The organism is Pseudomonas sp. TR47, assembly GCF_044143025.1.
In the GTDB taxonomy this organism is placed as follows: domain Bacteria; phylum Pseudomonadota; class Gammaproteobacteria; order Pseudomonadales; family Pseudomonadaceae; genus Aquipseudomonas; species Aquipseudomonas putida_E.
Window position 1 is genome coordinate 1 of record NZ_JBHFCS010000002.1, and the last position, 224,904, is coordinate 224,904.

The following is a 224,904-nucleotide window of genomic DNA, read 5'->3' on the forward strand; positions in this document are numbered from 1 at the left end:
CCACGCCCCCTGCCACGCCCATGGTCTCGCGCACCGGGCGCAGCATGAAGTAACCGGTGAACAGCAGGTAGAACAACGCCAGACCGCCGGCCACAGCCGGCCCCTCGCCGGGCTGGATGTTCAACCCTTGGTCCAGCCCCTTGCGCCAGCTGGCCATGGTGTCAGGCGAACTGCTCGATCAGCGCTTTCTGCTGCGCCTGGGTGAACAAAGGCTCGTGGCCGGCCTTAAGCTGATCGAGTTGGCGGTCAGGACGGCCGGTTGCCGGGATGACCGTTGTAACAGCCGGATGGCTGAAGGCGAACTTGAGGAACACTTGGGCCCAACTGCTGACTCCCGCTTCTGCGGCCCAGGCAGGCAGTGGTTTGTCCTTGACCTTGGCGAACAGACGGCCGTCATCGAATGCGCGGTTGATCAGCACCGCCACGCCCTTGTCCTGGCACAACGGCAACAACTCACTTGCCGCTTGCGGCGCGTTGACCGAATAGTTGATCTGGATGAAGTCCAGCGGTTCGCTGCGCACCAGGCGGGCGACTTCGTCATGACCGCTGTTCAGGTAATGGGTAATGCCTATGTAGCGGGTCTTGCCCTGCTGCTTGAGTTCGCGGGCATAGGGCAACTGTGTCTTCCAGTCTCGCAGGTTGTGGATCTGCAGCAGGTCGACCTTGTCAGTGCGTAGGCTTTTCAGGGTACCCGCCCATTGTGCCTCGGCGTCGGCCCGGCTGTCGGCCGCGATTTTGGTGGCGATGAAGCACTGCTGGTGCCAGCCCCCCTCCTCCAGCAATTGGCCAAGAATACGGTCTGCCCCGCCATAGTTGGGCGAGGTGTCGATGACTTTGCCGCCGCCCTCGAAAAACGCCTTCAGTACGGCCTTCAGCTGCTGGTAATCGGCCGAGCCGGCCTCGACTTCGAAACTGCCGGAGGTACCTGCGCCAATGACCGGCAAGGCCTCGCCTGTGGACGGCACCTTGCGGGTCAGCAAGCCAGTGCTGGGCGCAGCCCGCAACCAAGGGCTGCTGGCCAACAGCCCCAAAGCCGCGCTGGCGCGTAGGACATCGCGACGTGCATACATGGCAAAGCTCCCGTCATAAGTCGGAAACTTTCAAGGCTAGTCGCCCTACCCCCCGATTGCAGGTGATTCTGTTTCTGGATGTTTAGTGTTCAGGCCTTCAGCAGAAGGCTCAGGTCCAGGCCGACGTCGGTCATCGGTGGGCACCAGTAGTAACCACCCGTCAGCGGCCGGCTGAAGCGGTACAGGCCATCGATAATGCCGTCTTCCAGCCCGCTCATACGCCGCAGTTGCACTTCGAAGGCATCGAAGCTTCGACCCAAAGCGACAAACGCCAGGCCTGCGCCACGGTGGTCGGCCCAGGACACGGAGCGACGCACCATGAATGCCTCAGGTGCGAAGCTTTCCTGGGCAGTGCGCTTGACGTGGGCTGAGGCTGGCGCATCGTCGAGCTCTTCGTTATCGCTCAGGCGACGGCCCATGATGTTGTCCTGGTCTGCCTGGGGCAGCGACTTGAAGTACCCCAAGTCATGCTTCCACAACTGGAAAGCAGCAAAACTGGAGCCTGCCAGGCCCGGCTGCTCGCCCGCGACAATCGCCGCGTCGACGGCATCCTGATCAACCGGGTTTTCAGTACCGTCCTCGTAACCAGTCAGGTCATGGCCGCCACGGTGCAGGAAGCCGTCGATGCTGTCGGCCAGGCGCAGTGCCGGTGCCAAGGCCTGCTCCAACGCCTGGGCCTGCAGCAGCAGGTCACCACGCTCGTTGCCACGCAGCCACAGCCACAAGGCATGCTGGGTGCTCGGGTTTTCCACCGCTGCATCCAACTGAGGGAATGCGCGCAGGCCAGGCACTTCACGGCCCAAGGCCTTTGCCAGAGGCGCGCCTACCCCCACGATCAGGCGCTGGCCATCCACATGGGGCAGCAGCGCATCCAGGGCTGCTGGCAGTGCCTCGGGCGATTGTAGCGTGAAGAACAGGTGGCGGGCTTGGGCCGGCACCGGGGTGGCAAGCAGACCTTGCTGGAACGGCATGACAGGCGAATCCTCGGTAAAAGCGCGAATGCTACTGCGCGCAGCGGCCCGTCGCAACGCGCGATGCAGTCACTTGCCAGCTGGCATCGTGGCGCTGCCGTAACAAAAGGTTACCAAGTGGTGGCTCATTGCAATTAGCGATCGTTCAGGCCGAGCCTAGACTGGCTTGATCCCTTGCCCGAGTAGCCGCCATGACCGCCTCGCCCTTGCTTACCGCCTTCCTGCCTTTGGCCCTGGGCATCATCATGCTTGGCCTGGGTTTGTCGCTCACATTGGCCGACTTCGCTCGCGTGGTGAAGTACCCAAAGCCGGTGGTCATCGGCCTGGCCTGCCAGATTCTTCTACTGCCGTTGGTGTGTTTCCTGATCGCCAACGGTCTTGGGCTGGAAGCGGCCCTGGCGGTCGGCCTGATGCTGCTGGCCGCGTCCCCGGGCGGCACCACCGCCAACCTGTTCAGCCACCTGGCCCATGGTGACGTGGCCTTGAATATTACCCTCACCGCGGTCAACTCCCTGATCGCCATTCTGACCATGCCGTTGCTGGTCAACCTGTCGCTGATGTGGTTCATGGCGTCAGACCAGGCCATCCCGCTGCAATTTGCCAAGGTCATGCAGGTGTTCGCCATCGTCCTGCTGCCGGTTGCCCTGGGCATGATGATCCGCCGCTGGGCGCCAGGCTTTGCCTCACGCATGGAAAAGCCCATGAAACTGGTGGCAGCACTGTTTCTGGCATTCACCATTGTGCTGGCCCTGGCCAAGGATTGGCAGACCGTGGTTGCGTACGCCCCGGTGGTTGGCCTGGCTGCATTGCTGTTCAACGTGATCAGCCTGGCCGTCGGCTACTGGGTGCCGCGCCTGTTGAGCATTCCCAAGCGCCAGGCCATTGCCATCGGCATGGAGATCGGTATCCACAATGGCACACTGGCGATCGCCGTCGCCTTGAGCCCATCGCTGCTGAACAACGCCACCATGGCGGTGCCAGCGGCGCTCTATAGTCTGATCATGTTTTTCACGGCGGCGGGGTTTGGCTGGTGGGTCAGCCGTGGCCATGGCACAGTGCAGGGCGAAACTGTGAATTGACGCCTTCAGCGGCGATTGCGCCGGGCCTGTAACTGGCGTTTGAGCACCTTGAGGGGAGGTGCGTAGAAAAAGCCGAACGACACGCTGCCCGTGCGCCCCTTGACCGCATGGTGCAGGCGATGGGCACGATGCAGGTGCTTGAGGTAGCGGTTGATCGGCCGCGACTTGCGCGGCCAATGCCGATGGAAAAACCCGTCGTGGGCCAGCACGTACAATACTCCGTAACTCGCCACACCGCCGCCCACCCACTGCAACGGTGCGTGCCCGGCCTTGCCCAGGGCCACCAATACCGCAGCGATGATGCCCAGGGCCAGCAGATAGAGGTCGTTGGTTTCCAGCATGCCCAGCTGGGGCTCATGGTGCGAACGGTGCAGCCACCAGCCCCAGCCATGCATGATGTACTTGTGTGCCAGCGTGCCGACACCTTCCATGGCCACCAGAGTGCCGATCAGCACAACAAAATTGAGCAGCATGTAACGGTCCGGGGGATGACTAAAAGTGGCGCAAGGGTAACGAGTACCGGTGTTTTTTTCCATGCGGCCGTGACTTGCTGTAGGGCATTTCCTTATGAAGCCATTGTCATGTTTTCGCCCTTGACCCTGTACAAGCTGCGGCGTATGGTCCACCCGCAATTTCGCATCCCTGAACAGGAGTCCTGCATTGGACAGTAGCCCCAGTCGCTTGCGACAGGCCCACACGGCGAGCTAGTCCGGCAGCTTCCTGCCACTGTCTCGCTATTGGCCAGACGGTGGATTTCTCAGCCCCTGCAGCTTGAGCCCTCCTCGTTCCTCCTCTTGTGGTCCTGCGCATTTCTGGTTTTTAAGCCGCGCCATTTTCGTTGGCGTCAGAGCGGGCATGTGCCCGCGCAAGAGGTTCGCTATGGATTGGAAAGTATTTCTGCTGCGTGTCAGCATCGCCTTGCTGCTCGGCGCCCTGATCGGTGCCGAGCGCCAATTGCGCCAGCGCCTGACCGGGCTGCGCACCAATGCGCTGGTCAGCACTGGCGCCTGCCTGTTCGTGCTGATGACCCAGGCAGTACCGGGTATGGCCCCCACCGATGCCTCAAGGGTTGCCGCCTATGTGGTATCGGGGATCGGCTTTCTGGGGGGCGGTGTGATCATGCGCGACGGTTTCACGGTGCGCGGCCTGAACACTGCAGCCACACTGTGGTGCACGGCGGCTGTTGGTGTGCTGTGCAGCCTTGGCCTGCTGCTGGAGGCCACGCTGGGTAGCCTGGTGGTGCTGTGTGCCAACATACTGCTGCGCGATATCGCCCAACGCCTGGACCGCCAGGGCGTGGTGCCGGCCAGCGAGGCCGAACAACGCTTCGAGGTGCGCGTGGTTTGCCGTGCCGAAGATGAAATTCAGGTACGCAGCCTGATGCTGCACAGCCTGGGCGACCCGGAACTGCGCCTGCAGTCGCTGCACAGCGAAGACTTGCCCAACCCCGCGCGCCTGGAAGTACGTGCAGAGTTGCTCGGTAACCCACAGGCACCGGCACAACTGGAGCGCCTGGTCAGCCGGGTAAGCCTGGAAAAAGGCGTCAGTTCGGTACGCTGGCAGCTACAGGCACAAGTCATGGCCACCGATTGAGCGCGTCCTGGCTTAGTTACCGGCACTCATCGCCATGCCACCGGCAACGGCATAGCCATCGCGCCCTTGGCGCTTGGCCTGGTACAACGCCCCGTCAGCCGCAGACATCAGGCTTTCGGGGCTGCTTGCGTCCACTGCCGGATGCCCCACAGCAATCCCGGCACTGGCAGATACACGGCCTAGCGGGCTGCCGGCATGCTCGATCATCAGGCGGCGCAACAGTTGCAGAATTTCTGCGACCACCTGTTCGGCGCCCTGTACGTCAGTGTCAGGAAGTAAAACCGTGAACTCCTCGCCACCGTACCGCACCGCCAGATCCGCCGGGCGCTTCAACACCTGCTGCAGCAATTCGGCAAAGCGGCGCAAGCATTGATCCCCCGCAGGGTGGCCATAGCGGTCGTTGTACAGCTTGAAGAAATCAAGATCGACCATCACCAGCGCCACCGCATGCCCCAGCCGCCGAGCCCGGCGGATTTCCGCATCCAGCACCGCATCCAGCCTGCGGCGGTTGCCCAGCCCGGTCAGGCTGTCGGTCAGGGCCAGCGACCTGAGGGTCTGGTGGGCCTGGTGCAGCGCCCTTTCGATAGCGATCCGCTCACGCAATTGGCGCAATACCACCCAGCCGAAGCCACTCAATCCAACCAGCAAAAGCAGCAGGATCGCGGCTGACTTGATGACATCGTGCCGCCAGGGCGCAATGATCGACTCACGCGACAAGCCCGCCTCTACCACCAATGGATATCGCGCCAGGGCGCGATAGGCGTACAGGCGGGGCGTACCATCAACGACCGCCACCGCTTCAACCAGCCCTTCGCTCGCATGAGGCAGGTGATGTCGGAAGACTTCGCTGTTTGCCAGGCTGTGGCCGACTACGTGTTCCACGAACGGCCGCCGTACCAGGATGGTGCCGTCTCGCTTGGCCAGCACCAGGGCGCCTCGCTCGTCGATCTTGAAATCACCGTAATAGCGCACGAACCAGTCCACCTTGATGGTGCCAAGCAACACCCCGGCAAAGCTGCCATCGCGATTCTCCAGCCTGCGCGAGATTGGAATGATCAGGTCACCGGTGGAGCGGCTGCGTACCACCGAACCGATACGCACCTCACGGTCAGTGTGGGCCTGGTGGTAAGCGAAGTAGTCACGGTCGGCATTGTTGGCCTTTGCGGGGATGGAAGCCTGGTCGGTGACGATCCAGCTGCCATCGGGCCCGTACACGAACAAACCGTGCAGTTGCGGCATGATCGTTTTCTGTTGTGCCAACAGGGCGTGCAAGCGTGTGCGATCGAGATGATCGAAACCATCGCCTTCAAGGCGCTCCGCCAGCACAGCGGTAATCGCGTCCACTTGGCGAATGGCATCTTCGGCGTGCTGCGCCGTAGCCCTGGCCAGGTTGCTGACCATGTTTTCGGCATTGGTGAAAGCTTGCCTGTAGTCGCGCCAGATCCGCCACCCTTCGATAGACACGAAGGTCAGCAGCACAACCGCCATGAACGACAGCACCAGGCGAAACAGCGCCACGGCGCGCCCTTCACCGGTTACGGTGAATAGCCCGTCTTCGTCGTGCTTACCGGCCGCACCCATGGAAGTCCTTGCCCTCAAGCGTTTGCCGCCTGTCACTATAGATCACTGCTGCTTTCGCGTACCCAGTTCGATCCATGCCGGTGCATGGTCGCTGGGCTTGGGCTCGTTGCGCACCCACGCGTCTACGCCGCCGGCCTTTAGGTGCGAAGCGATGTCCGGGCTGAGCAACAGGTGGTCGATACGCAATCCGGCATTGCGTGCCCAGTGATTACGGAAGTAGTCCCAAAAGGTGTAGATGCGCTCATCGGGATACAGCTGGCGAATGGCATCGGTCCAGCCCTGCTCGAGCAAGGCCTGGTAGCAGTTGCGGGACTCGGGTTGAAGCAAAGCATCCTTGAGCCAGGATTTGGGGTTGTAGATGTCGAAGTCAGTCGGCACGACATTGAAATCACCGGCCAGCACAGTAGGATGGCCACGGCCCAGCAAGTCGCGCGCATGCGCTACCAGGCATTCGAACCAGCGCAGTTTGTACTCGAATTTCGGCCCCGGTTGCGGGTTGCCATTAGGCAGGTACAGGCAACCTACCAGCACGCCTTGTACCGCGGCTTCCAGATAGCGGCTCTGGCTGTCACCTTCCATGCCTGGCAGGCCGCGCCGGACTTCCAGCGGCTGGCAGTCGCGCGCCAGGATGGCCACCCCGTTCCACGAGGGCTGCCCCATGTACAGGCAGCCATAGCCTGCCGCTTCGATGGCCTCACGGGGAAACTTCGTGTCGGCTGCCTTGAGCTCCTGAAGGCAGGCGACATCGGGCTTTTCCCGCTCCAGCCAGGCGAGCAGCGCCGGCAGCCGGCTGCCGATGCCGTTGATGTTGAACGTGGCGATGCGCAATGGCTTCATGTGCCAGGGTCATCCACATGGCTTTGTACCGCCTCCTGCAGCGCCCCCACATGGGCCTCGTCTGCCAGAGACTTGAGGGCCAGCCAGTCATCCCAGTCGATGGCCCCGTCATCGCGCAGCGCTTGGGCGGTGCGCAGCAGTTCGTGATGATAGGCATCCGGGGACTCGCGGCGGTAGCTGCCATCGTCATATTGCGCGTACCAGGCCTCAAGTTCGGGAATGCTGCGTTCGATGCTCATGCCCTGCTCCTTCGCGGCAACCTTTGAATGTGTGAGCGCAACTGCTGCGCATCGTTCAACCTTGGGGTCGCGGTGGTCACCTTGCCTGACAAAAAGGCCTGAAAAAAATTAAACCTATACCCACGCCCCAGGCTCAACCGTACGCGACACTGAGGTCGCGCCACCGATAGCAAGGAGTGAAACATGAGCAATCTGTTCATAAAACGCGCAGGTCTGTCGCTGGTGCTGGGCATGGCATCGCTGCAGGCACTGGCGGCTTCCTCCGATGACTTCGTCGATGCAGCCACAGAGGCTGGTATCGCCGAGGTGGTCACCGGTAATCTGGCCCTGGAAAAGAGCCAGAACGCCGACATCAAGACCTTCGCCCAGCATGTGGTCACCGATCACACCAAAGCCAACCAGCAACTCGGCGACATCGCCCGCAAGCTGGACATCAGCGTGCCCGATGAAGCGGCGCTGACCGACAAGGTCAAGAAAATGATCCTCGAATGGCGCGAGGAGTCGTTCGACAAGTCCTATGTCAACAACCAGGTCGATGCCCACGAAAAAACCGTGGAGCTGTTCAAGAAGGAAGCCGCATCGTCTGACAAGCCGGAACTGAAGGCTTTCGCCAGTGAAACCCTGCCAACGCTCGAGAAGCACCTGGAGCAGGCCAAAGCGCTCCAGGCCAAGCATGGCAAGTGATCGGAGGACACACATGACTAACGATACTTTGCGTAGCGAAATACTGACGCGTCTGCTGCACGCCCACCCACAGGGCTTGGGCAAGGAAGTGCTGGACAATTACCGCGGTGAAAATGCCGTTGCCGATGCACTCAAGACGCTGCAGGAACATGGCCTGATCCACGATGGCAGCGTAACGGTCGACAGTAACCAGCAGTTCAGCGTCAGCTATCCGATCAAGCTTTCTGCTGCGGGTGTCGAGGCTGCCAAGCGGGTGGAAGGCTAACCAACTCTAGCGCCCCATCTTTCGATCCTTTGAGCGTGCGTTGCGGGAGCCGGCTTGCCGAAACCCGCAACGCTTCTTTTAGCGTGTGGTTTGACCCTCCCGAAGCACCTTCAGCGCTTCATCGCGCCTGAGCAGTTCCTCTTCCAGAAACTGCAATTGCCTGCCCTGCTCTGCACAAAGCGCACGTTTGTCTTCCAGGCTTTGGCCCTGCGCCTGCAATTGCCTGCGCATTTCGTCACTGGCCCCCTGCGCTTGCGCCAGGATCGTGCGCAAGCCCTGGATCTGCGTATCACGCTGCTCCAGCAATTCGTCCAGCGCCTTGCGCTCGCTGCTGGCCTGGCGGTGCTCGCCAAGCAATCGTTCGTTGTCCCGATGCAGGCGCGTCAGTTCATCCTGCTTGACGATCATGCCTTGTTGAAGCTGGCGCAGTTCGAGCTGCAACTGTTGCACCTGTGCCTCATGGCGACGCAGGTCCTGCTCGCGCTGCTCGCGGCTGGCGCTTCGGTAATGTTCCAGAGCATCCCTTGCATGCTGATGTTTTTCTTCCAGCGAGCGCACCTGTTCGTCCTTGTCGGCCAAACGCAGCTGCAGTTCACCCAGCGACTGGTTCAGGCTGGCGCCACGCAATTGCTCGGCTTGCAGCGTGCTCTGGGTGGCACTGAGCCGCTCCGACTCGGCGGCCAGCGCTGCGGCCTGGATCTGTTGTTGCTGATGCGCTGCGGCCAACGCCTGCTGAGCCAGTTGCAGCTGGCTCTGGAGCTGCTCCTGTTGCTCTTTGAAGGTCGCTTCAATTTGTTCGATACGCGCATCGGCCTCTTCCTGAAGCTGCTCTGCCAGCTGCGCGACCAGCTTGGCCAGTGTATCGCTCAGTGCCGGCGCGCCTTGAAGCGCCGCAGGCTTTTGGCCTTCCAGCTCTTTCAGGTAACGATGAATGGTGGTTTTGGAGCCCGTATTGCCCAGTTCGATACGTACAGCATCGATGCTGGGGTACTCGCCCCGGGCTATCAGCACTTGCCTTGCCTGCTGCACTACCGCCTTGTTTATTCCGCCCCGGGCCATGATTGCTCCTACTATTTCATGTCATGGTACGTACCATGTATTTACGTATGAATTTTGTCTTTTTTAAGACGCTGACTCAAGGTATTTCTAAGGCGTAATAATCACGGCTTATCGCATGAGAGGGAGTGCGAAGCGGGTTTTAAGTGGGCTGGCGCTGAACTGGCAGTACGAAAGGTGCTGAAAAGTGATTCCTGAAGGTGCCTTGAAGTTGGATAGCGCTTGAGTCCACCATGGACAAAACGGCTATCTGCCAAATCAAGTACCCACGCCCGGCTCAAGATGAACATCGAAAACTACAAGGCAATCGCCGACAGCATCGCGCTGCTGCTCTTCCCCCACGCCGAAGTGATCGTCCACGAGGTACAAAGTCAGACGGTCGTGCACATCGCCAATAATTTTTCCAAACGCAAGATTGGCGATGACTCGGCACTGGACCTGGAGCTGGGCGATTTTCGCAACGCCGCCAAGCTCGGCCCTTACGAAAAGCTCAACTGGAACGGCCAAAAGATCCGCTCCATTACCACGGTGCTTTACAACCAGAACGGTGAAGCCGAACACCTGCTTTGCATCAACCTGAATTTCTCGGTACTGGAACAGGCACGCGAGGCGCTGGATGCGTTTTTCCAGATAAGCCGCCTGGTGCCGCAGCCCGATGCGCTGTTCAAGGATGACTGGCAGGAACGCATCAATACCTTCCTGCACGCTTGGCTGAAGGAGCGCAACTTGTCGCTGCGAACGCTGAAGATGAAAGAAAAGCGCGCGTTGGTGGAGGCGCTGCATACCGAAGGGGCATTCGAGGGGCGCAGCGGGGCGGACTATGTCGCCAATGTGCTGAGCATGGGCCGAGCGACTGTTTACAAGTACCTCAAGGAACTGAGGGACCACCCCGCCTGAATGAATGGTCAGCGCTTGTCGTTTATGGATATTGAGTCTATTGTGGAGCGCAAATCTACGAATGGACACTGCCACGATGCCTGCCGATGCCACGAACCTGTCTTCCCTCTACCAAGCGATCGCTGATGCACACCAGGCACTGCGCCCTGAGGTGAATGTCACCCCGCTCAATTTCAGCGTCGGGCTTTCGGCAATGACCGAATGCAGCGTGTATCTGAAATGCGAGCACCTGCAACACACAGGTTCGTTCAAATTCCGCGGTGCCAGTAACAAGCTTCGCCTGCTGCCAGCCGAGCAGCGCAAACTGGGCGTCATCACGGCCTCCTCCGGCAACCATGGGCAAGCGCTTGCGCTTGCTGGCAAGGTGATGGGAGTGCCAGTCACCGTTTACACCACCACTTCGGCGTCTGCCTACAAGCTGGGTGCAATTCGCGCGCTCGGCGCCGAAGTGGTAAGCCTCGACCTGGACCCTTTGGGTGTGGAACTGGAAGCGGCGCGCCAGGCTGCCCTCCAAGGCAAGCCTTTTGTATCGCCTTACAACGACCTTGAAGTGATCGCCGGCCAAGGCACCATCGGGATGGAGCTCTTTGAGCAGGCACCGGACCTGGACGCAGTGTTCGTGGCGGTCGGCGGCGGCGGCATGGTTTCGGGTATCGGCGCGGCACTGCGGGCTCTCAACCCGGGCATCGAGATCATTGGCTGCTGGCCGGCGAATGCCCCTACCCTGCAGCGCTCGCTCGAAGCCGGGGAAATCATCGACATGCAAGAGCAGGACACGATCTCCGACGGCACAGCCGGTGGGGTCGAGCCAGGCTGCATCACCTTCCCCCTCTGCCAGACGCTGCTGTCGCGTACCGTGCTGGTCAGCGAAGAAGAGATAAAGGCGGCGATGCGCGATGTCGCCAACCATGAGCGCTGGATCATCGAGGGTGCTGCCGGTGTGGCGGTGGCCGGCATGCAGAAGATGGCCAAGGCATACCGCGGCAAGCGCGTCGCGGTCGTCATTTGCGGTCGCAACATCGTGCTCGATAAATTCCTCGAGGCTGTTCAATGAAAGTGTTCAGCAAGCAACAGATCACCGCCCGGCTCGATATGGAGCTGGCAGTGCAATGCCTGGAGCAAGGTTTCATCGCGTTCTCCCAAGGCAAGGTCCAGGTGCCACCGGTACAGGCATTCGCTTTCCCCCAGGCCAACGGTGACTGCTGTATCAAGTCAGCGCATGTCGAGGGTAGCGCCACGTTCACGGTGAAGCTGTCGACCGGCTTTTACGACAATCCATCAAAGGGGCTGCCAAGCAACGATGGCTTGATGCTGGTGGCCTCGGCCAGTACCGGGCAACCCCTTGCCTTGTTGCAGGATGAGGGCTGGCTGACCTGCATCCGCACTGCGCTGGCCGGGCGCATCGCCGCCCGCCTGCTGGCCCCTGCCACCGTGAAAGCGATTGGTATTCTGGGCACCGGCACCCAAGCGCGCATGCAGCTGGAGCAACTGGGTGCAGTCACCCCCTGTCGCAGCGTGGTGGTGTGGGGGCGCGGTGATGCTGAACTGGCTGCCTACAAAGCCTTCGCCAACGGCCTGGGTTATGAGGTGCGGGTAACGCGTAACGCCGAAGAGGTTGCACGCGCCGCCAACCTGATCGTCTGCGCAACACCTTCACGTGAGCCGCTGTTGCAGCGTGAATGGCTGCAACCTGGCACCCATATCACCGCCGTTGGCGCCGATGCGCCGGGCAAGCAGGAGCTCGACCCCGCGCTGGTTGCACGGGCCGACCTTATCATCGTCGACTCCCTCTACCAGTGCAGCCAGTACGGCGAAGTCTCCCATGCGCTGAAGGCCGGCCTGATCAAGGAGCAGCAACTGGCCGAGCTTGGTGCCCTGCTTGAGGGCCGCGCCACCGGCCGTGAGCATGACGAACAGATCACGCTGGCCGACCTGACCGGGGTTGCCGTGCAGGACGCGCAGATCTCAAGCTGCGTGTTGGCGTCCCTCACCGCGGGTTGATGTACGTAGCCGATCCCGGTCAATCATGGCTCCGTCACCTGGGCCTTCCTGGAGGCCGGCTTGAGCGAGGATTTCTTCTCTTGCACCACGATGTAGAACTCCTCGCCGTGCTTGACGGCGCCGTACAGCACCGCCTTTTCGATCAGCTCGCTGCCGCGCAGGTGGCGTAGCATCATCGGGTCCTTGCGCAGGTCACGGTACAGCGCCAGGCACAGCAGCACCATGATCACCACAAACGGCAAGGCCACGACGATGGTCAGGTTCTGCAGGCCTGTAAGCGCCTCCCCGGGGTTACCGGGGTCACCCAGCGCGAGCATGATGGCCGCGACGGTGCCGGTCAGTGCCCCCCAGAAAATCACTGTCGCACGGGACGGTTGCGTGGTGCCGTGCTCGGACAAGGTACCCATCACCAGCGATGCTGCATCGGCCCCGGAGACGAAGAAGATCGCCACCAGGATCATGACCAGCACCGAAGTGCCCCAAGCCCAGGGGTAGCTGTCGAGCAACTGATACAGGGCATGGTTGCTGTTCACTGCACCGTCGATGAGAGCGAAACTGCCTTCGCGCAGTGCATCGATGCCGGCGCCGCCGAAAACGCTGAACCACACCAGGCTGACCAGGCCTGGTACCAGCAACACGCCGCTGACGAACTGGCGGATGCTGCGCCCGCGGCTGATGCGAGCGATGAACATGCCGACAAAGGGCGTCCAGGAAATCCACCAGGCCCAGTAGAACACGGTCCAGCCGGCCAGCCAGCTGTCCATCGCATCACCGCCACTGGCGCTGGTACGCGCCATCATCTCGGGCAGTAACTTGATGTAGACCCCGATCGATGTTGGCAACAGGTTGAGCATCAACAGCGTCGGCCCTACCAGGAAGACGAACAGCGCCAGTGCCAAGGCCAGCACCATGTTGGTATTGGACAGCCACTGAATACCTTTGCCGATGCCGGACACGGCCGAAGCGACGAAGGCAATGGTCAGCAAGGTGATGATGGCGATGTAGAACAGCTTGCCCGGGTGATCGATCCAGCCGTTGTATTCCAGCCCACCCGCAATCTGCAGGGCGCCGAGCCCCAGCGAAGCCGCTGAACCGAACAGGGTGGCGAAGATGGCCATCATGTCGATCACCCGCCCGACAGGGCCGTTGGCATGCTTGCCGATCAAGGGCCGGAACGCGGTGGAAATCAACTGCGAGCGGCCACGGCGGAACGTGCCATAAGCGATTGCCAGGCCGACGATGGCGTACATCGCCCAAGGGTGCAGCGACCAGTGGAACAGCGTGGTCGCCATCGCCACCTGCAGTGCCTCGTCAGATTGGCCAGCGGCAGTGCCGGGCGGTGGTGAAACGTAGTGTGACAGCGGTTCGGCGACGCCGAAGAACATCAGGCCGATGCCCATGCCCGCGCTGAACATCATGGCAACCCAGGAGACCGTGCGAAATTCCGGTGCTTCGCCGTCGCGCCCCAGCGGGATTCTGCCGTAGCGGCTGGCAGCCAGCCACAGCACGAAGATGACGAACACGGTAGAGGTCAGGACGAAAAACCAGCCGAAGTTGACGATGACCCAGGATTGCGCAGAGGTAGCGCTCGCGGCGAGGCTGGCTTGGTTGACAACACCCCAGGTGATGAAGGCGATCGCCAGCAGGCTGGTGACGCCGAACACCGTCCAGTCGAGCTTGCCTTCAAGGTGGCGGTCCTGCCTGGCCTCAGCAGTCTTGGACGGGTCGGTGACGCCGAGCGGCGGTGTTTCAACGTTCTCTTGCGTTGCCATCGATGGGCCCTTTTCAGTTTTGCTGCAGGCTTTTGTTGTTGTAATTGCTAGCGATGCCTGCGCAATAACCGGGGCGGCCGCGCTGAAGGCCCCGTGATTATCCTGTGACCGAAACAGTAGCCCCTATTCCAGGACCGTCCTGGCACATCCTCTGAACGACCTGCCGGTCACATTGTGCCGGCCCCGATTGAACCGGCACAAAACCTGAACTGGCTCAGGCAGCCCCATCCAGCCCCATCTGCCAGAAGTCGGCCTCCAGCCGCGAAGCCTGGCCAAAAATTGCCGCCAGTTCCACGAACCGTTGCTCGGTCATGCTGCGCGCTGCCAGTTCATCAAGGTGCTTGCGTGCTGCGGATGCCACGCTCTGGTAACCCTCGCCGGCGTATTCGCCAATCCACTCACGGTAAGGGTGATCACTCAGGTCACCGATGTGCGCAGCCAGCGTGCGGCCGATTTCGGCGTAGCCGATCACGCAGGGCGCCAACGCCACATGCAGTTCGAGCAGGTCACCGGCGGCGCCGCAATCAAGCACGTAACGGGTGTAGGCGACCGTGGCCTGGTGCTCCGGCGCGGCCTCGATATCGGCCTGCGACAACCCCCAGCGGGCACACAGGCGCAGGTGCAGTTCGGTTTCGTCGAGGATGGCAGCCAGGCCAGCCTGAGCCGCGCGGATGTCGGCCGGCAGCCTGCTTTTATAAGCAGCAAGCGCCCAGGCACGGGCGAACTGGATGAGGAACAGGTAGTCCTGCACCAGGTAAGTCCGGAACGCGTCTTCGCTCAAAGTGCCCTCACCCATCTGCCGAACGAAGGCGTGGTCTACATAGCTCGACCACTGGGGCGCAGTGGCGGCCTTCAGGCGCTCGAAGATATCCATGCTCAGGCCTTTTGATCGTAGATGGCGTCGAAGAAGGCCAGCTCAAGCGCCACGGTGCGCTGGTAGAAGTCACTGGCCAGTGCCGGCTCCTGCGGGCCTACGCGGTCCAGTTCGGCCTGGAGGAAGGCGACGAAGTCCTGGAATGCCGCGTTGTCATGCAGGGTGATCCACTCGGCGTGGACGAAGTTGTCCGGCATTGGTTTTGGTGCCTTCAGCGCCCAATCCAGATACAGGCCTTCGGCAACGTTGAGCACTGCCAGCGCCGCCGCATAGGAACGGGTCGCTGCGGCTTCGCGCAGGATGGCCTTGAAGCCTGCGGTCGGCACGGTGTCCTTGAGTTCGGCGCGCTGCTGCGGGCTTACATCCAGCGCCTGGAAGGCACGCAGGAAATAGGTATTTTCATCGCTACTGATCATCCCGGCAAAACGGCCGAAACGCAGGCGTGCCTCGAAGGTATCGGCAGTGGCGATGGCGGCGCCGAGCAAGGTCAGGAAGCTGTCGAGAAAACGGTGGTCCTGTACCAGGTAGCGGACCATGACCGGGTCCGCCACACTGCCGTTGCACAGTTCAGTGACGAAGCGGTGGCCGACTGCAGCCGACCAGGTCGCCTCGTTCTGGCGGCGCAAGGTTTGGGAAAAACGTTCAGTCATGATGCTGCCCTCCATAGGGTGACAGCGAGGCCGTTACGGTGGGGCATGGAGCGGCCTCGCAGTGAGGCCGGCAAAAAGGCAGGTCGGCAGTCCCATCCCTTCGCCGGCATGATCCGGATCAGGTTCTAAGGGTCACCGCGCTGCAATGCCAGCGGTTTCTCAGCCCGTTGCCGGGCTCCCCTTGGTGGTGAGCAGGTATACCGCACCTTCAAGGGCATTGTCACGAGGCAAAACGCCTGGGCTGGAGCCATTCTGGCTCGCACAGTCAGCCCGAATGGCTTGGCTGCAAACGCCAACGCGCAACAGGGAAAATCATAGAGGCCAATAGCCACCAGTCATTAGCCTGTCATTTTACTGTCGTATTTTCGGGCTTCACCCAGGGTCGGGAATACCAGTCGTGATACGCCGTTTTCTCTCGTCAGCAGGCCTTCTGCGCCTTTTGATCCTGATGCTCTGCGCAGCCACCCTGACCTTTCTCTGGGGGTTGCACTTCAGCCAGAAGACCGCCGCACGCCAGGATGCGCTGACGGCCAAGGCGGCCGAGCACCAGAACCTCGCCAACATTGTCGCTGAAAGCCTGCGCCAACTGGTCGATCGTGCCCAGGCCGTAGGCCGTGTCACCCAGGACGACATGAAAATGATGCGCCAAGGCAGCCTGAGCCTGGCCCGGGTGCTGGCCGAAGACCCGGTATTCAAACGCATGAGCCTGTATGACAGGCACGGTCAATTGTTGTCAGCGAGCCATACCGATGAAGCTCCCCACCTGCCGGAAGAGTGGTTGCAGCAGCTGAAGCTGCACGTCGCGCATTACGGCTTCAAACCCTTCCTGCCACGCGTCGAACCGGGCTTCACCCCGCCCGCCATGCCGAGCTGGCGCCTGCCCTTCCTCTTGCCGCTGCCCAATGTACCAGGCCGAGAAATCGACAACATTCTGGTAGTGCAGCTCGACATTGGCTATCTCGCCGTGCTGTTCCAGCACATCGACCTGGGCGATACCGGGCTGATGCGCCTGCAGCAGGACGATGGCCAGGAACGCTTGCGTATCGATACCAGCGGTGTGGTCGTGGCCGGCGACGATTTCGAACCCGGCCTGCCAGCACCGGGCAGCGAGACGGGCCGGCTGGTGCAATTTGCCGCAGGCCACTCGTTTCAGAGCCTTTACCGCCGTATCGACGAGCGCGGTTTCAGCATCATCGTCAGCCAGCGCATCGACGAAATCCTCGCGGCCTCTGCCCTGGCGTATTCGCGCCAGTTCTGGCTGAACCTGAGCATGACCCTGATGATCCTTGCCAGCCTGGCCTGGACCTTGCGCCTGCTGCGCAAGCGCCAGGAAGCCTTCAGTGCCCTTGAGCACGCACAACAGGTCAACCAGCAACTGATCGGGCGCCTGGAAGACGAACACCGGCGTAGCAGCCATGCAGCCGCCACCGACCATCTCAGCGGGTTGCATAACCGCCGCCAGTTCGTCGAAATAGCAGGCCTTGCACTGACCCACCAACGTGGCAAGCGCCGGCTGATGGCGATCCTGTTCATCGACATGGACCGTTTCAAGTCGATCAACGATTCGCTCGGCCACAAGATCGGCGACTTGCTGCTGCAGGCCGTGGCCGGGCGCATCCAGCGCCTGCTTGAGCCTGGTGATGAGGCCTCGCGCTTCGGGGGAGACGAATTCGTGGTGCTGCTGGCCGGTGAGCGCAGCGAGGAGCAGATCAATGTTTGGGTACGCGAACTGGTGCTGAAACTGTCGGCTACCTACGCCCTCGATGGCCAGGAAGTCAATACCAGCCCCAGCGTGGGCGTCAGCATCTGCCCGCGCGACGGTCAGGACATCGACAGCCTGATCCGCTGTGCCGATGCGGCCATGTATTCGGCCAAGCAGGCCGGGCGCGCCCAGTACCGCTTCTTCGACCCATCGTTGAACCTCTCCGACATCCAGGCCTTTGCCCTGGAACAGGCTTTTGGCTGCGCCTTGACCGAGCGCCAGTTCGTGCTGCACTACCAGCCGCAGATTCGCCTGGATACCCAGCGCGTGCTGGGGTACGAAGCCTTGGTACGCTGGGAGCACCCGGAATTCGGCCTGCTCTACCCGGACCGTTTCATAGACCTGGCCGAGCGCAGTGGCTTCATCATCGAACTGGGCTGGGAAGTATTGCGCCTGGCCTGCGAAGAACTGGCGCGCTGGGATGCTCACGGTCGCGATAACCGCCTTGCGGTGAATGTGTCGGCATTGCAGCTGCGCCAAGGCGATTTCAGTACCCGCCTGCTGGCCAAGCTGCAGCTCTACGGCATCGCCCCGCAACAATTGGAGCTGGAGATAACCGAGACCACCATTCTCGACCCTGAAGGAACGGCTGTCGGTCACCTGCACCGTTTGCGCGCAGCAGGTCTGGGCATCAGCCTTGACGATTTTGGCCGCGGCTACGCCGGCTTCGCCCACCTGCAATCACTGCCACTGAGCAAGCTCAAGATAGACCGCTCGCTGATCGCACCGTTGTCCAACAGCTACGACGACAGCCCGTTCGTCTCATCAACCATCATTCTGGCCAAGCGCTTGGGCCTGGAGGTTGTCGCAGAAGGCGTAGAAACCCGCGAACAGGTGGTGTGCCTGAAACTCGCCGGCTGCGATATCGCCCAGGGCTACCACTTCAGCCGACCGTTGTCGCCGGCCCAACTGCGCGACTACCCACCCTTCAACAACAGGGAGGAAAAGCCATGCGTGCTCTGACGGCCCTCGCCGGCCTGTTGTTTGCCCAGTTGCTGGCAACCAGCGTGCTGGCCGACTGCACGCCCCACAGCTTGCGCCTGGCCGTCATTCCGATCAAAAGCAGCGAAGACATGATGCGCGAGCATCAAGTGTTGCTGCAACGACTGAGCCACGCAGCGGGGGTGCCGGTGGAACTGGTGATCGCCGCGTCCTACGAAAGCGTGGTCGATGCCATCGTTTCCGGCGGTGCCGACATCGCCCGCCTCGGCCCTGCGTCCTATTTGCTTGCCCAACGCCGCGACCCACGTATAGAACCCTTTGCCACCTTCACCTTGAGTGGCGGGCCTTACACCGCTGCAGGCAGCCATTACCAGGCACTGCTGCTGACCCGGGCCGGCAGCCTTGAGGGGGTCGAGCCTTTGCGTGGCAAGCGTGTGGCCCTCAGCGACCCGGCCAGCACCTCAGGCAGCCTGGTGCCCAGCGTCGAATTTGCAGGCCAGGTGGGGGCGCCATTGCAACAGTTCTTTGGCTCGCTGGTGTATGCCGGTACTCATGACAAAGCGCTGGACGCGTTGCTGCAGGGCCGTGTCGATGCCGCGTTCGTTGCAAGCGAGCGGGCCGATGCCTATCTGGCCCGGCATGGGTTGGCACCAGACAGGCTCACGGTGCAGTGGCGGTCGCAGCCGATCTACTACGACCCATACGTGTTCAGGGCCCGCCTGTGCCCGGCCCTGAAAAGCCGAATCCGCAAGGCGATGCTGGATGACCCCGAAGCCCTGGCGGCCTTCGTTACCGCCCAGGGTGCCAGTGGGCTGGTGCCGGTGAGCCAGGCCCAGTACGCGCCGCTGCGCCAGATGATGGATGCCGCGATACCGCGCTGAGTCAGAGGACAGATCAGTCATTAGGGTTTATTGTGTCGGCAACACACGCTGACACCCCCTCACATGACTGACATCGAGCGCTACGTCCGCGCCGCCACCCGTGACAACACCCGGCGCAGTTATCAGGCTGCCATCGAGCATTTCGAAGCCCACTGGGGCGGGTTTCTCCCGGCCACTGCCGACAGCATTGCCCGCTACCTGGCCGATCACGCCGGGCAGCATGCGGTCAGCACCCTGCGCCAGCGCCTTGCGGCCCTCAGCCAATGGCACATCAGCCAAGGCTTCCCCGACCCGACCAAGGCACCGCTGGTACGCCAGGTACTGCGCGGTATCCGCACCTTGCACCCGACGCCGCCGAAACAGGCCGCACCGCTGCTGTTGCAGCACCTGCAGACGGCTGTCGAGCGTTTTGAAGAAGAGGCCAGGCTGGCCCACGAGCAGCATGACCTGCCAGCACTGCGCCGCGCCCGGCGTGACACTGCACTGTTGCTGCTGGGCTTCTGGCGTGGGTTTCGCGGTGACGAACTGGCGCGCCTGCGCGTGGAGCACATCAAGGCCGAAGCCGGCGTGGGTATTAGCCTGTTCCTGCCGCGCAGCAAAGGTGACCGTGAAGCGCTTGGCGTACAGCACCGCACCCCGGCACTCAAGGCGCTGTGCCCGGTCGCAGCCTACCTGCAGTGGCTCGAAGTGGCGGGCATTGCCCACGGCCCGGTGTTTCGCAAGCTCGACCGCTGGGGCAACCTGAGCGACACAGCGCTCAACAGCAACAGCCTGGCCGGCCTGTTGCGGCGCATGCTCGAACGGGCCGGCGTGCCGGCGGCGCTGTACACCGGCCACTCCCTGCGCCGCGGTTTTGCCACCTGGGCCACGGCCAACGGCTGGGAGTTGAAGTCGCTGATGAGTTACGTGGGCTGGAAGGATGCCAAATCGGCGTTGCGCTATATCGACTCGGCTCAGCGTTTTGGCGAACTGGCCGTATTACCGGCCAGCCAGGGGCAAGTGCTCATTCCTTGAACGCATAGCGGGGAATGCCGCCCACTTCCGGGCGAATCGCATACAGGTCGCCAGCGTCCGGGTAGTGGCGCAGTTCAGTCGGCGACATGCCGACCCGTGCCGTGGTGATGTACAGCGTACTCATACCATCGCCACCGAAACAGCAACTGGTCGGGCGCGGCACCGGCATCACCACCTGTTCGGTCAAATGGCCGTCGCGGTCATAGCGCAGCAGGCAGCTGCCATTGAACTGACACACCCATAACCCGCCTTCACGATCCAGCGCGATACCGTCAGGGCGCCCCAGTTCGGCAGGCGTCTCGGCGAACAGGCTGACTTGCTCCAGGCGCCCTTCGGGCAGATACTCGGCGCGGTAGATCGAGCGTGCAGCGGAGTCGACGAAGAACACGGTCTGGCCATCGGCCGACCAGGCAATGCCATTGGGCAGCGCCATGCCGTCATGGATCACCACATCGTGCAGTTCGCCGTCGAAACGCAGCAGCGCACCGGTCTTGCCACTTGGCCCCTCATCCATCAGCCCGGTGACGAAGCGCCCCTGCGGGTCGCAGGTACCGTCGTTGAAGCGGTAACTCGGGCGGTGATGCACCGGCGCCGAGTACTGGCGCACCTTGCAAGACGACATATCCAGAATGGCAACGCTGGCATCTTCGGTGAAGATCAGGTTGCCCTGGTCGGTCAGTGCCAAGGCACCGATACGTGCAGCGGATTCATAGAGGTTCTCGACCTCGCCATCCGGTAGCAGCCGGTGAATCCGCCCGCCGGTGATATCGACGAAATACAACGCGCCCGTGCGCGCGTCCCACACAGGGCTTTCACCCAGGTCGGCACGGGTGTTGGCGACCTTGGTCGGCACGTAGTGACATTCCTTGATGAGGCTCCAGCGTTCGGCCACTTCGCCCAGGCTGGAAGCCTCTACCCGCGCCAGGTCACGCGGGTAGCTCACCCCGCTGTTCTCGCTGAAACGCGTGGCGGTGAACTGGCCATTGCTGGCACGCAGGATGTACCCGGTATCCCGGCAAAGCGGGCTGGCCAGGTACAGAACGCCCGGTGTCACCCATTGCGGCTTGAGCTCTTCCGGCGGCTGGGTCACGCCCCACATCCGGGTTTTGGCCACCGGCGAGACCGCATTGACCAGGATGCCGTGTTCCAGCCCTTCCATGCTCAAGGCGTTCATGATGCCCACCTGGGCCATCTTGCCCGCCGAGTAGGCGACCAGGCCTGGCTGGGCATAGCGTTGATACATGGCGCGGTCCGAGGTGGTGAGGACTATGCGTGGTGCCTCGGCTTGCTTGAGGTGCTTCCAGGCATGCTTGGCGAGCCACACCGGGGCGTGCACGCTGATGCCCAGTGCGCGATCGAGAAACGCCTGTTCCTGTGTCTCGATGCCTTGGTAATCGACCCAACCGGCGTTGTGGATGAGAATATCCAGCGCGCCGAAATGCGCGATGGCCAGCTCCACCAGTTCGCGGCATTCTTCTTCGTTTTCCAGGTGGCCGACATGAGCGACCACATCGAAACCCTGGCCCCGCAGGGTTTCGAGTGCGACGCTGACCGCCGCCGGGTTCTGACCTTCGCCCGAGCGGTCAGTGCCCAGGTCGCTGATGACTACCCGCGCTCCCCGCGCGGCCAGCGCCATGGCGTAATCCAGGCCCAGGCCCTGGGCGGCACCGGTGACGATGGCGACTTTATCTTTGAATGGGTCTGTGCTTGGCATTGTAGAGCCCTTCCGATTCTCCTTTTTTACGATAACAATAAAAAAATCAATGACTTAATATTAAAAGCATGCAACTTTGATATCTGCTGGATATCACCTGAGACCCGCCACCTTCCGATGCACCCCGACCGTCAGTGTCAAGCCCGGATGAGCCGTTTACAGCAGAGGCTTTGTCGCCGCGATGCCACGCACTATCATGGCCGCCTTGCAGGGTCGGCCGCCGGAGAACGCTTTCCCGGCCCCCGTTCGACTCGATGAAGGAACGTAGAATGATCGAGACACGTTTGCTCAGGCAGTTCATTGCCGTGGCCGAGGAGCTGCACTTTCACAAGGCAGCCATCCGCCTGCACATGGCACAGCCGCCCCTGAGCCAGGCGATCAACCGACTCGAAGAGAAGCTGGGCTTCAGCCTGTTCCTGCGCAACAAGCGCGGGGTCAAGCTCACTGCCGCAGGCATGGCCTTCCTGGAGACCGCCTACCGTACCCTCAAGGAGCTGGAACAAGGCATCGAATACGCCCGCAATGTGTCCGAGGGCATCTGCGGCAAGCTGACCATCACCGCCATTTCCATCGCTTACTACGAGTCGCTGCTCAATACCCTGAAGAAATTCCGCGAAATCTACCCGAACGTGCGGCTGACCATTCGCGAAATGCCTTCGGCCTCCCAGGCCAAGGCATTGATGGCCGGTGAAGCGGACATCGGTTTCATGCGCAAGCTGCCGATGCCCCCAGACACCATCGAATCGAGATTGCTGCTCAACGAGCAGATCGTCATGGCGCTGCCCGCCAGCCACGCCAAGGTGCATCAACCTGTGGTCGACCTGCGGGATTTTGCCGAAGAGGACTTCGTCTTCACCCCGCAAGCGCTTGGCAGCGGTTACCACAGCCAGTTGATTGCGCTGTGCGAATCGGCAGGCTTCTACCCCAAGGTGGTGCAGGAAGCGGCGCAGATCCATACCCTGATCGGGCTGGTGGCCTGCGGTTTCGGCGTTGCCCTGGTGCCTGAATCGATTGCCTACTCGACGCTGCGCGAGCGCGTGCAGTTTCGCCCTCTGCGGCCTATCAAGGACCAGCCCACGCCGACCATGGGGCTGTACATGAACTGGAACATACAGAACGCCTCCCCAGCCCTGGGCAGTTTCATATCCATGCTCGACCTGGGGGCGCCACGGCGGTTTGTCGATACCATCCAGCAACCGTTGATTCTGGATGGCAGCGACAAGCACGAACTACACCGCTAGGCGGTATTCGCGCAGCCAGGCATCCAGTGCCAGAGCGGTCTCCAGGTTGTTACGGCGCAACTGTGAATTGAAATACCCCTCGGGCTGGCGCAGCTCAGCGCCCAGCCGAACACGGTCGATCACCTGGAACACCGGGCTGCCCGCCTGCGCCAGCAGGTGCCGGGCCCGCTCACGCAGGAACCGTTCATAGGCAAGGTTCGCCGAAGTCGGATAAGGGCTCTTGCGTCGCTGCAGTACGGCCGCTGGCAGGATATCGGCGCAGGCCTGCTTGAGCAGCCACTTCTCCACACCATCCTTGCCCTTGATCGACCACGGCACGTTGTACACGTACTCGACCAGCTCATGGTCGGTGAACGGCACGCGCACTTCCAGGCTGGCGGCCATGCTCAGGCGGTCCTTGCGGTCGAGCAGAATCGGCAGCCATCGCTGCAGGTGCATGTGGCAGATTTCACGCATGCGCCGCTCTTGCGGGCTGTCGCCCGGCAAGTGCTCGACGCTGTCCAGCGCCTGGTGATAGCAACCGTCCTGGTAACTGGCAAAGTCGCACAGCCTGTTAAAGTCCGGGTTGATCAGCTCGGGCTGCAGCAACTGCATGCGCGAAAGCCACGGGAAACGCTGCGCCGCCAGCGCCTGCGGGTCGCGGAACCAGGCGTAGCCGCCAAACACTTCATCGGCTGCCTCGCCGGAAATGGCCACTGTTGAATGGCGGCCGATGGCCTTGAACAGCAAGTACAACGAGGTGTCCACATCGCCGAAGGTGGCCGCCGAATCGTTGGCCCGGTACACCGCGCTGCGCGCAGGGTCGGCCACCAGTTCGCCGTTGTCGATGAGGATGGTCTGGTGGTGGCTGCCAATGTGTTCGGCAGCTGCCAGCGCGTAGGGCTGATCGCGTTCCGGGCGGAAGGTGTCGCTCTGGAACTGCTCGGCCTGGCCAACGAAATCCACCGAGAACGAATTGACCCTGCCCCCCTGCTCCGCCGTCAGGCGCTGTTGCGCCATGGCCGTGAGGATGGTCGAGTCCAGCCCGCCGGAGAGCAGCGAACAGACCGGCACATCGGCGTGCAACTGCTCGCCCAGCGCTTTGCCAAGTAGCGCTCGGGTGCGCGCCACGGTGCTGGGCAGGTCATCCTGGTGCTCGCGCCGCTGCAACTGCCAGTAGCGGCTGAGTTTGGGGCGCCCGTTTGGGCGCCAGGACAAGCGATGCCCCGGCGGCAGTTCGCTGACCCCACGCAAGGCCGTGCGCGCCGTGCCGCGCGACAGGCTCAGCGCGTCCACCAGCCCGACCACATCCAGCGCACTGGCGAACTCCGGGTGCGCCAGGATTGCCTTGATTTCCGAACCGAACAGCAGCCCCTGCTGGTGGTGGGCGTAGTACAGCGGCTTGACCCCCAGCCGGTCACGCACCAGCAGGAAGTGGCCGTCGCGCCCGTCGAACACGGCGAAGGCGAACATGCCGCTCAGGTGCTCACAGCACTGTTCGCCCCATTCCAGGTAAGCGTGCAGCACCACTTCGGTGTCGCTGCGGGTATGGAACTGGTGGCCCGCCTTGCGCAGGCGCTCACGCAGAGCGTCGTGGTTGTAGACCTCGCCGGTGTAGATCAGCGCGACTTCCTCGCCACTGGCGCAGCGGTAGGTCATCGGCTGTACGCCACCGCTGAGGTCGATGATCGCCAGCCGCCGGTGGCCCAGCAGGGCATTACGATGCTGCCAGCTGCCACTGGCATCCGGCCCGCGCAGTGCCAGCGTATCGGTCATGGCGCCGATAACCTCGCCAGCTTGGGTCAGGTTGCGGGTGTAGTCCACCCAGCCTGTGATTGCGCACATGCTGTGCTCCTTACACCTGAAGACGACGGGTTGGAAGCAGGCCGGTCAGGGCCTGCAGGCGCTTGGCGATACCCAGCAACTGCCGCTCGCTGTCACGCCGGCCCATGATCTGCACGGCCAGCGGCGCCTTGCCGTCGGCACTCAGGCAAATCGGCACGGTAATGGCCGGCAGGCCGCTGAAACTGGCCAGCGGGGTGAAGCTGATCTTCTGCTCATAACCTTCGTCTGCGGGCGAAGGGATGGTCGAGTCCCCTGGCTGCGGGTTGCGCCGGTCGAATGGCCGGTTGGGGTCCATGGGGAATACCACGAAATCCACTTGGGCGTTGTCGAACCAGGCGTCGATACCCGAACGGATCTTGTCCATGCGCTGGTGGATGCGCCGGTAGTCAGCGTCGCTGACGCCCTCACCCACTTTCAGGGCGCTGAGTGTCGACCAATGCAGCTCGCAGTCGAAGCGCCGGGCCCAGGCAGCCGAGGCCAGCCACGCATCCCGTGCGCACAGCTGCCAGGCGTCGCCACGGCAGGCCCACAGGTCCGGCATGGCAACCTCAGCGGGCGCCATGCCCAGGTCTGCCAGTGCGCTGCGTGCCTGGCCCAGCATGTCGAGCATGGCCGCACTGGTCAGCGCCGGGTCCAGCGCGTGCTCCAGCATGGCGACCCGATAGTGCTCTTTGAGTGGCTGTTGCTGGCCGAGCAGTGGCTCCAGGCCCAGCAACGGGAACAGTAGGTCGAGGTCATCGGCGCTGCGGGCGACCCAGCCCAGTGCGTCCATGCGCGGTGATAACGGAAACACCCCGGCCAGGCTCTCGGCCTTCTGGGTCATGCGCAGGCCGACCATGCCGCAGTGCGAGGCAGGCCAGCGCACCGAGCCGAGCACATCGGTGCCCAACGAGATATCGCACAGCCCCGCTGCCACCGACACCGCCGAACCTGTGCTGGAGCCAGACGGATCGATGGTCGGGAAATGTGGGTTACGACAGCCGGCGCCAAAGGCAATGTTCAGCTCGGTAGTGGCGACCTTGCAGGTCAGCGCGATGCGCGGGTCAAGGAAGGCCAGCGCCTCGGCGCTGCGCTGCGGGTAGTGGCGGTAGCTGCGCAGGCCCAGACGGGTCGGCAAACCTTGCACGTCGACAGTGTCCTTCACGCCCAGGCGGTACCACGGTGCCTCGACCTCACGGGTGCTGGTCAGGCAACGGTAGTGGCTGTCGGCATGCACGGACCATTGTGCGTACTGCGCTGCCCAGTCCGCTGCCAGGGCGGGGCTGCGCTGCAGCAGTTCATGGCGTTTGCGCAGGCTCAGGCCGAGGTATTCGGGCTGCACACGGCCGTGGGTGGCGTTAGCGCCGCAGTTGCTGAGGTAGTGGGCGATGGCATCTTGAGTGTCAACGTGGTTCATGGGTGTATTCCTTGACAGAAGTGGAAGCCGCCCACGGCAGAGGCTTGCCGGTGGCGGATAAAGGCAGCTCGGTGACACGGCGTACTGCAACCGGCCATGGATGGCCCGGCGATAGTTGGCGCAATGCCTCCAGTACCACGTGCTCGGTGAGGGTGTCGCAGCTGTACAACACCTCGAACGCTTCGCCGCGCAGCGCATCGGCCACAGCAACGCAGGCCAGCGCCGGGCAATCCAGGCGCTGAGCAAGGTCACTGGCCAGACGGGCCAGGTCGACGCGCAGCCCATTGACCTTGATCAGGCTGCTGGCCCTGCCCAGCCACTGGAAGCGCTGTGCGTCCAGCGCCAGTACCTGGTCATCGCAGCAATGCGTGGCTGCGGCGTGCGCCTGGCACGGCTGGCGGGCGATGCGCGGGCTGGCCACGTTCAGCGCACAGGGCTGGCCCGGGGGGCTGAGCAGTGTCACATCGCTCAGCAGCGTCCAGGGCTGCTCTGCATCACTGTGCGCATCCAGCGCGCGGTAAGCCATGGCGCCGGTTTCGGTGGAACCGAGCAGTTCGACGAAACGCACCTGTGGCCCGGCATGGCGCTGCACCGTGGCCAGAGCCCCCGGCGGCAGCAACGAGGCGCTGTGCACCACCAGTACCGCACGCTGGGCGCTCAGCCGGGCCAGCAGCGCCGGCAGCACGCGCCAGGTACTGGCAATGGCGAGAATCACGCACGGCCCGTCGCCATCGAGCGCTGGCAGGCGCTGCTGCTCCAGCGAACAAGGGTGCAGCTGCGCGTTCAAAACCCGCGCACCGACCTGGCCAAGGATCATGCCGTAGCTGTGGCTGACTGGCGCAAACGAGAATATCTCCCGTGCATCGGGCGCCCAACGGCCGAGAATCAGCGTTGCCTCGCGCTCCATCTGCACCTGGCTGCGCAGCCATTGCCGGGGCGCACCGGTTGAGCCGGAGGTGGTAAACAGATGCTCGGCGCTCACTCGGTGGCCTGCAGGGTCAGTTGGTCTTCCAGTTTTTGCCCGACGAATTGCTCCATCTTTTCCAGGGTTTCGAACCAGAAGCGCACATCATCGCTGAGGTAGTCCACTTCGATGGCGAAGCAGCCTTCGATGGCGGTGATCACTTCCACAGCCATGAGGCTGTCGAAGCGTTCGCCGAGAAAGTCACGAAAACTGTCGCGTTTATCGATGGCGTCGACGTGCTCGCCAAGCAGCTGGCCGAGGGTGTGGCGGATACGCTGTTCAATGCTGAGGTCGTTCACGAGCCGGTCTTTCCTTGTTGATGGGCAGCGTTGGTCAATTCCGCTCCGGCACTGAAGAACACGTGCTCGGGCAGGATCGGGTCGAAGTGCAGGTAGATGAAGGCATTCGGGTAATGCGTGCGCAGGCAGCCGTGCAGGCCTTCAGCCAGCGCCTGGTGAGCCTGCCGGTCGCGGGCCTGTGACAGGGTGATGCGCACATGGAACTGCGCCGGTGCACCGTCGCGGTCGGCAACGGGCATCGGCATGCCGGCGCTGAACACACTGGCCTCAGGTAACGGGTTGAAGAACACCATGCAATGGGCGGTGTCGGCGCCCAGTTGCTTGAGCTGGCGGGTAAAGGCCAGCGCCAGGCGCTTGCGCTCCAGCGCTTGCAGCGGTGCACAGCAAACAGTGAGGGTGGGCATGGCGGCTCCTTACGACAGCTGCAAGCTGGGCAGTTGCTGGCGCTGGCCTTGGGCGAAGGCGTCAAGCAGGCGGCCCAGGCAGGTGGACAGCGCATCGACCCCTTGCAGGAACAAAGGCGACCAGGCATGGCCGGCAGCGCCGCGCACCTTGTCGAGGAAAAAGCGCAGGTGGGCAAGGTCCACCGGCAGGCCCAGGTCGGCAGCCAGTGCCACGGCCTGGTAGGTGCTGAGCAGGTCAGGAATGCGCTGCCCCTGGTTGGCGAAGCCGCCCTGGCGCACTTTGTGCGCAGCCAGTAACCGGGCGGCAGCCTCAGTGACGTCGTTGCCGATATGGGCCAGGCAGGCCAGTGCCTGCAAACCGGCGCGCAATGACACTTCGCCACGGGGGAACGATGCGTAGCCATGGGCCTGCCGGCAGCTGACGACGTAGCGTTCGATGGCCGCGAGGTCTACGCCGCTGTCATCGCCCAATTGCCGCAAGATCGACACGGCCGATGCGGTGGACACCATGTCCGAGCCGCGCCCCTCCCAGAAACCGAAGCCGCCGTCAGGGTTCTGCAGCGAGGCCAGCCAGCGGCCGATCGCCTGGCGGGGCCCTGGCTGGCCAGCGAAGGCACCTGCTGCAAGGCCCCAATTGGTGCAACGCACCTCGGCACCACGGCCTGGCATGTACATGATCCCAGGCTCGTTGGGCATCTGGCAGCCTTCGATCCAGCGCAGGACCGCATCGCGCGGCTGCTGCGCCAGGCTATCGCCCAGCACGGCAGCCGCGGTGGTCAGCACGTCGGCGGCGGTATCGGCCCGGCGATACGAATAGCCGCCCTGGGGCATCGACAACGTGGCGATGAACGCTGCCACGCCATCGGCCAGGTGCGCCACCGGCTCTCCCAGTGCTTTTAGCGAACCCAGTGCGCAGAACGCCGCCCAGACATCCTCACCGTCATAACCCGCCCAGCGCACGAAGGCACCGGTCGGGCCGCGCAAGGCATCGATCCATTCAGCGCAGCGCTTACGGTCCAGCGGTTGCGCCTGCAATGCCGCAAGGCTGGCGGTGGCGCGATAGGTCGCCCACAGGCACGGCACAGCCGCCGCTTCGCTGAAGCGGAAGCCACCGCAATCCATCTGCTGTGCCTGCAGCCAGCCGATCAGGCGTGGCAGGTTCCATTGCGGCGCCGGCAAGCCCTGGCGAGCCAGCGCTCGCGCAGCCATCACGCCGTAGAAGCAGGCACGGGTGTCGGCCAGGTTGCGTCGGGCGAAATCCGCCGACCAGCTCAGGCCACCATTGGCACACTGCAACCCCTCGAGCCAGGCATACAGGGGCTCGGTGTCCCGCACCTGGCCATGGCACACTTCGATCAAGGTGCGCAGCGCATAGTGGCTGGCCCACACGTCCGCCGTCTGGCCCGGGCACATGGCATAGGCGTCGCCATCGAACAGCGTAGCGATCCAGGCCGCTGTTTCGTCGCACCGTTCAACGCCAACGCCCAGGTCGTGCAGGGTTTCGGTGCAATAAAACGTGGCCCAGGCATCGGAGGGCATCCCCTTGCTCCAGGCAAAGCCGCCATCGCGGTTGCGCCGAGACAGGATGTAGGCCTGTAATACCGGTACATCAACCTGCTCAAGGCGCCCAACCCAGGCCAGGCTGCGTATGGCCGCATAGGTGCACCACAAGTCCGGTTGGCCGTTGCCCAGGCCCTGCCCCAGAGGGAATCGTGGCGGCGTCATTGCTGGCCACCGACAAAGCGCAGGTTGGTCTTCTTCCAGCTCTTTTGCGACCCGCCACTCTTGTTCAGCGCCGACAGGTTGTTGACGAACAGTACGCGGCTCCAGCGCAGCCCCATGTGCTGCTCGCAGCGCTCCAGCAACTGCGCTTGCAGGCGCGCTTCCTGGCTGCTGTCCCAGACGACGTCACGCTCGAGGATAAGCGCGGCGCTGTCAGCCTGGCGGTCCACTTCGATGACATAACCTGTGGCATCGCAACTGCCGTACACCACCTCCTCGACTGCGCGGATCTCAAGGCCTACGCCAGCCACGCGGACGCTATCGCTGTCACGCCCATTGATCAGCAAGGCCGGGCTGACCTGGCCTGGCTGCCAAGGCGAGGTGATGGTCACGCTGTCACCGGTGTCCAGACGCAACAGCGGGCGTGCATACAGGTTGAGCGGCGTAACGACGAGGCGGCCCGTGAGCCCCTCGGCCGGGGTGACCAGCTTGCCGTCGGGCAACAGCAGTTCGAAATAGTTGGTGGCAGTGGCCAGGCGCATCTGCAGGTCCTGGCCCACTGCGGCCAACGTGCCGGTTTCGGTACTGCCGTAGCTGGCATCGAAAACATCGCATTGCCACCAGCGCGCCAGGCGTTCGCGCAACGGCTGGGTGTTGACCTCGCCAAGCAGCATGATCGAGCGCACCGACTCGGCGAAGCTGTGCAGCAATCCGCGCTGTTTCAGGTAGCGGGTCAGTTGCACCAGCACACCCGGGGCAATGAACAGGACCGTAGGCCGATACGTGTCGAAGGTGTTGCACACCCGCTCCCAGTCGGTAATACCGGTGGTGAAGGGATAGAGGCGCACGTGGGAAACGTCCAGGTACTCGCAGACGTTGGCGATCAGGTCACCTACCGGCACGATGTCCGATGGCATCAGGTTGGCCACCCGCGAACCCGGGCGCAGCACTGCCCGCCAATAGCTGGCGACACTGACAGCATTCCAGATGATGTCTTCTTTCAAACGCGGGGTCGGGGTCGGCTCGCCAGTCGTGCCGGTGGTGGCGTAATACTTGGCCGCCTCGCCCAGTTCCACCGTGCAGAACTCGAGCGGCTGGCCTTTGAGCAATGCCTTGGCGGTTACAGGCAACTGCTGGAAGGCCGGGAAACTGTAAGGACCTATGTTTGCGTAATGGGCGCTGTGTTGTGCTCGCGTCCAAATTGCTTGCAACTTGCGTTCATAAAATGCGGCGTCGGGGACATGCCCCGCCTGCAGCTGAAGCTCGCGTTCCGCGGCCTTCAGCACGCCGTAATCCTGGTCGCTGTGAACTAACATCGACTCGCCCTCTCGAATAAACAGCGCAGAGAATTGGCGAGCGTCCGGCTCAAGTAAAATACTTATTTGAAACCGCCGGTGATAGTCACGAGGTATTATTCAGCAACTTCAGCGGGTAAAACCTGATCAGCAAGTGCGATTTTTCCGAGCGCTATTCATTCCTCGCGCCGTGGATCCGGTGGGATATCAGACAAAGATGTTTTGGGTATTTCCGGGGCATGCCACGGGCTTTTTTCAGCAACCTTGAGACCGAGCGCCGCACACGCGGCGCATCGCCATGGGTTTGCCGCAGACGCTTCAGCGCCCGTTGGCGCAACGCCATACCCGCGCAACATCACTGGCCCGGGCCCGCAACAAGTGCGCGGCATCGGCGCAGGCCTGCTCCAGGGTCATCGGCCCGCTGGCCAGGGCGAATGCCGCATCGATACCGTGCGCATACAGCTGCTGATAGCCTTCACCCAAGGTGCCCGCCAGCACCACCACCGGCACCCCATGGCGCTTGGCGACACGCGCCACCCCCATCGGCGTCTTGCCCCGCAGGGTCTGGGCATCGAAGCGGCCCTCACCGGTAATCATAAGGTCGGCACCTTTCACCAACGCATCGAGGCCGGCCAACTCCGCCACCACTTCCACGCCCGGGCGGAACTGCGCCCCCATGAAGGCTTTGGCCGCGAACCCCATGCCGCCGGCCGCACCACACCCTGGCTGTTCCCGAACATCTTGGCCCAGCACCTGCGCACAATGGTCGGCAAAGTGGCCCAGCGCTTTGTCCAGGGCCTGGACCTGCTCGGGGCTGGCACCCTTTTGTGGCCCGAAGATCGCCGAAGCACCATTGGGCCCACACAGGGGATTGTCGACGTCGGCCGCCACTTCGACCTGAACCTGCGCCAGGCGCGGGTCAAGGCCGCTGGCATCGATACGTGCCAGCCCGGCCAGGGCCAGGCCGCCCTCTTCCAGTGGCTGGCCATCGGTGTCCAGCAAACGCAGGCCAAGGGCACGCAGCATGCCGCTGCCGCCATCGTTGGTAGCACTGCCGCCGATTGCCAGGACGATGCGCTGTGCCCCTGCGCTGAGCGCGGCGTCGATCAGTTCGCCGGTGCCCCAGGTGCTGCTGCGGCAGGCATCACGCTGCGCACTTGGCACCAGTTGGATACCACTGGCCTGGGCCATCTCGATGATCGCTGTGCGGCTTTCGGCCAGCCAGCCCCAACCGGCCTGCACCCGCTGGCCGAGCGGCCCGCGAACGGTCTGCCGGCGCAGTTCGCCGTGGCTGGCAGCGACAATCGCCTGCATGGTGCCTTCGCCACCATCGGCCATGGGGCACTCGAGCAGCTCAGCGGTCGGCAGCGCCTCTGCCAGGCCGGCGGCGATGGCACGGGCGACACCGGCAGCATCAAGGCTGTCCTTGAACGAATCGGGGGCGATGACGATTTTCATGGGGATTCTCCTGTCCAGATGGCCGCATGCTGACAGTTGTCCGGCGTCGGGGCCTCGGTCGGATGCACAAACCGGCCGACAGGTTGTTTGGGCAAATGCCTTTTTGCCCAGGTCAATCCGCTGGCAACAGCTGCAACCCCAGATACAGGCTCAACATGCCCTCCAGGCGCAACGGGTCGACCTCGCCCAGCTCGGCAATGCGCTCCAGGCGGTAGCGCAGGCTGTTGCGGTGAATCCCCAGGGCATCGGCGCAGGCCTGGCTCTGGCCATCATGCGCGCACCAGGCACGCAGGGTGGCGAGCAACTGCCCGCTGGCATCCTTGGCACGCACGCGGTGCAGCGGCTCAAGCAGCTCATCCAGCGCATCTTCATTGCGGTGGCGCCACAACAACGCCGGCAGACGGTAACGCGCAAGGCTCAACAACTGCTCGCCTGGCAACACTTCGCGGCCATAGGCGAGCAGGTCACGAACCCGCCGGTAACCGCGGCGCAACTGCTCAAGGCTCTGCGCCGGGCTACCCAGCGCCATGCGCTGGATCTGCCAGCCGCTGCGCTGCACGCGCTCGAGCAGGCGCTCCTCATCCAGCACCACCCCGGCCGGGCGGCACCACAGCAAGGAATCGCGTGCCGGGCTCACGCACCAACTGTCCGGGTAACGGCTCATCAACCAGCCAGCCAGCCAAGGCCTCGGCCGCCGGGCCGGCACGCAGTTCGAACAAACACGGCACCCGTGGCAACTGCGGCTTCAGGCCCAGTTGCTGCGCTTCGTCCAGCAGCCGCGGCGAGTCGCCCGTACCACCGAGCAGCAACGCCAGCAGGTCATCACAACGCTGGCGCCGCCATTGCTGTTCAACCTGCAAATGGCGCTGGGCCAGCAGCATTTCGGCGGTCATGCGCACCAGCTCGCCGTAGGTGCGCAGTTGCTGTGGGTCACCCGTCAGCCCCAGCACGCCGATCAGCCGCCCATCGAGCATCAGCGGCAGGTTGACCCCCGGCTGCACGCCTTTGAGACACTTGGCGGCGTCTGCATCCAGCTCGACGATCCGGCCATTGGCCAATACCAGCTGCGCACCTTCGTGGCGGGTGTTGATGCGCCCTGGCTCACCACTGCCCAGGATAAGCCCCTGGCTGTCCATGACATTGACATTGCACGGCAGAATGGCCATTGCCCGATCGACAATATCCTGCGCCAGGTCATGGTCCAGTTCGAACATTCGGTGGTCCTTGAGGGTATTGGGTTGGTCGCGAGCAGGCGCGGCACAGGCTACCTTGGCGCAAGAAGCCCGATCATGGCACACGGCTCTATCGCTGACCAAGGCCGAACACGCCCCTCATGAAGCATGGCGCTCCTTCCGGCCGTCAGATCACTGCATCACCCTGTCATCCCAGGCGTCAAATGGTTCCAAGGCCCCCTTTGGAGAATATTCATGACTCAGCACGCCGTGGCTCGCCTCGAGCAACTCGACCCCAAGCGCCCCCTTCGCGTACAAGCCGGCAGCGAAGAAGTGATCCTGATTCGCAGTGCCGGGCAGGTCCGCGCCTATCAGGCCAATTGCCCGCACGCCGGAGCGCCGCTGGAAGAGGGCGTGGTATGCAACGGCCTGCTGGTCTGCCCCTGGCACAAGGCCGCTTTCGCCGTTGACGAAGGCGTGGTCTGCGAGCCGCCGGCCCTGGCAGACCTGCGCCGTTACCGCGCATGGGTCAAGGATGGCGAAATCTGGGTCGATGACCAGCCTCTGCCGCATCCCGAGCCACCGCGTCACAGCGATGCGCGCTGCTTCGTCGTCATCGGCGCCGGTGCCGCAGGCTCGGCGGCGGTTGCCACGCTGCTGGCCCATGGGTTCGGCGGTCGCCTGGTGTGGCTCGACCAGGAGCGGCAACCGGCGTATGACCGTACTGCGCTGAGCAAATTCGTGATTGCCGGCGAAATGCCGCCTGACGAAGTGCCAGCGCTGCTTGAAGCTGACCAGTTGCGCACAGGCCAACTGGAGCGGCGCTCGGGCAAGGTGCGCCTGCTGGATGCCAAAAAGCGCCAGATCACCCTCGCCGACGGCCAGCGTATCGATTATGACGCAGCCTTATTGGCCACTGGCGGCAAGCCGCAACGCCCTGACCTGCCCGGTGCAAGCCTGGCAGGCATCGTGACGCTGCGCTCGCGCGAAGATGCGGCGCGCCTGCTCGATGCCGCCGAACCCGGCCAGCCCGTGGTGATCGTCGGTGACGGGTTCATCGGCCTGGAGGCCGCATCGGCATTGCACACGTACGGCGCACAGGTCCACGTGGTGACCCGCCACGAGGTTCCGTTACGCATGCAGTTGGGTGAACGCATTGGCCGCTCGATTCGTGCGCTGCATGAGCGCGAGGGCGTGATGTTCCATGGCCCGACCGACGTCGAGCGGTTCATCGGTGCGCAACACGTCGAAGCCGTGCTGCTGAGCAATGGCGATAAGATCGAAACATCACTGGTCTTGCTCGGCACCGGCGTCACGCCGGCCACTGCCTTCGTGCAGGGCGTGCAATTGGCCGAGGACCACTCCATAGCGGTCGACGCCGAGCTGCAGGCCGCCGACCGGCTGTGGGCGGCCGGTGATATCGCGACCTTCCCCCTCACCGGCCGCCCGGTGCGCATCGAGCACTGGCGCCTGGCCCAGCAACACGGTGTCATAGCTGCCGCCAACATGCTGGGCGAGCAACGCCGGTATGAAGACGTGCCGTTCTTCTGGACTTATCAGCATGGGCGTACCTATGAAGTACTGGGGCATGCGCGCGACTGGGACCGCATCGAGTTTGTCGGGGCGCCGGAGCAAGGCGATTTCATTGCCTTGCAATGTGCAGGTGAGCGGGTGGAGGCTGTGATCGCCAAAGGCTATTCGGATGCCATGGCGCAGTTGTCGCAGCGTATGAAGCGGTCACTGAGCCTGGCTCAGGCGCTTGAGTTGATCGGCTGAACGCATTCGCCCCGCACCAGGCCGGCTGCCGATCATGCAAAAATCAGCTATGGTTTTCTCCACCTCAAATAACAAGAATTTCGTGGAGCGCCCATGGCCGCGCACACCGCCTCACCCCATGCCAGTGAGCTGGCCGCATTCGTCGATTGCCATTTCGCCGAACGTGGCCTGATGCCCGAGCCTGTGATCGCCGAATCCTGGTACCGCAGCATCAACCAGCATCACCTGGACCCTGAACTGCGTCACGTCGACAATATCCTCAGCGCCGCCGAAATCCGCCAGCACCAGGCCCAGCATGAGGCCTACCTGGCCATCGCCAGCCAGGGTGTCAGCGGCCTGGCGCGGCGCGTTGTGGATGCAGGCTTCGCCGTGCTGCTCAGTGACGCCGAGGGTATTACCCTCGATTCCCGCTTGCCGGCCGACCCGCAACGCTATACCCGTTCCGGGCTGATCGTTGGCGCGCGCTGGGACGAGTCGGTGGCCGGCACCAACGGCATCGGCACCGCTCTGGCTAGCCGGCAGGCCCTGACCATCCACCGTCAGGAGCACTTCCTGGCAGCCAACGCCCGCCTGAGCTGCTCGGTGTCGCCGATCTTCGATGCCCACAATCAACTGCTCGGTTGCCTGAATGCCACCTGCCTGTACAACGACGGTCCCAAGCAAGCACAGCACCTGACCTTGCAGTTGGTGACCCTGTACGCACGGCTGATCGAGAACAGCCATTTCCGCGAGCGCTTTCGCGACCGCCTGACCCTGGCGCTGAAACCGCGTGACGAGTTCTCGGACCTGGCGGCCGAGCAGTTGCTTGCGCTGGATGAAGGTGGCCGGGTGATCGGTGCCAATCGGGCGGCCTTCCTTGCGCACAGCGGCAAGTTGCTGGGGGCGCCTGTCGAGCAACTGCTGCACGCCGATATCGACCAACTGCTCGACCTCACCCGTGGCGGCGCCCGCGGTACCCAGTTGCGCGCCCATGCTCAAGCGCTTTTGCTGGACGTCGGCCTGCGCGTCCCCGCCGGCTATCGCCCGCTGCCGGCTGTACCGCCGATGCCCGCACGGGCTCGCCACCCCGGCCTCGAACAATTGGCAGGCCAGGACGCGCAACTGCAACAAAGCGTGCGTCGGCTGCGCAAGGTGCTGGACAAGGACATCGCCATCCTCCTCGACGGCGAAACCGGTACCGGCAAGGAAGCTTTCGCCCGCGCCCTGCACCAGGCCAGCCAGCGCCATGCCAAGCCGTTTGTGGCGCTCAATTGCGCAGCGATACCCGAGTCATTGATCGAAAGCGAACTGTTCGGCTACCGCGCCGGCAGTTTCACAGGTGCCAGCCGCAAAGGCATGAAGGGCAAGCTGGAGCACGCCAATGGCGGCACGCTGTTTCTCGATGAAATCGGTGATATGCCTGCACACCTGCAAACGCGCCTGCTACGGGTGCTGGCCGAACGTGAACTGGTACCACTGGGTGCAGAAACGCCAGTGGCGCTTGATATCCAGGTGATATCGGCGACGCACCAGGACCTGCAGGCCATGATTGGCGAAAAGCGTTTTCGCGAAGACCTTTACTATCGCCTGTGCGGGATGCGCATGAGGTTACCGGCCCTGCGTGAGCGCAGCGACCGCCGCGAGCTGATCGATGCGCTGCTCTCTGGCTTGTCGGCCGGGTCGGGGTTGCGTTTGAGCGCCGAGGCGCATCGTTGCCTGCTGGGCCATGCGTGGCCGGGGAATGTGCGCCAACTGCTCAACGCCCTGCGCCAGGCGGTAGCGCTGGCCGAGGGCGGTGTGATCGAACTGGCCGACTTGCCCCAGGAGTTGCTGGACGGTGCAGCGCCTGCCCAGCCTGCAGCGCTCGAGCAACAGGTGGAAGACCTTCAGGCGCGGCATTTGCTGGAGGTTTTGAAGCGTGAGCACTGGAACATGAGCGCAGCGGCGCAGGCGTTGGGCATTTCGCGCTCGACGCTGTACCGCAAGATGAAGCGGTACGCGATCGTGCAGCCAAACCTGTTGGGGTGACCGGTGCGCCTCTATCGCCGGCAGGCCGGTGCCATGCACCCCAGCGTCTGCATCGCCGGCAAGACAGGGACGCTGGGGTGAAGACTTACCCCTGGATGTACACCACCTGGGTGCGCGTGTACTCATACAGCCCATGCTTGCCATCCGCCCCGCCGATGCCGGACTTGCGCGCACCGGCGTGGAAGCCCTGCATGGCTTCGAAATTCTCGCGGTTGATGTAGGTCTCGCCAAAGTCGATCTCGCGGCAAGCCTTCAGCGCTGCATTCAGGTCACGGGTATAGAGCGATGAGGTCAGCCCATACTCACTGTCATTGGCCAAGGCAATCGCTTCGTCCAGATCGTCGACCACCTGGATCGGCAATACCGGTCCGAAGATCTCCTTGCGCATGATCTCCATGTCCGCAGCACAGCCGGCGAGCACAGTCGGCTGATAATGGAACCCGGCGCCGAGGTCGGCGACCTGCCCCCCGGTCACCAACTGGGCGCCCTGCCCTACGGCCGTGCGCACCATCTGCGCCACCTTGTCGAGGCCGGCCTGGTTGATCAGCGGCCCCATGTCCAGATCGGCCTGGCGCGAGGGGTCGCCATAGCGGATGGCCGCCATGGCCTGGCCTACCTTGTCGACGAAGGCGTCGGCCACCTTGCGCTCCACATACACCCGTTCGGCACAGTTGCAGACCTGGCCGGTGTTGATCACGCGCGAGGCGACGATGGCTTTCACCGCAAGGTCCAGGTCGGCGTCAGCCAGCACGATCGCCGGGGCCTTGCCGCCCAGTTCGAGGTTGAGCTTGGTAATGTTCGGTGCGGCCGCGGCCATGATCCGCGCGCCGGTAGCCACGCTGCCGGTGAAGCTCACCAGGTCGACACCAGCATGGCTCGACAGCCCGTGACCGACGCTCGCCCCTTTGCCGCCCACCACGTTGAACACGCCTGCGGGCAAGTCTGTCTCGGCCACCAACTGGGCGAACGCGTAGCAATTGATGGGGGTTTCCTCACTGGGCTTGATCACGATGGTATTGCCGGTGAGCAGCGCCGGCGCCATCTTGCGTGCGATGAGGAAGAACGGGAAGTTCCACGGCAGAATCCCCGCCACCACGCCCAGTGGCTTGCGCATCAGGAAGATGTGTTCGTGGGCGCGGTCGCTGCTGAGTACCTCGCCCTCCAGGCGGCGCGCCCATTCGGCCATATAGTCAAGGTAGTCAGCGGTAAAGTTGACCTCGACCTGGGCCAGCGCCGGCACCTTGCCGCCCTCCTGGGTAATGATCCGCGCCAGCCGGTCGGCATTGGCCCGCACCTTGGCGGCGATCTGGCGCAAGTAGCCTGCCCGTTCAATGGCTGTCTTCGCCGCCCAGCCCTTTTGCGCCTTGCGTGCTGCTGCGATGGCGCGCTCCACCTGTTCGGCCGGTGTTTCTGGCACCCGCCCCAGCAACTGGGCGTTGGCCGGGTTGTAGACCTCGATCAGTGCCTCGCTGGGTACAAACGCGTTGTCGATGAAGTTCTGGTAGGTCGTGTCTGTCATGCTCGTGTCACTCCTGCGGTGTGTTGTCGGCCAGGGGCGGTTGGGCGACGGGCTTGGCGCTGAACCGCTGCCACGCATCGCCTTCGGCCTTCAAGTCATGGGCGCGCTTGATCAGGTACTGGTGCACCTGCTCGACCTGCTCGGGTTTGAGGTTGTCGGCGAACGAAGGCATGCCATCGGGTACCCTGCCGCCATAGAGGATGCCGAGGAACATCTGGTGCTTTTCGGCAGTGAGCTTGCGCAGGTCGGGCAGCACACCACCACTGACGGCGTGGATACCGTGGCATTGCGAGCAGTTGCCGTCATACAGGGCGGCCCCGGCAGCGACCGTTTGCGCATCGGCGGTCAACGCGGGCGGCTCCGGTGCGTCGGCCGGTGGCGCCGGCTCACGCAACTTGGCGGTACCGCCGATCTTGTAGGTCAGCACCTGGGCGAACGGCTGCACCCCGGCGCGCAGCGACAACGCGCCGGCGAAGGTGGAAAACGCCCCGCCCCAGCCGGCCATGAACGTCACGTACTGCTCGCCGTCCACCGAATAGGTGATCGGGGCAGCCATCACGCCGCTGGCGGCGGGCGACTCCCAGAGCTTTTTGCCCGAATCGGCGGCATAGGCGATCACCCGGCCATCGGCGCTGCCTTCGAACACCAGGTTGCCGCCAGTGCTCAGGGTGCCGCCGTTGAAGATGGTGATGTACGGCACCTCCCACGCCGGCGCCTGCTTGACCGGGTCCCAGGCGATCAGCTTGCCCGACCAGCTCTTGGCCATGTCCAGCAGGCCTTCGGCGCCTTCAGGCATCATGCCGGTGCGCAGCCCCAACTGGTAAACGCTCTTGAACGGGTTGCGCTTGGGCGCCTCGGGGATGTGCTCGTAGTAGGCCGACATGATATGCGCCGGGATGTACACCAGGCCCGTGTCGGGGTTGTAGGACATTGGGTGCCAATCATGGGCGCCCCAGAAAGCCGGGGTCACCAGCTTGCGCTTGCCGTCCTTCCAGTAGGCCGCCGCCTCATCGTCGATGATCGGCCGCCCGGTCTTCATGTCGATGCCTTTGGCCCAGTTGACCGGCACGATGTTCTTCGCCGACAGCAGCTCACCGGTGGCACGGTCCAGCACATAGAAGAAGCCGTTTTTCGGCGCCTGCATCAGCACTTTGCGCGGTTTGCCGTCAATGGGCAGCTCGGCCAGGATCATGTGCTGGGTGGCGGTGAAGTCCCAGGCATCGCCTGGCGTGGTCTGGTAGTGCCAGGCGTATTCGCCGGTGTCGGCATTGACCGCGACGATCGAGGAAAGGAACAGGTTGTCGCCCTTGGCCTGGCTGCGCCATTTCGGGTCCCACATCGAGCCATTGCCCACGCCGATATACAACAGGTTGAGCTCCGGGTCGTAGGCGAACGAATCCCAGGCCGTACCGCCGCCACCCCACTCGACATACGCGTCGCCGTGCCAGGTCTTGCTGGCGATCTCCATGGCTTTGTTCTCGGGCGGCAGCTTGGGGTCGCCCGGCACGGTGAAGAAGCGCCAGGCCTGTTTGCCGGTTTCGGCGTCATATGCGGTCACGTAGCCGCGCACACCGAATTCGGCACCGCCATTGCCGATGATCACCTTGCCGTTGACCACCCGCGGCGCCCCGGTGATGGTATAGCTGCGTTTGTCGTCATCGCGGGTGTCCACCGACCACACGCGCTTGCCGGTCTTGGCATCGATCGCCTCCAGGCGGCCATCGAGCACACCCACGTAGACCTTGCCCTGCCACACCGCCACCCCTCGGTTGACCGCGTCACAACAGGCCTCACCGGCGCGGTGGCGGTCAGACTGCGGGTCGTACTTCCACAGCAGCGTGCCATTGCGCGCGTCCAGGGCGTACACCACCGAAAACGGCCCGGTGGTGTACATCACCCCGTCAACCACGATCGGTGTAGCCTCCACGCCACGGTCAAGGTCGAGCTTGTAGCTCCAGGCAAGGCCGAGCTGGTTGACGTTGCCCTGGTTGATCGCCTTGAGCGGGCTGTAGCGCTGCTCGTCATAGGTACGGCCGTGGCTCATCCAGTTGCCGGGTTCCTTGTCGGCGTCGATGATGCGCTGGCCGTCGACTTCGGCGGCGAAGGCAGGTGCGCTGCACGCCAGGCTCAAGGCCAGGCAGCTCAGCAAGTGCGGCAGAGGCCGACGGTGCGGGCCTGTTCGATTCATGCTCGGTTCTCCGTTCTTGTTATGGACACCGCATCAGGCGTCGGTAACACACAGAGCAACGGCTGTGCCATTGGCACAATGAGCTTGCCAAACCGCCATGCCAGAGCGGTTCGACGCTGCACTGCCGGCAATCGCCAGGCAGCACGGACTGGCGCAACGATGAAACAGCTGCTGCAGACATGACACAGGTGTGCCAGCCGCTCCCTCGGCCCAGAAAAGTGTGTTGACCTGCGTGATCAAAGCCATTGGGGAGCCTGCCGCCGGGGTGCCGGTCCCCCCATTCCCCAATCATCCCGGTATCGTGCGCGCCATTGGTTCTTTCACCTTCGGAGCGGCAATGAAACTCTTCCAACCCTTGCAGATCGGCCCACTGACGTTGCCCAACCGCGTGTTCATGGCGCCCCTCACCCGCCTGCGCAGCCTGGAGCCTGGGGATGTACCCACCCCGATGATGGCCGAGTACTACGCCCAGCGTGCCAGTGCAGGCCTGATCATTACCGAGGCTACGCAAATCTCCTTCCAGGCCAAGGGCTACTCGGGTTCACCAGGCATTCATACCGCCGAGCAGATTGCCGCGTGGCGCCTGGTAAACGAAGGCATTCATGCTGCAGGCGGCCACAGCGCCGTGCAGGTCTGGCACACCGGCCGTGTTTCGCACACGACCTTGCAGCCTGGTGGCAAGGCGCCAGTGGCGCCCTGCGCCCTACCTGCCAATGCCCGTACCACGTTGCGTGACGAGCAAGGCAACCTGCTGCGCACTGAGACCTCCGTACCGCGTGCCCTGAGCGAGGAAGAGATCGCCGGCATCGTCGCCGATTTCGGCCAGGCAGCGGTCAATGCTCGCGAGGCCGACTTCGACTTCATCGAATTGCATGCCGCTCACGGCTATCTGTTGCACCAGTTCCTCACCCCCAGCGCCAACCAGCGCGAGGACCGATATGGCGGCAGTGTCGAGAACCGCGCCCGTATTGTGCTCGAAGCGGTGGATGCCGCCATTGCCGGTTGGAGCGCCGAGCGCGTGGGTATCCGCATTTTCCCGTTGGGTGGTTTCAATGGCGTGGACAATGGCGAAGATCAAGAGGCAGCAGGGCTGTACCTGATCAAGGAACTGGCCAAGCGCAACCTGGCCTACCTGCACCTGTCCGAGCCGGACTGGGCTGGTGGCAAGCCGCTGCGCGATACGTTCCGTGAGGCTATTCGGGCGGCTTACCCAGGGGTAATCATTGCCGCAGGTGCCTATACCGCAGAGAAAGGCGAAGACCTGATCGGGCGTGGGTTGATCGATGCCGTGGCGTTCGGGCGCAGCTTCATCGCCAACCCGGACCTGGTGGAACGCCTGCGGGTTCAGGCGCCACTGAATGAGCATCGGGCGCAGTTCGACTATGCAAACGGGCCTGAGGGGTATACGGATTATCCGTTCCTGAAACAGGCTTGATGGCATGACGGGCCCCGCGCCTGCGGACCAGACGCTGTAGGTGTGCCGGGAATGAACCCGGCATCAGGGGCCTGACATTCGCGATCACTGCTCCCAAGGCACTCCCTGCTCCCAACTCGCCACCAGCAGGTCGATGAACCCCCGTACTCGCGGAGACAGGTGGCGTTTGCTCGGGTACACCACGCGAATAGGGTCCGCCGGTGGCCTGTAGGCGTGCAACACTTCCACCAGCGTGCCCGCGCGAAGGTCCTCCCCGGTGATGTAGGTGGGCAGGTGAATCAGCCCGAACCCTGCCCGTGCGCCATCGAGCATGGCTTCGGAGCTGTCGATATTGAGCCGCCCGGGCTCCTCGCACAGGTGCAGGCCCTCTGGCGTGTGAAAGCGCCAGGGCATGGATTTTTCCCCTGTCAGGAAGGCGATCTTGTCATGCCCGTAAAGGTCTGCCGGCACCTGCGGCACCCCGTGCTGGCGCAAATAATCGGGCGAAGCACAGGTGACGAACTGCTGCCAGGCCACAGTGCGAGTGAGCAACTGTGAGTCTTCCTTGGGTGCGCCGATCCGTACGGCCACGTCCACGCCCTCCTCGACCAGATCGACGAAACGGTCGGTAAAACGAATGTCAGCGCGCAGTTCCGGCCACTGCTTGAGGTAAGCATCGAGGACCGGCAGCACATGCCGCTGGCCCAACGACAGCGGGGCGGTCAGGCGCAGCGTGCCGGTGGGCTTGCCACGCCGCTGGGCCATGGTGCTTTCCACCTCGTCCAGGTCATCGAGAATCTGCCGCCAGCGCTCATACGCCACCAAACCCTCATCGGTCAGGCTCAATTTGCGCGTGGTACGGTTGAGCAGGCGTACCGCCATACGCGCCTCCAGGCGCGCGATGCTCTTGCCCACGGCTGAACGGGTCAGCCCCAGGCTCGCCGCTGCAGCGGTAAAACTGCCCGCCTTCGCCGCACTGACGAAAGCGGTGATGTCGCCGAAGCGGTTGGGTTCCATGTCAGGTTCCTGCGGATACTGAAGACCCGCTTAAATGGGTGCGTATTGCAGTATTGCAAGGGCCTCGTTACAGCATCCACTGCAGTGCCTTGATGACCAGCAAGTGCAACGGGTAGAACAGATACCCCCAGCGCCCCACCGCAGGCACAGGCCAGTGGTCGTGGCGCAGCAACATGCACCCGACAGGTATGGCCAGGGCCGCAGCGGCCATGGTCAGCAAAGTGACCGGTGCCAGCAGGTGCTCGAACAACCAGCTGTTGGTCAGGTTGCCCGCCACAGCCAACAGGCACGGCAGCAGCCAGGCCACTCCCCCTCGGCTGCGAGCCATCAGCCAGGCCGCAGGCAGCAGTACGCCGGGCAACCCGTACATCAGTTGCGCGCTGCACCCGGTTGCAATCAGTACGGCGCCAAGGCCGATTAGCCGCGCTGACGCCGGGGGGTGGTGCACAGCCCAGGCCACCAGCAGCCCCAAGGTCAGAGTGGGGATCACGCTGAAGGTCTGGGTAGCAGGGTCCAGCCAACGATAGGGCCCTTCAGACAGCACCATGAAAGCCAGCATCCAGCCCAGGTAGCGCAGGTTGGCACGGGTAAACAGCCGGCCCGGTGTGCTGCGCCCGACATTCACTGCGATCGCCAGGCAGAACAATGGGAAGGCCAGGCGACCGACAATGAACAGCCCCTCGGCAGCCGGCCAGAGGAAACGTACGTGGTCGGCAACCATGGTTACGATGGCCGTCCACTTGACCAGGTCCAACCCCGCTGAGCGCACGCCTCAGCGCCCGGGGCCGTCGGCCTGATGCAGGTATTGGGTGGTCCAGGCGGCCAATGGCAACGGTGGTTGCTGGTCGAGGATGCGGCGCCAGATCAGCGTCAGATCGTGGCGGTTGAACATCCCACCGACCCCGCTGCCCCGCCACACGCTTGGCGTGTGGGCAATCCAGTGACCCTGCCCATCGCGATGGGCCATGTTGAAGCGGAAGGTGTAGTTGCCGGGGATACCCATGCGCAGGTCGGTCACGACAAGCGCGCCGTCCACCTCGTCATAGCGTAACCAGTCATCGGTAAACCAGCGCAGGCGCTGCAGCAGGGGGGCATCGACCAATGCGGTGGCAAGCTGCAGGTTACGCGGCAGGCGCTGCATTTCCGGTGGCGCACGGTCGAAAACACTACTGACGCCTTCGTAATAATCGCCATCCGGGGTCTTGGCCAGCACGCGCCAGACCAGGCTGTTGAACGCGATCGGTACCGCGCGCACCTCGTTTGCGACAATCCCCTGCTGCTCGAGGGCAGCCTGGAAACGCTGCTCGGCGGCCATGCGGCCGGCCAGGCCGAACCCCAGGTAAGCCGTGCTGAACACCAGGGCCAGGCTCATCAGGCGCAACGCCTTGCCGCTCGCGCCCCTGATAGCGGCGTAGAGCACGGCCGCCAGCAGCGGCACGGTGTACACCGGGTCAATGATGAACACGCTGGCCCAGCTTTGCGGGGTGAACTGCAACGGCCAGAACAGCTGCGTGCCGTATACCGTGAATGAATCGAGGATCGGGTGGGTCACCAGTACCAGCCAGAACGCCAGGAACAGCCTGGGCAAGGTGTAGCCTTTGTCAGGCCAGCGCGTGCGGCCCAGCCGGTTGACCAGCCAGGCGAGCAACAGGGCCAGGCCGGTCAGCACGAAGATCGAGTGGGAGAAGCCGCGGTGGTAGGTCATTTGCGACACCGGGTCGGCGTAGCGGATGACCACGTCCAGGTCCGGCACGGTGCCCAGTGCGGCGCCGTAGATCAACGAGCGGCGGCCCTGGATACGGCCAAGCACTGTGCCTTGCAGCGCGGCGCCGAGTACGGCTTGGGTAATGGAGTCCAAGGGAAGGTTTCCTGAGTGGGCAATACAGGAAACCTAACCCTGCGAACCCCGGTGATGCAATTGCTGCTGTGTGACAACGCGTGGCCGGTACGGGCTTAGAACAGCTGCCAGGTGTACACCAGGATCAACCGGTTTTCATCGATATCGCTACGGTAATTGGACCGCGCCATGGCATTCCTCACCCTAATCCCCAGCCCTTTGAATACACCGCTCTGCACCGCATAACCCAGATCGATATCACGTTCGCGATCCTTGCCCTCGTACCCTTGGCCGGTATCGACGTTGTTACCGGTGAGGTAGCGCACCGTCGCCGTCAGCCCCGGGATGCCCATGGCTGCGAAGTTGTAGTCATAGCGCAGCTGATAGGAGCGCTCATCGGTGTAGGCAAACTCATACGTCGGCACCTCATTGCCCAGCGGCGAAATGTTGGCGAACACCCGAGGGAACGGGCTGTCGCCGTACATCGCCTGGTACCCCGCGTGGAAGCTGTGCCCCCCTCGCCTAGCAGTGAGCAGCGAAAAGAATGCCTGGTTGTCGATGGTGCCCAGCAACGCATCACCTTGCTCACGGGCGGTGAAATAGCCCAGGTTGGCACTGAGCACCCAGTCCCCTAGCGGCTTGCTGTGCTTGAACCCGACAAAGCCCTGGGCATAGACGTCTTCCAGTTGCCCGTACCAGAGGCTGGCGCTGCTCTGGTTGCCGTTGAACGCGTAGTCGCCCCCGACATAGTTGAATGCGTCGCTCTCGACCTGGCGCTGGGGCACATGGCCGAGCATGGCGTTCATCTTGCCGTCGCCGCCTTCGTTACGCAGGTGCGAGCCGGTGAGATGCCCGGCCTGCACCGTCAGGCCGTCCAGTTCGGACGTGCTGAGGCTGACGCCCTGGTAAGTGGGCGGCAACAGCCGGATATCGCTAAAGGTCAGCACCGGCAGGTTGGGCTGCAGTTCACCGACGCGCAATTCGGTTTTGGATACCCGTGCCTTGAACGTAGGAGCCAGGCGGCTGTATTCGTCGCCGGCCCTGCCATCACCGTGCACTGGCAGCAGCCCTGTATTGGCCCGGTCAGGGCTGCTGTCGAGCTTGATGCCCAGCACGCCCAGCGCGTCGACCCCAACGCCTACGGTGCCTTGCGTGTAGCCGGACTTGAAGTCAAGGATGAAGCCCTGCGCCCACTCCTGGGCCTTGGACTGCTGATTGGCGCCGACGATGTCGGAAAAGTCACGGCTGAAGTAGTAGTTGCGGGCGCTGAGGCTGGCTTTGGCATCCTCGAAGAAACCGCCTTCGGCGGCGGATAACGGTTGGCTGAGCAGGGTCAGCCCGATGGCGACGCAAGGGGTTTGGTTCATTCCGAAGCTCTCTTGATCTTGTTGTTATGGGTAAAGCGTTGGTAATACGAGTTTCAAGGTGAACGGCGCAGGGCCTCCTGGGCATGCGGGCGACGCAGCCTGAGCAGCGCGTGTGCCAGCAGGCCGAACAGCAGCCCCCAGAACGCTGCCGAAAGGCCAAGGAAAGACACCCCCGAAGCGGTGACCAGGAAGGTGAACAAGCCGGCGTCGCGCTCTTGCGGCTCAGCCAGGCTGCGGGCCAAGGCGTCGCTGATCGCGCCATACAGCGCAAGCCCGGCCAGCGCGGCTATCAAAGCAGCAGGAAAGGCGGCGAACAGCGACATCAGTGTCGCCCCGGCGATGCCCAGCAACAGGTACAGCGCACTGCCGGCGACCGCCGCGACATAGCGCCGGCGCGGGTTGTCATGGGCCTCGTGGCCCGTGCACAGGCTGGCGGTGACGGCAGCGAGGTTCAGGCCATGGCAACCGAACGGCGCCAACAAGGCTCCGCCGATGGCACTGGCGCTGATCAACGGGCTGGCGGGCGTTGCATAGCCTGCGTTGCGCAGCACCGCCATGCCCGGCATGAATTGCCCGGTCAGCGCCACCAGCACCATCGGCAGTGCCAGGCTGAACAGCGCCGCAAGGCTGAACTGCGGTGTGATCCACTGCGCCGAGGCCAGTTCCAACACCAGTGCCTCGCTGCGCAGTGCGCCACTGGCAAAGGTGACAACGGCACCCACACACAACACCGCGGCCACGGCGTAGCGCGGTTGCAGCCTGCGCATCAGCACATAGGCAACGAACATCGCCAGCACCAGCCCCGGCTGCACCGGCAATGCCCGGAACACCTCGGTGCCGAAGCTGAACAGAATGCCGGCCTGCATGCCGGCGGCGATCGAGCCCGGCAGGCGCGCGATGATGCGGTCGAAGGCCCCGCTGATGCCGATCAGCAGCAGGACCAGGTTGGCCACCAGATATGCCCCTACTGCCTGCTCCAGTCCCAGTTGGGGCAAGGCCGTGACCAACAGTGCCGAGCCCGGGATGGACCAGGCGATCACTATGGGTACCCGGTAGTACAGGCTCAACAAACCGCCGAGTACAGCGCTGCCCATGGAGATGGACCAAACCCAGGAAGACAGCAGGCCCGGGGCCAAGCCGGCGGCTTCGGCGGCGTGAAAGATGATCACCAGCGGGCCGGCGTAGGAAATCATCGTCGCAAGGCACCCTGCGACGATGGCGGAAAGGGAGCAGTCCTTGATCAGGTTTTTCATGGGCCTCTCGCTGCAGTAGTGGGTTACAAGGGCTTTGCGCTTGATCGCCGGCAAGCCGCTCCCCAGACACCGCTGAGTTCAGTGCCTGCGCTGTTCCTGCAGGCGCCGGCGTGCCCGCGATCCAGACTTAGCCTTCCTGCAAGGCCCGAGGCCGCCCGCTGCGCTGCTCATCCGCGCCTTGCAGCGCCTTCTGCAACTGGAAGTCGAACTTGAGTTCGGCATAGCGCCCGTCGGCCCCCTCACGGAACACCACCTCACCGACCAGCCCATCGCGCGTGGCATAGGCAAAGTCATCCCACAGGTACTTGTCGCCAGACAGGTTGATCTGTGTGGTCAGGTGCCGGTGCCCCGGCGCCGAGATGAAGAAGTGCACATGCGCCGGGCGCTGGCCATGGCGGCCCAGCAGGTCCAGGCATTCCTGGGTCGGCCCCTGCGGGTCGCAGCCATAGCCCGAGGGCACGATGGAGCGCGCGCGGTAGCGGCCTTCGGCGTCGGTGACGATGCGTCGGCGCAGGTTGTACTCGGACTGGCTCGAGTCGAAGAACGAGTAGGTACCACGGGTGTTGGCATGCCACAGGTCAACGGTGGCACCGGCCAGCGGCTGGCCGTGGGGGTCGAGCACCTGGCCTTCGAGGAACATGACCGTGGCCACGCCCTCCTCGCTGCCGTCATCCATACGCACCTCGCCTTGGGCGATGGGCGCGCCGGCAACGTACAGCGGGCCTTCGATGGTGCGCGGGGTGCCACCGCTCAGGCCTGCCTCGGCATCCTTGGCATCCTGCAGCAGGTCGAGGAAGTGCTCGATCCCCAGCCCCGCTACCAGCAGCCCGGCCTCGCCACGGCCGCCGAGGCGGTTGAGGTAGTCCACAGCCAGCCAGAACTCGTCTTCGCTGATTTCCAGGTCTTCGATCAGGCGGGCGGTGTCCTGCAGCACACGCTGAACGATGCGTTTAAGGCGTGGGCTGCCGTTGTCGTTACCAAAGCCTGCTGCTTCTTCGAAAAACTTCTGGGCGTCGGCAGTGTGGGAAATTTTCACGGTCATGATGGTTATCTCGTCTTGTTCTTGTGCGAAAGGCGTGTTTCAGCGGTCGTCGGCGTGGATCGATGACGGGTGACGGCACAGGCCGTCGACCTCGATATCCATGTACGGAAACAGCGGCAGCAACATCAGCGTGTCGTGCAGCGCCTCGACGCTGGGCACGTCGAACACGCTGTAGTTGGCGTAGTGCCCGGCGATGCGCCACAGGTGACGCCAGGTGCCCTCGCGCTGCAGGCGCTGGGCAAGTTCCTTCTCGTCGGCCTTCAGTTGCCTGGCCTTGGCCGGGTCCATGTCGACCGGCAGCTTCACGGTCATCTTCACGTGGAACAGCATGGGGGTTCTCCTTTGATGTCAGCGGCGGGCGAAGCGCGCCAGGCGGTGTTCGTCGAGGGTCAGGCCCAGGCCTGGGGTACGTGGCACGTGCAGCTGGAAGTCGTGGTACTGCGGCGGCTCGTTGACGATCTCTTCGGTCAGCAGCAGCGGCCCGAACAGCTCGGTACCCCAGGTCAACTGGCGTACCGTGAGGAAGGCGTGTGCCGAAGCCAAGGTGCCGATAGAGCCTTCGAGCATGGTGCCGCCGTACAGGGCGATGCCGGCCGCTTCGGCAATCTGTGCGGTGCGCAGCACGGCACGCGGGCCGCCGTTCTTGGCGATTTTCAGGGCGAAGATGCTGGCGGCACCGTCCGCAGCCAGGCTGAACGCGTCCTCCACGCTTTCGATGGACTCGTCGGCCATGATCGGCGCAGGGCTGCGCTGGTTCAGGCGCACCTGGCCGCTGCGGTTGATGCGTGAGATCGGCTGTTCGATGAGGTCGATACCGTTGTCACCCAGCACCTGGCAGGCGCGAATGGCCTGGGATTCGTCCCAGTACTGGTTGACGTCGACCCGCACACTGGCGCGCTCGCCCAGCTCACGCTTGATCGCCACCACATGTTTCAGGTCCTGTGCCAGGGGGTTGGCGCCGATCTTCAGCTTGAACACCCGGTGGCGGCGAACCTCCAGCATGTGCTCGGCCTCGGCGATGTCACATGCCGTGTCACCGCTGGCCAGGGTCCAGGCCACCTCAAGGCTGTCGCGCACGCGCCCGCCCAGCAGCTCACTGACCGGCAGCCCCAGGCGTTTGCCCTGGGCATCGAGCAAGGCGCTCTCGATACCGGATTTGGCGAAGGTGTTGCCCTTGGCCAACTTGTCGAGCTTGAGCATGGCGGCATTGATGTTGTCGGCAGCCATGCCCACCAGCGCCGGCGCCAGATGCGCGTCGATATTGGCCTTGATGCCCTCGGGGCTTTCGTAGCCGTAAGCCAGGCCGCCGATGGTGGTGGCCTCGCCGATACCTTCCACACCGTCGCTGCAACGCAGGCGCAGGACTACCAGGGTTTGCTGCTGCATGGTGTGCATGGCCAGCTTGTGCGGGCGGATGGTGGGCAGGTCGACGATGATCGCCTCCAGCCGTTCAATGGTTGGGCTTGTCATGAAAAGCTCCCGTTCAGTCAGTAGTAAGGTCAGGCCGTCGCGGCCAGGGCGTGACGCCGGCTGCTGGCCAGGTGCACGGCCATGGCCAGCGCGGCGATTGCACCAGGGATGGCGAAGGCGATGAAATTGAGTTGCAGCGGCAGGTTGATCCCCATCAGCGCACCGCCGAGCAATGGCCCGACGATGGCGCCGTTGCGGCCGATGCCCGAGGCCCAGCCCAGGCCGGTGGAGCGCACCGCAAGGCCGTAAAGCTGCGCAGCACCGGCGTACAGCAGGATCTGCGTGCCGATGGTGGTGGCGCCGGCGATGAAGATCAGCAGGTACAGCACCGGCATCGGGCTGTTGACCCCGAGCAGGCTGATCGACACGGCAGCTGCCAGGAAGAACGCGACTTTCACTTTCACCAGGTTGTAGCGATCGCCCAGCCAGCCACCCAGAATTGCCCCGGCCATGCCGCCGAAGTTCAGTGCCAGCAGGAAGGACAGGCTCGAGCCCAGGCTGTAGCCGGCGTTGGCCATCAGTTTCGGCAGCCACGAGCTGAGCGCGTAGACCATCAACAGGCAGCAGAAGAACGCCAGCCACAGGGCCAGGGTGCGGGTGGCCAGGCCATTGCGGAACAGGTCCAGCACTGAACCGCCGTTACCTTTGCGGTCAGTCGCCAGCAATTGGTCGTCAGCCTGCACATCGCAGTGCGGGGCTAGGCGCTTGAGCAACGTGCGCGCCTCGTCGGTACGGCCCTGGCGCACCAGAAAGCCAATCGACTCGGGCAGGTAATACAGGATCACCGGCAACAGCAGCAGCGGCACTGCGGCGGCGAAGAACATCGACTCCCAACCGAAGCGTGGCAGCATGAAGATACCCACGCCCGCCGAAAGCATCCCACCCAGCGAATAACCGCTGAACATGATTGCCACCAGCGTGCTGCGCAGGCGCTTGGGCGCGTATTCGTTCATCAGCGCCACGGCATTGGGCATCAAACCGCCGCAGCCAAGGCCGGCGATGAAGCGATAGATGCCGAACTCGCTGGGGCTGCTGGCAAAGCCGTTGAGGATGGTCGCCCCCGAGAACAGGGCGAAACAGATGGCAATCCCTTTCTTGCGCCCGATCCGGTCGGCCAGGCTGCCGAAAGCCAGGGCACCGAACATCATGCCGAACAGCGCATAGCTGCCCAGGGCACCGGCCTGCAAAGGGGTCAGGCCCCATTCTTTCATGATCACCGGCAGTACCACGCCGTAGATGAACAGGTCGTAGCCGTCAAAGACCAGCAGCAGGCCGCACCAGGCCATGACCATCCAGTGGAAGGCGGTGAAACGGGCGTTGTCGATGATCGGGTGAACGTCAAGGGTTCGCATGGCATCTGTCTCTGTTGTTTTTTTTGTGGAGTAAAACTGCCTTTGGGGTGCTGCTCAGCCGAGGTCGCCGCCCCCCACCGGCAGGGTCACGCCGGTGATGTAGGACGCCTCGTCGCTGGCCAGGAAAAGGATCGCGCCAACCTGTTCGTCAATGCTGCCGTAGCGGTGCATCAGGCTGCTGTCCAGGGTCTGGTCGACGATCTGCTGATACCAGCGCTTGTCTTGTTCGCTCTGCTCGGCTTCATTGCGTGGCACCCGCCGGGGTGGTGCCTCGGTGCCGCCGGGCGCGGTAGCGTTGACCCGGATGCCGCGGCCGGCGGTTTCGAAGGCAAGGCACGCGGTCAGTGCATTGACCCCGCCTTTGGCCGCGCCGTAGGGCACACGGTTGACGCCGCGGGTGGCAATCGAGGAGACGTTGACGATGGCGCCGGTGCCGCGTTCGAGCATGTACGGGAGCGCCGCGTGGCAGCACCACAGGGTGGGGAACAGCGAGCGGCGAACTTCGGCCTCGATCTGCGCCACTTCATAGTGTTCGAACGGCTTGGCCCAGATGGTGCCACCAACGTTGTTGACCAGAATGTCGATGCGACCGAACGCTTCTACCGCCGAGGCCATGACGCGGGCACAGTCGGTGTACTGCTCAAGGTCGGCGATCAGCGTCAGCACGCCCTCCCCGGCCAGTTCGTGGACCAGTTCGGAGCGGTCCACGGCCACCACCTGCGCGCCTTCGGCCTTGAGCCGCCAGCACACACCACGGCCGATGCCTTGGGCGGCGCCGGTGACCAGGGCTACTTTGTTATGGAATCGGTTGTTCATCTGCTACTTCCTTATCCTGTTATCAGGCACAACCTTGCCTGGCCTGCACTGGCCCCATCGCCGGCAAGCCGGCTTCCACAGGTACAGCGGTGCTCTCAGGCCCAACTGCCGGCTTTGGAAGAAAAGGAGGCCACCTTCACCCGCACGATGGGGCGGCCCCAAGGAAACTCAGGCCGCCGCTGCCGCGAACTTCTCGTAGTAGAAGTTGGCCGGGGTGATGCCCTGCTCGCGGATGTACTGGCTGACCGCCTCGACCATCGGTGGCGGGCCGCACAGGTACACGTCGACATCGCCATCATTGAGGTGGCGCGGCTCGATGTGCTGGGTGACGTAACCCTTTTGCGGGTAATGGCTTTCGGGGTTGGCCACACAGGCGCTGAAGGTGAAGTTGGGGATGCGCGCAGCCAGGGCGTGCAAACGGTCCAGCTCGACCAGGTCGAAGTCGTTGGTCACCCCATAGATCAGGTGCAGGGGGTGCTCGCTACCCTGTTCGGCGACCTTCTCAAGCATCGCCGTGAACGGGGCCAGGCCCGTGCCACCAGCCAGCAGCAGCAAAGGGCGCTGGATCGGGCGCAGGTAGAAGCTGCCCAAGGGCCCGGCCAGGCTCATGTTGTCGCCGGCCTTGGCCAGGCTGGTGAGGAAGCTGCTCATCAGCCCGCCCGGCACGTTGCGAATCAGGAAGCTGACTTCACCGTCCTTCTGCAACGAACTGAAGGAGTAGGCGCGGCTCTGGTCGCTGCCGGGCACCGTGAGGTTGACGTACTGCCCAGGCAAGAAAGCCAGCCTGTTGAGCGATTCACCCTTGATCGACAGGGCGATGGTACTGGCCGACAGCTGGCGCACATCACTGATGGCGGCCTGGAAGCTGGCCTGTTCGGTCTTGCACAGTTGCGAAGACGCCGGGATGCGTACCACGCAGTCGCTTTCGGCGCGCATCTGGCAGGTCAGTACATAGCCTTCGGCGATTTCGTCTGCACTGAGGGCGTCTTCGATGAAGTTGTCGCCCAGGTCATAACGGCCGGATTCAGCCTTGCACTTGCAGGTACCGCAGGCGCCATCGCGGCAGTCCAGCGGGATATTGATGCCCTGGCGGTAGGCGGCGTCGGCGACGGTTTCATGGCCGCTGGCCTCGATGAAGCGGGTTACCCCGTCTTCGAAATTAAGCGCGATCTGGAAGCTCATGTTGCACCTCGCGGGCGAACCTGGCCACGGCGCGCCATGGGGCACACCGGGCCGTTCGCGTAACCTCGGTTCAGATGTGGTAGATGTCGATGACCTGGCGCACGTAGTCGTTCTTCAGCACCACCTTCTTGGCCTTGATAAGCGGCTGTTCGCCGCGCAGGTCCAGGGTGTAGAAGCTCGTACCGAAGTAGCTGTCGGTGGTCTTGTAGCGAAAACTCAGCGTGTGCCAGTTGAAGCGCACCTGGCAGTAGCCTTCGCCCTGCTCGACGATCTCGATGTTGCTGATGTTGTGCGAGGTGCGGGTGTCGGGCACGGTCGCACTGGAACGCTCGGTCTTTATGCGGAACACCCGGTCTTCGAGGCCGCCACGGTTGCCGTACCAGATCAGCGAGATCTCGCTTTGCGGGTCGGTGGTGAGGCGGTCGTCGTCATCCCACGCGGGCATCCAGAAGCTTGCATCGCTGGCATACAGTTCCAGCCACTGGTCCCACTGTGCATCGTCCAGGTAGCGCGCTTCGCGGTACAGGAAGTCGCGCACGGTCTCATGAAGGCTCATTGCACGGCCTCCACAGGGATCAGTTGCTGCTCGTCCTCAAGGGCCTTGAGCATGGTGTCCTGCCAGTACTTGTGCTGCAGCACGAACAGGCCCTCGTCCTCGGTGCGCACGCCAGACAGCAGCGGGCTGAGCTCGATTTCGCGAGCGGCTTCGTCGGCCCCCTCGACCCAGTGCGCCGCGCCGCGCGACATGTCGTTCCAGCCGGTACCACCGCCGTAACCGGTCTGGCAGGAGCGAAACTCCTCGAGATCGTCGGGGGTGGCCATGCCACTGACGTTGAAGAAGTCTTCGTACTGACGAATGCGCCTGGCACGGGCCTCGGCGCTCTCGCCCTTGGGCGCGATGCAGTAGATGGTGATCTCGGTCTTGTTCACCGATATCGGCCGAGCGATGCGGATCTGCGAGCTGAACTGGTCCATCAGGTAGACGTTGGGGTACAGGCACAGGTTGCGCGAGTTCTCGATCATCCAGTCGGCACGAGCCTGGCCGAAGTCTGCGGCGAGTTGTTCGCGGCGTTCGAAGGCCGGGCGGTCTTCGGGGTTGGCCCAACGGGTCCAGAGCAGCAGGTGGCCGTGGTCGAAGGAGTAGAAACCACCCCCCTGCTTGGCCCATGCACCAGCGCTCATGGTCTTGATCTCTTCACCCGCCTCGCGCTGCTTGCGCTGGTTCTGGGTGGCGGCGTAGTTCCAGTGCACGGAGCTGACATGGTAGCCGTCGGCGCCGTTCTCGGCGGTCAGCTTCCAGTTGCCTTCGTAGATGTACGAACTGGCCCCGCGCAGTACCTCCAGGCCCTCGGGGGACTGGTCAACGATCATGTCGATGATCTTGGCCGATTCGCCCAGGTGTTCGGCCAGCGGCTTGACATCGGCGTTGAGGCTGCCGAACAGGAAGCCGCGGTAGGATTCGAACCGGGCAACCTTGGTCAGGTCGTGGGAGCCGTCGCAGTTGAAACTGTCGGGGTAGCCGGCGTTGCCCGGATCCTTGACCTTGAGCAGCTTGCCGCTGTTGTTGAAGGTCCAGCCATGGAACGGGCAGGTATAGCTCGCGCGGTTTCCGCGCTTGTGCCGGCAGAGCATGGCGCCGCGGTGGCTGCAGGCATTGAGGAAGGCATTGAGCTCACCGTCCTTGTTGCGCGCGATGAAGATCGGCTGGCGCCCCATGGTCAGGGTGAGGAAGTCGTTTTTCTCGGGGATCTGGCTTTCGTGGGCCAGGTAGATCCAGTTGCCCTCGAAGATGTGTTTCATCTCCAGGTCGAACAGGCGTGGGTCGGTGAACATCTCGCGCTTGCAGCGGTAGATGCCCTTTTCACGGTCGTCCTCGAGCATGGCATTGAGGTAGTCGAATCCCAGGGACATGGCCAGGGTCTCCATTGTTATTGTTCAGACCGGCTCAGGTTAGGGCGTGCCGGCGGGCGGCAATATCCGCTGGGTGCAAAGCGCTATCCGTTTTCTGCAAGGCAAAAGAAATTGATCAGGTGCATGGCAAATTATTCATTGAACGGTGCCTGCCACCTGAAGTAAGCTCGGGCTCATCAACTGGAGAGCAACATGCCGAAACACACCCGCAACCACGCCAACCACACCGGTCGCAACCTGCGCCCTGTGCTGGCCGTTGCCGGCTGCAAGGCTGCTGCCTGCTTTTATTTTGGGTATTGGTTTAGCCACTAGGCGCCGCTGATACCTACACGGCGCCCACCTTCGAGGGGCCGCCGAACATGAGAATACTCAAACCCCCGGTCGGCTCCCCGACCGGGGGTTTTGCTTTTCAGGCCTTTGAACATTCCCGATTCACACTGAGGACACTTTCATGAACTACGCCACCTATTACTACGCAAGCACCTACGCCTGGCGATTTAGCCAATCCCGCTCGGGCCAGCCTGCCGCCTCCGACCGGTCCGTCCACGGTGGCAATGCTGCAGCCAATCTGAATTCAACGATCAGTCGAACACCTCGATAGGGGCCGACTGCGCGGGTCAGAACCCGCCGTCCGCCCAGGGAACCTACGCCATGCAAGCCTCGAACCTCGCTCTGCCCCTGACCCAGCCAAACGCTGCCAACACCACTGTCAGCCGTCGCCTGCCCAGCCCGCACCTGCTCAAGCAGCAGATGCCGCTTTCAATCGAACACGCCCAGCAAGTCCAGGCCCAGCGCCAGGCCATTCGCGCCATCCTCGAAGGCCGCGATCCGCGCCTGCTGGTGGTCGTCGGCCCCTGCTCGATCCACGACCCACGCTCGGCCCTTGAATATGCCGACCGCCTGGCGGCCCTGAGCCGCGAAGTCGACGACAAGTTGCTGTTGGTGATGCGCGCCTACGTGGAGAAACCGCGCACCACGGTGGGCTGGAAAGGCCTGGCATACGATCCGCACCTCGATGGCAGCGACGACATGCATGGCGGCATCGCCCTGTCCCGTGGCTTGATGCTGAACATGATCGAACGCGGCCTGCCGATCGCCACAGAGCTGCTGCAGCCGATGGTCGCCGGTTACTTCGATGACCTGCTGGGCTGGGCGGCGATTGGCGCGCGTACCACCGAATCGCAGGTTCACCGTGAGATGGTCAGCGGCCTGGAGTTACCGGTCGGGTTCAAGAACGGTACCGATGGCGGTGTCGCCATCGCGTGCGACGCGATGCGCAGCGCCGCCGCCGCGCACCGCCATTTCGGTATGGATGCGCAAGGCTACCCGGCGATCATCGAGACCTTGGGCAACCCGGATACCCACCTGGTGCTGCGCGGCGGCCACAAGGGCCCGAACCACGACAGCACCAGCATTGCCCAAGCCCGCCAAGGGCTGGCCAAGGCGGGCCTGCAGGCGCGGATCATGGTCGATTGCAGCCATGCCAACAGCGGCAAGGACCCGGCACGGCAGCCCGCAGTGTTCGAGGACGTGCTGGCTCAGCGCCTGGCCGGCGACACATCGATTGTCGGGGTGATGCTTGAAGGCCACCTGTTCGACGGTTGCCAGGCCTTGGGCAAGGGCCCGCTGAAGTACGGCGTGTCGATCACCGATGGCTGCCTGGGCTGGGAAGCGACACAAACCCTGCTGCGTGAGGCCGCAGCGCGTATGTAGGAAGCGTACAGCAAGCCTTGCGAGACATTTCCCAAGCAAGTGCGCTAGGCTTGCCCTTTTCACCCAAGGAGTAGTACCCATGGCACGCGCCACTGCCCGCCACATCCTCGTCAGCAGCGAAGACAAGTGCAACGAACTCAAAGCCCAGATCGAAGCCGGTGCCGACTTCGCTGAAATCGCCAAAGCCAACTCCACCTGCCCGTCCAGCCGCCAGGGCGGTGACCTGGGCTCGTTCGGCCCAGGCCAGATGGTCAAGGAATTCGATACCGTTGTGTTCAGCGCCCCGATCAACACCGTGCAGGGCCCGGTCAAGACCCAGTTCGGCTACCACCTGCTGGAAGTGACCAGCCGCCAGGACTAAGTCCACGCTGACCATGACCACCTCTGTGGGAGCGGCTTTGCCCGCGAATGCGCCCGTGCAGGCAACGCCGTTGCCTGGCCGGGCCTCTTCGCGGGCAAGCCCGCTCCCACAGATGTTTCTGGGGATCGTGCTGGCCTGCATGGGTTTTACCGCCCTGGCCGAACCGACCCACGCCCTCACCGTTTACGGTGAAGCCCCGCGCTACGCCCAAACGTTCCGCCACTTCGACTACGTCAACCCCGATGCCCCCAAGGGCGGTATCCTGCGCCGCTCGGCCACCGAAATCGGTCAGTTCGACCACATCCTGCCGTACATCGACAAAGGTATCGGCGTCAGCCAGGTCGATGGCTGGCTGTACGCCCCTCTGGCCGTGCGTTCATTCGATGAGCCCTACACCGTCTATGGCCTGATCGCCCGGCGCATGGAACGCGGCCCGCAAGACGCCTGGCTACGTTTTTACATCGACCCCAGGGCCACCTTTGCCGATGGCAAACCCGTGCGTGCCGAGGATGTGCGCTTCAGTTACGACAAGCTGATGAGCGAGGGCAGCCTCAAATACCGGACCCAGTTCGCCGATGTGGCGGGCGTCACTGTCGAAGGCCCGCACCGCGTGCGTTTCGATTTCAAGCAACCCCACGGCCGCACCCTGCCCCTGGACCTTGCCAGTTTGCCGGTCCTGCCCGAACACGACTGGAACAGCCGCGACTTCGCCAACGGCGCCGGCTTCGACACACCGGTCGGCAGCGGCCCCTACCGCATCGGGCGGATCGACAATGGCCGCAGCGTCACCTTCGAGCGTGACCGGCACTGGTGGGCCAAGGACTTGCCCGTCAGCCGCGGCCGTTTCAACTTCGAACGCATTCGCGTCGAGTACTTTGGTGATACCGAGGTGGCGCGCCAGGTACTCAAGGGCGGTGGCTACGACTACAACCGTGAGTTCTCGGCCACAGCCTTCACCCTCGGTTACAACGGTGCACAACTGGATGACGGCCGCCTGCAACGCGCCCACCTGGGCCCGGCCAAGCCACAGACCGCCCAGGGGTTCGTGTTCAACCTCGACCGGCCGCAGTTCAAGGACCGCCGCGTGCGCCAGGCGCTGGCCATGCTATGGGACTTCGAGTGGAGCAACCGCCAGATGATGCGCAACCTGTACATCCGCCAGCAGAGTATTTTTTCCAACACCCCGCTGGCGGCGCGCGAATTGCCGGATGCCGATGAACTGAAACTGCTTGAGCCGCTGCGCGGCAAGGTACCGGGCGAAGTCTTCAGCCAGGTGTTCACAGCCCCCACAACCGACGGTTCGGGGATTATCCGCACGCAGCAACTGCAGGCCCTGGCCCTGCTGCAGCAGGCGGGTTGGCACCCTAAGGGTGATCACCTGGTCAACGCCGAGGGCCAGCCGCTGACATTTACCTTCCTCAACGGCCAGGCCGGCCTTGAGCGTTTGCTGCTGCCGTGGAAACGTAACCTGGCACAGATCGGCGTTACCCTGAACATCCGCAATGTCGACTCGGCCCAGTACGTCAATCGTCTGATGGCCCGCGACTACGACATGCTCGTCACCGGCTACCCGGCCACCCTCTCACCGGGTGCCGAACTCTACAATTACTTCGGGTCTGCAGCAGCCAACGACCCAGGCTCGAACAACCTGATGGTGCTCAAGGACCCCGCGGTGGACAGCCTGATCGACGGGCTGGTGCGCGCCGACACCCAGGCTGACATGCTGCGCCACGCCCATGCGCTGGACCGTGTGCTGCAGTGGAACTACTACTGGATCCCCAACTACTACCCGCCAGGCAGTTCGACCGTGTGGTGGAACCGCTTCGGCCTGCCCAAGGTCCAGCCTGCTTATGACGAAGGGCTGGACAGCTGGTGGGAAATCAGCCCGAACGCCCTGACCAGCGCGCAGATGGCCGAGCGCCAGAAGGCTGCGCCATGACGTCCTATATCCTGCGCCGCCTGCTGCTGATCATCCCCACGCTGCTGGCGATCCTGCTGGTCAACTTCGCCATCGTCCAGGCGGCCCCCGGTGGCCCGGTGGAGCAGGCGGTGGCCAGGCTGCAGGGCATCGGCGGCGGGGCACCGGGCGCCCGGGCCGACGTGGTTCATGGCGAATCCCGCGCCACCCGGGGCCTGGACCCGAAACTGATCGAGGAGATCAAGCGCCAGTACGGCTTCGACAAGTCGGCCCCTGAGCGCCTGTGGCTGATGCTCGGCCAGTATGCACGGCTGGATTTCGGCCAGAGCTTCTTCCGCGGCGCCAAGGTCACCGACCTGATTCTGGACAAGCTGCCGGTGACCCTTTCACTGGGGTTCTGGGCCACGTTGATCACCTACCTGGTGTCGATCCCGCTGGGCATCCGCAAGGCGGTGCGCCACGGCAGCCGCTTCGATGCCTGGAGCAGTGCGCTGATCGTGATCGGTTACGCCCTGCCCTCCTTCCTGTTCGCCTTGCTGCTGATCGTGCTGTTCGCCGGTGGCACCTCGCTGAACTGGTTCCCGGTACGCGGCCTGGTCTCGGAGAACTTCGACCAGCTCAGCCTGCTGGGCAAGGTCGCCGACTACTTCTGGCACCTGGTGCTGCCGGTGGGGGCACTGGTGGTCGGCGGCTTCGCCACACTGACATTGCTGACCAAGAACGCCTTCCTCGATGAAATCTCCCGTCAGTACGTGGTCACGGCCCGCGCCAAGGGCCTGAGCGAGCGTCGCGTCCTGTATGGCCACGTGCTGCGCAATGCCATGCTGGTGGTGCTGGCAGGCTTGCCGCAGGCGCTGATCACGGTGTTCTTCGCAGGATCCCTGCTGATCGAGGTGATTTTTTCACTCGATGGCCTCGGGCGCATGAGCTACGAGGCAGCGGTGTCGCGTGACTACCCGGTAGTGTTCGGCACACTGTTCATCTTCACCCTGGCCGGCCTGCTGATCCGCCTGATCGGCGACTTGTCGTATACCTTGCTCGATCCGCGCATCGACTTTGACGCGAGGGCGCACTGATGCTCTCGCCGGTTTCGCGTCGCCGCCTGCAACGCTTTCGCCGCAACCGCCGTGGCTGGGTGTCGTTGTGGCTGTTCGCAGGCCTGCTGCTGCTCAGCCTTGGTGCAGAGCTCGTCGCCAACGACAAACCCTTGCTGCTTGGCTACAAGGGCGAGCTGTACATGCCTGCGCTCAAACGCTACAGCGAGCAGCAGTTCGGCGGCCAACTGCCGTTCCAGCCGGACTACCGTAGCGCGTATGTCCGCCAGCTGATCGAGGGCCAGGGCGGCTGGATGCTGTTCGCACCGATTCCGTTCAGTGCCGACACACCCAACTACGACCTGCAAGTACCCACCCCAAGCCCACCGAGCAGCAGCAACTGGCTGGGTACCGACGACCAGGGCCGCGACGTGCTCGCGCGGGTGTTGTACGGCACCCGGGTATCGCTGCTGTTCGCCTTTGCCCTGACGGTGGTCAGCGTGCTGATCGGCGTGATCGCCGGGGCCTTGCAGGGCTACCACGGTGGTTGGGTGGACCTGCTCGGGCAACGCGTGCTGGAGGTGTGGTCGGGGTTGCCGGTGCTGTACCTGCTGATCATCCTCAGCGGTTTCGTCGAGCCGGACTTCTGGTGGCTGCTGGGGATCATGGCGCTGTTCTCGTGGTTGACCCTTGTGGATGTGGTGCGGGCCGAGTTCCTGCGTGGGCGCAACCTGGAGTACGTGAAGGCCGCCCGCGCGCTGGGCCTGCCTGACAGCCAGGTGATGCTGAGGCACATCCTGCCCAATGCGATGAACGCCACGCTGACCTACGTGCCGTTCATGCTCACCGGGGCCATCACTACACTGACCGCGCTGGACTTTCTGGGCTTTGGCATGCCGGCCGGGAGTGCTTCGCTGGGTGAGCTGGTCACCCAGGGCAAGCAGCACCTGGAGGCCCCTTGGCTGGGCTTCACGGCGTTCTTTGCGCTGGCGGTGGTGCTGTCATTGCTGGTGTTTATCGGGGATGCCTTGCGCGAGGCCTTCGACCCGAGAGTTTAGGCTGGTACTGCCATCACAGGTTTCAGGGAACTGCCATGCAAGAAAGCAATACCCTCAAGGACTATCCTCAGGTACGGCAACTGGCGATCCGCTCGCTGTTCGAAATCATCGAGCAGTCCAGCGAGGGCACGGTGATCGTCGACCGCGAGGCGCGAATCGTGTGGATGAACGAACGCTATGCCCGCCGTTTTGGCCTGGCCGATGCCGCCAGTGCCATCGGCCAGCCATGCGAAACGGTGATCCCAGGCAGCCTGATGCGCGAGGTGGTGAGTAACGGCCGGCCGATCCTGCTGGACATGCTCGACACCGCCAAGGAGCCACTGGTGGTCATGCGCCTGCCGATCCACGATGCCCAGGGGGCGCTTATCGGTGCCATCGGCTTTGCCCTGTTCGACGAATTGCGCAGCCTGTCGCCACTGCTCAAGCGCTATTCGAGCATGCAGCAGGAACTGGCCACGACACGTTCGCAACTGCGCGCGCGCCAAGCCAAATACAGTTTTGCCCAGTTCGTCGGCAGCAGCGCGGCGAGCCTTGAGGCCAAACGCCGTGCCAGGCGTGGCGCGGCCAGCGAGTCGCCGGTGTTGTTGCTCGGCGAAACCGGTACCGGCAAGGAGCTGCTGGCCCATGCCATTCACGCAGCCTCGGCACGTGCGCACAAAGCCTTTGTCAGCATCAACAGTGCAGCGATCCCCGAGGCGCTGCTGGAAGCCGAGTTCTTTGGCACGGCCCCGGGCGCCTTTACCGGCGCTGACCGTAAGGGGCGCAGCGGCAAGTTGCAGTTGGCCGAGGGTGGCACCTTGTTCCTCGACGAAATCGGCGACATGCCCCTGGCCCTGCAAAGCAAACTGCTGCGCGTATTGCAGGAGAAGGAATACGAACCGGTGGGCTCGAACCAGATGCTGCGCAGCGACGTGCGCATCATCGCTGCCACGTCAATCGATTTGCAGGCGGCCATGGCCCGCGGGGCGTTTCGCGCCGATCTGTATTACCGCCTGAATGTGCTGCCAATCCAGGCACCGCCGCTGCGCGAGCGCCTCGAAGACCTGCCCGCGTTATGCGAGGCGATCCTGGCCGAACTGGGCAGCCAGTTCGAGCTGGAGCCCGATGCGCTGCAATTGCTGGCACGCCATGCCTGGCCAGGGAACATCCGTGAGCTGCGCAACGTGCTGGAACGGGCAACCCTGCTGGCAGACCAGCCGCGCCTTACCGCCTTGGACTTGCGCGAGGCACTAGGGCCGGTGGCGCCGCTTGCCACGACTACCGGTAGGCAAAGCTACCGCGATGCCTGTGCGCAATTCGAGCGCAAACTGATTGCCGACACGTTGGCCGAACACGCCGGCAATGTGGTGGAAGCAGCCAAAGCATTGGGTTTGGGCCGTTCGACGTTCTACAAGAAGAAAGTGGCATTGGGAGTATGAGTCTCTTATTGGAGACTGATGTTTCAAAATAGAGACTGCTGCGGGCGCTTTGCCCTGAAACGTAGTTGGGAGCAATAGCTACCGCAGCTAATCTCAAATAAGAGACACAGCAATCTTTAATTCAACAAAATGCTTTAAGAATCAATAAGTTAACTGTTGGCACGATTCCCGCTATCTCCCGGTCACCGATAACAAAAAGACCTACCCAGGAGATCTACCCGATGACCGTGCTCATCGCCCTCGCCGCTTTGGCCCTGCTGATGCTGGCCGCCTACCGCGGTTACAGCGTGATCCTCTTCGCTCCCATCGCCGCTCTCGGCGCGGTGCTGCTGACCGACCCCGCCGCCGTGGCGCCCGCCTTTACCGGGGTGTTCATGGAAAAGATGGTCGGCTTCATCAAGCTGTACTTCCCGGTGTTCCTGCTTGGCGCGCTGTTCGGCAAGCTCATCGAACTGTCCGGTTTCTCGCGCTCGATCGTCGCCGCAGCCATCCGCCTGCTCGGCACCCGCCAGGCCATGCTGGTGATCGTGCTCGTTTGCGCTTTGCTCACTTATGGTGGGGTATCGCTGTTTGTGGTGGTGTTCGCGGTGTACCCGTTCGCCGCCGAAATGTTCCGCCAAAGTGATATTCCCAAGCGCCTGATCCCGGCAACCATCGCCTTGGGCGCCTTCTCGTTCACCATGGACGCCCTGCCCGGCACCCCGCAGATCCAGAACATCATCCCCAGCACCTTCTTCAACACCACCGCCTGGGCCGCGCCCTGGTTGGGGCTGATTGGCACGGTGTTCGTGTTCTGCAGCGGCATGCTTTACCTGCAACGCCAGCGTAACAAGGCCCAGCGCGCCGGCGAGGGCTATGGCAGCAACCTGCGCAACGAACCGGAAACCGCCGCCGATCTGACCTTGCCCAACCCATGGCTGGCGCTTTCGCCGCTGGTACTGGTAGGTGTGATGAACCTGCTGTTCACCCACTGGATCCCGCAGTGGTATGGGGCCAGCCATAGCCTGCAACTGCCGGGCATGAGTGCGCCGGTGAACAGCGACGTGGCCAAGCTCACGGCGATCTGGGCAGTGCAGGCCGCGCTGCTGGTGGGCATCCTGATGGTGCTGGTGTGCGCCTTCGGCGCCATTCGTGAGCGCCTGGCCGAAGGCACCAAAAGTGCCGTCGGGGGCGCCTTGCTGGCCGCCATGAACACGGCCTCCGAGTACGGTTTTGGTGCTGTGATCGCTTCGCTGCCAGGCTTTCTGGTACTGGCCGACGCCCTGCGCGGCATCCCCAACCCACTGGTCAATGAAGCGATCACCGTGACCTTGCTGGCCGGCATCACCGGCTCCGCCTCTGGCGGCATGAGCATTGCCCTGGCGGCCATGGGCGACAGCTTCATCGCTGCGGCAAACGCCGCCAACATCCCGCTCGAGGTGCTGCACCGGGTGGCCGCGATGGCCAGTGGCGGCATGGACACCCTGCCGCACAACGGTGCGGTGATCACCTTGCTGGCTGTCACCGGCTTGACCCACCGCGAGGCCTACAAGGACATTTTCGGTATTACCCTGATCAAGACCCTGGCGGTCTTCGTGGTCATCGCCACGTTCTACGCCACCGGCATCGTCTAAGGAGCTTTTGCATGACCCTCAAAGGCAAGACTGCACTCGTCACCGGTTCCACCAGCGGCATCGGCCTGGGCATCGCCCAGGTGCTGGCCCGCGCCGGCGCCAACATCCTGCTCAACGGTTTCGGCGACCCGGCACCGGCTCTGGCCGAGGTTGCGCAGCATGGGGTGAAGGCTGCGCACCATCCGGCCGACCTTGGCGAGGTGGCCCAGATAGAAGCATTGTTCGCGTTTGCCGAGCAGACCTTCGGCGGCGTCGACATCCTGGTCAATAATGCGGGCATCCAGCATGTGGCGCCGGTCGAGCAGTTTCCGCTGGAAAGCTGGGACAAGATCATCGCCCTGAACCTGTCGGCGGTGTTCCATGGCACGCGACTGGCGCTGCCGGGCATGCGTGAGCGCAACTGGGGACGAATCGTCAATATCGCCTCGGTGCACGGGTTGGTCGGTTCTACCGGCAAAGCCGCCTATGTGGCAGCCAAGCACGGCGTGGTCGGCCTGACCAAGGTGGTGGGGCTGGAAACAGCGACTGGCAATGTCACCTGCAACGCCATCTGCCCGGGCTGGGTGCTGACCCCGCTGGTGCAAAAGCAGATCGACGAACGCGCCGCCAAGGGTGTCGACCCGCAGCAGGCGCAAGCGGATTTGCTGGCCGAGAAGCAACCTTCATTGGCCTTCGTCACTCCTGAACACCTGGGCGAGCTGGTACTATTCCTGTGCAGCGAGGCCGCAAGCCAGGTCCGCGGCGCCGCCTGGAATGTCGATGGTGGCTGGCTGGCCCAGTGATGGGCGGCCTGGGCCTGGTGCGGGTCTTGCCATCGTTCAACTGCAAGGAGGCCCTATGCGCCCAACCCCCCTGTCCGCGATCCTGGCCCTGACCCTGGCGGCCACTGCCCCAGCGACGGCCGCCAGCCTGAAGGACATCGCGCCTTACCCCGACGCTGAAAAAGGCTTTACCCGGCAGGTCATCCACCTGCCCGCACAACCCGAGGAGCAAGCCTACAAGCTGGAAATTCTGGCTGGCAAAACGCTGCAGGTGGACTGTAACCGCCAGCGCCTGGCCGGCAGCCTGGAGGAACACACCCTCCAAGGCTGGGGTTACAGCTATTACCGCCTGGACAAGGTCGGCGGGCCGGCCAGTACCCTGATGGCCTGCCCGGATGGCAAAAAGACCGAGACGTTCGTGCCGGTGGTCGGTGAAGGCTTCCTGCTGCACTACAACAGCAAGTTGCCTGTCGTGGTGTATGTGCCTGATGGCGTGCAAGTGCGTTACCGCGTGTGGTCGGCATCGCAGGACGTGCAAGAGGCCAAGGTGGAGTAAATTGAAGCGTAGCGGTGCTTGATCGACGGCAAGCTGGCGATCAAGCGCGTCTTGGCAATGGGAGGTATGGCATGAATGATGTGCTTTGGTGTCCTGCTGCGGCGCAAATCGAGGCCAGCCGAATGGATGCCTTTCGCCGCTGGATCAACCTGCGCTACAACCTGCAGCTCAATGATTACGCAGCACTGCACAGCTGGAGCATCGAGCAGCGCGCCGCTTTTTGGGAATCCATTGCCGACTATTTCCAGGTGTTGTGGCATAGCCCACCCAGCCAGGTACTGAGCGAAGGTGCACAGATGCCCGATGCTCGGTGGTTCGCCAAGGCCACCCTCAACTTCGCCGAACACCTGCTACGCCGGCGTGACGATCACACTGCGGTGACGGCCGTGCGCGAAGACGGCGAGCGCCGCTCACTGAGCCACGCGCAACTGGCCGCTGAGGTAGCCGGGCTGCAGAAGGCCTTCAAAAATGCCGGTATCGAGCCAGGTGACCGCATTGGCGCAGTGATGCCCAACACCTGGGAAACCCTCGTGGCCATGCTCGCCTGCACCAGCCTCGGCGCCGTCTGGTCGACGTCATCGCCGGAGTTTGGCCTGCACGGCATCATCGACCGTTTCGGCCAGATCGAGCCCAAGCTGCTGATCGTCTGTGCCGGTTACCAGTACGCCGGCAAACAGATCGACCAGGTCGACAAGATCAACCAGGTCTGCGCGCAGTTGCCCGGGCTGCAGCAACTGATCGTGGTGCCCTACACGCGGCCGGACACCCAGGCCGACGAATTCAGTACCCCTGCCAAGGTCAGCCTGTGGGGCGACTTCTACCACGCAGGAGGTGAGCCAGGCTTCACCCCCTTACCGTTCGATCACCCGCTGTACATCCTCTATTCCAGCGGCACCACAGGCGTGCCCAAGTGCATCGTCCACAGCGCCGGCGGTGTCCTGCTGCAACACCTCAAGGAACACGGCCTGCACAATGACCTCAAGGCCGATGACGTGCTGTTCTACTACACCACCTGCGGCTGGATGATGTGGAACTGGCTGGCCAGTGGCCTGGCAGTCGGGGCCACTCTGGTGCTGTATGACGGCTCCCCCTTCCACCCGGGGCCTGAGCGCCTGCTCGACCTGATCGACGCCGAAGGCATCCAGGCCTTCGGTACCAGCGCCAAGTACCTGGCCGCACTTGAACAGGAAGGCCTGGAGCCGGCACGCAGTCATCGACTGGCCAGCCTGCGCCTGATCCTCTCCACCGGCTCACCGCTGTCGCCGCACAGTTACGACTACGTTTACCGCAAGATAAAGGCCGATCTGTGCCTGGCGTCCATGTCCGGTGGTACCGATATCGTGTCCTGCTTCGTGCTGGGCAACCCGACGCTGCCGGTACGCCGTGGCGAAATTGCCTGCAAGGGCCTGGGCATGGCGGTGCAAGTGTGGAATGAGCACGGCCAGCCGGTGACCGGTGAAAAAGGCGAGCTGGTGTGCGCCCGCCACTTCCCGTCGATGCCCCGGGGGTTTTGGAACGACAACGATGGCAGCCGCTACCGCGAGGCCTACTTCAGCCAGTTTCCCGGTGTCTGGGCGCAGGGCGACTACGCCGAGCAGCTCACCACAGGCGGCATGGTGATCCATGGGCGTTCCGATGCCGTGCTCAACCCCGGTGGCGTGCGTATCGGCACGGCGGAAATCTATCGGCAGGTAGAAAAGGTCGAGCAGGTGCTGGAAAGTGTCGCCATCGGCCAGCAATGGAAAGGCGATGTGCGTGTCGTGCTGTTCGTGCGTCTGCGTGATGGCCTGGCGCTAGATGAGCCGTTGCAACAGCGCATTCGCCAGGTGATCCGCCAGTACACCACGCCGCGCCATGTACCGGCGGTGATCCTGCAGGTCAGTGATATTCCACGTACCATCAGCGGCAAGCTGGTGGAGCTGGCGGTGCGTAATGTGGTGCACGGGTTACCCGTGAAAAATACCGACGCGCTGGCCAACCCGGAAGCACTTGAGTTTTTTCGTGACCGCACGGAGCTGCACGTTCAGGCATAATGGCGCCCTTTTTTCACCCAGAAGCACAGGTGTCCCATGAAAGCTCAAGCCCGCCACATCCTGGTCAAGACCGCTGAGGAGGCCGAAAAGCTCAAACAGCGCATCGCCAATGGCGAGGCCTTCGACGTGCTGGCCAAGAAGTTTTCCACCTGCCCTTCAGGCAAGCGTGGCGGCGACCTGGGCGAAGTGCGCCCGGGGCAGCTGGTGGGGGCGATCGACCAGGTAATTTTCAAGAAACCCCTGCGTGTGGTGCACGGGCCGATAAAGAGCAAGTTCGGCTATCACCTGGTGCAGACCTTCTACCGCGACTGAACAGCGCCGTTAACGGCGTGCGGCCAGCAAACCGAGGCCAGCGCAACCGAGCAGGCAGGCGCTGACCCGGTTGAACAGCCGGCGCGGCCCCGGCTGGCTGAACCAGCGCTGCAGGTAGGCGCCAAGGCCGGCATAGATGGCAATCGCCGCCCACTCCAGGAGCAGGAACAGTACCCCCAGCCAGAGGAACTGCTCACTGACCGGGGTGGGGCTGCCCACCGAGACGAACTGCGGCAGGAAGGCGGTAAAAATCAGGATTGCTTTCGGGTTGCCTGCGGCCACCCAGAACTCCTGCCGCGCCAGGCGCCAAACGCCACGCGGTTGCTCGCTCGCCACCAGGGCCTCGCCCACCGGAGCGCGCCACAGCTGCCAGGCGATGTAGAACAGGTAGGCCGCACCCACCACCTTGATCACCAGGAACAGGTACTCACTGGTGTGCAGCACCACCGCCAGGCCCATCGCCGCCAGGGCAATCATGCCGCTGAAGGCGAGAATGCGCCCGCCACCTGCCACGCATGCGGTACGCAGGCCATAGCGGCTGGCATTGTGCAACGACAACAGGTTGTTCGGCCCCGGTGCCATGTTCAGGGCGAAGCAGGCGGGGATGAATAACAGCAGGCTCGACAGGTCCATTTCGTTCTCCTGGAAATCTGCCGCCAATGTCGATGCTTGAGCGGTACCGGTCAAGGTACAGCCACAGGGAAAAACTGTACGGCAGCGCGTTCGGCGCTGTTAAGCTGCCAGCCTCAACGAGGGCTCCAGCATGCACCCTACCCGCTCCTCACTCTGGCGCGATCCGGCCCTGCCCTGGGTGGAAAGCCGCCGGGCCTGCCACAGCCGCGCCTGTTACAAGGCTCATAGCCACCCGACATTCTCCATCGGCGCGGTGGATGCGGGGTGCAGCGTCTTCACTGGCGCAGGTGATGGGCAGCAGCGGCTGACCCCAGGCACGCTGGTGTTGGTGCCGGCGCAGCGGGTGCATGCCTGCAACCCCGAGCCCGGCCAGGCATGGAGCTACCAGATGCTGCATGTCGAGGCCCAGTGGCTTGCGCAGCTGCGCCTGGAGTCGGGGCTCGACGCGGCCGGGCCGGGGGCGCCGGCGCGTATCAGCCGGCTGCCTGCGTTGTACCGCGAGTTCTGCGGGTTGAATGAATTGCTGTTCTCGGGTGCGAGCAGCGGCGAAAAGGAAGCCGCACTGATCGCCTTCATGGGTGATCATGATTTTGCCCAGCATCCTCACCTGGCGGCTGCGCCAGCGCCAGCATTGGGCATGCCGGCCCTGCGTAGCCTGATCGAGTGCATCGAAGCTCAAGACCCGGCCCGCTTGAGTCTTGAAGTGCTTGCCCGGCAAGCAGGGCTTGGCCGTTATCAGTTGATCCGTGCGTTCCGCGCGGCCACCGGGCTGACGCCGCATGCCTACCTGATCAATGCCCGCATCAACCGGGGCCGGCGGCTGCTGCGCGACGGGCTGGCGCTGGCCGAGGTGGCCTATCGACTGGGGTTTGCCGATCAGAGCCATTTTCAGCGGGTATTCAAGGCGCATGTGGGCGTGACGCCGGGGCAATATCGGCTGCGTCTGGATCAGAGGCCCTAAGCAACCCGCAATAATCTTCAATACCTGGTCCTGCCCCGCCTCCACACTGCGGCTTTATCACTCGAGATAGCCCGCACCATGGAGCAGTTTCTGATCGTCGCCCTCGCCCACTTCCTGGCCCTGCTTTCCCCAGGCCCGGACTTCTTTCTGGTCGCTCGTACCTCGATCAGCGCCGGTTGGCGCGTCGCCAGTGGCACCTGCCTGGGCATCGCTCTGGCCAATGGCCTGTTCATCAGCCTGGCCTTCGCGGGCCTGGCGGTACTTCAAGAAGGCAGCCCGGTGTTCATCGCCTTGCAGTTGGCCGGCGCGGTTTACCTGCTTTATATAGGCGCGCTGTTCCTGCGCCATGCCGGGCAGTCCGGCCTGGCTGCGGTGGATACCCTAGGGGCAGTGAGCGGCTGGTGGCGAGGGCTGGGCATGGGCTTGGTATCTGGGGGGCTCAACCCCAAGAACGCACTGTTCTACGCCAGCCTCGCCAGCATGGTCGCCAACAGCGGTGCTGCCTGGAAGTGGGCCTATGGCGCCTGGATGTTCACCATCGTTCTGCTGTGGGATTTGCTGGTGGCAGCGGCCATCGGCAACAAGCGCCTGCTACGGCGCTTTTCTCATGCCCTGCCCTGGCTGGAGCGGGCCTCGGGGATGATGCTGATTGCACTGGCAGGTGCATTGCTTTTCAGCCTGGTGCAGGGTTGAGCAGCGCCAGGCTGGCCAAGTCCATCAGGCTGAAATGGCCACTTGCCCAGCCACCGGTGTCCAGGTGCCAGACGTTACCCAACCGTTTGGCCTGGAGCACCGGCGTATGGCCCACCAGCAGGGCACGCACGCCTTCGACGGCGCCGGTATCCCCTTCTTTGAGCCGCCGGCGCGACCACTGGCAGACTTCACGCACCCCCGGGTCATCATCCTCGAGCAGACTGGCGCGCAGCTCGGCCCAGTCTGCAAACGGGCTGTCGGCATGCAGCACGCCAATCAACCCGGCCTCTGTCTGTACTTCCATGGCTATCGGCAGCTGCAGGAAGTGTTCGACGAAAAGCGCCTGCTCATCCTTTGGCAGATCGAGAAACCAGCCGCCGCCCGCTGCCCGATACATGTCCAGATCCAGCCGCCCACCGTACAGGCAGGTGATGGCCAGCGACTCATGGTTGCCCTGCACGGCATGGAACCAAGGCTTGGTCAGCCACGTCAGGGCCTCGATACTGTGCGGCCCGCGGTCGACCAGATCACCAACACTGAATAGCCGATCCACCGCAGGGTCGAACCCTACCGCCTCCAGGCACTGCTCCAGGCGCCGAAAATGCCCGTGAATATCGCCAACAGCCAGGTCACGCCCGTGGCTGTTGGCGGCTACCCGCCGAAACCGGCTCATTGCATTGTTCCTCTGTTGCCGCACGTTGGGGAGCGGATGATGGGTACCGCTCTCGTGCATGACGTGCTCATGGCCCTATCAACCAACAGCATGGCACAAGGCACAGCACCTGCGCAGTTCGAACTGGTTTCGCCAATGTTTCGCCACGCCCGCGGCCTCCTGAAATACCCTTCACTGGAACAGGTGATCCCGCCGATAGTATGCTCGGCCTTTCGATCTGTACCAGGGAAGGGAATTACCCATGAAACTCTGTGCCGTACAGCTGGCATCAGTCAAAGGCGAACTACAAGTCAATCTCGACCGCCACCTGCACTGCATAGAGCAGGCCGCAGACCTGGGCGCCGAACTGGTGGTGTTCCCCGAGCTGTCGCTGACCGGTTACGAGCCTACCCTGGCAAGGCAGGTGGCCTTGCCGCTCACCTCTGCCCGGCTCGATCCGCTGCAGCGAATCTGCGACCGCCTGGCAATCTGCGTAGCCGTGGGCCTGCCACTGCCCACCGCAGATGGCATTCAGATCGCAATGCCGATCCTGCGCCCCGGCCAGCCGCGGCTGGCCTACGCCAAACAACGGCTGCACGAGGACGAGCTGGCGTTTTTTTCGGCCGGTGACCAGCCCTTGGTTTTCGCCGCAGGGCAACTGCAGGTAGCACCCGCCATCTGTTACGAGTCGATGTTCATCGCGCATGCAGCACAAGCCCGCGACAGGGGCGCAGAGTTGTACCTGGTGAGCGTGGCGAAGACGGCGAAGGGCATCCGGGAAGGCAATGAGCACTACCCGCAAGTCGCTCGCACTTTAGGTATCCCGGTATTGATGGCCAACTGTGTGGGCCCGGCCGACAACTTCGTGGGTGCCGGCGGCTCGGCGGCCTGGGACAGCCAGGGCAACCTGCTGGCGGCGCTGGACGGCCGCCAGGAAGGCATCATCTTGCTGGATACCGCGAACTCCAGCGCCATCGGCGTACCGCTGAGCATGCCTTCTGCATGAAGTATCTGCTTTTGATAGTGGCCAGCTTTGCCAGCACCTATCATCTGGTGGGGCTGTTGATCAACAGCCAGCTGAATGAGCTGGCCGAGGGGTTGCGCCATCGCCCGGATGCGCCACCGCCCGGTCAGTACCTGCGCGAAGTAAGGCCACAGGCCCGCCGGGCGCATCAGCAGTACACGCTGATGGCGGGCTCGACGCTGGCGGTGGTGGCGTGCCTGGTCGTGTATTGGATCAGTTGAGTTTTCAGATTCAGTCGCGACCTTTGCGGACAATGCATGGCTAAAGGTCCAAAGTCAGGCTTTGTTGCCCCTCAAGCGCCAAGAGGTACTGCTTGGCCGGCATCCCCCCGGCAAAGCCGGTCAGGCTCCCGGATGCGCCAATCACGCGGTGGCACGGGGCAATGATCGAGATCGGATTACGGCCGTTGGCCGCACCGACCGCGCGCACGGCGCTCGGGTTACCGATCTGCCGGGCGATATCGCTGTAGCTTCGGGTCTGGCCGAACGGAATGGTGAGCAACGCCGCCCACACCTGGCGCTGAAAGGCGGTGCCGGCAAAATCCAGTGCCAACTCGAACCGTTGGCGCTTGCCGGCAAAGTACTCTTCCAACTGGCGAGCGGCTTCGCGCAGTATTGGCTGCTCATCATCCCGATGCACCTCACCCAGGCGAACGCGGTTTTCCCGCTCCTCTTCCCACAGCACGGCGGCCAGGCGCTCGCCGCGGGCCACCAGGGTCAAGGTGCCGACCGGGGACTGCATCAGGGTGAAGGCGCTGGACATGCTTGTGTCTCACTGCAGGGCTAGGTCCGGGCACTGTAGCGTCGGCCCACACCTCGCGCATCCGCTTTCTTGCTCAGGCAATCACTCAGCTCGCGATGCGGCGGGCTTGGGCCAGGTCGATTTTGGGGATCAACGCCGCAGGTATGCGAGAAACCTCGGACAGGTTGTAAACCCGGAATCGCTCGCTGACAACCTGCTCGGCCATCAGCGTCAGCGACGGCAGTATGCGGCTCTCCCAGTGCTGGTCGAGCCCACAGGGGGAATGCTGCCCCTCACCGTTCTCGTAAAAGCGCCCTAATGACTGGTCCAGGTCAACACCCACCAGCAACACCTGCTCGAACCCCAGGTGATACGCCAGTTGCAGGGCGACATAAACCACTGTCCGGGCATCGAAGTAGCCGCTTGAGAGGTCTTTGCTGAAGGCGATCGACCGCGCCCGCTTGCTCCACAACGCCCTGCTGCAGACATGGGTTGCGCCGTGCCCCCGCAACCCGTCGAGCATGCCGGGGTTGTCGGCTTTATGCAGCGGATAACACTCGGTGTCGGGCGGGATGTCAGCGCCGACGAACTGCTCTGGCCACAGTGCCAAGCGCTGGCTATCGCGCAACGCCAAGGCAAACAGCTCTGGCTGCTGTGTGCGAAAGCTTTTGTCGGTGCAGATGTAAAAGAACGGCTTCACGGCACACGCAGCGGTGAGGGAAACCGAACCATTCATGGCAATCACAGGGAGGTGTGAAAATTCAAGCAAGGGGAACTGTTTGGCAGAAGCGCCCGACGCAAGAATCACCACCGGCCCTTTCTGGGTGTTTCGGCACGCCTCGAAACCTGAGAACGCGCCGCGCTCGGCATCGAGCTGTGACGGAGATATATTCATCGCGCCATCATCGGTTTGGAGTACCTAAAACACAATACCCCTCGGACACCGAACGATCCCTTTTACAAAGCCCTTACACAATCTGACCAACGTCTTGCCGTTCGTTTCACGCGACGACTCTCTTTTATGCATGAGTCGCCTTGCCGGTTACCCCTGGCGGTACTAATACTTAACTCTCTGCCTGGGGAGGCACGAACAATGCAACCAAGATTCGTTATCGTTCCCGCAGTGCCTATCGAAAGGGAATCCTTCCGCGTCGCTGGTCGCTATTACGCAGCTACCGTCTGCGGCGGCTACGACATCTACGACAATCAAGCAAAGGAGCGTCTCAAGCCCAGTTACTCCTGCAAAGAAGATGCGCAGGTGCAATGCCGTCAGATGAATCTGAAAGCCTAGAAGCCATGGGACTGCCAGGGGGCAGGCATCACCTCAATCCAGGCATTCCCGGGCCGCCAGCCGCAACTTGTTGCCCGAGAGGAAGCTGCCTTTGTAGAAAGTCGCCCGGCTGCCCTCACCGGACTCCAACACTTCCAGGACTTCATCAGAGGTCACTGCGCTGGGTGCGGTCAGGCGGTAGCCATGGGAAATGGATTTTTGCGTCGTGAGTGGCGCCAACGCTTGCCACTTGGGCAATACACAGGCGGCATAGACTTCTGGCGATTTGCGGGTCAGCTTGCTGGCTGTTGGCTTTCCTGGGTTTGCACAACCGGCCAGGGTGACGACCAGTGCGTAGCAAAAAAAGATGCGAAAGTTAGGCATTTGCATTTGACTCAAGTGGACAGGATGCATTTTAACCATGGTTTTGCATGACAAAAAGCCCGCGCATCTGGGGCGCGGGCTTTTGTACTCAGGTTTTGCCGCGGGCTGGCTAGGCCTTCGAACACATGAGGGCTGCATCGAGCAGCCGCCCGTGGTCATACCAGGCATCGCGCTGATAGGCCATGAACTGCTGACGCGTGCCGTAGCTGCGCAACTCTACAAGGCCATTGGCTGTGTTGGGGTCAGTACTGTCGACGAACAGACGCACCGAATCACCACTACCCACCTCATAGGTGGTTGCACTCCCATGCATCTCTTCCTTGACGCACCCTAGATAATCCGGCGGGCTCTTCTCGGTGATACCGGAGGTATGATCATGCCCATCCCGAACATCGGGGTTCTGTGCACACCCCGTCATAAAAGTTGCAGCCAACGCTGACATCAGTATTGCGCTTGCGAGCGATCTAGAGTTCTTCACGCGACACACTCCGGCGCCCCCTTCAACAACCCTTTGAAAATAGCTAACGAGCAACGCCCTTTTTCGTTTTTTTGGCCAATCCCATATTAACCCTCAGTCATAACCGAGCAATATTCTTCTTCGCTATAGAGGATGTGGCAGCGCCCTACCCTATTTGCAAGCTGACGGGAACACGCCATGCCGCTTTGCCATTAGCACCGCTCAATCTTGCTCGGCCACCTCACAAACGCCATTTGCACGCCCCTTGCCGGTATACGAGACCCCCACAGACTCATCCGGGTTGACCATGATAGAGACGGTAACCCCATCGCCCTTGGCTTCGTAGTACGCGTCACTGAATTTCTTCAGTTTTGCCTCCTTGGCATTAATGTAGACAGGGCCGCCTTCATCCGCGTGCACTTCGATTCCGCCCGGGCATGTGGCATTCACCAATGGGATGCCTGCGTTGGCCATCCCTGCAACAGAAATCAGAACAACGCCCAACACTAGCCGCTTCGTTCAAACCTCCTGATCCGGTTAACCCTTATATACAGTGATAGACGAAGGCCCTGGAACCGGACCATTGTCGGCCAGAAACGCTTTCGCATCGAGCGGTGAGCATCATGCTCTGCCCGCCTGGCTCTGCACATACTGCTCAGCCATCACTTTGCCTTCGAGTATGGCCTCCGTCGAGGACGAAAATGCCCGACTCACTCGCAGCGTTCTCGAGACGCTGCCGGGCCGGCCGACCTCCACCAGCATTCCGGTCGGTGAGTCAGTGCACGACTCCCACAGAACGTAAATGGATGCCTGGTAACCAAGGTACGAATGCACATAAAGATCATGACTGGTGGACTGAAGGTTCATCTGATTCTCCAACGGGGCGCCCTGATTGCACCTTTGCTGCAAATACGACTGGTGCGTTCACGCGTGCGTTCCGTTGTCCTCGTCAAGTTACCTGCCCCGGTGAAGCCGGACCAGCACGTCAGAGTACATCTGTACTCCTGCGCAATCCTTACTATTTCAAGCAGGTTGCGGGCCTACCCATAGCAACCAGACCCTCGGTGGCAATTCGGCGTGCACGCCCCACGCCCCACGCCAGCGCTCTGGTCATCGACTCGCCGGGCCTCGAGTCGAACGCCTCCTCGTGAAGCGCGGTACCAGCGGCCGCATAGACGCCGATGAACATCTGCGTAGCGCCTGTGCGCGACAGCCTCACCTGAACATCGATAACCGTGCCGTTATAAAGAGCCTCATCGTGCTCCCGGTGATGCAGGGTCGGGTCCGCCCACAGCCAATAAGTTTCTCCGCGAATTCGCATGCCGCCTCCTCCGACTGATGTCTATTTGGAATGGCCAAATACCACCATAGCGAAGCGGTACGACCGCACAACCGGTACACGCGCAACTGTGGGCTGAATCGGACCACCGGTTAAATAACCGTTACAAAATCAAGGATTTGTACAACTTCAGGCCGGGCGCGGCAGCTCGATGATCGCATTGTGCTGACCCCGGCCGGTGCTCGCGGATTCAGCCCAAAAAAAGCCCAAACAGACGAGAGGGCCTCAATACACACCTGCGATGCGCTGATGAGGTTTGGGGTTGGGTGGTCTAAAACCCGTGGCTACTCGACGCTCACCGTCAACGCATGGCTGACCACGCCGTGACACCCGCATGCCAGCCGATGGCCTTGCAGCACCACCGGCTTACCGTTGCGGGTGCCAGCCAGTTGGCATGACAGCACGCTGCCCCCGCTGCTGGTGGGGTCGCCCAGGCAGATGGGAGGGTTCATGCCTTGGGTCGCCCGACACTTGGGAGGCCATACTTGAAGGGGTCAGCACCACGGTTGCGCTGGTTCTTCGCTTTGCGTGCCTCATCTGGCGGGCTGATCATTTGCACGGTGAGGCTGCCGTCGCTGCCGGCGTACACCACGGCACTGGCACCGCCGTCGTGGTAGCTGGCGATGGTGGCCAGGTTGATTTCCACCAGCGCGCTGCTGACGCCGGTATTGCCCAGGCGTCGACCGATGTCATAGCCCTCGTCGACATTGCCAACATCCAGGCCTTGGCCATCGGTATTGAGGCTGTGCAACGCGTTGGTCAGGGCGATTTCTGCTTCAGCGTTGTTAGTGGTGTCATAGAACACGCGCACCGGTTTTTGCCCATCGGGCAGCGTGTCGAGGGCCTTGAGCCAACCTGCCTGCAAGGCCTTGGCCTGCAATGCGGGTTTGAGGCGCTTGCCGTGCTCGTCCTGCATGAAAACCTTGATCGGACGGTGCAGATAGCCCAGCACTGGCGCTGCGTCGAACTCCTTCAACTGGTGTTCGGCCCAACGCACGGGCAGCCAGGGCGACGGTTCGAAATGGCCTGGGCCACGATTGTCGATGGTCTTCCACAAGGTGGGCAGTTGCGATTGCCAGTAGGCGCTGGACATGGTGCTCGGATCTTCCGAGACTTCGGTGCCTTTGGCGAGCTCGTCGGCTTCATACCAGTCTGTAAATGCCCTGTCCCGGTTCCAGTAAAACGCCCACAACTTGCCAAAGTCAGTTTTTTTGTCCTGATTGTCCTCGGCGTCACGGGTGACGAAGGGGCGAATGTAGCGGTCCACTCGGTCTGAGCGCGTGACCAGCAGGCCAGTCGCGTTTTCGTAGATTGTTGGAACCACGTGGCCATTTTGCAATCCCGGTGTGCCCGGTTTGCGATAAGGGTCACGCGCCACGTCACCGTCCTGGCTCGCGATCAAGGCCTGTGGCACCTTGGGATTATCGTCAAAAAACGTGAACAGTCGCTCGATCATGCCTTGAGCATGGGTAGTGTTTTCATCGTCTTGCCACAGAAACTGGGTAACGCCCAAGGTCGCCGCATTACGCCCTTCATTGATCAGGCCTGCAGCTCTGTAGCCTTTTGCGTAGGGATCTGGCGGCCCTAGCGCAAACACCGGGATTGGCCAGTACGCAACTGCTTCACCTGCCGAATTTTTGAATGCGATACGGGCTTTGATGTCTGCTGAGATTCGCCTAGTGTCTAATGACGGATCGTAATCTTTCGCGTCTTGCGGGTAGATCGAAGCGAAATTATCGTTCTTTTTCTGGATAAACTGCCAGATTTCGGACTGGCCGTCAGTGTGAATTCCAAGTCCTACTCCGCGAATTTCTAAGGCGTAGATCCGTGCTTGCGTGGCCAGTTGTTCGGCGTTTCTGAGCTCTATCTGTTTTCGATAATTGGCAAACTCTGCCTTCTCACTTGCCAGGGCATTGCCCCACCAGTGAGTGCCAAAGATAACCAGCAGCGAGCCGACAATAGCAGCAATGCCCCAGGCCATGACGGGTTTCATGTCGCGAAGTACCATGTCGGTTTCCTGTGCTTTGAGTTGGACAATCCAGATGAAGCTGAGCCAGAGCACAATCAGCACCCCGGCGATCCGCTGATGAGTTTTGGGGTTGGGCGGTCTGAAACCCGTGACTACTCGACGCTCACAGTCAGCGCATGGCTGACCACGCCGTGACACCCGCATGCCAGCCGATGGCCCTGCAGCACCACCGGCTTACCGTTCATGCGTCGGCTTGGATGCCCCTCGATAAACGCAAAAACCCCTTTGTGAAGCGGGCAACTGGCCTTGTCGCCCAGCACCGCTGGCGTTTTACCGTTGACGGCGTGGGTGCCAGCCAGTTGGCATGACAGCACGCTGCCCCCACTGCTGGTGGGGTCGCCCAGGCAGATGGGACGGTTCATGCCTTGGGTCGCCCGACATTTGGGAGGCCATACTTGAAGGGGTCAGCACCACGGTTCTGCTGGTTCTTCGCTTTGCGTGCCTCATCTGGCGGGCTGATCATCTGCACGGTGAGGCTGCCGTCGCTGCCAGCGTACACCACGGCACTGGCACCGCCGTCGTGGTAGCTGGCGATGGTGGCCAGGTTGATTTCCACCAGCGCGCTGCTGACGCCGGTATTGCCCAGGCGTCGACCGATGTCATAGCCCTCGTCGACATTGCTCACATCCAGGCCTTGGCCGTCGGTATTGAGGCTGTGCAAGGCGTTGGTCAGGGCGATTTCTGCTTCAGCGTTGTTAGTGGTGTCGTAGAACACGCGCACCGGTTTTTGCCGATCGGGCAGCGTGTCGAGGGCCTTGAGCCAACCTGCCTGCAAGGCCTTGGCCTGCAACGCGGGTTTGAGGCGCTTGCCGTGCTCGTCCTGCATGGAAACCTTGATCGGACGGTGCAAGTAGCCCAGCACTGGCGCTGCGTCGAACTCTTTCAACTGGTGTTCGGCCCAACGTACGGGCAGCCAAGGGGACGGTTCGAAATGGCCTGGGCCGCGGTTGTCGATGGTTTTCCACAAGGTGGGTAGTTGCGATTGCCAGTAGGCGCTGGACATGGTGGTCGGGCCTAGCAAGATTTTAACGCCTTTGGCATGCTCGGCGGCTTCATACCACTCCATGAATGCCTTGCTCCGGTCCCAATAAAACGCCCACAATTTCCCGAAGTCAGTTTTTTTGTCCTGATTGTCCTCGGCGTCATGGGTGACGAAGGGGCGAATGTAGCGGTCCACTCGGTCCGAACGCGTGACCAGCAGGCCAGTCGCGTTTTCGTAGATCGTCGGAACCACTTGGCCATTCTGCAAACCCGGTGTGCCGGGTTTGCGATAACCGTTTCGTGTCACGTCACCGTCTCGGCTCGCGATCAAAGCCTGTGGCACCTTCGGGTTATCGTCAAAAAACGTGAACAATCGCTCGATCATGCCTTGAGCATGGGTAGTGCTTTCATCGTCTTGCCACAGAAACTGGGTAACGCCCAAGGTTGCAGCATTACGGCCTGAATTGATCAGGCCCGCTGCGCTATAGGAGCTGTCGTAGGGGGTAGGCGGCCCCAGCGCAAACACCGGGATTGGCCAGTACGCTACTGCCTCACCTGCCGAGTTTTTGAATGCAATACGGACTTTGATGCCTGCGGAGTTTCTCCTGGAAGTTAATGATGGGTTGTAGTCTTTCGCGTCCTGCGGGTAGATCGAAGCGAAGTTGTCGTTCTTCTTTTTTATGAACTGCCAGATTTTGGACTGGCCGTCTGTGTAAATCCCTAGACCCACTCCCCGAATTTCCAGGGCGTAGGTCCGCGCTTGCGTGGCCTGCTGTTCGGCGTTTTTGGCCTCTATCTGTTTCCGATAATTTGCAAGCTCTGCCTTCTCACTTGCCAGGACATTGCCCCACCAGTGAGTGCCAAAGATCACCAGCAGCGGGCCGACAATAGCGGCAATGCCCCAGGCCATGACGGGTTTCATGTCGCGAAGTACCATGTCGGTTTCCTGTGCTTTGAGTTGGACAATCCAGATGAAGCTGAGCCAGAGCACAATCAGCACCCCGGCGATCAACTGATAAGGTTTCAGGTTGGGCCGTGACTTAGAGGTGGGGGAGTAGTCCTTCATCGGCCAACTCCTTTTACAGGTGCATCGACTACCAGGGACGGCGGCCTTAGCGAGACCAGCTCAGAAGACGGGAACACGCCCCATTGATAATACTTACTACTAGCAGTCACCAATGCTTGAGCCTCCCCACTCAGTCTCGTCCAACCCGGCAATTTAATTATTTCCGTAAATATCGCTTCATCTATCTTCCAATCCGCAATCGCTACCAACACCTCTCGCATAGCCGGATCATCGAGGCTGTGCGCCTGGCCAATAGCAATGTCCATCGCCGTAACCCAGCGTTGGTTCTCCGGGCTGCGCAGAACGGCCGAGTGGTAGCTGTTAGGGTCCATTTCGTCCGGATCTGCGGGCATCCGGACCTGAATTTCGTTAGGCGTTTCTTCACGGTAAATGACGTACTCTTTCACCTCTGAGCCTTGACGCACGGCCACTTGATTTATGGCGGAAGTTTGATCACCGGGCTCTTTGCCAGTGTTCCACCGGGCCCGTTCCGCATCCGAGTTCACGCGATGAGGACTGGTACGCACCTTGAACCATTTGAAGCTGGCTTTCGGATTACCCAGCGCGCTGCGGATACTCACGTCATCGGGACTGTCCAGGCCTGCCTTGGTGGGTGTGCCAGTTACTGCCTCGCCGCCAAACATTTGTGGAGCATGGGGTGGGCTTAAAGGTTCGGCATTGATCAGGAGTTCCTCACCTTTTGCTATTGGCGCTCGCGAGGCCACGGCAGCGGCTGACCACCCGCCAGGGTAGCGGGGTTCTCCCTTGGCACGCAGCACCGTTTGTTGTATGGCTTCGCCGACTAGTACCGGCTCGCCGTTGCGATGACGCTTGGTCCACATGCGCTGGTAAAAGCGCAAGGACTGCAACGCCGCCATCGCCGGTTTGCCGTCAGCCAAGGCATTGGGTACCCCATAGGTACCGATGCCATGAACGTCGTCCAGGGCGACCGTGGTGTCGTCCGGGCAGAAGTACAGGTACACCTTGCCGCGGTTGTCACGTTCGGGGAAAACGGTCAGGTTACCCACCTTGTCCTTGCGCGAGCCCTGCGTGGGTGACCACTTGGGGCCCGTGCGACCGCCGTAGGTCTTGCTGTCCCTGAGCGCGGACAGCGGCGGCTGGGCATGGGGTGCCTGGGTGACTGCGGTGGCGATGTTGATCAATGTCGCGAGTGTGTCGTGGCCTTTGGGTGTGGCCTTTGGCAGCACACTGTAAGGCGTGTCCACCATGATGACGGTGTCGGCACAGCGTTGGCCCTTGTCGATCAGCATCGCTTGAGCAAGCAGGGTAATCAAGGTGCCTTGACTGTGGCCCATGATGGTGATGGTTTCATCAGGCGATACACGGCGGATCTCACTGACCAACATGGCCAAACGCGTTGCTGCGAACACAAAGTAACGCCGGTGTGGCCCTTTTCCCATGTACTGGGTGTTGGACAGCGTGACTTGTGCGAGATGCCGGATAGCCTTGGCAAAGCCTTGGCTGTACATCTCCAGCAGGTTGTTGGTGGCATTGGCGAAGAACCCGCCGCCCTTGGCGAAGTGCCGGTCCAGGCGGTTTTCGAACACGTCCTGATATTGGTCGCGCAGTTTGGTCGGGTCGTTATTTTTATCGCGCTTTATCTCGCCAGGCTCGGCGCGATAGCCCCAATAAAAAGGGATCATCAGGCTGCGGGTTTTGGGGTCGTCCGCGTCTCGCTGATAAAGGAACGTGTCTGGATCGTCGAGTGTGGCTTTGTGATCTTCACCGAGCTCCTGAATCGGGATTTTTTTTGCAGCATTGTAGTCCGCCCCATACCGCCCCGCCTTAAGATCAGGCCGATCCAAACGCTCATTCACCCCCTGGCACAACCCCGTCTCCACCGACTCGTATGAAGCCCCCGGGTCATTCACGCCGTGCAAGAAGATCACCACCCCTGGCAGGTCGGCGGGCACCTCCATTTTGCGTTCGGTACTGAAATTGGGTACCAGCCGGGTGACGCTTTCAGCCACAGCATATTGATCGCCACTCATTGGCTGCCTCCTTTGCTGCCGGTGCTGCGCAGGGCAGCCACTTGTGCCTGGTGCATCGCTTCGCGCTCGACGTGTTCGGTGAGCCCGCTGGCGTCGGTCATGCCTTGCACGGTGCTACCGTCTTCGAGTTTGATCTGGTAGGCGTGGTCAACGGCCATTCGCACGCTGTCGTCGGCGTGCCCCGGGTAGTGGAAAGCCAGGCGTTGCGCCGCCGGGTCGCGGGTGAATGCTGGCAACGGGGCGCTGTCGGTGTTGGGGCCGACCCAGTCATGCTCGCTGGCATGGACGATCACCTTGCCTTGGCTGCCGATTTCAACGCCGCCGCCGATCTTGATATAGCTGCCATCATCGGCCACCAGGCGGATGGTTGGCGCGGTGATGACCGCCTCGCCTTCGGCGGCCGACAGGTGCAGGTTCTTTTGTGCGTTGACGGTGATGTCGTCTTCCTGGGCCTGGACCAGCACTTTGCCGCGGTTGGCAATGGCACTGATGCCCTCATCCTGGGCGAAGGCACTGATGCCCTTGCCGGCTTGCAGGCGCATGGCGGCGCCGCTGGTCAACTGCAGGTGGTCCTGGGCGGTGGTGTCGTGGTTAGCACCGGCATAGTGGGTTTGCGAGCGCGGTGTGGCACTGCTGATACCCGCCTCAGCTGCAACGGCCATGACTGGCTTGCCCGGGCTGTCGCTGTCGGGCGCTGGCCACTGTTTAAGCGCCTGGCTCAAGGCGTCGATGCCCTCGCTGTTTACCGCTGCCCCGCCTCGCGCGGCGGCGGTTTGCCCGAGGCTTTTGAACAGCTCCCCGCACTCGGCCAGCAGCGTGAGCAGTTCTTCGCGGTCCAGCTGTGCCCCTGTGGCGTCCCGGCGGGCATAGGTGGTCAGCAACATGCCTTGGGCGGCGCGCAGCGCAATCGCGGCGTCGGTGCGCAATTCGGCACCGTTGCCACGGGCCTTGGCCTGGCCGTCAGTACGTGGCTCGGTGAGTTTGCCCAGATTGAGCGCTGTGGCCTGGTGCGTGGTGCCGACGCGGGCACGCAAGGCGCCCGGTGTGTCGTCGAACAACAGCTCGTTGAAACCGCGGCCCTTGTGCTCTTGGGTCTGTATGCCGGAAAGCGCGCGGTTGCCTGGCAGGCCCGAGGCTTTGCTGAAGCGCGGCGGCGTCTGCTCGGCGTTGTACAGCACCGAGGTGACCACGGGGCGGTCGATATCGCCTGCCAGGAAGGTGACCAGCACTTCCTGGCCGATACGTGGCAAGAACTGATGGCCAAAACCTCTGCCAGCACTGGGCATCGCCACACGCACCCAGGTGCTGCCCTGCGGCAGGCTGTCGCCGCGCTGCCAGTGGAACCGGACCTGAATCCGCGCCAGCTCGTCGGTGAAGACTTCTTCGCCCGCCGGCCCGACCACGATCGCACTGAGCGGCCCGTTGACGGTGGGGCGCGGCACGGTGATCGGGTGGCGGTAAGGGATGCTTTGGCGAATGCAGACAAACTGGTTGTCGTAACCTGCAGGCTCATCCGAAAAATAGTTGTTGCGCCCCCGGTGCTCGACCGACACCAGCAGGAACTGGCGAGCTTCTGCCGCACCGTCCTCATGGTCGAAGTGCTGGGTCAGTTCGAAGGTGTAGCCCGCACACATGGCCCGGCAGTTGCTGGTGCCGGTGAAGGTCTTGGCCTGGGCTTCGATGACCTCCAGGTGGCGGCGGACCAGCGCCTCGCCCTCGTCAGGCAGGCGATGACTGTAGGCACCGAGAAAATCGTACACCTCGTAGGGCGCGACATCCCCCTGCTCATTGAGGCTGCCCATGTGGATGGGCAGCGGATTTCTTGGCTGCTTGTAATCGAACGTCTGGATGGCCATCTTGCCCGATTGCAATACCCGGTGGCTGCGCCATTGGGTGATCGAGTCACTGGTTTCGGTGACAAAGGCGCTGTGGTAGCGGATTTGCGGTTGTTCGGGCAACGCCTGCAGAGCCTGGGATTCATCCATGATGATCAGGCTGTGCCCGTCCGTGCCGTGATCGAAGTAGAAGAACAGGCCGTCCTGCTCCAGCAAGCGCAACACGAAATCCAGGTCGGTTTCGCGATACTGGGTTATGTAACTGTGGGATTTGAGCGGCTTCAGCAGGCGGAACTCGAATGTGCCCAGCCCGCCGTAATGCTCGAAAACTGTGCGGATGACCGCTTCAATGGTCTGCTCTTGAAAGATCCGCGAATCAACGCGTCGCGTCAGCATCCACAGCCAGGGGCTCAGTGTCGCGCTGTAACGCGCAGGCCACCGTCGCTGCCCAGCAGGTTGAACCGGGTGATGTGACCATGGATGTGGCGTACGCCGCCGTCGGCCAGCTCGATGTCCAGACAGGCAGGTTGGCCGATCAATGATTTGAGTTCGAGCCTGGCATCCTGGCTGATCAACGACAGCTCGAAGCTGAACAGCGTGGATAACCCTTCACTGCCGCTGAAATGCTCCAGCAACAACGCCTGGTCATCTCGGATGGGAGTGGTGAGTTTGATCAGCCGGCGGTTCTGTGGTGCAAAGATCTTCGTCAATTCCATCAACGATATTACTCCCTGTTAAAACTAGCCGCGGAAAGTATCACAGGGCCCGGGAGGATCAACCCCATCGGGGCAAGTCAGAATTTGACAAACTGTGACGGTCGTCCCATTGACAGAACTTTTCGCTTTCCGCCGACAGCTTCACCGACTTGGGTGGTGGGTGTTGAATGCTGCTACCCGGCAAGACGGAATGTGACGACACAGGCCAGGCAATCCGCGTGTGGCTGCCGTTCTACCCAGCCGTTTGCGCTGGGTCACCGATGACGGTGCACAAGAGGGCATCTGCGTCCATACCCCATGTATTGGATGCCTTGGGCAGGGAGATCAGGGTAAACAAAGAGGTGATCGAAATGGCAAGAAAACGGGCGGGTGCCAGGTTCGGTGACGCGCAACGCCCTAGTGACAAGGTGCGCAAGCATGTCCATAGCTGACAATCTTTCCTTGCTGAAGCGCTTTTATCGCAGCGAGGAAGGGCACAGCCACCCGGGGTTCGGGCTGGGTGGGGCTAAGCTGGTGTTACATTGCCCGTTGGCGGGGTTGCCTGGGTAAAAGCGGGTGCTGCAGTGCAGCCCATCGCCGGCGAGCCGGCTCCTGCCACGACCGCAAAACCTTCAAGCCTGCGCAATACCAGTACTCAATCTACGAAGACCGGCAGGGTCAGCTAGAGTATTGATATGTTCAAGCACCGTGAGATAACGATCATGCTGAAACAAGAAGCAGACGACGTGATTGAGCGTATCAGGGACGATCTGAAAAGGCATGGTGTGCTGATCGGCTACGATCCAGAGTTTACCACTGCCGATTTCGGTTGCGACCTGGACCACCACGTCGCTCAGGTCAGAGAGGATCCGGAAAACCGCGTCGTGTGTATCGTGATACATGACGAAAGCTTGTGGGCACAGCTCAGGCAGGGGTCCGTTTATCGCTGCGTCGTCAGTGAATGTAAAGGGAAGCTGTTCGGCATGCCGATTACCATTGACCCTCAAACGGATGCGTCGTACACCATTCAGTACAAGCCCTGAAGTGTCTGCAGGGCAGTCTGCCAGCCAGGGTCACCCTCTGCCTGCCAGGTAGAACATCCCTCCGGCGAGCGTCGTTAAAACGATGCCGTCGAATACATCGCCAAAAGCGGCTTTATCTGTGAGCCAAGCGTCGATCTGCGCGGCCAGAAAGCAGACCGCGATGAATAAAACGGCGCCCGCGATGCGCCAATGCCGCCGCACCTATGCGACAATACGCTCAATGTCTGGTCTCAACCCCACATTTATCGCCCAACAGCTCGGGCATGGCGTGCAGATGCTCTCATCGACTTATGCGCGCTGGATTAACTCGTCCAACGACTGGCAGGAGCGGGAAACGCTCCAGATTGGTCCAAAATTGGTCCGCAGCTGCGAAGAAGCCACGTAAGTTATTGATAGGTAAGCTCCTTGATCTCCACCGCTAACATCACCATGCAGTTCGGCTCCAAGCCCCTGTTCGAAAACGTCTCGGTCAAATTCAACAACGGCAACCGCTATGGCCTGATCGGCGCCAACGGTTGTGGCAAGTCGACCTTCATGAAGATCCTCGGCGGCGACCTGGAGCCTTCCGGTGGTCAGGTCATGCTCGAGCCGAACACCCGCCTGGGCAAGCTGCGTCAGGACCAGTTCGCCTACGAGGAATTCACCGTTATCGACACGGTGATCATGGGCCACGCCCAGCTGTGGAAGGTCAAGGCCGAGCGTGACCGTATCTACTCGCTGCCGGAAATGACCGAAGAAGACGGCATGGCCGTCGCCGAGCTGGAAACCGAATTCGCCGAAATGGACGGCTACACCGCCGAATCGCGCGCCGGTGAACTGCTGCTGGGCCTGGGTATTCCGCTGGAACAGCACTTTGGCCCGATGAGTGAAGTGGCCCCGGGCTGGAAACTGCGCGTACTGCTGGCCCAGGCGCTGTTCTCCGACCCGGACGTGCTGCTGCTCGACGAACCGACCAACCACCTGGACATCAACACCATCCGCTGGCTGGAAACGATTCTGACGGCGCGTAACAGCACCATGATCATCATTTCCCACGACCGGCACTTCCTGAACAGCGTGTGCACTCACATGGCCGACCTGGACTACGGTGAGCTGCGCCTGTTCCCGGGCAACTACGACGAGTACATGACCGCGGCCACCCAGTCGCGCGAGCAGTTGCTGTCGGACAATGCCAAGAAAAAAGCCCAGATCGCTGAACTGCAGACCTTTGTCAGCCGCTTCTCGGCCAACGCCTCCAAAGCCAAGCAGGCAACCTCGCGTGCCAAGCAGATCGACAAGATCCAGCTGGCCGAGGTCAAGCCTTCGAGCCGGGTCAGCCCGTTCATCCGTTTCGAGCAGACCAAGAAGCTGCACCGCCAGGCTGTCGTCGTGGAAAAAATGGCCAAGGCCTTCGACGACAAGGTGCTGTTCAAGAATTTCGACATCACTGTCGAAGCCGGCGAGCGCGTAGCGATCATCGGCCCCAACGGTATCGGCAAAACCACCCTGCTGCGCACCCTGGTCGGCGAGATGACGCCGGATGCAGGCTCGGTGAAGTGGACCGACAGCGCCGAAGTGGGCTACTACGCTCAGGACCATGCGCACGATTTCGAAGACGACATGACCCTGTTCGACTGGATGGGCCAGTGGACCTCGGGTGAGCAGGTCATCCGTGGCACCTTGGGGCGCATGCTGTTCTCCAACGACGAGATCCTCAAGTCGGTCAAGGTGATTTCCGGTGGTGAACAGGGCCGCATGCTGTTCGGCAAGCTGATCCTGCAGAAGCCGAACGTGCTGGTAATGGACGAACCGACCAACCACCTGGACATGGAGTCGATCGAGGCGCTGAACCTGGCGCTGGAAAACTACCCAGGCACTTTGCTGTTCGTCAGCCATGACCGCGAATTCGTGTCGTCGTTGGCGACCCGCATCATCGAACTGTCGCCGGACGGTGTGGTGGACTTCAGCGGCACCTATGACGACTACCTGCGCAGCCAGGGCGTGCTGGTCTGAAGTCGCTAGCCGGCCTGGCCCTTTGAGGTGACCAGGCCGGCTTCTTTATATGGCGACCACGCTCCACAGGTACTACGCAGTAACTGTGGAGCGGTTTCCCTTTGAATAACTCGTTAGCCTGCTTTCATTTCCTTCGCGCAACGGCCATGATGGGGCCACGCCCACCGCCCGCCCGCGAACGAGCCAATGACCGCGCCACAGCCCGCCCCCGCCAGCAGCAACGCCTCCATCACCCTGCAGATCCTCTCGATCGTTTTCTACACCTTCATCGCGTTCCTCTGCATCGGCCTGCCGATCGCGGTGCTGCCCAGCTATGTACACGACCAACTGGGCTTCGGTGCGGTGATTGCCGGGGTAACCATCGGCCTGCAGTACCTGGCTACCCTGCTCAGCCGGCCTTTCGCAGGCCGTGTGGCCGATACGCTGGGCGGCAAGCAAGCGATCCGCTACGGTTTGCTGGGCATCGCGGCCTGTGGAATATTGACGCTGGCCTCGGCCTGGACCTTGAATGCGCCCTTGCTGAGCCTTGCGCTGCTGCTTGGCGGGCGCGTGCTGCTCGGGCTCGCACAGGGCCTGATTGGCGTTGCCACCCTGAGCTGGGGTATCAGCCAGGTGGGGCCTGAACATACGGCCAGGGTCATATCCTGGAACGGCATCGCGTCATATGGTGCCATCGCCATCGGGGCCCCCGTTGGCGTGCTCGCAGTCGATAGCCTGAATTTCAGCGTGCTCGGCCCAGCCTTGATACTGCTCGCCGCCCTGGCAATGCTGGTGCTGCGCAAACGCCCGGACGTGGTGGTGGTGCGCGGTGAGCGCCTGCCGTTCTGGTCTGCGTTCAGCCGTGTGGCGCCTTGCGGCCTTGGGCTGACCCTGGCTTCGATCGGCTATGGCACCCTGACCACCTTCGTCACGCTTTATTATCTGGAACGTGGATGGGCAGGCGCCGCTTTGTGCCTGAGTGCCTTCGGTGTGTGTTTCATCATTTCGCGACTGTTGTTCGTCAACGCCGTCAACCGCTTTGGCGGTTACAACGTGGCGGTTGCCTGCATGGCCACAGAAGTGCTCGGCCTGAGCCTGTTGTGGCTTGCGCCCTCCCCGCTCTGGGCGCTGGTCGGGGCCGGCCTCACCGGTTTCGGCCTGTCGCTGGTGTACCCAGCCTTGGGCGTTGAAGCCATCAAGCAGGTGCCCAGCAGCAGCCGGGGTGCCGGGCTGGGGGCCTATGCGGTGTTCTTCGACATGGCATTGGCCATCGCCGGCCCGGTCATGGGCGCAGTGGCGGCGCACCTTGGCTATGCGTCGATATTCTGCGTCGCGGCCCTGCTGGCCCTTAGCGGGGTTGGCCTGACATTGTTGCTGGCGCGGCGCAGCCATCGCGGCTGAGCGTTACCCATGAAAAACGGCCGCCGCGCAAGCGACAGCCGTTCGTTTAATACAAGTTGTTCATGCCGTGGCGAACAGCTCACTGGCAATCTGCACCTGAGCAGCATCGATGGCTTTGCTGCGGTGCTCCGGGCCATAGGCCAGGCCGTGGGCGCGAACGATCTCCAGGTCGGTGATGCCGATGAAGCCCAGGAACACCTTGAGGAAGTCTTCGTGGCCCGCGCCGGTCGGCTGGCCAGCGTGCAGGCCGCCAGCGGTGGAAACCAGTACTACTTTCTTGTCACCGCACAGGCCTTCAGGGCCTGCCTCGGTGTAGCGGAAGGTCTTGCCGGCCACTGCAACGCGGTCGATCCAGGCCTTGAGCTGGGTCGGTACGGTGAAGTTGTACATCGGCGCACCAATCACCACGGCGTCGGCGGCAAGAAACTCGTCCAGCGTTTCGGCGCTGAGCTTGGCTTCGAAGGCAAGGGCTGCGTCGCGGACGTCTTCCGGCGTGCCGGCTGCAACCAGGGTGGCAGCGGAGAAGTGGGCAATGGCGTCGGCGGCGAGGTCACGATAGACCACTTCGATGCTCGGGTCAGCGGCTTTCCAGGCCTGGACCACTTCCCGGCTCAGTTGGCGCGAGGCGGAATTGTCGCCCAGGATGCTCGAATCGATGTGCAACAGTTTCATGGGACTCTCCTGTGAATGAAGACCGCAGCATTGGGCGATCACGATGGAGAGAATCCTACCGGGCCGTCGAATAGCTGAAAAGCCAGCAAAAATGCGTTAGTTTGTCCCACAGATAGAACAGTGAGACAGCCCTCATGCAAGACCTCAACGATCTCTTCTACTTCGTTCGCGTAGTCGAAGCCGGTGGCTTCGCCGCCGCCGGGCGCCAGCTGGGCATCCCCAAGTCGCGTCTGTCGCGGCGCATCGCCGAACTGGAAGAGCGGTTGGGCACGCGGTTGCTGCAGCGCACCACGCGCCAACTGAAGCTCACCGCGGTGGGTGAACGCTATCTGCACCATTGCCAGGCCATGCTGCTGGAAGCCGAGGCCGCTGACGAGGCGGTGGCCAGCATGAGCAGCGAGCCGCGGGGGCGCTTGCGGGTGTCCTGCCCGGTAGCGTTGGCCCATGCGTTCCTGCCGGACGTCATCAGCCGATTTCTGGAGCTGTACCCCCAGGTGCAACTGGACATGGTGTTGCTCAATCGCCGTGTCGACCTGATTTCCGAAGGCATCGACGTTGCCCTGCGCGTGCGAGAGCTGGGCGACGAAGACCCGGCGCTGGTCACGCGCCGGCTGCGTCAGGCGCAGATGCAACTGGTGGCCGCTCCGGGCTTTGCCGATCATGTCCGTGAGCCGTCCGAGCTGGCCTCCTTACCGGTACTGGGCGCTGCTGAAGCAGACAGGCTGGTGCATTTGCGCCTGCTGGGGCCCAATGGTCGCCAACAGGAAATCGCCCTGGAGCCACGGTTGGCCATCGATGATTTTGTGGTGCGCAATGCCGCCGTACGTGCCGGGCTGGGATTTACTGCGTTGCCGAGCATGTTCTGCGAGCATGAACTCGAACGCGGCGAGCTGGTGCGGCTGCTGCCGGACTGGTCGCTGCCGGGGGGCTATCTGCAGGCGGTTTACCCGCATCGGCGTGGGTTGCTGCCTGCAGTACGGGTATGGATCGATCATCTGGCAGCATCGTTCGAAGCGTGTGGAGACCGTTATGTCTAGACAGACCATGACCGAGGAACAGGTGGCGGCGTTCTGCCTGGCGCTGCCCGGCGCGCGGGAAGACTATAAGTGGGGCGGTATCCGGGTATTTTCGGTGGCCGGTAACAAGATGTTCGCAGTACTCGACCTGGCGGGGGCTGGCTTGTCGTTCAAGGTGGCCAATGAGCTGTTTCTGGGCTACTGCGACAGGCCAGGCGTGCGCCCGGCACCGTATCTGGCACGGGCGCGGTGGATCAGCATGGCGCCGCCCTACCCCATGGGCCGGGAAGAATTGTGTGACCTGCTGCAGCGCTCGCACCAGTTGGTGGTGCGGCGGCTGGCGAAGCGTTCGCAGGTGGGCCTGCTGATGTGAGGGCCCGCGAAGGGCAATAAGAGGCCATCACCCCAGAGACAGTACATACCCACCCAGAAACAGGTGATCAACCCAGAACACCTGGTGCAGCAATACAATCGCCCAGAACACTATCTGGTAAGAGGCCTTGCGTGTCTTGTGCCGGTAAAGCTGCTGGGCGATCAGCGCACCTGGCCAGCCACCCAGTAGCTCACTGGCATGCAGTACCTTCTCTGGCGTGCGCCAGGCCTGGGTACGGGCCTGCTGCTTATCCTGCCAATACAGCAGAACTGTAACCAGGCTTACAGCGGGATAAATCGCCAACGGCAGCCATGACTGCCCGCTCCAGGCCATCTGCGCCGCGCCCGCCAGCGGCAGCAGGCACAGCACCCCAAGCATCAGCAGCTTGAGGCGTACATTGCGTACGCCCTCTACCTTGCGCGCAGCACGCCGTTCTGCCGTTTGTGTCCGAGCCATATCAGCCGTGCGCCGTCGACCAGTCGACCCAGCCGAACTGCCAGGTGGCCAGGATCAGCAAACCGAAAGCTATGCGGTACCAGGCGAAGGCCGCATAACTGTGGTTGGCGATGAACTTGAGCAGGCCGCGCACTGCGATCATGGCGAAGATGAACGAAGTCACGAAGCCAATCGCGAACACTGGCAGATCGCTCGGCTGGAACAGGTCACGGTATTTGTAACCCGAGTACACTGCCGCACCGACCATGGTCGGCATTGCCAGGAAAAACGAGAACTCGGTGGCTGCCTTGCGCGACAGGCCGAACAGCAGGCCGCCGATGATGGTCGAGCCGGAGCGCGAGGTGCCCGGGATCATGGCCAAACACTGCACGAACCCGATCTTCAAGGCATGCGACCAGCGCATGTCATCGACGTGATCTACCGCCACGCTGTGGGTGCGGCGCTCGGCCCAGAGCATGATCACACCACCGATCACCAGCGCCGTCGCCACGGTGATCGGGTTGAACAGATACTCATGGATCAGGTCGGCGAACAGCACGCCCAGCACCACCGCCGGCATGAACGCCAGCAGCAGGTTGGCGGTAAAACGCCGCGCCGCCGGCTGGCTTTTCAGCCCGAACACCACATCGAGGATCTTGCGCCGAAACTCCCATACCACCGCCAGGATGGCCGCCAACTGAATGATGATGTTGAAGGCCATGGCCCGTTCGCCACCAAAGCCGATCAGGTCAGCAACGATGATCTGGTGACCGGTACTGGAGATCGGCAAAAATTCTGTCAGTCCTTCGACCACGCCCAAGATGATTGCCTGAAAGGCAGTCCAAAAATCCATCATTCCCCCGGTTGGAGCGCCGCTGCTTGCAGGCCCCTTGTTCTTGATTTGCTTGTGATTGCCGCATGCGGCGCGGCCTTTTTACAGCGTTAGTTGGGACCCGTGCCAGTAGAAAAGTTCACGTGGCCTAAAGGTTTCATCTCGCGCGGCCGAAATCCTAGCAGAGCGGCTTTGCAAAGGCTTGCCCGGCATGCGGCATCACAGCCATTAACTAGCACTTAGCCATTAGTCGGGTTTGGCCAAGCGCCAAAGCATGCTTGGATGCACCTTCATAAAAAGAACAATGTGGGAGTGCCGTTCATGAAGACCTTGAGGTCGATGTCGATCAGCCGCCGTTTGTGGCTGATACTGCTGGTTGCGGTGGCGATGCTGGTGATCCTCGGCCTGCTGATGCTGCGTCAGATCCATGGCGACCTGTACCAGGCCAAGGCGGAGAAAACCCGCCATGTGGTGCAGACCGCTGCGGGCGTGCTGGCGTATTACCAAGGCCTGGAGGCCGCAGGCACGCTCAGCCGCGATGCGGCCCAGCAACAGGCCCTGCAGGTGGTGCGCGCGCTGCGCTACGACCAGAACGACTACTTCTGGATCAACGATCTGGGGCCGAAAATGATCATGCACCCGGCCAACCCCAAGCTCGACGGCCAGGACCTCTCCGCCATTCGCGATCCTGACGGTTTCGCCGTATTCGACGAAATGGCTGCCCTCGCCCGCAGCCAGGGCGCAGGCCCGGTCAATTACCGCTGGCCCAAGCCTGGTGCCAGCGAACCGGTGGCCAAGACTTCTTATATTCAGCTGTTCAAGCCATGGGGCTGGATCATCGGCTCTGGCGTGTACATCGATGATGTGCAGGCTGAATTCGCCCGCCAGTTGCGCCATGCCTCGCTGGTGGGCCTGGGTATCGCCCTGCTGATGGCTCTGGTGGTCATGCTCATCGCCCGCAGCATCGCGCGCCCGTTGCAGGAAGCGGTACAGGCGATGGGCAACATCGCCAGCGGCGAAAGCGACCTGACCCGACGCCTGGATACCCATGGCCGTGACGAAATCACCCACTTGGGCGAGCACTTCAACCGTTTCAACGGCAAGTTGCAGCGTGTGGTCGGCCAACTGCAGGGCGCGGCGCACTCGTTGGCGCAGTCCGCCGGGCATGTCGGTGACAATGCCGGTGCCGCGCAAAAACGCAGCGCACAGCAATCGATGCAGATGGACCAGGTGGCAACAGCGGTCAACGAGGTGACCTACGCGGTGCAGGACGTGGCCAAGACCGCGGAGCAGGCTGCAGGCGAAATGCGCGCAGCGCAGCAGCAGGTGGAGCACGGGCAGCAAGCGATCCATGGCAGCCTGCAGCAGATCGACCGGCTTTCGGCAACTATCGAGCAGGCGGTACAAGTGATCCGTGACCTCGCCGGGCACAGCACGAAGATCGGCGGGGTGCTGGAGGTGATACGCTCGATCGCCGAACAGACCAACCTGCTGGCCCTCAATGCGGCCATCGAAGCGGCCCGCGCCGGCGAGCAGGGCCGTGGCTTCGCGGTGGTGGCTGATGAGGTGCGGCTGCTGGCCCAGCGCAGCGCGCAATCGACGGCAGAGATACACACCATGATCGAGCACCTGCAAGGTCAATCGGACGCCGCGGTCAAGGCCATCGACACCAGCAGCGAAGCTTCGCGCCAGACAGTCGAGCAAGCCCGGGAGGCTGGCTCCAGCCTGGACGCCATCAGCCAGGCGCTGCACAACCTCACCGTGCTCAATGCCACCATTGCCAGCGCGACCTTGCAGCAGTCGCATGTGGTTGAGGAGATCAATCGCAATGTGCTGGACACCGCCGGGTTGTCGCAACAGACCGCCGATGCAGCGCGCCAGTCCAGTGATGCCGGCGTGGCGCTGGGGCGCCTGAGCGAAGAGTTGGAGCAACTGCTGCGCCAGTTCCGGGTATGAGGACACTCGTGGGAGCCGGCCCGTCGGTTCCCACTGGCATGCGCCAGCACTTGCTGCTGGCCTTCTACTCCTTCCTGCGCCCACACGCTACAATCGCGCCCCTTACCCTCTCCAAGGATCGCCGATGTCCGGCCTCGAACTCATCGCCGCCGTGCTTGGCGTCACTGCCGTCTGGCTCACCGTCAAACAGAACGCCTGGTGCTGGCCTATCGGCCTGGTGATGGTGCTCATTTATGGCTGGCTGTTCTTTGAGGTGAAGCTGTACTCAGGGATGCTGCTGCAACTGGCCTACGCCGGTTTGCAGTTGTACGGCTGGTGGCAATGGAAACGACCAGACCGGGTAGAGGACGCACGCGCAGTGTCGCGCCTGCCCGTGAAGGCTGTGTTCACAGGGCTGGCAGCGGGCCTGGTGCTCAGCGTTGCCCTTGGCGCAGCCATGGCCCACTGGACCGACGCCGCTCTGCCTTGGCTGGACGCTACGCTGACGGGCTTGAGCCTGGTCGCGCAGCTGTGGATGGCGCAAAAACGCCTGCAGTGCTGGCCACTTTGGTTGGTGGTCGACCTGTTCTATGTTGGCCAGTACCTGCACCAGCAACTGTATTTCACGGCAGGCTTCTTCGCCGTGCTGACCCTCATCGCCGTGCGTGGCTGGCTGGAATGGGGCCGTGATCCGGCGTTGCAGCCAAGCAAGGTGCAACCATGAAGGTCCTGGTACTGTGCGGCCCGGAGTCCAGCGGCAAAAGCTGGCTTAGCGGCGAAATCCAGGCGCACTTTGGCGGTGTGGTGGTCAGCGAGTACGTGCGGCATTTCATCGACCAGCACTGCCGCGACACCTGCTACGCCGATATCACCCCCATCGCCCGCGGCCAGTTGGCCTGGGAAGACCAGGCCCGGGAGATGGCGCCGCCGTTGCTGATCCTCGATACCCACCTGCTCAGCAATATGCTCTGGAGCCAAGCGCTGTTCCAGGATTGCCCACCCTGGCTTGAACAGGCATTGCTTGCACGCCACTACGACCTGCATCTGCTGCTCAGTCCGCAAGGGGTTGACTGGGTTGCCGATGGCCAGCGCAGCCAGCCCGACCTGGCTGACCGCCAGGCATTCTTCGATGACAGCCTGCAATGGCTGCAACGCCATCGGCAAAGGCTGCAAATCATTGATGGCCACTGGCCCCAGCGTAGCGCCTCAGCATTACGTGCCGTGCAACACCTGCTGCTGGGCACAGCGCCGCACTGCCCCACCGAGTGTTAAACCGGTGATACACCACGCTGGGCGTTGACCCCCGTATTTGCGCACTTCCCCACCAATTGCGGGGGGAGTGTCAAGCAGGTGAGACATTGTTGAAAAGAGCGCTGCAGGCAACGTGCATAGCGGGCAAAACGGCGAGCGGCGGCAAATCTGTCTCAGCGCTGATACAACAACTTCCAGCCGCTCCCAGCTAGATTCTGCAAGCCACTGAATTCAAAGCCTTATCCAAAAGCGGCACGCCTCCTGCTCTCCTCCTCGCAACGCTGAACTAGGCCAGCGCTCGAAGAAGGAATCGCCGTCGTGAGCACACTGGATAAAGGCATTACCCGCCTCTTGCTTGTCGGTTGCGTACTGGGGGCAAGCATGGCGCTGCCGGTCCAGGCCGACAACGGCATCATCGTCATCACCCGCGATGTACAACCTCGGATGGCGATACGTGCGCCACTGGCGCCTGACCCCAACCCCACTACCGCCAACGCCAACCCATCCGCATACGTGCTCAAACAGAGCAACGAATTGAGCGATGGCGACTTCGCCAACATCACCAGTGGCACGGGAATCTCTTCGCTGATCACCCAGCAGACCGACAACCTGGGCGGCAACATCAGCAACCAGAACCAGCTACCGAACCTGGCAGCAGGCCGTGGCACAGGCTCGGGCAACGGTATTTCCAACATGGTCAACTCAAGTGTTCAGCGTGGCCTCGCCCCTCTGCAGATCCTTACCGGAGGCAAATGAGATGAGGCAGACGCTGTCTATCATGGCCGTGTTGTTCAGTGCATCGGCCCTCGCCCAATCCCCCGTTCCTGTGCTCAACAATGCCACCATCGACAGCTCCGGCGCGCAATACCAAGGCAACTTCAGCGTAAACCAGGCCGCCGGCGACCGGCAGCAACAGGCCAATGCCCGGGCTTTTGCGATGGGCCACGGGGCAGATGCAACCACGCAGATTCGCCAACGCCAGCAGTCGATCGTCGACCCCAACATGGGAGCCACCGCCAGCATTCAGGGCGACGCCTTCAGCCATGGCAGCGGCGCTCTTGGCGTCAACCAGAGCGCAGGCGCCAGCACCCAGCAGGCCAATGCCCTGCGCATCAGCATCAGTACACAACCGCAAAGCATCGATGACAGCGTCCTGTTGCAGCAGAACGTGGCGCTGATCAACAGCTCCGATCCAACTGATACCTCACCCGGCTATCGCCAGGTCACTACCGGTGACCAGGCATTCACCGGTAGTCGCGGGGTCATCCAGCTGAATCAGAGCGCCGGGGTGGGCAACCAGACGGCAAACACCCTGAGCGTACGGGTCGCGAACTGACCCAAACAGGTGAGAACAACACTTAACCTAAAAAGACGGAGAAACACCATGAAACCCTCGATGGCAATCAAGCCTCTGGTTTTCGCAATTGCTGCGGTCATGGCTGTTGCTGCACAAGCGGATCAGAACGACAGGCGTGGCAACGGCCACAACCACAACTACACACCACCGGCAAAAGCCGTGTACACCAGTGCCACTGCTGAAGCGACCGACATTCAGAGGAGCACTAACAACAGCATCCGCAACGAAGGCACCATCAACGAAGCCGAGATGAGCAGCTCCGGTACTGGCGCAAGTGGCAACGTGGGCGTCAACGTGGCAGCCGGTAACGGCAACCAGCAGGACAACGCCGCGGCCATCGCCAACACGTCGTCCGACAATGCCGACATCGACAACAGCTTCGTCTTCGGCACAGCCACCGCAACCGCCGATGTTGTCCAGCGCAGCAACAATAACACCGTCAACAACTGGTCGACCCAAAGCTCCGCGGTCATGAGCGGCTCGGCCGATGGCAGCAGCGGCAACATTGGTATCAACGTGGCTGGCGGCGACCTGAACCAGCAGAAAAATACCATGGCCATTGCCAACAACAGTGCCGGTATCGGTAACTCGACCGCCACCGCTTCGGCCGATCAGAATGGCCCTGGCCTGGAAGTCAACAACCGCGCCGACCGTACCTATACCGTCGATACGTTGACCTTCACCACCAGCAAGAGCGGGTCGTCCTCGCGTAGCGGCTCGTTCGATGCGAGCGTCGACAAGAGCTCCAGCTCGAGCTTCAGCGTGGCTGGCTCCAACAGCAGCAGCGCCAGCGGTTCGAAGAGCAGCAGCTCCAGCGGCTCTAGCAGCATGAACGCCAGCGGCTCCAACAGCAGCAGCGCCAGTGGCACCAACAGCATGGCTGCCAGCGGCTCCAGCGGTTGGGATGCCAGTGGTTCGGCCAGCCGGGACCACAGCTCTTCGTCTAGCGCTTCGCTGAACGCCTCGCTCGATGCCAGCATTGAGGGCAGCGCCTCTTCCTCCGAAACGTTTGGCCGCTTCGAGCGTTCTCGCAGCTCCGACTTCGATGCATCGCTCAACGCATCGCTTGACGCCTCGGTGGACAAGTCGCATGACTCGGCCAGCAACTCGTCGTTCGACAAGTCCTACAACTCGTCCTTCGACAAGGCGTATGACTCTTCGTATGACCGTACCCGTGACTCGTCCTATGACAAGTCTCGCGATACCGCCTACGAGAAGGCACACGATTCGGCATGGGAAAAAGCGAGCGCTTCGGCCTACGAGAAAGCTGGCGAAAAAGCGTCGGAATCTTCGGACAGCATCTCGAAGAGCTTCAGCGAGTCTAGCGAGTTTGCGCTGAGCAACACCGTGTCGTTCCAAGTGCTGACCCCGACCGGCTGGGCCAACCCTGTGACCAACACCGCGACCCTGAGTGGTTCGGTCAATGGTGGCAGCGGCAACCTGGGCGTCAACGTGGCAGCAGGTGTGGGCAACCAGCAAAGCAACTCGCTGGCCATCTCCAACACCTCGATGTAACAACTGCGGCCTGGAGGCCCCCTTCAGGGGGCCTCTTTCTAACAAGAAAAAGCAGGGGGCGTCGAACATGCGCATGATCGCCTTGGCAATGTTGCTGAGCATGGCCGGTGTCAGCGAAGCAGCCCAGATGCCATTGTCTGTGCTACCGGGTGGCGCGGTGATCTACAAACCCATCCAGAGCATCCGCGAGCGCAAGTTCGCTGACTTGGTACAGCAGAAAACCGACTTCAGTTGCGGCGCCGCATCTCTGGCAACCATCCTGCGCCAGGCCTACTGGCTTGACGTCGACGAACAACACGTGATCGAGGGGATGCTGGCACACGCTGACCAGGATCTGGTCCGCACCCAAGGCTTCTCGATGCTCGACATGAAGCGCTACGTGGAAAGCCTGGGCATGCGTGCCCGCGGCTACCGGGTAGCCCCGGACACCTTGCACAGTATCCGCATACCGGTAGTCGTGCTGCTGGACATCCGCGGCTACAAGCACTTCGTGGTGATGCAAAAAGTCGATAAAGGCTGGGTATACGTCGGCGACCCGGTACTAGGGCACAAGCGCTTCAAGATCGATGACTTCGTCAAAGGCTGGAACGGCATCATCTTCGCCGTCATCGGCCAAGGGTACGACAAGAACAATATCCTGCTCGATCCGCCGCTGCCGCTGAGCGCCAAGAACCGTGTCAGCAACTTCACCCCGGTGCAGGACGCCGAGCTGATGGACTTCGGCTTCATCCAAAGCGATTTCTTCTAATGACAATGGGCAAGACGCTCCGGGAGCATCCCATGAAGACTTCAATCTGGCTGGCCGCCATTTGCCTGGCCGCCAGCCTTCCGACACAGGCAGAAACGTTCAAACCGATCGAGCTGAAGGATCAGGAACTGGCCAACCTGCGCGGGCGCTACGTTATGCCTGGGCGCATCGTCAGCTTTGGCATCGTCATGACCAGTACCTGGCAGAACGCCAACGGTGAAGTGATTGGTGCAACCTCCGCGATGCAGATCCAGCAGTCGACCATCAAGCCGCAGTTCTATGTGTCGATGATCAATGAAAAAGGTACAGGCAGGCCGCAATCGGGCAGCGCCGGCACCGGTACCGTCACCGGCGGCGGTGGCCTGAACAGCACTGAAGGCGTAACCCAGGTCGTGCGTGCTGCCGGCGATTACAACACTGCCCATAACAATGTCGACATCAATGTCACCAAGGCCAACGAAGCGTCAGCGACACAACCCCAAGGCCAGGCCCTGGCCGCAGGTACTACGCTGGTCGGCGCCAATGGCGCAGGCTCGCTGAGCGTTACCTCCAGTGGCCGCGGCGTGCAGCTGAACATCATCGCCAGCAACAACCAGGGCAACACCGTGCAGCGCCTGGGCCAGGGTGGCCTTATGCAGAACACTACCCTGCTCGGCACCAGCAACCGCGTCAGCAACCTGACGTCGCTCAATGTGGTGCTGCGTGACGCGCCCACAGCCGGATCGATGGCCCCAAACCTTGATCAGCTCAAAGGCCTTCGCAATCTCGGATACTGATCTACGCTCAGTCTCATCGTATGTAGTCAGAAGGGACGGCTAACCCATGCACCGTTTGTTGACGTTCAGAGTTATCGTTTGTTTGACAACCTTGGCCCCGGCCACTCTGCTACAGGCGGCAACCGACCCACAGGTCGAAACTCTCAAACAGGAACTGATGGCGCTCAAAGAGCGCTATGAAGCCCAACAGAACGCACTGATGGTACTGGAGCAACGCCTGCGCCAGGTGGAGGAGGCGCCGCGAGCGCCAGCGCCCAAACGCCTGACAAAGTCCCCCGCCGAGGGCGTCAAGGGTGGGCAGACCGTGGCATCGGGCGCTCCCGGGACCACCGGTAGTTCCTATGGCCAATCGCTGCAGGACGACTCGGAACCTGCGCAAAGTGTGTCCAACCTGTACGACGAAGCCAGCGGTTTCTTCGGCGGCGGCAAGTTCAGTGTCGAAACCGGGCTGACCTACACCCACTACGACACGCGCGCCTTGACCCTTAACGGCTTCCTTGCCCTCGATTCGATCTTCCTCGGCAACATCAACATCGACCGCATCAAGGCAGACAACTGGACGCTGGACCTGACGGCACGCTACAACGTCGATCAGCGCTGGCAGTTCGACATAAACGTTCCCATTGTCTACCGCGAATCGACCTACTCTTCCGGCGGTGCGGGGGGTGCTGCCGGTGTCAGCTCCGATGGTACCGTTACCCGCGACCCCGCCCTCGGTGATATCAACGTCGGCGTGGCCTATAAGTTCCTGGATGAGTCGGAGAACTGGCCCGACGCAGTCGCCACATTACGCATCAAGGCGCCCACCGGCGACGACCCCTATGGCATCAAACTCATCCCGGTCGCCGGTAATGACAACCTGGCTGTCCCTGAGGACCTGCCGACCGGCAACGGTGTCTGGGCGATCACGCCCGGCATCTCGCTGGTCAAGACCTTCGACCCGGCCGTGCTGTTCGCCAGCCTGTCCTACACCTACAACATGGAGGACTCGTTCAGCGACATCAGCCCCACGGTCAACACCAAGGTGCCTGGTGACGTGAAACTCGGCGACTCTTGGCAGATCGGCGGCGGTATTGCGTTTGCCTTGAACGAGAAAATGAGCATGTCGTTCTCGGTCACCGATCAGTTCTCGAGCAAGAGCAAGATCAAACCCGACGGCGGTGACTGGCAGTCAATCACCAACAGCGACTACAACGCGGCGAACTTCAACATCGGCATGACCTTCGCGGCCTCCAACAACCTGACCATCGTCCCGAACCTTGCCATCGGCCTGACCGATGATGCCCCTGACTTTTCCTTCAGCCTGAAGTTCCCTTACTACTTCTGACGTCACTGTAACCGGGCTCCCGGCGGGCCCGGCTTTTGGTAACCAACCCTTAAGTCAGCCGCTTTCATGACCCCACCCTGCTATGATTGCCCATACATTTGTGACGTTTTAACGGCAATCAAGGAAAGTTTTCGTGAAAAACCCGCACGGCCATCCGCATACCCGGCTCGTAGCCCTTGCGACCCTGGTAATAGTGATACCCCTGGCTGCGCGCACCCTGCTGGGTTGGTCCAACCCGCTTGGCTATCTTTCGGACCTTGCCTTGGGCAGCCTGCTGGTGCTGCTGTTGTACCGCAGGCCCTGGTGGCTGGCCACGCCCGTGCTGCTGGCGTGGGCTGCATTGTGGGTCGCTTCGGCAGAGCTGGTCAGTGCAGTGGGCCGGCTGCCTACCAGTGCCGACCTGAGTTACCTGTTCGATACACAGTTCATGGAAAACTCCACCGACGGCGGGCTTGCCCATGCCTGGCTGCCGTGGGTCATGGGCGCTGGCTTGCTGGTTTGGGCGCGCTCTGCCTGGCGCAGCCGCACAACGCCTGACGCACCGCTGGGCCCCAAGGTGCTGGCCATACCGTTGACGTTGTTTGGTTTGCACTGGGGCGCTCAGCATCTGGCGCCGTCCGACGCCGATCAGTGGCGCCAGTACAACCTTCCCCATCAGCTCCTTTCCGTCGGCGTCGGTACGCTGCAGCACAAGGCACTGAGCTGGGCCGGGCAAACGCAACCGATCACCCCCCTTCCCACTGCCGGCCTGACCCAGTCAGACCTGAACGGCCAGAAGTTGCCAAGCGGGCGTGCCCGCAACCTGCTGGTGATCACCCTCGAAGGCATCCCCGGCGCCTACGTGCGGCCCAACCGTCAGGCCCTGCACAGCCGTTTTCATGAAAACCTGATGCCCAACCTCAGCCGCTGGGCAGAGCGTGGGATGAACACGCCAGACTACGTATTGCATACCCACCAGACCATTCGTGGCCTGTATGCGATGCTTTGCGGTGATTACGACAAGCTGGCCAACGGTACGCCAAAGGGTATGGAACTGCTCACCCAGCATCAGCGCAACCAGGCTTGCCTGCCAGCCCAGCTGCGCCAGGCCGGCTTCACCACGCATTACCTGCAAGGCGCTGGCCTGCGCTTCATGGCCAAGGACCGCATCATGCCGCACATCGGTTTCGACTCGGTGCACGGCCTGGAATGGTTCAGCAACGAGAACTACCTGCAATTCCCCTGGGGCAAGGATGACCGCGCGTTCTTCGAGGGCGCGCTAGACTACGTGGGCCAGCTCAGGCAACAAGACCGCCCCTGGATGCTTACCCTGCTGACCGTGGGTACCCACCAGCCATACTCGGCGCCCGCTCAATACCTGGAGCGGCATGACACAGCCAAGCAGGCTGCGGTGGCTTATCTGGATGACGCAATCGGTGCATTTCTCGACAACCTCGAACGCCAAGGCGTGCTTAAAGATACGCTGGTCGTAATAACCTCCGACGAGTCCCACGGTATCGACGGCGTGCGCCTTGCCTCCTCTTGGGGCTTCAACCTGACCTTGGCCCCGGAGCAGGCGCAGCTACCCCATATCAAACATGGCACCTATGGCCATATCGATCTGGCAACGTCCTTGCTCGATTATTTCGCCCTGCCAATACCTGCCGCCTTGGGCGGCCGCTCGCTTTACCGCGATTACGATACGGGTCGCGAGATGATGTCCTACACCAACGGCATGTTGCGCTACCACGATGGCCGGGGTGTATTCACCGAATGCGACTTCCAGCAGCGCTGCCGCCGCTATGCCAGCGAGGGCTTCATTGCCGAAAAGGCCAAGTACCTCGGCGCTGGTGACAGCCGACTCGGTGCTCAACTCGGCGCGCTGGCCGGCGTGCTGGATCAGTCCTTGCTGCAGACGCCGCTCAACCTGCGCTATCAGTTCGGCGGCCCCTCGCCCATCCAGTTGCAAGCGCGAATTCGCGATGACTGGGCCGATAACCTGATTGGCGCGCAGTACCTGGAGATGCCTGGGGGGTCACGCACACGAGTACGGGTCAAGGTACGCGCACTCGATCCACAGCATGCCGCCTATATTCAACTCAAGGCCAAGGAACTGGAGCAGGATGTGCCATTGGGGCTGCCTGACGAAATTCGTGTGACTGCCGCCGAGCCGCTGGAGATGGAGTTCGGCTTCGACAACCCGACGCAGCGCAAGGCGTTTTCGTTCCACCTGCTGGGGTATGGCGCAGGGGAAGTCGAAGTCAGCGATTTCAGTGTGATCACGGCGCTGCCAGGCGAAGAGGAGAAGGCCGAAGAGGGTTCGGACGGGCATATCGCTCAGTCGAGCTGAGCGGCTCTCTGTGGGAGGCGCCTCCCAAGGTAGGCGCCGCTACAAAAAAATTCAGCGAATCTGGTGCTTGTGCAATAGCCGATAGAACGTAGGCCGTGATATTCCGAGCACCTTTGCGGCAAAGCTCAGGTTGTTGCTGTGCCTGTTGAGCACATCACACAAGGCCTGACGTTCTGCCCGATGCTTGTAGTCTTCCAGGGTACCCAACGGCAGATCTTCCTGTTCCAGTACATGCAGGCCAAGGTCTTGAGCCTCGATCTGTCGCCCTTCTGCCAGCACCAGCCCCCGACGCACCCGGTTGGCCAGCTCCCGCACATTGCCCGGCCAATTATGGCGGCCCATTGCAGCCAAAGCGTGGTCACTGAATGTGCGCGGCCTGCGGCCTGTTTCCAGGCTGTAGAAATGGGAAAAATGGTTGGCCAGCATCGACAGGTCACCATGCCGGTCTCGCAAAGGTGCTGTCACTACCTGCAAGACATTGAGCCGGTAGTACAGGTCTTCGCGAAAGCGGCCTTGTTCGATGGCACGCTCCAGGTCCACGTGCGTCGCCGCCAGCACCCGCACATCGACCGGTATCGGCTGGCTTCCACCTACCCGCTCGATGTGCTTTTCCTGCAAAAACCGCAGCAGGTTAGCCTGTAATTCCAACGGCAGGTCGCCAATTTCGTCGAGGAACAAGGTGCCGCCATGGGCTGCTTCGATACGGCCGACCTTGCGCTGGTGGGCGCCAGTAAAAGCGCCCTTCTCATGCCCGAACAGCTCCGACTGGATCAGGTGCTCGGGTATCGCACCGCAATTGATGGCGATAAACGGCATTTCGCAGCGCTGCGACTGCCGATGCAGGGTGCGAGCGACCAGTTCCTTGCCTGTACCGCTTTCCCCGCGTATCAGCACGGGTGATTCGGTTGGGGCCAGCTTGCCCAGCAGTTTTCGCAATTCGAGAATCGGCCGGCTGTCGCCGAGCAGCTCGTCCTTGAGGCCATCGATCGGCACGCTTCCCTTGCCCCGCAAGCGGGCCATGCCAAACGCGCGCCCCAAGGTCACCAGAACCCGAGATACATCGAACGGCAAGGTATGGAAGTCGAAGAACCACTCGCAAACGAAGTCACCCACATTCTGAATTCGCAGTTGTTCGGCGTTGAGCACCGCGATCCATTCGGTGTTGCTGCGCTTGATCATGTCCTTGACTGCATCCGGGTGTCGCAAATGCGAATCCTGCAAGCGCAGCAGGCCAATATCGCAACGGTGCTCCAGCGCCAGGTCAAGGCTACAGCTGTGAACATCCCAACCGGCGTTTTCAAGGCCTGGCAACAGGCGGTGGCAATCGTCGCAGGGGTCGACGATGAGCAAGCGACGAAGGGATGCGGTTTCGTGCATGACCGTTCCTTGGCGCCAGATTATGGTTTTTTACGAGAAAACAGTAAGTTGCGGCGCCCATTTAACAGTAGCAACGAACTTGACGCTGCCCACTACCGTCTGTCCGCCCATTTCTGACGGTTTTCGGGCATTCGGGAATTTTTCGTAATAAACGGCGTCACAGGCGGCGCAGGAAACAAAAAATGTGTGCGTCGTAAAAAAATTTACAACCACTGTGTGACTTCACCCCTAACTTGGAGCATCAGTACAAATAACCCCGCGCTGCGTATCGCGACAACCTGAAGCGATAGCAGTTACGCGGACTTGAATTTCGATGTTTGGGACCATAGAGAGACCGAACCATGAATGCCCCGCTCCGTGTCAACGAAGCACTGCTGATCGCCGACCACGCCTTCGAACCCTTCCAGTGCGTCGCCTGGGATGCACCCAACGGTACTGGTGAGCTGAGCCTGGCAGTGATCGACCGGACCAGCACCCGTATCGGCAGCAAGCAAGTGTCTTCGCGCATCTATTCCGACCCGGCCCAGTGGGCCAGCCTGATCGAAGAAGTGCGTGCCGAACTGTGCCAGAAAGGCTATGCCCTGCAACCCTGGTCGATGCCGAAGTAATATCAGAGTTTGCGTGCAAGTGCGTGTTCGGCACGCACTTGTGCAACTTTCCAGTACCACTCAGGCAACTTGCACAACTGCGACAAAGTGTCGCCCCACCCTCGCGCAGTGCATCACTCTTTTAGCTTGAATTGCTCGATATGCTGATAGCGTGCTTGCAATTGCATGGCAAGTTGCTGTGCCCGCCCCAGACGAACCGGCGCCATTTCCATGTCCACCAATAGTGTGGCACAGGGCATCGGCTGCAGATCATTTGAGCGCTGCAGACGTCCATCGGTGAATACCAGGCAGCGCTGCTGCTCCTGTGGGTGGGCTTTTTGCCTTGCCTGCAGCCAGCGCCTGCCCTGCTCCAGGGCTGCGATCAGCGGCGTACCGCCGCCAGCACCCAATGCGTTCAACCAGGGTTGCAGTGACGCCGAGGCTTTCAGGCCATGACGCTGCCACTGCGGTGCACCGCCGCTGGCGGTCAGCAAGGCTAGTCGCGCACGCTGGCGGTAAGCCTGGTCAAACAACTCTGCCAGCAGCCCTTTACTCTGTGCCAGTGCCTTGTGCCGGCGGGTGGAGGCCGAAGCATCGACGATCACCAGCCACAGCTGGGCAGCACTGCCTTGGCGCTGTTGCCAGCAAAGGTCTTGGCGCACGCGTGGTCGCCCTTTCAGCAAAGTAGACAGCCAGGCCACGCGGCCCTTCCCCGCTACACGCACGCGGCCACGGCTGGCACCGCTCAGCTTACCGACCCGGGGCAAGGCATCCGCCACATTAGTGCCTGGCGGGCGGATGCTCAGGGCTTTTTTGCCCAGTTCGGCACCTCACGCCGGGCACCGCTGGCCACAGGCTGCGCAGGCAGCGCGCCCCAATCACCCTGCCCGCCCTGGCTATGCCCATCGCGACCGCCTGCCTCGGGGGGCGTGGAAGGTGGTGCCACCTCTGGCGGTACGCGGCGTCGATGGCGCAATGCGAATTCCGCGACCGCATCGACATCAAGCTCCTCGATCGCCTCGCCACCGCGCCAGGCACAATGGGCGCGGGCGGCACGTAGCCAGACCAGGTCTGCACGCAGGCCGTCGACCCCAGCGGCGAAACAGCGCTCGGTGATCCAGGCCAAGGCCTGATCGTCCAGCGCTATCGCTGCCAGCCCCTGACGCGCCGCATGACAGCGTTCGCGCAACTGTGCCTGAGCAGCGGCCCACTGTTCACAGAACGCCAGGGGGTCGGTGTCGAATGCCAAGCGACGACGAATGATCTGCTGGCGCGCCTGTGGCGCGGGCAAGCCATCGAGCACCACATTCAGACCGAAGCGGTCGAGCAGCTGCGGACGCAACTCGCCTTCTTCGGGGTTCATGGTGCCAATCAGAACGAAACGGGCACTGTGGCGGTGGGAAATGCCGTCACGCTCTATACGGTTGGTGCCGCTGGCAGCCACATCGAGCAAAAGATCGACCAAGGTGTCGGGTAGCAGGTTGACCTCATCGACGTACAGCACGCCGCCATCAGCCTGGGCCAGCACCCCTGGCGAAAATTGCGCCTTGCCCTGCCCCAGTGCCGCATCGAGGTCGAGCGTGCCGACCAGCCGTTCCTCACTGGCGCCCAGCGGCAGGGTGACGAACGGCCCCTCACCGAGCAGGTCGGCCAAGCCGCGAGCCAGGGTACTTTTGGCCATGCCACGCGGGCCCTCGATCAGCACGCCGCCGATTTTCGGGTCGATTGCGGTCAGGCACAGCGCCAGCTTCAGGTCGTCTGCACCGACCACGGCCGCCAGGGGAAATTGCACGGGTTCACTCATTTCAAGCTTGTTCCTCGCCGTCGAGCAACTGCTCCTCAAGGGCTTCGCGGTATTCACCAGGCGCTTCCCAGAGCCCGCGCTGCTGGGCCTCCAGCAATCGCTCGGTGAGGTCTCGCAAAGCCTCGGGGTTATGCTCACGCATGAAGTCGCGGGTCGCCGGGTCGAGCACATAGGCATCGGCCAGCGACTGATAATGATGGTCATCGATCAGGTGTGTGGTGGCATCGAAAGCGAACAGGTTGTCGACCGTCGCCGCCAGTTCGAAGGCCCCCTTGTAGCCGTGCCGCTTGGCCCCGTCGATCCATTTGGGGTTGAGGGCTCGGGCGCGAATGACCCTGTTCAGTTCCTCTTTGAGGGTGCGGATACGCGGCCGATCGACCTGGCAGTGGTCGCCGTGATAACTGGCCACCACCGCACCGGACAAGGTTTCGGACGCCGCCAGCATGCCACCTTGAAACTGGTAATAGTCGTTGGAATCGAGCAGGTCGTGCTCATGGTTGTCCTGGTTCTGCAGCACCGCCTGGACCTGGCCCAGCCGCCTGGCGAACTGAACACGCGCCGGGGTGCCTTCGTCACTGCCACCATAAGCGTAGCCGCCATGGTTGAGGTACACCTCGGCCAGATCGTCCCGGCTATGCCACAGGCGGCCATCGATTGCATTCTGCACCCCGGCCCCGTAGGCGCCGGGCTTGGCGCCGAATACCCGCCAACCGGCCTGGCGTGCAGCCTGTTCGGCCTCCACCCCTTCAGCCTGCAGCGCCGCTCGCTCGGCACGCACCCGCGCCGCCAGGGGGTTGAGGTCATCCGGTTCGTCCAGCGCCGCTACCGCCTGTACCGCGGCATCGAACAGGCGGATCAGGTTGCCGAAGGCATCGCGGAAAAAGCCCGAGACACGCAGGGTCACATCCACCCGTGGGCGATCGAGCAGGCTCAACGGCAGGATCTCGAAATCGTCGACACGCTGGCTACCGGTAGCCCATACCGGGCGCACGCCCATCAGCGCCATGGCCTGGGCAATATCGTCACCGCCGGTGCGCATGGTTGCAGTGCCCCACACCGAAAGGCCAAGCTGGCGCAGATGGTCGCCGTGGTCCTGCAAATGGCGCTCGAGGACCAGGTTCGCTGAGGCGAAACCCAGGCGCCATGCAGTCGTGGTGGGCAGGTTGCGTACATCCACCGTATAGAAGTTGCGGCCCGTGGGCAGTACATCCAGGCGACCGCGGCTGGGTGCCCCGCTGGGGCCGGCTGGTACGAAGCGCCCCGCCAATGCTGCGAGAAGGCCATTGATCTCGGCCGGCCCGCAGGCATCCAGGTCTGGAGCTACCTGCTCCTGTAAGGCCTGCACCACCTGACGTACCGGCTGCCATTGCGCCTCGTCGGGCAATTGCAGAGCGCCGCCCAAAGCTTGCTCGATCACCTGCAGAGCCAGCAGTTCAAGGCGTTCCCGGCTGTCGCCAAAGGTACGCCACGGTGCTTCGCTTACGGCCTGCAGTAGCGCCGGGCGCGGTCCCGCCCAGTTTTGCCCCAGGTCACAGTCCAATGGGTCGAAGCCCAGCACCAAAGCCTTGGCGAGTGTGCGCAACAAACTGGCGTTACCACCCCGACCATCACCGCGCTCGACCCGAAGCAAAGCCAGCAAGGTGTCGATCCGCAGGCGGGCTTGCGGAGACTGGCCAAATACGTGCAGGCCATCACGAATCTGTGACTCCTTGAGGTCGCACAGGTAGGTATCCAGGCGTGGCAGCCACACGGCGGCGTCGTCCAGTTGCCCTTCCAGTTGCAGCTCCCGGTCGATGTGGTTGGCCTTGACCAGCTCGAGAATGTCGCGCTGCAGCTCACGGGCGCGGCGCGGGTCGAGCATCTGCGCTTCATAGAACTCATCAGCCAGCTGTTCAAGCTCGCGCAACGGGCCGTAGGTTTCGGCTCGGGTCAACGGTGGCATCAGGTGGTCGATGATCACTGCCTGCGTGCGGCGCTTGGCCTGGGCACCCTCGCCCGGGTCGTTGACGATAAACGGGTAGATGTTCGGCAGCGGGCCGAGTAGCGCATCCGGCCAGCACTGGTCAGACAGGCCGACGCCTTTGCCGGGCAGCCACTCCAGGTTGCCATGTTTGCCCACATGGATGACCGCATCGGCGGCAAAGGCGTGGCGCAGCCAGAAATGAAATGCCAGGTAGCCATGCGGCGGAACCAGATCCGGGTCGTGGTACACCGCACTGGGGTCGACCTGGTAACCGCGTGCCGGCTGGATGCCGACGAAGGTCAGGCCATAGCGCAGCCCGGCCACCATCAGGCGGCCGCTGCGGTACATCGGGTCCTGCTCGGGCGCCCCCCAGCGTTCCAGCACAGCCTTGCGGTTGGCTTCGGGCAGGCGCTCGAAAGCGGCCTGATAATCTGCCAGGCTCAGGCTCTGGGCGCAGGGGCGCTGGTCGAGGTGATCGAGATCGTTGGTGACGCCGCCGAGCAACTGGTGAATCAATTGGGTGCCGCTGTCCGGCAGTTCGCCCAGCGGGTAGCCTTCAGCCTGCAGCGCCTTGAGAATGTTAAGCGCCGCCGCAGGGGTATCGAGCCCAACACCATTGCCGATGCGCCCGTCCCGGGTCGGGTAGTTGGCCAGCACCAGCGCAATGCGCTTTTGCCCATTGGGCAGGCGCGCCAGCGCCACCCAGCGCCTGGCCAGCTCGGCGACAAAATCCATACGCTCCGGATGGGCGCGATAGCACACTACGTCAGACTGGCTGCGCTCGCTGCGCCAGGCCATGTCCTTGAAGCTCACCGGCCGGGTAATGATGCGCCCGTCCAGCTCGGGCAAGGCAATGTGCATGGCCAGGTCGCGTGCGCCCAGGCCTTGCTCGCTGGCTTCCCAACCAGGTTGGTTGTCTTGCGCACAGATGGCCTGCAGCACCGGTATGTCCCGGCGAAACGGCCGCAGGCTGGGACGCTCCGGACTGGACATGGCAAAGCCCGTGGTATTGATCAGGACCTCGGCGCCCGCTTCGTCCAGCCAGTTTTCGACCTGTTCCAGGCAGGCGCTTTCCTTGAGGCTGGCAACGGCGATCGGCAGCGGATTGAGGCCGGCCGCCTGCAGGCGCTGGCAAAACACGTCGATGAACGCGGTATTGGCTGCCTGCAGGTGCGAGCGGTAGAACAGTAGCGGCGCTACCGGGTGCTCCGGGTGCCACTGGGCGTACCAGTCCTGGAGCGTGGCATTGGAAGTGCCCGGGTGATACACCGAGGTGCGTGGCAACGGTTGCGGTGCATCCCAGCTGTAATCGCGGCCCAGCCACTGGCTGGCCAGGTACTTGAACAGATTGACGGCGTTGGCCTTGCCGCCCTGACGCAGGTAGTGCCAAAGGCGCTCGGCTGGCTCTCCAGTGACGGTGCCAAGCCCGGTCAATTCCGGATCGGGGCGGTCGTCACCGGGCACCAGGATCAATTGCACGCCGCGTGAAGCCAGTTCGACCAGTTGTTCCACCCCATAGCGCCAGTAGCCGACGCCACCGTGCAACGACACCAGGATCACCTTGGCGTGGCGCAGCACCTCGTCGACATACAGGTCGACGGAGGCATGGTTCTGCACCTGCATGGGGTTGGCCAGGCGCAGGCTGGGGTAGTCGTCCGGCAGTTGCTCGGCGGTTTCGGCGAGCAACGCCAAATGCGAGTCGCCGCTGCAGAGGATCACCAGCTCGGCGGGTGTCTGGCCGAGGTCGGCGATGCTGTCGTCCGGCACGAAGCCGCCGGGCTGGGTCCGCAGCAGGTGCATGGGTCAGGCGCCCAGTGCCTGGCGCAGACGCGCTTGCAGATGCGCGGCATCAAGGTCTTGGCCGATCAGCACCAGGCGGGTGATGCGCGGCTCATCGGCACGCCAGGCGCGGTCGAAGTGCTTGTCGAAACGGGTGCCTACACCCTGCACCAGCAGGCGCATCGGCTTACCGGGAATGGCCGCGAAGCCCTTGGCGCGGAGGATGCCGAACTCCACCACCAGTTGGGTCAGGGCATCGAGCAGCAGCGCTTCGTCGGCCTCTGGCAGGTCGATGGAGATGGAGTCGAAGGCATCGTGATCGTGATCATCGTGGCCTTCACCGTCGTGATGCGAATCATGGTGAGTGCGGCGGCCATCGATGTGCGCCTCGGACTCTGCCCCGACGCCCAGCAGCACGTTCAGCGGCAGGCGGCCGCTGCTGGCCTCGATCACCTTGACCGCAGGCGGCAATTCTTCGGCCACTTCGGCGCGTACTTTGGCCAGGCCTTCGGCGTCGATCAGGTCAGCTTTGTTCAGTACCACCAGATCGGCACTGGCCAGTTGATCGGCGAACAATTCGTGCAGCGGCGACTCATGGTCCAGGTTGGGGTCGAGCTTGCGTTGGGCGTCGACCTGGTCCGGGTAGACGGCGAAGGTACCGGCGGCGACAGCTGGGCTGTCGACCACGGTGATAACCGCGTCGACGGTGCAGGCGTTGCGGATTTCCGGCCACTGGAAGGCTTGCACGAGCGGTTTTGGCAGTGCGAGGCCGCTGGTTTCGATGAGGATGTGGTCGAGGTCGCCACGGCGCGCCACCAGTTCACGCATGACCGGGAAGAATTCTTCCTGCACGGTGCAGCAGAGGCAGCCGTTGGCCAGTTCGTAGACGCGGCCGCTAGCCTCTTCTTCAGTGCAGCCGATGCTGCACTGCTTGAGGATTTCACCATCGATGCCGAGTTCGCCGAACTCGTTGACGATGACTGCGATGCGGCGGCCTTGGGCGTTGTCGAGCATGTGCCGGAGCAAAGTGGTCTTGCCCGAGCCGAGAAAGCCGGTGACGATGGTGACGGGGAGTTTGGCCAGTGTTTTCATGTCGCGTTGCCCTTGGCAGGATGGCGCGGGCATGCGGGACGAAAGCCGCGGCCAGGTCGGCCGGGCTCGTTCGCCACCGGATCACCCCGCCCGGTTGATAGTCGAAAACGTTGCGAGGCAGGTCTCCTGGCTTGCACCGTTGCGGCCCTTTCGATCACGGGGCTGGCGGGATGACGCCTTCCCGCGCTTGGGCGCAGTGGCTATGTCGATCCGTTACCGGTGCTTACAGTTGCGGGGGCAGCCGCGGCTTGTACCGCGTTCCCGTCTTAGCTTCGGCCTGGCCGAAGAACCTCGAAGCGGCAAGGCTACGCGGGGGGTGGCAGGTGGTCAACTGTTGGCGTGCACCACCCACGCCCCTCTCCAATTAACCCTGCTCTTGCTGTGGCTCTGTATGCGTCCGGCTAAGTCATCTAGCCATCCCGGAAAAGCCAGGACATCGTGTCCATTCAAAGATTCGGTTGTAATCGCAGAAGAATGCGACACACTTAGCCACTCTCGGAATGCTACGAATCTTTGGTGAGTTTCATTCAACGGCCATAAAGTTGAACGGCTTTTCAGTAACGAATTGGCCCGATGCCTCCCCGGTAAGGATACGGTTCATGTCCACCCCGAGGTCGAGTTTGCGGACATGCGCACCTTCAGAAAAGTCAAGTTTCTTCAAGTTCACCCAGAAAACGTTGGGTGAAGTTGCCGATTCGCCATAGAAAAGCATGCTTTTCTGATCAGCCACCACACGCCAGCGGGTTGTGGAAAGGTTCGGTGCTTCAGGAAGACTTACGCCATAGGGTACCGAAGCGTTGCGGATCACACTGAAAACAGCGGCGGCAGCGATTCGCGGGTCGTCGCTTTGGGTTACCGCGTTGATGTAAAAGCCCGCGCGTACGAAGCGGTCTTCGGAGCGGCCACTGCCGGGCAGGAAGTTGAGAGGGTCCACCGCGCTCCAGTATTTCTGGTTGGCGAGTTGGCTGCCATAGGGTGGGTCGTTCGTCACCACTTGATACTTGCGGTCATGATGAATGCTCAGCTTTCCGCCGATCCACTCCAGCACAGCACTGTCACCGGAAGCATCGGAGAGCGTCAAATGCAACGGGGCGAGGCTGCCAGGTCGGCCAGGTACTTCACCGCTTACCACCTGCACGGGATGGTTGCGCGTGTATTCGACCGCCTCTGATACCGTCGCGAATTGATCAAGATAGAACTGTGCCCAGATCGAGAGCGACAGGCGAGGCGTCTTCCCGTCGTTCTTGGGAAACTCTGTGGCGTTGAGCCAAAGCAGGCTGGCGTTTAGACCGGCCTCGTTCATGCCGTCCACCGTCGAAATATCATAGCCAGACACGGCAAGGCTGCCGAACTTCGATGTCCATTCAAGTGAGCGCGAACCGGAGGCTCCATTGCGCTTCATCCCGCGAGGGAAGACCCAGAAGTTGCTAACCATGGCGTCCTTGAAGTCCATATTGCGGCCGGTAATATTCATGCCGTCAGGGCCATGATAAACAGCCCTTGTACAGGCTTGGACTTCGGCGCTCAGCAGGGCTGCGGTTGCAGTTAAGGTGGCGAGCGTGAGTGCGAATTTAGACATAGTGAATACCATTCCTTGGGACGGCTGGGCGAAGCCTTCGCTGATCAAAACCGATAGGTCATTCCGAGCGCCGGGCCGCTGAGGCGCGTGTCGTATACGTGGCCGTTGTAATCGTAATCGACGTCGAGCAACTTATAGCCTACGGAGGTAGAAAGGCTATCTCTGAAAGCATAATTAACGGTAACCAGAGTCGACCATGTGAAGTCGGAGCCTATGCCAAACCCACCGATGTCGGCCTGCCCCTGAACGGAGAGCTTTTGCGTAATGGGAAGGAATGCACGCAGGCCGACCAGTGGGTCGACCCAGCCGAAGCTTTCGTGGTAGCTGGTAGACTTGCTTAGGCTGCCAAGGCTCCCGATAACTTTCACCCTGTTAGAGATGTGCCAAACGCGGGCGCCGGCCAGGGCATCGAGGCTGAAGCCAGGTGAATCGATGACCCGGTAGCCGCCCATGAGGGTTGCGGTGAATTGTTTCGTGTCGATCTTCGCATCGATATTGCCGCCCGGCGGTATTACGCCAAGGCCGGGAATCGAGAGTGCAGGCAGCGGGCCGACATTATGGATATCTGTCGTATCGACATACATGATGTCGCCCGAGAGGACGAAGCGGTCATAGCGTCCCCAAACATTTATGAAGCCACCAAAGTTCAAATCATCCAATACATCGGAGAACGGCTTCTCGACGCTAATTATAGGGCCTCGCTGGAACGGCGAAACGCGACCATCTAGGCGGGCAGCCCAAATATAGGGCGTGACCTGCAATGCCAAATTTTGGTGTTCCAATGGGGCATGCTCTTGCGCAACGTCGAGGGAGGCATCCTCACCATGCGCGGCCTGTGCGCTACCGATGGACAAGGCAATGACGACGGCATACCACGACGATAGAGCCTCGCCGGCGCAGGTAAGAATCGCTTTGCCTTCGACGCACTGACGGGGGCCGTCCCGACGATGGGCCAGATTGCGTAATGGGGTGCTGTATCGAAATCGCATGATGCCTCCTTTTTGCATCTGCATTAGCTAAACTACTAATGTCCCCTAGTAAATTAGCGATGTCGAATAATATAATTTCTAGAAAGTGGTTACGCGTCGTGGCATCACGCACTGCGTGATTAAATCGCTTGCCAGTTATGCGGCAGCAACTGATCGATCTCACTCGCCCGCTGCGTCGGCAACCGCGTCAGCACATTCTTGAGATAAGCATACGGATCATGTCCGTTGCTGCGCGCCGACTGGATCAGGCTCATGATCGCCACCGCCCGCTTGGCGTTGCGTAGCGATCCCGCAAACAACCAGTTAGACCGCCCAAGCGCCCACGGCCGGATCAAGTTCTCGGTCTGGTTGTTGTCGATGGGTACAGCACCATCTTCCAGGTAGCGCGTCAGCGATACCCAGCGTTTAAGGCTGTAATCCAAGGCCTTGGCCGTGGTCGAACCCTCGGGCACCAGTTCGCGTTGGGCCAGCATCCACTCATGTAGCTTTTCAGCGATGGGCACTGCTGTTTCCTGGCGTAATCGCCATGGCCACCATCACGTGCGCCAGCAGGCCCGCCGTGGGGATGCCCTTGTCGATTACGTGACGGCACCGGCGCCTGGATCAGCGTTTCGCAGTGCCGGCAGGCCCATTTCCCACGCACATGCTGCTCGACAGCGAACACGCCCGGCGTGTAATCCAGCTTCTCGCTGACATCTTCACCGATGCGCTGAAGCTGGCAGCCGCACGCGCACTGGGTGTTCTCCGGCTCGTGATGGATCACAGTGCGTGGGAACTGCGGTGGCAACGGCGCACGCCTGGGTTGCTGGCGTGGTTCTGCCTGCGCGGGTGCTGGATGAAGGGCTTTTAACTCGGCCTCGATGGCTTCGAGGTCAGTATTAGGCAGGTCATCGAGCAAGCTGCCTTGCGCAGGGCTGATCTGCTCGCTGCGTTTGGCGAACTTGTGGCATTCAAGCATGGCGATCTTGTGAGTGAGTTGCTCGATGAGCATCCATCACGATGAATCTTTCTGCCCTGGGTGTCGATCCTGGACATCAACTGCGCAGCCAGTGCGCGCAGTTGTTCGGGTGTCATTTGGTCAAGATCGGGCAAGGAAGTCATGCCGTGGATTTTACCAAAGCAGCCCGAGTGCTACAGCTCAAAGGCAGCGTTTAAAGCAATGTAATTGCGCCGCCACCACCGTCTCGTTGCCAAGGTAATCCCAGCACCAGCGCCTCTATCCATAGGCCGCAGCGCTTGACGGGCATCCATGCCCGTCACCTCCCTTCGCAAGACCTGCGCTCGGCCTCCTGAAGTCGCAATCTGCGGTGCCCGTACTACCGCGCTCTGAAAAGCAAAAGCAAAAGCAAACAACGGCAACGGCAACGGCAACGGCAACCAAATCGTGACCTACGATTGACGCAAACCCTGCCCCGTGCTCTCCTTGCACCTTGCGTTCAGGTGCCCCCTCTGGGGGTGAAACGGGAAACCGGTGCGTCGCAGGCCCTCGATCAGGGCCGGACAATCCCGGTGCTGCCCCCGCAACGGTAAGCGAGCGAAGCGTCTAGACCACTGTGCCACAGCGTACGGCATGGGAAGGTGACGCTTTACCAGGAGCCCTGCTCCTCCTCGCAAGCCCGGAGACCGGCCTGGCGTTCATGAACACCCCGCGGTGGGCGGGCGCTGTCGCATTTCCCTGGGCCATTCAAGCCCGGGGTTGCCGCGCTTGCCTGTTGCTCAATCGGCACAATGCCCTACAAAGCAGAGGAACGCGTCATGCCCGTCACCAGCGCCAAACACGGTATCGCCACCCCCGTCACCCTCAGCCAGCGCGTGGTCATCGCCACTACTGCCAGCCTGTTGGGCCTGTGCCTGATCTACTTTGCCGGCTTCTCACACATCGAAGCCGTGCACAACGCTGCCCACGACACCCGCCACAGCGCCGCATTCCCTTGCCACTGAGACCGCCCCATGATCAAGCGCATTGCCCGCACCGCCGGGTTCAGCGGGCTGCTCGCAGCCTTGTTGTTGACCCTGCTGCAAAGCTTCTGGGTCGCACCGCTGATTCTTGAGGCGGAAACCTATGAATCGACAGCCCCCTCCACCGAGCACCACAGCCACGATATCCACGCAACCGTTGGGCATGAACATGCTGCGGCGCACGAACACAGTGCCGATGCCTGGTCACCGGAGGACGGCTGGCAGCGCATCCTCGCCACCACCGGTGGCAACCTGGTCGTAGCCGTCGGCTTCGCCCTGATCCTTGCCGCGCTGTACAGCCTGCGTGAGCCCAACCGCGTCACCACCGGCGCATTATGGGGCTTGGCCGGGTTCGCCGTGTTCTGCCTGGCACCCACCTTGGGCCTGCCGCCAGAGCTGCCAGGCACCGCGGCCGCAGACCTCGGCCAGCGCCAGAACTGGTGGATTGGCACCGCCGCCGCCACCGCGCTGGGGCTTGCATTGCTGGTGTTCGCTCGTCATTGGCTGCTCAAGGCCCTTGGGGCAGTATTGCTGGTAGTGCCGCATTTGATCGGCGCTCCGCAACCCGAAGTCCATGAAAGCCTGGCCCCAGAAGCCCTGGAAACACAGTTCAAGATCGCTTCGTGGGCAACCAACGCTGCCTTCTGGCTGGCTCTGGGCCTGCTCAGCGCCTGGCTGTACCGCCGTTCCAGCCAGGCTTGATGGCAAGCCACCACCCGCTGCCGGCGCTTTACGCCGGCTTTGGTTGCCGCCGGGGCTGCCCGGTTGAGGTCCTGGACGAGCTGCTGCACCAGGCACTTCATGGCTACGGGCTGACGCTGGCGGCGTTGCGCGGCATCGCCAGCATCACGTCGAAAGCCGACGAACCTGGCCTGCAACAACTCGCCGAACGTCACAACCTGCCCCTGCTGGTGTTCGACGCCTCGCAACTACAGGCTTACGAGCCACAACTGAGCCACCGCTCTGCGGTGGCATTCGCCCACAGCGGTTGCTGGGGCGTCGCGGAGAGCGCAGCCCTGGCAATGGCCCATCATGAACGCGGCAACGCCGCGCTTGTGGTGACGCGGCAAACGCTCGGCGCCGCTACCCTGGCCCTTGCCTGCGGCGGATAATTGCCCCACCCATTCACCTGCAAGGATTTTCCATGACGGTCTACTTCATCGGCGCCGGCCCCGGCGACCCGGAATTGATCACGGTCAAAGGGCAACGCCTGATCCGTCAGTGCCCAGTGATCATCTACGCCGGCTCCCTGGTGCCCGCGGCAGTGCTCGACGGGCACCAGGCCGAGACCGTGATAAACAGCGCGGAACTGCACCTGGAGCAAATCGTGGAGGCCATGCACGCGGCCCATGAAAAAGGCCAGGATGTCGCCCGTGTTCACAGTGGCGATCCCAGCTTGTACGGCGCAATCGGCGAGCAGATCCGCCATCTGCGCGACCTGGGTATCGATTACCAGATCATTCCGGGTGTAACCGCTACCGCTGCCAGTGCCGCGTTGCTGGGCTGCGAGCTGACGCTGCCTGAGGTGGCGCAGACGGTCATTCTGACCCGCTACGGGGACAGCTCGCCCATGCCAGCAGGCGAGCAACTGGGCGACCTGGCGCGTCATGGTTGCACCTTGGCGATCCACCTCGGCGTGAAACACCTGGCTCGAATCGTCGATGAGCTTGTCCCCCATTACGGCGCAGACTGCCCGGTGGCCGTTGTTCACCGCGCCACTTGGCCCGATCAGGACTGGGCACGGGGCACCCTCGAGGATATCGTCGAGAAGGCAGCCGCGAAGGGTTTTCGTCGCACCGCGCTGATTCTCGTCGGGCACGTACTGGGCGATGCTCCGTTCGCCGAGTCAGCCCTGTACCGCGCCGGGCATGCGCACCTTTATCGCCCGGGCAGTTGAACATTGCCAAGCTGATACAGACCGTAGCAGACTCCAGGCTCCATCCCGCGGACCGGAGTCGCGCCCATGCTGGAACTACGCCCCAATTGCGAATGCTGCAATAGCGATCTGCCGGGCGACAGCCCTGACGCGCTGATCTGCTCGTTCGAATGCACATTCTGCAAAAGCTGTGCAGAAACCCACTTCAATGGCCGCTGCCCCAACTGCTCAGGTCAATTGGTCGCACGCCCCACCCGGGTTGGCACGGCCTTGAGCAACAACCCACCTGCCACTGAGCGCGTGCTCAAGCCCCACGCCCGCTGTGCTTGAACAACTTGCAGCCACAAGCATCGGCGAAAAAATACCCTGGCGATGCTTGTACTCAGACGATTTTGTAGGACTTTTCAACAAAGTCGTCCTCCTAACTCAACAGATCTATACTCGCCATTACCAAGGAACCGGAATGGACGTATCGTGCTGCGCTGCAGAAAGACCTTGCAGACGTATTCCTGATTAGCCTTAGGAAACGGACCACATTCCGACAGGAGTTAGCCTCATGACAACCGTGCTGATCGTTGACGATCACTCTACCGTTCGATTCGCGCTGCGCATGCTGCTTGAGCGCGAGCGCTTCAAAGTTGTGGGGGAAGTCGAGAACGGTAGCGAAGTGGCGCAGGTAGCACGCAACCTGCGACCCGACGTCGTGATCCTGGATATCGGGCTTCCTGGCCTCGACGGCATGGAAGTCATCAAGCGCCTGCAGCAACTCGAACAGGTCCCCAGGATCATGGTATTGACCGGACAGGCCACCGAGTTGTACGTCCGCCGTTGCCTGGATGCCGGTATAGGCGCATTTGTAACCAAAGATGAAGATCTCGATGCCGTTGTCTTTGCCATGAAAGCCTTGGTCAAGGGGTACTCGACCTTCCCGCAGATGTCGGTGAACAGCAACACTCTGGACAGCGAGCACGGGCGCCTGGGCAGCCTGTCAAATCGGGAGATGGAAGTGCTTCGGCGTCTGGCCCGTGGTGAAAACAACAAGAACATAGGCCATTGCATGAACCTCAGCGCCAAGACCATCAGCACCTACCGTGGCCGCATCATGGACAAGCTCAAGACTGAATCATTGGTAGAAATGGTTGATCTGGCCAAACGCAATAACGTCAATTAGGCGCGTGATCGGCATGAAGTGCGTACTGGTTGCGCTGTTGCTGGCCATTGGCATGGCTGGCTCCGCGCTCGCCGCACCGGCAGATGTCGAAACGCGGCGCTTGTTGGCACGTGCTGTCAGCACCGCTTCGCCACTGCAACTCGATGCCCAGGACCGCCAATGGTTGCAGCAGCGCAAAGTTCTGTTGCTGGGCAGCTCGCGTCCCGATTATCCCCCGTTCGAGATCAACATCAGCCCGAGCGACTATGAGGGCCTGAGCGCAGACTATGCCGGGCTAATATCCGAACTTCTGGAGATACCGATAGAGGTCAGGCGCTTTCCCAGCCGCCATGCGGCGATTGCAGCCTTGCGCGACGGCAAAATCGATTTGCTGGGCAGCTCCAACAGTTTCGAAGCGGCCGATGCCCAGCTGAACCTGAGCCAACCCTACGCAGACGATTTGCCAGTCATCGTCACCCGCGAAGGGCGCACCCTGAAAAACAACACAGACCTCACAGACGTGCGCCTGGGCATGGTCGATCACTACCTGCCGAGCGAAACGGTCCGCTCGCTCTACCCCAAAGCACAGTTGAGCCTTCATCGCTCAACGCTGGCAGGGCTGGCAGCGGTGGAAATGGGAGAGGTGGACGCCTATCTGGGCGACGCTATCAGCACCGATTTTCTTATTGGCAAAAGCTACCAGGGTACGGTGAAGATCGACCATTTCTGCCGTGGGCCAGCGGGCACCTTTTCCTTCGCCCTGGCCAATGACAATCCGCGCCTGCGCCGCCTGATCGACATGGCCCTGGCAAGGATCACAGAAAGCGAGCGTTTGAACATCCTGCGCCGTTGGACAAGTGGCAACACCAGCCTGTTGCTCGAACGCCATCTGTCAGCACTTACCGCGGAAGAACAGACGTGGATAGACCAGAATCCTACTGTCAGTGTACTGATCGACACCGCACTTGCGCCGCTGACCTTCAACGATGCCCAGCAGCAGCCCAGCGGGATTACCATCGACCTGCTCAAGCAGATAACCCTGCGCACCGGGCTGACATTCAAGCTCATCGAGCGTAACGCCGTGCAGACCATGATCGAACAAGTGGCACGCGGCGAGGCGCAGATGATCGGGGCCCTGGGTTATGGTGCGAAGCGCCAGACGCAACTGCGCTACACCCGCCCCTACCTCGTCAGCCCGAGGGTTCTGGTCACACGCAGCCAGACGCCCTGGCCGCCACAGTCCAGGGGGCTGGAGGGCAAACGTATCGCCCTGCTGCGGGGCTCACCCCTGCGAGCAGAAGTGCAACGCCAGCACCCCAAGGCGGTAGTGGTAGAAGTGAACAATCCGCTAGGCTTGATGGAAGCAGTCGCCAATGGCAATGCTGACGTCGCCTACAGCAGTCATATCAACGCGAAGTACTACATCACTCATGTTTTCAAGGACCAGCTACGCATAGCCACAGTGCTCGGTGATGACCCGGCAACTGCCGCATTCGCCGTCGCCCCTGACCAGCCGCAGTTGCAGGCCATTCTCGACAAAGCCCTGTTGAGCATTCCTCCTGAAGAACTCGACCAACTGATCAATCGCTGGCGTATCAGCACCGTGGTCAGCGACAGCCCATGGCGCAACTACCGCACACTGGCATTGCAAGTGCTGGTGCTTTCTGCGCTGTTGCTGGCCGGCGTGGTGTTCTGGAACAGCTACCTGCGCAAACTGATAAACCAGCGTACCGAGGCGCAGCGCGCCTTGCAGGAACAATTGTCGCTGAGCCGCGGCCTGCTCGAACAGCTGCGCCAGGCCAAGGACGATGCTGAACGGGCCAGCCATACCAAAAGCACCTTTTTGGCGACCATGAGCCACGAGATCCGCACGCCCATGAATGCGGTGATCGGCCTGCTCGAACTGGCGCTGGAAGATAGCCGTAAGGGCCGTTGCGATACTCAGGTCCTGCAGACCGCGCATGATTCGGCCATTGGCCTGTTGGGGCTGATTGGCGACATCCTCGATATTTCCCGCATCGAATCCGGCCACATGAGCCTGCAGCCAGAAGCCACCGACCTGGTCGAACTGGTCCGCACCACCCTGCGGGTCTTCGACGGCAATGCACGAGTCAAGGGCCTGCGCCTGCACTGCGAACTACCAGAAGGGCCCGTCTGGGTGTTGGCAGACGCCCTGAGGATCAAGCAAATCCTCTCCAACCTGCTGAGCAATGCAATCAAGTTCACCGATCGGGGCGAGGTTCACGCAACCTTGGCACTTGAGCTGACAACCGCCGGCAACAGCGTGCAAGTGCAGCTGAGCGTGCGCGACACCGGTATTGGCATTGGTTTGACAGACCAGGCTCGTCTCTTCAGCGCTTTTGCCCAGGCTGATGGCCCGCGGGCGCGACAGGGCGCAGGGCTGGGTCTGGTGATAAGCCGCACCCTTGCCAAACTGATGGGCGGCACTCTTAACCTGCAGAGCGTCGAAGGTGTAGGCACCAAGGTATCGGTCGAGCTGCAGCTGCCGACCTGCGAAGCCCCGCTGCCTGCCGAGCACGCTGTACCCAGCCAAGGTAGTGAAAGCGGGCCCCTGAACATCCTGGTGGTGGATGATTACCCGGCCAACCTGCTGTTGCTGGAGAAACAGCTCAATACTTTGGGCCATCGAGTGACGTTGGCCGAAAATGGCCAAACGGCGCTGGCCCTCTGGCAGGCTGAAGAGTTTGACCTGGTCATCACCGACTGCAGCATGCCAGTGATGGACGGCCACCAACTGGCCCGCAGCATTCGTCTGCAGGAGCATGAACTGGCCAGGTCAGCCTGTACGATCATCGGGATCACCGCCAACGCCCAGGCCCAAGAACATGAGCGTTGCCTGGCCAGTGGCATGGACGACTGCCTGTTCAAACCTGTCGGCCTCAGCGCCCTCAAAGCCCATTTGCCGCAGAACCAAGCCACTCCTATTGCGCCGCAGCCAAAGGCCAGCGGTTTCAACCTCGACGAGTTGCGCCACCTGACCCAGGACGATGAACAGCTTGTCCGCCGCCTGCTTGAACAGCTTTCGCAAAGCGCCAGCGAAGACCTTGCGGCGCTACGCGGCCTGGGCAGTACACCGGACGGCGATGCGGTGCGCGCCGTCGCCCACCGTATAAAGGGCGGCGCCAAGATGCTCAAGGTGCGCGGCGTGGTCACGGATTGCGAAGCCATCGAACAGGCCCAGGCGCGGGGCGTGCCCACCGACGCCCTGCGCCTGCAACTGGAAACCAGCCTGCAGACCCTGCAGCGCGAACTCTCCGACGCCCTCAGTGCAATTGCAACGTAGAATTGATCTGGCTGATCGCGTCAACCACGTGGCGTGACCCCTGCTGGATCTCCATGATCACAGTCCCTGCCTCGTTAGCCAGGGCAACACCTCGCCCCGTGCGTGTCAGGCTCGATTGCATGCTGGCCACTGCCGTGAGCGAAAGATCATGGTTCTGCCGTACCACATCGACGATCTCCAGGGTCGCCTTGCTGGTGCGTGCGGCCAGGCTGCGCACCTCGTCGGCGACCACAGCGAAGCCGCGCCCATGTTCACCAGCACGTGCCGCCTCGATCGCGGCATTCAAGGCCAGCAAGTTGGTCTGATCGGCGATGCCGCGAATGGTCAGGACAATCTGCCCGATCACGTCCGATTGTTTGCTGACGGCATCGATGCTGCGCGCCGCGTCATTGAGCTCCTGGGAAATCTGCTCGATGACTTGCACGGTTTGCTGTACCACTTCGGTGCCCTTTCGTGCGCATGCATCAGTCTGTACCGAACTGGCATGGGCCGCTTCAGCGGCGCTCTGCTGCGTACTGACCTGCGCGGTGATGTCGCTGGCGAACTTGACCACCTTGTATAGCCGGCCCTTGCTGTCGAAGATCGGATTGTATGAGGCCTCGAGGTATACCGTCTGGCCTTGCTTGTTGACCCGTTCGAAACGATGGGAGTGATACTCGCCACGGTTCAGCGAAGCCCAGAAATCGCGGTATGCAGACGACTCCCGCTCATGGGCCAGACAAAACAAGCCGTGGTGGCGGCCCACTACCTCTTCCAGGCGATAGCCCATGGTAGTCAGGAAATTCTCGTTAGCCTTGATCACCCGCCCCTGCGGCGTGAACTCGACCACCGCCATGGAGCGACCGATGGCCTTGAGCAGGCTTTCGCTCTCGTGCTCATCCTTGATCCGCTGACTGATATCGGAAGCCACCTTGATCACACTGATGACCTGCTGACGCTCATCGAGCACCGGCATGTAGCTGGCCTCCAGCCAGACTTCACGGCCGGCCTTGTCGATACGCTCGAACGTGCCGCTGATTGGCTTGCCCTCGCCCAACTCGCGCCACAACTGCTGATATTCGGCACTTTTGCTGTAGTCGGGGTCGCAGAACAATCGGTGGTGCTTGCCCCGCAACTCATCGACGCCATAGCCCATTGCCAGGCAGAACTGCGCATTGGCATCGAGAATGGTGCCGTCAGGGCCAAACTCGATCATCGCCATTGAGCGGCTGATCGCCGCGAGTTTTGCCTGGGTTTCTGCCAGAGCCTGGCGAGCGCGCTGAATCTCGAGCAAATCTGACTTGCGATGGAAATCGAACATGGCGCCGGGGTCCTTTATGCGCAGGGTTTTCTGAGCATAGATCGGCGCCGACAGCGTGCAAGCAAACTGCTATCACTTAGTGATTAGTGTATTCGTGCGGCCCATCCCCGCCCCATGCGTGCGGGCTCAGGAACTTTCTCGCACCATCAGCTCAAACCCCAGATCCTGCTGCTCGGTAGCCACTCGCTTGCCATCGAGCAACGCCAGCAGCGCCTGTGCCGCGCCCCGACCAACGGCGGCACGCGGTGTGCGAATGGAGGTCAGACGGGGAACCATATGCGCCGAAGCCGGCAGGTCATTGAACCCGACCATGGCTACTCTCCCTGGAACTTCGATACCTTGGCGCAAGGCCTGCAGCACAGCACCCTGGGCAAGGTCGTCGTTGCAGAAAAAAATGCCATCCACATCCGGTGCTTGCGCCAACAATTGGCTGAACAGTTCACTGCCCAGTGCAATGGACGAGGGTTGCGGCGACAGGACCTCCAGTTCGGTAGCGTGCATGCCGGCTTCAGCCAGCGCCTGGCGGAACCCTTCGGCACGCTGCATCACCCGAGGGTCAAGTTGCGCGGCGATGAACGCCAGGCGCCGCCGGCCTCGCTCGAGCAGGTGCCTGGCAGCAGCCCGACCAGCCTGCTGCTGGGAAAACCCTACCGACAACATGCCAGGCGTGCCACCCAGCTCCATCATGTGGACGCAGGGCACGCCGCTGGCCACCAGCATCTGCCGAGAAGCCTCACTACGCTCGAAACCGGTGAGCAATATGCCGCACGGTTGGTACGCCAGGTAATTGCGGATCAGATTCTCTTCTTCGTCGATATCGTAGTGATAGTTACCGATCAGCACCTCGAGCCCGCGGGGGCGCATCACTTCGTGGATGGCCTCCAGAGTGTCGATGAACAGCTGGTTGGACAACGACGGAATCAGCACAACCACCGACTGGCTGCGTGCAGAAGCCAGCGCCCGGGCAGCGGGGTTGGCGATATAGCCAAGGCTCGCTGCCGCGGCCACCACCTTTTCCACCAGTGCCGGAGCCACGGTGCTGACACCGCGCAAGGCGCGGGAAGCGGTAATCGGGGAAACCCCGGAGAGCCTGGCCACTTCTGCCAGGGTGGGTCGACCGGTAGTGCGGGAGCCTGAGCGGGACATGAGTGTTGTAATTTTACTACTTGCCAAGGGAGGGGAACGGCCACTAAGGTAGCGCTGTCTCAGGACGCAAGCAATGTAATCTTTGGTGGTGGCCACTACGCGCCTTCTGCCGAGCGTCCATACTGCGTAACGACAAGATCAACAACACCGGGGAGTTCGCGTTTCGTCAGCGACGAGACAGCGCTATCTCACCCCGCAGGAGGTACTGATGAATTCTCCCCTGTCCGCCATCGTGGTGATGGGCGTGGCCGGTTGCGGCAAAAGCTGCATCGGCGCTGCCATAGCCGCCAGAAGCGGCGGCCGCCTGATCGAAGGCGACGCGTTTCACCCTGCCGAAAACATCCGCAAGATGAGCGCGGGCACGCCGTTGAACGACGACGACCGAGCCGGTTGGCTAGTGCGCTTGGGCCAAGAGTTGCAAGCCACGGTGCAGGCGGGCGAACGCCCGATCCTCACCTGCTCCGCACTCAAGCGCCGTTACCGCGATACCTTGCGCCAGGCCATGCCGGAGCTGGCATTCGTGTTTCTCGAACTCACCCCTGCCGAAGCCGAGAAGCGCGTCCTCGCCCGCCCCGGGCATTTCATGCCGGCGAGCCTGATCGACAGTCAGTTCGCCGCCCTCGAGCCCCCGCATGGCGAGCCTCTGACCCTGCCCCTTGATGCCACGCAGCCGATAGACACGCTGGCCGAGACGGTAGACGCCTGGCTAAAGCCCTGCGGTGAGCGGAACCTGGCGCGGACCGCATGAACCTGGCGGTTTTTCCGGCTCACCAAAGACAGCGCTGTCCCGACGCCTGAAAGCGCCGATAGTTCAATTTCAAGCAACGCCAAAAAACAACGATAAGACCGAGGCCTTAAAACCATGTTCGGACTGGCTACAGATACCTTCCTGCTGCTCGACGCCCTGGTGACCATCATCGGGCTGATCCTGCTGATCACCCATTTCAAAGTCCACCCCTTCGTCGCCCTGACCATCGCCGCCGGTTTCCTCGGCCTGACTTCCGGTATGCCGGTGGCCAAGGTCATGAAGTCATTCCAGGATGGTTTCGGTGGGGTACTGGGCTTTGTCGGGATCGTCCTCGCCCTGGGGACCATGCTCGGCAAGCTGATGGCCGACTCCGGTGGCGCCGACCAGATCGCGCAAACCCTCATTCGCGCCTTCGGCAAGAAGAACGTGCATTGGGCCATGATGTTTGCCGCGTTCCTGGTCGGCATCCCGCTGTTCTTCGAAATCGGCTTCGTACTGCTGATTCCGCTGGTGTTCATCGTCGCCAGGCGCTCGGGTGTATCGCTGATCAAGATCGGTATCCCCCTGCTGGCGGGCCTTTCGGTGGTGCACGGCCTGGTGCCTCCGCATCCGGGCCCACTGCTGGCGATCGGCATTTTCAACGCCGACATCGGCAAGACCATCTTCTATGGCCTGCTGGTGGCACTGCCCACTGCAATAATCGCCGGCCCGCTGTACGGTAACTTCATTTCCCGCTATATCCCGGGTAATCCGTCACAGGAACTGATGGACCAGATCGCCAAGGAGTCCGATCAGGGTAACCTGCCGAGCTTTACCGTCACCCTGGTCACCGTGCTGCTGCCGGTTGTGCTGATGTTGCTCAAGACGTTCGCTGACGTCGTGCTACCGGCCGAGCACATCGTTCGCCAGTGGATGGACCTGATCGGCCACCCGATTACCGCCCTGCTCGCTGCCTTGCTGCTGGCCTTCTACACCTTCGGCTCGGCGCGCGGCTTCAACCGCCAGCAGATCATGAAGATGCTCGACCAGAGCCTGGCGCCGACGGCTGCCATCGTGCTGATCGTCGGTGCAGGCGGCGGTTTCAAGCAGATGCTGGTCGATACCGGTGTCGGCAATGTGATCGGCCAGATGGCGGTACAGGCAGAAATTTCACCGATCATGCTGGCCTGGCTGGTGGCTGCGGTAATCCGCATCGCCACCGGGTCGGCGACGGTCGCCACCATCACCGGCGCAGGCATCGTTGCCCCGGTGATCGATCTGGTGCCCGGCGTCAACCGTGAGCTGCTGGTGCTGGCCACCGGCGCCGGCTCGCTCATTCTGTCCCATGTCAACGACGCCGGCTTCTGGCTGGTCAAACAGTACTTCAACATGACCGTGGCCGAGACCTTCAAGACCTGGAGCATGATGGAGACCATCCTGTCGGTGGTCGGCATCATCTTCATCATGATGCTGTCAACGGTGGTGTGACCGCTTATCGGGGTAATGGCACCTTGGCGTTTTGAGTAGGGCCCAACGCAAGTACGTGCCCTACCTTCGCAAAGGAGCCTGCCCATGATACGCACAAGCCTGTTACTCGCTGCCCTGTTCGCCTCCCCCCTGGCCCTGGCGGTCGGCACCGGGCCGACCCATCCGGATGATCCGCACAACCCGGCGCCCCAGCCGGGCGTGGACAGCACCCTCAACCCGATCGAGGAGCCCATGCCACGGGATACCGACCCGCGAATACAGGGCAGCGACCCAGAAAGCCCGCCCGCCAGGCAGAATGACAATCGCGATTTGCCTGGGTTGGAAGGCAGTGGGTCGGAGGGCACGGGTGGCCAAGGTGGTAACGGGTCGGACGGCGGTCAGCGCTGAGCGGTACCGCCCTCTTCCCGGGCTTGCCCCGTGAAGAGGGCGCAATTGGCAACGCAGGAACGCCGCTTCGAACCCCTCACCACTGGCGCTTTTCAGGCCGTGTCAGCCCCAGCTTTTCTATCTTGTAACGTAGCATATCGCGCGATAGCCCCAGCATCCGCGCCGACTTGGTCACGTTCCAATCAGTACGGTCCAGCGTCCTGCACACCAAATCCCGTTCCATGTCCGGCAAACTGGTCCCAGGCTCAGGCTCATGCCGCGGCATTTCGTACACCGTGGCCATCGGCTGCGTGAGGGGTTCATCGACCAGGGTCAGGCACAGATTCAACTGGTGCGCCTGCACCACTTCATTAGGTGCCAGCAACACCGTCTGTTCCAGCATGTTGCGCAACTCGCGCACGTTGCCAGGCCAGCTGTAATTGAGCATCAAGTTCTGTGCCTCGGTACTGAAGCGCAGGTTCGGTTTACCGTACCGACGCCCGTGATGGGCCAGGAAGTGCCGCGCCAACAGCAGGATGTCCTGGCCGCGGGCGTGCAAGCGCGGTACCTTCAGCGCGATGATGCGCAGCCGGAAGAACAGGTCCCGGCGAAACTTGCCCTGCTGCACCATCTGTTCGAGATTGCAGTTGGTGGCGCTGATCACCCGCAGGTCAACCTTGCGCTCCTTGACCGCACCTATGCGGCGGATACTGCGATCCTCCAGCAGTTTCAGCAGCTTGGCCTGTAGCACCAGGTCCATTTCGCCGATCTCATCGAGGAACAGTGTGCCGCCGTCCGCGGCCTCCACCAGCCCCACGCGACGTTCCTTGGCGTCGGTGAATGCCCCCTTCTCATGGCCAAACAACTCAGCCTCCAGCAGGTTGGCCGGGATCGAGGCGCAGTTGAACTCGATGAACGGGCCTTTGCTGCGCGAACCATCGAAATGCAGGGCACGCGCAACCAGTTCCTTGCCGGTACCCGTCTCGCCTTCGACCAGCACCGGCGGCAGGTCGTCATTGGCCATGCGGCGTTCAGCATCGAGCACCTGGCGCAGCGTGTGCTTGAGGGTGAGCATCACCGGCGAGTCGCCAATCAGCGCCTGCAGCCCGGACTTCTGCGCCTCGCGCTCCTGGTAGAACGACAGCGTGCGCTCCATCCGCTCGGTGGCCAAAGCCTTTTCCAGTGTCAGTTTGAGCTCGGCCAGCACCACGGGCTTGGTCAGGTAATGGAAAGCCCCCTCTTTCATCGCTTGTACGGCATCCTCTACGTTACCGTAGCCGGTCATCATGATTACCTTGAGCTCCGGCATCTGCGCCACCAGCGTGCGCAGCAGGTCATGCCCATTCATGCCGGGCAGCGAGTTGTCGGTGAGTACCGCGTCGGGCTGGAACCGCTTGATCTGCTCAAGGGCAAGCTCCGCACTGTTACACACCGTCACCTCAAAGCCCTTCAGGTTCAAATAGGTGCGAATGTTGTTGGCAAGGATTTCATCATCCTCGACTACCAGGATGCTGTGCTCCATGTTCCCCTCCCGCTGCGATATTGAAAGTGAGGCTGACGCGGGTTCCTTCCTCTTCGCGGCTGCTCAGGCTGACCGAGCCGCCAAAACGTTCCATGATGCGCTGGACCAGCGCCAGGCCTACACCGAGGCCGCCCTGCTTGGTGGTGAAAAACGGTTTGAAGACCATGCGTTGCTGCTGCCTGGTCATGCCCTTGCCTGTGTCACTTAGCAGTAATGCAGCGCGCTGACCTTCCTGTATGCAGACCATGGCCCGCAACTCGCCACCCATTGGCATGGCTTCGATGGCATTGGAAAACAGACTGTTGAGGATCTGCGTCAATTGCAGAGGCTGGCTGGCTACCCACTGCGTCTGGGGCCCGTCGAAGGAAAAGCGGATGCCGTTACGCTCGATCTGCTGGGCAAACGCCAGGCGGGTATCCTTGATGGCGGCTACCAGGTCCACAGCCTCGGGCATATCGCTGGTCGGGCGCAGTGACACCAGCAGCTCGCGCACCCAGCGTGACATGCGGTCCACCTGGCTGATGATGTCGACAATGTTCTGCTGGGCCTGCGGATTGGCGATTTCCTGTGCCAGCTCTGCGCTGGAGCGGATATTGGCCAATGGGTTGCGCAGGCTGTGGGCCACCGCCGAGGACATCTCGCCAAGGGCAACATAGGTTTCACTCGCCACCAGCCGATCCTGTTGCTGGTGCAGCATCGACGCTGCGCGACGCACGATCCAGAACAGGCCGAAGTAGATCAGCGCCCCGCCCACCAGGGTCGAGGCCCAGATCAGCACATAACCGCGCTGAATGCGTCGAATGAGGTCCTGTGGCTCTTTGTAAATCTCGACCATAGACAGCACCTGCTCACCTTGGCTGTCGAACAGGGGAATGTAGTTTTCGATGAACAGGTAATTGGGCTCACGCTCGAACTTTTGTTCCTCGCGGTGCTCTTCGACCTTGTGGTAGCTGGCGGACACCGCCTTGCGCGAGCGGAAGGCATGATCCAGGTCGCCGTCGGCCTCGATGCGCTTGCCAACCAGATCGGGGTTGGTGGACCAGACGATGGTGCGGTCACGGGCATAGACATTGGCCAGCAGCGTGTCCGGAAGATGCTCGACATGATCGAGGAACTCGACCCGGGTCGCCATGGCCAGCTGCGGGCTCACCTGCAGATGCTGCTGGTCCAGGCGCGGATCGAGCAGCTCACCCATGGTGGTGCCAGGTGGTAATTGCGAATGACGTACTTCGGCCTGGGCCATGGCCTGGATGAATTGGGCGGTGAGCATGGCGTCTCGCTCCACGCTGTCGCGGACCACGAAGCGGGTCGATACATAGCCCAGACCACCTGCCACCGACGTGATGATCAGCAAGCTGATCACGGAAAACCAGCGCAGCAGATTGAATTCGCGAAGGGGCGTAGCCAGACCACTGCCGGGCTGGGCGAGGAGCTTGTCGGGAACATCGGTTTCCAGCGTCTGCATCGCGAGGTTCCCGCGCAAGGATTCCGTTCAGAAGGCTGTCACGCATTGCCGTGCGTAGCTAACTGATAGCACTTAGCCATGCCGGCCGCAGCCGCCACTTATCGCCTATGTCTTCCTGCAAAAAGTCAGCCATGGATTTATTTCGAAACTAATTTGAAGTTAATCAATCGGTTAGAAACAGAATCTAATCCTTAATCTAGAATAGATCCCCCAGTTTTGGGGAATTTGTACCCAATAATAAAATGTTCTTTTAGAACAATATCTTAGCGTCTACTTCTAGATTTCTACGAAGGTCGCGCAAGCCGAAAGTTGAGCGAAACCTGAGTGCCAAGGCCTTCGCGGCTACTCAACCGAACCGACCCACCGAAACGCTCCATGATCCGTCTGACCAATACCAACCCCACCCCCAGCCCACCTTGTTTGGTTGTGAAGAAGGGCTTGAACGCCATGCGCTGCTGCTGTTCATTCATGCCTTTTCCGGTGTCGGTCAGGCGCAGGGTGACGCTGCGCCTGTCCTGCTTCACCACCTCGACACGCAGCCGCCCACCCTGCTCCATCGACTCCAGAGCGTTGGCGATCAGGCTGTTGAAAATCTGCCCGAGCAATTCCGGCTGTCCCATCACCTGCAGTGCCGGAAGCGGCTTCAGGTCCAGGGTCACGCCACTGCGTGCCAGCGCTATGGCAAAGGTCTGCAAGCTGTCCTGCAGGACTTGGGGAAGGTCGACCGGTATCGTCTTGTCATCCAGTGGCCGCAGCGACTGCAGCAACTGGCGGATCCACTGCGACATGCGGTCGACCTGGCTGATGATCTCGTTGATATTGCGCTGCGCCGGCCCTTCGTCGTACACCTGAGCCAGTTCGGCGCTGGAGCGGATACTGGCCAACGGATTGCGCAAGCTGTGCGCCACGGCCGAGGACACCTCGCCAAGGGCCACGTAGGTTTCATTACTGATCAGCCGCTTCTGTTGCACCGCCATCACCCGGGCGGCGCGGCGCATGATGCCGTACAGGCCGATGTAGACCACCCCGGCACCCACCGTGGTGGCCAGCCAGATGAGGACCAGGCCATGTTCGATGCGCACGATCAGGTCATGGGGTTCCTTGTATATCTCCACCATCGCTACGACGTGTTCGCCATCTGCGTCGAACAGCGGAATGTAGTTCTCGATGAACAACTGCTCAGGTGGCGTCACGAACTTCTGCTCGGAGCGGGCCTCTTCGAAGCCGTGGTAACTGGCCGAGACCCGCATTTTGTGCTCGAACGCCCGATCCAGGTCGTCATCGCCCTGAATCAGCTTGCCCGTCAGCGCCGGATTGCTCGACCAGATCACTGTGCGGTCCGGGGCATAGATGTTGGCCAGCAGCATGTCTGGCAAGTGCGCGATGTGGTCAAGGAATTCGCCGCGGGCCTTGCGCCGCGCCACAGGGTCAACGCCTGGCAAAGGATCAAGGTCCGTACGCGGGTCCAGCAGTTCGCCCATGGTGCGCACATTGGGGATCGCCACATGTCGTACTTCAGCGTCGGCGATCGAGGTGATGAACTGCGCGGTAAGCAGCGCGTCACGCTCGACGCTTTCGTCGATGATGAAACGGCTGGATATCAACCCCAGGCCGGCGGCCACCGACAGGATGATGGCCAGGCTGACCCAGGCGTACCAACGCAGGAGGTTGAACGGCTTGCGCGACGTGCCAGCCTCAGGGCTGGCGGGTGACTCGAGTGGGTCGGAACGGGAGGCGATGTCCATGGCGGCTACCACTGCTGAGCACCTTTGAAAGGTTATAGCCCAGAGTTGGGGAACCCATGGCATTGATTTTCGCAAGGCCGATGCAAGGCTGCCTGCCATCAGGTGCCCATCACAACGGCGAGTCCGCTGCCAGCCCCTGTAACTTGCGGTATTCGCGCAGCACATTGGGCACATACCGTCGGGTTTCGGCGAAGGGCGGCACCGCGCCACGTCGGCGCACAGCATCCGGGCCGGCATTGTAGGCGGCCACGGCCAGGGTGATGTCGTTGTCGAACAGGTTCAACATGCGTTTGAGGTAGCGAGCCCCGCCCTGCACGTTGTCCTCCGGATCAAGCACATCCTCAACACCCATCTCCTTCGCCGTACCCGGCATCAGTTGCATCAGCCCAAGCGCCCCGGCGGCCGAGCGGGCCTTTGGGTTGTACCCCGATTCTGCCTTGATCAGCGCATGCAGCAATGCCTGCGGCACGTTGTGCATGCGCGCCGCTGCTGCCACCAGGTCGGCGTAGGGCCGCCCGGTGATCAATTGCGCATTGGCCGGGCCAGCCTGCGCAACCGGCTCGCGGATGACCCGTTCATAGTTGCGCCCGGGCCGGTGGACGTTGGTCAGCACGTAACCGCCCTTGTCATCGATGGCAATGTACACATCAGCCTGGGCGGTAGCCCCAGCCAGCCAGATCAGTCCCAGGATAATTCCACGCATGTCGGTCGCCTCCCCGCCGTGCCCCCCGATATGGGGGAAATACCCCGGAAAACCCGGGCTTTTCTGCTACGACGCAAGCACTGTGCCGCTTGCCATGGCGCATGGCGCAAGGCCCCGAGGCAGACGTGCACGGCTGTTGCATGGCAGATGAAAACCTGAAAAGGCATGTCCCCATGCAGGAGGGCTTCACCATGCAGCGCAAACCCAATCGCCAATGTGGCTTCACCCTGCTCGAACTTCTGGTGGTCCTGGTGGTGCTCGGCTTGTTGGCCGGTATCGTCGCGCCCAAGTACTTCAGCCAGCTGGGCCGTTCCGAGGCCAAGGTGGCACGGGCCCAGATCGAAGGGCTGGGCAAGGCCTTGGACCTTTATCGCCTGGAAATCGGCCACTACCCCAACAGTGAGCAGGGCTTGCAGGCACTGGTTGCCGCCCCCAGTGGCGAAGCCCGCTGGTCAGGCCCTTACCTGCAGAAAGCAATTCCACAGGACCCGTGGGGCCGTGCCTACATCTACCGCCAGCCAGGTGAAAACGGCGGCGAGTACGACTTGCTGTCCATGGGCAAGGACGGCCAGCCCGGTGGCGATGGTGAAAACGCCGAAATTACCAGTTGGCAATGAGGAGCAAGGCCATGCGCTACAGCCTCAAGGCCCTGGGTAGAGAGGGCGTGGTTCAATTGCACATCGATGCCGAGGATGCCGAACAGGCTCGGCGCAAAGTGGAAGACCAGGGCCTGCGTGTCGTCAGCGTACGCAGCCAAGGCGGCACTCTGGTCGGTGTGCCCTGGCGACGCCAGGTCGCCTTTGACCTGTTGCTCTTCAGTCAGGAACTGACCACGCTGCTGCACGCCGGCCTACCCTTGATCGATGCGCTGGAAAGCCTTGCGGAAAAAGCCCCGACCGCGGCAACCCGTAAAGTGCTGGCGGCGCTGGTTGGCCAGTTGTACGAAGGCCGCTCGCTGTCCCAGGCCCTGGCACAGCAGCCGCGGATATTCCCGCCGCTATACGTGGCCCTGGTGCAGTCCAGCGAGCGTACCGGGGCGCTGGGCGACGCCCTGCACCGCTATATCGGATACCGGCAGCGCTTGGACCTGGTCCGGCAAAAACTGGTGGGGGCTTCGGTCTACCCGCTGCTACTGCTACTGGTGGGCGGTGGCGTCGTGCTGTTCCTGCTCGGCTACGTAGTGCCACGCTTCAGCCTGGTGTTCGAGGGCATGGGCAGCGAACTGCCCTGGCTTTCGCGCATGCTGATGCAGATCGGCCTGTTCCTGCATGCTCAACAGTTGCCCCTGGCCCTGGCAACGGCAGGCGGCATCGGCGCCTTGGTGCTGCTGCGGCGTAACCCCGTTCTGCGGCGTTGGGTGTCGCGCCAGATACGGCGAATGCCAGCCTTGCATCAGCGCCTGATGATGTATGAGCTGGCGCGTTTCTACCGCTCGCTGGGCATTCTGCTGCAAGGCGGCATACCCATCCTGACGGCCATGGGCATGGCCCGCGGGCTGCTGGGAAGCGCTGCGGCACAAGGCCTGGAGCAGGCCAGTCGCGGGGTGGGTGAAGGCCTACCGTTGTCGCAAGCGCTGGAAGCCGGGCAGTTGGTGACACCCGTGTCGCTGCGCTTGCTGCGGGCGGGTGAGCAATCGGGGAACCTGGGCGAGATGCTTGAACGCTGCGCAGACTTTCATGACCAGGAAATAGGGCGCTGGGTAGAGTGGTTCGTGAAGCTGTTTGAACCGCTGCTGATGACCTTCATCGGGTTGCTGATCGGAGTGATCGTCATTCTGATGTACATGCCGATCTTCGAGCTGGCGTCGAGTATCCACTAGCCGTCACCGACCGCGTTGACGGCCGGCTTGCCGACGATCAACGGCGAGGCTGGTGCCATCTGATACGGTGCTGGCCTGATGGGTGAGCCCGCTCGCTCAATAGTCGAACCGGTCCACCGCCCGCCGCCGCTCATTGTCATCGCGCCGATCGTAGCTGGCAGTGGTCTGGATGTTGGCGTGATGCGCCAGCTTCTGCGCGATCGACAGGTCGTGCTCTTCGATCACCCGGGTGATGAACGCCCGGCGAAAATCATGCGGCATGATCTTCACCCCCACCTGCGCCCCGCGCTGACGGGCGATGTAGTAGATCGCATGCTTGGTGATGCGCGCACGGGTAATGTGGTTGCCACGGCGGATGCGGTTGAACAGGAAGGGGTCGTCCGAGGCGCCCTCTGGCAGCGACTGCCGTCGCAGATCAAGCCAGGCCTGCAGTTTTTCGAAGGCCCAGGGCGGGGCATACTTGATCAGTTGCCGGTTGCCTTTGCCCAGCACCTGCAGGCTGCGCGCCTGGAAGTCGACTTGCTCCAGGTCGATGTCCACCGACTCCGATTTGCGCATGCCGGTGCCATACAGCAGCGCGATGATCGCCGCATCACGAACACCCTGCGGGCGCGGGTCGGCGGTGCACACATCCATCAATTCGCGAATCAGGCTACGGCGCAGGTTGCGCCCTGGCGGCAGGCGGCTGCCGGTTGCCGGCTTGACCTCACGAATACGCAGCAACTGCTCATGATCGATCAGGCCCTGGCGCCAGGCTTCATTCATCACGCCGCGTATTGCGTTGACATAAAGCGACGAACTGTTGGGCGCATAGCCATCGGTGCGCAGTGCTGCAACCAGGCCGATCACATGTCCCGGCTCAAGCTTGTGCCATGGCACATCGGCGAGGTTGCAATCAATGAAACCCAGCCGGTCGGCAGCGTCCTGCAAGATGTAGCGCATGGTTTGCTGGCTGGAAGGCGCCAGCCTGGCGAGGTACTGCAGCAGCGGATTTTGCGAAAGGTCGGACAAAACGTGAATCCTGTAGCGAAGCCCGGAGCGCCATCGGGCCCTCCAGGCGTAAAGCGGCCTGCGTCATTGCCTTGAAGATCAGGGATCTTGGCCACTGACATGAGCTGAAATGGGGGCACATAGGCTATCACTGGTAGGCCTCGTGTCCAACTCGGCAATCCTCGGCTTCACCTTCGATATCCCTGGCGGCCTGCTCGGCCAGTACACGCCTGGCGCAGGCAGCGATGCGGCAGCACACTTCTTCCAGCTGTTCGGCCGCAAGCACTAGCCCCATGCGCACATGTCCCGTTGCACTGGGCCCGAATGCATCGCCCGGCAGCAGTGAAACGCCCTCCTCAATCAACAGCCGCTGGGCGAAAGCCTGGGCGCTCAGCCCGGTTTCGCGGATATCAAGCATCACGAACATGCCGCCCGCCGGCCGGTGAGGGCGCACCCCGGGGCAATCGCGCAGGGCCCAGCACACCAGATCACGCCGCTGACGATAAGCCTCGCGCATCTGTTGTACCGCAAGCAGGTTCTGCTCCAGCGCTACGCAGGCCCCCTGCATGACAAACTCCGGCAAGCCAAACAGCATGGCCATTGCCAGATTGGCCAAGTGCGCGATCAGCGCCGGGGGGCCGACCACCCACCCCACGCGCCAGCCGCTCATCGCATGCGACTTGGACACACTGTCGATGATCACGCAACGCTCGCGCATGCCGGGCAGTTGCGCCGGGGCAACCGCTTGGCCGTCGTACAGCAGGCCACTGTAGACCTGGTCGCACACCAGCCAAAGATCATGGTCGCGACAAAGCTGCGCGAGTTGCACCATGTCCTCAGGGGAGATGGCGCTGCCGGTCGGATTGTGCGGTGTGTTCAGCAGCAGCCCTCGGGTACGCGGGGTTATTGCTTGCGCCACGGCCTGCGGGTCGAGCCGAAAGCCCTGCTCCGGGCTTACCGCCACCTGTACCGGTTGCGCCCCGCAAGCGCCGAATACAGCGTGGTAAGTGACATACATGGGCTCGGCGACGATCACTTCGTCCCCCGCTCCAAACAGGCATTGGCAGACGGCATACAACGCACACTGTGCACCAGCGAGCACCATCACCTGCTCGACACTTACCCCAGGGCCACTACGGCGTGCAATCGCCTGGCGCAGCGCAAGGTTGCCACGCACATCACTGTAGTGGGTGTCGCCGCGGCGAAGGCTCAAGACCGCAGCTTCGACAATGGCCGTTGGCGTATCGAAGTCAGGATCGCCCACCGACAGCAGGAAGATTTCGCGCCCTTCGCGACGCAGGGCCTGTGCCTGGTAGTGGATATCCCAGGCAGCAGCGCCATCACCGGCAATGCGTTGGGTGAGCGTGGAATAGCGCATGACTGTCTCCCTGTCTGCCCAACTCGCACCGCTGGTCTGAAAACGCTGTGCGCCGAATGAGGTTAAAAATAGCAGAACCCTTCTGCAGCTCTGGCAACACCCGCCAACGAAAACGTTTGCTTGGCCATTTGCCGCCAAACGGCGAAGGTGCCATGTTTGTGACCGGGGTCAAGCGTAGGTGCATTTATCGTTTTTTCGGCAGAACAGCAGCCTGACGGATGCTATCTTTAGTTTCCCGACGGCCGCGCTCGCGGCGCCCCGTTCACCGCGTCCGGGTACGGACAAGGAGGCTGGCATGAACAAGATGACGTTCCCCAACGCCTGCCAGGTGATGCGCTGGCACTTCCACCCGCTGGGCTTCGAGGCCACCATGGATGCGCCACGCAGCATGATCGCCCGCCTGTTCGACCGTGCCACGGGCGAAACCTTGCTGGCGATCGCTGGCATCCCCTGCACTGCGATAATGGCGGCAGCCGATGTCGAACGTATCATTGAGGCGGTAGAAGCTGAAATGGATGCTTTCGTACCGGTTCTCGCCCTGCGTGACGCCGGCTAGGCGACCGCCTCGGGGCTTTTGCGCAATACCTGCAATGTCCCCATGAACTGCTCGGCCGGTACCGGCTGGCCCAGTAGGTAACCCTGTAGCGAATCACAGCCCAGACGGGTCAGGAAATCCTGCTGCCCGCCGGTCTCCACGCCCTCGGCAACAATACGCAAGCCCAACGCCTGGCCCAATGCAACGATGGCCGAAACAATGGCTGCATCGTCGCTGTCCTGCTCCAGGTCACGGACGAAACCTCGGTCGATCTTAAGCTCATTGGCGGGTAAGCGCTTGAGGTACATCAGGCTCGAGTAGCCGGTGCCAAAGTCATCGATGGACAGGTCCACGCCCATATCGGACAGGCGCTGCAAGACTGCCAGGCTGGCATCGGCATCGTGCATTGCCGTCGTTTCGGTGATTTCCAGCGTCAGGCGGTTGGCCGGCAAACCGTTCTCGCGCAGGGCGCGGGCAACGCTGTCAACCAGGCCGGCATGGCAGAACTGGATCGCGGACAAGTTGACCGCCATGCGCCAGTTTTCATACCCCTGATCAAGCCACTGGCGCATCTGCCGGCAGGCCTCGTCCAGCACCCATTCGCCAATCGGGATGATCAGGCCGGTTTTTTCCGCCAGGCCAATGAAGCGGTCCGGCAGCAGCAGCCCGTGCTGCGGATGCTGCCAGCGCAACAAGGCCTCGGCGCCGATCGGCTGGCAAGCCTGCGCGGCGAACTTGGGCTGGTAATGCAGGCGGAACTGGCGTTGCTCCAGGGCCATGCGCAGGTCCTGCAGCAGCTGCAGCTGCTGGCGGGCGTTGCTGTTCATGGAAGCATCGAAGAAGCTGTAGCCATTCTTGCCGGCGCTCTTGGCGTGATACATGGCAGCATCCGCGTTGCGCAGCAACTCCAGCTGGTCTTGGCCATTACCCGGATACAGGACAATCCCCAGGCTCGCCGTCAATTGCAGGTCATGCTCGGCCACGCGGAACGCCCGCGACACCAGGTTGACCTGTTTGGCTGCCACATCCATGGCATCCGCGGGCTCCTGCAGTTCCACCAGCAACACAAACTCATCACCGCCAATGCGCGCCAATGTGTCCTGGCTGTGCAAGTGGCCGCGCAAGCGTGTTGCCACTGCCTTGAGCAGCAGGTCGCCCACATGGTGACCAAACGCATCATTGACCGGTTTGAAGCCGTCCAGGTCGATGAACATCAGCGCAAAACAGCCGCCCTGCTCCGCCACCTTGCCGATCGCCTGTTCGATACGGTCAGAAAGCAGCGTGCGGTTGGGCAGGCCGGTCAGCGTGTCATGCAGCGCCAGCTGGGTGAGTTCCTGGTTGGCGAGGGTCAGCGAACGCGCAAGCTCCGCAGTGCGTGCCTCCAGGCGCGCATCGAGCACCGAGGTCAGCAAGGCCACTGCGAGCACCGCCAGGGTAGTGATCAGAACCAGATAGACCAGCCCGTCACCTTGCAACCCGCCTGGCAGCGCGCCGCAGAAACTGCCTTGGGGGAAGTTGGCTGCGGCCATGCCGGTGTAGTGCATGCCGACGATGGCGACGCCCATCAGCACAGCCGCCAGTCCGCGGATCTGGCGAACGTAAGGGGTATGCTGACGCAGCCGGAAGGCTATCCACAACGCTGCCGCCGAAGCGCCCACCGCGATCGCCAACGAGGCACCGAACAGCGTTGGGTCGTAGTCAATGCCCGGCAGCATACGCAACGCCGCCATGCCGGTGTAATGCATGCAACTGATGCCAGCACCCATGAAGAGCGCGCCAAACACCAGTTGCAGCCACGGCAGGCTCGGTTGGCTAACCAGCCATAGGGCAAACCCCGAAGACAGCACGGCGATCAGTAATGAGAAGGCGGTCAGGCCAATGTCATAGCCCAGTTCGACCGGCAGGCTGAAGGCGAGCATGCCGATGAAGTGCATCGACCAGACGCCGGTACCCATCGCCAGCGCCCCACCGCCCATCCACAGGTGCACCGCCCTGCCCTGGGCGGTAGCGATGCGGCCGGTCAGGTCGAGGGCGGTATAGGAGGCTAGGATGGCCACGCACAGTGAAATCAGCACCAGCGAAGCAGAGTAACTACCGGTCAGCATTGAGAGTTCCAGCGACGGGACAGGGGCCCGAAAAAGCCGACGATTGTACTCAAGCTTTGGCGAAACGCACGGGATTTCTGAGCGCTCAAATGGATCTGTAATTATCTGCGAGAGTCCACCAGCCCCGCGATAGAGCCCCCCGGCGAACCACTGACATCAAATTGCCATTGGTCGGCTTTTGTCGCGCCTGAAGGGCAGGTGAAAAAAGGTGTTGGCTCATGCCTGAGCGGGCAGTTTTTCGACACTAGACCGCGCCTTCACTCCTGACTGGCAAACGCTTGCCCGGCATCCCAGCCGCCGCCCAACGCAGCGATCAGCTGCACACTGGCCACCAGACGCCCCTGTAACAGGTTCAACACACTGCGCTCATTGCTCAGCGCCGTGGTCTGTACATTGACCACGTCCAGATAGCCGATCAGCCCGGCCCTGTACTGGTTGTCGGTCAGGCGCAACGACTCACGCGCGGCATCCAGAGCTTCCTGGCGCACGAGCGCCTCTTCGCCGTAAACCTTGAGTTGCACCAGGTAATTCTCGACCTCCTTGAAGCCGTCGAGCACGGTCTGGCGGTACTGCGCCACGGTCTGGTCGTATACCGCGACAGTGCGGTCAACCTCGGCGCTGCGCTTGCCGGCATCGAAGAGTGTCAGCGCCAGTTGCGGCCCTACCGACCAGTAACGATTGGGCAACTGAATCCAGTCATTGAAGGTACTGCTGGAATAACCACCGCTCATGCTCAGGCTCAAGTCAGGGAAATAGGCGGCCCGTGCCACGCCGATGTTGGCGTTGGCCGCCATCACGTTGCGCTCGGCCGAAGCGATGTCCGGGCGGCGCTCCAGCAATTGCGACGGCAGGCTTACCGGAATCTGCGGCAAGGCCGGGATGCTTTTGCTGTCGGCGAGGGCAAACTCGGCGGGTGCCTTGCCCAGTAGCACGGCAATGGCGTTTTCGAACTGTGCACGCTGCCAGACCAGATCTATCAGGTCGGCTTGGGTAGTCTTGAGCTGGGTACGTGCCTGGGCCACTGCGTCGGGGCCGGAGACGCCTGCACGGTACTGGTTCTCGGTCATGCGCAACGAACGTTCATACGTCGCGACGGTGGCTTCCAGCAGGCGCTTCTGCTCATCGATAACGCGCAACTGCAGGTAATTCTGCACCAGCTCAGACTGCTGGCTGAGGCGGATCGCGGCGAGGTCGGCGAAGCTCGCTTGAGCACTGGCCTCGTTGGCGTTCATGGTCTCGCGCAACTTGCCCCACAGGTCGATTTCCCAGCTCACCCCAAGCTGCGCGTTGTAAGTGTTGCGAATACCGCTGCTGTTGTTGGAAAGGCTGGAGCTCGAACTGCCTGTGCCCTGGGCCGAGCGGTTCTTGCTGGTGGTCAGGTCCAGGCTTGGGAACAACGACGCACGGCTACTGCGCACCAGCGCTTGGGCCTGGCGGTACTGGGCTTCGGCCTGCGCCACACTCTGATTGCTGCGGTTGAGCTCCTCGACCAGAGCGTTGAGCCCCGCGTCACCATAGATTTCCCACCAGGCGCCACGGGCGATGGCATCGGACGGGTTGGCCTGGGTCCAGCCCTCGGCCTGTTTGAACTGCGCCGGTGTGCTCAGCTCCGGGCGATGGTAGTCCGGGCTCAGGGTACAGGCGCTTAGCAGCGCCGCACACAGACCGGCACCGACCAGGCGTGAGCCACGCCCGCGGGTCAGCAGTTGCAGGGCGCGGTGGAGTGGGGACTGGGCAAAATTCATAGCGGGGTATCCAGAGCAGCATCGGTGCGCACGCCGCGCCAATGGTTGAATCGGTGGCGCAGGCGGTCGAGGTACAGGTACACCACCGGCGTCGTATACAGGGTCAGGACTTGGCTGAAGACCAGGCCGCCAATGATGGTCAGGCCCAGCGGTTGGCGCATTTCCGCACCCTCGGCGCGGCTGAGCAGCAGTGGCAAGGCGCCGAGCATGGCCGCCAGCGTGGTCATCAGGATCGGCCGCAGGCGCAGCAGGCAGGCACGGCGGATCGACTCTTCCGGCGTCAGCCCCTGATGGCGCTCCAGTTGCAGCGCCAGGTCGATCATCAGGATGGCGTTCTTTTTCACCACGCCAATCAGCAGGAACAGGCCCAGCAGGGATATCAGGCTGAATTCGCCCCCGGTGACGTAGAGCGCAAGCAAGGCACCGACGCCAGCCGAAGGCAAGGTCGAGAGGATGGTCAGCGGGTGAATGTAGCTTTCATACAGTATGCCCAGCACCAGATACACCAGCACCAACGCGCCAAGAATCATGAACGGCTGGCCCTGCTGGGTCTTGGCGAAGGCGTCTGCCGTGCCGCCCAGCTTGGCAATCACCTCCTCGGGCAGGCCCAGCTTGGCCACCGCCCGCTCCACCGCCGCCATGGCCTGGTCGGGGCTGTAGCCTTCGGCAACGTCGAAGGCGATGTCTTCGGCAGCGAACTGGCCCTCATGGCTGACCCGGTCGTTTGCCAGGCTGTTCTCGTAATGGGCGATGGTCGACAAGGGCACACGCGCCCCGTCACTGGTGATCACCTGCACCTGCTCCAGGCTGCTTGGGTCCCAGGCGTATTTCGGGTTGATTTCCAGCACCACCTGGTACTGGTTGAGGCTGTCGTAGATGGTCGAGATCTGCCGTTGACTGTAAGCGTTGTTCAGAACGGTGGTGACCATGTCCATGTCGATACCCAGGCGCTTGGCCTGGTCGCGATCGACTACCAGTGTCACCTGCTGGGTACCGGAGCCGTCGCGAGCATCGATGGCGGTCAGCTCGGGCAGCGCGCGCATGGCTGCGACCACCTTGGGGAACCACTGGCGCAACGCTGCCAGATCGCCGCTCTGCAGGGTGTACAGGTACTGCGACGAGGTCTGGTCACGGCCACCGCCGCCCAGCTGCAGGTCCTGGTCAGCCATCAGGAACAGCCGTCCGCCAGGGACCTTGGGCATTTCCTTGCGCAAACGCTCGATGACCTGCTGCGCATCGATCTTGCGCTCGCTGATCGGCTTCAGGCGCACCAGCACCATGGCGTTGTTGGTACCACTGTTGCCACCAATGAAACCGGCAACACTCTGCACGGCCGGGTCGGCCAGCAAGGCACGGCGGTAGATTTCCATCTTCGGCTGCATCACGGTGAACGACAGCCCGTCGTCACCGCGGATGAAGCCCATCAGCTGGCCGGTGTCCTGCTGCGGGATCAGCGTTTTCGGCACGACCACATACAGCACGATGTTCAGGCCGATGGTCGCCAACAGGCTGATCAAGGTCAGGCGCTTGTGGCGAAGGGCCCAACTCAGGCTGCGATCGTAACCTTGGACCATGCGCTTGTGCACATTGTCGCTCCAGCGCTGCAGGCGCGTCTGTTCGGCGCGGTGGGGCTTGAGCCAACGGGCACAGAGCATCGGGGTGAGGGTCAGCGAAACCACCAGCGAGACGATGATCGCCGCCGCCAGGGTAATCGAGAACTCCTGGAACAGGTTGCGCACGATGCCGCCCATGAACAGGATCGAAACGAACACCGCTACCAGCGAGACGTTCATCGACAGCAAGGTGAAGCCGACTTCCTTGGCGCCGAGGAACGCCGCACGCATCGGCGGCTGGCCGTCCTCGATATGCCGCGAAATGTTTTCCAGCACCACGATGGCATCGTCCACCACCAGGCCTGTAGCCAGGATCAACGCCATCAGCGACAGGTTGTTCAGCGAAAAACCGCACAGGTACATCACCGCGAAGGTCCCCACCAGCGATACCGGTACCGCCAGGCTGGGGATCAACGAGGCGCGCAGGCTGCCGAGGAACAGGTAGACCACGAGGATCACCAGCACCACGGCGATCAGCAGCGTGTGCTCGGCTTCCTTGAGGGTGGCCTTGATGACCGGCGAACGGTCCATGGCCACGTTCAGTTGCACGCTGGCCGGCAGCAGCGACTGCAGGGCCGGCAACTGCGCGTGGATCTGGTCGACGGTCTCGATGATGTTGGCGCCGATCTGACGGTTGACCACCAGCAGCACGGCACTCTGATCGTTGAAAAAGCCGCTGTTGTAGCGGTTCTCGACGCTGTCTGTGATGGTCGCCACGTCGGACAGGCGCAGTATCGTACCGTTCTGCTGCCGGATCACGATCGGTTCGTAATCCTTGGCTTTTTCCAGCTGGTCGTTGGCCCGTACCTGCCAGTTGCGCTCACTGTCCTCGACGAAACCCATCGGCCGGCGCTGGTTGGCGTTGGCCACCGCAGTGCGCACTTCGTCCAGGGACAGGCTGTACTGGTTGAGCAGTTGCGGCTCGACGGAAATGCGCACAGCCGGCAGCGAACTGCCGCCGATCTGCACTTCCCCTACCCCACTTACCTGAGCCAGGCTCTGCGACAGGATGGTGTCAGCCAGATCGTACAACTGGCCTTTCTGCAGCACATCAGAGGTCAACGACAGCACCATGATCGGCGCCTGTGACGGGTTGAGTTTCTTGTAGGTCGGCATGCTGCGCATGCCGCTGGGCAGCAGGTTGCGGGTGGCGTTGATCGCCGCCTGCACCTCACGCGCGGCGCCGTCGATGTCCCGGCCTTGCTCGAAACCGATGATTACCCGGGTCGAGCCCTGGTTGGAGCTACTGGTCAGGGTGGTGACACCGGCGATACTGCCAAGCTTACGTTCCAGCGGCGTGGCTACCGTGGAGGCCATCACCTCGGGGCTGGCGCCAGCCAGGTTGGCTTGAACCACGATCACCGGGAAGTCCATCTGCGGCAACGGCGAAACCGGCAGCAGGCCGAAGCTGACGCCACCAAGCAGCATGATTGCCAGGCTCAGCAGCATGGTCGCCACAGGCCGGCGAATGAAAGGGCCGGACAGGTTCATGCCTCGGCCTGCGTGGTGTCAGCGGCTGGGCGCCAGCGCCGTGCCAAGCGGTCGAAGTACAGGTAGATGACCGGCGTTGTGAACAGGGTCAGCACCTGGCTTACCAGCAAGCCGCCGACCATGACCAGCCCCAGCGGCTGGCGCAACTCGGCACCGGAACCTGTCGCCAGCATCAACGGTACTGCGCCGAACAGCGCAGCCAGGGTGGTCATCAGGATCGGCCGGAAGCGCAGCAGCGCCGCCTGGTAGATCGCGTCGTGCGGACTCATGCCTTGGTTGCGCTCGGCCTCGAGGGCGAAGTCGATCATCATGATCGCGTTCTTCTTGACGATGCCGATGAGCAGAATGATGCCAATGATGGCGATCATGCCCAGGTCGTTGCCGCTGAGGATCAACGCCAGCAAGGCACCGACCGCCGCCGACGGCAAGGTCGAGAGGATGGTGATCGGGTGAATGTAGCTCTCGTACAGCACGCCGAGCACGATGTACATGGTCACCACGGCGGCAAGGATCAGCAGCAAGGTGCTCGACAGGGACGCCTGGAAGGCCTCGGCAGCGCCCTGGAAGCGGGTCTGCACGCCGATGGGCATGCCGATTTCCTGCTGGACCTGCTCGATCACCTTGACCGCTTCGCCCAGCGACGCACCATGCGCCAGGTTGAACGACATCATCACCGCGGGGAACTGGCCGATGTGTGAAATCGCCAGCTGCGCCTGACGCTGCTCGATGCGCGCCAGTGCCGACAGGCGTACCTGACCACCGTCACTGGCCTTGACGTGGATCGACTCCAGCGCCTGTGGGCCGATGCTTGCTGCATCGCGCGACTGCAGCACCACCCGGTACTGGCTGGCCTGGGTATAGATGGTCGAGATCTGCCGCTGGCCGAAGGCGTCATACAGGGCGTTGGTGATTTGCGACACATCGATGCCCAGGCGGCTGGCCACGTCACGGTCGATCACCAGGTACACCTGCAGCCCCTTGTCCTGCAGGTCGCTGGCCACATCCTGCAGTTCTGGCCGCTGTTGCAGCGCATTGACCAGCTTGCCGCTCCACTGCGCGAGCAGGTCGGCGTCGGGCGAGGACAGGCTGAACTGGTACTGCGTGCGGCTGACCCGATCCTCGATGCTCAGGTCTTGCACCGGCTGCATGAACAGGCGGATGCCGACCAGCTTGTCGAGCTGAGGCTGCAAGCGGCTGATCACCTCGCCGGCCGTCACGTCGCGCTCGCCGTGGGGTTTGAGGTTGATCAGCAGACGGCCACTGTTGAGCGTGGCATTGTCACCGTCCACGCCGATGTAGGACGACAGGCTCTGCACGGCCGGATCCTGCAGGATGATCGTGCTCAGCGACTGCTGGCGTTCGCTCATGGCGGCGAACGAGGTGGACTGCGGGGCTTCGGAGATACCCTGGATCACCCCGGTGTCCTGCACCGGGAAGAAGCCCTTGGGCACCACCATGTACAGGAAAACGGTCAGTGCCAGGCTGGCGACCGCCACCAGCAAGGTCAGCGGCTGGTGCCGGAGCACCCATTGCAGGCCACGGCCGTAGTAATCGATCAGCCAGTCGATCCAGGCACCACTGGCTCGGTAAAAACGGCCTTGCTCTTCTTCTTTGGGTTCACGCTTGAGCAGGCGTGCGCACATCATGGGTGTCAGGGTCAGCGAGACCACCAGGGAAATCAGGATAGCCACCGCCAGCGTGATGGCGAATTCGCGGAACAGCCGGCCCACCACATCGGCCATGAACAGCAGCGGGATGAGCACGGCAATCAGCGAGAAGGTCAGGGAGATCAGGGTGAAACCGATCTGCCGCGCGCCCTTGAGCGCAGCCTGCATGGGCGTTTCGCCCTCCTCGATGTGCCGCGAGATGTTCTCCAGCATGACGATGGCGTCATCGACCACAAAACCGGTGGCGATGGTCAGGGCCATCAAAGTCAGGTTGTTGATCGAGAAGCCGGCCAGGTACATCACGCCGAAGGTGCCGATCAGCGACAGCGGCACGGCAATCGACGGGATGATGGTGGCACTGATGCGGCGCAGGAAGACGAAGGTCACCATCACCACCAGGACGATGGCGATCAGCAGTTCGTGCTGCACATCCTTGACCGCGGCGCGGATGGTCTGGGTGCGGTCGGTCAGCACCGACACCTCGAGGCCGGCGGGCAGGTTGTCGGTGATCGACGGCAGCAGGTCCTTGATGCGGTCGACCACCTCGATGACATTGGCACCGGGCTGACGCTGGATGTTCAGCAGTACCGCCTGGTTCTGGTTGGCCCAGGCAGCGAGGCGTTCGTTCTCGGCTCCGTCGACGATTTCGGCGACGTCCTTCAGGCGCAGCGGCGCACCGTTGTTGTACGCCAGGATCAGGTTGGCGTACTCCTCGGGGGAACGCAGCTGGTCATTGGCATCGAGCATCGACACCCGGGTCGGGCCATCGAAGTTGCCCTTGGGCTGGTTGACGTTGGAGGCGCCAACCAGGGTACGCACGTCATCGAGGTTCAGACCATTGGCGGCCAACGCATCGACGTTGACCTTGATGCGTACAGCCTGGCGCTGGCCACCGGCGATGCTGACCATGCCCACGCCGCCGATCTGCGCGAGCTTCTGCGCCACGCGGGTGTCGACCAGGTCGTTGAGCTTGGGCAGCGGCATGGTTTTGCTGGAAATGGCCAGGGTCAACACCGGGGTATCGGCAGGGTTGACCTTGTTGTACACAGGTGGTGCCGGCAGGTCGCTGGGCAGCAGGTTGCTGGCGGCGTTGATCGCGGCCTGTACCTGCTGCTCGGCAACGTCCATGTTCATGTCCAGGCTGAAGCGCAGGGTCAGCACCGAGGCACCGCCAGAACTGGTCGATGCCATCTGGGTCAGGCCCGGCATCTGGCCGAACTGGCGCTCGAGCGGCGCGGTCACGGCGCTGGTCATCACCTGCGGGCTGGCGCCCGGATACAGGGTCATGACCCTGATGGTCGGGTAATCGACCTGCGGCAAGGCCGAAACCGGCAGCAGCTTGTACGCGATCAGGCCGGCCAGCACGATGGCCAGCATGCTCAGCGTGGTGGCGACCGGGCGAAGGATGAACAGGCGCGACAGGTTCATGCGCCCGCCTTGCCTGCCGTTTCACCGGTCTGGGCCGAGCCTTTGCCGTCCTGCCCCTGCAGGTGCTGGCCGGGGGTGGCCGGCACTTGCGAGCTGTCTTCGACCACTTCGACCTTGGAACCTTCGCGCAGGCGGTCGGTGCCTTCGAGCACCAGGCGGTCACCGGCCTTGAGGCCTTCGAGGATCACACTGTTCTCACCGTCACTGGGGCCCACCTTGAGCTTGCGCACATTGACCGTGTTGTCGGCAGTGACGACATAGGCGAAGGTGCCGTCGTTGCCGAACTGAATGGCCGCCGCCGGTGCCATGACGACCTGCTTGAGGGTGTCGGCCAACAGGCGCACGTTGACGAACTGGTTGGGGAACAGGGCCATGTCCTTGTTCTCGAAGCGGCCTTTGAACTTCAGGGTACCGGTGGTGATGTCTATCTGGTTGTCGATGCTGGCCAGCACGCCAGTGGACTGCAGCTTGCTGTCGCCGCGGTCCCAGGCCTCGACCGCCAGGCTGGCACCGCTGCGGTAACGTTCCAGCACGGTAGTCAGCTCGGTTTCCGGCAAGGTGAAGGCAACGCTGATCGGTTCGGTCTGGGTGATGACCACCAGGGCGGTAGTGTCATTGGCCGCCACCAGGTTGCCCAGGTCGAGCTGACGCAGGCCCACCCGGCCACTGATCGGCGCGCGGATCTGGGTGAAATCAAGGTTCAGGCGGGCATCATTAACCTGAGCCTGGTTGGTTTTCACCAGCCCCTGGAACTGCGCCACCTGGGCTTCGGAGGTATCGAGCGTCTGTTTGGCGATGCTGTCTTCGGCGTACAGGCCTTTATAGCGCGCCAGGTCGACTTGAGCGTTCTTGAGCTGCGCCCGGTTTTGCGCCAGCGTGCCTTCGGCCTGCTGCAGCGCGATGCGGTAGGCGCGCGGGTCGATCTCGGCGAGCAAGTCGCCAGCCTTGACCTGCTGGCCCTCCTTGAAGTGGATTTTCACCAGCTCACCGGCAACACGGCTACGCACGTTGACGGTATTGGTCGCAGTAACCGTGCCAAGCGCCTTGTAGTAGAGCGGAAAGTCGCCCACCCGTGCAGGTTCCACACGCACTGGCACCGCTTCGGTGGAGCCGCCGAAGCCGGGACGGCCCATACCGATGCCCATGCCCTTGCCCGGGCGCCCCCCGCCCGCTTCTTTTGGGGCAGGCGTTGCAGCGGGCCACAACCACCAGGCCAGCAGGGCCACCAGCAGCAGGATCAGCAGGCCAACGAGCCAGCGACGAGGGGATCGGGAGACGGAAACTCGCATGGGTTGAACGAACCTTGTTCGGAATGACGACTTGGGAAGGTGAACGATAAGCACTGGCACTCTTTTAGCAAAGGCCCTTTACCAGAGGTTTACCTTTGCCTGACGTTGCCAAGAGGCTGAACTTTAAATGAAAACGGCCCGGAAAGCGTTCCGGGCCGTTACAGGGTGTTGCTTGGAGAGGCAGCGTACTGAAGAGTTCCGAGGCCGAAACCTTCGATAAAGGCCTTCGTTACGCTCAATGCCAGCCAGCTAAGCGATTTAGGGCCGCTTTGCGGCCCTGACAAGCCCAACTGACTGGCATCAGCCCTGCACCATTCTTTACTTCAACACCGCCAGTGCCGCGTCATAGTTCGGCTCGTCAGCGATTTCGCCTACCAGCTCGCTGTGCAGCACCTTGTCGTTTTCGTCCAGCACTACCACGGCGCGGGCAGCCAGGCCGGCCAGCGGGCCGTCGGCAATAGCAACACCGTAGTTTTCGAGGAACTCGCGACCACGCAGGGTCGACAGGTTCTTCACGTTCTCCAGGCCTTCGGCGCCGCAGAAGCGCGCCTGGGCGAACGGCAGGTCGGCGGAAATGCACAGCACCACGGTATTGGCCACATCATTGGCCTGGGCGTTGAACTTGCGCACCGAGGTAGCGCAGGTCGGGGTATCGACGCTTGGGAAGATGTTCAGCACCTTGCGCTTGCCGGCGAAGTCCTTCAGCGACTTGTCGGCCAGGCCTTCACCTACCAGGGAGAAGGCCGGAGCCTGGGCACCGGCTTTTGGCAGCTCGCCGTTGACCTGAACCGGGTTGCCTTTGAGAGTCACTTGAGCCATGGACGAAATCCTTATGCGGGGTTTGAAAAGGACACTGAGTTAAGCATGAAGGCGGCCGGGTGCCTATGGGGTTCAGTGAAATTGTTCTATTGCCTGACAGTTTTTGTGGACAAAAAAATGTCCGGGTTGCTACAAGCAGCCCGGACATTTCTCAAAGCGAACGACGGATCAGCCCAACAGGCCGTACACCACAGAAGTCAGCGCGACCAGGCCAACCACCACTACGAAGACGTTGGACAGCGCGCCACTGTACTTGCGCATCGACGGCACGCGGCGGATGGCGTACATCGGCATCAGGAACAGCAGCACGGCGATGATCGGGCCACCCAGCGACTCGATCATGCCCAGGATGCTCGGGTTCAGGGTGGCGACGATCCAGCACACCACCAGCATCAGCGCGGCAACCACACGGTCCAGCGCCTTGGCGCCCGGGCGTGCACCGGTTTTGGCGATGATGCCCTTCAGGCCTTCGCTGGCACCGATGTAATGGCCCAGGAACGACTTGGCGATGGCGATGAAGGCGATCAGCGGCGCGGCGAAAGCGATCGTCGGGTTGCTGAAGTGGTTGGCCAGGTACGACAGGATCGACAGGTTCTGCGCCTTGGCCTCAGCCAATTGAGCGCTGTCGAGGGTCAGTACGCAGCTGAAGACGAAGAACAGCACCATGGCCACCATCAGCAGGTGCGCGCGTGCCAGGATCTGGCCGCTGCGCTCGTCGGCGTGTTCGCCATACCGGCGCTTCTGGTCCACGGCGAAGGCCGAGATGATCGGCGAGTGGTTGAACGAGAACACCATCACCGGGATCGCCAGCCACACGGTGTGCAGGAAGGCCGAACCCGATGGCAGTTGGGAAGCGCCGTCGAGGATACCCCCGGTCCAGTGCGGGACCAGGTAAAGGCCCAGCAGCGCCAAGGCGACGATGAACGGGTAAACCAGCAGGCTCATGACCTTCACCGTGGCCTGCTCACCGCAGCGCACGATGGCCAGCAGGCCCAGGATCAGCACGAACGACAACAGCGCCCGCGGCGGCGGGGTCATGTGCAACTGGTGCTCCATGAAGCTGGTGACCGTGTTGGTCAGCGCCACGCTGTAAATGAGCAGGATCGGGAAGATGGCGAAGAAGTACAGCACGGTGATCAGTGCACCGGCCTTGATGCCGAAATGTTCTTGCACCACCTCGGTGATATCCCCGCCACTGCGCCCGGACAGGACGAACCGGGTCAGGCCGCGGTGGGCGAAGTAGGTCATCGGGAAGGCCAGTGCGGCGAGGATCAATAGCGGCCAAAAACCACCGAGGCCGGCGTTGATCGGCAGGAACAAGGTACCTGCACCGATGGCGGTGCCAAACAGGCCCAGCATCCAGGTAGTGTCATGACGGGACCAGCTGCCAAGGGCAGCCGGGGTCGATTCGAAGCGTTGTTCAACGCTTGGGGCCTGCTCGTTCATTCCGGGTGCAACTCCACTCGCAAGACTGCAACAGGGCTGGGAGTGGCGAAACAGAGGCTTCGAGCACCCCAACCAGAAAAGAGGGGCGCGATTGTGCACTGAAAGTGGGCGGTTGCGAAGCCCCGCCCGAGGGACGGTTGCACTTGTCTTTACAAGCGGGGTTGCACTATGGGGCCGCCTTGCGGCCCTTTCCGACCGGTCCGGCGCCCCGGCAAGGCCGCTCAGACGTTCGCGAAGCCTTGCAGGAGCGGCACTGTGCGGTGTTACTTCTGAACGGCGGCGAACGCCTCGGCAACCCGTTGCAGGTTGGCCGGGCGCAGGCCGGACATGCACACCCGGCCGCTGTCGATCAGGTACACACCGAACTCGTCGCGCAGGCGGCGGACCTGCTCGACGCTGAAACCTGTGTAGCTGAACATGCCACGCTGGCGCAGGAAGAACTGGAAGTCCTGGCCTGGCAGCAACACGGCCAGCGCATCGACCAGGGCCTGGCGCATATCGAGGATGCGCTTGCGCATCACCTCGACTTCAGCGGCCCACTGCGCATTCAGCGCAGCATCGCCGAGCACACCGGCTACCAGCTGTGCGCCGAAGTTGGGCGGGCTGGAGTAGTTGCGGCGCACAGTTGCCTTGAGCTGGCCAAGCACGCTTTGGGTGGTGTCTTCATCGTCGCAGACCACCGACAGGCCCCCTACCCGCTCGCCATACAGCGAGAAGATCTTCGAGAACGAGTTGCTGACCAGGCACGGTACGCCGGCACGGGCCATTTCGCGGATGGCGTAGGCGTCTTCCACCAGGCCCTCGCCGAAGCCTTGGTAGGCGATGTCGAGGAACGGAATCAGTTGGCGCGCCTTGACCACTTCTACCACGTGCTGCCACTGGTTCTGGGTAAGGTCGGCACCGGTGGGGTTATGGCAGCACGGATGCAGCAGCACGACGCTGTTGGCCGGCAGGCCCTGCAAAGTCGCCAGCATGCCGTTGAAGTCCACGCCACGGCTGGCCTGGTCGAAGTACGGATAGCTGTGCACCTTGAACCCGGCACCTTCGAAGATGGCGCGGTGGTTGTCCCAGGTCGGGTTGCTGACCCAGACTTCGGACGTAGGGAAGTAACGCTTGAGGAAATCGGCGCCGACCTTGAGCGCGCCGGAGCCACCGACGGTCTGCACGGTCGCCACGCGCTTGCCGGTGACGGCTGGGTGATCGGCACCGAACAGCAGTGCCTGGATCGCCTGGCGGTAGCTGGCCAGGCCTTCCATCGGCAGGTACAGCGAAGCCTCGTGGGCCACGCCGGCGATGCGTTTTTCAACCGCATCCACCGCTTTGAGCTGCGGCACCACGCCGGCCTCATCGTAATAAAGGCCGATACTCAGGTTGACCTTGTCGGCGCGCGGGTCGGCCTTGAAAGTTTCCATCAACGAGAGGATCGGGTCGCCGGCATAGGCATCGACATGTTTGAACACAGCGTGCAGCTCCTTGGATCAGGACAGTTCGGAAAGGCTCAGGTGAGGATACCCGGACTCGGCGGGCAGGAACATCACCTATTGTGCAAGGTTGTCTATGCAAGATTGCACAGCGGGCATTTGCAGCGTGTCAGCCGGCCAGCGCCTTGAGCTCCTGCAGCTCAACCTCAGTCACCGCCACCCCTTCACGCTGTGCAATTTCCCGCTCCCGGTAGCGCCGCTCGCCCGGCATACGCGACAACCCCACCGCCTGCATCTGCTCGACCAGCTCCCGGCTGCGCTGCGCAAACCGGTCGCCTTCGGCTTTGCTCGGGTCGATGACGATGATCAGTTGCCCGGTCCACGGCGTTTTCGCCCCAGGGTGGCTCGCCCAGTCGAATTCCCAAGAGAAATGCCCTCCGGTCAGCGCCGCCGCCAGCAACTCGACCATCATCGACAGTGCCGAGCCCTTGTGCCCGCCGAAGGGCAGCAGCGCACCGCCTTCCAGGATGGCCTTGGGGTCGGTGGTCGGCTGGCCATCGGCGTCCACGCCCATGCCCTCCGGCAGCTGCTGGCCGGCCCGCGCAGCGATCTGCACGTCACCATGGGCCATGGCGCTGGTGGCCATGTCAAAAACGATAGGGTCGTGCCCCGCACACGGCGCGGCAAAGGCAATCGGGTTGGTGCCGAACAACGGCTTGCGCGCACCGTGTGGCACGACACAGGTCATGCTGTTGACCACGCTCAGGGCTACCAGGCCCTCATCGGCAAACGGCTCCACATCGGGCCACAGCGCTGCGAAATGGTGGGAGTTGTGAATCGCCAGTACCGCGATGCCGGCACTGCGGGCCTTCTCGACCAGCATTGCACGCGCCGCGGCCAGGGCCGGCTGGGCAAAGCCCCCGCCAGCGTCTACCCGAACAAAGCCCGCCGCCACGTCAGTCACCTGCGGTATGGCACAACCGTTCACCCAGCCGCTGGCCAGGGTCGAGACATAGCCAGGCATACGAAACACCCCGTGGCTATGGGCACCATCGCGCTGAGCGCTGGCGCAATTGTGGGCGAGCACGCCGGCCACCGCTGCACTGCAGCCGTGACGCTGGAAGATCGATTGCAACAACCCCTGCAGTTCGGCAAAAGGCATGCGCACGACGGTGTGGGTGGAAGGTGCAGACATCTGAAGCTCCTTTCTTGGAATTGGAATGGCAACAGCGTGGGCCGCGACAAAAACTTTCCCGCATGTGACAGCTATCTGTCAAATATTGACTCCATGACAGAAAACATTCATTTTCTATTCACGCCTCGCCTGGAGCAACAGCATGAGCCAACCGATCAAACAACGCCTGGAACACAGCCTACAAGCCGCGACTGCTTCAGGCCACAAGATCGCCAGCTACATGCTCGCCAATCTCCAGGAATTGCCATTCCAGACCTCAGCCAGCATTGCCGCCAAGCTCGGCGTCAGCGAATCCAGTGTCGGGCGTTTCTGCCGCTCACTCGGTTATGCCCATCTCAAGGCGCTCAAGCAAGACCTTCAGAGCGACCTGGGTGATGGCCCATGGTTGGTGGGAGACCGCCTGCAGGAATACCGCCAGCAGCACGACGACAACACCCGCGCAGGCAGCCTTGAACTGGAAATTGCCGCGTTGGTACGGGTGCACGAATACAGCCGCAGCGAGGCCTGGCACATAGCCGCCCAGCGCCTGGCAGACAGGCCGCGGGTATTCATTGCCGGTTTTCAGACCGAGCGTGGTGTGGCCCAGTGCATGGCCCACCTGCTGCACTACCTGCGCGACGGCGTCCAGGTGGTCGATGGCAGTGCCGGGCACTTCGGCGAGGTGCTGCTCGGGCGCCCGGAAAACAGCGCGCTGGTGGTGTTCGAGGCACGCCGTTATTCCCGCCATGCCTTGCTGCTGTGCCAGAAGGCACGCCAGGCCGGTATCCCGGTCACGCTGGTGACCGACACCTTCTGCGACTGGGCCGATGCCAATGCCGACGAGGTGTTCCGCATCCCCACCGAATTCAATCTGTTCTGGGAGTCCACCTCGGCAATGCTGTCGTGGGTGCACCTGATGGTCAACGAGGTCTGCAAGAAGCTCGGGCCTGATGTTGAAAAACGCTTGGAAGCGACTGCCGCTCTACATAACGAATTCGTCGGCTACACGACGGGAAAACAACAATAGCAAGAGTGCAAGAGGTGCGAGATGAACAAGACCATGGCTATGGTGGGTGCATGTGCCCTGCTGCTGGCGGCTAACGCCAGCGCCGAAACCCTGCGCTTCGCCACCGAAGGGGCCTACCCGCCCTTCAACTATGTGGATGCCGACAACCAGTTGCACGGTTTTGACATCGACATCACCCACGCTCTGTGCGAGCAGATGAAAGTCGAGTGCACCCTGGTGGCGCAAGACTGGGAAGGCATCATCCCGGCCTTGATGGCACGCAAGTACGATGCGGTGGTGGCTTCGATGATCGATACCGAGGAGCGCCGCAAGAAAATCGCCTTCACCGACCATTACTACCGCACCCCGCTGACCGTCGCCGTGGCCAAGGACAGCAAGATCAGTGATGCGCAGAACACCTTCGAAGGCTACACGGTGGGTGCCCAGTCGTCCTCGACCCAGGCGATCTATGCCGAAGATGTGTATGCCAAGGCGGGCGCTGACGTGAAGCTCTACCCGACCATGGACGAGGCCAATGCCGACCTCGCCGCCGGCCGCCTGGACGGAGTGATCGCCGACAAGTTCCCGCTGCACGAGTGGATGAACAAGAACGGCCAGGACTGCTGCAAGGTGCTGGGTGACGTGGCCGGCACCAAGGCCGATGCCGCCATCGCCGTGCGCAAGGACGATGAAGCACTGCGCCAGCGGCTGAACACCGCGCTGGCGCAAATCGTCGCCAACGGTACCTACCAGAAAATCGCCAGCAAGTACTTCGACTTCGATATCTACAACTGATTCCGCCTGCAACGACGCGCTCCTCCGTAGGAGCGGCCTTGTGTCGCGAAAGGGCCGCAAAGCGGCCCCAGGCTTGTGCAGCGCCACCAGAACCTGTGGGGCTGCTGCGCAGCCCTTTCGCGACGCAAGGCCGCTCCTACAGCGCTCGCGCGTGGAGCAGTCAATTCTAGGGATATGTCATGCTCGATCAATTGTCCTTGCTGTCCTTCGCCAGTGGTGGCTGGGGCCAGGCGCTGCTGGCAGGCGCGCTGGTGACCGTGTCACTGGCCCTCGCCTGCCTGCCCATCGGCTTGCCACTGGGCCTTGTCGTGGCCCTTGCGGCGCGCTCGCGCAAGCGCCTGCCGCGTGCCTGGTCAACCACGTTTTCCACTGTGTTCCGCGGCCTGCCCGAGCTGCTGACCCTACTGATCATCTATTACGGTTGCCAGATCGCCGCACAGCAACTGCTGGCCGCCATGGGCTATCAAGGTGAGTTCCTGATCAATACGTTCCTCGCGGCGATGATCGCTTTCAGCCTGGTGTTCGCCGCCTTTTCCAGCGAGATCTGGCTGGCTGCTTTCAAGACCCTGCCCAAAGGCCAGCTGGAGGCCTGTGCGGCACTGGGCCTGGGCAAGCGCACCGCCTTCTTCAAGGTGGTACTGCCACAACTGACGCGCATCGCCCTGCCGGGGCTCTCCAACAACTGGCTGTCGTTGCTCAAGGATACCTCGCTGGTATCGACCATCTCGCTGGTCGACCTGATGCGCCAGACCAACCTTGCGGTCAGCGTGACCAAAGAGCCGATGTTCTTCTACGGGGTGGCCTGCCTGGGTTACCTGCTGTTCTCGGCGCTATCGGGGCGGGTGTTCGCCTACATCGAACGGCGCAGCAACCGCCACCTGCAAGGAGCACGCGCATGAGTGCCGAACAATGGCTGAGCCTGGTACTGGACCCCGACCTGCTGGAGCGCTACGGGCCACGGTTCATCGACGGGCTGCTGGTAACTGCCAAGCTGGTAGCGATTTCCTTCACCCTCGGCGCCATGCTCGGCCTGCTGCTGGCGCTGGCCCGGATGTCGCGCAACCTGCCGCTGCAGCGCCTGGCGGCCGGCTACATCTATTTCTTCCGTGGCTCCCCCCTGCTGGCACAGCTGTTCCTGCTGTACTACGGGCTTGGGTCGCTGAAGGGGTTCTGGCAGGACGTCGGCCTCTGGTGGTTCTTCCGCGAAGCCTGGCTCTGCACCCTGCTGGCCTTCACCCTGAACACGGCCGCCTACCAGGCCGAAATCTTCCGCGGCAGCCTGATGGCCGTGGCGCCAGGGCAGTATGAAGCAGCCAGGGCTCTGAACCTCAAACGCTCCACCACCTTCTTCAAGGTCATCTTGCCGCAATCGTTGCTGGTGGCCATCGGCCCGCTGGGCAACGAACTGATCCTGATGATCAAGGCCAGCGCCATCGCCTCGCTGGTGACCATCTACGACCTGATGGGCGTGACCAAATTGGCGTTCTCGCGCAGCTTCGACTTCCAGATCTACCTGTGGGCCGCCGTCCTCTACCTGGTGATCGTCGAACTGGTGCGGCGCCTGCTGAAACACCTGGAGGCCCGCCTGGGCCGCCACCTGAACTGACCGAAGGATACAATCATGCATTGCCAGACCCTTGTCCTGGGCGCCGGTATCGTCGGCGTCAGCACCGCGCTGCATCTGCAGGCACGCGGGCGCCAGGTGATCCTGATCGACCGCAATGAACCCGGTTGCGGCACCAGCCATGGCAACGCCGGGCTGATCGAACGCTCCAGTGTCATCCCCTATGCGTTCCCCCGCCAATTCGGCAAGCTGCTGCGCTATGGCCTCAACCGCCAGCCGGACGTGCGCTACAGCCTGCTGCACTTGCCCAAGGCCGCGCCCTGGTTGCTGCGCTACTGGCGGCAGTCGGCACCGGGGCGGCTGGCCGGGGCCGCGGCCGACATGCTGCCGCTGGTACAACGCTGCGTAGAAGAGCACGACGCCCTGATCGCCGCCGCCGGCCTCGAAGGGCTGGTGCAGGCCAAGGGCTGGATCGAGGTGTACCGCGACCCGGCGTTGTTCGAGCAGGCCAAGGCCGAGGTCAAGGGCCTTGCGCGCTATGGCCTGCACTACGAACTGCTCGAACGCGGGCAACTGCAGGCACGCGAGCACCAGCTCGACAGCACCGTAGTCGGCGGCATCCATTGGCTCGACCCCAAGACCGTGAACGACCCCGGCGCCCTCACCCGTGGTTATGCTGCGCTGTTCGTCCAGCGCGGCGGGCAGTTCCTGCACGGTGATGCGCGCAGCCTGCGCCAGGTCGGCAGCCAATGGCGGGTCGAAAGCCAGCGCGGGCCAGTCACCGCCGGCGAAGTGGTGGCGTGCCTTGGGCCACAGTCGGCCGACCTTTATGAGCGCCTGGGCTACACGATCCCGCTGGGTATCAAGCGCGGCTACCACATGCACTACGCCACCCGTGACGGCGCTCAGTTGCAGCACTCGATCTGCGACACCCAGGGCGGCTACGTACTGGCGCCGATGGCCGCCGGCATACGCCTTACCACCGGCATCGAGTTCGCCGCCAGCAGCGCCCCAGGCAACGAAATTCAGCTCAAGCGCTGCGAAGCGCTGGCGCGCACATTGTTCCCGGCACTGGGTGAGCGCCTGGACGACACCCCCTGGCTGGGCCGTCGCCCCTGCCTGCCGGACATGCGCCCCGTGATCGGCCCGGCGCCACGGCACAAGGGCCTGTGGTTCAACTTCGGCCACGCGCACCACGGCCTGACGCTGGGCCCGGTCAGCGGTCGCCTGGTGGCTGAACTGCTCACCGGCGAGCGCCCTTTCACCGACCCTGCGCCTTACAGCGCGGCACGTTTCAACTGACACCACGCGGGAGAACAACAACATGACCGCCCCTTTGAGCGTTGCCAGCCTTGCCCCTGAAAACGACCCACGCCCGGTGCTGATCCGCATCGAGGGCCTGAACAAGCACTATGGCGCTTTCCATGTATTGCGCGACATCGACCTGCAGGTGCGCGAAGGTGAACGCATCGTGCTGTGCGGCCCCTCCGGCTCAGGCAAGTCCACCTTGATCCGTTGCATCAACCGCCTGGAAATTGCCGAACAAGGCAGCGTTCAGGTAGCCGGCACCGACCTGGCCAGCAGCACGCGCCAGGCCGCCCAGGTACGCAGCGACATCGGCATGGTGTTCCAGCACTTCAACTTGTTCCCGCACATGAGCGTGCTCGACAACTGCCTGCTGGCTCCCACCAGCGTGCGCGGCCTGTCCCGCAAGGACGCCGAGGAGCGTGCCCGGATGTACCTGTGCAAGGTCGGCATCGAAAGCCAGGCGCACAAATACCCCAGCCAGCTCTCTGGCGGCCAGCAGCAGCGGGTGGCGATCGCCCGCGCCTTGTGCATGAAGCCGCGGATCATGCTGTTCGACGAGCCGACCTCGGCGCTGGACCCGGAAATGGTCGCTGAAGTGCTGGATGTTTTGGTGCAACTGGCGGGCACCGGCATGACCATGCTCTGTGTTACCCATGAAATGGGCTTTGCCAGGCAGGTTGCCGAGCGGGTGCTGTTCCTTGAAGGCGGGCAGATCATCGAAGACAGCCCGCCGCAGGTGTTCTTCAACCAGCCGCGCACTGCACGTGCCAAAAGTTTCCTGGCGCAGATCCTTCATTGAAGCCACTGCCCCCTTCATTGCACGGCTGCAATGACCCAACTGCGTCGTTAAATATAATTGACCTCACCCCCTGTCAAACCCTTGCCGCCTGAGGCTCGCAAGGGTTTCAGCCCCCGAATTCAGGCGCTTCAGCCCATTTCAGTCGTTTGACATATCGAACGGCTCTGGCAAGCTATCTACAAGCCCCGACCGGCATCGTCGCCTCTGACGAGCCGGCAGTGCTCGGGGCTTCAGGTAGCACACCAGGCCCCGCGCCGTGCACCTGCACAACAACGGCAGGTCGAACCTGCCATAAGGTGACATATGTCCAACAGCAACATTGGCAACAAGCAACCTTCCCTGCGCAAACCCGTCGTCCTGATGACCATGGGCAGCCAAGAGCGCAAAGGCCATGACTACCAGGTCATGACCCACAAATACATCACCCCGCTGGTCGATTTCGCTGATTGCGTCCCGGTACTTGTGCCCACCTGCTGTGGCACCGAAGACCTCGAGACCTATCTGGACATGGCCGACGGCGTATACCTGACCGGTGCCGGCAGCAACATCGAGCCGAGCCTGTATGGCCAGGAAAACCAGACACCAGGCAAAGGCCAGGACGTCAACCGCGACCTGTTCGATATTCCGCTGGTCAAGGCCGCGCTTAAACGTGGCCTGCCCATCTTCGGCATCTGCCGCGGCATGCAGGAAATCAACGTCGCCCTGGGCGGCGATATCTACCAGAAGGTTTACGCCGAACCAGGCTACAACGACCACCGGGAAAACCCGGAAGATCCGGTCGACGTGCAATACGCTCAGGTGCATGGCGTGAAGATCAAGGCGGGCAGCTGGCTTCACGACGCCCTTGGCACCGACGAGATCCGCGTCAACTCGCTGCATGGCCAAGGCCTGCGTAACCTGGGTACCGGCATCGAACCGATCGCCCACGCCGAAGACGGCCTGGTCGAAGCGATTCACGCCCCGAGCATTTCGCCGTTCCTTTTCGCCGTACAGTGGCACCCGGAGTGGCAAGCGGCCAAGAACCCTGATTCGATCAAGATCTTCCAGGCCTTCGGCGATGCCTGCCGCGCCCAGGTGCGCAAATCCCAGATCAAGCGCCAACAGGCCGCCTGACACTCAGCTTCGTCAGTTTTGATCGCGGGGCGGCGCAAGGCCGCCCCCCGCTTCCCCGGTCACCCTCTGCTGGTCCCAGAACACTTCCCGTGGATGCGGGCGGCGGGCTTGTGCCTGTCTCCGCGATCTTTTTCACTTCCCAAGAGATACGATGACTTTTTAGATGGTTGTCGTTAGCTTTTCTGCGCCTGGGATCCTGAGCGCCGCCGCGCTGCGCATCGCGAGCTGCGCACGATTCCGCCTCATCACAAATCCCCCGATAGGCCAAGTGCCGTAAAAATTTTCCGCAGAGGGACTAGTCATCCCACTAGTTGTACGATAACTTACCTCCAACGCAAAACAACACCCTTCACCCAAGCGCCACAGGATGCCAATAACAATGAATCCACAAGAACTGAAATCCATCCTCTCCCACGGCCTGCTGTCTTTCCCGGTCACAGACTTCAATGCCCAGGGCGACTTCAACCAGGCTGGCTACATCAAGCGCCTGGAATGGCTTGCCCCGTACGGTGCCAGCGCCCTGTTCGCCGCCGGTGGCACCGGTGAGTTCTTCTCCCTGGCCGCCAGCGAGTACAGCCAGGTAATCAAGACCGCCGTCGACACCTGCGCCACGTCTGTACCGATCCTCGCCGGCGTCGGTGGCTCCACCCGCCAGGCCATCGAATACGCACAGGAAGCCGAGCGCTTGGGTGCCAAGGGCCTGCTGTTGCTGCCGCACTACCTGACCGAAGCCAGCCAGGACGGTGTCGCCGCGCACGTCGAAGCGGTGTGCAAATCGGTCAACATCGGGGTGGTGGTATACAACCGCAACGTTTGCCGCCTGAACGCCGACCTGCTGGAAAAGCTTGCCGAACGCTGCCCTAACCTGATCGGCTACAAGGACGGCCTGGGTGACATCGAACTGATGGTGTCGATCCGTCGCCGCCTGGGTGACCGTTTCAGCTACCTGGGTGGCCTGCCGACCGCCGAGGTGTATGCTGCCGCTTACAAAGCCCTGGGTGTGCCGGTGTACTCCTCGGCGGTGTTCAACTTCATTCCGAAGACCGCGATGGACTTCTACCACGCCATCGCCCGCGACGATCACGCCACCGTTGGCAAGCTGATTGACGACTTCTTCCTGCCATACCTGGACATCCGCAACCGCAAGGCCGGTTATGCCGTGAGCATCGTCAAGGCAGGCGCGAAGATCGCCGGTTACGACGCAGGCCCGGTGCGCACGCCGCTGACCGACCTGACTGGCGAAGAATACGAAATGCTCGCAGCCCTGATGGACAAGATGGGCCCGCAATAAGCGGCCCCCGCGGCCTGCCATCGCCGCACCCGGAGTGGGCCACCCCACTCCGGCTACAACTCGTGAGCCCGCACAAAAATAACTAGTGGGAGTATTACCAGCATGCAAGCGACTAAAAAGACGCATGTGCGCTACCTGATCCTGTTCATGCTGTTTCTGGTGACCACGATCAACTATGCCGACCGCGCCACCATCGCCATCGCAGGCTCCAGCCTGCAGAAGGACCTCGGCATTGACGCCGTAACCCTCGGTTATATCTTCTCCGCCTTTGGATGGGCTTACGTTGCCGGCCAGATTCCTGGTGGCTGGTTGCTGGACCGCTTCGGCTCCAAGAATGTCTACGCTTTCAGCATTTTCACCTGGTCGCTGTTCACCCTGCTGCAGGGTTTTGTCGGTGGCCTGCCAGTGGCTTGGGCGGTCGTCACCTTGTTCACCCTGCGTTTCCTGGTTGGTTTTGCCGAAGCACCATCGTTCCCGGGTAACGCCCGCATCGTTGCGGCCTGGTTCCCCACGGCAGAACGTGGCACAGCATCGGCGATCTTCAACTCGGCGCAGTATTTCGCCACCGCACTGTTCGCCCCGATCATGGGCTGGATCGTTTTCAGCTTCGGCTGGGAGCACGTATTCGTGGTGATGGGTGCACTGGGCATCGTGTTCTCCATGGTGTGGCTGAAGACCATCTACAACCCCCGCCAACACCCACGCATCAGCCCCAGCGAACTTGAGCACATCGAGCAGAACGGCGGCCTGGTGGACATGGACCAGAAGCGCGGCAATGACGGCCCTAAATGGGGCTACATCAAGCAACTTTTGACCAGCCGCATGCTGCTGGGCGTATACCTGGGCCAGTACTGCATCAACGCCATCACCTACTTCTTCCTGACCTGGTTCCCGGTGTACCTGGTGCAGGAGCGCGGCATGACCATCCTCAAGGCGGGCATCATCGCCTCGCTGCCGGCAATCTGCGGCTTCATCGGCGGAGTGCTCGGTGGGGTACTGTCTGACTGGCTGCTGCGCCGTGGCAACTCGCTGACCTTCTCGCGCAAGCTGCCGATCGTCTGTGGCCTGCTGCTGTCGACCACCATGGTCTTCTGCAACTATGTCGAGGCGAAATGGATGGTGGTCGGCTTCATGACCCTGGCCTTCTTCGGCAAGGGCATCGGCGCACTGGGCTGGGCCGTGGTCGCCGATACCTCGCCCAAGCAGATCGCAGGGCTGTCCGGCGGCCTGTTCAACACCTTCGGCAACATTGCTTCGATCACCACCCCGATCGTCATTGGTTACATCATCAGCGCGACCGGTTCGTTCAAGTGGGCGCTGGTGTACGTGGGCGCCAACGCCCTGGTAGCGGTGTTCAGCTACCTGGTCATCGTCGGGCCGATCAAGCGTATCGAGTTGCGTGAGGATGCAAAGCCAGACGCTGAGCCTGCCGCCCCGGGCGAGCTGGCCAGCGCACGTCACTGAGTGAACACGCCCGCGCCGGCAATCCCGGTGCGGGCGGATGTACAAAGCCTGAGACCATCACAAACAGGGCCCGAACATGCAGTTGATCGAACATTCCGACTCGCCCCGCTACGTCCGCCTGCACGACGACGATAACGTCGTGGTAGTGGTCAACGATGGCGGCCTGGGCGAAGGCGCGCGCTTCCCCGATGGGCTGACCCTTGTAGAAGGCGTGCCGCAGAGCCACAAAGTGGCCACCGTCCTCATCGCCAAAGGCGAGCCGGTGCGGCGCTATGGGCAGATCATCGGTTACGCCCTGGAAGACCTGCGCCAGGGCAGCTGGGTGCAGGAGAGCCAACTGGCCATGCCGTCTGCCCCGGAACTGGACAGCCTGCCGCGCTGCGATGCCGTACCTGCGCCCCTGCCTGCGCTGGATGGCTTCACCTTCGAGGGCTACCGCAATGCTGACGGCACCGTCGGTACCCGCAACATCCTGGGCATCACCACCACCGTTCAGTGTGTGACCGGTGTGCTGGAACATGCAGTCAAGCGCATCCGCAGCGAATTGCTGCCCAAATACCCCAATGTCGATGACGTGGTCGCCCTCACCCACAGCTATGGCTGCGGCGTGGCGATCAACGCCCGTGATGCCTACATCCCGATCCGCACCGTGCGCAACCTGGCACGCAACCCCAACCTGGGTGGCGAAGCACTGGTCATCAGCCTGGGCTGCGAGAAACTGCAGGCCGGCCAGGTGATGCACGACAACGACCCGTCGGTAGACCTCAGCGAGCCCTGGCTGTATCGCCTGCAGGATGCCAGCCTTGGTTTCACTGAAATGATCGAGCAGATCATGGGCCTGGCCGAGACGCGCTTGCAGAAGCTCGACAAGCGCCGCCGCGAGACCGTACCGGCCAGTGAGCTGATCCTGGGCATGCAGTGCGGCGGCAGCGATGCATTCTCCGGCATCACCGCCAACCCGGCGCTGGGCTATGCAGCCGACCTGCTGGTGCGGGCCGGCGCCACTGTGCTGTTCTCGGAAGTGACCGAGGTGCGCGACGCCATCTACATGCTTACCTCCCGCGCTGAAAACCAGGCAGTCGCCGATGCGCTGGTGCGCGAAATGGACTGGTACGACCGCTACCTGCAGCAAGGTGCGGCCGACCGCAGCGCCAACACCACGCCAGGCAACAAGAAAGGCGGCCTGTCCAATATCGTCGAAAAATCCCTGGGCTCGATCGTCAAGTCCGGCAGTGGCGCCATCCAGGGCGTGCTCGGGCCGGGCGAGCGGGTAAACCGCAAGGGCCTGATCTTCTGCGCAACGCCCGCCAGCGACTTTGTCTGCGGCACCCTGCAGTTGGCGGCCGGGATGAACCTGCACGTATTCACCACTGGCCGCGGTACCCCGTACGGCCTGGCCATGGCGCCGGTCGTCAAGGTGTGCACCCGTTCCGAACTGGCCCAACGCTGGCCGGACCTGATCGACATCGACGCTGGGCGCATCGCCAGTGGGCGCTCAAGCATCGAGGAATTGGGCTGGGAGTTGTTCCACTACTACCTGGACGTGGCCAGCGGCCGCAAGCAGACCTGGGCAGAACAACACCGGCTGCACAACGACATCACCCTGTTCAATCCGGCGCCAATCACCTGATGGTTCGGCCTTGCCCGGTACTTCAATGGCACACGCCCGCCTGTGGGAGCCAGCTTGCCGGCTTGCACAGGTCATGCGACACCCACTGATCAACCCTTCCACACACAGGAGCACACCATGCCTGAGATTCTTGGCCACAACTTCATCGCCGGCCAGCGCAGCGCCGCTGGCGAGCAACGCCTGCAGAGCCTGGACGCCACCACTGGCGAGGCCCTGCCCTACAGTTTCGCCCAAGCCACCGAGGCCGAGGTGGATCAAGCGGCCCAAGCGGCGGCAGCGGCCTTTGCCGAATTCCGCCAGCTGGCCCCGGCGCGTCGTGCCGAGTTCCTCGACGCCATTGCGGCGGAACTGGACGAGCTGGACGACGCCTTCGTCGCCGTGGTCTGCCGTGAAACCGCCCTGCCCGCCGGGCGCATCCAAGGTGAGCGTGGCCGCACCAGCGGCCAGATGCGCCTGTTCGCCCAGGTGCTGCGCCGTGGCGACTACCTCGGTGCCCGCATCGACCTGGCCTTGCCCGAACGCCAGCCGCTGCCCCGCGTGGACCTGCGCCAGATGCGCATCGGCGTCGGCCCGGTCGCCGTGTTCGGCGCCAGCAACTTCCCGCTGGCCTTCTCCACCGCAGGCGGTGATACCGCTGCAGCCTTCGCCGCCGGTTGCCCGGTGGTGTTCAAGGCGCACAGCGGGCACATGGCCACGGCCGACCTGGTCGGTGCGGCCATCGTCCGCGCTGCCGAACGCACCGGCATGCCCAAGGGCGTCTTCAACATGGTGTTTGGCGGTGGCGTCGGTGAGTGGCTGGTCAAGCACCCTGCCATCCAGGCGGTCGGCTTCACCGGCTCGCTCAAGGGCGGGGACGCTCTGTGCCGCATGGCCGCCGAACGCCCGCAACCCATCCCGGTATTCGCCGAGATGTCCAGCATCAACCCGGTGATCATTCTGCCGGGCGCGCTGGCCAAGCGTGGCGACGCCATTGCCCGCGAGCTCGCCGGTTCCGTGTGCCTGGGTGCTGGCCAGTTCTGCACCAACCCGGGCCTGGTGATCGGCCTGCAATCGCCACAGTTCAGCCAGTTGCTCGCCGACCTCGGCCAGCACCTGGACCAGCAAGCCGGCCAGACCCTGCTCAACGCCGGTGGCCTGCGCAGCTACGTGGGCGGCCTGGAGCACCTGCAGGCCCACGCTGGCATCGAACACTTGGCAGGCCAGCCTCAGGAAGGTAGCCAGGCGCGGGCACAACTGTTCAAGGCGGATGCCCGTTTGCTGGTGGACGCCGACCCGCTGCTGCAGGAAGAAGTGTTCGGCCCGACCACCGTTGCCGTTGAAGCTCAGGACAACGCGCAGCTGCGCGCCGCCCTGCTCGGCCTGCGCGGTCAGCTGACCGCCACGCTGATCGGTGAGCCCGAAGACTTCGAAGCATTTGCCTGGCTGGTACCGCTGCTGGAAGAAAAGGTTGGCCGCATCCTGATCAATGGCTACCCGACCGGTGTGGAAGTGTGCGACGCCATGGTCCACGGCGGGCCTTACCCGGCCACCTCCGATGCCCGTGGTACGTCGGTCGGCACCCTGGCCATCGACCGCTTCCTGCGCCCGGTGTGCTACCAGAACTACCCGCAGTCGCTACTGCCTGAGGCACTGCGTGACAACAACCCGCTGGGCCTGCGCCGGTTGGTGAATGGGCAGTGGAGTGACGGGGCGATCTGAACGCCCTGATGCGATGAAAGCCCCGTATTTGCGGGGCTTTCTTTTGAGTCTTGCATTGGATTTACCGGCCCTGTCGCCGGCAAGCCGACTCCCACTGGGTTAGCGCTGAGCTTGAGAGCAGCGGGGTATCTGTGGGAGCCGGCTTGCCGGCGATAGGGCCAGCACAGCCACCGGTGAATTCAAACCCCTTGCGCCTCAGCCTCCGCATGCGCCTGGCGCAACCGCTCACGGCTGTTGCTCAGGTGCATGCGCATGGCCATCTTGGCCCCTTCGCTGTCGCTTCGGGCGATGGCTTCGTAGATCGCCTCGTGCTCATGCATCAATCGGCCCATGTAGTGCGCCTGGTCATCATGCGCCAGGCGCGCCGAGTTGAGCCGGGTACGCGGGATGATGCTGGTACCGAGGTGGTTGATGATGTCGGCAAAGTAGTGGTTGCCGCTGGCCTGGGCGATACGCAGGTGGAACTGGAAGTCCGCCGACACCGCATCGGTGGCATGGGCGGCACCCTCGTTGAGTTCGTCCAGCGCCGCACGCATGCCTGCCAGCTCTTCATCGCTGCGCCGTTGCGCCGCAAGGCCTGCCGACTCGATCTCCAGGGCGATGCGCAGCTCCAGTACCGCCAGCACCTCACGCAGCGTGACCACGGTGGCCGGGTCGATGCGAAAGCCCCCCGTGGCAGGCGTGTCCAGCACAAAGGTGCCGATGCCGTGGCGGGTCTCGACCTGCCCGGCGGCCTGCAGCCGCGAGATCGCCTCACGCACCACGGTACGGCTCACGCCCTCCTCGGCCATGATCTGCGATTCGGTCGGCAGCTTGTCGCCGCGCTTGAGCTGGCCGCTGCGAATACGCTCGGTCAGCACCGTGACCAGTTCCTGGGCCAGACTGCGCGGCTTGCGCCGGGTCTTTGCCTGTACCTGTTGCTCTGTCATGCCCTGTGTTTCACCTTGAAAGACAGCCGACATCATAGCGCAAGCAGTTGTACGATCACATACACCCGACGCGGTATTTATCAACGCAACGGATTTGTCGCCGTCTCGGCTATAGGGACAGGGAGCTAATGCTTCCCGCCTGCGGACCACGCTGGCAAATCGCCTGCGCATCGCCACCACGTGACCTGCAACGTGCTGGCCCCCGGGCACTTGAAGCGAAGGCAAACTCCGTTCTTCTTCAGATGCTTAGGACAGCAACATGCGAGTATTTCTAGCAACAGTGGCCGGCTGCCTGCTGGCCACGACTGCCTTCGGCGCCCAGGCCAGAGCGCTGAGCCAGAATGACCGCCATGTTTGTGGTTGGGGTTCGCAGATCGCCGCCGAGGCCCAGCAGGCCAAGCTTTCCGGCGTGACCTTGTATGCCACGCGCAAGAAACTACAGGTGCGCCGGTTCGCCAAACCATGGATGCGCATGACCGCCTTCGGCATCACTGAACAGACGTACAACAGCCGCTCACGGCTCAAGCCGGCAGCCATCAAGCAGACCTACTACGAGCAGTGCGTACAGCACGCAGTAGCAAAACGCTGAATCTATGTTAATCAAAGACTTAAATGATCAACCTCATAAGGAATCTGGGATAACCCAGCCTTAACCCGCCATGCCCTGCACGCTCCCATCGCTGCGGTGTTCAAGCGTGTCGAGCAATCAGGTGGGTGCAGGTGACTCCTGCACCCGATGAAGCAAAGTGTTATCAGCAGCCCGTCAGCGCCGCTGGCCGGCGCTCACCGGCAGAGAACAATGGGCGCAGACGCACGCCAATGATGTTCCCGGTGTAGGCCGCAACCAGCCACAGCCAGCCATGCACGCTACCCGAAGCGATGCCGCTGAAGTAAGCGCCAATGTTGCAGCCATAAGCCAGGCGCGAACCGTAGCCCAGCAGCAGGCCACCGAGCACTGCGGCTATCAGCGAGCGCAACGGGATGTTCAGGCTCGGCGCAAAACGCCCGGCCAGGCCAGCCGCCAGCAGCGCACCCAGCACGATGCCAAGGTCCATGACGGTGGTCACGTCTTGCCACAACGGGGCTGCCAGCGCCTTGGCGTTGGCCGGCGACTGCCAGAACACCCAGCTGCCGACGTCCACACCCAGGCTGGAGAGGGTCTTGGCGCCCCACAGGGCAAAAGCGGAGGTAATGCCCCACGGGCGCCCGGCCAGGGCCAGGGTGGCGTAGTTCAGCAAGGCCAGGGCAATAGCGCCCCACAGCAACGGCCATGGGCCACGCAGGAAGCGTCGCAGGCCTTGGTGCTCACTGCTCACAGGGGCTTCGAGGCCGCCGTGGCGGCGCTTTTCCAGTACCACCGTGGCCCAGGCGATCATCGCGAACACCGCCACGCTGGCCAGCAGCGCCGGCGCTACCCCCCAGGCCTGGACGATCGAGGTGGCCGGCAACGATGGCAAGGCGAACCACCAGTCTGCATGGTGCGTGGCAGTGACCGAGCCGATGATGAAGAACAGCAGCGTCACCAGCATTCTGGCGTTGCCCCCGCCGACGGTGAACAGCGTGCCCGAGGCACAACCGCCGCCCAGTTGCATGCCGATACCGAAGATGAACGCGCCAAACACCACAGAAACCCCGGCTGGCGCCACCAGCCCGGTCACCGGGTTGCCAAACAGGCTGCCAGCCGACAACGCCGGGAAGAACAGCAGCACGGCCAGGGTCAGCATGACCATCTGCGCACGCAGGCCGGCGCCTCGTCGTTCGTTGATGAATACGCGCCAGGCCGAGGTGAAACCGAACGCTGCGTGGTAGAGCGTCAGCCCCAGGGCGGCGCCGACGATCAGCAGCAGTACCTGCTTGAACCCGGCATTGAGGTTGAGGAACCAGGCACCAGCCAGCAGCAGGGCCAAGGCAATCAAGGGGGCGCCCAGGCGGCGCGGTTCGGGTGTTGCGGTTGCGGAAAGACCCATCGGAATGCTCGGATTACTGTAAAACGGGGGGCGATTATAGCGCCGGGGTTCGATCAATGCTGCTTTGGGTGGCTTTCATCTGTGGCAGGGGGGCTGCGCGCTCGGCAGTGCGCACATCTGTTAGGCTGATACGAAGCCCCAAGAAGCCACCCTGGCCATTCGCACCATGGATGAACTGCGCAAGATCGACCTCAACCTGCTGCTGGCCCTGCATGCACTGCTCAGCGAAAAACACGTGACCCGCGCTGCCATCCGCCTGCACCGCAGCCAACCGGCAGTCAGCCATGCCTTGGCGCAACTGCGCGCACATTTCGACGACCCGCTGCTGATCCGCCAGAACGGCCACATGGCCCTGACCGCACGCGCCCAGTCCCTCATCAAACCCTTGCAGGACGCGCTGGGCAGCCTCAACAGCCTGCTGGCCACCCCACGCTTCGACCCCGCTCTGGCTCAGCGCAGGTTCCGCCTGTCGTTGTCCGATTACGCCTCGCGGATCATCCTGCCGCCACTGGTCCGTCACCTGCGCCAGGCAGCACCAGGCGTAGACCTTGCCATCAGCCAGGCCAGCCGCGAGGCGATGATGGCGCAGTTGCTCGATGGCGAACTTGACCTTGCCTTGGGCATCTTCCCCGAGCTGCCGCAGGGCATTACCGCACAGACACTGTTCGAGGACAGCTTCGTCAGCATCGCCGACCGTCAGGTGCTGCCGGCCAAAGGTGGCCTTGCCCTGGATGACTGGCTGGCACGGCCGCACGTGCTCATGGCCATGCGCCCGGACGCCCATGACGAGATCGAGCGCGCGCTGGGTGAACGGGGCCTGCGCCGGCGCATTGCCCTGGCGCTGCCGCACTGGAGCGCCGCCGTCGAAGTGCTCGGCGGCACCGACCTGATCCTTACCGTGGCCAAGCGCGCGGTGGGCCCGATGCGGCCACACAAGGGCCTGCGCCAGTTCGCTCCGCCCTTGCCAATTCCGAACCTGGCCTATCAGCAGGCATGGCACACCAGAAAAGACAGTGATCCAGGGCATCGCTGGCTGCGAGAGACGGTCTGGGCCTGTTGCCAGCCCGGTCGCTGATCAGCCTTCGGGCTGTTTGACGATGGCCGTCTTGGCAGCCGCCGGGCTTGCGGCCCAGGTGCTCTGCACCAGGAACACCCCAACGAGTATCAGAACCACCCCCGCAAGCCTTGGCAGGCTCACCGGTTTGCTGGCAACGCCCATCAGGCCGAAGTGGTCGACAATCACCGACGTCAGAATCTGCCCCGCCACCACCAGCACCAGAAAGCCCGCAGTGCCAAGCTTGGGGGTCAAGGCGGCGGCAGCGGCGACGTACAGTGCGCCAAGCACCCCGCCGATCCACAGCCACCATGGGCCTTGCAATGCTTTGCCCAGGTCAGGCAGCGGTACCCGCAAAACCAGCAAGGCTGCGATGACCACAATGGAACTGACCGTCAATGATGTGAACGCGCCCCAAAGCCAGTGCCCGAGCGCACGACCGACGGCCGCGTTGCTGGCGGCCTGGTAGGGCAGCACGACTCCGGCGAGCAGCGCCAAAACCAAGGGAAGAAACGCAATAAGCAGGGCCTTGTTAGGCATGGATGCACTCATCTGAAGACAGGGTCGGTACATCATCTGAAAATCGACGGGCGTTATGGAAATCGAAATCCTGCACTCAGATTATTCGCCACATGGATGATGGATACCGATCGATGACGCCGGCCTTTTCGCGGGGGCGCCCGCGAAAAGGCCGGCGAGAGGTCAGCGGGATGTCTCGATCCGCAGTACTTCGGTGTAGATCGCATCGACCGTCTGGTCGACCTTGAGGTTTTTCATTCGGGCCTGCAGTTCAGGGTCCTCGACCTTGACCACCTGCAACTTGCCTTCCGGCGGTAGCAGGCTCACCTCATGGGTCTTGAGGTCGATCTTCTTGATCTGCGACGTTACCCGTACCTGGCGGAATGCCTCACCGCCCGGGTTGGGGTTGTCCTTGGTGGCGCGGATGGTTCCAGACTCATCGCTGGCTTTGGGCGCCCCGCCCACCTCTGTGTTGAGTACATAGGCCACCGCACGGGTCACGTAGATATCGACCTGGTCACCGACTTTGAGGTTGGGCAGCGCCTTGGCCTTTTCCGTGAGCTGGAACGTCACGTCCTTGTCGTCAGGGCCTTTGACCGTGACCTGCCGGTTGGCCTGGTCGATGGCGGTGACCTGTGTGGTCACATGACTTTCCAGTGCTTCACTGGCAATGGGTATATCGGCAGCCTGCACCGTGTAACTGGCGGTACCGACGAGCGTGGCAAGCGCAACAGCGCGAGCGAGTGTACAAAGAGCATTCATAGGCCTGCTTCCCTGTGTTCAAGACCGGACAGGCGCGTGAACGCTTCACGCGCCGCTCCTACACCATAGCTGGACTTACCGATTGCGCGTGACCCGCCATACGGTATTGGCCAAATCATCGGCGATGATCAGTGCCCCCCGAGGGTCAACCGTCACACCGACCGGCCGGCCGCGAGTCTGGCCATCCTCGGCCCGGAAGCCGGTGGCGAAGTCGATCGGATCACCGGCAGGTTTGCCGTTGCTGAACGGCACGAAGATCACCTTGTAGCCCACAGGGTTTGGCCGGTTCCAGCTGCCGTGCTCGCCGACGAACACGCCGTCGGCAAAGCGCTCGCCCATGGCCGGTATGGAAAAGTCCACGCCCAGCGCGGCCACATGCGAACCGAGGCTGTAATCGGGCTTGATTGCGGCGGCCACCTTGTCCGGGTTCTGCGGTTTCACCCGCTCATCGACATGCTGCCCCCAGTAGCTGTAGGGCCAGCCATAGAAGCCACCTTCGCGCACCGAAGTGAGGTAGTCCGGCACCAGGTCCGGGCCCAGTTCATCGCGCTCGTTGACCACGGTCCACAGCTGCCCGCTGCCAGGCTGGATGGCCAGCGCCGTCGGGTTACGCAAGCCGGTGGCGTAGGGTTTGTGCGCACCGGTGGCAGCGTCGACCTGCCAGACCATGGCGCGATCGACTTCGGCTTCCATGCCCCGCTCGGTGATATTGCTGTTCGAGCCGATACCCACATACAGGTAACGGCCATCGGGGCTGATGGTCAGCGCCTTGGTCCAGTGGTGATTGATCTGGGCCGGCAGGTCGGTGACTTTGGTCGGCGGGCCGCCCGCCTGGGTCTGGCCTTCCTGATAGTCGAAACGCACCAGCGCGTCCTGGTTGGCCACGTACAGCTTGCCATCGGCAAAGGCCAGGCCATAAGGCGCGTTGAGGTTTTCGGCAAACACCGTCTGCACCTCGTAGGTGCCATCGCCGTCGGCGTCTCGCAGCAATGTCAGGCGGTTGCCACCCTTGACCTGGGTATTGCCCTTGGCCTTGATCTGGCTGGCGATGACATCCTTGGGCTTGAGCTTGGCCGCACTGCCGCCCCGGCCTTCGGCCACCAGAATGTCACCGTTGGGCAGTACCAGGCTCTGCCGCGGGATTTTCAGGTCAGTGGCAATGGCTGTGATGCTGTAACCCTCAGGCACGGTCGGCTTCTGCTCGCCCCAGTGTGCGGGCTGGGCGATCTTCATGCTCGGCAACAGGCCACGCTCGGGGGCCGGCAATTTCGGGTCGGGGCCCAGGGCCTGGGTGGCCTCGCCTTCCCCACCGCAGGCGCTCAACAACAGCGCTACACTCAATACAGGCAATGCATGCAAAGGTTTCATGCCGCACCTCCCGAACGCAGGTTGCTCATACCCAGCCAGGCCGCCACGCAGGCCAGCACGGTCACGATCAAAGACAGCACCAGGCCCGCTGGCATCACTGCCCAGGCATCCTTGGCGTGCTCGAAGGCATTGACCAGTCCTAGTACCCAAGTCACCAGCAACAGCAAAAAGTACAGCGTCGGCCGCCCGCCCTTGCGCTCGGCGCGGACCAGGTTGGCCAGCGCGAACAGCAACGTCAGCCCGCAGAACAGCAGGCCGCCGGCAATCAACCAGGAGGCGAAGTTGCTCCACTGGATCTGGTAGCTCTTGAAGTAGGCTATGTCACTCAGCAATGCGCCAAGAAACAGCGGGACCGTGCCGGCCAGCAGGATTGCGTGCAGCGGGCTGGGCGTGCATCGGTAGAGGGTTTGCTCGGTAGCGGTCACGGCGCCTCCTTACTCAGTCAGTGACCCGGGGCTGGCGGACAGGCGCGAGTGCCCGGTCCGTCAGGCGTGCGCGGGGTGCGCTTAGCAAAGGATCACCTTGACGTCCGGTTAGTTCACCGCTTGGCTTGATAGAAATATCCTGAAAGACTTCACCCCCTTTCCACCAGAGGCAAATGGCATGAGCGCTGATAAAGCACGACCGTACGCGTTGTGGGCCGCACATGCCCTGCTTGGCCTCAGCATGGCGCTGACTGCCGGATGTTCGAGCAAGCACAGCCAGGCTCGCTACCAGACAGCGGCATTGGGCTCGAACTGTTTCGCCAAGGCCGTGCCCACTATGGGAGAAGGCGGCCTGGCGTGGGGCGATACCTTGAGCATGGCCCGCCACAAGTCGATGAACAATTGCATCCGCTATGCCGGCCGGTCCGGCGGAACGCCCAGGACCTGCCAGGTGGTCATGGCCAAGTGCAAGAACTAGCGGCTGCCCGGTTCCGCCCCCTCAAGCCGGGCGTCCAGCACGGCTTCCAGATCCGCCAGTTCGATTTCACCGCCGGCCTCCAGCAGCGCACACCGTTTTGTACAGTCGATGATCACGCGTATGCCGTCGCGCGCGCGGTGGCTTGGGTACTTGCGCAATGCCAGTTCGACGGTCGAGCCGCTATGCCAGGTGCTGACGTCCGCTGACCAACAGGCATCCTGGAAACTCAGCAGGCAAGTGCCTTGGTGGGTATCGAGAACACGCGGGGAATAGACCCAATGCGTATTTCCAGCCTCCCATGGCCTCACCATTACCCGGTAGTGGTCATCCGCTGAGCGGGACTGCACCTCGTCTTCGACTGCAGGCTGGCCATTGGCGGCCACGTAGCGGTCGAAAGCATTGACCTGTCCCGCCGTACGGCAGCCTTCCGAGTAATAGGCCACGTGCTGCCTGTACCGGGCAAATTCGGCGCACTGGGCGCCATCGGCGAACAAGGAGGCGATAGCAGCGCTCTGCACCAACCAGTAGATCTCATCCGAACCTTCGTGGGCTTTGCTGCTGCCCAAGGTGATTGCCTGGCCCAGCAGATCGCTGGCCAGGCGCCGGCCTTCATGACGCACTGCGTCATCGGCCAGCGGCGCGGACCTATTAGCCGCTTGCGCCATTAAGGCCGCGTAGCGCAGGTACAGGGCCTCGCCAATCAGGCCCGGTGCGGGGTAATCGGGAAGAGGCAGGTCGAGCGGCTCGAGCCTTGTCACACCGCCTTGGCCCGGGCGGCATGCAGTTTCTTGTAGCTCTCGATCAAGCGCAGGTGGCGGTCCAGCCCCTCCAGCTTCATGCTGGTCGGGGTCAGGCCATGGAAGCGCACGCTACCGTCCACCGAACCCAGCACTGCATCCATGCGCAGGCTGCCGAACATGCGGCGGAAATTGGCCTCGTAGTCCTCCATCTGAAGCTCATCATCCAACACCACTTCCAACACCACATTCAGGGCCTGGTAGAACAAACCGCGCTCGACAGTGTTGTCGTTGAACTGCAGGAACGCCTCGACCAACTCCTTGGCGTCTTCGAAACGCTTCAGCGCCAGGCAGATCAGCAGTTTCAACTCAAGGATGGTCAACTGGCCCCACACCGTGTTGTCATCGAACTCGACACCGATCAGCGTGGTGATGGTGGTGTAGTCGTCCACCTCACAGTTGTCCAGGCGCTTGAGCAGCGCACGCAATGCACGGTTGTCCAGGCTGTGCAGGTTGAGGATGTCGGCACGGAACCCCAGGGCACGGTTGGTGTTGTCCCAAATCAGGTCCTCGACCGGGTAGATCTCCGAGTAACCCGGTACCAGGATGCGGCAGGCGTTGGCGCCGAGGTTGTCGTACACAGCCATGTACACCTCTTTGCCCATGCCCTCGAGGATGCCGAACAGGGTCGCGGCTTCCTGGAGGTTGGAGTCTTCGCCATGGCCGGAGAAGTCCCACTCGACGAATTCGAAGTCGGCCTTGGCGCTGAAGAAGCGCCACGACACCACACCGCTGGAGTCGATGAAGTGCTCGACGAAGTTGTTCGGCTCGGTCAGCGCGTGGCTTTCGAAGGTCGGCTGCGGCAAGTCGTTGAGCCCCTCGAAACTGCGGCCCTGCAGCAGTTCGGTAAGGCTGCGTTCCAGCGCCACCTCCAAGCTTGGGTGCGCGCCGAACGAGGCGAACACGCCGCCGGTACGCGGGTTCATCAAGGTCACGCACATGACCGGGAATTCACCGCCCAGCGACGCGTCCTTGACCAGCACCGGGAAGCCCTGCTCTTCCAGCCCCTGGATGCCTGCGACGATGCCTGGGTACTTGGCCAGCACCTCCTGCGGCACATCCGGCAGGCACAACTCGCCCTCAAGGATTTCACGCTTCACGGCCCGTTCGAAGATCTCCGACAGGCACTGCACCTGCGCTTCGGCCAGGGTATTGCCTGCGCTCATGCCGTTGCTGAGGAACAGGTTTTCGATCAGGTTGGACGGGAAGTACACCACCTGCCCGTCCGACTGGCGCACGAACGGCAGCGAACAGATGCCACGCGCGGTATTGCCCGAGTTGGTGTCATACAGGTGCGAACCACGCAGCTCGCCGTCCGGGTTGTAGATCTGCAGGCAGTATTCGTCGAGGATCTCCGCTGGCAGCGCGTCCTTGGGGCCCGGCTTGAACCACTGCTCGTTGGGGTAGTGCACGAACGGCGCGTTGGCGATGTCCTCGCCCCAGAACTGGTCGTTGTAGAAGAAGTTGCAGTTCAAACGCTCGATGAATTCACCCAGCGCCGAGGCCAGCGCGGCCTCTTTGGTCGAGCCCTTGCCGTTGGTGAAGCACATCGGCGACTGCGCATCGCGCACGTGCAGCGACCAGACGTTGGGCACGATGTTGCGCCACGAGGCGATCTCGATCTTCATGCCCAGCCCGGCGAGCAGGCCCGACATGTTGGCGATGGTCTGCTCCAGCGGCAGGTCCTTGCCGGCGATGTAGGTGGTGGTGTCGGCCACCGGCATGAGCAGGCCCTGGGCGTCGGCATCGAGGTTGTCCACCTGCTCGATGATGAACTCGGGGCCGGTCTGTACCACTTTCTTGACCGTGCAGCGGTCGATGGAGCGCAGGATGCCCTGCCGGTCCTTCTCAGAGATGTCCTCCGGCAGCTCGACCTGGATCTTGAAGATCTGGTTGTAGCGGTTCTCGGGGTCGACGATGTTGTTCTGCGACAGGCGGATGTTTTCGGTAGGGATATCCCGGGTCTGGCAGTACAGCTTGACGAAATAGGCGGCGCACAGGGCCGATGAGGCAAGGAAATAGTCGAACGGCCCCGGGGCCGAGCCATCGCCTTTGTAGCGGATCGGCTGGTCGGCGATCACCGTGAAGTCGTCGAATTTGGCTTCAAGACGAAGGTTGTCGAGAAAGTTGACCTTGATTTCCATGCGGGAACACCGTGATTTAAGCGTGCAAAACGAAATTGGCCGGCATTATCCGGTTTTTTCGGCTGGAAGTCCTGTTTGTCTGTGCCGCCCACCGCTGCGGCACTTGATTGCGCATTTCGCCGGATTGCTTGCCTGATTCTCTGAACCTGCCGTACACGGCAGGCCGCCGCTCCCCCCGCTGTGCTAGCGTTTGCGGATTGGGGAACAACGTATTCCCTGCACGGCAACATAATCACAACCGATGATCAGCAGGTGAGCCATGGAACTTCGAATCAACCAGAAGACCTACCAGGTCGAGGCCGACGCCGACACGCCGTTGCTGTGGGTGATCCGCGACGACCTCGGCCTGACCGGCACCAAGTACGGCTGCGGCCTGGCACAGTGCGGCGCCTGCTCGGTGCTGGTGGACGGCAATGTGGTGCGCGCCTGTGTCACGCCGGTGGCCGGAGTGGTCGGGCGTGAAGTGACCACCATCGAAGCCATCGAGGCCGATGCGGTGGGCAAGCGCGTGGTGGCCGCGTGGGTCGAGCATCAGGTGGCCCAATGCGGTTACTGCCAGTCCGGGCAGGTGATGGCGGCTACCGCGCTGCTCAAGCACACCCCGCAACCGAGCGATGCGCAAATCGATGCGGCGATGGTCAACCTGTGCCGCTGTGGCACTTATAACGCCATCCATGCCGCCGTGCACGAACTCGCCCAAGGGGAGAAGGCCTGATGAATACGCCTGTCGATAACCCTGCAGCGCTGCTCGACCTGCCGCCGGGCGAAACGGTCAACCTGTCGCGTCGGCGTTTTCTCGCCGGTACCGCCGTAGGCGCCCTGGTCCTGGGCTTCGGCCTGCCGCTGGGCGTCAGCCGGGTCCAAGCGGCGACGGCCGCTGCCCAGGAACGCGGCACCCAGGTACCTGCATTCCTGGAAATCCGCCAGGACGGCACGGTACGCCTGCTCTGCCCGTTCATGGAAGGCGGCCAAGGCACCTACACCGCCATGGCGCAGATCGTCGGTGAAGAACTGGACGCGGACCCTGCCACGTTCGTGGTCGACAGTGCCCCGCCGGGCGAAGCCTACGTAGTGATGGAAAACGGCATGCGCATCACCGGCGGCAGCATGTCGGTGCGCATGAGCTACCCGACCATGCGCCGCCTCGGCGCCCTCGCTCGGGCCATGCTGCTGCAAGCCGCCGCCGAGCAATGGGGCGTACCGGTGAGCGAGCTGTCCACCGAACCTGGCAAGGTGCTGCACGCCGCCTCGGGCCGTTCGCTGGCCTATGGCGAACTGGCTGAACGGGCCATGGACCTGCCGGTACCGGACCCAGCGGGCATCACGCTGCGCGACCCCAGCCAGTTCCGCTGGATCGGCAAGCCGGTGCGCCGTGTCGATGCCTACGACAAATCCACCGGCAAGGCGCTCTACACCATCGACATCACGCTCGACGGCATGCTCCACGCCGCTGTGCAGCATGCCCCGCGCCTGGGCATGACCGTAGGCAGCCTGCGCAACGAAGACCAGGTCAAGGCCATGAAAGGCGTGCACTCGGTGCATCAATTGCCAGGCGCCGTTGCCGTGGTGGCCGAACGCTGGTGGCACGCCAAGCGTGCGGTCGAGGCGCTGCAGGTGGACTGGCAGGAGCCGGGCGCCGACAGCCAGGTACGCGCGATGCCCGCCGACTTCTCCAGCGATGCCTGGCGCGAGCACCTGGCCGCCCAGACAGGCCCCGCCAAGGACGACGAAAGCGAAGGCGATGTGGCCGCAGCACTGGGCAATGCCAAGACCAAGGTCGAAGCCACCTACCACAACCAGTACCTCAACCATGCCCAGCTGGAGCCACCGTCGGCACTGGCGCGCTTCAACCCCGACGGTTCGCTGGAGGTCTGGCTGCCCAACCAGGCGCCGGACATGTTCCGTGACGACATCGCCAAACGCACCGGCCTGGATCCTGCACAGATCACCCTGCACTCGCCGCTTCTGGGCGGGTTCTTCGGTCGCCACTTCCTGTATGACTCGGCCAACCCTTACCCGCAGGCCATCTTGCTGGCCAAGGCCGTCGGCCGCCCGGTCAAGCTGATCTGGAGCCGCGAGGAAGAATTCCTGCGCGATGTGCTGCGGCCGGTTGCGGTGGTCAAGTTCCGCGCAGGGCTGGATGCCGATGGCCTGCCGGTGGCCATCGAAGCGGTGAGTGCCACAGAGGGGCCGACCGAGGCCCTGGCGGGCAAGCAAGGCGAGAAAATCGACCCGACGGCGCTCGAAGGGCTGTCGGGTAAATCCTACGCCATCGCCAACAAGCGCATCGCACAGATCTACGTCAAGGGCCCGGCCATGCTGGGTTACTGGCGCTCGGTAGGCAACTCGCTGAACGATTTCTTCTATGAGTCCTTCCTGGACGAGCTGGCTTACAAAGGCGGTAAAGACCCCTTTGAGTTGCGCCTGCACCTGCTGCGCGACAACCCGCGCCTGACCAACCTGCTGCAAGCGGTGGGTGAACTGTCCGGTGGCTGGAAGCGCGGGCCGTTCACCGCTGCAGACGGCAGCAAGCGGGCGCGTGGCGTGGCCATGGCTTCGCCGTTCGGCTCGGAGGCCGCCGTGATCGCCGAAGTATCGATCGAAGATGGCCAGGTCAAGGTTCATGACATCTGGCAGGCGATCGACCCCGGCAGCATCGTCAACCCAGCGATCATCGAAGCCCAGGTCAACGGCGCCGTGGCCCTTGGCCTGTCGCAGACGCTGGTTGAGGAAGCCGTATACATCGATGGCAAGCCGCGCGCGCGCAACTACGACCTGTATCCGATCCTGCCTGCCTCGCGCATGGCCCGGGTGCATGTGCGCATTGTCGAAAGCGGCGCGAAGATGGGGGGCATTGGCGAGCCGCCGTTACCTGCGGTGGCGCCAGCAGTGGCCAACGCGGTGGCGCAACTCACAGGCCAGCGCATCCGCAGCCTGCCCATGAGCCGCCATACCTTCAGCTGACCGGACAAGGACCGCCCCATGACCCACAGTCGATTCGCAAGAACCGCAGGCTGGCTGGCGCTGCCGTGCCTGGTCGCTGCAGGCCTGCTGGCCTGGTATGTCACCCGTGAGCCCGCTTCGCCCTTCGTCACCGAACAGAACGCCAGCTTCGACCCGGCGCTGGTCAGCCGTGGTGAGTACGTGGCCAGGCTCAGCGACTGCGTCGCCTGCCACAGCCTGCCCGACGGCAAGCCATTTGCCGGTGGGCTGGAAATGGCCACACCGCTGGGGGCGATACACGCCACCAATGTAACTCCCGACCCCGCGACCGGCATCGGCCATTACAGCCTTGCCGACTTCGACCGCGCTGTGCGCCACGGCGTCGCACCGGGGGGCAGACGGCTGTACCCGGCCATGCCCTACCCCTCATATGCCAAGCTCAGCGATGACGATGTGCGGGCGTTGTATGCCTTCTTCATGAAAGGCGTACAGCCTGCACAACAGGCGAACATCCCCAGCGACATTCCCTGGCCACTGAACATGCGCTGGCCGATCGCGCTGTGGAACGGCGTGTTCGCAGCAGACGAACCTTATGCGGCCAAACCGGCGCAGGACGCGGTGTGGAACCGAGGCGCCTACATCGTTCAGGGCCCCGGCCACTGTGGCAGTTGCCATACCCCACGGGGCCTGGCCTTCAACGAAAAAGCCCTGGATGAAGGTGGCAAAGCGTTCCTGGCCGGCGCGCTGCTCGACGGCTGGTACGCACCCAGCCTGCGTGACGACCACAACACCGGCCTGGGCCGCTGGAGCGAGGCCCAGATCGTGCAGTTCCTCAAGCACGGGCGCAACCAGCATGCGGTGGTCTATGGGTCGATGACCGAGGCGTTCAACAATTCCACCCAGTTCATGAGCGATGACGACCTGGCAGCGATCGCCCGCTACCTCAAATCGTTGCCGGGCGACCCCCAACGTGACGGCGCGCCGTGGCAGTATCAGGCCGTGTCTGCCGGTGAACGCCTGAACAGCCCCGGCGCCCACACCTACGTGACCCGCTGCGCTACGTGCCATGGCCTGGATGGCAAGGGCCAGGCAGAGTGGATGCCGCCGCTGGCGGGGGCCACCTCGGCGCTGGCCAAGGAAAATGCTTCGGCGATCAACATCACCCTCAATGGCTCGCAACGGATCGTCGCCGCCGGGCTGCCGGATGCCTACCGCATGCCTGCGTTCCGCGAGCAGTTGTCGGACCAGGAGATCGCCCAGGTGCTGAGCTTTGTCCGCAGTACCTGGGGCAACCACGGCGGTGCGGTCGACGCGCAGGCCGTCAGCAAGCTGCGCGGGGATACCGACCCGGCCAGCAGCAGCCCGATCATCTTGCACATGCGCTGAGGAAACACTGTCAATGGAAAGCATCGACCTATTGGTCCTGCGCACCACCCGTGACTGGCTCCAGGCCGGCGAGCGGGTGCTGCTGGCGACCGTAGCCCGCACCTGGGGTTCGTCGCCCAGGCCGGTGGGCTCGATGATGGCCCTGCGTGGCGATGGCAGGGTCATTGGCAGCGTCTCCGGTGGCTGCATCGAGGATGACCTGGTGCACCGCTACACCACTGCCTACAACGGCGAAGGCATGCCGGAAGGGCCGCCGCGCGTGGTGCGTTATGGCGTCAGTGCCGACGAGGCTCATCGCTTTGGCCTGCCCTGCGGCGGGACCCTGGAGCTGATACTCGAGTTCAGCCCTTCATTGCCCAGCCTTGAGCAGCTTCTGCCGCAGCTGGACGCTGGCAACCTGGTCCGTCGCGAGCTGGACCTCGGCACCGGTGGCGTAAGCCTGGCCGCCACGCACGCACCCGAGCAGTTCAGCTTCGATGGCCAACGCATGGTCAATACCCTGGGCCCCGGCTACCGCATGCTGCTGATCGGTGCCGGGGTACTGGCCGAGTACCTGGCGACCATGGCGCTGTTCAACGGCTTCAAGGTGGCCGTTTGCGACCCTCGCCGCGAATACATGGATGGCTGGAATGTCGCGGGCGTGGAGAAGATAGTCGGCATGCCGGACGATGTGGTCAGGGCCTTTGCCCCCGACCTGCGCAGTTGCATCATTGGCCTGAGCCATGACCCCAAGCTGGACGACCTGGCCCTGCTCGAAGCCTTGCACAGCACAGCCTTCTACATCGGTGCGATCGGTTCACGGCGTAACAGCCAGCTGCGCCGCGAACGGCTGATCGAGCACTTCGGTGAGACGCAAGCCTCACTCGAACGCCTGCATGGCCCCATCGGTATCTATATCGGCAGCAAGACCCCTGCAGAGATCGCGGTCAGCGTCATGGCGCAGGTTCTTGCCATCAAGAACGGCGTTGCCTTGCCCAGCGCGGTCGATGTGACCAAGGCCAAGCGGGCTCGGGAAGCCAGTGCATGAGGTGAACGTGCGCCAATGCCAGCACACTGTGCCTCAATGCTGCCCGCCCGCTTGCTCCTGCTTCCAACGCTCCAGGTTCTTCGCCAGCAGCTGCCCAGGCAGCGGGCCAGAGACGATTTCCTTCATTTTTTGCGCCAGTTGCTCACGCAGCCTGGGCTGGTTGCACGGCGATGCATGGGACAGCGCCAGGTACAGGCCTTCACTGGACACCGGCGGATCGAGCACCTTCAATTGCTTGTCCATACCCAGCGTGCGCGCCAGCGCCATGCCGGGGTACTGCTCATAGATCAGGTAGTCGTTGCGCTTGTGCAGCAGCTTCTCGAACGCCTGCCTGGCACCGGGAACGGCTTCGAGCGTGAGGTTGGCCCTGGCGTAATCGTCGAACTCTTGGCCGTGGCTGTTGCTGACCAGGGTGCCGCCCTTGCGTCCCTTCAGGTCTGACCAGCCACGGTAAGCAAAGGCAGCGTCCTGGCGCACCCAGATTACACTTGGCGTATGCAAGAACGGCGGGCTGATGAAGTCCGCCTCCTGCTGACGCGCCTGGGTCAGGAAGTAACCGGCCATCAAGTCGATACGGCCTTTGCGCACCTGTTCCTGAGCCCGCGACCATGGCCCGCCGTAGACCACCTGCATTTTCACACCGAGCGCCTGGCCCAGGTAGTCAAGCAGGTCGGCGTTGGCACCGATCAGCCGCTGGGGGTCGTTCGGGTCGCGCCACAAGTAAGGGGGATATTCCGGATTGCCGGTGGCCGTCAGTTGCCGACACACATCCTCCGCTGCCCAGGCCTGAGGCAACAGAATCAGGGAAAACGAAAGCAGCAAAGACCGGCCGGACCACCGCTCGACCATCTACAACCCTCGGTGCATGTGGCCTTAGGCGGCCAGCCGTGGTCGCGAAAGGCTGCCACATCCTGTGCACGTCTGCTGTACTGCTGCCCGCATGCTCTACAGAGTCTGGACGAGAATCCGCTGGCTGCCAGAAATTTATCCGGGCATGCGCGCCAAAGACCGCTTGGCGGCCGCCTGGAACACGCCGCGCAGTGCCTTGACTTGCTCTTCGGTGAGCGTTTGCGCGCAGCTCAGCCCCTGCAGGAAGCCTATGCCCCAGTTTTTGGTCTGATCCAGTTGCTGACGGTTTTCCGCTTCGGCGATATCGCCCAGATGCAGCGCGGCGTGGTGTTCGTAACGGTCACCCAGTGCCAACTTGCGCAGTTCACCCAGAGCGACCTTGAATTCAGCGGCGGCAACATCGTCCAGGCCCAGGTGCTCATACTGAAGCAGGCTCAGACGGTCGGTGGCGGTCATCTTCGAATCTCCGTTTCTCTATAAAAGGAGCAGTTGCAGGAAAGTCACCGACCAACCCAGAACGCTTCCAGGCGCCAGGTGATGGTGGTGTGGTAATGAGGGTTGTATACCATAGGTGGGGCCCATCGCCCTAGCGGTGTGCGCCGTCCGGTTGGCTGTAGCCATCAGGGGCGACTACCAGGCCTCTTTCACCGCCAGGTAGATACCCACGTCGCGCACGTCCACCGGAAAACGCCCGCTCGAGTACCTGAGGTTGATACTCGGCTCGTCGTCGACTTGGTCGAGGGCCGCAACCGGCAGCTATGCTGTCAGATGCAATTCCCATTCAGTGGAGGTGTGTCATGCGTCCGTTCACAGGGAGTTTCGTGCTGGTGCTGCTTTGCGTAGCCCCGGCACTGCAGGCCCAGTCGGTAACCCCATTAAAAGGTCAGAGCAGCCAGCAGATGCAGCTGGATATCAATGAATGCAATACCGTGGCAGCCAACGCCGCGAACAACGCCGCAACCACCTCCAGCCCCAATGTCGGTGGCCGGGTCAAAGGCGCGGCTGTGGGTGCTGCAGCCGGTGCCGCTGGCGCCCAGGTACGCAGCAACCAGCATGAAGGGTTGTCTGACCGGGCCGGCGACGACGCCAAAGAAGAGTATCGGCAGAACCGTGCTGGGGAAGTGGCCGCTGCCGGAGCGGTCGTCGGTGGTTCCCGGCAACGCCAGGATCGCCGCGAGGACCGGCGCACCGAGGATCAGGCACAAAGTTCGGCGCAAGCCAGCGCCTACAGCGGTTGCCTGCAAGGGCGGGGATATCAGGTCAATCCTTGATCTGGGGCTGCCGGTTGGATGGCAGACGAACATTGCCTAACCAACCGTGCGTCGCTTCACGCACGTGTTTCAACCGGTTTTCACCGCGAAGCGTTACCGACGGCGTTTCCACACTCACCTGCACATCCGTCGGCAACGCCCCCATCAACGCTGCCAGTGGCAACTGCCCCTGCCCCGGTAATAACCGCCCTTCACGCGCCTCCTGGATAATCAATGCCTCAGCCGGCGCAGTGAGCGGCGCATCGCACAGTTGCACCGCTCGCAGGTAGCGCGGGTCGACTTCGGCAAGTGCCGCTACATCCCCGCCCGAACGGAACAGATGCAGCGCATCCACCAGTACCGCGCTGTTGTCCTGCCCAGCCATGTTCAACACAGCCAGCGCCTGCTGCAAGGTCGCCACCGGTCTCCAGCGCATGAACTCCAGGTCTACACGCAAACCATACTCCTTGGCCATTTCACACAGCGCCGCGAAGTTGTGCGCAAGCCGCACACCGTCTTCATCATCCCCGGATACCGTGAGGCTGGTGGCACCCAGTTCAGCGCCTGCCGCCAGCAACATCGCACAATCGCCAACCTGCACCTGCGGCGTCAGCGAGACGAACTCTATGTCGGCAACGCCTACACCCTCACCTGCCATCACAGCCTTCAGCTCCCGTAGCGCCTGGCCACCAACCGCAAGCGGATACGCTTGCGCACCCGGCATCACCGGGTGCAGCCGCAACCCAACAGTGCTGAAACCGGCCCGGCCGGCTTCACGCACCAGCGCTTCAGGCGCAAGGTCCAGCGCTGTCAGGTGGGCAACCCCTAGCGGCTTCAATAAGTCGCCCTCCCGCCACTGAGGTCGAATACGAAGCCTGTGGTAAAGCTGCATTCCGGCCCGGCGATCCAGGCCACCATGTTGGCAATCTCCCCAGCCTTGAGGAAACGCCCCATCGGGATCTTGGCTTTGCTGGCCGCGATATGCTCCGCAGTCATCTCGGCCATCAACGGGGTTTCTACCATCGCCGGGGCGATGCAGTTGAGCGACACGCCATCCTGCGCCAGTTCCTTGGCTGCGGCCTTGGTGAAGGCGATGACCCCGGCCTTGGCAGCCGAGTAGCCGCTTATGTACTGCACGCCATCCTTGCCCGCCATCGACGCCACGTTGACGATCCGCCCATAGCCGCGCTCGCGCATATGCGGGATGGCCGTTCGACAGCAGTAGAAGACGCCGTTCAGGTCGATGGCGATGACCTTGTCCCAGGCTTCTGGCGGGTATTCCCAGGACGGTACCACCGGCCCATTGATGCCAGCGTTGTTGACCAGGATGTCGACCTGCCCCGCACGCGCCAGTACGTCAGCGAATGCCGCCTCGACCGAGGCCAGCGAAGCGACATCCACAACCTGGCGCAGCACTGGCTCGAAACCGTTGTCGACGCTGTCCCAGCCATCCACCGCGAGGTCCCAGATCACCACCTGGGCACCGGCGGTGTGCAGCCGTTGGGCGATGGCCAGGCCGATGCCACGCATGCCGCCAGTGACGATTGCAGTTTGCCCTTGCAGGGGTTGGCTCATTGTTCAGCTCCTTTTTTCAACACAGGGAATATCCGGCAGGCGACGCAGGTCGCGCACCATGAACAGGTAACACAGCGCGCCCAGCGCGGTGATCGAGGACACGAACACCAGGGCCCAGACGAATGACCCGGTGGCCGTCACGATCAGGCCGATGGTCAACGGGGTAACGATGCCGGCGGCGTTGGCGAACAGGTTGAACAGCCCGCCACTGAGGCCCAGCAAGCCTTTGGGCGCGATGTCGGAAACGATCATCCAGGCCAGGGCCGACATACCCTGGGCGAAATAGGCAATACAGAGGATGGCGATGACCAGCACGTCCGACTCGACATAGTTGGCCAGGACAATGACCGACGCGGTCAGCAGGCCGGCGATCACCGGCAGCTTGCGCGCCACATTCAGCGAGTAGCCGCGGCGCAGCAAGGCATCGGAGAGCCAGCCGCCGACCAGCGTGCCCAACGAAGCGGCGATGAACGGCAGCACCGCCACCCAGCCGACCTTGAGCCACGGCATATGCCGCTCGGTGACCAGATAGGTGGGGAACCAGGTGAGGAAGAACACGTTGGTCGAGTTGCAGGCGAACTGCCCCAGGCAGATACCGAGCATGTTGCGGTGCTTGAGCAGCGCCGGGATCTGTGACCACTGGAACACCGTGGCTTTCTGGCCACCATCGACCACGCCACCGCCGGCAGCGATATGGTCCAGCTCCGCCTGGTTGGCGGTGGTCGACTGGTGTGGCTCATGGTATTTGCGCCACCAGACCACGCCGTAGAGCACGCCCAGCAACCCGACCGCCATCAGCAGAAAGCGCCAGCCATAGGCGTGCAAGACCCAAAACAGCAACGGTGTCAGGAACGCAAGGCCGGTGTACTCGGCAAAGGTGTAGATACCGGTCGCCCTGGCCCGCTCGCTTTGCGGGAACCAGGTCGCCACCACGCGGCTGTTGGTGGGGAAGCACGGCGCTTCTGTCACACCGACCAGAAAGCGCATGCCCAGCAAGGACAGAAACCCCTGGGCCAGGCCCTGCAGGCCGGTGAACAGCGACCACAACGTCAGTGCCAACCAGTAGGTGAGCTTGGTGCCCAGCCGGTCGATCAGTATGCCGCCGGGGATCTGCGCCGCGGCGTAGGTCCATGAGAACGCCGAGAAAATCACCCCCATCATCGCCGCATTAAGGCCAAGATCGGCGCTGATGCTTGGCGCGGCGATGCCCATGACGCTGCGGTCCAGGTAGTTGATCATGGTGCCGCCAGAGATCAGCGCCAGGATCATGAAACGGGTACGGGTACGTTGCTGCTGGCGCGCAGGCATGTCGAACACCCCGGCGCCGCTAGGCTGATCAGCATTCATGACAATTGCTCTCTTGTTATTGGAATGGCGAATGCGCAGGCGTCAGGCAAACCCGAACAGGCGCCTGGGGGTATCCCACATGATGGTTCGCCGCAGGTGCGGGTCTGGCATCAGGCGCTCGGCCAACTTCAGCAAGGGGCCGTAGTCCACCCGGGTTTGCTGGCGGATGAACGGCCAGTCCGAACCCCATACACAGGCTTGCGGACCAAAAGCGTGGATCAACTCGTGCACGAAGGCGCTGCTCTGCGCATGCAGGGCAGCAGTAGCGGCGAATTTCTGCATGCCCGAGAGCTTCACGCTGGCCCGCCCATGCCGGGCCAGCCTGAGCAGTGCCTGGAAGCCGGCCTGTTGGGTACCGGCCGCCGCATCCGGGCGCCCGCAATGGTCGATCAATACCCGCACCGCACTGCGCTCGATCAGGCCGAGCAATTCGACGAGCTGGTCTTCGCACACCTGGATCTGGGCGAACAGGCCAAGTTCGGCAAGCTTGCCGAACAACGGCCCGACGTCATGCAGGCTCGCCACGCCATACATCGCCGGGTTGAAGGCCACACCGACCACGCCCTGCTCACGCAGCGCGGCCAGTTGCTCGAGGCTGATGTGACGATCGACTACCGCTATGCCCTTGAAACGCCCCTGACCGCTGGCCAAGGCATGCAGCAGGCAGCGGTTGTCAGTGTGGTAGCCACTGTTGGGCCCCACCAACAAGGCATGACGCACGCCATAGGCATCCATCACCTGGTTGAACTGCTCCAGCGGCGCGACCTCCTGACCGGACGGTGCGTACGGCGCATCGGGGTGGTAAGCGAAGCGTGCAGGGTCAAACAAATGGTTATGGCAATCGATCTTCGGTTCATCAAAGATGTTCAAAAGCGGTTCCTTCAAGCGCCACTGCGCTTGCCTGCAGATCTTGTTATTGTTCGCCACCAGGGGCGACTTGCCTGGGTTCACGATACTGCGGGCGTAGCGATAGCGCTCATACACAGATGGCGAAGACCATAACCTAAGGTAATACTCATGCTTCCCGGCAAAGAAGGCAGCGATGCCAGTGCACTGGTGTTCAAACTGCGGCACATGGAGGTGTTCAGGGCGGTGATGCTGACCGGCTCGATCAGCGCCGCCGCGAAGATGCTCTACGTCTCGCAGCCGGCGGTGAGCAAGCTCATCGGCTACATCGAGGGGCGGCTGGCCTACCGCCTGTTCGAGCGCATCAACAACCGCCTGGTACCCACCGCCGAGGCGCAGATCCTGTTCCGTGAGGTCGAACGGGTGTATCAGGCGGCGTTGCAGGTCAATGAGTGCGCAGTGGGGCTGGCCACCGGCACCCACCGCAAGCTGCGGATTTCCTGCAGCGCCTCGTTGTCGACGGTGGTGATCCCGATCGCCCTGGCCCAGCTCAAGCGTGAGGCGCCCGCACTGCAGATCGAATGGCAGACCTCGCTGATGGGCGAGATGCCCAACCAGATCCTGTCAAAAAAGGTCGACCTGTCGATCGCCGCCCTGCCGGTGGTGCACGATCATTTGCATTCCCAGGCCTTCATGCGTGGGCGCATGGTCGTTGCAATGCCCGTCGATTACCCCCTGGCACAGCAGCCCTCACTGACCCTGCAGCAGCTGGAAGGCCACCCGCTGTTACTGTTCCGTCCGGATATGCCGTTCGGCAAGCTGCTGGCCGAGGAGATAGCGCGCCGCGGCCTTCACCTGGACTCGCTGTTGTCGTTCACCAATGCCAACGAAGCCGTGGCACTGGTCAAGCAAGGCATGGGTATCACCTTGATCGATGAGTTCGTGGCACAGGACAGCGGCCTGGCCGTAGTGCGCTTGGCTGACGAAATTCACTTCGATATCAGCTTCGTCCATTCGCGCTTTGAACCGCCGTCGCAGGCGGCGCTGCACCTGATGCGCGTGCTGCATGGCCAGGCGCTCAAGCTGGGGCGGCAGATCCCCGGGTTCGAGTTGCCCAGCATATGAAGCCAGCGGGTCTGGATTTACCTTCACTGCCAGATTGGATCCGCAGGCTGGAAAACGCTAACCTTGCACCGCCGCGCAGCGCTTGACGGTGCGCAGGCCTACCCATGCACTCAGGAGATTCACCGACATGAACGTCTCATTCCAGCCCCGCTGGCTGCTCGCCCTCGCCCTGCCCCTGGTACTCGCCGCCTGCGGCGACAGCGAACCCAAGCAACGTGCCGCCTTCAGCGAATTCCTGCAGACCCGTATCGTCGACAAGCCAGGGGTGCATGTGCCCAAGCTGAGCGCAGACGAAACCGAGGCTTTTGGCCCCTACAGCGATCACTATGCAGTCATCACCCAGTTCAACGGCGCGATGGATGCCGCCGTGCAGCCTCTGGGTAACCTGCTGCAAAAAGGCGCGGTTCGCTCGCTCAATGATGTCACTGCCCGCCGTGACGACATAAAAGCGGTGCAGACCGGCCTGAACGACATGGGCAAGCAGTTGCAGGAGCAAAAGGCCAAGGCGGACACCGCCCATGCCCAGCTCAAGCAGCCGCAAGACCTCAAGGTGGTTTACGACAAGGCCTTTGAGCGCACCGTCAGCGTCCCGGCCGACACCTTCCTGGACGTGCTGCCGCAAATCAACGGCACCCTGGACAGCAGCCTGAAAGTGGCCGACTACGTGGATGCGCACAAGGAAAAGATAGAGATCAACGGGGCCATCGTGAAGGTGTCCGACCCGACCGTTCAGGCTGAGTTGAATGCCTTGCTGGCGGACCTGAACAACCAGGCCAAGACCGTGCAGCAGGCGCAGGCAAGGCTGAAGACGGTGATGCTCGGGCGCTAGTCGGCTGCGATTGAGGCGGCGGGTGAGGGTTTGCTCATACCCGCTGCGGCAATTGGATGTTCACCCGCAATCCCCCTCCCTCTCCCGCCTGGGCGGTGATCGTGCCCTGATGCAGCGCGATTGCCCGGCGGGCGATGGCCAAACCCAGGCCGAAGCCATCGCTGCCGCTGTCCATACCCCGGTCGAACGGCTCGAAAATGCTCTGCAGGCGCGCCGGGTCCACACCTGGCCCTTGGTCGATGATGGTCACTTCCAGCTGTTCACCGTCGTCGGCCAGCAGCGCCAGCACCCGTACTTCGGTACCCGCAGCGGTGTAACGCACGGCATTGCGCACCACGTTCTCGAAGGCGCGATACAGCAGCTCCTCATGCCCTCGGGTAAAAAATGCGTCGTCCGCGCTCAGCGAAACCTGGCATTGCTTCATGCCGGCCTCGAAACGGGCATCTTCGACTATTTGCGCCAGCAACTCGACCACATCCAGCGCTTCGCAATTGCCATCGCACGGCTGTGACTGGGCACGCGCCAGGGTCAGCAGTTGCTCGATCAGGTCATCCATGCGCCGTGATTCGCGCTCGATGCGTTCAAGCATTTCACCGCGGTCCGGCTGCTGGCGTATCAAACCGATGGCCGCGTGCATACGGGTCAAAGGCGAGCGCAGCTCGTGAGAAATATCATGCAGCAGTTGCTGCTGGGCCTCGACCAGCGCCTTGAGCTGGCTGGCCATGCGGTCGCAGTCTTCGGCAAGGTCGACGATCTCGTCGCGGCGCTTGCCCAGGCGTGGCTTGACGCGCACTTCGAACCGGCCCTGGGCGACCTGCCCCATGGCCTCGCGCAGCCAGGTCAAGGGCCTGGTCAGGTACAGGCTACACAGCAAGGCAAACAACGCGCTCATCAACGTACCGGTGAGGAGCGGGCCCATGGCGCGGGGGCGCGGCGCCTCGTCAAGGGAGGTTGCCACCGAAGCGCGCAGCACCAGGGCCTGGCCGCCCTGGTCGAGCAGCGCCCGCTCGAAACGAGGCATGGCCACAGCCCTGCCGGCCAGCAAGTGGCCGGTGCCGTCATACAGCCCCACCTGCACACCTTCTGGCTGGGGCGAAACCTGCAACAGCTGGCGGCCGGCCTGCTCGCCGTAGCGGTGCAACATGTTCAGCTCGGTAACCAGCAGCGAACGCAGCGCCGGGGTGTCGCCGCGCAGGTCGTCGAGCATGAAGGCCCCCGCGCCCACCAGGAACGTCAGGCTATTGGCCAGCCAGAAGGCCAGAAACAGCTTCCAGAACAGGCGCCGACGCATCATTCGACGATCAGCATGTAGCCCATGCCCCGTACGCTCTGGATCCAGCTGCTGCCGTCGGCGCGTGGGCCGAGCTTCTGACGGATGCTGCTGATGTGCACATCGATGCGTCGATCGTAACGGGTCAGCGGGCGGCCCAGGGCATTGAGCGACAGGTCTTGCTTGCTCACCAGTTGGCCCGCCTGGCGAGCCAACGCTTCGAGCAGGCTGAATTCAGTCCCGGTCAGTTCCAGAGGAGCAGCAGCCCACTGGGCCTTGCGGCGCCCTGGCCACAACGTCAGCGCCCCACTGCCGATGGCTTCGCCAGCCTGGCTTTCAGCCAATGCGTGCGGTTGCACCCGGCGCAGGATCGCGCGCAAGCGCGCCACCAGTTCGCCCGGGGAGCTGGGCTTGGGCACGTAGTCATCGGCACCCAGCTCCAGGCCGGCAATGCGGTCGATGTTGTCACCACGGGCGGTGAGCAACAGCACCGGAACCTGGCTACGCGCACGAATGCGCCGCAACACTTCGATCCCTGAGATGCCCGGCAGCATCACATCCAGCACCACGATGCGAAAAGCCCCACTCAAGGCTTGGGTCTCGCCCTCTTCGCCGCTAGCCACGGCGGTCGCCTGGAAACCTTCGCGGGCCAGGTAAAGGGCAAGCATTTCGGTGAGTTCGCGGTCGTCATCGACCAACAGCACAGGAATCATGGTGGGTACGCTTAGGCAGGGGTTACAAAGCGCTCATGATCGCCCTGCCGCGCCAGGCTGTCACCGCAAGCTGGGCGAACTTTACACATCTTTACCCTGGGTTAACCGCGCCAAACACAGCCCGCCCTTATCCTCATCGCCCGCTTGCCTGGCAGCCGCCGCGCGCCTTCGCCGAGCCTGCTCAGCCACCCTTACGCCCGCCTGGAACCCCCGATGAACTACCCGCGTCTGTTGCTCTCCATCCTGCTGCTACAAGCCTGCGTGGCCCAGGCGGCGCCGTTCAGGATCGCCGACATCAGGGTCAACGGCCTGCAGCGGGTATCCGCCGGCAGCGTTTTCGGTGCCTTGCCCCTGAACGTGGGCGATCAGGCCGATGACCGGCGCCTGGTGGAGTCGACCCGTTCGCTGTTCAAGACCGGCTTCTTCCAGGATATCCAGCTGAACCGCGACGGCGATGTCCTGATCATCAACGTGGTCGAGCGCCCGTCGGTGTCGAGCATCGAGATCGAAGGCAACAAGGCGATCAGCACCGAAGACCTGATGAAGGGCCTGAAACAGTCGGGCCTGGCCGAAGGCGAGATCTTCCAGCGTGCCACCCTCGAAGGCGTGCGTAACGAACTGCAGCGCCAGTACGTGGCCCAGGGCCGCTACTCGGCCGAGGTCGACGCCGAGGTGGTGCCGCAGCCGCGCAACCGGGTTGCCCTGAAGATCAAGATCAACGAAGGCACCGTCGCTGCCATCCAGCACATCAACGTCGTCGGCAACACCGTGTTCGACGATGAAGAACTGGCGCAGCTGTTCGAGCTCAAGACCACCAACTGGCTGTCGTTCTTCAAGAACGACGACAAGTACGCCCGCGAAAAACTTTCCGGTGACCTGGAGCGCCTGCGTTCCTACTACCTGGACCGCGGCTACATCAACATGGACATCGCTTCCACCCAGGTGTCGATCACCCCGGACAAGAAGCACGTCTACATCACCGTCAACGTCAACGAAGGCGAGAAGTACACCGTTCGTGACGTGAAGCTGTCGGGCGACCTGAAGGTGCCGGAAGACCAGGTCAAGTCGCTGCTGCTGGTGCAGCCGGGCCAGGTGTTCTCGCGCAAGGTGATGACCACCACGTCCGAGCTGATCACCCGCCGCCTTGGTAACGAAGGCTATACCTTCGCCAACGTCAACGGCGTGCCACAGCCCAATGACGAAGACCACACGGTCGACATCATGTTCGTGGTCGACCCGGGCAAGCGTGCCTACGTCAACCGCATCAACTACCGCGGCAACACCAAGACCGAAGACGAAGTGCTGCGCCGCGAAATGCGCCAGATGGAAGGCGGCTGGGCTTCGACCTACCTGATCGACCAGTCCAAGACCCGCCTGGAGCGCCTGGGCTTCTTCAAGGAAGTCAACGTCGAGACCCCGCCAGTGCCGGGCACCGACGACCAGGTCGACGTCAACTACAGCGTCGAAGAGCAGGCATCCGGCTCGATCACCGCCAGCGTGGGCTTCGCCCAGAGCGCCGGCCTGATCCTGGGCGGCTCGATCAGCCAGACCAACTTCCTCGGTACCGGTAACAAGGTGTCCATCGGCCTGACCCGTTCGGAATACCAGACCAAGTACAACTTCGGCTTCACCAACCCGTACTTCACCGAAGATGGCGTGAGCCTGGGCTACAACCTGTTCTACAGCAGCACCGACTACAGCGATTACTACGATGACGGCGTTTCCTACTACGCCATCAACAGCTATGGCGCGGGCGTGAGCCTGGGCTACCCGATCAGCGAAACGTCGCGCCTGACCTACGGCCTGACCCTGCAACACGATGACATCTCCCCCGGCACCTATAGCGCCGACGAGATCTATGACTTCATCCAGCGCGAGGGCGAAAGTTTCAACAACCTCAAGGCTTCGATCGGCTGGTCCGAGTCGACCTTGAACAAGGGGGTGCTGGCGACCCGTGGCCACTCACAGAGCCTGACGCTGATGGCCACCACGCCAGGCAGCGACCTGTCCTTCTACAAGCTCGACTACAGCGGCCAGACCTACCTGCCGCTGAGCGAACGCACCACATTGCGCCTGCATACCAGCCTGGGCTACGGGGATGGCTACGGCTCCACCGAGGGCCTGCCCTTCTATGAGAACTACACAGCCGGTGGCCAGGGTTCGGTACGCGGCTTCAAGGATGGCTCGCTGGGCCCGCGCAATACGCCGGCGACCGGTACCTATGCAAGTGCCGGTCAAGCCTATTACTCCGACCGCGATACCGATGCACTGGGCGGCAACATCCTGGTGACCGGCGGCGCCGAGTACATCTTCCCGATGCCCTTCATCAAGGACCAGCGCCAGCTTCGCAGCTCGGTGTTCGTGGACGCGGGCAACGTGTTTTCCGACACATGCTACCTGTCCACCACGCAGGGTTGCGGAAGTGTGGGCCTTGACCAGCTGGCGGTGTCGCTGGGCGTCGGCGTGACCTGGTACAGCCCCATGGGGCCGCTGACGTTCAGCCTTGCCACACCGGTAAAGAAGCCGGAGAACGCCGAGACGCAGATATTCCAGTTCTCGCTGGGGCAGACCTTCTGACTTATCCAGGAGCGGGGTTGTGTCGTGCCGGCAGCGGTCGCGAGCAGGCCGCTTCACGGGAAGCGGGTCTTACCCGCTTTTACCCCGGCTTAACCCAAGTTGACAGCCCGTTTGCCTAAGCTGACTCCCCCTAGAACTCGCCTGGCAGGTACCCCTTCATGCTGCAAGAACAACTACCCACCCCGCTGCTGGAGCAGGTGCAGCAACGCCTGGCCAGGTTGCTCGGCCCAAGCTGCATCGTGACGCTGGCCAGCAGCGAAAACGACCAGGGCGTGAGCCACTACCATCTGGCGATCCAGCACGAAGGTCATGGAATATCCCTGGAAGACAGCGGCATCATCAGCGCAGATTTCGCCGATCGCCTGCTCGCCATGGTCGGCCAGGTAAGCACCTTGCTCGATTCAGAAACACTCAAGCGCATGGCCAGCGCTGAGCCATCGCGCCCGCTCGTGTGGATCAGCGACCGGTCAGGACCGTGTCAGACGCAACCTTCGGCCAGCACCTGAGCCCGGGTGATGACATTACCGAAGTGATGCTTCCACAGCTCGATGCCCATTTTCCCTGAACGATCCAGGGAAGACCCCACCGTCAGGTCGGTAATCAACGTCGGCATGAGCCCTTCGTCGAACAGGGCAAAGCCGGCGGCAAGCACGCACGTCTCGGTCTGCAACCCGCAGACCAACACCCGCTCCGCGCCCAGCCCCCTGATGTACTCGATGGTCTCGGCAGTCTGCCTGTAACCCTGTTTGACAAAGACCTTGTCAGCCTCGACCAGGCACTCGTCTTCTGCTGCAGGGTGCCAGCCAAGCTGCCGCTCGAACGGCGTGACCTGTTCATCATGCAACTGGAGCGAGGCAATGGTCGGGATCGTCGCAGACAACGCGCGCACACCATCGACCAGCCACTCGGGCGGGCTGAAGGTGGACTGTACATCGACGATGAGTAAAACCTGCCGCATGGCTGTCTCCGGGGCGCTGGCAAAGGTACGGAGTATACCGTTGCTGGTAACCGATGACGCCCTTGACCAGCACCCCGCGTTGCACCACTGATGAGTCAAGTTGCGGTTTTCTAGAACTTTTTTCGGTTTGAAGGTCTATGTGAACAGGCAGATGAAGATTGCCGGCTCCCTCAGGGTTTGCCCGCGACGTCATGGCCAACGTCCCAATGTCTATCAGAGGTTGTCTTCGCTCATGAAAATCCATGTCCCACGGATAGTGCTCCTGGGCCTGTTCGCGTTCGCGGCAATGGGCTCGGCATCTGCGACACCGGCGAAGGCGTCAATGCCGCTGCTCGCAACCAAGGCCACCTCTTCTCAGGCCCACATCGAGGACGCCAACAGCCCTTGGCCGAGCCTGGCGAGCGTAGCAGCCGCGCAACCCGCTACGCTGCTTGCCCATGATGACCGTTACCGGCGCGACGGCCACTGGCACGACCGTAGAGACGACTGGCGTCGTGACCAATGGCGGCGCGACCAATGGCGCCGTGAGCAGGCGCGCCGTGAAGCGGAACGCCGCCGCGACTGGCAGCGCCGCCATGAGCGGGCCATGCACCACCGCTACGAAGCCGATCACCACTACTATCGCCGCTGATTCTGGTTGGAATCAAAGCCTCATGGGTCTTTCGTGCAGTGTGGTCCCGAGCACCACGCCTTGAGATTTGAGATTTATCAACAGTTCAAGTCCCAAGGTTTCAATGGTGCCCGGTTCGATGCCGGCACGTGCTGCCAACCCTGCCAGGTGTTCACGCCCGCTCACTTGCCTTTCCTGCAAAGACACCAGCAACGCATGGGCCAGCGGCGCAAGGCGCGAGAAATGCACCTTGTGGTCTGCGCCGCGGCAGGCCAACAGAAGGGTCGGCGTTGTCGGCACCTGCGATGGAATACGCCCAGGGCCGATATGGCTGACCGGCCACGCGTAGGCAAGTGGTGCAGCAAGGCAGGACAATAACGGTACGCCCTGAAGCAGGTCACCGTTCGGGTCATGCGCCAGGTCTGTGCCATCACTGAGCATCAGCACCGTCTCGATCCATTCATAATGGGCCAGTTCGGCCACCCAGCCCGGCTGGTCGGCACGGTTTTGCAGGTATTCGACCAGCTCGCCAGCCACTTCGGTGAACAGCGGCGTCAGGCAGCGATGGTTGGCGTAGAAGCTTTCAATCAGCGCCAGCCACCGCTCAGGTCCCAGGCTAGCCTGCAGCACCGGAAAGCTGCCGGCCAGCAGCGACTGCACATTGCCGAAGAACAGCCGCCGATACACCGCCAGGCGCCGCGCCTCGATGCCCGGTGGCGGCGGGTTGGACTGCGGGTCACGGATGAACCGGGCCATCCGCATCTGCTGCTCGCGCAAGGTATCAGCCATGGCGCACCTGCGGCGCGCTTGCAGCGGTTTGCAGGTCGCGAATGTAATCCACCTCAAGCAACAGTTCGGCCAGCGGCGGCAGGTTGAAATCGCGCTCCAGCAGGGTCGGCACAGCACCCAAATGCTCATAGGCACGGGCCAGCAAGCGCCACACGTCCTCCTTCACGCTCGCACCGTGGGTATCGATCTTCAGATCCGGTGCTTCATCGTAGTGCCCGGCCACGTGCAGGCACACCACCCGCTCGGCCTGCACGCGGGCGAGGAAATCGGCAGCGTCATAGCGGTGGTTGCAGGCATTGACGATCAGGTTGTTGATGTCAAGCAACAGGTCGCAGCCGGCTTCTTCGAGCACGGCGCTCAGGAACTCGATTTCGCTCATCGCCTGGTACGGTGCAGCGTAATAGGAGATGTTTTCCACCGCGATGCGCCGGCCGAGCGCGTCCTGCACCTGATGGATGCGCTCAGCGGTATGGCGCACGGCTTCGTCGGTGAAGGGCATGGGAATCAGGTCGTAGAGATGACCGTCATCGCTACAGTAGCTCAGGTGCTCGCTGAACAGTGGCACGCGATAACGGTCGAGAAAATCGCGGATCTGCCGTAGAAAAGCGCGATCCAGAGGCTCAGGCCCGCCCAACGACAGGGACAAACCATGACAAGCCAGCGGGAAACGCTCAGCCAGGCGCTCCAGGCCTTTGCCATAACTGCCGCCTACACCGATCCAGTTGTCAGGGGCGCATTCGAGAAAGTCCACGGCACCGGGGGCCATGGTCAGCAACTCAGGCAGCAGCGCCCGGCGCAGACCAAGGCCGGCGCCTTGCAAGGGAAGGGATGTGCTCATGGCGTGCTCCTTGAAGCGACCACCCTCCCGGGCCTATCAGCGCAGGGAGGATAGCGCTGGTGGTCAGTCCTGGCCTGGCTCAGTCAGCTACAGATGGGGCACGCGAGGCATCGCCACACTTGCCTTCACCACACTTGCCTTCGGCCTGGGTAGCCTTGGCCTTGGCATCGCTGGCGCCACATTTGCCCTCGCCGCATTTACCTTCGGTCTGGGTGGCCTTGGCATGGGCGCTGTCGGCGCCGCACTTGCCCTCGCCACATTTGCCCTCCCCGGCCTTTTCGGCAGCAGCGAGCTGGTAGCCCTGCGGCAGTGCTTCGACAGCAAAGGCCGATGCGGTCAGGTTGATGCCGCCCACCAGTGCGATGCTGAGCAGGCCAAGGCGGGTCTTGTTGGGGAACTGGATACGGGACATGGTGCTTCTCCGGATAGGTGCGCGGCCAAGCCGCGCGGTCATGCCTCAAGGGCGATTGCGCCAGAACTACAGGCCGTCGGGCTGTTCATTCGGGTTGGCTCATTTGGCCTGAGGCATGTATCCGTGACGTATCGGCAGAACGAGGCATTTGTAAGCAAGTGGCTTGGCAAAGCGCCTTGATACAGAGTGATACACAGGCGTGTCTGCCAAAGCGAAACCGACAGGCCGCGTCAGGCCTCACAACACCCATCATCGAGTGCCTCTATCAAACCATCCAGCCTATCGATTTGACTGCGTCAAATTGCCTCAGATAACGTGCGCCGCTCTACGAAGTAGATCGAGCTTGTCTGTTTTGCCCTTCTTCTGAATACCTCGCTAACTGCCCTGCGCGCTCTCTGTTAATCCCGACCCGCTGCATGCCTCACGGCGTGACCGTCGTCCTTGTGTTCGAGTTACTGAAATGTCCGTCAATACGCCCTCCCGCATCACCGAGCTGGTCATCGAAGCCGGCACCCGCAAAGCCCACCTGCCCGCCCGCGCCACGCTCATCCTGGGTTTTCTGGCGGGCGCATTCATTTCAATGGGGTTTCTGCTGCACATCCATGTCAGTACCATGATTCCTGCCCCCTGGGCCTCGTTGGGCAACTTGCTGGGCGCCGCGGTATTTCCGATCGGGCTGATCCTGGTCATCCTGGCCGGCGGCGAATTGCTCACCGGCAACATGATGAGCCTGCCCCTGGCGATGTTCGCCCGGCGCATCCGCCTGGTGGACGTCGCGCGCAACTGGCTGCTGGTGACCGTGGCAAACCTGCTGGGCGCGCTGTTCGTGGCGTACTGCTTTGGCCACTTGCTGGGGCTCACTGAAGGTGCCTACCTGAACAAGACGCTGGCAGCGGCAACCAGCAAGACCAGCGCCGACTTCCTCCACGCCTTCGTTTCGGGCATCGGCTGCAACTGGCTGGTGTGCCTGGCAGTGTGGCTGGCGTATGCCAGCCGTGAGATGAGCGGCAAGATTCTCGGCATCTGGTTCCCGATCATGGCTTTCGTCGCCATCGGCTTCCAGCACGTGGTGGCCAACATGTTCCTGATCCCGGCTGCGATCTTCGCCGGTTACCTGAGCTGGGGCCAGCTGGTGCACAACCTTGCAGCAGTCTTCCTGGGCAACGCCGTGGGTGGGGCGATCTTCGTCGGGTTGGCGTACTACGTCTCCTTCGGCACCTCGGTAGAAGAACAAGCCGCCACGCGTTAAGCCCGCCGTTTGCCATGGATGGCGCAGCCTGCGGTCAAGCAGTGGCCGAGACTGCACACTGCCGCAAGCCCCGAATAAAACCTGAACGTTTGCCGAAAGCCTCCAGTCGCAGGAAATAGACGCACTTGATTGCGCGAATGCATTCCTGACCGTGAGGTTTTCCCATGAACACCAACCCCCAACAGGGTGTCGATGGGCATCCCATCAGCCTGACACTCAACGGCGAACGCACGTCGCTACACGTCCAGCCCTGGACGACCCTGCTCGATCTGCTGCGTGAGCAACTCGATCTGATCGGCAGCAAAAAAGGTTGTGACCATGGCCAATGCGGCGCCTGCACGGTGCTGCGCGACGGCAAGCGGATCAATGCCTGCCTGACCCTTGCCGTGATGTGCGACGGCGCCGAGCTGGTCACGGTCGAGGGACTGGCCCAAGGCGAGCAACTGCACCCCATGCAGCGTGCCTTCATCACCCATGATGCTTTCCAGTGCGGCTATTGCACGCCCGGCCAGATCTGTTCGGCAGTCGGCCTGGCCCATGAAGGCCGCGCCGTTACCCGTGAAGCCATTCGCGAACACATGAGCGGCAATCTGTGCCGCTGCGGCGCCTACAGCAATATCCTTGCTGCGGTCGAAGAGGCATTGCCGCTGGTGCAGGCGACCGCCAAGCCTCAGGGAGGGCCGAACCCATGACCCCTTTCAGCTACTGCAGGCCTGCATCGGTCAGTGAAGCGGTAAACATGGCGGACGAATCCACCCGCTTTATTGCCGGCGGCACCAACCTGGTCGATCTGATGAAGGAGAACGTGGTTAACCCGCAGCGCTTGATCGACATAACCGCCCTGGACCTGCACGGCATCGAGCCCACCGCCAACGGCGGCGTTTTGATTGGCGCATTGGTCAGCAACGCCGACCTTGCCTGGAATGCGGTGATCGAACAGCACTACCCGTTGCTGTCACAAGCCATCCTTGCAGGCGCATCACCGCAGTTGCGCAACATGGCAAGTACCGGGGGCAACCTGTTGCAGCGTACGCGCTGCTATTACTTCTATGACACCGGCACCCCCTGCAACAAACGTGAGCCAGGAAGCGGTTGCCCTGCCCGCTCGGGTCTCAACCGCATCCACGCCATTCTCGGCGCCAGCGATACCTGCGTTGCCACGCACCCCTCGGACATGTGTGTGGCGCTGGCAGCACTCGATGCCGTTGTCCACGTGCAAGGCCGCGCCGGCTCACGGCTGATCCCCTTTACCGACTTCCATAGCCTGCCAGGCAACACGCCGGAGCGTGACAACCAGCTGTCAGCCGATGAGCTGATTACCGCGATAGAACTGCCACCTGCTGAGTTTGCGCAGCACTCCCACTACCTGAAGATTCGCGACCGTGCCTCGTACGCGTTTGCACTGGTATCGGTCGCTGCCGCGTTGAAGTTCGATGGCGACGTCATCCAGGAAGCCCGGGTGGCTCTGGGAGGCGTAGCGCACAAGCCTTGGCGAGACACAGCGGTGGAGAAGACCTTGCAAGGTCAAAGGGCTTCCCACGCCCTCTTCGCGCGCGCGGCCCAAGCATGGCTGCAGATGGCAAAACCGCTGAGCCACAACGCTTTCAAAGTGGAACTCGCCAAACGTGCGATCGTCCGTGCGCTCAGTGAAGCCGCAGGCGACGCCAGCATTCAGAGGACGACGCCATGACCCAGACGACCAATGTGGTGGGCAAACCCCTGGACCGCGTGGATGGCGTTGCCAAGGTGACTGGCAAGGCGCGGTACGCCGGTGAGTACCCCGAGGCCGGGCTGCTTCACGCCAGTGTGGTATCGAGCACCATCGCCCGCGGCCGGGTGCGCTCGATCGACGCTAGCCAGGCACTGCAGTTACCCGGCGTGGTCGCGGTGCTGCACCACGCCAATCGCCCACGCATTTCCAGCTATGACGACGACTACAGCGATGCCGACTCAGCCGAAGGCTCCCCGTTCCGGCCGCTATTCAACGACCGTGTGCTGTATAGCGGGCAACCGTTGGCACTGGTGGTCGCCGAGAGCCTTGAACTGGCCCGCCATGCCGGCGCCCTGGTGCGCATCGACTACAGCGAAGAGCCGCACCAGACCGACCTGTTCGCGGTGCTCGACCACACGCACCCGGCACCCGCCCAAACGCCAGAGCCGCGCGGTGATTTCGCAGGGCATTACGCTCAAGCCGCAGTACGTGTCGATGCCACCTACGACACGCCCATCGAGCATCACAACCCGATGGAGCCCCACGCGTCGACCGTTTTCTACAAAGCTGGAGACTCCCTGGAAATTCATGACAAGACCCAGGGTACGCAGAACTGTCAGGACTACCTGCACAAGGTATTCGGCCTGCCCAAACAGAACATCAGGGTGCTCGCCGCCTTTGTCGGCGGTGCCTTTGGCTCTGGGCTGCGGCCGCAATACCAGTTGCCGTTGGCAGTCATGGCAGCCCTGCACCTGAAACGTTCGGTGCGCCTTGCCCTCACACGCCAGCAGATGTTCACCTTCGGCTATCGTCCCCGTACGCAGCAGCGGCTGCGCCTGGGTGCGGCGGCGGATGGCAAGCTGCTGGCAATTGCCCACGACGCGCTCGGCCAGACATCGCGCTTCGAAGACTTCACCGAACACCTGGTGGAGTGGAGCGGCATGCTCTACCACTGCGACAACGTTGCGCTCGGTTATCGCCTTGCGCCGCTCGACGTCTATACCCCGCTGGACATGCGTGCGCCGGGTGCCGCGTCCGGCGTGCTCGCACTGGAGTGCGCGATGGATGAGTTGGCATGCGCTGCGAACCTCGACCCGCTCCAATTGCGTCGACGCAATTTTGCCAGCCACAATGGCAACGACGGCAAACCCTATTCCAGCAAAGAGCTGTTGGCCTGTTATGACCAGGGCGCCGCGCGCTTCGGCTGGGGCAAACGCACCCCAAAGCCTCGCAGCATGCGAGAGGGCAACCAATTGATCGGCTGGGGCGTGGCCGGCGGGGTCTGGGAAGCGCTGCAGATGAAGGCCAGCGCCAAGGCCTGCTTCGACAGCCACGGGCATTTGACCGTCAGTAGCGCCACCACTGACATAGGTACCGGTACCTATACGGTGATGACCCAGATTGCTGCGGACGCTGCGGGGGTCTTGCCCGAGGATGTGACCTTCCTGCTGGGCGACTCCTCACTGCCGACAGCGCCGTTGCAGGGTGGCTCGTTCACGGTGTCTTCGGTGGGTTCGGCAGTGCAGCAGGCCTGCCAGATCCTGCGCACCAAGGTGCTGGAACTCGCGCGCCAGAATTTCCCCGAAATAGCGGCGACGCCGGCAGAGAATGTGGCGTTCGCGCAAGGCTACCTGCAAGCGGGGAAACACCGTATTGCCATCGCCAGCATCGTCGCAACGGCCAAGGACGGCGAGCTGCAGGTGCAGATCGACGCCGAGCCCGGTGCCGGACGCCAGCCGTTCTCCACCGCTACCCATTCGGCCGTCTTCGTAGAGGTACACGTTGACGAAGACCTAGGTACGATCAAGGTCATGCGGGTGGTCAGCGCGGTGGCCGCCGGGCGTGTGGTCAACCCGAAAACCGCCCGTAGCCAGATCCTCGGAGGCGTGGTCTGGGGGTTGGGCATGGCGTTGCAGGAAGAGACGCAAACCGATCATGAACTCGGTCGCATCCTCAACCACAACCTGGCCGAGTATCACATCCCGGTGCATGCCGATATCACTGACATCGAGGTGATGTTCGTGGAAGAGCACGACGACATCGTCAATGACCTGGGTTCCAAGGGCGTAGGCGAGATCGGCGTCGTTGGGGTCGCGGCGGCGGTTGCCAATGCCGTTTACCATGCTACCGGCAAACGCGTGAGAGCGTTTCCGATAACGCTGGACAAAGTGCTCTAGCAGCGGGCGGGGTTTGCGGGATCGGGCGCCGCGCAGGCGGCGCTCGAGTCAAGGGTACTGGAGAATTCCAGGCATACCTGCATCCCCGCCTTCAACATCAGAGTTTGAAACGAACGTGAATGGTGCTTTTATCTGTGCCCCCATCAATCGAGATCGCCGAGCTGCCATAGCCTGAATAACTTCTGACAAGCCGCATGCCAAGGCCCGTTCCGCTAGGTTTGGGATAATTTTCGGGAAAACCGTCACCCTCGTCAGTGACGGTGATCAACGCGTGGTCACCTGCATCCCGCACGCTGACCTCGATGGTGCCTTTGCCGTATTTCAAGGCATTGGTGATCAGCTCGGAAATGACCAGGCCCAACGGCGCCATTCTTGCTGGCAGCAGGGTGAACGCGTCAGCGTCAAGGACGATCTTCCGGTCGGCCAGTGCCCTCCCCAGGTCACCGAGCAAGGCTCCGAGGTAGTCGCCGGCAAGCACCTCTTGATCGGCCGTCTGATAGAGCCGTTCATGCACGCTGGCAATGGTCACAACCCGACCCGCTGCCGTTTCCAGTTGCAGCTTGACCGCGGCATCCGGCGTCAGGTTCGCCTGCAATAGCAACAGGGTATTGACCAGATGCAGGCTGTTCTTGACGCGGTGATGGATTTCTTCCAGGTGCAGGTCGTTCTTGCTGAGCCTGGAGTTCTGTGCATCGATCAACGACAGCAACTGAGCCTCATAATGGTGCCGTTCGGTGATGTCTCTGGATACCGCAATGAGTTTTTCGACCTGGCCATCGGCGTTCAACACGGGGGCAACGGAGACATCCCACCATTTAGGCGCCTGCTGACCGGTAGGGCAGAACCCTTCGAAGCGGGTCGACTCGCCTCTGGCGACTTTTTCCAAAGCCTCCCGGACGACCGGGCCCGACTCGGCGGGCCAAAGCTGCAACCATGGCTGCCCTTTGACCTCTGCCAGGTCGGCGATATGCATCAACGCCAATCCGGCGTCGTTCATGAACTCGATGTGACCGCTGCTGGACAACACGTTCACACAGTCCGGGCTGGCGTTGAGCATGCTTTCCGAATAGGGGTCGGCCAGCTGAGGATCATCCCCAGCGGTCAGCCGCTCAACCGCCATGGAGATAACGTTGGAGATCCCTTCCAGGAACACCAGATCGCTTTCGATGAAATCCTCACCATCGCTACTGTCTGCCTCAAGTACCCCAAACGGCATCAATGCGCCCCTGATAGGCACGTTGATGGCACGCTCGATACCATACTTTTTCAGCAATTCTGGCGTTCTGAAGCGCTGTTCCTGGCCCAGGTGGTTCGAAATCACAGGCCGATAGGTTTGAATGGCAAACCCGGCAGGGCTGGCCTCGTCGGCCCCCACTGTCGCGTGGCCAATATCGGACTCATCCCACCCTACCCCATGCGACAGCAGAAACCTGTCGCTATCGGGAATCGGCATCAGGACCTTGGCGAATCGGGTGTGCATGCCTTTGGCCACCAGTGTGCAAGCCTGGTCAAGCACGTCATCCAGGTTGGTGGATTTAAGCGACATGACCGCGTACTCGACCACCAGCTCGTGCTGCCTGTGCAGCCGGGCTTGGGATTTCCTGAGTGCGGCACGAATGGTCTCGTCAGGGGGCAGCTGCTGCATCAATAGTCTTCCAGGGCGCTGAGAAATGCCGTTCTAAGGTTAGCCTTTGCAGAAACGGCCGTAGGCTACATCAGATCTGGTGTAACACCGCTGATCGCTTCGGTGCAACCACCAACATTGATGTACGCATGCCCCTTGCCTGCGCTTTGATCATGCAAGCTGGATATAAACCGAATAACTGCCCAGCAACAGCCAGAACCCAAGAAAGATCCAAGGCGTACGCAGCGAAAAAAGCAGGGACTTGCGATGCCCTGCACGGGAGGTTTCCGCCTCGCAAAACAGCGGAGATTCGTCATAAGCCAGGCCCATCATGGGTTCACTGAGCAGAAGATGGCTTTGCTTGAGCTGCCAGTGATCGATGATCCGATAGGCCGCGCGAATGCCAGGCCATGCATTGAGCGTACTCATCACGCCCAGCAATGCGAGAAAGGCGGGCACCAGCAATGTGAACATCTCACCCCAGCTCTGGTTCAGGTTGCCCATGGACGACACGTAAGCGATGACCAGAAACGACTGGGCGGCCAAGTAGGCATCGGTGCGGTTGGCCAGGATGGTGGTCTCGTACTGAATTTCCCTGCGGTAGAAGTCCAGCCGCTCCTTAGGCGAACCGAACATCCTCGCATTGTGTTCATCGATCTCGTGTTCAGGGGTGGTAGGGGTGATGATTCGAGGCACGTGGCGACTCCTGGTGTTCGCTGAGCCATACCGGGTGGCGGTAGGCGCTTGAGCGGTAGAACAGCGCGCACAACGAAAATTCAGTCGCCATGCCCAGGCCAACCGTCCGTCGTTCAAACACCGGATCCCGTCCAACAAACCCTTGTCACATCTTTCGAACAGGTATGAGCCTTCCAACTGCAGGAGCTTGCACCATGCGTGACTACCCTACCCCTCCGTTTCCCTCCCAACCGCAAAGCGTCCCGGGTTCGCAGCGCAAGATGGAACCCGCCCCGGACTGTGGCGAGCACACCTACACCGGCAACGGCCGACTCAACGGCAAGATAGCGCTGATCACTGGCGCCGACAGCGGGATCGGGCGTGCAGTCGCCATTGCCTACGCCCGCGAAGGCGCAGACATTGCCCTCGCCTACCTTGATGAGCACGACGATGCGCAGGAAACCGCCCGTTGGGTCCAGGCTGCGGGCCGGCAATGCCTGCTGCTGCCCGGGGATCTGGCGCGCAAACAGCACTGCTACGACATCGTCGACAAGACCGTGGAGCAGTTTGGTCGTATCGACATTCTGGTCAATAACGCAGCATTTCAGATGGCGCACGACAGCCTCGATGAAATCGACGATGACGAATGGGTAATGACATTCGACGTCAACATCACGGCCATATTCCGCATTTGCCAGCGGGCGCTGCCATCGATGCCCAAAGGCAGTTCGATCATCAACACCAGTTCGGTCAATTCCGATGACCCATCGCCCAAACTGCTGGCCTATGCCACCACCAAAGGCGCCATCGCCAACTTCACCGCCGGGCTGGCCCAATTGCTGGGAGACAAAGGGATTCGGGTCAACAGCGTGGCACCAGGCCCGATCTGGACCCCACTGATCCCTGCCACCATGCCCGATGAGGCAGTGAAAAACTTCGGGTCGAGCTATCCGATGGGCCGGCCGGGCCAACCGGTTGAGGTAGCTCCGATCTACGTCTTGCTCGGCTCCGATGAGGCCAGCTACATCTCTGGCTCACGCTATGCCGTTACGGGCGGAAAACCCATTCTTTGACCCGCAAGGCCGTGATTCCACAACCGCGATGAGGTGCACCATGAACGCTATCGATCTGCTGATTCAAGACCACAAACTGGTTAAAAAGCTGCTGGACGAACTGTCTTCAACCACCGAACGCGCCGTCAAGAAGCGTGCCGAACTCCTGCATCGGATCGAGCAGGAATTGCAGATCCACACCGCGCTTGAAGAAGAGATCCTGTACCCGGCCATCAAACAAGCCGGGGGCAAGGAAGAAGCGAAGATGTACTACGAGGCAAAAGAGGAACACCGCACGGTCGATGCGCTGGTGTTGCCGGACCTGCTGCACACCGAAACCGGCACCCTCGAATTCGCAGGCCGCGTCAAAGTGATGAAAGAGTTGCTTGAACACCATATCGAAGAGGAGGAAGACGAGTTGTTTCCCACGGCGAAAAAGCTGTTGAGCAAAGATCTGCTTGAAGAAATGGGCCAAGCCATGGAAGCGCAAAAAAAGATGCTCAAGGGTGAGCAGCGTGCCGCTTGAATTCAAAGCAGCCAAGCAAAAGGCATGAAATGCCACTGGCAGATGCTGCAAGGTGCCGCGGGCAGGACTATGACCCCATACGCCTGCCCTGGCCTCAACGTTTGCCTAGCATTCTTGCCAACACGAACGTTGCCACCACGGCCAGCACCACTGCGCCAGTAATGGACGTTACCGTACCCAGCGGCTCGATCGAGCTTTTCACCGCCAGGTAGAAGCCCAACACCCCCACAGCGCCAATGGCATTGCCACGCACGATCGCACCCAGCTCCTGGTGACCGCCCTGAACATGGGCGAACACCGCCAGCGGCCAGGCAATCACCGGGATGGGTGCCAGCAGGCCGCTGGCCACCGGCCCAAGCCATTGGGCACTGGCAGTGATCGCCACCAACAGCAGGGTTGCCGTGAGCATGCGCATGGGGATCACCCAGCGAGGCAGCGGCACAACCTTCGCGGCACCGGCCTGCGCATTGTTCGAGGTAAGGATGATGATCAGCGTAAGCAGGAGCAACGTCACGCAGACTGACACCGCCACCATGCCCAAGCGGCTCATCACAAAGGCTGTGGCCGCGTAAACCGCCACGCCCGTGATGCAGCCGATAAAAGCGGACACACGCCGGGTCACCAGGTAGTAGAACAGGTAGGTTGCCTGCACCGCGGCCAACCCCGCCAATGCGCCAGGCACCGCCTGCAACGCAAAACCAGGCCCCTGTTCGAGGCTGAGAAACAACATGACCAGGGCCGAGGTGACCGGCAGCCCGGAGAGCAGCCCCCCGATCTGGGTACCCCAGCGCCTGGCTGCCAGCGAGATGGCCAGCATGAGGGTCGGGGTGATCAGGAACTTGAGGTAGAAGGCAGTCATTGAGGGCGGCATCGGGTTCAAAAGACAGGAGTGGGCTTATCGCACCTGGCAGGCGACAGATCGGCACCTCATGCTAATGGAACCGGTGTGGCTTTACTCAGGTTTTTAGCGGACTGCCCTGTACCAAGGGCTTGCAGACGCAGAGGGTCATCTTGTGCCAGCCAAGTGCATCTGCCCCTGCAAGAACATCATCAATCCCTGAGCCGCCGGCGACAGGCTGCGCCCCTTACGAGTGAGCATGCCTATGTGACGTTCGACCTTGGGTTCAGCCAACGGCAGGAACGCGAGCCGTTCGTTTTCTTGTGGAAACGCCAGATACGGCAAGGTACTGATGCCCACACCCTCTTCGAGCATCGCAATCAGCGAAATCATGTTGGAGACAAACAGCCGGCTGTGCGCCAGCAGGCTTTCTGCATCGGTACCCTCAAGCAACCGCGACGTGCCATTGCGGATCATCGGCAACCCTTGCAGCTGCGACCAGTGCAACGTCGCCTCAGCCTGGACCAACGGATGATCGGCCCGGCATACCACGCCCACCTGATCATTGATGATCGGCGCGAAGGCAATCTGCTCATCGAACGTCCACAGGCTGCTGATGCCGAAATCCACCAGCCCCTGGGCCAGCAGTTGCTGCACACTTTCGGCGGTACCGTCCTGGATGCTGACCTGCACGTTCGGGTGCTCGGCTACAAAACGCGCCAGCGGCGCCGGCAGCAGCCGGCTGGCCACTGACGGCACGGTGGCGATGCTGACCTGTCCGATCTCGTGACGGGCCAGCAGGGTCGCTTCGCGGGCAATGCGGTCATGGTGCTCGAGCAAACTGCGAAACAGCGGCAAGCAATGCTCGCCAAAAGGCGTCAGTTCAACCCGGCCACCGCCCTTCTCCACCAGCGCCTGGTCCAGCTTCTGTTCCAGCTCACGCACTGCCAAGGATATCGCGGGTTGGGTACGGCAGGCCTGACGGGCAGCGGCGTGGAAGCTTTTCAATTCAGCGACCAGGACGAAGTAGCGCAACTGAGTGATCTTCAGCTCGGGCAACATGGTTAGCAATCCTTATCAAAGCATTTTTTTTATTAATTTTTATTTGCCCCATATTGCTCGCAAGATGATTGCCAGGCAAACAGAGGCGTTCATCCATGTCACACCAGACCTACAAGAACTACATCGATGGCCAGTGGTGCGAAGGGCCGACCACCCTCGCCAACCACAGCCCCTCGGACACCCGCGACCTGATCGGTCACTACCACCAGGCCAGCGTCGACCAGGCTCACCAGGCCATCCAGGCAGCCGGCGCCGCGCAGCCGAAATGGGCCGCCAGCGGCCTGGAAGCGCGCCAGCAGGTGTTGATGGCCATCGGTGACGAACTGATCGCCCGCAAACAGGAGCTCGGTGAACTGCTCTCGCGTGAAGAAGGCAAACCGCTGGCCGAAGGCATCGGCGAAGTCAACCGCAGCGGCCAGTTCTTCCATTACTATGCCGCCGAAGTGCTGCGCCAGATGGGCGAAACCGCCACATCGGTGCGCCCGGGTGTCGAGATTGAAGTACTGCGCGAACCCGTGGGTGTCGTTGGCATCATCACTCCATGGAACTTTCCCATGGCCACTGCAGCCTGGAAGATCGCTCCGGCGTTGGCCTTTGGCAACAGCGTGGTGTTCAAGCCGGCCAATCTGGTACCCGCCAGCGCCTGGACGCTGACCGAAATCATCAGCCGCCAAGGCCTGCCAGCCGGCACTTTCAACCTGGTCATGGGCAGCGGTGCAAGTGTCGGCGAAACCCTGGTGCAGTCCGCAGACATCAGTGCCCTGACGTTCACCGGCTCACTGCAGACCGGCCGGCACGTGGCGGTCGCCACCGCCGGCAACCTGGTGCGCTGCCAGCTGGAGATGGGCAGCAAGAACGCCTTGGTGGTGATGGAAGACGCCGACCTTGATCTGGCCGTGGACTGTGCGCTCAATGGTGCCTTCTACGGTACCGGCCAGAAGTGCACCGCCTCCTCGCGCTTGATCGTCTGCGACGCCATTCACGACCGCTTCGTCGAGGCCCTGCGCCTGCGCATGCGCCAGCTCAAGGTTGGCCACGCGCTGCAGGCCGGGGTGCAAATCGGCCCGGTGGCCGAGGCGCGTCAACTTGAGCAGAACCTGGAATACCTGCGCCTGGCCCAAGCCGAAGGCGCCACCCTGATAGAAGGCGGCGAACGCCTGCAACTGGAAACCGACGGCTTCTACATGCGCCCTGCGCTGTTCATCAACAGCCACAACCACATGCGCATCAACCGCGAGGAAGTGTTCGGCCCGATTGCCTGCGTGATTCGGGTCCGCGACTTCGAAGAAGCACTGGCAACGCTCAACGACACCGAGTATGGCCTCACCGCCGGCATCATCACCCAGTCGCTGCACTACGCCAGCGCCTTCAAGCACCGTGCCCAGACCGGCTGCGTGATGGTCAACCTGCCCACCGCCGGCACCGACTACCACGTCCCGTTCGGCGGCCGCAAAGCCTCAAGCTTCGGCCCGCGTGAACAGGGCCAGTACGCCCGTGATTTCTACACCGTGGTCAAGACCACCTACCTGCGGCCCTGAAGGAGTTCAGACCATGAGCGACATCCTGATGATCGACGGCCTGCAGTATTCCAACTGGAGCCCGGAGATTTTCCAGCAGATGCAGGCCGGTGGCCTGAGCGCCGTACACGCCACCATCGCCTACCACGAAAATGCCCGCGAGACGCTGTCACGCCTGGGCGAATGGAACCGCCGCTTCGAGACCTGGCCCGAGCTGATTCGCCCGGTGCGCTCGGCCGGCGACATACGCCTGGCGCGACAGGAAGGCCGGGTGGGTATCTTCTTTGGCTTTCAGAACTGCTCGCCAATCGAAGACGACATTGCCTTGGTCGAGGTATTCCGCCAACTGGGGGTGTTCGTCATGCAGCTCACCTACAACAACCAAAGCCTGCTGGCCAGCGGTTGTTACGAAAGCCAAGACAATGGCATCAGCCGTTTCGGCCGCCAGGTGATCGCCGAAATGAACAGGGTCGGCATGCTCATCGACATGTCGCACAGTGCCGAACGCAGCACCCTGGAGGCCATCGAGCTGTCCAGCCGGCCGGTGATCATTTCTCATGCCAACCCGGCGAGCTTCCATGCTGCCAAGCGCAACAAGTCCGATGCGGTACTGCGCGGCATCGCCGAATCCGGTGGCCTGTTGGGTTTCAGCACCTACCCCTTTCACCTCAAGGGCGCCTCGCAGTGCAGCCTGGAAAGCTTCTGCGACATGGTGGCGCGAACCGCCGACCTGATGGGTGTGGAGCATATCGGCATCGGCACCGACCTGTGTCAGGCGCAACCGCTGGCCGTACTCGAATGGATGCGCAACGGCCGCTGGAGCAAGGACAAGGACTACGGCGAAGGCTCCAAGGACAACGCCAACTGGCCGGCACCCTTACAGTGGTTCCGCGACAGCCGCGACTTCCCCAACATCGCCCACGGCCTGCGTGCCCGGGGCTTTGCCGAGCAGGAAGTTGAAAAGATCATGGGGCTCAACTGGTTGCGCCTGCTGGAGAGCGCCACCACGGCGCCCATCTGAGCCCACTGCACGGACAGCATCAACAATAACAACAATCGCAGGTTCCGGAGGCTTCATGAAAAACCCCACCACCCTGCCGGCCGACGGCCAGGACTTGCGCCTGCCACTGGCACGGGACATCGACTGGCCGCTGTTCCTGATCAGCGGCGGCTTTCTCGGTACATTCCTACTTGCGGCGCTGGTCGACATCGATGCGGTTTCGGCCTTGGTCAACACCTTGTTCGGCTGGTCGACCCGGTTCTTTGGCCTGTACTGGCAGTTACTGATGCTAGCGACGTTTGCCGTCAGCCTGGGCATCTGTTTCACCCGTTGCGGACGGGTGCGTCTGGGCGGTGTGACCCAGCGCCCGGACATCAGTACCTTCAACTGGATCGCGGTGATCATGTGCGCCCTGCTGGCAGGCGGCGGCGCCTTCTGGGCCGCGGCCGAGCCACTGATGCACTTCGCAAGCCCGCCGCCGTTGTTCGCAGGCGTGCAACCGCACAGCGAAGCGGCAGCCACCGCAGCGCTGGCACAGGCCTTCGTGCACTGGGGCTTTCTGGCCTGGGCCGTGCTCGGCAGCCTGCTGGCGATCGTGCTGATGCACCTGCACTACGACAAGGGCCTGCCACTGGCACCTCGCACCCTGCTCTACCCCTTGTTCGGCCAACGCGCACTGAAGGGCCCGATCGGCACCCTGGCCGACGCCACATCGATCATCGCGGTGGTTGCCGGCACGATCGGCCCGATCGGCTTTCTCGGCCTGCAGATCAGCAGTGCCCTGCACGCCGTCTGGGGCGCGCCCAACGATGTTCTCACCCAGTCGCTGACCATCGTCCTGGTCACGCTGATGTACACCGTGTCTTGCCTGGTAGGCCTGAAAGGCATCCGGTTCGTCAGTGAGATCAACGTGTGGCTCATGATCGGCCTGGCATTGTTCATGGTGGTTTTCGGGCCGACCCTGTTCATACTCGGCGGCTTCCCCGAAGCCTTCGCCCTGCATGTGGAGCAGTTCATCCCCATGACCCTGTTCCGCGACGACCCCAAATGGCTGGACTGGTGGACGGTGTTCTACTGGGGCTGGTTCATCGGCTACGCACCCATGGTGGCGCTGTACGTCGCGCGGATCTCGCGGGGCCGGACCATTCGCGAGATCATCATGACGCTGTCGATCATCGCGCCACTGGTGACCATGTTCTGGTTCACTGTGGTCGGTGGTACAGGCATCGGCCTGGAACTGCAGACACCCGGCATCGTCACTGCCCATGGCTCCCAGCCTGAAGACCTGCTGCTGGGCGTGACGCAAAACCTGCCCTTGGGTGGCCTGATCAGTGCACTGTTCCTGTTCCTGAGCTTCATCTCGGTGGCCACCAACGGCGACGCCATGGCCTTCACCGTAGCCCTGGCGATGTCCAGCAACGACAAGCCGAAGAAATGGCTGTGCGGCTTCTGGGCCATTGGCATGGGCCTGGCAGCGGTGGCACTGATCACCATCGGTGCAGGTGGGGTCACGGCCTTGCAGTCCTTTATCGTCATTACCGCCGTGCCGGTATCGCTGGTGATCCTGCCCGCGCTGTGGGATGCGGTGCGTATCGCCCGGCACATGGCCCGTGAACAAGGCGTCTGAATTATGATGCATGCAGGTACAACAACAATGTCCAAACCCGCTTTTGCAATGACCGCGCTACGCCCGGCCGAACAGGTCATGGACCTGGCGCGGCTGGGCAGCCAATTCCAAAGCCCTTTGAGCTTCGTGCGCAGCAGCATGCGGCGGATGATGAACCAGCGCTGGCAAGTCCTACGCACCCGCTTCGACCTGGACGGTGCAGGCTTTGGCACCGCCATTTACCGGATAGAAACACCGAACGCCCATTACCATTGCGTGATCTTCTCGGCCTATCTGCCCCCGGAAAAACGCAGCGACCGGGTTATCGCCGACCAGTGGGATGTAAGCTTCGTGCTGGTTGCCGGCGATGTCGACGATAAGCAACTGGCCGACTTGCAGCGCAACGTGCCCCTGCAGGAAGCCGGGCGCTTCGACGCCCGCGTACTGGTGCTGTCGCGGGCCAACCGCAGCCTGCGCAACTTCGACAAGTTCCTGGCGGCGCTGGCGGAAGGCAACCAGCCTGATCCGTGCCAATTGGCCGAGGTCGGCTACCTGTATCGCACTACCGCCGTGTACGGCAACGGCAAGTTCGGCATTGCCGACTTCGCCTGCCTGCAACGCAACCCGGACTTCAATCAGCCGTTCAGCGCACAGATGTTCACCGTATACCTGTTACGCCACTTCAGCATCCAGCAGGTCGAGCACATGGCGCGCGCCCTGAACCCGCAACGGGCGGTGCCACTGGCCACCGAACTGCAGCGCTACCTGGGCGTCGGCAACGCGACCGGGCTGGGCATGGCGCCATTTCTGATCAACCACCCGCAATTGATCGAACGCTGGATCAGCATACGCGAAACCGCCCTGGCACGGGTGCTTGCGCAAGCGCCGCAACCGGCCTGCCTCGCGCGCCTGCAGCACCTTCTGGCGCGGGCCAGCCAACACCTTTCCCAGGCCCTGACCGAAGACGCTCGCCAGCAAGCACAGAACCAACAGACACTGGCGGAGCTGGCGGCGCTGTCCGACTGGCTTGATCGGCAACCCTGCAGCGAGGGGCTCTGGCCTCGCCTGCTGGGCTGGAGCCAGGCACATGCGGGCCTGGGCTGCCAGGAACTGCTGGTGAGCCTGCTGCTGGAGCTGTACCCCGAACAGGTCACACCGCTGGCCGAGCACATGAGTGTGGACGAAGGTTGGCGCCTGGACGCAGAGATGCCACTGGTGCAACTGCGGGCACTGATCGAGCAACGCTACGCATGGGCGTTGGCCTACGACCTCGACGACATCGACGCCCAACATTTCTTCTGGTATCGCTCCGCCGAAAAGGAGGAACCACGCTTGGGCATGCGCAGCGAAGAACCCGGCGCCGAGAAGGAAATGCAACTGGGCATCGCACGCAATATCCAGCGGTGTCATGGAGCGCTGCTCGCGCACCTGCACACCCAACCCCAGGCACTGACCGCGCACTTCCTGATCGCCCAGCCGGCATTCAAGGGCACCGTGCGCCGCCTGCAAGGGATGGCGCAGAGCACTTATGGCGAGATCCGCGCCAACCTGCTGGCGCGGGACATGCTGCCCATCCACCTGCTGCGCTGCAAGCTGGCGTTTTTTGGCGCCGGCAAGTTCGACCCCAAGTCCAGCCGCTGGGTACGCATTACCCTCTTCCAGGGGGCACCGCTGGTCAGCGAGATCGGGCAGCCGTTCACCGACGACTGGAACTTTGCCGTCATGCCGCAAGGAGGCCTTTGACCATGCGAGTGTCGCTCAATGAAATCCAGGTCATGTGCCGCAAGGCCTTCGAAGGCATGGGCTTTGCCGCCGGGGACTGTGAAGACGCCGCCGAGCTGGTCGGCTGGTTGCAACTACAGGGGCTGGACGGTGTAGGCACACTGGCCAAGGCGCTGGACTACCTGGACCGCGAAGCAGAACGGCCCTATGCCCTCAGCCATGAAGACAGTGCCCTGCTGGTGATCGACGCCCAAGGCCAGAGCGTCTTGCGCTGCGCGGCTACCGTCGTGGCGTTGGCACAAAGCAAGGCACTGCGCGCTGGCCAGGCAGTGCTGCGCATCCAGCACTGCCACAACCGCCTGTTGTTGCTGGGCTATCTGAGCCGAGCCGCGCAACTGGGCCTGCAGGTGCAGGCCTGTTGGGGCGATGCCCGCCAGCAACACCAGGCCAGCTTCAGCGCAGGTGCCGCCTGCCCTGAGCTGCGCAGCGCAGATCAACCCTGCGCAAGCACCGCGATGGAGCAGAGCATCACAGTCGTGTTCAACCGGCCGACCCACACGCAGCCACATGTCGCGCTCTCATCAGACGCGCTTGTTCAGGGCTTCACAGTCAGCGAGCACACCTGGCAGCGGCTCAAGCAGTTTGCCAACCAGGTTCTGGTCGAAAGCACCGAAGCGTCACGCCGGCACGGCGCCGGCGGTGGCAACGATGCTGACTGACTCTTTCGATTACCCCAGGAATACTCACCCATGAAATACGCAATCAAGACTGACCTGTATGCCTCCAAGGCGCCGCTGGAATGGGCGGTGGTCGGCAACGGCACGCTGTACACTGCGCAGATCCCCATCGATGCCAAAGGGCAAGTGGTCGCGGGGGGCATTGATGCCCAGACGCGTCAAACCCTGGACAACTTGCGCCATACCCTGGAGGCAGCCGGAAGTTCGCTGGATGCCGTGACCCAGGTACTGATCTACGTTACCGACCGCAGTTACCTGGCGAACGTCAACAGCATCTACGCCGAGTACTTCCAGGCGCCTTACCCCAACCGGGCGGCGATCGTGGTAGCAGGGCTGGCGCGCGAGGAAATGCTCGTGGAACTGGTCGTCCATGCGTGCGTGCAGGACAGAAGCTGAGCGCTGCTCCTTAGCGCCCGCTAATGAAATAGAACGTCGCCAACCCTGCCCCAGTCATCAGCAAGGAACCTGTGACGTGCAAAGCGATAGAGCCCAGAGCCCATGAAATACGCCCCTCCTGCATAAGCGACACGACCTCTGCGGAGAAAGTGGAGAACGTGGTCAATCCACCGCAAAAACCAGTGATCAGCAGCAGGCGCCATTCGGGGCTGAGCGACGGCGATGCGGAGAAGAATGCGATGGCCAAGCCAATGATGTAGCCACCAAGGAGGTTGGCCAGCAGGGTACCTGGCGGCACAGCGGGGAATAGTGCATTGAGCTTCATGCCCAGGCCCCAGCGGAGCCAGGCACCGACCATGGCACCAATCCCGATGGCCAATAGCGACTTCAACATACAGTGTCGCGCTCCGGGCAAAGAACTGGCAGGCATTCGGTACCGGCATCAGCCGCCAGCTTCAGCCGATCGGCCTTGCAGATGTATTTAGGCTTGTTTCGCGGTGCCAGCTTGGCGGCGGCCTTTTTCTGGTGTGCTTGCAGCAACTGCTTGATCTTCTTGCGACGGTTCATGGTGCCACTCGGTACGGGGTTGATCAGGTAGAACACATCATAAATGATGGAACCAGACGCTGGGGCGCGGGTGAATCACTCGTTGCCCTGGCGCTTCGCGTTTTTCTTGACGATGGCCTTCATCCGCGTCGCAGCGCGCTGCACGGTGGCCATCTTCTCCGGGCGTTTCATGCCGCGCCACTTGCGGATTTCCTCACGGGTTCGGCCACAGCTCACGCACAGCTCGCTGTTGAGCTGGCAAAGCGAGACGCAGGGGTTTTCGATGTCTTTGGCCATGGGCTGCTCCGGTTCTGGCCGCGGATGATAGCGCACGACGGCCAGATGCGCCGAGAACAGGGCGCTCCACAGGCCCTCAAGCCGCTGCGGCCCTGTCGGTATCGCTGCTGACCTCGAACTGCCCGACCAGCTTCTGCAGCTTGCTGGCATTGGCCTTCACCGTCTCGGCACTGCTCTGCAGCACCACCGCCGTCTGGCGCATTTCGCTGGACGACTGGTTGACCTGCTCGATGGTCTTGCCATAAGCCAGGCTGCGCTGGTTGAGCTGCTGAATGATCTGGAACATGCTCTCTACCGCTTGGTGCAACTGTACGTTCTCCGAAGAGGCATCTTCGGCCAGGCGCAAACTGTCATCGACGTTATGTACCCCCTCCTCCATGAAACTGACGGCTTGCTGGGTTTCATTCTGCAGGCCTTCGACCATGTGCCGGATATCGTCGGCCGCGCGCGCCGTGCGCGAAGCCAGGCTGCGCACTTCATCGGCCACCACCGCAAAGCCCCGGCCATGCTCACCCGCGCGTGCGGCCTCGATGGCGGCATTGAGGGCCAGCAGGTTGGTCTGGTTGGTGATGTCGCTGATCAGCCCGCTGATGTTGCCGATCTGCGCCATCCTGCTGTCAAGCAGTTGCACACTGGAAGAAGAACGCGCTACCACATCCCGAATCGACTGGGTGCCCGCCTGCACCGCCAGGTACTGCTCACGGGCCCGGCTGACCACCTCGTCCATCGCCTGCTTCATCTGCTCTGCGCTGACCGAAGCCTGCTGCAGTTCGCCCAGTTGCTCCTCCATGATGATCATCATCTGGTGCACCGCCTCGGCCACTTCGGTGGAGGTGACGCTCGCTTCGTGGCTGCGCCCCAGCATCATCTGGTTGGTGGCACCCACCGTGCGGCTGGCCTTGACCACTTGGCCCACCACCGAGTCCAGACGGTCGATGAAGCTGTTGATCCAGCGCGCCATGTCGCCACTTTCATCGTTGGCCATGGTCGTGGTGTCCAGCCGTTGGCGCAGGTTGCCCTCGCCCTCGGCGATGGTGCGCAGTACATCGGTCATGCCATTGAACCTGGCAGCGAGCCGCCTTGGCCCCAGCGCACTGAAAAGCAGTGTGGCAGCCAGCATGCTCACGGCCAGCAGCGCATCGTTGATGCCTTGCGCCAAGCCCGCGTAGTGCTGCACCAGGAAGTTGCAACCAAACAGGCCGGCCATGATCGCGATGTACGGCTTCATCAACCCGTAGCTGAGTGAGCGTCGCCGGTAGACCTCCTCCAGATCGGCTTCGCACATCATGCCCCACCGGTCCGGCGAGCCCGGCAACTGGAATGTGACGCCTTTGCCCACCACTGGCACATGGCGATAGTCCGAATAGCCAGGGTAAGTCACGAACAGGTTGGCGCCCTGGCGGATGGTTTCCCGAACGCCTGGATGAAGCTCGCGGGTGGCAGGGTCGGTAAAGCGCAGCTCAAGCTCGGTATGGCGCTGGACCTGCACGGTGCTCCATGGCGTATGCACCCCGCTCTTGAGGTTTTCCCCGTGGGTGAAGGTGCCGTCCTCGAAACGTGAGCGCGACAGGGCGGTACCCGGTTTGATAGCGGGGTCGAAATGCGATTGCGCCATGAACAGGTAATTGTCACCGGACTCGGCATAGATATGCCCGGCCTCGCGCTGGATCAGGTCGCCCAATACATCGTTGGGCACCCGGCCGCAGAGGCAGCCGTAGACCTTCCCATGCGTTTTGAGTGGCTGATAGAACATCAGTGTCACTTCGTCGTGAAACCGCGACGACGAGGGGCCGATCTGCAAGGTCAGCGGGTCGACATATGGGCCGTGCAAGAACGGCGCCTTCAGCCCTTGGGCCAAGGCGCCCTTCTGTTCGATGCGCTGGCCAATGCTACGCTGCACCCAACTCGACACTACAACCGTGCCATCGGTGTCGATGACGAAAAGTTCCGAGAAGTCGTTCGCTTGAGCGAGCTTGTCCAGCAATGCCGTACGGTCGGCATGAGCCGATACCGGGTCAAGGCTTGCTGCCAGTTCGGCCAAGTGCTCCCATTGTTCGCGGGCCCAGCTTTGCAGCAACTGCATGCGGGTCTGGGCTATGGCTTCGAACGTCTGCTCGATGACCGGATAAGTCGATCGGTTGAGCCCGCAGGACCAGCGCATGCTGAGCTTGCCGGTTTTTCCGAACCACGGCAGCCAATGCTTCTCAGCCGATGACAACTGCATGGAACCACTTGAAAGCGACATTATCTTCACCATACGCGACATCACGATGGCAAAGTGATAGCAAGTACTACGCCAACTCGTATGCAAGCTAATGATTAGGCAGGTAGCCATGGCCTCAGTACGCCATCTGCGCACCAATGAGGGGCAAAAAATGCGACCTGCGCCAATAAGGGTCGCCCGCCACAGGACCTGATCTCACTCACCGCCAGTACTGCGTGTCATCGACAATCTGTTCATGCCCTGCAAACAGCGCCGGCAACTGCTCCTTGAGGTAATCGATCCAGGTCCGCACCTTGGCATCCAGATAGTGCCGCGACGGGTACATTGCGTACAACGCACACTCACGCAGCCGGTAAGGTGCCAACAACCGCCGCAAGCGCCCTTGCTCGATCGCCTGGCTGGCCGTGTAGAACGGCAGCAGCCCGATGCCCATGCCCAGTTCACTGGCCACCAGCATCGCGTCGGCGACGTTGGTCAGGAAGCTGTCGCGCGGCGCGATCACGCAATGGTCCAGCCCTTGGGGAAACACCCAGTCGCCCTCATACATCGGGTACGCCATGCGCAGGCAGCGGTGCTCATGCAGGTCTTCGGGCCGCTCGGGCACACCATGGGCCTCCAGGTAACTGGGCGCGGCGCAGGGGATGCTGAAGATGGTGCCCAGCGGCACAGCGATCAGCTGTGAGTCGGGCAAGGCGTCGTCCACGGTGATCACCACATCGTGCCCTTCGGCCAGCGGGTCGGGGTTGCGCTGGGAAAGGGTCAGCTCCACCACCACCTCCGGGCATAGCGCGTTGTAGCCGGCCACCAGCGGCATCAGCAACAGGCCAAGGCCGTGCGGGCAATGCAGGCGCAGCCGGCCACGGGGGGTCAGGTGCGCGCCACGCGCTTCGCCCACCGCCTCTTCGGTCAACAGCATGATTTGCCGCGAGCGCTCCAGAAACCGCTCGCCGGCCTCGCTCATGCGCAGGCGCCTGGTAGTGCGGTGCAGCAGGCGAGTCTGCAGCTGATTCTCAAGCTCGGCGACGATCCGCGACACCTGCGCGGCAGAAATGTCCAGGGCATTGGCAGCCGCAGCGAAGCTGCCGCACTCCACTACCCGGGTGAAGGTGCGCATGGCGTGCAGCATGTCCATGGGGCTCGGCTCCTTGTTCGTTCTTATTCGTACGTTCCAGGCAGGAATCTATCACGGCTTAGCCCATTTATTGTGCACAGCCAAACAATACATCATTGGTAAAACATTGAAGAAGGAGCCTGCCATGAACATCAAACGCTCGATCGCGCTGCTTGCGCTCTCTGCCACCTTCGCCTCGTTCGGCGCCTTGGCCGCCCCAGGCGCCGCACAGCCGGCCGCTAACGACAGCGCCAACTACGAATACGGCATGCCGCTGGATGTAGCCAAAGTGGTGTCGATCTCCCCGGCCAGCAACATTGCCGATTGCCAGGTGGGCACCGCGCACATGGTCTATGTCGACCATCAGGGCCAGACCCACGAGGTCAACTACCGGGAGATGGGTAACTGCTCGCAGCAGTGATTCAGGCCAGCACCTGGGTGATCCAGCCAACCTGCCTGGCAAAGTCCTGCAGTTTGTGTGGCGCGATCGCATCCCGGGCACGTTCGAAGTTGGCCAGGGTCTGCTGCTTCTGACGCAGCATGCGTTGCCACTTGGTGACAAACGCCGGGCTTTTCTCCCGCATCAGCAGCGGGCCGAAATACAGCTCTTCGACGCTATAGACGACTGCCCCGCCCGGCTCGGCAACGATGATCTCGTAGTCGAAGCGGTTCTCGCGCAACACCTCTTCGCAAACGATCCGGTAGCCGTTGGCCATCAGCCAGGCCCGTAGTTCACCCTCACCGCCATTGGGCTGCAGGATCAACCGCTCGCTGCCGCTCAGGCGTGCCTTGCCCCGCTCCAGGATTTCGCACATGGTGTCGCCGCCCATGCCGCAGATACTCACCGCCGAGATGCGGTCCTGCGCCTGGATCGCCTCCAGGCCATCGGCCAGGCGGATGGTGATGCGCTCCTGCAGGCCGTTGCGGCGTACATTACGCTGGGCCGAAGCATAAGGCGTTTGCGCCACTTCCCCGGCCACACCTGCTTCGATCGCGCCACGCAGCGCCAGCGCCACCGGCAGGTAGCCGTGGTCCGAGCCGATATCGGCCAGGCGCGCGCCTTGCGGCACATGCGCCGCCACACGCTCCAGGCGCATCGACAATGTCTGTTCGTTCAACTCAAGCCCCTTGCTCAACAATCGGCGCGATTCTGACCGCCGTGGCGCGGTATTACAATGCGCGCGGGCCAAGCGGTGCCCTGTGGCTCGACCCCTGCGCCGTGCTCGCGTAGGCTTGCGGCTTTCCTTCCGTCGCAAGGCAAAACCACTTTATGGCCAACATCATCTTCACCCCGGATTCCGATGCCGAGTCCATTTCTTCCGACGTCGCCGAGTTCAACGGCGTGCTGGTGACCACCCAGATTCCAGCCGATCTGGACGGAGATATCGTGCAGCAGAGCGAAAGCACCCTGCAGGCACTGAAAGAAGCCTTGGAAAAGGCCGGCAGCGGCATGGACCGGGTCATGCACCTGACCATCTACCTCACCGACATGGCCGACCGCGCCGCCTTCAACGAGGTGTACCAGCGTTTCTTCAGCAAGCCGTGGCCGGTGCGCGCTGCCGTGGGCGTGGCGGCGCTGGCGTACCCGCAAATGCGTGTCGAAGTGACCGCGATGGCGGCCAAAGGCTGATAGAGCGGTTGCCTCACCGCCAGGGGCTGCAAAGCGGCCCCAACCCAAGCAGGACGCAGTACCGGCAAACCACCTCTGGGCAGCCAAAGCATGCCACCCGCCCATTTCCCCGCTACAATGCCGCCCTACCGTGACAGCCCGAACCTATAACGACATGTCCCTTCCAAAGAATCACCTGGAACTGCTCAGCCCTGCCCGTGACGTGGCCATCGCCCGTGAAGCGATCCTGCACGGCGCTGACGCCATCTACATCGGTGGCCCGAGCTTCGGCGCACGCCACAACGCCTGCAATGAAGTGGGCGAAATCGCCGAGCTGGTAGAGTTCGCCCGGCGCTACCACGCCCGCGTGTTCACCACCATCAACACCATCCTGCACGACAACGAGCTGGAACCGGCGCGCAAGCTTATCCATCAGCTGTACGACGCCGGCGTCGATGCGCTGATCGTGCAGGACCTGGGGGTGATGGAACTGGACATCCCGCCTATCGAGCTGCATGCCAGCACCCAGACCGACATCCGCACCCTGGAACGGGCCAAGTTCCTCGACCAGGCCGGCTTCTCCCAACTGGTACTGGCCCGTGAACTGAACCTGCAGCAGATCCGCGCCATCGCCGCCGAAACCGACGCGGCCATCGAGTTCTTCATCCACGGCGCGCTGTGCGTGGCCTTCTCCGGCCAGTGCAACATTTCCCACGCCCAGACCGGCCGCAGCGCCAACCGTGGCGACTGCTCGCAGGCCTGCCGCCTGCCGTACACCCTCAAGGACGACCAGGGCCGTGTGGTGGCGTTCGAGAAGCACCTGCTGTCGATGAAAGACAACAACCAGACCGCCAACCTGCGCGACCTGGTCGATGCCGGCGTGCGCTCGTTCAAGATCGAGGGCCGCTACAAGGACATGAGCTATGTGAAGAACATCACCGCCCACTACCGCAAAGAACTCGACGCCATTCTCGAAGACCGCCCGGGCCTGGCCCGTGCCTCCAGCGGCCGCACCGAGCACTTCTTCGTACCCGACCCGGACAAGACCTTCCACCGTGGCAGCACCGACTACTTCGTCACCGACCGCAAGGTGGACATCGGCGCCTTCGACTCACCAACCTTCACCGGCCTGCCGGTAGGTGTGGTGGAAAAGGTCGGCAAGCGCGACCTGCAGGTGGTCACCGAAGTGCCGCTGACCAACGGCGACGGCCTCAACGTGCTGGTCAAGCGTGACGTGGTGGGCTTCCGTGCCAACATCGCCGAGCCGCGTGGCGAGTTCGAAGAAGACGGCCACAAGCGCTACCGCTACCGGGTCGAACCCAACGAGATGCCCGAGGGCCTGCACAAGCTGCGGCCCAACCACCCGCTGTCGCGCAACCTGGATCACAACTGGCAGCAGGCCCTGCAGCGCACCTCTGCCGAGCGCCGGGTAGGTGTGGAGTGGCACGCCGTGCTCACCGAACAGCGCCTGATGCTCAGCGTCTGCAGTGAAGAAGGCGTCAGCGTGCAGGTCGCCCTGGATGGCCCGTTCGGCGCAGCCAATAAGCCGCAGCAGGCCCTGGACCAGTTGCACGACCTGCTCGGCCAACTG

The 224,904-nt window shown here is 62.5% G+C and carries 202 protein-coding genes, 8 pseudogenes and 3 riboswitches (1 of these 213 only partly in view); of the genes and pseudogenes, 99 read left to right on the top strand and 111 right to left on the bottom strand.

Annotation, left to right across the window (positions count from 1 at the left end; all coding sequences use genetic code 11):
* The 3 genes and pseudogenes from ACEWE8_RS02570 to ACEWE8_RS02580 all read right to left on the bottom strand — a co-directional run.
* A pseudogene (locus ACEWE8_RS02570) lies at positions 1-157 on the bottom strand (MFS transporter); the annotation flags it as partial.
* Positions 158-161: 4 nt separating this feature from the next.
* Complete coding sequence (locus ACEWE8_RS02575; protein ID WP_046786196.1) at positions 162-1,070, bottom strand: aldo/keto reductase; 909 nt, start codon at positions 1,068-1,070, stop codon at positions 162-164.
* Between the two features lie 89 nt (positions 1,071-1,159).
* A complete protein-coding gene (locus tag ACEWE8_RS02580; protein WP_161872749.1) occupies positions 1,160-2,041 on the bottom strand; it encodes a Dyp-type peroxidase in 882 nt (293 codons plus the stop codon).
* Between the two features lie 191 nt (positions 2,042-2,232).
* On the opposite strand from ACEWE8_RS02580, the gene ACEWE8_RS02585 reads away from it, so the two are divergent.
* Positions 2,233-3,120 carry a bile acid:sodium symporter family protein gene (locus ACEWE8_RS02585; RefSeq protein WP_046786194.1) on the top strand — a complete coding sequence of 296 codons (888 nt, stop codon included), beginning with the start codon at positions 2,233-2,235 and terminating at the stop codon, positions 3,118-3,120.
* Between the two features lie 5 nt (positions 3,121-3,125).
* Here the strand turns inward: ACEWE8_RS02585 and ACEWE8_RS02590 are convergent, their stop codons facing one another.
* Positions 3,126-3,593: a sterol desaturase family protein gene (locus tag ACEWE8_RS02590; protein ID WP_046786193.1), complete on the bottom strand. Its 468-nt coding sequence runs from the start codon at positions 3,591-3,593 to the stop codon at positions 3,126-3,128.
* Positions 3,594-3,999: 406 nt separating this feature from the next.
* Between ACEWE8_RS02590 and ACEWE8_RS02595 the strand changes: the two genes are divergently transcribed.
* Positions 4,000-4,713 (top strand): MgtC/SapB family protein, encoded by a 714-nt coding sequence (locus ACEWE8_RS02595; protein ID WP_046786192.1) that lies wholly within the window; start codon positions 4,000-4,002, stop codon positions 4,711-4,713.
* A 12-nt stretch (positions 4,714-4,725) separates the two neighbouring features.
* Here ACEWE8_RS02595 and ACEWE8_RS02600 read toward each other — a convergent pair whose 3' ends face one another.
* The 3 genes from ACEWE8_RS02600 to ACEWE8_RS02610 are packed head-to-tail and all read right to left on the bottom strand — an operon-like array spanning position 4,726 to position 7,370.
* The gene (locus ACEWE8_RS02600; protein ID WP_046786191.1) at positions 4,726-6,294 is read right to left on the bottom strand and encodes a sensor domain-containing diguanylate cyclase; all 1,569 of its coding nucleotides are present in this window, start codon (positions 6,292-6,294) and stop codon (positions 4,726-4,728) included.
* A gap of 42 nt (positions 6,295-6,336) precedes the next feature.
* Positions 6,337-7,131: an exodeoxyribonuclease III gene (gene xth, locus ACEWE8_RS02605; RefSeq protein WP_046786190.1), complete on the bottom strand. Its 795-nt coding sequence runs from the start codon at positions 7,129-7,131 to the stop codon at positions 6,337-6,339.
* Positions 7,128-7,370: a hypothetical protein gene (locus ACEWE8_RS02610; RefSeq protein WP_046786189.1), complete on the bottom strand. Its 243-nt coding sequence runs from the start codon at positions 7,368-7,370 to the stop codon at positions 7,128-7,130. Before ACEWE8_RS02610 ends, xth begins: the two co-directional genes overlap by 4 nt.
* Positions 7,371-7,553: 183 nt before the next feature.
* Between ACEWE8_RS02610 and ACEWE8_RS02615 the strand changes: the two genes are divergently transcribed.
* Together ACEWE8_RS02615 and ACEWE8_RS02620 are read left to right on the top strand one after the other, a co-directional pair.
* A complete protein-coding gene (locus ACEWE8_RS02615; RefSeq protein ID WP_046786188.1) occupies positions 7,554-8,054 on the top strand; it encodes a DUF4142 domain-containing protein in 501 nt (166 codons plus the stop codon).
* A 13-nt stretch (positions 8,055-8,067) separates the two neighbouring features.
* The gene (locus ACEWE8_RS02620; RefSeq protein ID WP_046786187.1) at positions 8,068-8,319 is read left to right on the top strand and encodes a hypothetical protein; all 252 of its coding nucleotides are present in this window, start codon (positions 8,068-8,070) and stop codon (positions 8,317-8,319) included.
* A gap of 78 nt (positions 8,320-8,397) precedes the next feature.
* Here ACEWE8_RS02620 and ACEWE8_RS02625 read toward each other — a convergent pair whose 3' ends face one another.
* Positions 8,398-9,378, bottom strand: a complete 981-nt coding sequence (locus ACEWE8_RS02625; RefSeq protein WP_046786186.1) for a DNA-binding protein — start codon at positions 9,376-9,378, stop codon at positions 8,398-8,400.
* A 279-nt stretch (positions 9,379-9,657) separates the two neighbouring features.
* Between ACEWE8_RS02625 and ACEWE8_RS02630 the strand changes: the two genes are divergently transcribed.
* The 3 genes from ACEWE8_RS02630 to ACEWE8_RS02640 all read left to right on the top strand — a co-directional run bounded on the left by ACEWE8_RS02630 (position 9,658) and on the right by ACEWE8_RS02640 (position 12,273).
* Positions 9,658-10,272 (top strand): transcriptional regulator, encoded by a 615-nt coding sequence (locus ACEWE8_RS02630; RefSeq protein WP_046786185.1) that lies wholly within the window; start codon positions 9,658-9,660, stop codon positions 10,270-10,272.
* A 61-nt stretch (positions 10,273-10,333) separates the two neighbouring features.
* Complete coding sequence (locus ACEWE8_RS02635; protein WP_223255109.1) at positions 10,334-11,326, top strand: threonine/serine dehydratase; 993 nt, start codon at positions 10,334-10,336, stop codon at positions 11,324-11,326.
* Complete coding sequence (locus ACEWE8_RS02640; protein WP_046786184.1) at positions 11,323-12,273, top strand: ornithine cyclodeaminase family protein; 951 nt, start codon at positions 11,323-11,325, stop codon at positions 12,271-12,273. The genes ACEWE8_RS02635 and ACEWE8_RS02640 overlap by 4 nt, the downstream gene beginning before the upstream one ends.
* 23 nt (positions 12,274-12,296) lie before the next feature.
* Here the strand turns inward: ACEWE8_RS02640 and ACEWE8_RS02645 are convergent, their stop codons facing one another.
* From ACEWE8_RS02645 to ACEWE8_RS02655, 3 genes are all read right to left on the bottom strand, one after another.
* Positions 12,297-14,045, bottom strand: a complete 1,749-nt coding sequence (locus ACEWE8_RS02645) for a BCCT family transporter (RefSeq protein ID WP_046786183.1) — start codon at positions 14,043-14,045, stop codon at positions 12,297-12,299.
* Positions 14,046-14,259: 214 nt separating this feature from the next.
* Positions 14,260-14,919, bottom strand: a complete 660-nt coding sequence (gene tenA, locus ACEWE8_RS02650; protein ID WP_046786182.1) for a thiaminase II — start codon at positions 14,917-14,919, stop codon at positions 14,260-14,262.
* 2 nt (positions 14,920-14,921) lie between these two features.
* Positions 14,922-15,569 carry a TenA family protein gene (locus ACEWE8_RS02655; RefSeq protein ID WP_046786181.1) on the bottom strand — a complete coding sequence of 216 codons (648 nt, stop codon included), beginning with the start codon at positions 15,567-15,569 and terminating at the stop codon, positions 14,922-14,924.
* Between the two features lie 78 nt (positions 15,570-15,647).
* Positions 15,648-15,761: riboswitch (TPP riboswitch) on the bottom strand.
* A gap of 205 nt (positions 15,762-15,966) precedes the next feature.
* On the opposite strand from ACEWE8_RS02655, the gene ACEWE8_RS02660 reads away from it, so the two are divergent.
* The 3 genes from ACEWE8_RS02660 (at position 15,967) to ACEWE8_RS02670 (ending at position 20,168) form a co-directional block, all read left to right on the top strand.
* Positions 15,967-18,294: an EAL domain-containing protein gene (locus ACEWE8_RS02660; RefSeq protein WP_046786180.1), complete on the top strand. Its 2,328-nt coding sequence runs from the start codon at positions 15,967-15,969 to the stop codon at positions 18,292-18,294.
* Positions 18,282-19,154 (top strand): phosphate/phosphite/phosphonate ABC transporter substrate-binding protein, encoded by an 873-nt coding sequence (locus ACEWE8_RS02665; RefSeq protein ID WP_046786179.1) that lies wholly within the window; start codon positions 18,282-18,284, stop codon positions 19,152-19,154. Before ACEWE8_RS02660 ends, ACEWE8_RS02665 begins: the two co-directional genes overlap by 13 nt.
* A 63-nt stretch (positions 19,155-19,217) precedes the next feature.
* Entirely contained in the window at positions 19,218-20,168 is a 951-nt protein-coding gene (locus ACEWE8_RS02670; protein WP_046786178.1) for a site-specific integrase, read from the top strand.
* Here ACEWE8_RS02670 and ACEWE8_RS02675 read toward each other — a convergent pair.
* Together ACEWE8_RS02675 and ACEWE8_RS02680 are read right to left on the bottom strand one after the other, a co-directional pair.
* A complete protein-coding gene (locus ACEWE8_RS02675) occupies positions 20,158-21,267 on the bottom strand; it encodes an SMP-30/gluconolactonase/LRE family protein (protein WP_371316877.1) in 1,110 nt (369 codons plus the stop codon). The genes ACEWE8_RS02670 and ACEWE8_RS02675 overlap by 11 nt on opposite strands.
* Positions 21,262-21,882: pseudogene (locus tag ACEWE8_RS02680) on the bottom strand (SDR family NAD(P)-dependent oxidoreductase); the annotation flags it as partial. The gene ACEWE8_RS02675 and the pseudogene ACEWE8_RS02680, both read right to left, overlap by 6 nt.
* Positions 21,883-22,151: 269 nt before the next feature.
* Here ACEWE8_RS02680 and ACEWE8_RS02685 point away from each other — a divergent pair.
* On the top strand, positions 22,152-23,123 hold the full coding sequence (locus ACEWE8_RS02685) for a LysR family transcriptional regulator (protein ID WP_046786177.1): 972 nt from the start codon (positions 22,152-22,154) through the stop codon (positions 23,121-23,123).
* On the opposite strand, the gene asnB is transcribed toward ACEWE8_RS02685, so the two are convergent.
* The 9 genes and pseudogenes from asnB to ACEWE8_RS02730 form a co-directional block, all read right to left on the bottom strand.
* On the bottom strand, positions 23,112-24,947 hold the full coding sequence (asnB, locus tag ACEWE8_RS02690; protein WP_046786176.1) for an asparagine synthase (glutamine-hydrolyzing): 1,836 nt from the start codon (positions 24,945-24,947) through the stop codon (positions 23,112-23,114). The genes ACEWE8_RS02685 and asnB overlap by 12 nt on opposite strands.
* Before the next feature lie 10 nt (positions 24,948-24,957).
* Positions 24,958-26,343, bottom strand: a complete 1,386-nt coding sequence (locus ACEWE8_RS02695) for an amidase (protein WP_046786175.1) — start codon at positions 26,341-26,343, stop codon at positions 24,958-24,960.
* Entirely contained in the window at positions 26,330-27,325 is a 996-nt protein-coding gene (locus ACEWE8_RS02700) for an AMP-binding protein (protein ID WP_046786174.1), read from the bottom strand. Before ACEWE8_RS02700 ends, ACEWE8_RS02695 begins: the two co-directional genes overlap by 14 nt.
* Positions 27,322-27,606 (bottom strand): acyl carrier protein, encoded by a 285-nt coding sequence (locus ACEWE8_RS02705; protein ID WP_039601236.1) that lies wholly within the window; start codon positions 27,604-27,606, stop codon positions 27,322-27,324. Before ACEWE8_RS02705 ends, ACEWE8_RS02700 begins: the two co-directional genes overlap by 4 nt.
* Positions 27,603-28,010: a hypothetical protein gene (locus ACEWE8_RS02710; RefSeq protein ID WP_046786173.1), complete on the bottom strand. Its 408-nt coding sequence runs from the start codon at positions 28,008-28,010 to the stop codon at positions 27,603-27,605. Before ACEWE8_RS02710 ends, ACEWE8_RS02705 begins: the two co-directional genes overlap by 4 nt.
* 9 nt (positions 28,011-28,019) lie before the next feature.
* A complete protein-coding gene (locus ACEWE8_RS02715; protein WP_046786172.1) occupies positions 28,020-29,735 on the bottom strand; it encodes a prenyltransferase/squalene oxidase repeat-containing protein in 1,716 nt (571 codons plus the stop codon).
* Positions 29,732-31,018 (bottom strand): phenylacetate--CoA ligase family protein, encoded by a 1,287-nt coding sequence (locus ACEWE8_RS02720; RefSeq protein WP_223255108.1) that lies wholly within the window; start codon positions 31,016-31,018, stop codon positions 29,732-29,734. The genes ACEWE8_RS02715 and ACEWE8_RS02720 overlap by 4 nt, the downstream gene beginning before the upstream one ends.
* A gap of 327 nt (positions 31,019-31,345) precedes the next feature.
* Entirely contained in the window at positions 31,346-32,485 is a 1,140-nt protein-coding gene (locus ACEWE8_RS02725) for a glycerate kinase (protein ID WP_046786170.1), read from the bottom strand.
* Between the two features lie 112 nt (positions 32,486-32,597).
* Positions 32,598-33,699 (bottom strand): annotated as a pseudogene (locus ACEWE8_RS02730) (sugar diacid recognition domain-containing protein).
* Positions 33,700-33,912: 213 nt separating this feature from the next.
* On the opposite strand from ACEWE8_RS02730, the gene ACEWE8_RS02735 reads away from it, so the two are divergent.
* Together ACEWE8_RS02735 and ACEWE8_RS02740 are read left to right on the top strand one after the other, a co-directional pair.
* Entirely contained in the window at positions 33,913-35,433 is a 1,521-nt protein-coding gene (locus ACEWE8_RS02735) for an apoptosis inducing factor family protein (RefSeq protein WP_046786169.1), read from the top strand.
* A gap of 93 nt (positions 35,434-35,526) precedes the next feature.
* Complete coding sequence (locus ACEWE8_RS02740) at positions 35,527-37,440, top strand: sigma-54-dependent Fis family transcriptional regulator (protein WP_046786168.1); 1,914 nt, start codon at positions 35,527-35,529, stop codon at positions 37,438-37,440.
* 85 nt (positions 37,441-37,525) lie between these two features.
* Here ACEWE8_RS02740 and aldA read toward each other — a convergent pair whose 3' ends face one another.
* Both aldA and ACEWE8_RS02750 read right to left on the bottom strand, forming a co-directional pair.
* A complete protein-coding gene (gene aldA / locus ACEWE8_RS02745; RefSeq protein ID WP_046786167.1) occupies positions 37,526-38,959 on the bottom strand; it encodes an aldehyde dehydrogenase in 1,434 nt (477 codons plus the stop codon).
* A gap of 7 nt (positions 38,960-38,966) precedes the next feature.
* Positions 38,967-41,147, bottom strand: a complete 2,181-nt coding sequence (locus tag ACEWE8_RS02750; RefSeq protein ID WP_046786166.1) for a PQQ-dependent dehydrogenase, methanol/ethanol family — start codon at positions 41,145-41,147, stop codon at positions 38,967-38,969.
* A 337-nt stretch (positions 41,148-41,484) separates the two neighbouring features.
* Between ACEWE8_RS02750 and ACEWE8_RS02755 the strand changes: the two genes are divergently transcribed.
* Complete coding sequence (locus ACEWE8_RS02755) at positions 41,485-42,582, top strand: alkene reductase (protein ID WP_046786165.1); 1,098 nt, start codon at positions 41,485-41,487, stop codon at positions 42,580-42,582.
* Between the two features lie 84 nt (positions 42,583-42,666).
* Here ACEWE8_RS02755 and ACEWE8_RS02760 read toward each other — a convergent pair whose 3' ends face one another.
* The 13 genes from ACEWE8_RS02760 to benA form a co-directional block, all read right to left on the bottom strand.
* Complete coding sequence (locus ACEWE8_RS02760; RefSeq protein ID WP_115274755.1) at positions 42,667-43,578, bottom strand: LysR family transcriptional regulator; 912 nt, start codon at positions 43,576-43,578, stop codon at positions 42,667-42,669.
* 67 nt (positions 43,579-43,645) lie between these two features.
* Positions 43,646-44,347: a TraX family protein gene (locus ACEWE8_RS02765; RefSeq protein WP_046786163.1), complete on the bottom strand. Its 702-nt coding sequence runs from the start codon at positions 44,345-44,347 to the stop codon at positions 43,646-43,648.
* Positions 44,348-44,350: 3 nt separating this feature from the next.
* Positions 44,351-45,436 carry a metal-dependent hydrolase gene (locus tag ACEWE8_RS02770; RefSeq protein WP_046786162.1) on the bottom strand — a complete coding sequence of 362 codons (1,086 nt, stop codon included), beginning with the start codon at positions 45,434-45,436 and terminating at the stop codon, positions 44,351-44,353.
* 95 nt (positions 45,437-45,531) lie between these two features.
* Positions 45,532-46,782 carry an OprD family porin gene (locus ACEWE8_RS02775; RefSeq protein ID WP_046786161.1) on the bottom strand — a complete coding sequence of 417 codons (1,251 nt, stop codon included), beginning with the start codon at positions 46,780-46,782 and terminating at the stop codon, positions 45,532-45,534.
* Positions 46,783-46,835: 53 nt separating this feature from the next.
* Positions 46,836-48,035 carry a benzoate/H(+) symporter BenE family transporter gene (locus tag ACEWE8_RS02780; RefSeq protein ID WP_046786160.1) on the bottom strand — a complete coding sequence of 400 codons (1,200 nt, stop codon included), beginning with the start codon at positions 48,033-48,035 and terminating at the stop codon, positions 46,836-46,838.
* A gap of 127 nt (positions 48,036-48,162) precedes the next feature.
* Positions 48,163-49,077, bottom strand: coding sequence for a catechol 1,2-dioxygenase (gene catA / locus ACEWE8_RS02785; protein ID WP_046786159.1), 915 nt, complete (start codon positions 49,075-49,077; stop codon positions 48,163-48,165).
* A 39-nt stretch (positions 49,078-49,116) separates the two neighbouring features.
* Positions 49,117-49,407: a muconolactone Delta-isomerase gene (gene catC, locus ACEWE8_RS02790; RefSeq protein ID WP_046786158.1), complete on the bottom strand. Its 291-nt coding sequence runs from the start codon at positions 49,405-49,407 to the stop codon at positions 49,117-49,119.
* 18 nt (positions 49,408-49,425) lie between these two features.
* On the bottom strand, positions 49,426-50,547 hold the full coding sequence (locus ACEWE8_RS02795; protein ID WP_046786157.1) for a muconate cycloisomerase family protein: 1,122 nt from the start codon (positions 50,545-50,547) through the stop codon (positions 49,426-49,428).
* A 29-nt stretch (positions 50,548-50,576) separates the two neighbouring features.
* Entirely contained in the window at positions 50,577-51,899 is a 1,323-nt protein-coding gene (locus ACEWE8_RS02800; RefSeq protein ID WP_046786156.1) for an aromatic acid/H+ symport family MFS transporter, read from the bottom strand.
* Positions 51,900-51,953: 54 nt separating this feature from the next.
* Positions 51,954-52,715, bottom strand: coding sequence for a 1,6-dihydroxycyclohexa-2,4-diene-1-carboxylate dehydrogenase (locus ACEWE8_RS02805; protein WP_046786155.1), 762 nt, complete (start codon positions 52,713-52,715; stop codon positions 51,954-51,956).
* Between the two features lie 168 nt (positions 52,716-52,883).
* Positions 52,884-53,897 carry a benzoate 1,2-dioxygenase electron transfer component BenC gene (gene benC, locus ACEWE8_RS02810; protein ID WP_046786154.1) on the bottom strand — a complete coding sequence of 338 codons (1,014 nt, stop codon included), beginning with the start codon at positions 53,895-53,897 and terminating at the stop codon, positions 52,884-52,886.
* 70 nt (positions 53,898-53,967) lie between these two features.
* On the bottom strand, positions 53,968-54,453 hold the full coding sequence (benB, locus tag ACEWE8_RS02815; protein WP_012314560.1) for a benzoate 1,2-dioxygenase small subunit: 486 nt from the start codon (positions 54,451-54,453) through the stop codon (positions 53,968-53,970).
* Positions 54,450-55,808 carry a benzoate 1,2-dioxygenase large subunit gene (gene benA / locus ACEWE8_RS02820; RefSeq protein WP_046786153.1) on the bottom strand — a complete coding sequence of 453 codons (1,359 nt, stop codon included), beginning with the start codon at positions 55,806-55,808 and terminating at the stop codon, positions 54,450-54,452. The genes benB and benA overlap by 4 nt, the downstream gene beginning before the upstream one ends.
* 651 nt (positions 55,809-56,459) lie before the next feature.
* Here benA and ACEWE8_RS02825 point away from each other — a divergent pair.
* From ACEWE8_RS02825 to ACEWE8_RS02875, 11 genes are all read left to right on the top strand, one after another.
* Positions 56,460-57,521 carry a 3-deoxy-7-phosphoheptulonate synthase gene (locus ACEWE8_RS02825; protein ID WP_046786152.1) on the top strand — a complete coding sequence of 354 codons (1,062 nt, stop codon included), beginning with the start codon at positions 56,460-56,462 and terminating at the stop codon, positions 57,519-57,521.
* A gap of 79 nt (positions 57,522-57,600) precedes the next feature.
* Positions 57,601-57,882 carry a peptidylprolyl isomerase gene (locus tag ACEWE8_RS02830; RefSeq protein WP_039602126.1) on the top strand — a complete coding sequence of 94 codons (282 nt, stop codon included), beginning with the start codon at positions 57,601-57,603 and terminating at the stop codon, positions 57,880-57,882.
* Between the two features lie 13 nt (positions 57,883-57,895).
* Positions 57,896-59,821, top strand: coding sequence for an extracellular solute-binding protein (locus tag ACEWE8_RS02835; RefSeq protein ID WP_080952110.1), 1,926 nt, complete (start codon positions 57,896-57,898; stop codon positions 59,819-59,821).
* Positions 59,818-60,876 (top strand): microcin C ABC transporter permease YejB, encoded by a 1,059-nt coding sequence (locus tag ACEWE8_RS02840; RefSeq protein ID WP_039602125.1) that lies wholly within the window; start codon positions 59,818-59,820, stop codon positions 60,874-60,876. Before ACEWE8_RS02835 ends, ACEWE8_RS02840 begins: the two co-directional genes overlap by 4 nt.
* Positions 60,876-61,892 carry an ABC transporter permease gene (locus tag ACEWE8_RS02845; RefSeq protein WP_046786151.1) on the top strand — a complete coding sequence of 339 codons (1,017 nt, stop codon included), beginning with the start codon at positions 60,876-60,878 and terminating at the stop codon, positions 61,890-61,892. The genes ACEWE8_RS02840 and ACEWE8_RS02845 overlap by 1 nt, the downstream gene beginning before the upstream one ends.
* A 35-nt stretch (positions 61,893-61,927) precedes the next feature.
* Complete coding sequence (locus ACEWE8_RS02850) at positions 61,928-63,310, top strand: sigma-54-dependent Fis family transcriptional regulator (protein ID WP_046786150.1); 1,383 nt, start codon at positions 61,928-61,930, stop codon at positions 63,308-63,310.
* A 221-nt stretch (positions 63,311-63,531) separates the two neighbouring features.
* Positions 63,532-64,923 carry a GntP family permease gene (locus ACEWE8_RS02855; protein ID WP_046786149.1) on the top strand — a complete coding sequence of 464 codons (1,392 nt, stop codon included), beginning with the start codon at positions 63,532-63,534 and terminating at the stop codon, positions 64,921-64,923.
* 11 nt (positions 64,924-64,934) lie between these two features.
* Positions 64,935-65,705 carry a 3-hydroxybutyrate dehydrogenase gene (gene hbdH, locus ACEWE8_RS02860; RefSeq protein ID WP_046786148.1) on the top strand — a complete coding sequence of 257 codons (771 nt, stop codon included), beginning with the start codon at positions 64,935-64,937 and terminating at the stop codon, positions 65,703-65,705.
* Between the two features lie 55 nt (positions 65,706-65,760).
* Positions 65,761-66,240 carry a serine protease inhibitor ecotin gene (gene eco, locus ACEWE8_RS02865; RefSeq protein WP_046786147.1) on the top strand — a complete coding sequence of 160 codons (480 nt, stop codon included), beginning with the start codon at positions 65,761-65,763 and terminating at the stop codon, positions 66,238-66,240.
* Positions 66,241-66,311: 71 nt separating this feature from the next.
* A complete protein-coding gene (locus tag ACEWE8_RS02870; protein WP_367903791.1) occupies positions 66,312-68,273 on the top strand; it encodes an acetoacetate--CoA ligase in 1,962 nt (653 codons plus the stop codon).
* 36 nt (positions 68,274-68,309) lie between these two features.
* Positions 68,310-68,585 carry a peptidylprolyl isomerase gene (locus ACEWE8_RS02875; RefSeq protein ID WP_046786145.1) on the top strand — a complete coding sequence of 92 codons (276 nt, stop codon included), beginning with the start codon at positions 68,310-68,312 and terminating at the stop codon, positions 68,583-68,585.
* A gap of 9 nt (positions 68,586-68,594) precedes the next feature.
* On the opposite strand, the gene ACEWE8_RS02880 is transcribed toward ACEWE8_RS02875, so the two are convergent.
* Positions 68,595-69,218 (bottom strand): LysE family translocator, encoded by a 624-nt coding sequence (locus ACEWE8_RS02880; protein WP_046786144.1) that lies wholly within the window; start codon positions 69,216-69,218, stop codon positions 68,595-68,597.
* A 130-nt stretch (positions 69,219-69,348) separates the two neighbouring features.
* On the opposite strand from ACEWE8_RS02880, the gene ACEWE8_RS02885 reads away from it, so the two are divergent.
* Entirely contained in the window at positions 69,349-70,179 is an 831-nt protein-coding gene (locus ACEWE8_RS02885; RefSeq protein ID WP_046786143.1) for an AraC family transcriptional regulator, read from the top strand.
* Positions 70,180-70,257: 78 nt separating this feature from the next.
* The gene (locus ACEWE8_RS02890; protein WP_046786142.1) at positions 70,258-70,872 is read left to right on the top strand and encodes a LysE family translocator; all 615 of its coding nucleotides are present in this window, start codon (positions 70,258-70,260) and stop codon (positions 70,870-70,872) included.
* On the opposite strand, the gene ACEWE8_RS02895 is transcribed toward ACEWE8_RS02890, so the two are convergent.
* Entirely contained in the window at positions 70,853-71,545 is a 693-nt protein-coding gene (locus ACEWE8_RS02895; RefSeq protein WP_046786141.1) for a metallophosphoesterase, read from the bottom strand. The two genes, ACEWE8_RS02890 and ACEWE8_RS02895, sit on opposite strands and share 20 nt — an antisense overlap.
* A 241-nt stretch (positions 71,546-71,786) precedes the next feature.
* Here ACEWE8_RS02895 and ACEWE8_RS02900 point away from each other — a divergent pair, with 241 nt between their 5' ends.
* Together ACEWE8_RS02900 and ACEWE8_RS02905 are read left to right on the top strand one after the other, a co-directional pair.
* The gene (locus ACEWE8_RS02900; RefSeq protein ID WP_046786140.1) at positions 71,787-72,530 is read left to right on the top strand and encodes a carbon-nitrogen hydrolase family protein; all 744 of its coding nucleotides are present in this window, start codon (positions 71,787-71,789) and stop codon (positions 72,528-72,530) included.
* Positions 72,527-72,769, top strand: a complete 243-nt coding sequence (locus ACEWE8_RS02905) for a hypothetical protein (protein ID WP_046786139.1) — start codon at positions 72,527-72,529, stop codon at positions 72,767-72,769. Before ACEWE8_RS02900 ends, ACEWE8_RS02905 begins: the two co-directional genes overlap by 4 nt.
* Before the next feature lie 40 nt (positions 72,770-72,809).
* Here ACEWE8_RS02905 and ACEWE8_RS02910 read toward each other — a convergent pair whose 3' ends face one another.
* Both ACEWE8_RS02910 and ACEWE8_RS02915 read right to left on the bottom strand, forming a co-directional pair.
* A complete protein-coding gene (locus tag ACEWE8_RS02910; protein WP_046786138.1) occupies positions 72,810-73,310 on the bottom strand; it encodes a methylated-DNA--[protein]-cysteine S-methyltransferase in 501 nt (166 codons plus the stop codon).
* A gap of 85 nt (positions 73,311-73,395) precedes the next feature.
* Complete coding sequence (locus ACEWE8_RS02915) at positions 73,396-74,184, bottom strand: LPS biosynthesis protein (protein ID WP_046786137.1); 789 nt, start codon at positions 74,182-74,184, stop codon at positions 73,396-73,398.
* A gap of 198 nt (positions 74,185-74,382) precedes the next feature.
* On the opposite strand from ACEWE8_RS02915, the gene ACEWE8_RS02920 reads away from it, so the two are divergent.
* On the top strand, positions 74,383-74,580 hold the full coding sequence (locus tag ACEWE8_RS02920) for a hypothetical protein (RefSeq protein ID WP_046786136.1): 198 nt from the start codon (positions 74,383-74,385) through the stop codon (positions 74,578-74,580).
* A gap of 33 nt (positions 74,581-74,613) precedes the next feature.
* Here ACEWE8_RS02920 and ACEWE8_RS02925 read toward each other — a convergent pair whose 3' ends face one another.
* The 10 genes and pseudogenes from ACEWE8_RS02925 to ACEWE8_RS02970 form a co-directional block, all read right to left on the bottom strand.
* A complete protein-coding gene (locus ACEWE8_RS02925; RefSeq protein WP_395589222.1) occupies positions 74,614-74,943 on the bottom strand; it encodes a hypothetical protein in 330 nt (109 codons plus the stop codon).
* 109 nt (positions 74,944-75,052) lie between these two features.
* Positions 75,053-75,385: a hypothetical protein gene (locus tag ACEWE8_RS02930; protein ID WP_080952109.1), complete on the bottom strand. Its 333-nt coding sequence runs from the start codon at positions 75,383-75,385 to the stop codon at positions 75,053-75,055.
* 237 nt (positions 75,386-75,622) lie between these two features.
* Positions 75,623-75,874, bottom strand: a complete 252-nt coding sequence (locus ACEWE8_RS02935) for a hypothetical protein (protein ID WP_046786417.1) — start codon at positions 75,872-75,874, stop codon at positions 75,623-75,625.
* A 544-nt stretch (positions 75,875-76,418) separates the two neighbouring features.
* A complete protein-coding gene (locus ACEWE8_RS02940; protein ID WP_046786133.1) occupies positions 76,419-76,721 on the bottom strand; it encodes a hypothetical protein in 303 nt (100 codons plus the stop codon).
* Positions 76,722-77,023: 302 nt separating this feature from the next.
* Entirely contained in the window at positions 77,024-77,191 is a 168-nt protein-coding gene (locus ACEWE8_RS02945) for a hypothetical protein (RefSeq protein ID WP_367903793.1), read from the bottom strand.
* Positions 77,188-78,810 carry a DUF2875 family protein gene (locus ACEWE8_RS02950; protein ID WP_367903794.1) on the bottom strand — a complete coding sequence of 541 codons (1,623 nt, stop codon included), beginning with the start codon at positions 78,808-78,810 and terminating at the stop codon, positions 77,188-77,190. Before ACEWE8_RS02950 ends, ACEWE8_RS02945 begins: the two co-directional genes overlap by 4 nt.
* 50 nt (positions 78,811-78,860) lie before the next feature.
* Positions 78,861-79,130, bottom strand: a complete 270-nt coding sequence (locus tag ACEWE8_RS02955) for a PAAR domain-containing protein (protein ID WP_046786132.1) — start codon at positions 79,128-79,130, stop codon at positions 78,861-78,863.
* Positions 79,127-80,815, bottom strand: coding sequence for a DUF2875 family protein (locus ACEWE8_RS02960; protein ID WP_395589216.1), 1,689 nt, complete (start codon positions 80,813-80,815; stop codon positions 79,127-79,129). Before ACEWE8_RS02960 ends, ACEWE8_RS02955 begins: the two co-directional genes overlap by 4 nt.
* Positions 80,812-82,827: a DUF3274 domain-containing protein gene (locus ACEWE8_RS02965; RefSeq protein WP_367903796.1), complete on the bottom strand. Its 2,016-nt coding sequence runs from the start codon at positions 82,825-82,827 to the stop codon at positions 80,812-80,814. The genes ACEWE8_RS02960 and ACEWE8_RS02965 overlap by 4 nt, the downstream gene beginning before the upstream one ends.
* Positions 82,824-85,378: pseudogene (locus ACEWE8_RS02970) on the bottom strand (type VI secretion system Vgr family protein). Before ACEWE8_RS02970 ends, ACEWE8_RS02965 begins: the two are co-directional and overlap by 4 nt.
* Positions 85,379-86,052: 674 nt before the next feature.
* On the opposite strand from ACEWE8_RS02970, the gene ACEWE8_RS02975 reads away from it, so the two are divergent.
* The 4 genes and pseudogenes from ACEWE8_RS02975 (at position 86,053) to ACEWE8_RS02990 (ending at position 89,772) form a co-directional block, all read left to right on the top strand.
* Positions 86,053-86,400 carry a hypothetical protein gene (locus ACEWE8_RS02975; protein ID WP_223255107.1) on the top strand — a complete coding sequence of 116 codons (348 nt, stop codon included), beginning with the start codon at positions 86,053-86,055 and terminating at the stop codon, positions 86,398-86,400.
* A 190-nt stretch (positions 86,401-86,590) separates the two neighbouring features.
* A pseudogene (locus tag ACEWE8_RS02980) lies at positions 86,591-86,785 on the top strand (site-specific integrase); the annotation flags it as partial.
* 20 nt (positions 86,786-86,805) lie between these two features.
* Positions 86,806-88,392 (top strand): ABC-F family ATPase, encoded by a 1,587-nt coding sequence (locus ACEWE8_RS02985; protein ID WP_012314600.1) that lies wholly within the window; start codon positions 86,806-86,808, stop codon positions 88,390-88,392.
* A gap of 186 nt (positions 88,393-88,578) precedes the next feature.
* The gene (locus ACEWE8_RS02990; RefSeq protein ID WP_046786128.1) at positions 88,579-89,772 is read left to right on the top strand and encodes an MFS transporter; all 1,194 of its coding nucleotides are present in this window, start codon (positions 88,579-88,581) and stop codon (positions 89,770-89,772) included.
* A gap of 60 nt (positions 89,773-89,832) precedes the next feature.
* Here ACEWE8_RS02990 and ACEWE8_RS02995 read toward each other — a convergent pair whose 3' ends face one another.
* A complete protein-coding gene (locus ACEWE8_RS02995; protein WP_046786127.1) occupies positions 89,833-90,444 on the bottom strand; it encodes an FMN-dependent NADH-azoreductase in 612 nt (203 codons plus the stop codon).
* Between the two features lie 134 nt (positions 90,445-90,578).
* Here ACEWE8_RS02995 and ACEWE8_RS03000 point away from each other — a divergent pair, with 134 nt between their 5' ends.
* Both ACEWE8_RS03000 and ACEWE8_RS03005 read left to right on the top strand, forming a co-directional pair.
* A complete protein-coding gene (locus tag ACEWE8_RS03000) occupies positions 90,579-91,481 on the top strand; it encodes a LysR substrate-binding domain-containing protein (RefSeq protein WP_046786126.1) in 903 nt (300 codons plus the stop codon).
* Between the two features lie 7 nt (positions 91,482-91,488).
* The gene (locus ACEWE8_RS03005; protein WP_395589223.1) at positions 91,489-91,833 is read left to right on the top strand and encodes an MmcQ/YjbR family DNA-binding protein; all 345 of its coding nucleotides are present in this window, start codon (positions 91,489-91,491) and stop codon (positions 91,831-91,833) included.
* A gap of 27 nt (positions 91,834-91,860) precedes the next feature.
* On the opposite strand, the gene ACEWE8_RS03010 is transcribed toward ACEWE8_RS03005, so the two are convergent.
* Positions 91,861-92,289, bottom strand: a complete 429-nt coding sequence (locus ACEWE8_RS03010; protein WP_046786124.1) for a DUF1294 domain-containing protein — start codon at positions 92,287-92,289, stop codon at positions 91,861-91,863.
* Between the two features lies 1 nt (position 92,290).
* Complete coding sequence (locus tag ACEWE8_RS03015) at positions 92,291-93,121, bottom strand: undecaprenyl-diphosphate phosphatase (protein ID WP_012314606.1); 831 nt, start codon at positions 93,119-93,121, stop codon at positions 92,291-92,293.
* A 300-nt stretch (positions 93,122-93,421) separates the two neighbouring features.
* Between ACEWE8_RS03015 and ACEWE8_RS03020 the strand changes: the two genes are divergently transcribed.
* From ACEWE8_RS03020 to ACEWE8_RS03065, 10 genes are all read left to right on the top strand, one after another.
* A complete protein-coding gene (locus ACEWE8_RS03020; RefSeq protein WP_046786415.1) occupies positions 93,422-95,056 on the top strand; it encodes a methyl-accepting chemotaxis protein in 1,635 nt (544 codons plus the stop codon).
* A gap of 124 nt (positions 95,057-95,180) precedes the next feature.
* Entirely contained in the window at positions 95,181-95,759 is a 579-nt protein-coding gene (gene pnuC, locus ACEWE8_RS03025) for a nicotinamide riboside transporter PnuC (RefSeq protein WP_046786123.1), read from the top strand.
* On the top strand, positions 95,756-96,307 hold the full coding sequence (locus ACEWE8_RS03030; RefSeq protein WP_046786122.1) for an AAA family ATPase: 552 nt from the start codon (positions 95,756-95,758) through the stop codon (positions 96,305-96,307). The genes pnuC and ACEWE8_RS03030 overlap by 4 nt, the downstream gene beginning before the upstream one ends.
* Positions 96,308-96,604: 297 nt before the next feature.
* Positions 96,605-97,042: a hypothetical protein gene (locus ACEWE8_RS03035; protein WP_046786121.1), complete on the top strand. Its 438-nt coding sequence runs from the start codon at positions 96,605-96,607 to the stop codon at positions 97,040-97,042.
* Between the two features lies 1 nt (position 97,043).
* Positions 97,044-97,622 carry a hypothetical protein gene (locus ACEWE8_RS03040; protein WP_046786120.1) on the top strand — a complete coding sequence of 193 codons (579 nt, stop codon included), beginning with the start codon at positions 97,044-97,046 and terminating at the stop codon, positions 97,620-97,622.
* A gap of 48 nt (positions 97,623-97,670) precedes the next feature.
* Positions 97,671-99,158 carry a hypothetical protein gene (locus ACEWE8_RS03045; protein WP_046786119.1) on the top strand — a complete coding sequence of 496 codons (1,488 nt, stop codon included), beginning with the start codon at positions 97,671-97,673 and terminating at the stop codon, positions 99,156-99,158.
* Positions 99,159-99,225: 67 nt separating this feature from the next.
* Positions 99,226-99,906, top strand: coding sequence for a C39 family peptidase (locus tag ACEWE8_RS03050; RefSeq protein ID WP_046786118.1), 681 nt, complete (start codon positions 99,226-99,228; stop codon positions 99,904-99,906).
* 32 nt (positions 99,907-99,938) lie between these two features.
* On the top strand, positions 99,939-100,682 hold the full coding sequence (locus tag ACEWE8_RS03055; RefSeq protein ID WP_046786117.1) for a hypothetical protein: 744 nt from the start codon (positions 99,939-99,941) through the stop codon (positions 100,680-100,682).
* Positions 100,683-100,728: 46 nt separating this feature from the next.
* Positions 100,729-102,009 (top strand): transporter, encoded by a 1,281-nt coding sequence (locus ACEWE8_RS03060; RefSeq protein ID WP_046786116.1) that lies wholly within the window; start codon positions 100,729-100,731, stop codon positions 102,007-102,009.
* Between the two features lie 133 nt (positions 102,010-102,142).
* Positions 102,143-104,338 (top strand): LTA synthase family protein, encoded by a 2,196-nt coding sequence (locus ACEWE8_RS03065; RefSeq protein ID WP_046786115.1) that lies wholly within the window; start codon positions 102,143-102,145, stop codon positions 104,336-104,338.
* 51 nt (positions 104,339-104,389) lie between these two features.
* Here ACEWE8_RS03065 and ACEWE8_RS03070 read toward each other — a convergent pair whose 3' ends face one another.
* Entirely contained in the window at positions 104,390-105,715 is a 1,326-nt protein-coding gene (locus ACEWE8_RS03070) for a sigma-54 dependent transcriptional regulator (RefSeq protein WP_046786114.1), read from the bottom strand.
* 341 nt (positions 105,716-106,056) lie between these two features.
* On the opposite strand from ACEWE8_RS03070, the gene ACEWE8_RS03075 reads away from it, so the two are divergent.
* Complete coding sequence (locus ACEWE8_RS03075) at positions 106,057-106,323, top strand: hypothetical protein (RefSeq protein ID WP_012314620.1); 267 nt, start codon at positions 106,057-106,059, stop codon at positions 106,321-106,323.
* A gap of 113 nt (positions 106,324-106,436) precedes the next feature.
* Here the strand turns inward: ACEWE8_RS03075 and ACEWE8_RS03080 are convergent, their stop codons facing one another.
* The 7 genes and pseudogenes from ACEWE8_RS03080 to ACEWE8_RS03110 form a co-directional block, all read right to left on the bottom strand.
* The gene (locus ACEWE8_RS03080) at positions 106,437-107,027 is read right to left on the bottom strand and encodes a VWA domain-containing protein (RefSeq protein ID WP_046786414.1); all 591 of its coding nucleotides are present in this window, start codon (positions 107,025-107,027) and stop codon (positions 106,437-106,439) included.
* 77 nt (positions 107,028-107,104) lie between these two features.
* The gene (locus tag ACEWE8_RS03085; RefSeq protein ID WP_046786113.1) at positions 107,105-108,106 is read right to left on the bottom strand and encodes an ATP-binding protein; all 1,002 of its coding nucleotides are present in this window, start codon (positions 108,104-108,106) and stop codon (positions 107,105-107,107) included.
* A 1-nt stretch (position 108,107) separates the two neighbouring features.
* The gene (gene cobN / locus ACEWE8_RS03090) at positions 108,108-111,869 is read right to left on the bottom strand and encodes a cobaltochelatase subunit CobN (RefSeq protein ID WP_046786112.1); all 3,762 of its coding nucleotides are present in this window, start codon (positions 111,867-111,869) and stop codon (positions 108,108-108,110) included.
* Between the two features lie 3 nt (positions 111,870-111,872).
* On the bottom strand, positions 111,873-112,940 hold the full coding sequence (gene cobW, locus ACEWE8_RS03095; protein ID WP_395589217.1) for a cobalamin biosynthesis protein CobW: 1,068 nt from the start codon (positions 112,938-112,940) through the stop codon (positions 111,873-111,875).
* 98 nt (positions 112,941-113,038) lie between these two features.
* Positions 113,039-113,249, bottom strand: a riboswitch (cobalamin riboswitch).
* A 214-nt stretch (positions 113,250-113,463) separates the two neighbouring features.
* Positions 113,464-114,519: a linear amide C-N hydrolase gene (locus ACEWE8_RS03100; protein ID WP_367903797.1), complete on the bottom strand. Its 1,056-nt coding sequence runs from the start codon at positions 114,517-114,519 to the stop codon at positions 113,464-113,466.
* 44 nt (positions 114,520-114,563) lie between these two features.
* Entirely contained in the window at positions 114,564-115,508 is a 945-nt protein-coding gene (locus ACEWE8_RS03105; protein ID WP_223255106.1) for a hypothetical protein, read from the bottom strand.
* 119 nt (positions 115,509-115,627) lie between these two features.
* Positions 115,628-116,609: pseudogene (locus tag ACEWE8_RS03110) on the bottom strand (transposase).
* Between the two features lie 320 nt (positions 116,610-116,929).
* A riboswitch (cobalamin riboswitch) is annotated at positions 116,930-117,155 on the top strand.
* A gap of 108 nt (positions 117,156-117,263) precedes the next feature.
* On the opposite strand from ACEWE8_RS03110, the gene ACEWE8_RS03115 reads away from it, so the two are divergent.
* The 7 genes from ACEWE8_RS03115 to ACEWE8_RS03145 all read left to right on the top strand — a co-directional run bounded on the left by ACEWE8_RS03115 (position 117,264) and on the right by ACEWE8_RS03145 (position 123,797).
* On the top strand, positions 117,264-117,449 hold the full coding sequence (locus ACEWE8_RS03115) for a CbtB-domain containing protein (protein WP_039603079.1): 186 nt from the start codon (positions 117,264-117,266) through the stop codon (positions 117,447-117,449).
* Positions 117,450-117,458: 9 nt separating this feature from the next.
* Positions 117,459-118,169 carry a CbtA family protein gene (locus ACEWE8_RS03120; RefSeq protein ID WP_046786107.1) on the top strand — a complete coding sequence of 237 codons (711 nt, stop codon included), beginning with the start codon at positions 117,459-117,461 and terminating at the stop codon, positions 118,167-118,169.
* A gap of 17 nt (positions 118,170-118,186) precedes the next feature.
* Positions 118,187-118,579, top strand: coding sequence for a cobalamin biosynthesis protein (locus tag ACEWE8_RS03125; RefSeq protein WP_046786412.1), 393 nt, complete (start codon positions 118,187-118,189; stop codon positions 118,577-118,579).
* Between the two features lie 32 nt (positions 118,580-118,611).
* A complete protein-coding gene (gene cobM, locus ACEWE8_RS03130; protein WP_046786106.1) occupies positions 118,612-119,364 on the top strand; it encodes a precorrin-4 C(11)-methyltransferase in 753 nt (250 codons plus the stop codon).
* A gap of 66 nt (positions 119,365-119,430) precedes the next feature.
* A complete protein-coding gene (locus ACEWE8_RS03135) occupies positions 119,431-119,673 on the top strand; it encodes a DUF1272 domain-containing protein (RefSeq protein WP_046786105.1) in 243 nt (80 codons plus the stop codon).
* Between the two features lie 226 nt (positions 119,674-119,899).
* Positions 119,900-120,514: a response regulator transcription factor gene (locus ACEWE8_RS03140; RefSeq protein WP_046786104.1), complete on the top strand. Its 615-nt coding sequence runs from the start codon at positions 119,900-119,902 to the stop codon at positions 120,512-120,514.
* Between the two features lie 13 nt (positions 120,515-120,527).
* Positions 120,528-123,797 (top strand): transporter substrate-binding domain-containing protein, encoded by a 3,270-nt coding sequence (locus ACEWE8_RS03145; RefSeq protein WP_046786103.1) that lies wholly within the window; start codon positions 120,528-120,530, stop codon positions 123,795-123,797.
* Here ACEWE8_RS03145 and ACEWE8_RS03150 read toward each other — a convergent pair.
* The 3 genes and pseudogenes from ACEWE8_RS03150 to ACEWE8_RS03160 all read right to left on the bottom strand — a co-directional run bounded on the left by ACEWE8_RS03150 (position 123,778) and on the right by ACEWE8_RS03160 (position 126,243).
* A complete protein-coding gene (locus tag ACEWE8_RS03150) occupies positions 123,778-124,236 on the bottom strand; it encodes a methyl-accepting chemotaxis protein (RefSeq protein ID WP_256658456.1) in 459 nt (152 codons plus the stop codon). The two genes, ACEWE8_RS03145 and ACEWE8_RS03150, sit on opposite strands and share 20 nt — an antisense overlap.
* Positions 124,237-124,314: 78 nt before the next feature.
* A pseudogene (locus ACEWE8_RS03155) lies at positions 124,315-125,097 on the bottom strand (PAS domain-containing protein); the annotation flags it as partial.
* A 126-nt stretch (positions 125,098-125,223) separates the two neighbouring features.
* On the bottom strand, positions 125,224-126,243 hold the full coding sequence (locus ACEWE8_RS03160; protein ID WP_046786101.1) for a LacI family DNA-binding transcriptional regulator: 1,020 nt from the start codon (positions 126,241-126,243) through the stop codon (positions 125,224-125,226).
* A gap of 208 nt (positions 126,244-126,451) precedes the next feature.
* Between ACEWE8_RS03160 and ACEWE8_RS03165 the strand changes: the two genes are divergently transcribed.
* From ACEWE8_RS03165 to ACEWE8_RS03175, 3 genes are all read left to right on the top strand, one after another.
* Entirely contained in the window at positions 126,452-126,991 is a 540-nt protein-coding gene (locus tag ACEWE8_RS03165) for a gluconokinase (RefSeq protein WP_046786100.1), read from the top strand.
* 114 nt (positions 126,992-127,105) lie between these two features.
* The gene (locus ACEWE8_RS03170) at positions 127,106-128,458 is read left to right on the top strand and encodes a GntP family permease (protein WP_046786099.1); all 1,353 of its coding nucleotides are present in this window, start codon (positions 127,106-127,108) and stop codon (positions 128,456-128,458) included.
* 84 nt (positions 128,459-128,542) lie between these two features.
* A complete protein-coding gene (locus tag ACEWE8_RS03175) occupies positions 128,543-128,845 on the top strand; it encodes a hypothetical protein (RefSeq protein ID WP_046786098.1) in 303 nt (100 codons plus the stop codon).
* Positions 128,846-128,921: 76 nt separating this feature from the next.
* Here the strand turns inward: ACEWE8_RS03175 and ACEWE8_RS03180 are convergent, their stop codons facing one another.
* The 4 genes from ACEWE8_RS03180 to ACEWE8_RS03195 form a co-directional block, all read right to left on the bottom strand.
* On the bottom strand, positions 128,922-130,346 hold the full coding sequence (locus tag ACEWE8_RS03180; protein ID WP_115274691.1) for a sigma-54 dependent transcriptional regulator: 1,425 nt from the start codon (positions 130,344-130,346) through the stop codon (positions 128,922-128,924).
* Positions 130,315-131,811: a sensor histidine kinase gene (locus ACEWE8_RS03185; protein WP_046786096.1), complete on the bottom strand. Its 1,497-nt coding sequence runs from the start codon at positions 131,809-131,811 to the stop codon at positions 130,315-130,317. The genes ACEWE8_RS03180 and ACEWE8_RS03185 overlap by 32 nt, the downstream gene beginning before the upstream one ends.
* Positions 131,812-132,095: 284 nt before the next feature.
* Positions 132,096-133,556 carry an ATP-binding protein gene (locus tag ACEWE8_RS03190; protein ID WP_046786410.1) on the bottom strand — a complete coding sequence of 487 codons (1,461 nt, stop codon included), beginning with the start codon at positions 133,554-133,556 and terminating at the stop codon, positions 132,096-132,098.
* A 109-nt stretch (positions 133,557-133,665) separates the two neighbouring features.
* Positions 133,666-134,259, bottom strand: a complete 594-nt coding sequence (locus ACEWE8_RS03195) for a lytic transglycosylase domain-containing protein (protein WP_046786095.1) — start codon at positions 134,257-134,259, stop codon at positions 133,666-133,668.
* 191 nt (positions 134,260-134,450) lie between these two features.
* Here ACEWE8_RS03195 and gspG point away from each other — a divergent pair, with 191 nt between their 5' ends.
* On the top strand, positions 134,451-134,876 hold the full coding sequence (gene gspG, locus ACEWE8_RS03200; RefSeq protein ID WP_046786409.1) for a type II secretion system major pseudopilin GspG: 426 nt from the start codon (positions 134,451-134,453) through the stop codon (positions 134,874-134,876).
* Between the two features lie 11 nt (positions 134,877-134,887).
* Complete coding sequence (locus ACEWE8_RS03205) at positions 134,888-136,078, top strand: type II secretion system F family protein (RefSeq protein WP_046786094.1); 1,191 nt, start codon at positions 134,888-134,890, stop codon at positions 136,076-136,078.
* 96 nt (positions 136,079-136,174) lie between these two features.
* On the opposite strand, the gene xerC is transcribed toward ACEWE8_RS03205, so the two are convergent.
* Together xerC and ACEWE8_RS03215 are read right to left on the bottom strand one after the other, a co-directional pair.
* The gene (xerC, locus tag ACEWE8_RS03210) at positions 136,175-137,089 is read right to left on the bottom strand and encodes a tyrosine recombinase XerC (protein ID WP_046786093.1); all 915 of its coding nucleotides are present in this window, start codon (positions 137,087-137,089) and stop codon (positions 136,175-136,177) included.
* 127 nt (positions 137,090-137,216) lie between these two features.
* Positions 137,217-138,446 carry a pyridoxal phosphate-dependent aminotransferase gene (locus tag ACEWE8_RS03215; protein ID WP_046786092.1) on the bottom strand — a complete coding sequence of 410 codons (1,230 nt, stop codon included), beginning with the start codon at positions 138,444-138,446 and terminating at the stop codon, positions 137,217-137,219.
* Positions 138,447-138,741: 295 nt separating this feature from the next.
* Between ACEWE8_RS03215 and ACEWE8_RS03220 the strand changes: the two genes are divergently transcribed.
* Positions 138,742-139,002, top strand: coding sequence for a DUF1652 domain-containing protein (locus tag ACEWE8_RS03220; protein ID WP_012314647.1), 261 nt, complete (start codon positions 138,742-138,744; stop codon positions 139,000-139,002).
* Here ACEWE8_RS03220 and ACEWE8_RS03225 read toward each other — a convergent pair.
* From ACEWE8_RS03225 to ACEWE8_RS03265, 9 genes are all read right to left on the bottom strand, one after another.
* Entirely contained in the window at positions 138,999-141,086 is a 2,088-nt protein-coding gene (locus ACEWE8_RS03225) for a bifunctional diguanylate cyclase/phosphodiesterase (protein WP_046786091.1), read from the bottom strand. The two genes, ACEWE8_RS03220 and ACEWE8_RS03225, sit on opposite strands and share 4 nt — an antisense overlap.
* 257 nt (positions 141,087-141,343) lie before the next feature.
* Positions 141,344-142,831 carry an efflux transporter outer membrane subunit gene (locus ACEWE8_RS03230; RefSeq protein WP_119687091.1) on the bottom strand — a complete coding sequence of 496 codons (1,488 nt, stop codon included), beginning with the start codon at positions 142,829-142,831 and terminating at the stop codon, positions 141,344-141,346.
* Positions 142,828-145,935, bottom strand: a complete 3,108-nt coding sequence (locus ACEWE8_RS03235) for an efflux RND transporter permease subunit (RefSeq protein WP_046786090.1) — start codon at positions 145,933-145,935, stop codon at positions 142,828-142,830. Before ACEWE8_RS03235 ends, ACEWE8_RS03230 begins: the two co-directional genes overlap by 4 nt.
* Complete coding sequence (locus ACEWE8_RS03240; RefSeq protein ID WP_046786089.1) at positions 145,932-149,030, bottom strand: MdtB/MuxB family multidrug efflux RND transporter permease subunit; 3,099 nt, start codon at positions 149,028-149,030, stop codon at positions 145,932-145,934. The genes ACEWE8_RS03235 and ACEWE8_RS03240 overlap by 4 nt, the downstream gene beginning before the upstream one ends.
* Positions 149,027-150,319: an MdtA/MuxA family multidrug efflux RND transporter periplasmic adaptor subunit gene (locus tag ACEWE8_RS03245; protein ID WP_046786088.1), complete on the bottom strand. Its 1,293-nt coding sequence runs from the start codon at positions 150,317-150,319 to the stop codon at positions 149,027-149,029. The genes ACEWE8_RS03240 and ACEWE8_RS03245 overlap by 4 nt, the downstream gene beginning before the upstream one ends.
* Before the next feature lie 318 nt (positions 150,320-150,637).
* Positions 150,638-151,138, bottom strand: coding sequence for a thiol peroxidase (tpx, locus tag ACEWE8_RS03250; protein WP_012314653.1), 501 nt, complete (start codon positions 151,136-151,138; stop codon positions 150,638-150,640).
* Positions 151,139-151,306: 168 nt separating this feature from the next.
* Positions 151,307-152,584, bottom strand: coding sequence for a serine/threonine transporter (locus ACEWE8_RS03255; RefSeq protein ID WP_046786087.1), 1,278 nt, complete (start codon positions 152,582-152,584; stop codon positions 151,307-151,309).
* Positions 152,585-152,847: 263 nt separating this feature from the next.
* Positions 152,848-154,044 carry an amino acid aminotransferase gene (locus ACEWE8_RS03260; RefSeq protein WP_046786086.1) on the bottom strand — a complete coding sequence of 399 codons (1,197 nt, stop codon included), beginning with the start codon at positions 154,042-154,044 and terminating at the stop codon, positions 152,848-152,850.
* Between the two features lie 130 nt (positions 154,045-154,174).
* Positions 154,175-155,200, bottom strand: coding sequence for an Ldh family oxidoreductase (locus ACEWE8_RS03265; protein WP_046786085.1), 1,026 nt, complete (start codon positions 155,198-155,200; stop codon positions 154,175-154,177).
* A 142-nt stretch (positions 155,201-155,342) separates the two neighbouring features.
* On the opposite strand from ACEWE8_RS03265, the gene ACEWE8_RS03270 reads away from it, so the two are divergent.
* The 11 genes from ACEWE8_RS03270 to ACEWE8_RS03320 all read left to right on the top strand — a co-directional run bounded on the left by ACEWE8_RS03270 (position 155,343) and on the right by ACEWE8_RS03320 (position 167,847).
* Positions 155,343-156,206: a MurR/RpiR family transcriptional regulator gene (locus tag ACEWE8_RS03270; RefSeq protein WP_046786084.1), complete on the top strand. Its 864-nt coding sequence runs from the start codon at positions 155,343-155,345 to the stop codon at positions 156,204-156,206.
* Positions 156,207-156,227: 21 nt separating this feature from the next.
* A complete protein-coding gene (locus tag ACEWE8_RS03275; RefSeq protein ID WP_046786083.1) occupies positions 156,228-156,980 on the top strand; it encodes a transporter substrate-binding domain-containing protein in 753 nt (250 codons plus the stop codon).
* Positions 156,981-157,159: 179 nt separating this feature from the next.
* Complete coding sequence (locus ACEWE8_RS03280; protein WP_046786082.1) at positions 157,160-157,879, top strand: ABC transporter permease; 720 nt, start codon at positions 157,160-157,162, stop codon at positions 157,877-157,879.
* Positions 157,876-158,586, top strand: a complete 711-nt coding sequence (locus ACEWE8_RS03285; protein WP_046786081.1) for an ABC transporter permease — start codon at positions 157,876-157,878, stop codon at positions 158,584-158,586. The genes ACEWE8_RS03280 and ACEWE8_RS03285 overlap by 4 nt, the downstream gene beginning before the upstream one ends.
* 15 nt (positions 158,587-158,601) lie before the next feature.
* The gene (locus ACEWE8_RS03290) at positions 158,602-159,846 is read left to right on the top strand and encodes an FAD-binding oxidoreductase (protein ID WP_046786080.1); all 1,245 of its coding nucleotides are present in this window, start codon (positions 158,602-158,604) and stop codon (positions 159,844-159,846) included.
* Positions 159,847-159,868: 22 nt separating this feature from the next.
* A complete protein-coding gene (locus ACEWE8_RS03295) occupies positions 159,869-160,651 on the top strand; it encodes an amino acid ABC transporter ATP-binding protein (protein WP_046786079.1) in 783 nt (260 codons plus the stop codon).
* 303 nt (positions 160,652-160,954) lie between these two features.
* On the top strand, positions 160,955-161,764 hold the full coding sequence (locus tag ACEWE8_RS03300; protein WP_046786078.1) for a gamma-glutamyl-gamma-aminobutyrate hydrolase family protein: 810 nt from the start codon (positions 160,955-160,957) through the stop codon (positions 161,762-161,764).
* A gap of 379 nt (positions 161,765-162,143) precedes the next feature.
* Positions 162,144-163,055 carry a 5-dehydro-4-deoxyglucarate dehydratase gene (gene kdgD, locus ACEWE8_RS03305; RefSeq protein WP_046786077.1) on the top strand — a complete coding sequence of 304 codons (912 nt, stop codon included), beginning with the start codon at positions 162,144-162,146 and terminating at the stop codon, positions 163,053-163,055.
* Positions 163,056-163,157: 102 nt separating this feature from the next.
* Entirely contained in the window at positions 163,158-164,519 is a 1,362-nt protein-coding gene (locus tag ACEWE8_RS03310) for an MFS transporter (RefSeq protein ID WP_046786076.1), read from the top strand.
* Positions 164,520-164,595: 76 nt separating this feature from the next.
* Entirely contained in the window at positions 164,596-166,149 is a 1,554-nt protein-coding gene (gene garD, locus ACEWE8_RS03315) for a galactarate dehydratase (RefSeq protein WP_046786075.1), read from the top strand.
* Between the two features lie 117 nt (positions 166,150-166,266).
* Complete coding sequence (locus tag ACEWE8_RS03320; RefSeq protein ID WP_046786074.1) at positions 166,267-167,847, top strand: aldehyde dehydrogenase (NADP(+)); 1,581 nt, start codon at positions 166,267-166,269, stop codon at positions 167,845-167,847.
* A 179-nt stretch (positions 167,848-168,026) separates the two neighbouring features.
* Here the strand turns inward: ACEWE8_RS03320 and ACEWE8_RS03325 are convergent, their stop codons facing one another.
* Entirely contained in the window at positions 168,027-168,776 is a 750-nt protein-coding gene (locus ACEWE8_RS03325) for a FadR/GntR family transcriptional regulator (RefSeq protein ID WP_046786073.1), read from the bottom strand.
* Positions 168,777-169,035: 259 nt separating this feature from the next.
* Here ACEWE8_RS03325 and ACEWE8_RS03330 point away from each other — a divergent pair, with 259 nt between their 5' ends.
* Positions 169,036-169,365: a hypothetical protein gene (locus ACEWE8_RS03330; RefSeq protein ID WP_046786072.1), complete on the top strand. Its 330-nt coding sequence runs from the start codon at positions 169,036-169,038 to the stop codon at positions 169,363-169,365.
* A gap of 163 nt (positions 169,366-169,528) precedes the next feature.
* Here ACEWE8_RS03330 and ACEWE8_RS03335 read toward each other — a convergent pair whose 3' ends face one another.
* Complete coding sequence (locus ACEWE8_RS03335) at positions 169,529-170,743, bottom strand: YeeE/YedE family protein (protein WP_046786071.1); 1,215 nt, start codon at positions 170,741-170,743, stop codon at positions 169,529-169,531.
* 166 nt (positions 170,744-170,909) lie between these two features.
* Between ACEWE8_RS03335 and ACEWE8_RS03340 the strand changes: the two genes are divergently transcribed.
* Positions 170,910-171,818 (top strand): LysR family transcriptional regulator, encoded by a 909-nt coding sequence (locus ACEWE8_RS03340; protein WP_046786070.1) that lies wholly within the window; start codon positions 170,910-170,912, stop codon positions 171,816-171,818.
* Here the strand turns inward: ACEWE8_RS03340 and ACEWE8_RS03345 are convergent, their stop codons facing one another.
* The 4 genes from ACEWE8_RS03345 to ACEWE8_RS03360 all read right to left on the bottom strand — a co-directional run bounded on the left by ACEWE8_RS03345 (position 171,819) and on the right by ACEWE8_RS03360 (position 174,871).
* On the bottom strand, positions 171,819-172,337 hold the full coding sequence (locus ACEWE8_RS03345) for a DMT family transporter (protein WP_046786069.1): 519 nt from the start codon (positions 172,335-172,337) through the stop codon (positions 171,819-171,821).
* 162 nt (positions 172,338-172,499) lie between these two features.
* Positions 172,500-173,078, bottom strand: coding sequence for a hypothetical protein (locus tag ACEWE8_RS03350; protein ID WP_039601934.1), 579 nt, complete (start codon positions 173,076-173,078; stop codon positions 172,500-172,502).
* Between the two features lie 75 nt (positions 173,079-173,153).
* Positions 173,154-174,446: a sorbosone dehydrogenase family protein gene (locus ACEWE8_RS03355; RefSeq protein ID WP_046786068.1), complete on the bottom strand. Its 1,293-nt coding sequence runs from the start codon at positions 174,444-174,446 to the stop codon at positions 173,154-173,156.
* Positions 174,443-174,871 carry a DUF2231 domain-containing protein gene (locus ACEWE8_RS03360; protein ID WP_039601936.1) on the bottom strand — a complete coding sequence of 143 codons (429 nt, stop codon included), beginning with the start codon at positions 174,869-174,871 and terminating at the stop codon, positions 174,443-174,445. Before ACEWE8_RS03360 ends, ACEWE8_RS03355 begins: the two co-directional genes overlap by 4 nt.
* A 178-nt stretch (positions 174,872-175,049) precedes the next feature.
* Here ACEWE8_RS03360 and ACEWE8_RS03365 point away from each other — a divergent pair, with 178 nt between their 5' ends.
* A complete protein-coding gene (locus tag ACEWE8_RS03365; RefSeq protein WP_046786067.1) occupies positions 175,050-175,349 on the top strand; it encodes a hypothetical protein in 300 nt (99 codons plus the stop codon).
* On the opposite strand, the gene ACEWE8_RS03370 is transcribed toward ACEWE8_RS03365, so the two are convergent.
* Complete coding sequence (locus tag ACEWE8_RS03370) at positions 175,346-176,107, bottom strand: hypothetical protein (RefSeq protein ID WP_052750422.1); 762 nt, start codon at positions 176,105-176,107, stop codon at positions 175,346-175,348. The genes ACEWE8_RS03365 and ACEWE8_RS03370 overlap by 4 nt on opposite strands.
* Positions 176,104-178,290 (bottom strand): OsmC domain/YcaO domain-containing protein, encoded by a 2,187-nt coding sequence (locus tag ACEWE8_RS03375; RefSeq protein ID WP_046786066.1) that lies wholly within the window; start codon positions 178,288-178,290, stop codon positions 176,104-176,106. Before ACEWE8_RS03375 ends, ACEWE8_RS03370 begins: the two co-directional genes overlap by 4 nt.
* Before the next feature lie 259 nt (positions 178,291-178,549).
* Here ACEWE8_RS03375 and ACEWE8_RS03380 point away from each other — a divergent pair, with 259 nt between their 5' ends.
* From ACEWE8_RS03380 to ACEWE8_RS03395, 4 genes are read left to right on the top strand one after another with little or no spacing between them, the layout of a single operon-like run.
* On the top strand, positions 178,550-179,005 hold the full coding sequence (locus tag ACEWE8_RS03380) for a (2Fe-2S)-binding protein (RefSeq protein WP_046786065.1): 456 nt from the start codon (positions 178,550-178,552) through the stop codon (positions 179,003-179,005).
* On the top strand, positions 179,005-181,254 hold the full coding sequence (locus ACEWE8_RS03385; RefSeq protein WP_046786064.1) for a xanthine dehydrogenase family protein molybdopterin-binding subunit: 2,250 nt from the start codon (positions 179,005-179,007) through the stop codon (positions 181,252-181,254). Before ACEWE8_RS03380 ends, ACEWE8_RS03385 begins: the two co-directional genes overlap by 1 nt.
* 18 nt (positions 181,255-181,272) lie before the next feature.
* Positions 181,273-182,619, top strand: coding sequence for a cytochrome c (locus ACEWE8_RS03390; protein WP_046786063.1), 1,347 nt, complete (start codon positions 181,273-181,275; stop codon positions 182,617-182,619).
* 13 nt (positions 182,620-182,632) lie between these two features.
* The gene (locus tag ACEWE8_RS03395; protein ID WP_046786062.1) at positions 182,633-183,646 is read left to right on the top strand and encodes an XdhC family protein; all 1,014 of its coding nucleotides are present in this window, start codon (positions 182,633-182,635) and stop codon (positions 183,644-183,646) included.
* Positions 183,647-183,679: 33 nt separating this feature from the next.
* On the opposite strand, the gene ACEWE8_RS03400 is transcribed toward ACEWE8_RS03395, so the two are convergent.
* Together ACEWE8_RS03400 and ACEWE8_RS03405 are read right to left on the bottom strand one after the other, a co-directional pair.
* Positions 183,680-184,495 (bottom strand): ABC transporter substrate-binding protein, encoded by an 816-nt coding sequence (locus ACEWE8_RS03400; protein ID WP_046786061.1) that lies wholly within the window; start codon positions 184,493-184,495, stop codon positions 183,680-183,682.
* A 135-nt stretch (positions 184,496-184,630) separates the two neighbouring features.
* Positions 184,631-184,951: a hypothetical protein gene (locus ACEWE8_RS03405; RefSeq protein ID WP_046786060.1), complete on the bottom strand. Its 321-nt coding sequence runs from the start codon at positions 184,949-184,951 to the stop codon at positions 184,631-184,633.
* 341 nt (positions 184,952-185,292) lie between these two features.
* On the opposite strand from ACEWE8_RS03405, the gene ACEWE8_RS03410 reads away from it, so the two are divergent.
* On the top strand, positions 185,293-185,766 hold the full coding sequence (locus ACEWE8_RS03410; protein WP_046786059.1) for a YMGG-like glycine zipper-containing protein: 474 nt from the start codon (positions 185,293-185,295) through the stop codon (positions 185,764-185,766).
* Here the strand turns inward: ACEWE8_RS03410 and ACEWE8_RS03415 are convergent.
* Genes ACEWE8_RS03415 through ACEWE8_RS03430 form a run of 4 tightly spaced genes read right to left on the bottom strand, consistent with a single transcriptional unit; the run spans position 185,756 to position 189,537 of the window.
* On the bottom strand, positions 185,756-186,583 hold the full coding sequence (locus ACEWE8_RS03415) for a sugar phosphate isomerase/epimerase (RefSeq protein ID WP_046786058.1): 828 nt from the start codon (positions 186,581-186,583) through the stop codon (positions 185,756-185,758). The two genes, ACEWE8_RS03410 and ACEWE8_RS03415, sit on opposite strands and share 11 nt — an antisense overlap.
* A complete protein-coding gene (locus ACEWE8_RS03420; RefSeq protein WP_046786057.1) occupies positions 186,580-187,320 on the bottom strand; it encodes an SDR family NAD(P)-dependent oxidoreductase in 741 nt (246 codons plus the stop codon). The genes ACEWE8_RS03415 and ACEWE8_RS03420 overlap by 4 nt, the downstream gene beginning before the upstream one ends.
* 3 nt (positions 187,321-187,323) lie before the next feature.
* Positions 187,324-188,667: an MFS transporter gene (locus ACEWE8_RS03425; RefSeq protein ID WP_046786056.1), complete on the bottom strand. Its 1,344-nt coding sequence runs from the start codon at positions 188,665-188,667 to the stop codon at positions 187,324-187,326.
* Positions 188,668-188,709: 42 nt separating this feature from the next.
* Positions 188,710-189,537: an amidohydrolase gene (locus ACEWE8_RS03430; RefSeq protein WP_046786405.1), complete on the bottom strand. Its 828-nt coding sequence runs from the start codon at positions 189,535-189,537 to the stop codon at positions 188,710-188,712.
* Positions 189,538-189,684: 147 nt separating this feature from the next.
* Between ACEWE8_RS03430 and ACEWE8_RS03435 the strand changes: the two genes are divergently transcribed.
* Both ACEWE8_RS03435 and ACEWE8_RS03440 read left to right on the top strand, forming a co-directional pair.
* Entirely contained in the window at positions 189,685-190,638 is a 954-nt protein-coding gene (locus tag ACEWE8_RS03435; protein WP_046786055.1) for a LysR family transcriptional regulator, read from the top strand.
* 127 nt (positions 190,639-190,765) lie between these two features.
* Positions 190,766-191,467 (top strand): DUF3053 domain-containing protein, encoded by a 702-nt coding sequence (locus ACEWE8_RS03440; RefSeq protein ID WP_046786054.1) that lies wholly within the window; start codon positions 190,766-190,768, stop codon positions 191,465-191,467.
* Positions 191,468-191,501: 34 nt separating this feature from the next.
* Here ACEWE8_RS03440 and ACEWE8_RS03445 read toward each other — a convergent pair whose 3' ends face one another.
* Together ACEWE8_RS03445 and ACEWE8_RS03450 are read right to left on the bottom strand one after the other, a co-directional pair.
* On the bottom strand, positions 191,502-192,761 hold the full coding sequence (locus tag ACEWE8_RS03445; protein ID WP_046786053.1) for an ATP-binding protein: 1,260 nt from the start codon (positions 192,759-192,761) through the stop codon (positions 191,502-191,504).
* Positions 192,758-193,450 carry a response regulator transcription factor gene (locus tag ACEWE8_RS03450; RefSeq protein ID WP_046786052.1) on the bottom strand — a complete coding sequence of 231 codons (693 nt, stop codon included), beginning with the start codon at positions 193,448-193,450 and terminating at the stop codon, positions 192,758-192,760. Before ACEWE8_RS03450 ends, ACEWE8_RS03445 begins: the two co-directional genes overlap by 4 nt.
* Before the next feature lie 213 nt (positions 193,451-193,663).
* Here ACEWE8_RS03450 and bamA point away from each other — a divergent pair, with 213 nt between their 5' ends.
* Positions 193,664-196,027 carry an outer membrane protein assembly factor BamA gene (gene bamA / locus ACEWE8_RS03455; RefSeq protein ID WP_196996408.1) on the top strand — a complete coding sequence of 788 codons (2,364 nt, stop codon included), beginning with the start codon at positions 193,664-193,666 and terminating at the stop codon, positions 196,025-196,027.
* Between the two features lie 158 nt (positions 196,028-196,185).
* Positions 196,186-196,533 carry a hypothetical protein gene (locus ACEWE8_RS03460; protein WP_046786050.1) on the top strand — a complete coding sequence of 116 codons (348 nt, stop codon included), beginning with the start codon at positions 196,186-196,188 and terminating at the stop codon, positions 196,531-196,533.
* On the opposite strand, the gene ACEWE8_RS03465 is transcribed toward ACEWE8_RS03460, so the two are convergent.
* Positions 196,506-196,985: an isochorismatase family protein gene (locus ACEWE8_RS03465; RefSeq protein ID WP_046786049.1), complete on the bottom strand. Its 480-nt coding sequence runs from the start codon at positions 196,983-196,985 to the stop codon at positions 196,506-196,508. The two genes, ACEWE8_RS03460 and ACEWE8_RS03465, sit on opposite strands and share 28 nt — an antisense overlap.
* Before the next feature lie 322 nt (positions 196,986-197,307).
* Here ACEWE8_RS03465 and ACEWE8_RS03470 point away from each other — a divergent pair, with 322 nt between their 5' ends.
* Complete coding sequence (locus tag ACEWE8_RS03470) at positions 197,308-197,616, top strand: hypothetical protein (protein ID WP_305955515.1); 309 nt, start codon at positions 197,308-197,310, stop codon at positions 197,614-197,616.
* Between the two features lie 12 nt (positions 197,617-197,628).
* Here ACEWE8_RS03470 and ACEWE8_RS03475 read toward each other — a convergent pair whose 3' ends face one another.
* The 3 genes and pseudogenes from ACEWE8_RS03475 to ACEWE8_RS03485 form a co-directional block, all read right to left on the bottom strand.
* Positions 197,629-198,384, bottom strand: coding sequence for a DUF2063 domain-containing protein (locus tag ACEWE8_RS03475; protein ID WP_046786047.1), 756 nt, complete (start codon positions 198,382-198,384; stop codon positions 197,629-197,631).
* On the bottom strand, positions 198,377-199,222 hold the full coding sequence (locus tag ACEWE8_RS03480; protein WP_046786046.1) for a DUF692 domain-containing protein: 846 nt from the start codon (positions 199,220-199,222) through the stop codon (positions 198,377-198,379). Before ACEWE8_RS03480 ends, ACEWE8_RS03475 begins: the two co-directional genes overlap by 8 nt.
* 82 nt (positions 199,223-199,304) lie before the next feature.
* Positions 199,305-199,634: pseudogene (locus ACEWE8_RS03485) on the bottom strand (hypothetical protein); the annotation flags it as partial.
* Between the two features lie 460 nt (positions 199,635-200,094).
* On the opposite strand from ACEWE8_RS03485, the gene ACEWE8_RS03490 reads away from it, so the two are divergent.
* The 4 genes from ACEWE8_RS03490 (at position 200,095) to ACEWE8_RS03505 (ending at position 204,771) form a co-directional block, all read left to right on the top strand.
* Positions 200,095-200,883, top strand: a complete 789-nt coding sequence (locus ACEWE8_RS03490; protein WP_046786045.1) for a formate/nitrite transporter family protein — start codon at positions 200,095-200,097, stop codon at positions 200,881-200,883.
* A 164-nt stretch (positions 200,884-201,047) separates the two neighbouring features.
* Complete coding sequence (locus tag ACEWE8_RS03495) at positions 201,048-201,575, top strand: (2Fe-2S)-binding protein (RefSeq protein ID WP_046786044.1); 528 nt, start codon at positions 201,048-201,050, stop codon at positions 201,573-201,575.
* A complete protein-coding gene (locus ACEWE8_RS03500) occupies positions 201,572-202,573 on the top strand; it encodes a xanthine dehydrogenase family protein subunit M (protein ID WP_046786043.1) in 1,002 nt (333 codons plus the stop codon). The genes ACEWE8_RS03495 and ACEWE8_RS03500 overlap by 4 nt, the downstream gene beginning before the upstream one ends.
* Positions 202,570-204,771, top strand: a complete 2,202-nt coding sequence (locus ACEWE8_RS03505) for a xanthine dehydrogenase family protein molybdopterin-binding subunit (protein WP_046786042.1) — start codon at positions 202,570-202,572, stop codon at positions 204,769-204,771. The genes ACEWE8_RS03500 and ACEWE8_RS03505 overlap by 4 nt, the downstream gene beginning before the upstream one ends.
* 97 nt (positions 204,772-204,868) lie before the next feature.
* Here the strand turns inward: ACEWE8_RS03505 and ACEWE8_RS03510 are convergent, their stop codons facing one another.
* From ACEWE8_RS03510 to ACEWE8_RS03520, 3 genes are all read right to left on the bottom strand, one after another.
* Positions 204,869-206,416 (bottom strand): sensor histidine kinase, encoded by a 1,548-nt coding sequence (locus ACEWE8_RS03510; protein WP_046786041.1) that lies wholly within the window; start codon positions 206,414-206,416, stop codon positions 204,869-204,871.
* A 150-nt stretch (positions 206,417-206,566) separates the two neighbouring features.
* Positions 206,567-207,091, bottom strand: coding sequence for a hypothetical protein (locus tag ACEWE8_RS03515; protein ID WP_046786040.1), 525 nt, complete (start codon positions 207,089-207,091; stop codon positions 206,567-206,569).
* The gene (locus ACEWE8_RS03520) at positions 207,060-207,182 is read right to left on the bottom strand and encodes a hypothetical protein (RefSeq protein ID WP_256658422.1); all 123 of its coding nucleotides are present in this window, start codon (positions 207,180-207,182) and stop codon (positions 207,060-207,062) included. The genes ACEWE8_RS03515 and ACEWE8_RS03520 overlap by 32 nt, the downstream gene beginning before the upstream one ends.
* Positions 207,183-207,285: 103 nt before the next feature.
* Between ACEWE8_RS03520 and ACEWE8_RS03525 the strand changes: the two genes are divergently transcribed.
* Positions 207,286-208,143, top strand: a complete 858-nt coding sequence (locus ACEWE8_RS03525; RefSeq protein ID WP_046786039.1) for an SDR family oxidoreductase — start codon at positions 207,286-207,288, stop codon at positions 208,141-208,143.
* A 40-nt stretch (positions 208,144-208,183) separates the two neighbouring features.
* Positions 208,184-208,648: a hemerythrin domain-containing protein gene (locus ACEWE8_RS03530; RefSeq protein ID WP_046786038.1), complete on the top strand. Its 465-nt coding sequence runs from the start codon at positions 208,184-208,186 to the stop codon at positions 208,646-208,648.
* Positions 208,649-208,742: 94 nt separating this feature from the next.
* Here ACEWE8_RS03530 and ACEWE8_RS03535 read toward each other — a convergent pair whose 3' ends face one another.
* Both ACEWE8_RS03535 and ACEWE8_RS03540 read right to left on the bottom strand, forming a co-directional pair.
* Positions 208,743-209,507 carry a membrane protein gene (locus tag ACEWE8_RS03535; protein WP_046786037.1) on the bottom strand — a complete coding sequence of 255 codons (765 nt, stop codon included), beginning with the start codon at positions 209,505-209,507 and terminating at the stop codon, positions 208,743-208,745.
* Positions 209,508-209,654: 147 nt separating this feature from the next.
* Positions 209,655-210,548: a LysR family transcriptional regulator gene (locus ACEWE8_RS03540; protein WP_046786036.1), complete on the bottom strand. Its 894-nt coding sequence runs from the start codon at positions 210,546-210,548 to the stop codon at positions 209,655-209,657.
* Between the two features lie 95 nt (positions 210,549-210,643).
* Here ACEWE8_RS03540 and ACEWE8_RS03545 point away from each other — a divergent pair, with 95 nt between their 5' ends.
* Genes ACEWE8_RS03545 through ACEWE8_RS03570 form a run of 6 tightly spaced genes read left to right on the top strand, consistent with a single transcriptional unit; the run spans position 210,644 to position 217,526 of the window.
* Positions 210,644-212,086, top strand: coding sequence for an aldehyde dehydrogenase family protein (locus tag ACEWE8_RS03545; protein ID WP_046786035.1), 1,443 nt, complete (start codon positions 210,644-210,646; stop codon positions 212,084-212,086).
* Positions 212,087-212,099: 13 nt separating this feature from the next.
* Entirely contained in the window at positions 212,100-213,086 is a 987-nt protein-coding gene (locus ACEWE8_RS03550; RefSeq protein ID WP_046786034.1) for a dipeptidase, read from the top strand.
* 55 nt (positions 213,087-213,141) lie between these two features.
* Positions 213,142-214,692 (top strand): BCCT family transporter, encoded by a 1,551-nt coding sequence (locus tag ACEWE8_RS03555; protein WP_046786033.1) that lies wholly within the window; start codon positions 213,142-213,144, stop codon positions 214,690-214,692.
* A 27-nt stretch (positions 214,693-214,719) separates the two neighbouring features.
* The gene (locus ACEWE8_RS03560) at positions 214,720-216,414 is read left to right on the top strand and encodes a hypothetical protein (protein WP_046786032.1); all 1,695 of its coding nucleotides are present in this window, start codon (positions 214,720-214,722) and stop codon (positions 216,412-216,414) included.
* A gap of 2 nt (positions 216,415-216,416) precedes the next feature.
* Positions 216,417-217,112, top strand: coding sequence for a DUF3726 domain-containing protein (locus ACEWE8_RS03565; protein WP_046786031.1), 696 nt, complete (start codon positions 216,417-216,419; stop codon positions 217,110-217,112).
* Positions 217,113-217,142: 30 nt separating this feature from the next.
* On the top strand, positions 217,143-217,526 hold the full coding sequence (locus ACEWE8_RS03570) for a RidA family protein (RefSeq protein ID WP_046786030.1): 384 nt from the start codon (positions 217,143-217,145) through the stop codon (positions 217,524-217,526).
* A 10-nt stretch (positions 217,527-217,536) separates the two neighbouring features.
* Here the strand turns inward: ACEWE8_RS03570 and crcB are convergent, their stop codons facing one another.
* The 5 genes from crcB to ACEWE8_RS03595 form a co-directional block, all read right to left on the bottom strand.
* Positions 217,537-217,920, bottom strand: a complete 384-nt coding sequence (gene crcB, locus ACEWE8_RS03575) for a fluoride efflux transporter CrcB (protein WP_046786029.1) — start codon at positions 217,918-217,920, stop codon at positions 217,537-217,539.
* Complete coding sequence (locus ACEWE8_RS03580; RefSeq protein WP_046786403.1) at positions 217,914-218,093, bottom strand: DUF2986 domain-containing protein; 180 nt, start codon at positions 218,091-218,093, stop codon at positions 217,914-217,916. Before ACEWE8_RS03580 ends, crcB begins: the two co-directional genes overlap by 7 nt.
* A gap of 75 nt (positions 218,094-218,168) precedes the next feature.
* Positions 218,169-218,369 (bottom strand): DUF1289 domain-containing protein, encoded by a 201-nt coding sequence (locus ACEWE8_RS03585; RefSeq protein WP_012314714.1) that lies wholly within the window; start codon positions 218,367-218,369, stop codon positions 218,169-218,171.
* Between the two features lie 76 nt (positions 218,370-218,445).
* Entirely contained in the window at positions 218,446-220,704 is a 2,259-nt protein-coding gene (locus ACEWE8_RS03590) for a methyl-accepting chemotaxis protein (protein ID WP_395589218.1), read from the bottom strand.
* An 88-nt stretch (positions 220,705-220,792) separates the two neighbouring features.
* Positions 220,793-221,725: a LysR family transcriptional regulator gene (locus ACEWE8_RS03595; protein ID WP_046786027.1), complete on the bottom strand. Its 933-nt coding sequence runs from the start codon at positions 221,723-221,725 to the stop codon at positions 220,793-220,795.
* A 130-nt stretch (positions 221,726-221,855) separates the two neighbouring features.
* Between ACEWE8_RS03595 and ACEWE8_RS03600 the strand changes: the two genes are divergently transcribed.
* On the top strand, positions 221,856-222,125 hold the full coding sequence (locus ACEWE8_RS03600; RefSeq protein WP_046786402.1) for a DUF2790 domain-containing protein: 270 nt from the start codon (positions 221,856-221,858) through the stop codon (positions 222,123-222,125).
* Between the two features lies 1 nt (position 222,126).
* Here ACEWE8_RS03600 and ACEWE8_RS03605 read toward each other — a convergent pair whose 3' ends face one another.
* Complete coding sequence (locus ACEWE8_RS03605; protein ID WP_395589219.1) at positions 222,127-222,822, bottom strand: tRNA (adenine(22)-N(1))-methyltransferase; 696 nt, start codon at positions 222,820-222,822, stop codon at positions 222,127-222,129.
* Between the two features lie 152 nt (positions 222,823-222,974).
* Here ACEWE8_RS03605 and ACEWE8_RS03610 point away from each other — a divergent pair, with 152 nt between their 5' ends.
* A complete protein-coding gene (locus ACEWE8_RS03610; RefSeq protein WP_012314719.1) occupies positions 222,975-223,334 on the top strand; it encodes a RidA family protein in 360 nt (119 codons plus the stop codon).
* Positions 223,335-223,488: 154 nt separating this feature from the next.
* Positions 223,489-224,904, top strand: partial view of a U32 family peptidase gene (locus ACEWE8_RS03615; RefSeq protein ID WP_046786025.1) — the 5' portion only. 585 nt of this gene lie beyond the right edge of the window; only the first 1,416 of its 2,001 coding nucleotides appear in the window; it begins with the start codon at positions 223,489-223,491; its stop codon lies beyond the right edge, outside the window.

What these genes read in the sequence shown, in the direction of transcription:
- ACEWE8_RS03100 (WP_367903797.1), bottom strand. Translation starts at nt 114,519, where the DNA reads ATGTCTAAATTCGCACTCACGCTCGCCACCTTAACTGCAACCGCAGCC.
- ACEWE8_RS03135 (WP_046786105.1), top strand. Translation starts at nt 119,431, where the DNA reads ATGCTGGAACTACGCCCCAATTGCGAATGCTGCAATAGCGATCTGCCG.
- ACEWE8_RS02975 (WP_223255107.1), top strand. Translation starts at nt 86,053, where the DNA reads ATGTTCAAGCACCGTGAGATAACGATCATGCTGAAACAAGAAGCAGAC.
- ACEWE8_RS02905 (WP_046786139.1), top strand. Translation starts at nt 72,527, where the DNA reads ATGAAGTATCTGCTTTTGATAGTGGCCAGCTTTGCCAGCACCTATCAT.
- ACEWE8_RS03195 (WP_046786095.1), bottom strand. Translation starts at nt 134,259, where the DNA reads ATGCGTGGAATTATCCTGGGACTGATCTGGCTGGCTGGGGCTACCGCC.
- ACEWE8_RS03245 (WP_046786088.1), bottom strand. Translation starts at nt 150,319, where the DNA reads ATGCGAGTTTCCGTCTCCCGATCCCCTCGTCGCTGGCTCGTTGGCCTG.
- hbdH (WP_046786148.1), top strand. Translation starts at nt 64,935, where the DNA reads ATGACCCTCAAAGGCAAGACTGCACTCGTCACCGGTTCCACCAGCGGC.
- ACEWE8_RS03120 (WP_046786107.1), top strand. Translation starts at nt 117,459, where the DNA reads ATGATCAAGCGCATTGCCCGCACCGCCGGGTTCAGCGGGCTGCTCGCA.
- ACEWE8_RS03265 (WP_046786085.1), bottom strand. Translation starts at nt 155,200, where the DNA reads ATGTCTGCACCTTCCACCCACACCGTCGTGCGCATGCCTTTTGCCGAA.
- ACEWE8_RS03215 (WP_046786092.1), bottom strand. Translation starts at nt 138,446, where the DNA reads ATGCGCTATTCCACGCTCACCCAACGCATTGCCGGTGATGGCGCTGCT.
- ACEWE8_RS03480 (WP_046786046.1), bottom strand. Translation starts at nt 199,222, where the DNA reads ATGAGCACATCCCTTCCCTTGCAAGGCGCCGGCCTTGGTCTGCGCCGG.
- ACEWE8_RS03290 (WP_046786080.1), top strand. Translation starts at nt 158,602, where the DNA reads ATGCATTGCCAGACCCTTGTCCTGGGCGCCGGTATCGTCGGCGTCAGC.
- ACEWE8_RS03375 (WP_046786066.1), bottom strand. Translation starts at nt 178,290, where the DNA reads ATGGAAATCAAGGTCAACTTTCTCGACAACCTTCGTCTTGAAGCCAAA.
- ACEWE8_RS02590 (WP_046786193.1), bottom strand. Translation starts at nt 3,593, where the DNA reads ATGCTGCTCAATTTTGTTGTGCTGATCGGCACTCTGGTGGCCATGGAA.
- ACEWE8_RS03225 (WP_046786091.1), bottom strand. Translation starts at nt 141,086, where the DNA reads ATGCTGACCGGTAGTTACTCTGCTTCGCTGGTGCTGATTTCACTGTGC.
- ACEWE8_RS02775 (WP_046786161.1), bottom strand. Translation starts at nt 46,782, where the DNA reads ATGAACCAAACCCCTTGCGTCGCCATCGGGCTGACCCTGCTCAGCCAA.
- benC (WP_046786154.1), bottom strand. Translation starts at nt 53,897, where the DNA reads ATGAGCTTCCAGATCGCGCTTAATTTCGAAGACGGGGTAACCCGCTTC.
- ACEWE8_RS02870 (WP_367903791.1), top strand. Translation starts at nt 66,312, where the DNA reads ATGAATGATGTGCTTTGGTGTCCTGCTGCGGCGCAAATCGAGGCCAGC.
- ACEWE8_RS03060 (WP_046786116.1), top strand. Translation starts at nt 100,729, where the DNA reads ATGCACCGTTTGTTGACGTTCAGAGTTATCGTTTGTTTGACAACCTTG.
- ACEWE8_RS02620 (WP_046786187.1), top strand. Translation starts at nt 8,068, where the DNA reads ATGACTAACGATACTTTGCGTAGCGAAATACTGACGCGTCTGCTGCAC.
- ACEWE8_RS02665 (WP_046786179.1), top strand. Translation starts at nt 18,282, where the DNA reads ATGCGTGCTCTGACGGCCCTCGCCGGCCTGTTGTTTGCCCAGTTGCTG.
- ACEWE8_RS03165 (WP_046786100.1), top strand. Translation starts at nt 126,452, where the DNA reads ATGAATTCTCCCCTGTCCGCCATCGTGGTGATGGGCGTGGCCGGTTGC.
- ACEWE8_RS02880 (WP_046786144.1), bottom strand. Translation starts at nt 69,218, where the DNA reads ATGGACCTGTCGAGCCTGCTGTTATTCATCCCCGCCTGCTTCGCCCTG.
- ACEWE8_RS02895 (WP_046786141.1), bottom strand. Translation starts at nt 71,545, where the DNA reads ATGAGCCGGTTTCGGCGGGTAGCCGCCAACAGCCACGGGCGTGACCTG.
- ACEWE8_RS03000 (WP_046786126.1), top strand. Translation starts at nt 90,579, where the DNA reads ATGCAAGACCTCAACGATCTCTTCTACTTCGTTCGCGTAGTCGAAGCC.
- ACEWE8_RS03435 (WP_046786055.1), top strand. Translation starts at nt 189,685, where the DNA reads ATGCTTCCCGGCAAAGAAGGCAGCGATGCCAGTGCACTGGTGTTCAAA.
- ACEWE8_RS03335 (WP_046786071.1), bottom strand. Translation starts at nt 170,743, where the DNA reads ATGGGTCTTTCCGCAACCGCAACACCCGAACCGCGCCGCCTGGGCGCC.
- ACEWE8_RS02900 (WP_046786140.1), top strand. Translation starts at nt 71,787, where the DNA reads ATGAAACTCTGTGCCGTACAGCTGGCATCAGTCAAAGGCGAACTACAA.
- crcB (WP_046786029.1), bottom strand. Translation starts at nt 217,920, where the DNA reads ATGTTGAAGTCGCTATTGGCCATCGGGATTGGTGCCATGGTCGGTGCC.
- ACEWE8_RS03180 (WP_115274691.1), bottom strand. Translation starts at nt 130,346, where the DNA reads ATGGAGCACAGCATCCTGGTAGTCGAGGATGATGAAATCCTTGCCAAC.
- ACEWE8_RS03170 (WP_046786099.1), top strand. Translation starts at nt 127,106, where the DNA reads ATGTTCGGACTGGCTACAGATACCTTCCTGCTGCTCGACGCCCTGGTG.
- ACEWE8_RS03380 (WP_046786065.1), top strand. Translation starts at nt 178,550, where the DNA reads ATGGAACTTCGAATCAACCAGAAGACCTACCAGGTCGAGGCCGACGCC.
- ACEWE8_RS03535 (WP_046786037.1), bottom strand. Translation starts at nt 209,507, where the DNA reads ATGACTGCCTTCTACCTCAAGTTCCTGATCACCCCGACCCTCATGCTG.
- ACEWE8_RS02760 (WP_115274755.1), bottom strand. Translation starts at nt 43,578, where the DNA reads ATGGAACCCAACCGCTTCGGCGACATCACCGCTTTCGTCAGTGCGGCG.
- ACEWE8_RS02725 (WP_046786170.1), bottom strand. Translation starts at nt 32,485, where the DNA reads ATGAAAATCGTCATCGCCCCCGATTCGTTCAAGGACAGCCTTGATGCT.
- ACEWE8_RS02580 (WP_161872749.1), bottom strand. Translation starts at nt 2,041, where the DNA reads ATGCCGTTCCAGCAAGGTCTGCTTGCCACCCCGGTGCCGGCCCAAGCC.
- ACEWE8_RS03565 (WP_046786031.1), top strand. Translation starts at nt 216,417, where the DNA reads ATGCGAGTGTCGCTCAATGAAATCCAGGTCATGTGCCGCAAGGCCTTC.
- ACEWE8_RS03585 (WP_012314714.1), bottom strand. Translation starts at nt 218,369, where the DNA reads ATGGCCAAAGACATCGAAAACCCCTGCGTCTCGCTTTGCCAGCTCAAC.
- ACEWE8_RS02670 (WP_046786178.1), top strand. Translation starts at nt 19,218, where the DNA reads ATGACTGACATCGAGCGCTACGTCCGCGCCGCCACCCGTGACAACACC.
- tpx (WP_012314653.1), bottom strand. Translation starts at nt 151,138, where the DNA reads ATGGCTCAAGTGACTCTCAAAGGCAACCCGGTTCAGGTCAACGGCGAG.
- ACEWE8_RS03240 (WP_046786089.1), bottom strand. Translation starts at nt 149,030, where the DNA reads ATGAACCTGTCGCGCCTGTTCATCCTTCGCCCGGTCGCCACCACGCTG.
- eco (WP_046786147.1), top strand. Translation starts at nt 65,761, where the DNA reads ATGCGCCCAACCCCCCTGTCCGCGATCCTGGCCCTGACCCTGGCGGCC.
- ACEWE8_RS03190 (WP_046786410.1), bottom strand. Translation starts at nt 133,556, where the DNA reads ATGGACATCGCCTCCCGTTCCGACCCACTCGAGTCACCCGCCAGCCCT.
- ACEWE8_RS03300 (WP_046786078.1), top strand. Translation starts at nt 160,955, where the DNA reads ATGTCCAACAGCAACATTGGCAACAAGCAACCTTCCCTGCGCAAACCC.
- ACEWE8_RS02885 (WP_046786143.1), top strand. Translation starts at nt 69,349, where the DNA reads ATGCACCCTACCCGCTCCTCACTCTGGCGCGATCCGGCCCTGCCCTGG.
- ACEWE8_RS03020 (WP_046786415.1), top strand. Translation starts at nt 93,422, where the DNA reads ATGAAGACCTTGAGGTCGATGTCGATCAGCCGCCGTTTGTGGCTGATA.
- ACEWE8_RS02825 (WP_046786152.1), top strand. Translation starts at nt 56,460, where the DNA reads ATGCAAGCCTCGAACCTCGCTCTGCCCCTGACCCAGCCAAACGCTGCC.
- ACEWE8_RS03140 (WP_046786104.1), top strand. Translation starts at nt 119,900, where the DNA reads ATGACAACCGTGCTGATCGTTGACGATCACTCTACCGTTCGATTCGCG.
- ACEWE8_RS02935 (WP_046786417.1), bottom strand. Translation starts at nt 75,874, where the DNA reads ATGGCCAACGCAGGCATCCCATTGGTGAATGCCACATGCCCGGGCGGA.
- ACEWE8_RS03440 (WP_046786054.1), top strand. Translation starts at nt 190,766, where the DNA reads ATGAACGTCTCATTCCAGCCCCGCTGGCTGCTCGCCCTCGCCCTGCCC.
- ACEWE8_RS03160 (WP_046786101.1), bottom strand. Translation starts at nt 126,243, where the DNA reads ATGTCCCGCTCAGGCTCCCGCACTACCGGTCGACCCACCCTGGCAGAA.
- ACEWE8_RS03560 (WP_046786032.1), top strand. Translation starts at nt 214,720, where the DNA reads ATGTCCAAACCCGCTTTTGCAATGACCGCGCTACGCCCGGCCGAACAG.
- ACEWE8_RS02855 (WP_046786149.1), top strand. Translation starts at nt 63,532, where the DNA reads ATGACCGTGCTCATCGCCCTCGCCGCTTTGGCCCTGCTGATGCTGGCC.
- ACEWE8_RS03070 (WP_046786114.1), bottom strand. Translation starts at nt 105,715, where the DNA reads ATGCACGAAACCGCATCCCTTCGTCGCTTGCTCATCGTCGACCCCTGC.
- ACEWE8_RS03450 (WP_046786052.1), bottom strand. Translation starts at nt 193,450, where the DNA reads ATGATTCCTGTGCTGTTGGTCGATGACGACCGCGAACTCACCGAAATG.
- ACEWE8_RS03505 (WP_046786042.1), top strand. Translation starts at nt 202,570, where the DNA reads ATGACCCAGACGACCAATGTGGTGGGCAAACCCCTGGACCGCGTGGAT.
- ACEWE8_RS03310 (WP_046786076.1), top strand. Translation starts at nt 163,158, where the DNA reads ATGCAAGCGACTAAAAAGACGCATGTGCGCTACCTGATCCTGTTCATG.
- ACEWE8_RS03320 (WP_046786074.1), top strand. Translation starts at nt 166,267, where the DNA reads ATGCCTGAGATTCTTGGCCACAACTTCATCGCCGGCCAGCGCAGCGCC.
- ACEWE8_RS03055 (WP_046786117.1), top strand. Translation starts at nt 99,939, where the DNA reads ATGAAGACTTCAATCTGGCTGGCCGCCATTTGCCTGGCCGCCAGCCTT.
- ACEWE8_RS03325 (WP_046786073.1), bottom strand. Translation starts at nt 168,776, where the DNA reads ATGACAGAGCAACAGGTACAGGCAAAGACCCGGCGCAAGCCGCGCAGT.
- ACEWE8_RS03420 (WP_046786057.1), bottom strand. Translation starts at nt 187,320, where the DNA reads ATGAGCCAACCCCTGCAAGGGCAAACTGCAATCGTCACTGGCGGCATG.
- ACEWE8_RS03395 (WP_046786062.1), top strand. Translation starts at nt 182,633, where the DNA reads ATGGAAAGCATCGACCTATTGGTCCTGCGCACCACCCGTGACTGGCTC.
- ACEWE8_RS03230 (WP_119687091.1), bottom strand. Translation starts at nt 142,831, where the DNA reads ATGAATTTTGCCCAGTCCCCACTCCACCGCGCCCTGCAACTGCTGACC.
- kdgD (WP_046786077.1), top strand. Translation starts at nt 162,144, where the DNA reads ATGAATCCACAAGAACTGAAATCCATCCTCTCCCACGGCCTGCTGTCT.
- ACEWE8_RS03550 (WP_046786034.1), top strand. Translation starts at nt 212,100, where the DNA reads ATGAGCGACATCCTGATGATCGACGGCCTGCAGTATTCCAACTGGAGC.
- ACEWE8_RS03495 (WP_046786044.1), top strand. Translation starts at nt 201,048, where the DNA reads ATGAACACCAACCCCCAACAGGGTGTCGATGGGCATCCCATCAGCCTG.
- ACEWE8_RS02640 (WP_046786184.1), top strand. Translation starts at nt 11,323, where the DNA reads ATGAAAGTGTTCAGCAAGCAACAGATCACCGCCCGGCTCGATATGGAG.
- cobW (WP_395589217.1), bottom strand. Translation starts at nt 112,940, where the DNA reads ATGAAAACACTGGCCAAACTCCCCGTCACCATCGTCACCGGCTTTCTC.
- ACEWE8_RS03105 (WP_223255106.1), bottom strand. Translation starts at nt 115,508, where the DNA reads ATGCGATTTCGATACAGCACCCCATTACGCAATCTGGCCCATCGTCGG.
- ACEWE8_RS03280 (WP_046786082.1), top strand. Translation starts at nt 157,160, where the DNA reads ATGCTCGATCAATTGTCCTTGCTGTCCTTCGCCAGTGGTGGCTGGGGC.
- ACEWE8_RS03405 (WP_046786060.1), bottom strand. Translation starts at nt 184,951, where the DNA reads ATGACCGCCACCGACCGTCTGAGCCTGCTTCAGTATGAGCACCTGGGC.
- ACEWE8_RS03530 (WP_046786038.1), top strand. Translation starts at nt 208,184, where the DNA reads ATGAACGCTATCGATCTGCTGATTCAAGACCACAAACTGGTTAAAAAG.
- garD (WP_046786075.1), top strand. Translation starts at nt 164,596, where the DNA reads ATGCAGTTGATCGAACATTCCGACTCGCCCCGCTACGTCCGCCTGCAC.
- ACEWE8_RS02800 (WP_046786156.1), bottom strand. Translation starts at nt 51,899, where the DNA reads ATGCGAACCCTTGACGTTCACCCGATCATCGACAACGCCCGTTTCACC.
- ACEWE8_RS03595 (WP_046786027.1), bottom strand. Translation starts at nt 221,725, where the DNA reads ATGGACATGCTGCACGCCATGCGCACCTTCACCCGGGTAGTGGAGTGC.
- ACEWE8_RS03030 (WP_046786122.1), top strand. Translation starts at nt 95,756, where the DNA reads ATGAAGGTCCTGGTACTGTGCGGCCCGGAGTCCAGCGGCAAAAGCTGG.
- ACEWE8_RS02795 (WP_046786157.1), bottom strand. Translation starts at nt 50,547, where the DNA reads ATGACAAGCCCAACCATTGAACGGCTGGAGGCGATCATCGTCGACCTG.
- ACEWE8_RS02965 (WP_367903796.1), bottom strand. Translation starts at nt 82,827, where the DNA reads ATGAGTGGCGATCAATATGCTGTGGCTGAAAGCGTCACCCGGCTGGTA.
- ACEWE8_RS02655 (WP_046786181.1), bottom strand. Translation starts at nt 15,569, where the DNA reads ATGACTGAACGTTTTTCCCAAACCTTGCGCCGCCAGAACGAGGCGACC.
- ACEWE8_RS02990 (WP_046786128.1), top strand. Translation starts at nt 88,579, where the DNA reads ATGACCGCGCCACAGCCCGCCCCCGCCAGCAGCAACGCCTCCATCACC.
- ACEWE8_RS03610 (WP_012314719.1), top strand. Translation starts at nt 222,975, where the DNA reads ATGGCCAACATCATCTTCACCCCGGATTCCGATGCCGAGTCCATTTCT.
- ACEWE8_RS03005 (WP_395589223.1), top strand. Translation starts at nt 91,489, where the DNA reads ATGACCGAGGAACAGGTGGCGGCGTTCTGCCTGGCGCTGCCCGGCGCG.
- ACEWE8_RS03050 (WP_046786118.1), top strand. Translation starts at nt 99,226, where the DNA reads ATGCGCATGATCGCCTTGGCAATGTTGCTGAGCATGGCCGGTGTCAGC.
- ACEWE8_RS03510 (WP_046786041.1), bottom strand. Translation starts at nt 206,416, where the DNA reads ATGCAGCAGCTGCCCCCTGACGAGACCATTCGTGCCGCACTCAGGAAA.
- ACEWE8_RS02835 (WP_080952110.1), top strand. Translation starts at nt 57,896, where the DNA reads ATGACCACCTCTGTGGGAGCGGCTTTGCCCGCGAATGCGCCCGTGCAG.
- ACEWE8_RS03075 (WP_012314620.1), top strand. Translation starts at nt 106,057, where the DNA reads ATGAATGCCCCGCTCCGTGTCAACGAAGCACTGCTGATCGCCGACCAC.
- ACEWE8_RS02925 (WP_395589222.1), bottom strand. Translation starts at nt 74,943, where the DNA reads ATGCCTAACTTTCGCATCTTTTTTTGCTACGCACTGGTCGTCACCCTG.
- ACEWE8_RS02755 (WP_046786165.1), top strand. Translation starts at nt 41,485, where the DNA reads ATGAAACTCTTCCAACCCTTGCAGATCGGCCCACTGACGTTGCCCAAC.
- ACEWE8_RS02675 (WP_371316877.1), bottom strand. Translation starts at nt 21,267, where the DNA reads ATGTGGGGCGTGACCCAGCCGCCGGAAGAGCTCAAGCCGCAATGGGTG.
- ACEWE8_RS02710 (WP_046786173.1), bottom strand. Translation starts at nt 28,010, where the DNA reads ATGCCCACCCTCACTGTTTGCTGTGCACCGCTGCAAGCGCTGGAGCGC.
- ACEWE8_RS03520 (WP_256658422.1), bottom strand. Translation starts at nt 207,182, where the DNA reads ATGGCGACTGAATTTTCGTTGTGCGCGCTGTTCTACCGCTCAAGCGCC.
- pnuC (WP_046786123.1), top strand. Translation starts at nt 95,181, where the DNA reads ATGTCCGGCCTCGAACTCATCGCCGCCGTGCTTGGCGTCACTGCCGTC.
- ACEWE8_RS03185 (WP_046786096.1), bottom strand. Translation starts at nt 131,811, where the DNA reads ATGCAGACGCTGGAAACCGATGTTCCCGACAAGCTCCTCGCCCAGCCC.
- ACEWE8_RS03580 (WP_046786403.1), bottom strand. Translation starts at nt 218,093, where the DNA reads ATGAACCGTCGCAAGAAGATCAAGCAGTTGCTGCAAGCACACCAGAAA.
- ACEWE8_RS02890 (WP_046786142.1), top strand. Translation starts at nt 70,258, where the DNA reads ATGGAGCAGTTTCTGATCGTCGCCCTCGCCCACTTCCTGGCCCTGCTT.
- ACEWE8_RS02915 (WP_046786137.1), bottom strand. Translation starts at nt 74,184, where the DNA reads ATGAATATATCTCCGTCACAGCTCGATGCCGAGCGCGGCGCGTTCTCA.
- ACEWE8_RS03045 (WP_046786119.1), top strand. Translation starts at nt 97,671, where the DNA reads ATGAAACCCTCGATGGCAATCAAGCCTCTGGTTTTCGCAATTGCTGCG.
- ACEWE8_RS03255 (WP_046786087.1), bottom strand. Translation starts at nt 152,584, where the DNA reads ATGAACGAGCAGGCCCCAAGCGTTGAACAACGCTTCGAATCGACCCCG.
- ACEWE8_RS02960 (WP_395589216.1), bottom strand. Translation starts at nt 80,815, where the DNA reads ATGAAGGACTACTCCCCCACCTCTAAGTCACGGCCCAACCTGAAACCT.
- ACEWE8_RS03040 (WP_046786120.1), top strand. Translation starts at nt 97,044, where the DNA reads ATGAGGCAGACGCTGTCTATCATGGCCGTGTTGTTCAGTGCATCGGCC.
- aldA (WP_046786167.1), bottom strand. Translation starts at nt 38,959, where the DNA reads ATGACAGACACGACCTACCAGAACTTCATCGACAACGCGTTTGTACCC.
- ACEWE8_RS02805 (WP_046786155.1), bottom strand. Translation starts at nt 52,715, where the DNA reads ATGAACAACCGATTCCATAACAAAGTAGCCCTGGTCACCGGCGCCGCC.
- ACEWE8_RS03345 (WP_046786069.1), bottom strand. Translation starts at nt 172,337, where the DNA reads ATGCCTAACAAGGCCCTGCTTATTGCGTTTCTTCCCTTGGTTTTGGCG.
- ACEWE8_RS03145 (WP_046786103.1), top strand. Translation starts at nt 120,528, where the DNA reads ATGAAGTGCGTACTGGTTGCGCTGTTGCTGGCCATTGGCATGGCTGGC.
- catA (WP_046786159.1), bottom strand. Translation starts at nt 49,077, where the DNA reads ATGACCGTGAAAATTTCCCACACTGCCGACGCCCAGAAGTTTTTCGAA.
- ACEWE8_RS02600 (WP_046786191.1), bottom strand. Translation starts at nt 6,294, where the DNA reads ATGGGTGCGGCCGGTAAGCACGACGAAGACGGGCTATTCACCGTAACC.
- ACEWE8_RS02875 (WP_046786145.1), top strand. Translation starts at nt 68,310, where the DNA reads ATGAAAGCTCAAGCCCGCCACATCCTGGTCAAGACCGCTGAGGAGGCC.
- cobM (WP_046786106.1), top strand. Translation starts at nt 118,612, where the DNA reads ATGACGGTCTACTTCATCGGCGCCGGCCCCGGCGACCCGGAATTGATC.
- ACEWE8_RS03355 (WP_046786068.1), bottom strand. Translation starts at nt 174,446, where the DNA reads ATGAAACCTTTGCATGCATTGCCTGTATTGAGTGTAGCGCTGTTGTTG.
- ACEWE8_RS03555 (WP_046786033.1), top strand. Translation starts at nt 213,142, where the DNA reads ATGAAAAACCCCACCACCCTGCCGGCCGACGGCCAGGACTTGCGCCTG.
- xth (WP_046786190.1), bottom strand. Translation starts at nt 7,131, where the DNA reads ATGAAGCCATTGCGCATCGCCACGTTCAACATCAACGGCATCGGCAGC.
- ACEWE8_RS02940 (WP_046786133.1), bottom strand. Translation starts at nt 76,721, where the DNA reads ATGCGAATTCGCGGAGAAACTTATTGGCTGTGGGCGGACCCGACCCTG.
- ACEWE8_RS03445 (WP_046786053.1), bottom strand. Translation starts at nt 192,761, where the DNA reads ATGATGCGTCGGCGCCTGTTCTGGAAGCTGTTTCTGGCCTTCTGGCTG.
- ACEWE8_RS02750 (WP_046786166.1), bottom strand. Translation starts at nt 41,147, where the DNA reads ATGAATCGAACAGGCCCGCACCGTCGGCCTCTGCCGCACTTGCTGAGC.
- ACEWE8_RS03285 (WP_046786081.1), top strand. Translation starts at nt 157,876, where the DNA reads ATGAGTGCCGAACAATGGCTGAGCCTGGTACTGGACCCCGACCTGCTG.
- asnB (WP_046786176.1), bottom strand. Translation starts at nt 24,947, where the DNA reads ATGTGCGCAATCACAGGCTGGGTGGACTACACCCGCAACCTGACCCAA.
- tenA (WP_046786182.1), bottom strand. Translation starts at nt 14,919, where the DNA reads ATGGATATCTTCGAGCGCCTGAAGGCCGCCACTGCGCCCCAGTGGTCG.
- ACEWE8_RS03270 (WP_046786084.1), top strand. Translation starts at nt 155,343, where the DNA reads ATGAGCCAACCGATCAAACAACGCCTGGAACACAGCCTACAAGCCGCG.
- ACEWE8_RS03545 (WP_046786035.1), top strand. Translation starts at nt 210,644, where the DNA reads ATGTCACACCAGACCTACAAGAACTACATCGATGGCCAGTGGTGCGAA.
- ACEWE8_RS02715 (WP_046786172.1), bottom strand. Translation starts at nt 29,735, where the DNA reads ATGACGCCGCCACGATTCCCTCTGGGGCAGGGCCTGGGCAACGGCCAA.
- ACEWE8_RS02685 (WP_046786177.1), top strand. Translation starts at nt 22,152, where the DNA reads ATGATCGAGACACGTTTGCTCAGGCAGTTCATTGCCGTGGCCGAGGAG.
- ACEWE8_RS03385 (WP_046786064.1), top strand. Translation starts at nt 179,005, where the DNA reads ATGAATACGCCTGTCGATAACCCTGCAGCGCTGCTCGACCTGCCGCCG.
- ACEWE8_RS02830 (WP_039602126.1), top strand. Translation starts at nt 57,601, where the DNA reads ATGGCACGCGCCACTGCCCGCCACATCCTCGTCAGCAGCGAAGACAAG.
- ACEWE8_RS03500 (WP_046786043.1), top strand. Translation starts at nt 201,572, where the DNA reads ATGACCCCTTTCAGCTACTGCAGGCCTGCATCGGTCAGTGAAGCGGTA.
- ACEWE8_RS02645 (WP_046786183.1), bottom strand. Translation starts at nt 14,045, where the DNA reads ATGGCAACGCAAGAGAACGTTGAAACACCGCCGCTCGGCGTCACCGAC.
- ACEWE8_RS03425 (WP_046786056.1), bottom strand. Translation starts at nt 188,667, where the DNA reads ATGAATGCTGATCAGCCTAGCGGCGCCGGGGTGTTCGACATGCCTGCG.
- ACEWE8_RS03540 (WP_046786036.1), bottom strand. Translation starts at nt 210,548, where the DNA reads ATGTTGCCCGAGCTGAAGATCACTCAGTTGCGCTACTTCGTCCTGGTC.
- ACEWE8_RS03400 (WP_046786061.1), bottom strand. Translation starts at nt 184,495, where the DNA reads ATGGTCGAGCGGTGGTCCGGCCGGTCTTTGCTGCTTTCGTTTTCCCTG.
- ACEWE8_RS02735 (WP_046786169.1), top strand. Translation starts at nt 33,913, where the DNA reads ATGACTCAGCACGCCGTGGCTCGCCTCGAGCAACTCGACCCCAAGCGC.
- ACEWE8_RS02945 (WP_367903793.1), bottom strand. Translation starts at nt 77,191, where the DNA reads ATGAACCCTCCCATCTGCCTGGGCGACCCCACCAGCAGCGGGGGCAGC.
- ACEWE8_RS02930 (WP_080952109.1), bottom strand. Translation starts at nt 75,385, where the DNA reads ATGTCAGCGTTGGCTGCAACTTTTATGACGGGGTGTGCACAGAACCCC.
- catC (WP_046786158.1), bottom strand. Translation starts at nt 49,407, where the DNA reads ATGCTGTTCCACGTGAAGATGACCGTGAAGCTGCCGGTCGACATGGAC.
- bamA (WP_196996408.1), top strand. Translation starts at nt 193,664, where the DNA reads ATGAACTACCCGCGTCTGTTGCTCTCCATCCTGCTGCTACAAGCCTGC.
- ACEWE8_RS03330 (WP_046786072.1), top strand. Translation starts at nt 169,036, where the DNA reads ATGCGAGTATTTCTAGCAACAGTGGCCGGCTGCCTGCTGGCCACGACT.
- ACEWE8_RS02615 (WP_046786188.1), top strand. Translation starts at nt 7,554, where the DNA reads ATGAGCAATCTGTTCATAAAACGCGCAGGTCTGTCGCTGGTGCTGGGC.
- ACEWE8_RS03390 (WP_046786063.1), top strand. Translation starts at nt 181,273, where the DNA reads ATGACCCACAGTCGATTCGCAAGAACCGCAGGCTGGCTGGCGCTGCCG.
- benA (WP_046786153.1), bottom strand. Translation starts at nt 55,808, where the DNA reads ATGTCCCTGGGATTCGACTACCTCAATGCCATGCTCGAGGACGACCGT.
- ACEWE8_RS02995 (WP_046786127.1), bottom strand. Translation starts at nt 90,444, where the DNA reads ATGAAACTGTTGCACATCGATTCGAGCATCCTGGGCGACAATTCCGCC.
- ACEWE8_RS02920 (WP_046786136.1), top strand. Translation starts at nt 74,383, where the DNA reads ATGCAACCAAGATTCGTTATCGTTCCCGCAGTGCCTATCGAAAGGGAA.
- ACEWE8_RS03340 (WP_046786070.1), top strand. Translation starts at nt 170,910, where the DNA reads ATGGATGAACTGCGCAAGATCGACCTCAACCTGCTGCTGGCCCTGCAT.
- ACEWE8_RS02910 (WP_046786138.1), bottom strand. Translation starts at nt 73,310, where the DNA reads ATGTCCAGCGCCTTCACCCTGATGCAGTCCCCGGTCGGCACCTTGACC.
- benB (WP_012314560.1), bottom strand. Translation starts at nt 54,453, where the DNA reads ATGAGCCTTCATGAGACCGTGCGCGACTTCCTGTACCGCGAAGCGCGC.
- ACEWE8_RS03490 (WP_046786045.1), top strand. Translation starts at nt 200,095, where the DNA reads ATGTCCGTCAATACGCCCTCCCGCATCACCGAGCTGGTCATCGAAGCC.
- ACEWE8_RS03175 (WP_046786098.1), top strand. Translation starts at nt 128,543, where the DNA reads ATGATACGCACAAGCCTGTTACTCGCTGCCCTGTTCGCCTCCCCCCTG.
- ACEWE8_RS03235 (WP_046786090.1), bottom strand. Translation starts at nt 145,935, where the DNA reads ATGAACCTGTCCGGCCCTTTCATTCGCCGGCCTGTGGCGACCATGCTG.
- ACEWE8_RS03590 (WP_395589218.1), bottom strand. Translation starts at nt 220,704, where the DNA reads ATGGCTACCTGCCTAATCATTAGCTTGCATACGAGTTGGCGTAGTACT.
- ACEWE8_RS03410 (WP_046786059.1), top strand. Translation starts at nt 185,293, where the DNA reads ATGCGTCCGTTCACAGGGAGTTTCGTGCTGGTGCTGCTTTGCGTAGCC.
- ACEWE8_RS03460 (WP_046786050.1), top strand. Translation starts at nt 196,186, where the DNA reads ATGCTGCAAGAACAACTACCCACCCCGCTGCTGGAGCAGGTGCAGCAA.
- ACEWE8_RS03525 (WP_046786039.1), top strand. Translation starts at nt 207,286, where the DNA reads ATGCGTGACTACCCTACCCCTCCGTTTCCCTCCCAACCGCAAAGCGTC.
- ACEWE8_RS02955 (WP_046786132.1), bottom strand. Translation starts at nt 79,130, where the DNA reads ATGAACCGTCCCATCTGCCTGGGCGACCCCACCAGCAGTGGGGGCAGC.
- ACEWE8_RS03465 (WP_046786049.1), bottom strand. Translation starts at nt 196,985, where the DNA reads ATGCGGCAGGTTTTACTCATCGTCGATGTACAGTCCACCTTCAGCCCG.
- ACEWE8_RS02575 (WP_046786196.1), bottom strand. Translation starts at nt 1,070, where the DNA reads ATGTATGCACGTCGCGATGTCCTACGCGCCAGCGCGGCTTTGGGGCTG.
- ACEWE8_RS03085 (WP_046786113.1), bottom strand. Translation starts at nt 108,106, where the DNA reads ATGAGTGAACCCGTGCAATTTCCCCTGGCGGCCGTGGTCGGTGCAGAC.
- ACEWE8_RS03475 (WP_046786047.1), bottom strand. Translation starts at nt 198,384, where the DNA reads ATGGCTGATACCTTGCGCGAGCAGCAGATGCGGATGGCCCGGTTCATC.
- ACEWE8_RS03115 (WP_039603079.1), top strand. Translation starts at nt 117,264, where the DNA reads ATGCCCGTCACCAGCGCCAAACACGGTATCGCCACCCCCGTCACCCTC.
- ACEWE8_RS03205 (WP_046786094.1), top strand. Translation starts at nt 134,888, where the DNA reads ATGCGCTACAGCCTCAAGGCCCTGGGTAGAGAGGGCGTGGTTCAATTG.
- ACEWE8_RS02845 (WP_046786151.1), top strand. Translation starts at nt 60,876, where the DNA reads ATGCTCTCGCCGGTTTCGCGTCGCCGCCTGCAACGCTTTCGCCGCAAC.
- ACEWE8_RS03570 (WP_046786030.1), top strand. Translation starts at nt 217,143, where the DNA reads ATGAAATACGCAATCAAGACTGACCTGTATGCCTCCAAGGCGCCGCTG.
- ACEWE8_RS02850 (WP_046786150.1), top strand. Translation starts at nt 61,928, where the DNA reads ATGCAAGAAAGCAATACCCTCAAGGACTATCCTCAGGTACGGCAACTG.
- ACEWE8_RS02585 (WP_046786194.1), top strand. Translation starts at nt 2,233, where the DNA reads ATGACCGCCTCGCCCTTGCTTACCGCCTTCCTGCCTTTGGCCCTGGGC.
- ACEWE8_RS03470 (WP_305955515.1), top strand. Translation starts at nt 197,308, where the DNA reads ATGCCGCTGCTCGCAACCAAGGCCACCTCTTCTCAGGCCCACATCGAG.
- ACEWE8_RS03365 (WP_046786067.1), top strand. Translation starts at nt 175,050, where the DNA reads ATGAGCGCTGATAAAGCACGACCGTACGCGTTGTGGGCCGCACATGCC.
- ACEWE8_RS02635 (WP_223255109.1), top strand. Translation starts at nt 10,334, where the DNA reads ATGGACACTGCCACGATGCCTGCCGATGCCACGAACCTGTCTTCCCTC.
- ACEWE8_RS02695 (WP_046786175.1), bottom strand. Translation starts at nt 26,343, where the DNA reads ATGAACCACGTTGACACTCAAGATGCCATCGCCCACTACCTCAGCAAC.
- gspG (WP_046786409.1), top strand. Translation starts at nt 134,451, where the DNA reads ATGCAGCGCAAACCCAATCGCCAATGTGGCTTCACCCTGCTCGAACTT.
- ACEWE8_RS03350 (WP_039601934.1), bottom strand. Translation starts at nt 173,078, where the DNA reads ATGAATGCTCTTTGTACACTCGCTCGCGCTGTTGCGCTTGCCACGCTC.
- ACEWE8_RS02625 (WP_046786186.1), bottom strand. Translation starts at nt 9,378, where the DNA reads ATGGCCCGGGGCGGAATAAACAAGGCGGTAGTGCAGCAGGCAAGGCAA.
- ACEWE8_RS03275 (WP_046786083.1), top strand. Translation starts at nt 156,228, where the DNA reads ATGAACAAGACCATGGCTATGGTGGGTGCATGTGCCCTGCTGCTGGCG.
- ACEWE8_RS02840 (WP_039602125.1), top strand. Translation starts at nt 59,818, where the DNA reads ATGACGTCCTATATCCTGCGCCGCCTGCTGCTGATCATCCCCACGCTG.
- ACEWE8_RS03010 (WP_046786124.1), bottom strand. Translation starts at nt 92,289, where the DNA reads ATGGCTCGGACACAAACGGCAGAACGGCGTGCTGCGCGCAAGGTAGAG.
- ACEWE8_RS02595 (WP_046786192.1), top strand. Translation starts at nt 4,000, where the DNA reads ATGGATTGGAAAGTATTTCTGCTGCGTGTCAGCATCGCCTTGCTGCTC.
- ACEWE8_RS03015 (WP_012314606.1), bottom strand. Translation starts at nt 93,121, where the DNA reads ATGGATTTTTGGACTGCCTTTCAGGCAATCATCTTGGGCGTGGTCGAA.
- ACEWE8_RS02610 (WP_046786189.1), bottom strand. Translation starts at nt 7,370, where the DNA reads ATGAGCATCGAACGCAGCATTCCCGAACTTGAGGCCTGGTACGCGCAA.
- ACEWE8_RS03220 (WP_012314647.1), top strand. Translation starts at nt 138,742, where the DNA reads ATGAACAAGATGACGTTCCCCAACGCCTGCCAGGTGATGCGCTGGCAC.
- cobN (WP_046786112.1), bottom strand. Translation starts at nt 111,869, where the DNA reads ATGCACCTGCTGCGGACCCAGCCCGGCGGCTTCGTGCCGGACGACAGC.
- ACEWE8_RS02740 (WP_046786168.1), top strand. Translation starts at nt 35,527, where the DNA reads ATGGCCGCGCACACCGCCTCACCCCATGCCAGTGAGCTGGCCGCATTC.
- ACEWE8_RS02780 (WP_046786160.1), bottom strand. Translation starts at nt 48,035, where the DNA reads ATGAAAAACCTGATCAAGGACTGCTCCCTTTCCGCCATCGTCGCAGGG.
- ACEWE8_RS03295 (WP_046786079.1), top strand. Translation starts at nt 159,869, where the DNA reads ATGACCGCCCCTTTGAGCGTTGCCAGCCTTGCCCCTGAAAACGACCCA.
- ACEWE8_RS02630 (WP_046786185.1), top strand. Translation starts at nt 9,658, where the DNA reads ATGAACATCGAAAACTACAAGGCAATCGCCGACAGCATCGCGCTGCTG.